At 35.3% G+C, this 200,070-nt stretch carries 195 protein-coding genes, 1 other RNA gene and 1 riboswitch (1 of these 197 running past the window's edge); of the genes, 22 read left to right on the top strand and 174 right to left on the bottom strand.

Going from position 1 to position 200,070, the window contains the following annotated elements; genetic code table 11:
• A partial coding sequence (locus tag PGC35_RS09100) for a hypothetical protein (protein ID WP_375218920.1) occupies nucleotides 1-327 on the bottom strand: 327 nt, incomplete at its 3' end.
• A gap of 278 nt (nucleotides 328-605) precedes the next feature.
• Here PGC35_RS09100 and PGC35_RS09095 point away from each other — a divergent pair.
• The 4 genes from PGC35_RS09095 (at nucleotide 606) to PGC35_RS09080 (ending at nucleotide 3,536) form a co-directional block, all read left to right on the top strand.
• Entirely contained in the window at nucleotides 606-1,058 is a 453-nt protein-coding gene (locus PGC35_RS09095) for a chemotaxis protein CheX (RefSeq protein ID WP_053589744.1), read from the top strand.
• A 189-nt stretch (nucleotides 1,059-1,247) separates the two neighbouring features.
• Nucleotides 1,248-1,370 carry a cytochrome c oxidase subunit 2A gene (locus PGC35_RS09090; RefSeq protein ID WP_375218919.1) on the top strand — a complete coding sequence of 41 codons (123 nt, stop codon included), beginning with the start codon at nucleotides 1,248-1,250 and terminating at the stop codon, nucleotides 1,368-1,370.
• 20 nt (nucleotides 1,371-1,390) lie between these two features.
• A complete protein-coding gene (locus PGC35_RS09085; protein ID WP_375218918.1) occupies nucleotides 1,391-1,867 on the top strand; it encodes a cupredoxin domain-containing protein in 477 nt (158 codons plus the stop codon).
• A gap of 1 nt (nucleotide 1,868) precedes the next feature.
• Nucleotides 1,869-3,536 (top strand): b(o/a)3-type cytochrome-c oxidase subunit 1, encoded by a 1,668-nt coding sequence (locus PGC35_RS09080; protein WP_375218917.1) that lies wholly within the window; start codon nucleotides 1,869-1,871, stop codon nucleotides 3,534-3,536.
• A 128-nt stretch (nucleotides 3,537-3,664) separates the two neighbouring features.
• Here the strand turns inward: PGC35_RS09080 and PGC35_RS09075 are convergent, their stop codons facing one another.
• The 19 genes from PGC35_RS09075 to PGC35_RS08985 form a co-directional block, all read right to left on the bottom strand.
• Entirely contained in the window at nucleotides 3,665-4,480 is an 816-nt protein-coding gene (locus PGC35_RS09075) for an enoyl-CoA hydratase-related protein (protein ID WP_375218916.1), read from the bottom strand.
• A gap of 59 nt (nucleotides 4,481-4,539) precedes the next feature.
• Nucleotides 4,540-5,700, bottom strand: coding sequence for a CaiB/BaiF CoA transferase family protein (locus PGC35_RS09070; RefSeq protein ID WP_375218915.1), 1,161 nt, complete (start codon nucleotides 5,698-5,700; stop codon nucleotides 4,540-4,542).
• A gap of 36 nt (nucleotides 5,701-5,736) precedes the next feature.
• Nucleotides 5,737-6,201, bottom strand: coding sequence for a MaoC family dehydratase (locus PGC35_RS09065; protein WP_056829551.1), 465 nt, complete (start codon nucleotides 6,199-6,201; stop codon nucleotides 5,737-5,739).
• A gap of 12 nt (nucleotides 6,202-6,213) precedes the next feature.
• Nucleotides 6,214-7,095 (bottom strand): HpcH/HpaI aldolase/citrate lyase family protein, encoded by an 882-nt coding sequence (locus tag PGC35_RS09060; RefSeq protein WP_375218914.1) that lies wholly within the window; start codon nucleotides 7,093-7,095, stop codon nucleotides 6,214-6,216.
• Between the two features lie 12 nt (nucleotides 7,096-7,107).
• Nucleotides 7,108-7,854, bottom strand: coding sequence for an IclR family transcriptional regulator (locus PGC35_RS09055; RefSeq protein ID WP_375218913.1), 747 nt, complete (start codon nucleotides 7,852-7,854; stop codon nucleotides 7,108-7,110).
• A gap of 24 nt (nucleotides 7,855-7,878) precedes the next feature.
• Nucleotides 7,879-9,171 (bottom strand): TRAP transporter large permease, encoded by a 1,293-nt coding sequence (locus PGC35_RS09050; RefSeq protein WP_375218912.1) that lies wholly within the window; start codon nucleotides 9,169-9,171, stop codon nucleotides 7,879-7,881.
• A complete protein-coding gene (locus PGC35_RS09045) occupies nucleotides 9,168-9,698 on the bottom strand; it encodes a TRAP transporter small permease (RefSeq protein ID WP_375218911.1) in 531 nt (176 codons plus the stop codon). Before PGC35_RS09045 ends, PGC35_RS09050 begins: the two co-directional genes overlap by 4 nt.
• 45 nt (nucleotides 9,699-9,743) lie before the next feature.
• A complete protein-coding gene (locus PGC35_RS09040; protein WP_375218910.1) occupies nucleotides 9,744-10,781 on the bottom strand; it encodes a TRAP transporter substrate-binding protein in 1,038 nt (345 codons plus the stop codon).
• Nucleotides 10,782-10,807: 26 nt separating this feature from the next.
• Entirely contained in the window at nucleotides 10,808-11,158 is a 351-nt protein-coding gene (locus tag PGC35_RS09035; protein ID WP_375218909.1) for a cupin domain-containing protein, read from the bottom strand.
• A gap of 356 nt (nucleotides 11,159-11,514) precedes the next feature.
• Nucleotides 11,515-13,014 (bottom strand): carboxypeptidase M32, encoded by a 1,500-nt coding sequence (locus PGC35_RS09030; RefSeq protein ID WP_375218908.1) that lies wholly within the window; start codon nucleotides 13,012-13,014, stop codon nucleotides 11,515-11,517.
• Between the two features lie 49 nt (nucleotides 13,015-13,063).
• Nucleotides 13,064-14,965, bottom strand: coding sequence for an ATP-dependent DNA helicase (locus tag PGC35_RS09025; protein ID WP_375218907.1), 1,902 nt, complete (start codon nucleotides 14,963-14,965; stop codon nucleotides 13,064-13,066).
• An 89-nt stretch (nucleotides 14,966-15,054) separates the two neighbouring features.
• Entirely contained in the window at nucleotides 15,055-16,182 is a 1,128-nt protein-coding gene (locus PGC35_RS09020) for a THUMP domain-containing class I SAM-dependent RNA methyltransferase (protein ID WP_375218906.1), read from the bottom strand.
• Nucleotides 16,182-17,909: a putative bifunctional diguanylate cyclase/phosphodiesterase gene (locus PGC35_RS09015; RefSeq protein ID WP_375218905.1), complete on the bottom strand. Its 1,728-nt coding sequence runs from the start codon at nucleotides 17,907-17,909 to the stop codon at nucleotides 16,182-16,184. Before PGC35_RS09015 ends, PGC35_RS09020 begins: the two co-directional genes overlap by 1 nt.
• A gap of 142 nt (nucleotides 17,910-18,051) precedes the next feature.
• An RNA gene (gene rnpB / locus PGC35_RS09010) (RNase P RNA component class B) lies at nucleotides 18,052-18,439 on the bottom strand.
• A 63-nt stretch (nucleotides 18,440-18,502) separates the two neighbouring features.
• Complete coding sequence (gene gpsB, locus PGC35_RS09005) at nucleotides 18,503-18,802, bottom strand: cell division regulator GpsB (protein ID WP_375218904.1); 300 nt, start codon at nucleotides 18,800-18,802, stop codon at nucleotides 18,503-18,505.
• 70 nt (nucleotides 18,803-18,872) lie between these two features.
• Nucleotides 18,873-20,168 (bottom strand): ribonuclease H-like domain-containing protein, encoded by a 1,296-nt coding sequence (locus PGC35_RS09000; RefSeq protein ID WP_375218903.1) that lies wholly within the window; start codon nucleotides 20,166-20,168, stop codon nucleotides 18,873-18,875.
• On the bottom strand, nucleotides 20,158-22,437 hold the full coding sequence (locus tag PGC35_RS08995; protein ID WP_375218902.1) for a DEAD/DEAH box helicase: 2,280 nt from the start codon (nucleotides 22,435-22,437) through the stop codon (nucleotides 20,158-20,160). Before PGC35_RS08995 ends, PGC35_RS09000 begins: the two co-directional genes overlap by 11 nt.
• Nucleotides 22,430-22,798, bottom strand: coding sequence for a YppE family protein (locus PGC35_RS08990; protein ID WP_375218901.1), 369 nt, complete (start codon nucleotides 22,796-22,798; stop codon nucleotides 22,430-22,432). Before PGC35_RS08990 ends, PGC35_RS08995 begins: the two co-directional genes overlap by 8 nt.
• A gap of 75 nt (nucleotides 22,799-22,873) precedes the next feature.
• Nucleotides 22,874-23,029, bottom strand: coding sequence for a hypothetical protein (locus PGC35_RS08985; protein WP_156350744.1), 156 nt, complete (start codon nucleotides 23,027-23,029; stop codon nucleotides 22,874-22,876).
• A gap of 194 nt (nucleotides 23,030-23,223) precedes the next feature.
• Between PGC35_RS08985 and recU the strand changes: the two genes are divergently transcribed.
• Nucleotides 23,224-23,823, top strand: coding sequence for a Holliday junction resolvase RecU (gene recU / locus PGC35_RS08980; RefSeq protein WP_375218900.1), 600 nt, complete (start codon nucleotides 23,224-23,226; stop codon nucleotides 23,821-23,823).
• Between the two features lie 21 nt (nucleotides 23,824-23,844).
• Entirely contained in the window at nucleotides 23,845-26,496 is a 2,652-nt protein-coding gene (locus PGC35_RS08975) for a PBP1A family penicillin-binding protein (protein WP_375218899.1), read from the top strand.
• A gap of 81 nt (nucleotides 26,497-26,577) precedes the next feature.
• Here PGC35_RS08975 and PGC35_RS08970 read toward each other — a convergent pair whose 3' ends face one another.
• From PGC35_RS08970 to PGC35_RS08895, 16 genes are all read right to left on the bottom strand, one after another.
• Entirely contained in the window at nucleotides 26,578-26,880 is a 303-nt protein-coding gene (locus tag PGC35_RS08970) for a YpoC family protein (RefSeq protein ID WP_375218898.1), read from the bottom strand.
• The gene (gene nth / locus PGC35_RS08965) at nucleotides 26,873-27,523 is read right to left on the bottom strand and encodes an endonuclease III (protein WP_053589765.1); all 651 of its coding nucleotides are present in this window, start codon (nucleotides 27,521-27,523) and stop codon (nucleotides 26,873-26,875) included. Before nth ends, PGC35_RS08970 begins: the two co-directional genes overlap by 8 nt.
• An 11-nt stretch (nucleotides 27,524-27,534) precedes the next feature.
• Entirely contained in the window at nucleotides 27,535-28,245 is a 711-nt protein-coding gene (locus tag PGC35_RS08960) for a DnaD domain-containing protein (RefSeq protein WP_056829517.1), read from the bottom strand.
• A gap of 76 nt (nucleotides 28,246-28,321) precedes the next feature.
• Entirely contained in the window at nucleotides 28,322-29,617 is a 1,296-nt protein-coding gene (asnS, locus tag PGC35_RS08955; RefSeq protein ID WP_275787326.1) for an asparagine--tRNA ligase, read from the bottom strand.
• Between the two features lie 28 nt (nucleotides 29,618-29,645).
• A complete protein-coding gene (locus PGC35_RS08950) occupies nucleotides 29,646-30,134 on the bottom strand; it encodes a cell wall elongation regulator TseB-like domain-containing protein (RefSeq protein WP_375218897.1) in 489 nt (162 codons plus the stop codon).
• Nucleotides 30,135-30,137: 3 nt separating this feature from the next.
• Nucleotides 30,138-30,308 (bottom strand): YpmA family protein, encoded by a 171-nt coding sequence (locus PGC35_RS08945; protein WP_082355209.1) that lies wholly within the window; start codon nucleotides 30,306-30,308, stop codon nucleotides 30,138-30,140.
• Nucleotides 30,309-30,330: 22 nt separating this feature from the next.
• The gene (gene dinG, locus PGC35_RS08940; RefSeq protein ID WP_375218896.1) at nucleotides 30,331-33,087 is read right to left on the bottom strand and encodes an ATP-dependent DNA helicase DinG; all 2,757 of its coding nucleotides are present in this window, start codon (nucleotides 33,085-33,087) and stop codon (nucleotides 30,331-30,333) included.
• A gap of 1,127 nt (nucleotides 33,088-34,214) precedes the next feature.
• Complete coding sequence (gene panD, locus PGC35_RS08935) at nucleotides 34,215-34,598, bottom strand: aspartate 1-decarboxylase (protein ID WP_375218895.1); 384 nt, start codon at nucleotides 34,596-34,598, stop codon at nucleotides 34,215-34,217.
• A 3-nt stretch (nucleotides 34,599-34,601) separates the two neighbouring features.
• Entirely contained in the window at nucleotides 34,602-35,447 is an 846-nt protein-coding gene (gene panC / locus PGC35_RS08930; RefSeq protein ID WP_375218894.1) for a pantoate--beta-alanine ligase, read from the bottom strand.
• Nucleotides 35,425-36,279, bottom strand: a complete 855-nt coding sequence (gene panB, locus PGC35_RS08925; RefSeq protein ID WP_375218893.1) for a 3-methyl-2-oxobutanoate hydroxymethyltransferase — start codon at nucleotides 36,277-36,279, stop codon at nucleotides 35,425-35,427. Before panB ends, panC begins: the two co-directional genes overlap by 23 nt.
• A 225-nt stretch (nucleotides 36,280-36,504) precedes the next feature.
• Nucleotides 36,505-37,485, bottom strand: coding sequence for a biotin--[acetyl-CoA-carboxylase] ligase (locus PGC35_RS08920; protein ID WP_375218929.1), 981 nt, complete (start codon nucleotides 37,483-37,485; stop codon nucleotides 36,505-36,507).
• Complete coding sequence (locus PGC35_RS08915; protein WP_375218892.1) at nucleotides 37,475-38,659, bottom strand: CCA tRNA nucleotidyltransferase; 1,185 nt, start codon at nucleotides 38,657-38,659, stop codon at nucleotides 37,475-37,477. Before PGC35_RS08915 ends, PGC35_RS08920 begins: the two co-directional genes overlap by 11 nt.
• Nucleotide 38,660: 1 nt before the next feature.
• On the bottom strand, nucleotides 38,661-39,791 hold the full coding sequence (gene bshA / locus PGC35_RS08910; protein ID WP_375218891.1) for an N-acetyl-alpha-D-glucosaminyl L-malate synthase BshA: 1,131 nt from the start codon (nucleotides 39,789-39,791) through the stop codon (nucleotides 38,661-38,663).
• Nucleotides 39,792-39,803: 12 nt separating this feature from the next.
• A complete protein-coding gene (gene mgsA, locus PGC35_RS08905; RefSeq protein ID WP_053589775.1) occupies nucleotides 39,804-40,211 on the bottom strand; it encodes a methylglyoxal synthase in 408 nt (135 codons plus the stop codon).
• Between the two features lie 4 nt (nucleotides 40,212-40,215).
• Nucleotides 40,216-40,998, bottom strand: a complete 783-nt coding sequence (gene dapB, locus PGC35_RS08900) for a 4-hydroxy-tetrahydrodipicolinate reductase (protein WP_275787347.1) — start codon at nucleotides 40,996-40,998, stop codon at nucleotides 40,216-40,218.
• 2 nt (nucleotides 40,999-41,000) lie between these two features.
• Nucleotides 41,001-41,333 carry a nucleotide pyrophosphohydrolase gene (locus PGC35_RS08895; protein WP_056829498.1) on the bottom strand — a complete coding sequence of 111 codons (333 nt, stop codon included), beginning with the start codon at nucleotides 41,331-41,333 and terminating at the stop codon, nucleotides 41,001-41,003.
• A 103-nt stretch (nucleotides 41,334-41,436) separates the two neighbouring features.
• On the opposite strand from PGC35_RS08895, the gene PGC35_RS08890 reads away from it, so the two are divergent.
• On the top strand, nucleotides 41,437-42,306 hold the full coding sequence (locus tag PGC35_RS08890) for a YitT family protein (RefSeq protein WP_056829496.1): 870 nt from the start codon (nucleotides 41,437-41,439) through the stop codon (nucleotides 42,304-42,306).
• A gap of 44 nt (nucleotides 42,307-42,350) precedes the next feature.
• On the opposite strand, the gene PGC35_RS08885 is transcribed toward PGC35_RS08890, so the two are convergent.
• The 27 genes from PGC35_RS08885 to der all read right to left on the bottom strand — a co-directional run bounded on the left by PGC35_RS08885 (nucleotide 42,351) and on the right by der (nucleotide 66,115).
• Nucleotides 42,351-43,034, bottom strand: coding sequence for a zinc metallopeptidase (locus tag PGC35_RS08885; RefSeq protein ID WP_056829494.1), 684 nt, complete (start codon nucleotides 43,032-43,034; stop codon nucleotides 42,351-42,353).
• A gap of 56 nt (nucleotides 43,035-43,090) precedes the next feature.
• A complete protein-coding gene (gene lhaT, locus PGC35_RS08880; protein ID WP_053589780.1) occupies nucleotides 43,091-43,687 on the bottom strand; it encodes a lipoprotein heptaprenylglyceryl N-acetyltransferase LhaT in 597 nt (198 codons plus the stop codon).
• Between the two features lie 154 nt (nucleotides 43,688-43,841).
• On the bottom strand, nucleotides 43,842-44,624 hold the full coding sequence (locus PGC35_RS08875) for a menaquinol-cytochrome c reductase cytochrome b/c subunit (protein ID WP_375218890.1): 783 nt from the start codon (nucleotides 44,622-44,624) through the stop codon (nucleotides 43,842-43,844).
• 41 nt (nucleotides 44,625-44,665) lie between these two features.
• Nucleotides 44,666-45,340 carry a menaquinol-cytochrome c reductase cytochrome b subunit gene (gene qcrB / locus PGC35_RS08870; protein WP_053589782.1) on the bottom strand — a complete coding sequence of 225 codons (675 nt, stop codon included), beginning with the start codon at nucleotides 45,338-45,340 and terminating at the stop codon, nucleotides 44,666-44,668.
• Nucleotides 45,341-45,360: 20 nt separating this feature from the next.
• Complete coding sequence (locus tag PGC35_RS08865) at nucleotides 45,361-45,864, bottom strand: QcrA and Rieske domain-containing protein (protein ID WP_375218889.1); 504 nt, start codon at nucleotides 45,862-45,864, stop codon at nucleotides 45,361-45,363.
• A gap of 158 nt (nucleotides 45,865-46,022) precedes the next feature.
• Nucleotides 46,023-46,469 carry a DUF2487 family protein gene (locus tag PGC35_RS08860; protein ID WP_053589784.1) on the bottom strand — a complete coding sequence of 149 codons (447 nt, stop codon included), beginning with the start codon at nucleotides 46,467-46,469 and terminating at the stop codon, nucleotides 46,023-46,025.
• Between the two features lie 11 nt (nucleotides 46,470-46,480).
• Nucleotides 46,481-47,032 carry a ReoY family proteolytic degradation factor gene (locus tag PGC35_RS08855; protein ID WP_053589785.1) on the bottom strand — a complete coding sequence of 184 codons (552 nt, stop codon included), beginning with the start codon at nucleotides 47,030-47,032 and terminating at the stop codon, nucleotides 46,481-46,483.
• 18 nt (nucleotides 47,033-47,050) lie between these two features.
• Nucleotides 47,051-48,286 (bottom strand): tetratricopeptide repeat protein, encoded by a 1,236-nt coding sequence (locus PGC35_RS08850; protein ID WP_375218928.1) that lies wholly within the window; start codon nucleotides 48,284-48,286, stop codon nucleotides 47,051-47,053.
• Between the two features lie 798 nt (nucleotides 48,287-49,084).
• On the bottom strand, nucleotides 49,085-50,374 hold the full coding sequence (aroA, locus tag PGC35_RS08845) for a 3-phosphoshikimate 1-carboxyvinyltransferase (protein WP_375218927.1): 1,290 nt from the start codon (nucleotides 50,372-50,374) through the stop codon (nucleotides 49,085-49,087).
• A 12-nt stretch (nucleotides 50,375-50,386) separates the two neighbouring features.
• Complete coding sequence (locus tag PGC35_RS08840) at nucleotides 50,387-51,487, bottom strand: prephenate dehydrogenase (protein ID WP_375218888.1); 1,101 nt, start codon at nucleotides 51,485-51,487, stop codon at nucleotides 50,387-50,389.
• Nucleotides 51,487-52,584: a histidinol-phosphate transaminase gene (hisC, locus tag PGC35_RS08835; RefSeq protein ID WP_375218887.1), complete on the bottom strand. Its 1,098-nt coding sequence runs from the start codon at nucleotides 52,582-52,584 to the stop codon at nucleotides 51,487-51,489. The genes PGC35_RS08840 and hisC overlap by 1 nt, the downstream gene beginning before the upstream one ends.
• Before the next feature lie 23 nt (nucleotides 52,585-52,607).
• On the bottom strand, nucleotides 52,608-52,970 hold the full coding sequence (gene aroH, locus PGC35_RS08830) for a chorismate mutase (RefSeq protein ID WP_053589790.1): 363 nt from the start codon (nucleotides 52,968-52,970) through the stop codon (nucleotides 52,608-52,610).
• Complete coding sequence (gene aroB, locus PGC35_RS08825) at nucleotides 52,971-54,059, bottom strand: 3-dehydroquinate synthase (protein ID WP_375218886.1); 1,089 nt, start codon at nucleotides 54,057-54,059, stop codon at nucleotides 52,971-52,973. It lies immediately after the preceding gene.
• A gap of 3 nt (nucleotides 54,060-54,062) precedes the next feature.
• A complete protein-coding gene (aroC, locus tag PGC35_RS08820) occupies nucleotides 54,063-55,244 on the bottom strand; it encodes a chorismate synthase (protein ID WP_053589792.1) in 1,182 nt (393 codons plus the stop codon).
• Between the two features lie 116 nt (nucleotides 55,245-55,360).
• Nucleotides 55,361-56,131 (bottom strand): CheR family methyltransferase, encoded by a 771-nt coding sequence (locus PGC35_RS08815; protein WP_053589793.1) that lies wholly within the window; start codon nucleotides 56,129-56,131, stop codon nucleotides 55,361-55,363.
• A 433-nt stretch (nucleotides 56,132-56,564) separates the two neighbouring features.
• The gene (gene ndk / locus PGC35_RS08810; RefSeq protein ID WP_053589794.1) at nucleotides 56,565-57,011 is read right to left on the bottom strand and encodes a nucleoside-diphosphate kinase; all 447 of its coding nucleotides are present in this window, start codon (nucleotides 57,009-57,011) and stop codon (nucleotides 56,565-56,567) included.
• A gap of 164 nt (nucleotides 57,012-57,175) precedes the next feature.
• The gene (gene hepT / locus PGC35_RS08805) at nucleotides 57,176-58,150 is read right to left on the bottom strand and encodes a heptaprenyl diphosphate synthase component II (RefSeq protein ID WP_082355211.1); all 975 of its coding nucleotides are present in this window, start codon (nucleotides 58,148-58,150) and stop codon (nucleotides 57,176-57,178) included.
• Nucleotides 58,151-58,170: 20 nt separating this feature from the next.
• Nucleotides 58,171-58,875 (bottom strand): demethylmenaquinone methyltransferase, encoded by a 705-nt coding sequence (locus tag PGC35_RS08800; protein WP_056829476.1) that lies wholly within the window; start codon nucleotides 58,873-58,875, stop codon nucleotides 58,171-58,173.
• Nucleotides 58,876-58,878: 3 nt separating this feature from the next.
• Nucleotides 58,879-59,640, bottom strand: coding sequence for a heptaprenyl diphosphate synthase component 1 (locus PGC35_RS08795; protein ID WP_375218885.1), 762 nt, complete (start codon nucleotides 59,638-59,640; stop codon nucleotides 58,879-58,881).
• Nucleotides 59,641-59,685: 45 nt separating this feature from the next.
• Nucleotides 59,686-59,910 carry a trp RNA-binding attenuation protein MtrB gene (gene mtrB / locus PGC35_RS08790; RefSeq protein WP_053589797.1) on the bottom strand — a complete coding sequence of 75 codons (225 nt, stop codon included), beginning with the start codon at nucleotides 59,908-59,910 and terminating at the stop codon, nucleotides 59,686-59,688.
• A 67-nt stretch (nucleotides 59,911-59,977) separates the two neighbouring features.
• Nucleotides 59,978-60,547, bottom strand: coding sequence for a GTP cyclohydrolase I FolE (gene folE, locus PGC35_RS08785; RefSeq protein ID WP_053589798.1), 570 nt, complete (start codon nucleotides 60,545-60,547; stop codon nucleotides 59,978-59,980).
• A 196-nt stretch (nucleotides 60,548-60,743) separates the two neighbouring features.
• The gene (locus tag PGC35_RS08780; RefSeq protein ID WP_053589799.1) at nucleotides 60,744-61,016 is read right to left on the bottom strand and encodes an HU family DNA-binding protein; all 273 of its coding nucleotides are present in this window, start codon (nucleotides 61,014-61,016) and stop codon (nucleotides 60,744-60,746) included.
• A 172-nt stretch (nucleotides 61,017-61,188) separates the two neighbouring features.
• The gene (gene spoIVA / locus PGC35_RS08775; RefSeq protein ID WP_053589800.1) at nucleotides 61,189-62,667 is read right to left on the bottom strand and encodes a stage IV sporulation protein A; all 1,479 of its coding nucleotides are present in this window, start codon (nucleotides 62,665-62,667) and stop codon (nucleotides 61,189-61,191) included.
• A 78-nt stretch (nucleotides 62,668-62,745) separates the two neighbouring features.
• Nucleotides 62,746-63,456: a hypothetical protein gene (locus tag PGC35_RS08770; protein ID WP_375218884.1), complete on the bottom strand. Its 711-nt coding sequence runs from the start codon at nucleotides 63,454-63,456 to the stop codon at nucleotides 62,746-62,748.
• Between the two features lie 13 nt (nucleotides 63,457-63,469).
• Complete coding sequence (locus tag PGC35_RS08765) at nucleotides 63,470-63,676, bottom strand: DUF2768 domain-containing protein (RefSeq protein WP_231687546.1); 207 nt, start codon at nucleotides 63,674-63,676, stop codon at nucleotides 63,470-63,472.
• Between the two features lie 80 nt (nucleotides 63,677-63,756).
• Nucleotides 63,757-64,776, bottom strand: coding sequence for an NAD(P)H-dependent glycerol-3-phosphate dehydrogenase (locus PGC35_RS08760; RefSeq protein WP_375218883.1), 1,020 nt, complete (start codon nucleotides 64,774-64,776; stop codon nucleotides 63,757-63,759).
• Nucleotides 64,777-64,804: 28 nt separating this feature from the next.
• Complete coding sequence (gene der, locus PGC35_RS08755) at nucleotides 64,805-66,115, bottom strand: ribosome biogenesis GTPase Der (protein WP_053589803.1); 1,311 nt, start codon at nucleotides 66,113-66,115, stop codon at nucleotides 64,805-64,807.
• A 506-nt stretch (nucleotides 66,116-66,621) separates the two neighbouring features.
• Here der and PGC35_RS08750 point away from each other — a divergent pair.
• Nucleotides 66,622-66,819: a hypothetical protein gene (locus PGC35_RS08750; RefSeq protein ID WP_375218882.1), complete on the top strand. Its 198-nt coding sequence runs from the start codon at nucleotides 66,622-66,624 to the stop codon at nucleotides 66,817-66,819.
• A 183-nt stretch (nucleotides 66,820-67,002) separates the two neighbouring features.
• Here PGC35_RS08750 and PGC35_RS08745 read toward each other — a convergent pair whose 3' ends face one another.
• A complete protein-coding gene (locus PGC35_RS08745) occupies nucleotides 67,003-67,188 on the bottom strand; it encodes a hypothetical protein (RefSeq protein WP_053589805.1) in 186 nt (61 codons plus the stop codon).
• Nucleotides 67,189-68,118: 930 nt separating this feature from the next.
• Between PGC35_RS08745 and PGC35_RS08740 the strand changes: the two genes are divergently transcribed.
• Nucleotides 68,119-68,298, top strand: a complete 180-nt coding sequence (locus PGC35_RS08740; protein ID WP_056829461.1) for a hypothetical protein — start codon at nucleotides 68,119-68,121, stop codon at nucleotides 68,296-68,298.
• Nucleotides 68,299-68,705: 407 nt separating this feature from the next.
• Here the strand turns inward: PGC35_RS08740 and rpsA are convergent, their stop codons facing one another.
• The 7 genes from rpsA to prsW all read right to left on the bottom strand — a co-directional run bounded on the left by rpsA (nucleotide 68,706) and on the right by prsW (nucleotide 74,859).
• Nucleotides 68,706-69,854 carry a 30S ribosomal protein S1 gene (rpsA, locus tag PGC35_RS08735; protein ID WP_275790114.1) on the bottom strand — a complete coding sequence of 383 codons (1,149 nt, stop codon included), beginning with the start codon at nucleotides 69,852-69,854 and terminating at the stop codon, nucleotides 68,706-68,708.
• Between the two features lie 96 nt (nucleotides 69,855-69,950).
• Nucleotides 69,951-70,541: a lysophospholipid acyltransferase family protein gene (locus tag PGC35_RS08730; RefSeq protein ID WP_053589809.1), complete on the bottom strand. Its 591-nt coding sequence runs from the start codon at nucleotides 70,539-70,541 to the stop codon at nucleotides 69,951-69,953.
• A gap of 1 nt (nucleotide 70,542) precedes the next feature.
• Nucleotides 70,543-71,217: a (d)CMP kinase gene (gene cmk, locus PGC35_RS08725; RefSeq protein WP_053589810.1), complete on the bottom strand. Its 675-nt coding sequence runs from the start codon at nucleotides 71,215-71,217 to the stop codon at nucleotides 70,543-70,545.
• 79 nt (nucleotides 71,218-71,296) lie between these two features.
• Nucleotides 71,297-71,944: a flagellar brake protein gene (locus PGC35_RS08720; RefSeq protein ID WP_056829455.1), complete on the bottom strand. Its 648-nt coding sequence runs from the start codon at nucleotides 71,942-71,944 to the stop codon at nucleotides 71,297-71,299.
• 74 nt (nucleotides 71,945-72,018) lie between these two features.
• Nucleotides 72,019-73,299: a PepSY1/2 domain-containing protein gene (locus PGC35_RS08715; protein WP_056829454.1), complete on the bottom strand. Its 1,281-nt coding sequence runs from the start codon at nucleotides 73,297-73,299 to the stop codon at nucleotides 72,019-72,021.
• 9 nt (nucleotides 73,300-73,308) lie between these two features.
• Complete coding sequence (gene sleB / locus PGC35_RS08710; RefSeq protein ID WP_375218926.1) at nucleotides 73,309-74,073, bottom strand: spore cortex-lytic enzyme; 765 nt, start codon at nucleotides 74,071-74,073, stop codon at nucleotides 73,309-73,311.
• An 84-nt stretch (nucleotides 74,074-74,157) separates the two neighbouring features.
• Nucleotides 74,158-74,859: a glutamic-type intramembrane protease PrsW gene (gene prsW, locus PGC35_RS08705; RefSeq protein ID WP_375218881.1), complete on the bottom strand. Its 702-nt coding sequence runs from the start codon at nucleotides 74,857-74,859 to the stop codon at nucleotides 74,158-74,160.
• 78 nt (nucleotides 74,860-74,937) lie between these two features.
• On the opposite strand from prsW, the gene PGC35_RS08700 reads away from it, so the two are divergent.
• Nucleotides 74,938-75,909 carry an asparaginase gene (locus tag PGC35_RS08700; protein ID WP_375218880.1) on the top strand — a complete coding sequence of 324 codons (972 nt, stop codon included), beginning with the start codon at nucleotides 74,938-74,940 and terminating at the stop codon, nucleotides 75,907-75,909.
• 491 nt (nucleotides 75,910-76,400) lie between these two features.
• Here PGC35_RS08700 and PGC35_RS08695 read toward each other — a convergent pair whose 3' ends face one another.
• From PGC35_RS08695 to PGC35_RS08670, 6 genes are all read right to left on the bottom strand, one after another.
• Complete coding sequence (locus PGC35_RS08695; RefSeq protein WP_375218879.1) at nucleotides 76,401-77,375, bottom strand: YpdA family putative bacillithiol disulfide reductase; 975 nt, start codon at nucleotides 77,373-77,375, stop codon at nucleotides 76,401-76,403.
• A gap of 38 nt (nucleotides 77,376-77,413) precedes the next feature.
• Nucleotides 77,414-78,178 (bottom strand): metallophosphoesterase, encoded by a 765-nt coding sequence (locus tag PGC35_RS08690; protein ID WP_375218878.1) that lies wholly within the window; start codon nucleotides 78,176-78,178, stop codon nucleotides 77,414-77,416.
• Nucleotides 78,179-78,257: 79 nt separating this feature from the next.
• Nucleotides 78,258-78,887: a CBS domain-containing protein gene (locus tag PGC35_RS08685; protein WP_275785159.1), complete on the bottom strand. Its 630-nt coding sequence runs from the start codon at nucleotides 78,885-78,887 to the stop codon at nucleotides 78,258-78,260.
• Nucleotides 78,888-78,965: 78 nt separating this feature from the next.
• Nucleotides 78,966-79,616: a LysM peptidoglycan-binding domain-containing protein gene (locus PGC35_RS08680; protein ID WP_375218877.1), complete on the bottom strand. Its 651-nt coding sequence runs from the start codon at nucleotides 79,614-79,616 to the stop codon at nucleotides 78,966-78,968.
• A gap of 79 nt (nucleotides 79,617-79,695) precedes the next feature.
• On the bottom strand, nucleotides 79,696-81,111 hold the full coding sequence (locus PGC35_RS08675) for a RecQ family ATP-dependent DNA helicase (RefSeq protein ID WP_375218876.1): 1,416 nt from the start codon (nucleotides 81,109-81,111) through the stop codon (nucleotides 79,696-79,698).
• A complete protein-coding gene (locus PGC35_RS08670; RefSeq protein WP_375218875.1) occupies nucleotides 81,104-82,138 on the bottom strand; it encodes a YpbB family protein in 1,035 nt (344 codons plus the stop codon). Before PGC35_RS08670 ends, PGC35_RS08675 begins: the two co-directional genes overlap by 8 nt.
• A 112-nt stretch (nucleotides 82,139-82,250) precedes the next feature.
• Between PGC35_RS08670 and PGC35_RS08665 the strand changes: the two genes are divergently transcribed.
• Entirely contained in the window at nucleotides 82,251-82,499 is a 249-nt protein-coding gene (locus tag PGC35_RS08665) for a ferredoxin (protein WP_053589821.1), read from the top strand.
• Nucleotides 82,500-82,803: 304 nt separating this feature from the next.
• Here the strand turns inward: PGC35_RS08665 and PGC35_RS08660 are convergent, their stop codons facing one another.
• The 13 genes from PGC35_RS08660 to PGC35_RS08600 form a co-directional block, all read right to left on the bottom strand.
• Nucleotides 82,804-83,091, bottom strand: coding sequence for a hypothetical protein (locus PGC35_RS08660; protein ID WP_375218874.1), 288 nt, complete (start codon nucleotides 83,089-83,091; stop codon nucleotides 82,804-82,806).
• Between the two features lie 339 nt (nucleotides 83,092-83,430).
• A complete protein-coding gene (locus tag PGC35_RS08655; protein WP_056829435.1) occupies nucleotides 83,431-84,024 on the bottom strand; it encodes an ECF transporter S component in 594 nt (197 codons plus the stop codon).
• A gap of 157 nt (nucleotides 84,025-84,181) precedes the next feature.
• A riboswitch (FMN riboswitch) is annotated at nucleotides 84,182-84,316 on the bottom strand.
• Between the two features lie 147 nt (nucleotides 84,317-84,463).
• Nucleotides 84,464-85,729 (bottom strand): hypothetical protein, encoded by a 1,266-nt coding sequence (locus tag PGC35_RS08650; RefSeq protein WP_375218873.1) that lies wholly within the window; start codon nucleotides 85,727-85,729, stop codon nucleotides 84,464-84,466.
• The gene (gene sigX / locus PGC35_RS08645; protein ID WP_275785144.1) at nucleotides 85,722-86,258 is read right to left on the bottom strand and encodes an RNA polymerase sigma factor SigX; all 537 of its coding nucleotides are present in this window, start codon (nucleotides 86,256-86,258) and stop codon (nucleotides 85,722-85,724) included. The genes PGC35_RS08650 and sigX overlap by 8 nt, the downstream gene beginning before the upstream one ends.
• A gap of 47 nt (nucleotides 86,259-86,305) precedes the next feature.
• Nucleotides 86,306-88,081 (bottom strand): ATP-binding protein, encoded by a 1,776-nt coding sequence (locus PGC35_RS08640; protein ID WP_375218872.1) that lies wholly within the window; start codon nucleotides 88,079-88,081, stop codon nucleotides 86,306-86,308.
• On the bottom strand, nucleotides 88,074-88,790 hold the full coding sequence (locus tag PGC35_RS08635) for a response regulator transcription factor (protein ID WP_053589826.1): 717 nt from the start codon (nucleotides 88,788-88,790) through the stop codon (nucleotides 88,074-88,076). Before PGC35_RS08635 ends, PGC35_RS08640 begins: the two co-directional genes overlap by 8 nt.
• Before the next feature lie 189 nt (nucleotides 88,791-88,979).
• A complete protein-coding gene (gene ccsB, locus PGC35_RS08630) occupies nucleotides 88,980-90,170 on the bottom strand; it encodes a c-type cytochrome biogenesis protein CcsB (RefSeq protein ID WP_375218871.1) in 1,191 nt (396 codons plus the stop codon).
• Between the two features lie 4 nt (nucleotides 90,171-90,174).
• A complete protein-coding gene (gene resB, locus PGC35_RS08625) occupies nucleotides 90,175-91,824 on the bottom strand; it encodes a cytochrome c biogenesis protein ResB (protein WP_375218870.1) in 1,650 nt (549 codons plus the stop codon).
• A 14-nt stretch (nucleotides 91,825-91,838) separates the two neighbouring features.
• Complete coding sequence (gene resA, locus PGC35_RS08620; protein ID WP_156316776.1) at nucleotides 91,839-92,375, bottom strand: thiol-disulfide oxidoreductase ResA; 537 nt, start codon at nucleotides 92,373-92,375, stop codon at nucleotides 91,839-91,841.
• Nucleotides 92,376-92,474: 99 nt separating this feature from the next.
• A complete protein-coding gene (locus tag PGC35_RS08615; protein ID WP_053589829.1) occupies nucleotides 92,475-93,209 on the bottom strand; it encodes a pseudouridine synthase in 735 nt (244 codons plus the stop codon).
• 107 nt (nucleotides 93,210-93,316) lie between these two features.
• Nucleotides 93,317-94,273 (bottom strand): D-alanyl-D-alanine carboxypeptidase family protein, encoded by a 957-nt coding sequence (locus tag PGC35_RS08610; RefSeq protein ID WP_056829428.1) that lies wholly within the window; start codon nucleotides 94,271-94,273, stop codon nucleotides 93,317-93,319.
• A 47-nt stretch (nucleotides 94,274-94,320) separates the two neighbouring features.
• Nucleotides 94,321-94,893, bottom strand: a complete 573-nt coding sequence (gene scpB, locus PGC35_RS08605) for an SMC-Scp complex subunit ScpB (RefSeq protein ID WP_375218925.1) — start codon at nucleotides 94,891-94,893, stop codon at nucleotides 94,321-94,323.
• Nucleotides 94,886-95,665, bottom strand: coding sequence for a segregation/condensation protein A (locus tag PGC35_RS08600; protein WP_375218869.1), 780 nt, complete (start codon nucleotides 95,663-95,665; stop codon nucleotides 94,886-94,888). Before PGC35_RS08600 ends, scpB begins: the two co-directional genes overlap by 8 nt.
• Nucleotides 95,666-95,710: 45 nt before the next feature.
• On the opposite strand from PGC35_RS08600, the gene PGC35_RS08595 reads away from it, so the two are divergent.
• Nucleotides 95,711-96,226, top strand: a complete 516-nt coding sequence (locus PGC35_RS08595) for a DUF309 domain-containing protein (RefSeq protein ID WP_375218868.1) — start codon at nucleotides 95,711-95,713, stop codon at nucleotides 96,224-96,226.
• 48 nt (nucleotides 96,227-96,274) lie between these two features.
• On the opposite strand, the gene PGC35_RS08590 is transcribed toward PGC35_RS08595, so the two are convergent.
• From PGC35_RS08590 to PGC35_RS08540, 11 genes are all read right to left on the bottom strand, one after another.
• Nucleotides 96,275-96,634, bottom strand: a complete 360-nt coding sequence (locus tag PGC35_RS08590; RefSeq protein WP_056829424.1) for a GNAT family N-acetyltransferase — start codon at nucleotides 96,632-96,634, stop codon at nucleotides 96,275-96,277.
• A gap of 166 nt (nucleotides 96,635-96,800) precedes the next feature.
• Complete coding sequence (gene lysA, locus PGC35_RS08585) at nucleotides 96,801-98,117, bottom strand: diaminopimelate decarboxylase (RefSeq protein ID WP_375218867.1); 1,317 nt, start codon at nucleotides 98,115-98,117, stop codon at nucleotides 96,801-96,803.
• A gap of 69 nt (nucleotides 98,118-98,186) precedes the next feature.
• The gene (locus PGC35_RS08580; protein WP_375218924.1) at nucleotides 98,187-99,605 is read right to left on the bottom strand and encodes a spore germination protein; all 1,419 of its coding nucleotides are present in this window, start codon (nucleotides 99,603-99,605) and stop codon (nucleotides 98,187-98,189) included.
• A gap of 26 nt (nucleotides 99,606-99,631) precedes the next feature.
• Nucleotides 99,632-100,420: a SigF/SigG family RNA polymerase sporulation sigma factor gene (locus PGC35_RS08575; protein WP_053589837.1), complete on the bottom strand. Its 789-nt coding sequence runs from the start codon at nucleotides 100,418-100,420 to the stop codon at nucleotides 99,632-99,634.
• A complete protein-coding gene (gene spoIIAB / locus PGC35_RS08570; RefSeq protein WP_053589838.1) occupies nucleotides 100,420-100,866 on the bottom strand; it encodes an anti-sigma F factor in 447 nt (148 codons plus the stop codon). Before spoIIAB ends, PGC35_RS08575 begins: the two co-directional genes overlap by 1 nt.
• The gene (locus tag PGC35_RS08565; RefSeq protein WP_053589839.1) at nucleotides 100,856-101,212 is read right to left on the bottom strand and encodes an STAS domain-containing protein; all 357 of its coding nucleotides are present in this window, start codon (nucleotides 101,210-101,212) and stop codon (nucleotides 100,856-100,858) included. The genes spoIIAB and PGC35_RS08565 overlap by 11 nt, the downstream gene beginning before the upstream one ends.
• 209 nt (nucleotides 101,213-101,421) lie before the next feature.
• On the bottom strand, nucleotides 101,422-102,726 hold the full coding sequence (locus PGC35_RS08560; protein ID WP_375218866.1) for a pyrimidine-nucleoside phosphorylase: 1,305 nt from the start codon (nucleotides 102,724-102,726) through the stop codon (nucleotides 101,422-101,424).
• 16 nt (nucleotides 102,727-102,742) lie between these two features.
• The gene (gene deoB, locus PGC35_RS08555; RefSeq protein ID WP_375218865.1) at nucleotides 102,743-103,921 is read right to left on the bottom strand and encodes a phosphopentomutase; all 1,179 of its coding nucleotides are present in this window, start codon (nucleotides 103,919-103,921) and stop codon (nucleotides 102,743-102,745) included.
• Between the two features lie 80 nt (nucleotides 103,922-104,001).
• Nucleotides 104,002-104,904 (bottom strand): site-specific tyrosine recombinase XerD, encoded by a 903-nt coding sequence (xerD, locus tag PGC35_RS08550; RefSeq protein ID WP_375218864.1) that lies wholly within the window; start codon nucleotides 104,902-104,904, stop codon nucleotides 104,002-104,004.
• A 72-nt stretch (nucleotides 104,905-104,976) separates the two neighbouring features.
• On the bottom strand, nucleotides 104,977-105,417 hold the full coding sequence (gene fur / locus PGC35_RS08545; protein ID WP_053589843.1) for a ferric iron uptake transcriptional regulator: 441 nt from the start codon (nucleotides 105,415-105,417) through the stop codon (nucleotides 104,977-104,979).
• 658 nt (nucleotides 105,418-106,075) lie between these two features.
• Nucleotides 106,076-106,624, bottom strand: coding sequence for an NUDIX hydrolase (locus PGC35_RS08540; RefSeq protein ID WP_056829419.1), 549 nt, complete (start codon nucleotides 106,622-106,624; stop codon nucleotides 106,076-106,078).
• Nucleotides 106,625-106,693: 69 nt separating this feature from the next.
• On the opposite strand from PGC35_RS08540, the gene PGC35_RS08535 reads away from it, so the two are divergent.
• Nucleotides 106,694-107,596, top strand: coding sequence for an aldo/keto reductase (locus PGC35_RS08535; protein WP_375218863.1), 903 nt, complete (start codon nucleotides 106,694-106,696; stop codon nucleotides 107,594-107,596).
• A 285-nt stretch (nucleotides 107,597-107,881) separates the two neighbouring features.
• Here PGC35_RS08535 and PGC35_RS08530 read toward each other — a convergent pair whose 3' ends face one another.
• The 14 genes from PGC35_RS08530 to PGC35_RS08465 form a co-directional block, all read right to left on the bottom strand.
• On the bottom strand, nucleotides 107,882-109,501 hold the full coding sequence (locus PGC35_RS08530) for an extracellular solute-binding protein (RefSeq protein ID WP_053589848.1): 1,620 nt from the start codon (nucleotides 109,499-109,501) through the stop codon (nucleotides 107,882-107,884).
• 70 nt (nucleotides 109,502-109,571) lie between these two features.
• Nucleotides 109,572-110,417 carry a carbohydrate ABC transporter permease gene (locus PGC35_RS08525; protein ID WP_156350756.1) on the bottom strand — a complete coding sequence of 282 codons (846 nt, stop codon included), beginning with the start codon at nucleotides 110,415-110,417 and terminating at the stop codon, nucleotides 109,572-109,574.
• Nucleotides 110,418-110,493: 76 nt separating this feature from the next.
• On the bottom strand, nucleotides 110,494-111,423 hold the full coding sequence (locus PGC35_RS08520) for an ABC transporter permease (RefSeq protein WP_375218923.1): 930 nt from the start codon (nucleotides 111,421-111,423) through the stop codon (nucleotides 110,494-110,496).
• 185 nt (nucleotides 111,424-111,608) lie between these two features.
• Nucleotides 111,609-112,238, bottom strand: a complete 630-nt coding sequence (locus PGC35_RS08515; RefSeq protein ID WP_275785110.1) for a YesL family protein — start codon at nucleotides 112,236-112,238, stop codon at nucleotides 111,609-111,611.
• A 78-nt stretch (nucleotides 112,239-112,316) separates the two neighbouring features.
• The gene (locus tag PGC35_RS08510) at nucleotides 112,317-114,587 is read right to left on the bottom strand and encodes a heparinase II/III domain-containing protein (protein WP_375218862.1); all 2,271 of its coding nucleotides are present in this window, start codon (nucleotides 114,585-114,587) and stop codon (nucleotides 112,317-112,319) included.
• 60 nt (nucleotides 114,588-114,647) lie between these two features.
• Nucleotides 114,648-116,078, bottom strand: coding sequence for an extracellular solute-binding protein (locus PGC35_RS08505; protein ID WP_275785106.1), 1,431 nt, complete (start codon nucleotides 116,076-116,078; stop codon nucleotides 114,648-114,650).
• A 73-nt stretch (nucleotides 116,079-116,151) separates the two neighbouring features.
• Nucleotides 116,152-117,219 carry a dienelactone hydrolase family protein gene (locus tag PGC35_RS08500; RefSeq protein ID WP_056829402.1) on the bottom strand — a complete coding sequence of 356 codons (1,068 nt, stop codon included), beginning with the start codon at nucleotides 117,217-117,219 and terminating at the stop codon, nucleotides 116,152-116,154.
• 27 nt (nucleotides 117,220-117,246) lie between these two features.
• Nucleotides 117,247-119,085, bottom strand: a complete 1,839-nt coding sequence (locus PGC35_RS08495) for a ligand-binding sensor domain-containing protein (RefSeq protein ID WP_375218861.1) — start codon at nucleotides 119,083-119,085, stop codon at nucleotides 117,247-117,249.
• Nucleotides 119,086-119,129: 44 nt separating this feature from the next.
• Complete coding sequence (locus PGC35_RS08490) at nucleotides 119,130-120,365, bottom strand: DegT/DnrJ/EryC1/StrS family aminotransferase (protein ID WP_375218860.1); 1,236 nt, start codon at nucleotides 120,363-120,365, stop codon at nucleotides 119,130-119,132.
• 15 nt (nucleotides 120,366-120,380) lie between these two features.
• Nucleotides 120,381-122,081: a polysaccharide deacetylase family protein gene (locus PGC35_RS08485; protein ID WP_375218859.1), complete on the bottom strand. Its 1,701-nt coding sequence runs from the start codon at nucleotides 122,079-122,081 to the stop codon at nucleotides 120,381-120,383.
• A gap of 580 nt (nucleotides 122,082-122,661) precedes the next feature.
• Nucleotides 122,662-123,345: an HAD family hydrolase gene (locus PGC35_RS08480; RefSeq protein ID WP_275785187.1), complete on the bottom strand. Its 684-nt coding sequence runs from the start codon at nucleotides 123,343-123,345 to the stop codon at nucleotides 122,662-122,664.
• A 38-nt stretch (nucleotides 123,346-123,383) separates the two neighbouring features.
• Nucleotides 123,384-123,506: a hypothetical protein gene (locus PGC35_RS08475; protein WP_375218858.1), complete on the bottom strand. Its 123-nt coding sequence runs from the start codon at nucleotides 123,504-123,506 to the stop codon at nucleotides 123,384-123,386.
• 212 nt (nucleotides 123,507-123,718) lie between these two features.
• Entirely contained in the window at nucleotides 123,719-123,970 is a 252-nt protein-coding gene (locus PGC35_RS08470) for a YqkE family protein (protein WP_053589860.1), read from the bottom strand.
• 18 nt (nucleotides 123,971-123,988) lie between these two features.
• Nucleotides 123,989-125,170, bottom strand: a complete 1,182-nt coding sequence (locus tag PGC35_RS08465; protein WP_375218857.1) for an acetyl-CoA C-acetyltransferase — start codon at nucleotides 125,168-125,170, stop codon at nucleotides 123,989-123,991.
• An 84-nt stretch (nucleotides 125,171-125,254) separates the two neighbouring features.
• Between PGC35_RS08465 and PGC35_RS08460 the strand changes: the two genes are divergently transcribed.
• Together PGC35_RS08460 and PGC35_RS08455 are read left to right on the top strand one after the other, a co-directional pair.
• Nucleotides 125,255-126,151: a hydroxymethylglutaryl-CoA lyase gene (locus PGC35_RS08460; protein ID WP_056829394.1), complete on the top strand. Its 897-nt coding sequence runs from the start codon at nucleotides 125,255-125,257 to the stop codon at nucleotides 126,149-126,151.
• An 11-nt stretch (nucleotides 126,152-126,162) separates the two neighbouring features.
• Nucleotides 126,163-127,092, top strand: a complete 930-nt coding sequence (locus tag PGC35_RS08455) for an alpha/beta hydrolase (protein ID WP_375218856.1) — start codon at nucleotides 126,163-126,165, stop codon at nucleotides 127,090-127,092.
• Between the two features lie 21 nt (nucleotides 127,093-127,113).
• On the opposite strand, the gene PGC35_RS08450 is transcribed toward PGC35_RS08455, so the two are convergent.
• The 5 genes from PGC35_RS08450 to yneA form a co-directional block, all read right to left on the bottom strand.
• Nucleotides 127,114-127,335 carry a YneF family protein gene (locus PGC35_RS08450; protein WP_053589864.1) on the bottom strand — a complete coding sequence of 74 codons (222 nt, stop codon included), beginning with the start codon at nucleotides 127,333-127,335 and terminating at the stop codon, nucleotides 127,114-127,116.
• Between the two features lie 219 nt (nucleotides 127,336-127,554).
• Entirely contained in the window at nucleotides 127,555-129,555 is a 2,001-nt protein-coding gene (tkt, locus tag PGC35_RS08445) for a transketolase (RefSeq protein WP_375218855.1), read from the bottom strand.
• A gap of 85 nt (nucleotides 129,556-129,640) precedes the next feature.
• Nucleotides 129,641-129,874: a DUF896 domain-containing protein gene (locus tag PGC35_RS08440; protein WP_053589866.1), complete on the bottom strand. Its 234-nt coding sequence runs from the start codon at nucleotides 129,872-129,874 to the stop codon at nucleotides 129,641-129,643.
• A 65-nt stretch (nucleotides 129,875-129,939) separates the two neighbouring features.
• A complete protein-coding gene (locus PGC35_RS08435; RefSeq protein WP_375218854.1) occupies nucleotides 129,940-130,587 on the bottom strand; it encodes a YneB family resolvase-like protein in 648 nt (215 codons plus the stop codon).
• Nucleotides 130,584-130,901 (bottom strand): cell division suppressor protein YneA, encoded by a 318-nt coding sequence (gene yneA / locus PGC35_RS08430; RefSeq protein WP_053589868.1) that lies wholly within the window; start codon nucleotides 130,899-130,901, stop codon nucleotides 130,584-130,586. Before yneA ends, PGC35_RS08435 begins: the two co-directional genes overlap by 4 nt.
• A gap of 167 nt (nucleotides 130,902-131,068) precedes the next feature.
• Here yneA and lexA point away from each other — a divergent pair, with 167 nt between their 5' ends.
• From lexA to PGC35_RS08415, 3 genes are all read left to right on the top strand, one after another.
• On the top strand, nucleotides 131,069-131,689 hold the full coding sequence (gene lexA / locus PGC35_RS08425) for a transcriptional repressor LexA (protein WP_053589869.1): 621 nt from the start codon (nucleotides 131,069-131,071) through the stop codon (nucleotides 131,687-131,689).
• Between the two features lie 901 nt (nucleotides 131,690-132,590).
• On the top strand, nucleotides 132,591-132,782 hold the full coding sequence (locus tag PGC35_RS08420; RefSeq protein ID WP_056829388.1) for a hypothetical protein: 192 nt from the start codon (nucleotides 132,591-132,593) through the stop codon (nucleotides 132,780-132,782).
• 112 nt (nucleotides 132,783-132,894) lie between these two features.
• Nucleotides 132,895-133,050: a hypothetical protein gene (locus tag PGC35_RS08415; protein WP_375218853.1), complete on the top strand. Its 156-nt coding sequence runs from the start codon at nucleotides 132,895-132,897 to the stop codon at nucleotides 133,048-133,050.
• Between the two features lie 273 nt (nucleotides 133,051-133,323).
• Here the strand turns inward: PGC35_RS08415 and PGC35_RS08410 are convergent, their stop codons facing one another.
• From PGC35_RS08410 to PGC35_RS08400, 3 genes are all read right to left on the bottom strand, one after another.
• Nucleotides 133,324-134,154 carry an STAS domain-containing protein gene (locus PGC35_RS08410; RefSeq protein ID WP_053589871.1) on the bottom strand — a complete coding sequence of 277 codons (831 nt, stop codon included), beginning with the start codon at nucleotides 134,152-134,154 and terminating at the stop codon, nucleotides 133,324-133,326.
• Between the two features lie 358 nt (nucleotides 134,155-134,512).
• Complete coding sequence (locus PGC35_RS08405; protein ID WP_375218852.1) at nucleotides 134,513-135,169, bottom strand: alpha/beta hydrolase; 657 nt, start codon at nucleotides 135,167-135,169, stop codon at nucleotides 134,513-134,515.
• Nucleotides 135,170-135,268: 99 nt separating this feature from the next.
• Nucleotides 135,269-135,658: a VOC family protein gene (locus PGC35_RS08400; protein WP_375218851.1), complete on the bottom strand. Its 390-nt coding sequence runs from the start codon at nucleotides 135,656-135,658 to the stop codon at nucleotides 135,269-135,271.
• Nucleotides 135,659-135,873: 215 nt separating this feature from the next.
• On the opposite strand from PGC35_RS08400, the gene PGC35_RS08395 reads away from it, so the two are divergent.
• A complete protein-coding gene (locus PGC35_RS08395) occupies nucleotides 135,874-136,521 on the top strand; it encodes a cupin domain-containing protein (protein ID WP_375218850.1) in 648 nt (215 codons plus the stop codon).
• A 351-nt stretch (nucleotides 136,522-136,872) separates the two neighbouring features.
• Nucleotides 136,873-137,034 carry a YjcZ family sporulation protein gene (locus PGC35_RS08390; protein ID WP_082355217.1) on the top strand — a complete coding sequence of 54 codons (162 nt, stop codon included), beginning with the start codon at nucleotides 136,873-136,875 and terminating at the stop codon, nucleotides 137,032-137,034.
• 587 nt (nucleotides 137,035-137,621) lie between these two features.
• Here PGC35_RS08390 and glnA read toward each other — a convergent pair.
• The 12 genes from glnA to cotE all read right to left on the bottom strand — a co-directional run bounded on the left by glnA (nucleotide 137,622) and on the right by cotE (nucleotide 151,586).
• Nucleotides 137,622-138,956, bottom strand: coding sequence for a type I glutamate--ammonia ligase (gene glnA / locus PGC35_RS08385; protein WP_053589886.1), 1,335 nt, complete (start codon nucleotides 138,954-138,956; stop codon nucleotides 137,622-137,624).
• Between the two features lie 41 nt (nucleotides 138,957-138,997).
• Nucleotides 138,998-139,381: a MerR family transcriptional regulator gene (locus PGC35_RS08380; RefSeq protein ID WP_056829377.1), complete on the bottom strand. Its 384-nt coding sequence runs from the start codon at nucleotides 139,379-139,381 to the stop codon at nucleotides 138,998-139,000.
• Between the two features lie 125 nt (nucleotides 139,382-139,506).
• Nucleotides 139,507-140,757: a methionine gamma-lyase family protein gene (locus tag PGC35_RS08375; protein WP_375218849.1), complete on the bottom strand. Its 1,251-nt coding sequence runs from the start codon at nucleotides 140,755-140,757 to the stop codon at nucleotides 139,507-139,509.
• Nucleotides 140,758-140,833: 76 nt separating this feature from the next.
• Nucleotides 140,834-141,133: a rhodanese-like domain-containing protein gene (locus PGC35_RS08370; RefSeq protein WP_375218848.1), complete on the bottom strand. Its 300-nt coding sequence runs from the start codon at nucleotides 141,131-141,133 to the stop codon at nucleotides 140,834-140,836.
• 66 nt (nucleotides 141,134-141,199) lie between these two features.
• Nucleotides 141,200-141,427, bottom strand: a complete 228-nt coding sequence (gene hfq / locus PGC35_RS08365; protein ID WP_053589890.1) for an RNA chaperone Hfq — start codon at nucleotides 141,425-141,427, stop codon at nucleotides 141,200-141,202.
• A 66-nt stretch (nucleotides 141,428-141,493) separates the two neighbouring features.
• Nucleotides 141,494-142,414, bottom strand: a complete 921-nt coding sequence (gene miaA / locus PGC35_RS08360; protein ID WP_375218847.1) for a tRNA (adenosine(37)-N6)-dimethylallyltransferase MiaA — start codon at nucleotides 142,412-142,414, stop codon at nucleotides 141,494-141,496.
• A complete protein-coding gene (locus PGC35_RS08355; protein WP_375218846.1) occupies nucleotides 142,407-143,327 on the bottom strand; it encodes an alpha/beta hydrolase in 921 nt (306 codons plus the stop codon). Before PGC35_RS08355 ends, miaA begins: the two co-directional genes overlap by 8 nt.
• Entirely contained in the window at nucleotides 143,327-144,979 is a 1,653-nt protein-coding gene (locus PGC35_RS08350) for a glycerol-3-phosphate dehydrogenase/oxidase (RefSeq protein ID WP_056829371.1), read from the bottom strand. The genes PGC35_RS08355 and PGC35_RS08350 overlap by 1 nt, the downstream gene beginning before the upstream one ends.
• Nucleotides 144,980-144,981: 2 nt before the next feature.
• Nucleotides 144,982-146,487: a glycerol kinase GlpK gene (gene glpK, locus PGC35_RS08345; protein WP_375218845.1), complete on the bottom strand. Its 1,506-nt coding sequence runs from the start codon at nucleotides 146,485-146,487 to the stop codon at nucleotides 144,982-144,984.
• A gap of 11 nt (nucleotides 146,488-146,498) precedes the next feature.
• The gene (mutL, locus tag PGC35_RS08340; RefSeq protein ID WP_375218844.1) at nucleotides 146,499-148,283 is read right to left on the bottom strand and encodes a DNA mismatch repair endonuclease MutL; all 1,785 of its coding nucleotides are present in this window, start codon (nucleotides 148,281-148,283) and stop codon (nucleotides 146,499-146,501) included.
• Nucleotides 148,284-148,324: 41 nt separating this feature from the next.
• The gene (gene mutS / locus PGC35_RS08335) at nucleotides 148,325-150,886 is read right to left on the bottom strand and encodes a DNA mismatch repair protein MutS (RefSeq protein WP_375218843.1); all 2,562 of its coding nucleotides are present in this window, start codon (nucleotides 150,884-150,886) and stop codon (nucleotides 148,325-148,327) included.
• A gap of 136 nt (nucleotides 150,887-151,022) precedes the next feature.
• A complete protein-coding gene (gene cotE / locus PGC35_RS08330) occupies nucleotides 151,023-151,586 on the bottom strand; it encodes an outer spore coat protein CotE (RefSeq protein ID WP_053589896.1) in 564 nt (187 codons plus the stop codon).
• A gap of 136 nt (nucleotides 151,587-151,722) precedes the next feature.
• Between cotE and PGC35_RS08325 the strand changes: the two genes are divergently transcribed.
• Nucleotides 151,723-152,424, top strand: coding sequence for a glucosamine-6-phosphate deaminase (locus PGC35_RS08325; protein WP_375218842.1), 702 nt, complete (start codon nucleotides 151,723-151,725; stop codon nucleotides 152,422-152,424).
• Between the two features lie 180 nt (nucleotides 152,425-152,604).
• Here the strand turns inward: PGC35_RS08325 and PGC35_RS08320 are convergent, their stop codons facing one another.
• Genes PGC35_RS08320 through PGC35_RS08310 form a run of 3 tightly spaced genes read right to left on the bottom strand, consistent with a single transcriptional unit; the run spans nucleotide 152,605 to nucleotide 155,594 of the window.
• The gene (locus tag PGC35_RS08320) at nucleotides 152,605-153,171 is read right to left on the bottom strand and encodes a nucleotidyltransferase family protein (RefSeq protein WP_056829363.1); all 567 of its coding nucleotides are present in this window, start codon (nucleotides 153,169-153,171) and stop codon (nucleotides 152,605-152,607) included.
• Between the two features lie 4 nt (nucleotides 153,172-153,175).
• Entirely contained in the window at nucleotides 153,176-154,807 is a 1,632-nt protein-coding gene (locus PGC35_RS08315) for a hypothetical protein (protein WP_375218841.1), read from the bottom strand.
• On the bottom strand, nucleotides 154,800-155,594 hold the full coding sequence (locus tag PGC35_RS08310; RefSeq protein WP_375218840.1) for an ABC transporter ATP-binding protein: 795 nt from the start codon (nucleotides 155,592-155,594) through the stop codon (nucleotides 154,800-154,802). Before PGC35_RS08310 ends, PGC35_RS08315 begins: the two co-directional genes overlap by 8 nt.
• A gap of 190 nt (nucleotides 155,595-155,784) precedes the next feature.
• On the opposite strand from PGC35_RS08310, the gene PGC35_RS08305 reads away from it, so the two are divergent.
• Nucleotides 155,785-156,984 (top strand): CynX/NimT family MFS transporter, encoded by a 1,200-nt coding sequence (locus PGC35_RS08305; RefSeq protein ID WP_375218839.1) that lies wholly within the window; start codon nucleotides 155,785-155,787, stop codon nucleotides 156,982-156,984.
• A 214-nt stretch (nucleotides 156,985-157,198) separates the two neighbouring features.
• Here PGC35_RS08305 and PGC35_RS08300 read toward each other — a convergent pair whose 3' ends face one another.
• From PGC35_RS08300 to pnp, 36 genes are all read right to left on the bottom strand, one after another.
• The gene (locus PGC35_RS08300; RefSeq protein ID WP_375218838.1) at nucleotides 157,199-158,263 is read right to left on the bottom strand and encodes a nitric oxide synthase oxygenase; all 1,065 of its coding nucleotides are present in this window, start codon (nucleotides 158,261-158,263) and stop codon (nucleotides 157,199-157,201) included.
• Between the two features lie 570 nt (nucleotides 158,264-158,833).
• Entirely contained in the window at nucleotides 158,834-159,541 is a 708-nt protein-coding gene (locus PGC35_RS08295; protein WP_375218837.1) for an ABC transporter permease, read from the bottom strand.
• Complete coding sequence (locus PGC35_RS08290) at nucleotides 159,538-160,386, bottom strand: ABC transporter ATP-binding protein (protein ID WP_375218836.1); 849 nt, start codon at nucleotides 160,384-160,386, stop codon at nucleotides 159,538-159,540. Before PGC35_RS08290 ends, PGC35_RS08295 begins: the two co-directional genes overlap by 4 nt.
• Nucleotides 160,387-160,504: 118 nt before the next feature.
• Entirely contained in the window at nucleotides 160,505-161,515 is a 1,011-nt protein-coding gene (locus PGC35_RS08285) for a LytTR family transcriptional regulator DNA-binding domain-containing protein (RefSeq protein ID WP_375218835.1), read from the bottom strand.
• Nucleotides 161,516-161,617: 102 nt separating this feature from the next.
• Nucleotides 161,618-163,633 carry a TRAP transporter permease gene (locus tag PGC35_RS08280; RefSeq protein ID WP_375218834.1) on the bottom strand — a complete coding sequence of 672 codons (2,016 nt, stop codon included), beginning with the start codon at nucleotides 163,631-163,633 and terminating at the stop codon, nucleotides 161,618-161,620.
• Nucleotides 163,623-164,135, bottom strand: coding sequence for a DUF1850 domain-containing protein (locus PGC35_RS08275; RefSeq protein WP_375218833.1), 513 nt, complete (start codon nucleotides 164,133-164,135; stop codon nucleotides 163,623-163,625). Before PGC35_RS08275 ends, PGC35_RS08280 begins: the two co-directional genes overlap by 11 nt.
• A gap of 69 nt (nucleotides 164,136-164,204) precedes the next feature.
• Nucleotides 164,205-165,197 (bottom strand): TAXI family TRAP transporter solute-binding subunit, encoded by a 993-nt coding sequence (locus PGC35_RS08270; RefSeq protein ID WP_056829351.1) that lies wholly within the window; start codon nucleotides 165,195-165,197, stop codon nucleotides 164,205-164,207.
• A 266-nt stretch (nucleotides 165,198-165,463) separates the two neighbouring features.
• Nucleotides 165,464-165,898 (bottom strand): YlbF/YmcA family competence regulator, encoded by a 435-nt coding sequence (locus tag PGC35_RS08265; protein WP_053589909.1) that lies wholly within the window; start codon nucleotides 165,896-165,898, stop codon nucleotides 165,464-165,466.
• A complete protein-coding gene (gene miaB, locus PGC35_RS08260) occupies nucleotides 165,899-167,446 on the bottom strand; it encodes a tRNA (N6-isopentenyl adenosine(37)-C2)-methylthiotransferase MiaB (protein ID WP_053589910.1) in 1,548 nt (515 codons plus the stop codon). It lies immediately after the preceding gene.
• 232 nt (nucleotides 167,447-167,678) lie between these two features.
• Nucleotides 167,679-168,545, bottom strand: a complete 867-nt coding sequence (locus PGC35_RS08255) for a 2-oxoacid:ferredoxin oxidoreductase subunit beta (protein ID WP_053589911.1) — start codon at nucleotides 168,543-168,545, stop codon at nucleotides 167,679-167,681.
• Nucleotides 168,545-170,287, bottom strand: a complete 1,743-nt coding sequence (locus tag PGC35_RS08250; protein WP_053589912.1) for a 2-oxoacid:acceptor oxidoreductase subunit alpha — start codon at nucleotides 170,285-170,287, stop codon at nucleotides 168,545-168,547. The genes PGC35_RS08255 and PGC35_RS08250 overlap by 1 nt, the downstream gene beginning before the upstream one ends.
• A 283-nt stretch (nucleotides 170,288-170,570) precedes the next feature.
• The gene (locus PGC35_RS08245) at nucleotides 170,571-170,837 is read right to left on the bottom strand and encodes a stage V sporulation protein S (RefSeq protein ID WP_053589913.1); all 267 of its coding nucleotides are present in this window, start codon (nucleotides 170,835-170,837) and stop codon (nucleotides 170,571-170,573) included.
• An 84-nt stretch (nucleotides 170,838-170,921) separates the two neighbouring features.
• A complete protein-coding gene (locus PGC35_RS08240) occupies nucleotides 170,922-171,719 on the bottom strand; it encodes a TIGR00282 family metallophosphoesterase (protein WP_375218832.1) in 798 nt (265 codons plus the stop codon).
• 111 nt (nucleotides 171,720-171,830) lie between these two features.
• Complete coding sequence (gene rny, locus PGC35_RS08235; protein ID WP_375218831.1) at nucleotides 171,831-173,393, bottom strand: ribonuclease Y; 1,563 nt, start codon at nucleotides 173,391-173,393, stop codon at nucleotides 171,831-171,833.
• Between the two features lie 470 nt (nucleotides 173,394-173,863).
• Nucleotides 173,864-174,928, bottom strand: coding sequence for a recombinase RecA (gene recA / locus PGC35_RS08230; protein ID WP_256363917.1), 1,065 nt, complete (start codon nucleotides 174,926-174,928; stop codon nucleotides 173,864-173,866).
• 179 nt (nucleotides 174,929-175,107) lie between these two features.
• Nucleotides 175,108-176,364 carry a competence/damage-inducible protein A gene (locus PGC35_RS08225; protein ID WP_375218830.1) on the bottom strand — a complete coding sequence of 419 codons (1,257 nt, stop codon included), beginning with the start codon at nucleotides 176,362-176,364 and terminating at the stop codon, nucleotides 175,108-175,110.
• Between the two features lie 20 nt (nucleotides 176,365-176,384).
• Nucleotides 176,385-176,963, bottom strand: coding sequence for a CDP-diacylglycerol--glycerol-3-phosphate 3-phosphatidyltransferase (gene pgsA, locus PGC35_RS08220; RefSeq protein WP_056830273.1), 579 nt, complete (start codon nucleotides 176,961-176,963; stop codon nucleotides 176,385-176,387).
• 56 nt (nucleotides 176,964-177,019) lie between these two features.
• Nucleotides 177,020-177,880 carry a helix-turn-helix domain-containing protein gene (locus PGC35_RS08215; RefSeq protein WP_375218829.1) on the bottom strand — a complete coding sequence of 287 codons (861 nt, stop codon included), beginning with the start codon at nucleotides 177,878-177,880 and terminating at the stop codon, nucleotides 177,020-177,022.
• Nucleotides 177,881-177,897: 17 nt separating this feature from the next.
• Nucleotides 177,898-178,704, bottom strand: coding sequence for a YmfK family protein (locus tag PGC35_RS08210; protein WP_056829344.1), 807 nt, complete (start codon nucleotides 178,702-178,704; stop codon nucleotides 177,898-177,900).
• A gap of 124 nt (nucleotides 178,705-178,828) precedes the next feature.
• A complete protein-coding gene (gene ymfI, locus PGC35_RS08205; RefSeq protein ID WP_275785028.1) occupies nucleotides 178,829-179,560 on the bottom strand; it encodes an elongation factor P 5-aminopentanone reductase in 732 nt (243 codons plus the stop codon).
• Nucleotides 179,553-180,857 (bottom strand): EF-P 5-aminopentanol modification-associated protein YfmH, encoded by a 1,305-nt coding sequence (gene yfmH / locus PGC35_RS08200; RefSeq protein WP_375218828.1) that lies wholly within the window; start codon nucleotides 180,855-180,857, stop codon nucleotides 179,553-179,555. Before yfmH ends, ymfI begins: the two co-directional genes overlap by 8 nt.
• On the bottom strand, nucleotides 180,850-182,127 hold the full coding sequence (gene yfmF, locus PGC35_RS08195; protein WP_375218827.1) for an EF-P 5-aminopentanol modification-associated protein YfmF: 1,278 nt from the start codon (nucleotides 182,125-182,127) through the stop codon (nucleotides 180,850-180,852). Before yfmF ends, yfmH begins: the two co-directional genes overlap by 8 nt.
• Before the next feature lie 169 nt (nucleotides 182,128-182,296).
• The gene (locus tag PGC35_RS08190; RefSeq protein WP_056829337.1) at nucleotides 182,297-183,256 is read right to left on the bottom strand and encodes an ABC transporter permease; all 960 of its coding nucleotides are present in this window, start codon (nucleotides 183,254-183,256) and stop codon (nucleotides 182,297-182,299) included.
• Nucleotide 183,257: 1 nt separating this feature from the next.
• On the bottom strand, nucleotides 183,258-184,304 hold the full coding sequence (locus PGC35_RS08185) for an ABC transporter permease (protein WP_056829335.1): 1,047 nt from the start codon (nucleotides 184,302-184,304) through the stop codon (nucleotides 183,258-183,260).
• On the bottom strand, nucleotides 184,294-185,847 hold the full coding sequence (locus tag PGC35_RS08180; protein ID WP_375218826.1) for an ABC transporter ATP-binding protein: 1,554 nt from the start codon (nucleotides 185,845-185,847) through the stop codon (nucleotides 184,294-184,296). The genes PGC35_RS08185 and PGC35_RS08180 overlap by 11 nt, the downstream gene beginning before the upstream one ends.
• Nucleotides 185,848-186,081: 234 nt before the next feature.
• Nucleotides 186,082-187,164 carry a BMP family lipoprotein gene (locus PGC35_RS08175; RefSeq protein ID WP_375218825.1) on the bottom strand — a complete coding sequence of 361 codons (1,083 nt, stop codon included), beginning with the start codon at nucleotides 187,162-187,164 and terminating at the stop codon, nucleotides 186,082-186,084.
• Nucleotides 187,165-187,210: 46 nt separating this feature from the next.
• Entirely contained in the window at nucleotides 187,211-187,939 is a 729-nt protein-coding gene (locus PGC35_RS08170; RefSeq protein ID WP_053589925.1) for a GntR family transcriptional regulator, read from the bottom strand.
• Between the two features lie 211 nt (nucleotides 187,940-188,150).
• Nucleotides 188,151-190,424 carry an FtsK/SpoIIIE family DNA translocase gene (locus PGC35_RS08165; protein WP_375218824.1) on the bottom strand — a complete coding sequence of 758 codons (2,274 nt, stop codon included), beginning with the start codon at nucleotides 190,422-190,424 and terminating at the stop codon, nucleotides 188,151-188,153.
• 80 nt (nucleotides 190,425-190,504) lie between these two features.
• A complete protein-coding gene (locus PGC35_RS08160; RefSeq protein ID WP_053589927.1) occupies nucleotides 190,505-192,172 on the bottom strand; it encodes a ribonuclease J in 1,668 nt (555 codons plus the stop codon).
• A 921-nt stretch (nucleotides 192,173-193,093) separates the two neighbouring features.
• Nucleotides 193,094-193,975, bottom strand: coding sequence for a 4-hydroxy-tetrahydrodipicolinate synthase (gene dapA, locus PGC35_RS08155; protein WP_375218823.1), 882 nt, complete (start codon nucleotides 193,973-193,975; stop codon nucleotides 193,094-193,096).
• A 5-nt stretch (nucleotides 193,976-193,980) separates the two neighbouring features.
• Nucleotides 193,981-195,027 carry an aspartate-semialdehyde dehydrogenase gene (gene asd / locus PGC35_RS08150; RefSeq protein ID WP_375218822.1) on the bottom strand — a complete coding sequence of 349 codons (1,047 nt, stop codon included), beginning with the start codon at nucleotides 195,025-195,027 and terminating at the stop codon, nucleotides 193,981-193,983.
• Nucleotides 195,028-195,115: 88 nt separating this feature from the next.
• On the bottom strand, nucleotides 195,116-195,703 hold the full coding sequence (locus PGC35_RS08145) for a dipicolinate synthase subunit B (RefSeq protein WP_375218821.1): 588 nt from the start codon (nucleotides 195,701-195,703) through the stop codon (nucleotides 195,116-195,118).
• Nucleotides 195,697-196,521, bottom strand: coding sequence for an NAD(P)-dependent oxidoreductase (locus PGC35_RS08140; protein ID WP_375218820.1), 825 nt, complete (start codon nucleotides 196,519-196,521; stop codon nucleotides 195,697-195,699). Before PGC35_RS08140 ends, PGC35_RS08145 begins: the two co-directional genes overlap by 7 nt.
• Nucleotides 196,493-196,771 carry a YlmC/YmxH family sporulation protein gene (locus PGC35_RS08135; RefSeq protein WP_053589932.1) on the bottom strand — a complete coding sequence of 93 codons (279 nt, stop codon included), beginning with the start codon at nucleotides 196,769-196,771 and terminating at the stop codon, nucleotides 196,493-196,495. Before PGC35_RS08135 ends, PGC35_RS08140 begins: the two co-directional genes overlap by 29 nt.
• A gap of 111 nt (nucleotides 196,772-196,882) precedes the next feature.
• The gene (locus PGC35_RS08130) at nucleotides 196,883-198,109 is read right to left on the bottom strand and encodes a M16 family metallopeptidase (protein ID WP_375218819.1); all 1,227 of its coding nucleotides are present in this window, start codon (nucleotides 198,107-198,109) and stop codon (nucleotides 196,883-196,885) included.
• 226 nt (nucleotides 198,110-198,335) lie between these two features.
• Nucleotides 198,336-200,070 carry the 3' portion of a polyribonucleotide nucleotidyltransferase gene (gene pnp / locus PGC35_RS08125; protein WP_375218818.1) on the bottom strand. 383 nt of this gene lie beyond the right edge of the window, so 1,735 of the gene's 2,118 nt are visible here — the last part of the coding sequence; the start codon falls outside the window, past its right edge — the gene reads right to left on this strand; its stop codon occupies nucleotides 198,336-198,338.

Genomic DNA, 200,070 nt, shown 5'->3' with positions numbered 1-200,070 from the left:
AGGAGCAAAAGATCTTGATTTTCTGCGACGAGCTTGCGCAGGAGCAAAAGATCTTGATTTTCTGCGACGAGCTTGCGCAGGAGCAAAAGATCTTGATTTTCTGCGACGAGCTCCGCGCAGGAGCAAAATCTTTTGAAGTTCTGCGACGAGCTCCGCGCAGGAGCAAAATCTTTTGAAGTTCTGCGACGAGCTCCGCGCAGGAGCAAAATCTTTTGAAGTTCTGCGACGAGCTCCGCGCAGGAGCAAAATCTCTTGTATTTCTGCGACGAGCTTGCGCAGGAGTACGTTTTTTATTTCCGCTTCATAAGTAAAAAAAGCTGGCTTCATCTGTTCCACTTCTATTGAACAAATCAAGCCAACTTCAGAAAGTAATTTTATTTAACTTGGGGGGAAGTTGCACGTAACACATAAGCTGTGACCCCACTATAAAGTAAAATAGTTGATCCAATTAATAACGCTAACATACATATCGTCCTCTCAAGTGAATTTGAAATTCATTCTCATTTAAATAATAGCACAATGTTTCGACATTTTCTACATATAGTATTCTTTTTGTAATGCTTTTATGCTAAAATTAAGCCATCTTTACTATTCGGAGGGATAAAATGAGTGCGTCTAAACACATACAAACTATACTAAATGGCACGATTCAATCGTTAAAGTCCGTTATCCCTCTTCCTATGGATATTAAATCACCATCTTTGATGGTTCAACCATATGATCAAAAAGAGATGGGTGTACTAATTGGGATTATAGGAGATATAAAAGGTCGTATAATTATAGATTCGACATCTAATTGTTTTTCATCGATTGGTGCAACTATGTTTGGTATGGCTTTAGAAGGAGAAATGCTTGAATCATTTACAGGTGAATTAGGAAATATGATAGCAGGTAATTTATGTACTACTGTTGCAGGTAACAACTTAGAAATAGACATTACGCCACCTACTGTCATTGTTGGTACGACCAAATTATTTGGATTTCAGCATGCTTTTAGACTACCAGTCGTAATTAATGACATTGGTAATTTAACGATTATACTTACGATCGATGAATAATGAGACCTAAGAGAACTTTCAACTTATGAAAGTTCTTTTTTTATTCCTCCAACTACCCCTATCTCATTTATTCTTCACATTAATTTCACATTATCCCCTTTCTTGTGTGACTTTTCTCACATCATTGCACTTCAATACTATTTATTATTAAAACTATACAAGAACTACTATTGTAGGAGGTGTAGACAAATGTCGAAAAAACGTGAAAAAGAACTAGATTTGAAAGGAACATTATATTCGGTTGGATTTCTTGGGGTATTCATATTAATTACATGGTTTATGGCATTTTACTTGTTTATTGATAGATTTTAATAATTTGGAGGTTTAAAGCGATGCATATTCATAAGTACGAAAAATGGTGGATAACATTTGGAGTTAGCTCATTGGTCTTATTTTTAGTCATTGTTGGTATTAGTGCATTCCACTTTGGATCACATCCACCAAGCTCAAAAATTTATATTGATCCGGAACGTGTGGAAGAGATAGCACCATTTAATAACCCAGGAGTGCATAAAGTGGAAGGAAAAGATTGGGACTATGAAGTTGTATTTGTAGCTTCTGCATTTTTTTATAATCCACCTGAGATTGAAGTTCCCCTAGGGTCTAAAGTGAAATTTATAGCAACAACCAAGGATGTAGTTCATGGGTTCCAAGTAGCTGGCACAAACATTAATATGATGCTTGAACCAGGATATGTTTCTGAATATGTAACTACCGTTGATAAAGCAGGAGAGTATCTAATCTTATGTAATGAATATTGTGGTGTTGGACATTCGTCCATGACATCCATGCTAAAGGTGGTTGAGTAATATGACAACTATTACAGAAAAAGCGAAAGACTTAGTAAAAGTAGATAAAAGAGACGGAAAACTAGCACTCGCCCATATATATGTTGCTTTCATCGCATTAGCGATTGGTGGGCTTTGTGGTCTTTTACAAACATTAGTACGCTCTGGTACATTTACACTCCCTTGGGGAATCGGCTATTATCAAATTTTAACGGTTCATGGTGTTTTACTAGGACTAATTTTAACAACCTATTTTATTTTTGGTTTTCAAATTGCTGCCGTTAGCCGTACTGCTGGTACATTAACTAATATACAAAGATTGTTTGGATGGATCGGTTTTTGGACAATGACAATCGGTACAACTGCTGCTTCCGTTATGGTTTTGTTAAATGAAGCATCTGTACTGTATACTTTCTATGCTCCACTACAAGCTCACTGGATTTTCTACGTAGGAATGGCTTTAGTAGTTGTGGGATCATGGATTGGTGGAGCAGGCCAGATAATGAAATACATCGAATGGAGAAAGGCTAATCCTGGTCAGCCTAGTCCATTATTAACTTTTATGGTTGTAGTGAATTTGGCAATGTGGATTATTTGTTCACTTGGTGTAGCAGTGGAAGTTGTTTTCCAACTGATCCCATGGTCATTGGGTTGGGTAGATGAAGTGGATGTTCTGCTTTCCCGTACATTATTCTGGTATTTCGGTCACCCATTAGTATATTTCTGGTTATTGCCAGCATATATGGTTTGGTATGTTATTATCCCAAAAATTATTGGAGGAAAAATTTTCTCTGATGCACTCGCTAGATTGTCATTTATGTTATTTTTACTTTTCTCTATTCCAGTAGGATTCCACCATCAGTTAACTGAGCCAGGAATCAGTTCTTTCTGGAAGTTCCTGCAAGTTGTATTAACATTAATGGTTGTTATCCCTTCTCTATTAACTGCATTTTCTATGTTTGCAACTTTTGAGTTACGTGGGCGTGCATTAGGTGGAAAAGGTATATTTGGATGGTTAAAAAAATTACCATGGGGAGATGCTCGTTTCTTAGTTCCTTTTATCGGAATGGCTGCATTTATCCCTGCTGGTGCTGGTGGAATAATTAATGCCTCTCACCAGATGAACCAAGTAGTTCATAATACTATCTGGGTAACTGGCCACTTCCATTTGACAGTAGCTACAACTGTTGTGTTAACTTTCTTCGGTGCAGCATACTGGCTCCTCCCACATCTAACAGGGAGAGTATTAACAAAGCAAATGAACAGACTTGCTATTATTCAAGGTATTGTTTGGGCATTTGGAATGAGTATCATGTCAGGTGCAATGCATATTGTCGGTTTATTTGGAGCCCCTCGTCGTTCGGACTTCTCTACTTATGGAGGTTCTGAACAAGCGGCAGAATGGATTCCCTATCAAATTGCACAAGCAGTTGGTGGCACCATTCTATTCATAGGGATCATATTAGTCCTTTATATTGTTATAAACTTAATATGGTTTGCTCCAAAAGGAGAAACTGAATTCCCTATCAGTGAAGTTTCTGAACATGCTGAGAAAACACCTATGGTACTGGAGAATTGGAAAATTTGGTTAACCATTTGTATTGCTTTAATTTTATTTGCTTATACAGTTCCCCTAATCGATATGATTCAAAATGCACCACCTGGATCAAAAGGATATAAATTCTGGTAATCGGTATCGTGAATAAAGTAATTTACAAAATTTACAGAGAATTGAGCGAGGAGGAAGTGAATAACACACTTCCCTCCTCGCCTATTTTTGTAAATGGCCCATTCTAGATTTATTAGTAATTGCATAATCTATTTTTCTTTCATAAATTTATTTCTAAGTTCAATTAGGGCATCTTTATGACCCTGATGAAACACACTAATGGCCATCTGGGATGAAACATAATCCAATGATTGCTTCAGAGACATTGTCTGAGATTCTTTCACAATTCGTTTTGTCATTTGGATTACTTCTTGAGGTTTCTTCAATATCCCTTCACAATAGTTTTGAATAAATCCATACAATTCATCATAAGGGACAACTTGACTCAACATTTTTAACTTTAGTCCTTCTTCGGCACTTAACACTTTGCCTGTCCAAAGCATTTCTAATGCCATGTCCATTCCGATAATTCTTGGCAAATAATATCCTCCGCCATCACCAGGGACGATTCCGGCGTTTATATAGGTTTCACCTAATTTTGCCTGGTCAGAGGCGATTCTTATATCGCACATCAAAGCCATGTCAAGCCCAGCCCCCATTGCATGACCATTGATTGCCGCAATCATCGGTTTATCTATCTCTTCCATTAGAAGTGGAATTCGTTGGATGTTCTTCCAAAGGCTATTTTTCACATGCAATGGTGTACTTCTAAAATCAGTCTCATCTAATTCTTTCTTGGCTAAGAATCCTTTCTGATTAATCATTGACTTCACATCACCACCTGCACAGAAGGCACGTCCATTACCAGTAACTACTCCGATATGAATTTCTGGATTATCCCTTATCTCCTCCAACGCCTTAATCCATAAATCAATCATTTCTTTGCTAAAGGCATTCATTTGGAGCGGTCGATTCAATGTAATCGTAGCGATATGATTTTTCACAAGAAATAGTAAATCAGCCATAAATTACTCCCCCATATGTAAGAGAGTCGGCACTAATGATGATAGCCGACTCTTCTTATTTATTTCCCGTCTTTTTCCCGCAACTGAAGTCCCTTTAATAACTCTTCATTATGTTCTCCCAAGTTCGGTGCATAGCGGTTTAATTCGACAGGAGTTTCCGAGAATGTTACTGGGAACTTCATATCTCTTATTTCTCCTTCCGTCGGATGATTGACAGTTCTAAAGAAATTAATGTCATTCAAATGAGGATCCTTAAATAGGTCATCTGGTGTATTGATATTTGTGCAAGGAATATCAGCATTCACTAATAAGGAGAGCCATGTTTCAGTCGTTTTCTCAGCTATTATTTCCTCAATCATACTGTAAACAAAATCTATATTTTGTGTCCTAACCTCCATATCAACAAATCTTTCATCTGCTGCCAACTCTTGGTGACCCGACACTTCAAAGAAAGATTTCCATTGTTTATCATTGTAGATCATGACACCTATGTAACCATCCTTCGTCTTATATGGCTTTCGGTAAGGAGAAGTAACACGTGAATAATAGGTTGAGCCTTTTGCTGGAATAAATGTCTCCCCATACATATGCTCAATCATATTGTATGAAACCATCGTCTCAAACATTGGCACTTCAATTTCCTGACCGCCCCCTTTTTGCTGGCGATAGAGCAATGCAGCCAAAATCGAACTGAGACCGACAAGCCCGGCAGTCTTGTCAGCCAAAACAGTTGCCAAGTATTGGGGAGATCCTGAAACCTTCCCTTGGGCTGACACAATTCCTGATGCAGCCTGAATAATGTCATCGTAAGCAGGCTTGTCACCATACGGCCCTTCTTTACTAAACCCATACATCCCACAGTAAATTAGTTGACTATTTACTTTCCTGAGATGTTCATAGGAAAGGCCGAGTCTTTCCATCGTTTTAGGTCTCATCGTATGAACGAGAACATCTGCATCTTTTACAAGGGCAATCATCGTTTCCAACCCATCTTTACTCTTTAGATCAAGAGCAACGCTCCGCTTATTGCGGTTTAAATGGAGAAAGAGACTTCCCATTCCACGGTTTTTCGATGGTCCGAGATACCGTGTCGTATCCCCTGATGGGCTTTCAATTTTAATGACATCAGCCCCCATATCTGCTAACATGAGTGTGCAATATGGACCCATTACAACTGAAGTAAGATCAAGTACACGAATACCTTCCAACGGTCCACTCATCTGTTCTCCTCCTAAACTTTTAAATAAAATGATTAATTATTTACTCGTACTTGGTTTTTTTAACATAAGACCCGCTCGCTTTGTCTTTACCACCAACTCCCCATGCTGGTTATAGCCTCTTTGTTCAAACCAGACGATTCCAGTGCCAGCACGTGATTTTGACTCACGTTTACCAACAATCTCCGTCTCAGCGCGGAGTGTATCCCCGATTCGAACAGGTGCAGGAAACGTAGTCTCTTCAAAACCTAAATTACCTAGCGTAGTCCCTTCTGTTAATTCTGCAACTCCTACTCCTACGACAAAAGATAAGGTGAAAAGGCTATTAACGATTCGTCCTCCATGAATTGTCCCTTTTGAATACTCCTCATCTAAATGTAGTGATTGCGTATTATGGGTCAAAGTTGTAAACAACAAGTTATCCGTTTCTGTAACTGTACGTCCAGGCAGGTGTTTATAGACATCACCAATCATTAATTCCTCATAATATTTTCCGCCTGACATGGTTTCTCCCCCTTACTTGCTTGTCTGATGTAGTTGTTGATAGATATCCAATATTTCCCTTGCTGTTTTCACATGGGCATAATCAATATGCTCGCCCTGGTACATGATGGCCGTTTCGCCATTGCTTTCTGCTAACTCAAATGCATCCACCAAACCACGATAGTAGATGATTTCATCCTCTGAAGGAGAGTAAATTTCATTTACAATCGAGACATTAGAAGGATGTAGAATCAGCTCGCCAGCAAACCCCAATTGTCGATTGAACGCTGCACTTCTCTTTAACCCATCTAGATTATGAACATCTTGCCAAAGACCACCAATTGGTAGGATTCCTGCAGCACGTGCAGCCATCACAACTTTAGAACGCATATACAAAGTCTCCAAGCCTTCATTCGTCCATTTATATCCGAGTGCACGAGCAACATCCCCATTTTTGGCACTTAAACCCGCTATTCCTATAACGCGTTCACAAATAGCAATTTCATACGCCATCTGCATCGATTTTGCTGTTTCAAGGATAGGTAGAAGTTTTACCGTCCCTCTAGGGATTCCTTGATCGTGCTCCAAATTTTCCAGAACTTTCGAAATCGATTCAATGTCATCAGGACCATACAATTTTGGCAAAACAAGACCTTTAATACCCTTCACTACGACAGCCCTTAAATCCTCCAAATCGAATTCTTCCTCTTTATTGATTCGGACAAATACATTTATACCTTTAGAGCATAGATGAGGAATCTCTTCAGCTACATAGCCCCGTGCCTCACCTTTCAAATGCAATGGAACACTATCTTCCAAATCGAGAATGACACCATCCGCTCCAAAGGTAGGAATTTTATCAAACCACTTTTTCTTAATCCCTGGTACAAAAAGAAACGTTCGATAGTTATTCAATAGAATCCTCCTTTACACTTTCCGATAACCTAATTTATAGGAAATATTAAGAGCAGCCTCTTTTATTTTTTCTATATACGAACCTTCGAGCTCTTTTTGATAATCACCTATAGGGATTACACAAATTATGCTGCCTATTACCTTACTACCAGCATCAAAAATTGGTGCTCCAATACTGAGAGCTCCTTCTTTCCGCTCATTAGCTGTAATTGCATACCCTTGGCTTTTAATTTTTTTAAGTTCCTCTTTAATTTCATTTCTTTTATCTTGTGATTCTCCTTCTTTATCAAATACATCTTCAATTTCAGAATCTGAAAGATATGCGAGTATCGTTTTACCACTGGCTGCAATGTGGACCGGCTGTAAAACACCGATTTCTAAGACATACTGGAGTGCAAATGAACTTTTAACACTATCAACAAACGAAAGCTTTGTATGTTGCGGATAATAAAGTCCAAAATATACGGAGTGCCGTAATTCTGATGCCAGACTTTCCAGTTGTGGACGAGCTACTCGTTTCACATCTACATTAGTAGAAACGATTGATGCCATTCTGATGAAGTCAGATCCGACTCTATATTTATTAGTTAACTCCGAATACTCCAAAATATGCTCGTCCTTTAACATGGAAATCATTCGATGGGTACTACTTACAGGCATCTTAAGATATCTGGAGAGTTCATTCACTCCCCACTCGTTTTGTATATCAGTAAATGCTCTAAGTATAGAAAAAGTTTTAGAGATGACATTTGAATTCATATTAATTTCCTTCCTAATTTTGCTTTATTTAATCATTAATTCAGGAAGCCATAATGTAATGAATGGCATTAAAATTAATAATACTAGTATAAACAGATCCATGATGACAAACCAAGTTACCCCTTTAAATCCTTCCGCAGTCTTAACTCCTGCAGCTCCTGTTGCGACAAAGACGTTCATACCGACTGGAGGTGTTACCAATCCTATTTCTACAGTTTTCGTCACAATAATTCCAAACCATACTGGATCGAAACCAAGCGATGTGATGATTGGGAATGTTAATGGAAGTGTCAAAATAAGAATTGCTATTTGGTCCATAAAGAATCCTAAAATTAGATAGATGATGATAATAATTGCCAATATCCAATATTTAGATGTATCCAACCTTTCAACTATTCCAACAATTCGCTGGGTAGACTGAGTCAATGTTAAGAAGTAACTGAAAATATGTGCCCCAATGATAATCGTCATTATCATCGTAGTAGATTTGATAGTATCAGTAAGTGCTTCTCCAAATTTGTTAAGATTCATTCTTCCCATGATAAATACAACGACTAATGTAATAAAAGCACCCATCGCTCCTGCTTCCGTAGCTGTTACTAGTCCGCTATAAATTCCTCCAATAACAGCAAGGATAATGATAAGCATCGGCCATATATTCTTTAGAGCAACAAACTTCTCTTTTATGGTAGGATTGATTTCAATTTTTGGTGCAATTTCGGGCTTAAATTTTACCCAAAGGAAAATGACAATAATATAACCTAGAGCTGTAAGAACCCCAGGTATAATTCCAGCAATGAGTAGGGACCCAACACCTGTTTCAGTTAAAATTCCATAAAGGATTAAGATAATGCTTGGTGGAATCATGACTGCCAAGGTTCCGGCCATACTAACAACGCCCATAGTAAAAGCTGTATCGTAGTTGTATTTTTTCATTTCTGGTGCAGCTGCTTTCGACATGGCTGCGGCAGAAGCCTGACTCGAACCTGAAACTGATGCCATCATCGCCCCTGCAAATACAGTCGCAATTCCAAGTCCTCCTGGCAATTTTCCAAGCCATTTGTATGCAGCCTGAAAGAGATCCTTCATAATTCCACTAACTGTCATTAATGAAGCCATGAGAATGAACATTGGAATCGAGGTCATTATAAAACTTTTAACACTGTCATAAGGTGCTGTCTGCATAATTCCTAAAAATGAATCCCATCCGCTGTTCATAAGTAATCCAATAGATCCTGCAATTCCTAAAGCAAAAGCAATAGGCATTCCGAAGGCTAAGAATAGTAAAAGTAAAATAAGCGGTATTGCAACACTCATAGCATTTCACTCCCATCAGAAGGATCTGTTTCACTGTATTTACCTTTTCCTATAGCGAGAAGTAAAGCCAGTAATATCAACCTAATAACCAATAAGAATGAACCAATCGGAATCCATATATAAGATAGCCATAAAGGTAGATTGATAAGGCCAGCCGCAACATAATTAAATTGCAATGCTTCTAGTGTCATATTGGACCCTTTCAAACCGATGAAAAAAAACATCACTGCCGCGAACACGTAATAGATGATATTCAGAACATCCTGCACTCGTTTCGGAAATCGATCGAATAGAATGTCAAGGCGGATATGTCCGTCTATTTTCTGTACAAAGCTCATGCTTAAAAACACAAGTGCCACCATCAAATACAATTCAATCGTTTCATAAGCTCCTATAATAGATTGCTTTAAAAGATAACGACTTATTGCATCTGCGGTCGTTAATAACATCATGATCACAACAGCTACTTGTGAAAGCCTCAATGAAAGAAATTCTAACTTATCAAACCATTTTTCAATGAAGTCCATACTTCCACCTCCTTAGGGACAGCGCTCTCGTTACAAGAACGCCTTTTATTTATTTAAACTAGCTTGTATTTCACGATACTTTTTGATTGTTTCTTTAGCATTGAAACCACGGCTTTCCAAATCTTGTGCCCAACGGTCCCATGAAGGTTCAAGAGCCTTATCCCACTGGGCGGATTCTGCTTCACTTAACTCGTATACTTCCATTTCTTCGGCATATTGTTCTGCCAATTCCTCGTTTTTCTCATCCAGGAATTTCGATAAGTGTGCGACAGTTTCGTCCCCCGCTTGGGATATCGCTTCCTTCACTCCTTGAGGTAAAGATTGATAGACTTCATCATTAATGGAATAAACTACAGCAAAACTACCTAGATTGGCACCTTTAGTTGTGTACTTAGCAATTGCCTCAATTTGATAGGCGGCAAAACTTGTGAATGGAAATGTGACCCCATCGACCGTACCTCGCTCCATTGCTGTATAAGCTTCCGTAGCTGGCATGAAAATCGGTGAAGCACCAAGTTCGTCAAAACCGAACTCCATTGTCCCTGTAACACGTGCCTTTGTACCTTTGATATCTTCAATACTTTTAATCGGTTTTTCTGCTGTAACGTATTGATATTGAGGTAAAGCAACTGCAAAGATTGGACGTACATCATGTTTCAAATACTCTTCTTCCGTTAAATAGTCTTTCATTAGCTTCCAAAAGATTTCGGAACCCTCTTGGGACGAACTATAAGCACCTGGCAGAGTTGCAACTTCTGTCAAGGGTAGACGCTCAGTAGAATAGGATGTATATCCGATGTCCACTGTTTTAGACAATGTCAAATCAAGATAACTGCTCGCTTTTCCAATCTGTTCGGCAGGATAATGTTCGAATTCTACTTTACCGTCTGTTAATTCCTCTACACGATTCATGAAGAACAAAGTACCTTCTGACGAAAGATAATTTGTAGTAGGAAGTGAATCCGCTATCTTCAGCTTAATAACCCCGTCTCTTTCATTGCCCTGAACTGTATTTCCACATCCTGAGACGAGTATTAAAATAGAAAGACTTAGCAAAGCTACTACTTTTTTCATTTCTTTCATTGCACCCATTCCCTTCAGTTATTATTTCATCCCTTCACTTTTTGAGGGGAATACATGAGGACAAAACGCAAAAGACTTTCTCCTATATTTTTCACTTCATGCATCGCCATTTTAGGAATCCAAATTACATCTCCTTTAGACAGGACTGCCTCCTTTTCATTGATGACAATATGCATCTTACCTTCCAATATGTACATAATTTGCTCCATATCCTTATGGAAATGTGGATCTGCTAACCCGCCTGGTTCCATCTCGCCAATAATGACCTCCAAATTCTCAATACCCTCAGCCGGTCCTACTAGACGACGGTTGAATGTTCCTTCATGTCCAGGTGGTGAATAAATCTCAACATCCCTCTCCTTCTTCCAATAAACCATTACCATTACCCCTTTCAAATTCTCTTCTGAATACGCTTACATTAAATTCAAAAAATAAACACCATTCCATTATTCGGAATACCGTTCCATTTACAAAATTAGTTTAACATAAGGAATTTTATAAAACAATATGTTTTCTGAAAATTCCTTCTAATGAAAAAGAATGATTTTTGTAACATGACTATTTACTTAAGTTGCTTTTATCATGACTGCACAACAATAAAAAAGGTATCCAAAACTGTCAGAGTGACAATTGGATACCTAGAAAGTTAAATGTATTTTATTGAAGCGGATGAAAAAACTATAGACAACTCGTTCTTAAGTTTGTCTACAATCTTGTAAAAAGTAGCAGTTTTTTATAATTGATAAATTTTAGTATATTTCTCTTCTAAGTAATCTGCCAAGTAATTACCATTAAGCCCTTCACCTGTTGCATCTTTTAGTATTTCCAATGGTTTTTTTAGTGCACCGTACTGATGGACATTTTGGGTGAGCCAAGATTTGATAGGAGATAAATCCCCTTGTTCAAATAGTTCGTCAAAATTCGGGATATCCTTTAACATAGCCGCCTTAAACTGTGAAGCATACATATAACCTAAAGCATAGGAAGGGAAATATCCGAAGCTTGCTCCCGCCCAATGAACGTCTTGCAGTATTCCTTCTGCATTAGTAGAAGGTCGTACTCCTAAATATTCCTCATATTTCGCGTTCCAGATTTTAGGCAGTTCTTCAACCTTTAAATCTCCATTAAATAGACCTTTCTCGATTTCGTAACGAATCATTATATGAAGTGCATACGTTAGTTCATCTGCTTCAATACGAATAAGGGAGGGCTTGACTTCATTTATTGCACGCAAAAATTCCTCCATCGATACATTTCCGAATTGCTCTGGAGAATAGCTTTGTAACTTTTCATAGTTTTGTTCCCAAAACTTCGGGTTTCTGCCAACAAAGTTTTCATAAAATAGAGACTGTGATTCATGAATTCCCATGGATGCACCACCTGCTAGAGGTGTCCCCGTTAATTCTTCCCCAACATTTTGCTCATAAATGGCATGACCACACTCATGAATAGTACCAAATACAGCAGAACGGAAATCTGATTCATCGTATTTCGTTGTAATTCGGACATCTCCACGATTTAATCCGGTTGCAAATGGATGAACTGTTTCATCTAGTCTCCCCGCTTCAAAATCATAACCAAGTTGTTTTAACACATCTAAACTAAATGACTCCTGCTGCTTTTTATCGAAATGCATATATAAGAAATCTGTTTTCGGTTGATTTGGAGATTCTGAAATTTTCTTTAATAAAGGCACAATACGATTTCTTAAATCTCCAAATACTTTATCTAGTATTTCCGTAGTCATTCCAGGCTCGTATTGATCCAACAATACATTATATGGATTATTGTCTTTTACTCCCCAATAAGTCACAAATCTCTTTAAAGTGTCCACCATTTCTGTCAAATATGGCATGAACATCGCCCAATCGTTTTTGGACTTTGCTTCTTCCCAAACAGATTCGGATTTAGATTGAAGAATAACAAATTTTTTATATTCATCTGCAGGTATTTTTTTACTCAAATCATATTCTTTTTTCACTTCTTCAAACACACGCTTCGTTACAATATTTGCTGAAGAAATTGTAGGTTCTAGTTCATCTAATAATTTCTTCAACTCGTCTGATGTGGAAAGATTAAATACATCTGTTGCAAGTACACCTACAACTTCAGAACGCTGGTCTATTCCTTTTTTCGGTGCCCCTGTGCGCATGTCCCAATATAATACACCTAATGCTTCATTGTACGCACCAATCTTTTTTACATAGTCTAAAAATTGTTGTTCTAACGTCAAAATAAATTCCCCCTTTTTTCCAACTCCACATTATCGTACCATATGACTATTATTGATGAATAGATGTTGGCAAGATTTTAACAAATCGACTTTGTAAATTTGCTTCTTCTGGGTTAAGTAGAATATGAATTTCTCCGTAATCGTTAGATGTTCTAATAAGTCTTCCGATGCCTTGTTGCAATCTTAGTAGCATAAATGGTAAATCAACTTCTTCAAATGGTTCGTTTGAAAAATTACGTTTTGCGTCAAACAAAGGATCTGCTGGTGGGAACGGCAAATCTACAATAATAACTCTTGTTAACGCTTTTTCAGGTAAATCAAGACCTTCCCATAAGTGGTAAGAGCATAATGTTGAGAAGTTACCTTCTTGAAACTCCTTCACTATTGTGGAAAGCTCTCTCTCCCCTTCAAAAACAATATCTTTAGTTAAAGGGATAGAATTTCGAAATTGGTCCATTGCTGCTTTTGATTTAAATAAAATTAATGTTTGTTGCTTATCTTCCAATAATTTAGCCACATGTTTAGCTTTGTCTTCTTGTTGTAGTTTTGTTACATTGATTTTCATCACTTCATCATAGTCAAATGGGGAAGCTACTGAGAACGATTGGTATTTTTCAACACCTAGTGAATCCGCTATATACGTAAAATCTTTTTCAATAGAAAGTGTGGCGGAAGAAAATACGATTGGCATTTTAGAAGTAAACAGTTTTTCATTTAAAATATCTGTTACTAAACGCGGCATAATAATCAACGTTTCATGGCCATCAATAATTTCAAGCCACTCTACTCCATCCCCTTTTTCCGTGAACAAACGTAAAGAATAAACATACTGCTCTAAAAATTCTTCCACCATACGCAGCTCGTATTCAGGGATTGTAAATAACTCTGACTCAAAGACGAATTCTTCGAGTAGATCTTCCGTTAAACTAATAGCTTTCTTGCATGTTTGAATAAGTAAATCTGATTTATTGATCGTCATTCGGTCTGAATCTCTGGCGATGCTATTTTTTCGAATTAAACCAAAAATCTCATCATGAGTTTCTTGTAGTTGCTCCATTAAATATAATGTTTTCTCTCTAATTCCATCTACCATGATTCTTTCTAATAAACGAACTAATGTCTCACTCTGTATTTCATACGTAAGCGCTTTTTGTGCAGCAAATTCTAATAGATGTCCCTCATCCAATACAATCATTGATACTTCTGGCAATAAAGGAAGCTGTCCCTCACGAACTCTCGATTCTTTTGTCCAAATATGTTCCATTAAAAATTCATGAGAACATATAAGCAAATCTGCCGATTCTCTATAATTTTGACGATGAATAGTTTGGCCACAACGATTACGCAAATCACAAACCATACACTGCTGAGTCGGATGAAAATTTACTTTTTGCCAATCTTCATCACTTACCCCAGAAAATTGGCTTCTTTCTCCATAGGGAAATATTTTCTGAAGAGAGGAATGACCATAAACAAAATCCGGAATTAGATCCTCTATTTCCTCTATGAAATAATCATTATCTAAATCTTTTTGAGCATCCTCTAATCGTTTTAAACAAAGATATTGATTTCTTGATTTTGCTAGACGTACATCAATCTTAATATCTAAATAATTTTGCAGTTTAAAAATATCGCCTGCTTCTTTAACTAATTGTTCAATTAACGTTTCATCTGCACATGCGATTAAAGCAGGTTTTCCCGTATATCTTGCATAAGAAATTGCAGGTAACAAATAAGCAATAGTCTTCCCTGTACCTACTCCCGCCTCGGCAAATAGCACATTTTTTTCTTTTAGAGCTTTTTCAATTTGATAAGCCATAAATATTTGTTCATCACGGCACTCAAAACCCTTTTCTGGTAATTCATCGTATAATACATCTCCCATCCAATCACCTAATGATTCGAAGAAAGAGCGGTCCTTGGATAATTGAAATGGTAAAGCTTTTTTCATATATGAACTCCTCCAAAATAAAATAAGAACGGAAAGGAGTTCCTCCCTTCCGTCAAACTAATTTTTAATCTACACAAATAATCCTCTACTTAAGAACGTTTACCCCAAAATTGGTAATAATCTGTTCGAATAAATCCGTTAAATAATTTACGTTTTTTTGTTGCACGTTTACCATACAATTGTTCAAAGTTTTCCATGGATGAAAGCATATAGACAGACCAGGTAGGATACTTTTCCATTAAATATCCTAAATCGCTAATTACTTTCTCAATTACTTCAACTTCTCCAATTCTCTCCCCGTACGGAGGGTTACCAATCATAACACCGTCTGTAACCGTAGTGGAAAAGTCACTAGCTTGCATTTGTTTAAATGTTATAATGTCTCCAAAACCAGACTCAAAAGAATTCTGTTCCGCTACTTGAATCATTTTATGATCGATATCAGAACCTATAATTTGAAGCTCTTGATCATATCTCGCAAGATCTTCCGCTTCATTTCGTACATCATCCCATATAGTTTTAGACATCCATGACCACGATTCACTATGGAAATCACGATTAAAGCCTGGAGCTATATTTTGTCCAATCATAGCAGCTTCAATCGGAATTGTTCCAGAACCACAAAACGGATCAACAAATGGGCGATCTGGATTCCATTTAGAAATTTTCACTAGTGCAGCTGCAAGAGTTTCTTTTAATGGAGCTTCTCCTTGTTCTTGACGATAACCGCGTTTATGCAGACCAACACCACTAGTATCAATTGTGATCGTTGCTATATCTTTTAAAATACTTATTTCAATTTTATATGTTGCTCCTGATTCATCTAGAAATCCTATGCGCTTATACGCTAGCTTAAGACGCTCTACAATTGCTTTTTTTACAATAGCTTGACAGTCCGGAACACTAAAGAGAGTAGACTTAACTGATTTTCCTTGTACAGGAAATGCAGCATCTACTGTTAGAAACTTTTCCCATTGAATTGCTTTTGTTTTTTCAAAAAGCTCGTCAAATGTTTTAGCTGGAAATTGTGCAACTACAATTTTTACACGATCAGCAACACGCAACCAAATATTTGCTTTGGCAATTGCTCTTTCATCACCTTCGAAATAAATTTTTCCATTTTCAGTAGTTGTTTCATAACCTAGCGCCTTTACTTCATCTGCTACAATCGATTCTAACCCCATTGCGGATGTTGCTACTAATTTAAATTTTGTCATTATACATTCCTTTCTTGCTTATGAATTTCCCATAATTCGATGAAATCCAAAAGCTCTGAGCTTGGAATTGGCCTGCTATAATAATATCCTTGGATGATATCACAATCCATTTCCTTTAAAAGCTTAACTTGCTCTTTCGTTTCTACACCTTCAGCTACTACTTTTATATGTAAACGGTGGGCCATCATTATAATACAATCTACGATGGCTTGTTTATCTTTTAAAGAGGTAATTTGTTGAACAAAACTACTGTCTATCTTCAAATAATTTAGTGGAAAACGATTTAGATAACTTAAAGAAGAATAACCTGTTCCAAAGTCATCTATAGAAATTTTGAAGCCCATATTTTTTAGTTTAATTAACTTGTTGACTATACCCTTCGCGTCTTTCATAACCGTCCGTTCTGTCAACTCTAATTCTAATTGGCTTGGACTACAATTATATTGCATAAGAATTGCATTTATTCTTTCCATAAAGTCATCTTGTTGGAAATGTAATGACGCAATATTAATTGAAATAGGTAAGTGGAGTATCCCTTTACTTCTCCAATCTATTATATCTAGGCATACTTTTTCCAGTATCAATTCACTTAATGGAATAATTAAACCAGTATCCTCTGCGTAAGGAATAAATTCTCCTGGTGAAACGTTGCCTAACTTATCATTTTCCCATCTAACAAGTGCTTCAACACCTATAATTTCTTGGTTACCAACTGATATTTTAGGTTGATAATAAATATGGAATTCTTTTGTTTGAATGGCTTTTCTAAGTTCTGCTTCTAAAAGAAGTAACCGTTTAGAATCTTTTTTTAACTCCTCGAAATAAAAAGCATATTGATTTCGTCCATTCTGTTTAGCAAAATACATTGCTTTATCCGCTTTATGAATAAGTTTTTCTGCATCTATACCATCTTGCGGAAAAATACTAATTCCTATACTTGAAGTGATATATATTTCGTTTCCATCGATAAAAAAGGGTTTGTTTAAAGATTTAATAATTTCTTTAGCTTGACGAGCTGCATCTTTTTGATGGTGAATATCATTTAAAGTCAGTAAAAACTCATCTCCACCATATCGAGCAAATATATTTTTCTCTTTTACGATTAATTTAATACGATTGGCAACTTCTGTTAATATTAAATCTCCAACATCATTTCCTACTGTCTCATTGATATGTTTAAAACGATCTAAATCAATAAAAAGTAATGCATGTTTATGATTAAGTGATTGAGGAAAACTAATTAATTCATTTAATGATTCTTTAAACGTCGATCTATTAGCTAAATTCGTTAATTGATCCGTAAGGGTCAACTCTTCTAACTCTCTTTCTATTACTTTTTTACGAGATATATCTGAAAAAACTCCAAAATAATTGGTAACCTCTCCAGCGCTATTCACTATACTTGCAATTGATAATTGTTCTGGATAAATTTCACCACTTTTTCTTTTATTCCAGATTTCCCCCCGCCAAACACCTTTCGTATTAAGTTCATTCCACATATTTTTATAGAACGAAGCATCTTGCATACCAGATTGTAAAATACGAGGATTTTTACCTCGAACATCATCCATCGAATACCCTGTAACCAATTCAAAAGCAGCATTTACAAGAGAAATGTGCATTTGTCCATCGGTAATCATTATACCTTCAGTTGTAGAATGAAATACTTCCTCTACTAATTTATTTGGGTATAAATAAAATTGTTCAGGTTGTTGTTTTTTCTTCACAATCAAATACCTGCCTTTGTTTACGCTACAAAGTAATAATCAAAATTTTTACTCTATAATTTTATGAAAAAGGTTATGTAAGATAAGAAAAGCTCTCCTCGAATGGAGAGCTTGTTTATATTATTATTTAGCCACTCATACACTCAATAAGCCATGTTTTGTCTCTACGGTACTCAAACGGTGCTTTACCTCGTACTGTGTAGATGGCAATCATCTATCTACAGAATAACTTCTGTTCTTCTATCCGTTCATTTCCTTCAAGAAGATGCCCCTACCATAATTTGGGTTTCTCACTCGTGGGGTTTACCTCGTTCCACCTGTATAGTTTCCTATACAGCTACGTCACTGTGGCACTTTCAGAGATTGTCAGCCATATCCTAAAAAGGACTTAGGCCTTCATCCCGCCGTCAGCTAAAAATAGCTGCCTTAGTTTATTTTTTCACTAAGCACGAACACTACATTCATCTCAGAATTGTGTGAGCATGGACTTTCCTCTACAATGTCTAGCATTGCAGCGATTGCCCGAATATATAAGTGGTATTCATAGTATACACGAAACTTGTCGACATTTCAACGCATTGAAATTAATATAATTATTCGTATAATTTACTTCCAAATACATGTTTCTCTAAATGTGAAAGTCGTTTCAAAATATCAAAATTCGTTGCACCAGTAGGTGGTGGTGGTGCTTGCTGAGTTCTTTTCGGAGCCTCTGCCAATTCTTCTCTTAATTGCTTATTTTCTAATTGAAGTTGGGAAATTTTCTTTTCAAAAGCCTCGTAATCTTGAATAATATCATCTAAGAATACGTCAACTTCCTCTTGGTTGTACCCTCTTAAGCCTGTTTTAAATTCTTTTTCTAATATATCTGATGGTTTAAACTTCAATTCCATAGTACATCTTCCTTCCATCTACATTTCGCTAAACGTATTATAGCATAATGATGTCGAATAATGGAGTAATTTAAGGCATTTGTACGCGCTTTTTGTTATGTTGTGCGCTTGCCCGGGAAATAATTATTTTCCGGCTTATTCTTTCTCTTCTTTTAATTAGTTCTTTTTCGATGCGTAACTTTGTTTGTGTGGAAATACTATCGCTTAAAGAATCCATATATGCCGCGCTTTTTAAGGTCATTTTTAGCGCTGACTCAAAATCTCTTTGTTGATGCTCATACAATTTAGCTAATTCTATATAAACTTTTAAACGATATTTCCCGCTTATTTCCTTTAAAGATTCCTCAAAAGCTTGGATGCTCTCGATAAAAAGCTTTTTGCGTTTCAAATGTAAGCCTAAGAACATATAGGCAACGCAAGCTTCCTCTTTTGGGAAATGATTCACGACAAATTTAAACCAGTCAAAGCTAACTTCGGTTGTTTTCAAATCCTGAAACCATTTTCCGATATTTGTATACGTCACAGAAGATTCAGCTACCTCATCTTTTTTGGTCATTAAATCCACTGTAATTATATATAGCGTTACCAAAGATAAAATATCCCATTCATTATGTTTTAAAACTTTCATCAAATTAACTGGACTACCTGTCTTCACTGCGTCAAAATAAATAATGGGAGCAAGATGACCTGGTATATCTCCATTTCTTTTAAAACCTAACTTTTGTTCTTCGATTTGCTTTAGTTTAAATCTTTCTAAATCACCTTTCCATATTCGTTTGGAAGTATGCATCAAGTCAATATGATCATGCTGTTTTAATGTTGGAAGAAAATTTCGATTCATTGTCCATCTTGTAATTAGTTGTGGCAAATCAAAGCTTTTTCCGTTATAAGTAATAATTGTTTGTGTGTCTTTCCAGAAATCCGAAGCATATAAAAATGCGGTTTCTTGACTTGGATCTGCAAGTACAAATTGTTTCAATAAAAAACCATCATTCGTTTTCGTTAATATTCCATTAAGAAAAATAAGTACTCCTGTCCCCTTCAAACCAGTTGTTTCTGTATCATAAAAGGAAAAGCTATTATTTGAAGAAACTGTTAATGGATGTTCTGGATAGTTATTCTGCATAAATTTGATCGCTTGATTTAATTTACTCAATGCAATGTTTCCATGTATATGCTCATTTGAGTAGAAAGATTCTTTTACAAATAAAAAACCATGTTCGTTCTGAATTAGTTTAAGTCCGTGCTGAATCCATTTCTCTGTATAAAAAGGAAGCTGATAAGTAGAAACTTCCTTTTTAATCTGTTCGCTCGAATTCTTTTTTACGAGCCCTTTCATTTGTAATAACTTTTTTTCATAGGACATTTTCTTTTACCTGCAAAAAATGGAATAGTCTTAATACTTCTTTTTTCAAATTCAATTCAGCATCTTGAGCTCCGATACAAGCAGGACAACCATTACTACAAGAACAGCTTGCTACTTGCTCTGTTACTTTAGGAACTAATTCATTCCATAAATCAAACATTCTTTCTGATAATCCAATACCACCTGGATAACTATCATAAATATAAAAAGTTGGTTTTTCCATATTAGTTGATTTCACTTGTGGTACGACATGAATATCTTTAGAATCACAATGAATGAATAATGGAATAAATGCATGAAGCGCATAAGCTGCTCCAGTCATTGCATCTGATAGTAGAGTATCCGTCCAATCATCTGGTTTTTCAAAGCTAAACCATGTAGAGGAAGTATGCAATTCTATTGGAGGTAAGTGAATCTTACCGGATCCAATGTTGTCATGAGTATCAAACTTAATTTTTTTAAAGATAGTTGGTTGCGCTAATACAATAATGTCACCAAATAACAGTTTTCCAACATTGGCTTCTTTTTCCTTATCCTCACTCAATACTTTTAACTCTACCGCAATGTTAGCATCTGTGAAATAATCCACGTCTACCTCTCTGACAAATGCTTTTTTCTCTTCCCAGTCCAGTATTTCTACTTGAAATTGAGTTCCTTGATGTAAATATATCGCTTCCTCATGCAGTAAAGTCATCGCACTATATTGATCCATTTCACCAATCACTCTCGTTTTTGTTGGTATAGATTGGTCAATAATAATAACATTTTCTTGAGAAGCAGAACGTAAACTTACATTGCTCGCTGGAAAACTTTCAGACATCCAATGCCATTTCTCAGCTGTTTTTAATAAAACGCCTTCCTCCTCCAAAAATTCAAGTAACTCTTGAATTGAAAATTCGCCGTATGAATCCATCGTTGAAAATGGTAACTCAAATGCTGCACATTTCAAATGATCCATTAAAATTATCATGTTATCAGGATGAATACGTACTTCTTCTGGAGATTGACCTAAAAAGTAAGAAGGATGGTTCACCACGTATTGATCAAGTGCAGTGGATTGAGCAACGTATATAATTAGAGCCTCATCCTGCCTTCTTCCTGCTCTACCTGCCTGTTGCCATGCACTTGCGATATTGCCAGGGTATCCTGTCATTATACATGCTTGTAATTGACCAATATCTACCCCTAACTCTAATGCATTAGTGCTTACTACAGTTCTAATTAATCCGTCTCTTAAACCTTTTTCAATTGTTCTTCTTTCAGAAGGTAAATAACCTCCTCTATAACCGCGAATTGTTTGGTCATTTATTTTTTTGCTAACTAGCCCTTGTAAATAAGTTACGAGCATTTCGACTCGAACTCTACTTTTTGCAAAAACAATTGTTTGAATCCCATTCACATATAATTCCTTTGCTAAATCTCTAACTTCTAATATTGCACTTCTTCTCACATTAAATACTGGATGAATAATTGGTGGATTGTAAAACACAAAATGTTTCTTACCTGCAGGGGCACCATTTTCATCGATTAATGTATGCGAAGCATTTGTTAAAGATTCCGCAAGCTCTTTTGGATTTTTAATCGTAGCAGATGTACAAATAAACTGCGGATGACTTCCATAAAACGCACAAATTCTCTTTAACCTTCGTATAACATGTGCAACATGACTACCGAAAACACCCTTATATGTATGGATTTCATCTATAACTATAAATTTTAAGTTCTCGAAAAGAGATACCCATTTAGTGTGATGTGGGAGAATTCCAGAATGAAGCATATCAGGATTTGTTAATACTATATGACCTGACTTTCTAATTTTCTGTCTTATACCAGGTTCTGTGTCTCCATCATATGTATAACTTAAAATTTCCTCTTCACTCTCTTGAATTAGTGCGTTTAAATCGCTTTTTTGGTCCTGGGCTAATGCTTTTGTCGGAAACAAGTAAATGGCTCGCGAGGTTGGATCGTCTAATATCGACTGAAGAACTGGTAGGTGATAGCAAAGTGATTTTCCTGAGGCAGTAGGAGTGATTGTAGTATATGACTTACCAGACATCGCAGTATCAAAAGCTTGTCTTTGATGAATATACAATTGATTTACTCCACGACTGACTAATGCTTTTTGTAAAGAAGGATGCATTTGATCGGGAAATGGTGCATATTTTGCTTGTTTCTCTTCAGTTGTATGAACATGCACTATGCGTGAATTTCTATTTCCATCTAACTTCCAATCATCTAGTAATTGTTGAACGCTCTTTCGTTTATGCATGTTCATCCCCCACTTCCTTGATAGCTTGAATAATTGTTTCCAATGTATATTTTGATGAATGAATTGACTTTAGAAACCTTTTTTTACTCGTACCTTTATAGTACGATTGCACAATAAATTGCTTCATGGACTCAAGTAAAGAGTCAACCTGACTAGGATGGACATACTTAGGTCTCTTTTCTTGAATCCATTTTCGGACTAGTTGTTCCCATTCTTGCAAAAGCTCATCTATTTGATATGCATGTGGTTTTACATCTTGAAAAAAATCAGGATCTTTATCTTCTTTACGATAAGTTTCAAAACGGACGATACAATCATCACATTCTTTCAATAAATGTTTACTAATATTTAATAGTGACAAAGTTATCCCTCACATTCTAGTAATAGTTTATCAAATAACAAAACTTTTTACTAGTTCTAGGCGAACGTATATTCTTTATAATTTTTTTTCCATTTTTTCAATTTTAGCTAGCAAATGAAAAGAGGACTGACTAAAGTTTTCCTCGAATTTATCTTGTTCATCGTGTAGTCGACTTTCGAGTAAATACTCAAGTAACTCAAGTTGGTCAATTAATCGTTCAATTTTATTCATAATAATTCCTCCTTTTTAGAGTATGTTCCTTGTTTTTCTATAAATACCTTCCCTCTCGACAAACGTTCTTTACAACAGACAAAACTAGTGTGCACTCGACAAAGTAAACTCGCTGTAACAGAAATGAAACTAAATATGAATAGTATTCGTCTAAGTAACTTGTGATAAACTAATAGCATAAAGAGGTGATCTGCTTGGCTATTCATTATCCAAATGGTAGAGTGTATACTCCCAAAAAAGAACCGTTAAAAATTAAGAAAAAGGATTATTCTTTTAGTAATAGGGGTAAGACGTTAGAGGATGAGTTAAATGATGCAAACGAATACTACCTTTTAAGTGGTCTAGCTGTCATATATAAAAAACCAATCCCTATTCAGGTCGTTAAAGTAGAATATCCTAGTCGAAGTAGTGCAGTGATTAGAGAAGCGTATTATCGAACACCTTCTACTACAGACTTTAACGGTGTGTACCAAGGTAAATATATTGACTTTGAAGCAAAAGAAACGGAAAATAGAACAGCGTTTCCCTTGAAAAATGTACACGAACATCAAGTAAATCATATGAGAAAAGTAACTAAACAAAATGGCGTTTGTTTTTTACTAGTACGTTTCTCGGCATTTGATCGGTATTTTTATTTGCCTTTTGAACAATTAGAGCTTTTTTGGGAAAGAATGCAAACAGGTGGAAGAAAATCTATTGCTTTTAATGAATTTGAAGAGCATGCAATAGAGATTATTCCCAAATATGCACCAAGGATTGATTATTTAAAAATAGTTGATAACTTGAACGTATAAAGTGAAAGTGAGGAGACGTTTATGAGTGAGCAAAAAAGAACTCGTGAACAAAGAAGAAAAGAATTACAACAAAAAAAACAACCGAAGAAACCTATAAAACTATGGATAAAACGTATTTTTGTTACTGTACTAGCTTTAGGTATTGTAGGACTTATAGCAGGAGGATCCCTATTCGCTTATTATGCAAGCACTGCTCCAGAATTAGACGAAAAATCTTTAAAGGATCCTATTAGTCCAAAACTTTTGGATGCAAACGGAGAAGTATTTGCTACAGTTGGTTCGGAAAGTAGAGAACATGTTCCCTACGATCAAATACCCCAACAAATGGAAGATGCTATTTTAGCGACGGAAGATGTTCGGTTTTATGATCATATGGGAGTCGATTTCCTACGTTTAGGGAAAGCAGTATTAGCAAACTTCACAAGCGGTTTTGGTTCTCAAGGTGCCAGTACTTTAACACAACAAGTGATTAAAAACTCGTTTTTAACAAATGAAAAAACATTAAAACGAAAAGCACAAGAGGCCTATCTTGCTATTCAACTAGAACGCAAGTATGAAAAAGAAGAAATATTTGAAATGTACTTTAATAAAATCTTAATGTCTGGAAGAATATATGGATTTGGAACAGCATCCCAATATTTCTATGGTAAGGAATTAAAGGACTTAACTTTAGATCAATACGCAGTACTTGCAGGAATGCCACAAAGTCCGAATAATTATAATCCATTCAAAAATCCTGAGCTTGCTGAAAAAAGACGAAACATTGTACTTCATTTAATGAATTTACATGGCAAAATTACAGAAGAAGAAATGAAAACAGCACAAGCAGTACCTATAGAGGAAGGTTTATTACCTGAAGAGCAACGTGTAGCACGACAAGATTCTAAATATGATGCGTTTATTGATATTGTATTGGATGAATTAGAAAAAAATGGTGATGGGGATGCAATCTCCGAAGGTATTACTATTCATACAACTTTACAACCTGCAGCACAACAGACTGTAGAATCTACGCTTAACTCTGATATGTTCCCTTCAGAAAAAATCCAATCAGCTATTGCAGTTATTGATACAAAGACAGGTGCAATCGCTGCAGTTGGTGGTGGTAGAAATTATGGAGCAGAACGAGGATTTAACTTTGCACAAGATATGAATGTTCGCTCTCCCGGTTCTACTATCAAACCTTTAATCGACTATGGTCCAGCAGTAGAGTATTTAAATTGGTCAACTGGTCAGACAATCGTTGATGAAAAAATCAAATACACTGGTACGGATCAAGTTGTTCGAAACTTTGATGGGAAATATAAAGGTGAAATGACAATGCGCGAAGCACTTTATAATTCTCGAAATGTACCTGCTGTTAAAACACTACAAGAGGTTGGCACAAAAAATGCGAAAGAATTTATTAATCGTTTCGGAATAGATTTAGGAGACGTAACCGAAAGTAGTGCGATTGGTGGTACATCTAAAGCCATGTCCCCTATTCAAATGGCTGGAGCATACGCAGCATTTGGAAATAGCGGTATGCATACTGAACCATATGCGATAACTAAAATTGTTTACCGAGATGGTAAAACAGAAAAAAATTATCGTCCTGAATCTAAACCTGTCATGAAGGATTCTACAGCTTATATAGTGACAGATGTCCTAAGAGATGTGATGACGATAGGTACTGGTAAACGTGCAGCAGTGAGTGGATTAGATATCGCTGGAAAATCTGGTACATCCAACTATGACGCAAATCAAATGAAGGAATGGAATTTACCGGATAGCGCATTTCCTGATGTGTGGTTTGCTGGATACACTACAAATTACTCTATTGCTGTTTGGTCTGGTTATCCTGAATTAAAAACTCCAATGACTACAAACGAGGAGCGTTATTTGCCACAGCATATTTTTAAAGAAGTAATGGCTAATATTTCAGATGGAACAAATACAGAGCGCTTCAAAAAACCAAGTTCAGTAGTAGAAGCGACAATTGAGGTAGGAACTGATCCGTTACAATTAGCAAGCGATTATACACCTGACAATTTAAAATCCACCGAACTGTTTGTTAAAGGAACTGAACCTACTACTGTATCGGAAGAATATAAGCAACTTGAGTTAGATACTCCTTCTAATTTATCCGTGGATTATGATGAGATAACTTCAACTGCAACATTATCATGGGATTTCAAAAAACCAGAAGAAATGGAAACAGATGTACAATTTGAAGTTTCCGTTGCTATCGATAATGGACCAAGTGAAGTTCTACAAACAACAAATCAACAGGGATTAATCGTTCAAAGTTTGATACCTGGTAGTACTTATGTATTTTCGGTTATAGCAGTTTCAGATGAAATTCGAAGTGAACCAGCTACTATCTCTCTGACACTCGATGCCGTAGAAGAAGTAAATCCAGAAGATAACCCTTCAGACGATATTGATGAAAATGAAGGTAATGAGAATGGTAACGGCAATGGTAACAATAATGGAAATGGTAATGGCCAGGGTAATGGTAATGGCCAGGGTAATGGCCAGGGCAACGGCACTGGCACTGGCGATGGAAATTCTAATGGTGAGGATGGAACTAATACTGGGGAGGACGGTACAGATACAACACCTGATGATGGTCAGGAAGAAACGAATCCTGATGGTACCACATCTGGAGAGGATTCCAGTACAACTCCATAAAACAAAAAAACGAGTTATCCTAGATGGATAACTCGTTTTTTATTTGTAAATATTAAAAACTTCCCATTATGTCATCTTCTACTATTTATCATTCATGATTCTTTTCACTGCAATTTTCTTTTTCGCTTCTTTAAACAACTCATCAAGTTGACGATACGCAGTATAATTTGAACTATTCTTTTGAATAAATTCAAAGCGTTCGGTAAAATTGATTAAATTTACTCCATCAGCAACCTTAATAATATCTTTCAATAGCTGTATCCCATGCTCCATGATGATTTTTCTTGAATCATCATTTTCTTTAAAAAGCTGGACCAAACTATCTTTTAACAGGTCCCATTCTTTAAATTTACTCCGAAAATCGAAAGAATTATCTTTAGACAATTTTACTCATCCTCTTTTTCCCTTCTCGACAAACTGCCAATAAGGGGCATTCTGGGCAATTTGGATTTTGTGCTTTACAATGATAGCGCCCAAAGAATATTAGTTGATGATGTGCTTTTGACCATAGCTCCATCGGAGTTTTCTTCATTAATGTCTCTTCTACTTGCAAGACTGTATCTTTCCATCTACATAAACCTAAGCGTTTTGTTACACGTTCTACATGTGTATCCACCGCAATTGCTGGAATGTCAAAGGCTACTGAAACAACAACATTTGCGGTTTTGCGGCCTACACCCGGAAAAGTAGTCAATAGGTCTCTATTAGCAGGGACTTCGCCACCGTATAATTCTATCAATTGTTTACTTAATGCTTGTATATTTTTCGCCTTATTACGATATAGACCAATTGATCGAATATCTGATTGAAGCTCTTCAATAGAAACCATTAAATAATCTTCAGGCTTTTTATATTTTTGAAATAAAGTTTTTGTCACTTTATTTACTAAAACATCCGTACATTGTGCAGACAATAATGTAGCAACAAGGAGTTCAAATGGATTTTCATGAACGAGCTCACAATGAGCATCAGGGAACATTCGCTCCATCTCGTCTAGGCAATAATGCCATTGTGCTTTCGTAAGCAATTTTCCCCCTCCTACTCTCTTTCTTCTAACCAATTATAAAAAGATACTTTTGTAGAACTAGAAATTTGTTCAACTTGTTTTGGAACAGGTATTTGTTGTCTGAAATTAGACGACTCTTTTTCTGCAGCTTCTACTGTCTTAATATTTTTCTTTTTCCATTCAAATAAAATACGATCTATATAGCGTAAGCTAAGCTTTTGGGCAAGTACTGCCTCTTTAAGTGCTAACCGAATAAGTGAAGGAGAATGTTGATCCTGGTCAAACCACATGCCTATTGTTTCATATTCCATGGGTGATAACAGTCTACCAAATTCTTGCTCGAATAACTTATAAATATTGCCTTCCTCCACTTTCACTTGTTGATCTTCTTCCTTGTTCTGTTCGTGCTCTGCATAATCCAAAAGTAAGTTCCAGAGACACTGAAAATCATAATATTCATTACGAACACCTTGTTCATCAATTTGCTGTTCAATTTGAACAAACCCTTTTTGCAAAAGTCGTTGTAAAATACTTACTACTTTATTTTCATCAAAATACGTCTTGTCCACTAGATTTTGGGGAGTTGGAAAATGGTTTCCAGCCTCACCATAAGCAATTAAATGAAGAAGAATGATAGCTTCTTCATCTTTCACATCAATCATCTTGTAGTAGCTAAAAAAAAGCTGGGAAATGGTTACATTTCCCTGCTCTGTCCAAATACGGAGTCGATCTCGCTTTTGCATACTCGTCTCCCTTTCTTTTTGATCCAACCGTGATGCCTTGTCCCTTTAAGTAAGAAAATATAGCGGTTGTTTTATCTTATGGATATAATCTGTTTAATAAACGTGGGAATGGAATAGACTCACGTACATGTTCTGCTCCACTTAACCATGCAACTGTTCTTTCTAGTCCAAGTCCAAAACCTGAATGTGGCACGGAACCTTGTTTACGAAGCTCTAAATACCATGCATATGCTGCTTCATCTAAACCATGCTCTTCTAATCGTTGTTTTAAAAGATCATAGTCGTGAATACGCTCAGATCCACCAATAATTTCTCCATAACCTTCAGGAGCAATTAAGTCTGCACATAATACAACATCATCTCTATCTGGATGCGGTTGCATATAGAAAGGTTTGATCCCTACTGGATAATGTGTGATGAAAACAGGTTTGTCGTAGCTTTCTGCAATGGCTGTTTCATGAGGAGAACCAAAATCATCCCCCCATTGGATATCATCAAATCCTTTTTCATGTAAAAATTTAATAGCATCATCATAAGAAATACGTGGAAACGGTGCTTTAATATTTTCAAGTTTAGATATATCACGACCTAAACGCTCTAATTCTAATGTACAATTTTTTAATACTGCTTGTGCTATATATTCAACATATTGTTCTTGCACTTCTAAGTTTTCGTCGAATTCTACAAAAGCCATCTCAGGCTCAATCATCCAAAATTCAATTAAATGACGTCGTGTTTTAGATTTTTCTGCACGAAATGTAGGTCCAAAAGAAAATACTTTACCAAGTGCCATTGCAGCAGCTTCCATATACAATTGACCAGATTGAGATAAATAAGCATCCTCATCAAAATATTTTGTATGGAATAATTCGGACGTCCCTTCTGGAGCTGATCCAGTTAAAATAGGTGGGTCCATTTTTACAAATCCATTATTATTAAAAAACTCATATGTAGCACGAATAATTTCATTACGAATTTTCATAATAGCATGTTGTTTTCTAGAACGTAACCATAAATGACGATTGTCCATTAAAAATTCCGTACCATGTTCCTTAGGTGTAATTGGGAAATCCACAGCAGCATGAATCACATCAATTTGTTTTACCTGTAATTCATAACCAAAAGAAGAACGATCGTCTTTAGTTACTTCACCTATTACATACATAGAAGTTTCTTGTGTTAATCCTTTAGCAACTTGAAAAATTTCTTCTCCAACTTCCTCTTTCACTACAACTCCTTGAACAAAACCAGAACCATCACGTAGTTGTAAAAAAGCAATTTTACCACTTGACCGTTTATTTGAAAGCCATGCACCTAATTTTATTGTTTCGCCGACATGGTTCTCCATATCTTTAATCATAATTTTTTTCATGTTACCCTCCAAAAATTCAAAAGTTAAATTATAAGTTTGAAATACGTTTCCACCAATCTCCGTCATTAAATAACAAATACACATAACCAAGGTTATTGTCGTTATCTACAAACGTGATTTCCCAAACTGGACCTACTTCTTCTACTCCAAGTTTAGCATGTAATATTTTACTGTCCTTTTCCTCTTTCATAGCTAGTTCAATCGCTTGTTCTTTCGTTATTCCATCCTTTAAATTAACTTCCATTATAGCTTCATCTATCTTTTTTTCAGGAATGAAAAACGCTTTTTCTTCCCCGTTATCAGTTGTACCTATAACTGTATGGAATGAATCAGAACTATTATATACATAAGAATCATTAATATCTGATAACAACTCATGTTTCATTACATAAGATTCAGCATCTTCGCTAGCAGTTTTGAAAGGATTTTTTGCTTGAAAGTAAATTAGTAAGCTTAGAACAACCGTTAGACTGATTAAAAAAATAACAATAAACAGGATCCATCTTTTTAATGCCATTAGTTAAGTCCTGTAAATTGTAAATACTGCTTTTTCTTGATCTTGCTTATCAAGTGCCAATCCAAACATTAAATCCTGTTCTTTTAATGTACGATTTAAAGCATCAACCACTTTATATAAGTCACCCTGATAATTTACCGTAACGGTTGATAGCACTTCAATTTTTTTTTCCATATTTCTACCCGCTTTCTAAAACTCATACTCCCTTAGTATACCAATTTTCCAGCTCTAAGACCATATTTTCTAGCGATACTTTCTTTACTGGAATATTAGGGATTGCTTGAATAAAATCGATTCCATAGGACTTTGTTTCAATTCTTCTATCTAACACGATAAAAACACCCTTATCGGATGATGAACGGATTAATCGACCAAAACCTTGTCTAAAGCGAAGAACTGCTTCTGGTAAAGAATAAGCAGTAAATGGGTTCTGACCGTTAATTGTTAATAATTCTGCTCTCTTTTTAAATAAAGGGTCTTCTGGAGAGGAAAAAGGAAGTCTCACCATAATTATTACAGATAATGCGTCTCCCGGAACGTCTACACCTTCCCAAAAACTATTTGTGCCAAATAATACAGATTTAGAAAAACGCTGAAATGATTTTAATAAGCGCATTCTACTTCCAGATGACATACCTTGTGCAAACAACATATAATCATCTAACAATTCTGTGTCTTGTATTAAGTCAACTGTTTTTCGAAGCATATCTTGAGAAGTGAACAAGACAAAGCATCTGCCTTCGGTCACCAGCACTGTTTGAACAATTGCTTCTGCGATAGATTCAATATAGTCACTTTGAGATACTTGCTGGATATCTGGCATATCGTCAACAATTAATAATTCTGCTCCTTTATAATAGTCAGCAGAAGCTTTAAATGTAGAAATGCTAATATTATTATCTAATCCTAACTGAGAAGTGATAAAGTGGCGATTGGTAGGAACCGAAAGTGTTCCCGAAGTCCATACAACCGCCCCTTCCTCTCTTAGCGGATCGAGGGCACTTTTAATATCTTGCTGATAGTTTAATGGTCTTTTAATAATAGTCAAGCTACCCGGTATGCTTCTTGTATCCATTTCCAACCACTTTGCTTCAAGTGTGGCATCCTGTAAAAATATTTCATCCCATTCGCTTACTTTTATTTCAAGCTCTCGAATCCAATATTCCCATTCGTTCAATATGATAGATGAATATAATTCTAACTGGTCCGAATATGAATGGATAATCGAGTTTGCAGAAAAAATAAAAGTTTGAATGGAGTTTGCTACTCTTCTCAAACTGGATTCATCTATGTTGAATTCTCCAAGAAGAATAGATTTTTTTGTATTTTTATATCGAGTTTTTGTTTGGCTTGCAGAATGGACGATAGCAGAAATAGTATCATCAAAAGTATTTACTACTTCAACAAATTGTTTTTCCAAACGTACACGTAAAGCTAATGGAATATGCAAATCGGACAATTTATAAAGTAAATGTTCCGTATCCAATGTTCCAAATTGACCAAGCACATACTTCCAATTTGTATAAGAAAAAACACGTTCTTTTCTAGACATACTTGCATGTATAAATTGATGTGCCTCATCAATAATAGTTGCACATCCATTTGCCAATAACCTATTTTCTCTTTCCTGATCTGCTAATATCATGGCATGATTGGTAACTAAAATATCACATTTTTCACTTTTTCGAATAGCTTTCTGATAAAAGTCTACCTCTTTCAACTCTTCCATATTAAAACGATCAGTTCTTCTTATTTTATCAATAAAAAGTTGACCACCACCTGAAACATTTAACTCGGTCAAATCCCCTTCTTCTGTTAGTGTTAACCAAACTAATATTTGCATAATAGTAAAAGTTTCATCATAAGATTCGTCTTCTAATTGAAGATGCTGCCAAAATCGATATAAATCGATATAATGATGCATCCCTTTCAATTTTCCTACTTGGATTTGAACACCCAAGAGCTCATTTAATTTAGGTATTTCTTCCAAAATTAACTGATCAATTAAATGAGTTGTATACGTACTAACGATTACTGGTTTCCGTTGCTCCATTGCATAAATGGTAGCAGGAAGTAAGTAACCCAAGGTTTTACCAATCCCAGTCTCCGCCTCACAAACAATTTCTTTTTTATCCTTTAGTGCAGCGTGAATCTTATCCATTAATTCAAATTGACCTGGACGCTCTTCAAATCGTTCCATACTTTCATGGAACAATCTCAATTTAGAAGATCTCTCTAAAGGATAACATTGCTGAATAGGCTGAAAATCAATCTCATTCTCTACATATTTTAAAGGTATAGAATGATAAGTTGGGTAATCTTTTGAGTCCAACTCTTTTCTTTTAGAAGTTAATACCTCAAAGAAAATTAAGGATAAGTTAGATTTCAAATGAAAAGATCTTTTATGTAATAATTCTATTGTTCGTAGTGGTAATTGAGAAAGTTGCTCTATGCACTTTAATAGCAAATGTGCAGTAGCCAACGCATCATCGTCTGCACGATGCGCTGAATGCAACTCAATATGTAATTCAGAGGAAATATCCTGTAGCTTATAACTATACAAGTTGGGAAACATTAGTTTTGTAAATTCAACTGTATCCATATTTTTGCAAATTAACTTCGGAAGCCCAACTCTTTTAAGTTCACTTTGTAAAAATGGAAGATCAAAATGAACATTATGTGCTACAAATATATGGTCTTGAAGCATATCTAAAATTTGTGAACCAACTTCTTCAAAAAGAGGAGCATTCACTACATCTTCATCTTTAATTTTCGTTAAATCTTGAATAAAGAAAGGAATTTGTTTTTCCGGATTAATAAATGTTGTATACGTATTTGTGATTTTATAGTCATTTATAAAGACAATTGCTATCTGAATTATGCGGTCACCATTAGAAGATGAATGGCCTGTTGTTTCAATATCTACAACTGCATATTTATGATTTTCCACCATTCCTCAACTCACAATTCTAATTTTTAAAAGTAAGAACATTAAAGACTTTCTCTAAAAAATTGTAACACATTCACTAATAAGAAACGAAAATTTTGATGTAAACAATTGAAAATAAATCTTCATTAAATGTTTCAAAACCATAGAAAATAGAAATACGGATGTGCGCTTGCCGCACGCTTCGCATGAGCCTCCGCAGGATGAGTCGCTCCTTCGTCGCTCCCACATCCTTTACGGGGTCTCATTCTTCGCACTTTTGCGGCGGGTAAGGTGCACATCCTGGATACTCCCCTTTAAGTAATGAAATTTTATTGAAAGAAGTAAATGTGGGGTCTTAAAATATTTAGAAATGATTTATCAGTATAAAACCGCATTTAACATGTAAGTGCGCTTACGGCTAGTAATGCGCACATCTTAGTCACCACTGTTGATGAAAAATCAGCCAATATTTTGGAGTCCCAATACTATGTAGCTCATTTTAATAGAAAACCTTTTATTTGTAATGGCTGACACCTGCATTCGCGCATTCCCAGCCGCATGACGTGCCGTATGAGACAGATGGATGCGCCTAGCGCATACAGCGGCTCATGCGGACGTGCGGCCTGCGCGAATGCATATAGATAAGTAGTATTCCATGTAACCTAAAACCTAATTAATTTGCTCTTTTAGGACTCGGGTGTGCGCTTGCCGCACGCTATGTATGAGCCTCCGTAGGATGAGTTGCTCCTTCGTCGTTTGCACATCCTATTTTTGATGAAAAATCATTAATAACAAGTAAAGTATTTAGGTCTTACACTACTATGTAGCTCATTTTAATTGAAAACCTTTTTTTGAAATTGATGATACCTCCAGTCGCGCCTTCCCAGCCGCATGACGTGCCGTATGAGATAGATGTATGAGCCTTAGCGCATACAGGGGCTCATGCGGACGTGCGACCAGCGCGAATGCATATAGATAAGGTACCCCTTTATCACACCATTTAAAGAATTTCTGTTTTCAAACTATTACTTTGTGCTTTGAACAACTTTTTTTACATCATTACTACAAAAAGATGCGAGGGACGTGATAAAGTCACGTCCCTCGCATTCAAGAATTTTAGAAAACTAATAAGTCTTTGGCCAGATAGTAAATTACATCACTGTAGCTTCAGGTTCGTAATGTATTATCTGTTTAATCGTATTATTATCATTCATAATGGCTACTGTAGGTTGATGTGTTTTGGCTTCCTCATTCATCACGTAGGCATAGGAAAGGATAATAACAATATCTCCTCGTTGCACGAGGCGAGCAGCTGCTCCATTTACACAAATAACACCGCTTCCTCTTTCACCAGAGATAATATACGTTTCAAAACGTGCTCCATTGTTATTATTTACAATATGCACTTTCTCGTTTGGCAGCATCCCTACTGCATCCAAAATATCTTGATCGATTGTGATACTACCTACATAATTTAAATCTGCTTGAGTCACAACTGCGCGGTGTATCTTACTATTTAACATCATTCGTAACATCAATCACACTTCCTTTACTTCAACTATTATATTATCGATCAAACGGGCATTTTCAAAAAATACAGCTGTTGCAAACAATACTTGTTCCACATTATTCAGATCCGTTCCTAAATTTGGATAAGATAATGCTTGAAAATAATCAATTCGACCTGATGTATTTTGTTCAATATGAGCCTTACCTTTTGCAAGAGCATCCTGGATATTCTTTGTTTCCATCCATGTATCGGTCGCAATAGATAATGCTTTATATAAATGAATGGCTTCTACTCTTTCTTTTTCGCTTAAAAAGACATTTCGTGAACTTTTTGCAAGTCCATCAGCTTCTCGAATAGTTGGCACTCGAACAATTTGAACAGGAAAATTATAAGCTTGAACAAATGTATCAATAATGGCAAGTTGTTGCGCATCCTTTTGGCCAAAATAAGCATTTGTCGGTTCTACTAAATGAAATAACTTAGTAATAACCTTTAATACACCATCAAAATGTCCTGGTCTACTTTCTCCACAAAGTTTAGTGGAAAGCTCCCCTGCATGAATAGAAATACCGCTTTCAAAAGGGTACATTTCTAAAACAGACGGAACAAAAAGAGCATCTACCCCCGCTCCTATTGCAAGCTCTGTATCATGCTCAATATCTCTTGGATACCGATCTAAATCTTCGTTTGGACCAAACTGAGCAGGATTGACAAAAATACTCGAAACGACAATATCATTTTCCTGTCTTGCTTTGTTTAGTAGAGCGAGATGTCCTTCATGCAAGTATCCCATCGTAGGAACTAATCCAATTGTTTTTCCTTTATTACTATTTAGAAATTCTTGTAATTCATTAATTGTTTGTACTGTTTTCATGTTTTCCTCCATACAATTGTTGAAGTTGATCTTCTTTCATAGTAAATTGATGTTGCTCTGCTGGGAAAGATTTATGTTTAACCTCTTTCACATACTGTGTTATACCATCTGCAATTGGTCCACCAATATTTGCAAATTCCTTTACAAATTTCGGTATATGATGTGTTCCATATTTAACCATATCATGGAAAACCAACACTTGACCATCCGCAGTAACACCAGCTCCAATTCCTATTGTAGGAATTGTTAAAGCAGTAGAAATGTTTTCAGTTAGCTGATGAGGGATACACTCTAAAACTACTGCACAAGCACCTGCTTGCTCACATTTTATTGCATCCTCTATTAATTTTTCTGCAGCTGCTGCAGTTTTACCTTGCACTTTATATCCACCGAGAACTCCAGCTGACTGTGGAAGTAAACCTAGATGGGCAACAACTGGAATACCTGCAGAAGTTAATCTTTGAATAACAGGAATTACTTCATCTGCACCTTCCACTTTTACTGCTTGTGCACTCGTTTGCTGCATAATTTTTACTGCATTCGAAAGAGTTTGGTCTAATGAACCATGATAAGTTGCAAAAGGCATATCTACTACTAAAAAAGTATTAGGTGCACCTCTTCTAGCAGCTTTTCCATGATGTATCATGTCATCTAGCGTCACAAGAACAGTTGAATCATAGCCAAGCACTACCATACCTAAGGAGTCTCCTACTAGAATCATATCCATTCCTGCATTTTCTGCAAACTTAGCAGTAGGATAATCGTATGCAGTAATCATTGCAATTTTTTCATTGTTTTTTTTCATCTCTACAAAACTACTTGTTGTTTTCATTGTGTATCACTCCTCTTTTTATTGAGAAGAAAACCGATAAAAAGCCCTTCAATCCCAGAAATGGGCAGAAGGGCAGAAAAAGTTAATTGAGGTTTTCTCCGTCCCTGTCGTTACATGATCAAGGCAGACTATTTAATTACAGTAAAATAATAAGCAGGTGCAGTTCAATAAAGATACTACCCTTCGCATACAGAATAACAGAATACTACAAAATAGTCCAAATTATTATTTGTCAATCAAGTTAATATCTGCAGAATAAATTCCTCTAATTTCCCCACTATCTAAACGAAGCTCTAGTACACCATCAGCAGTTATTCCAATAGCTACCCCTTCGAGTGTTTCTCTTAAGAGGCTGGCTCTAATTCTTTTTCCAATTGTACAGCTATAGCTTTCCCATAAAAGTTTTATAGGTTCAAATCCATTTTCTACATAAATGGACGAGTATTTTTCTAAATAAAATAAGATTTTAGCAACTAACTCAGCTCGATCAATCTCTAATCCTGTTTCCATTTTTAATGAAGTAGCAATGGATTGAATGGACTCATTAAAAGATTCCGTATCTTGGTTTACATTTACCCCAATTCCAATAATGATAGATTGAACACGATCCATATCTGCTTGTAGCTCTGTTAATATTCCAGTTACTTTTTTTCCATTTAACAATAAATCATTCGGCCACTTGATCTCAGGTGCATAACCTGTTAATGATTCTATTGCCTTTGTTATAGCGACAGCAGACACAAGTGTAAATTGCGGTGCTTGATGTGGACTGATCTCTGGTCGAATAATGACACTCATCCATATTCCTTTATTCGCAGTGGAATCCCAAGCTCGTTCTAACCTACCTCTACCAGATGTTTGCTCTTCCGTAATTACTACCGTTCCATGAGAGACACCCTCTCTGGCAGACTCAGCTGCAATGTTTTGGGTGGAATCGCAAACAGGGAAATATAGGATATTATGACCTAATTGCTTTGTTTCTAATAGTGGAGTTATTCTCTCTTTCGATACAATATCCGGGATTGTTTGAAGAATATATCCTTTTTTCTTAACAGCCTCCACGACATACCCCTCTTCTTCTAGCGCTTTCAAGTGCTTCCAAATCATTGTTCGTGAGATAGATAATTCATCTGCAAGCTTTTGGCCTGATATCGGGTTTCCTTTTGCAGCAATCAATTGGGCTAGTATTTTTTCTTTATTCGTCATATTCACGAAAAAACCATTCCTTTATACTTTTTCGATTATTCGCTACTCGTCCATTAACAATAGCTTCCGTCATTTTATCAATAACGTCTTTTAACCAAGGTCCCCTTTTTTGTTGTTTCCATTCCATAATGTCATTTCCGTTTACTACAATTTCTTTCGAAGAAGAGATCGGAATAGCTTTTTTTAATTGTTGAATTGACTCATTTGTATAGGAAACTGAAATTCCAAATAAGAGCGCACCATAGTTAGCTGCCGCTATTAGAACATCTTCTTTAAATTGAAAAATTTCATAGGTAGTCCAATGTCCTTTTTTCAATAATTCTACTGCATCTGATACTTGTTTCACATAGGATTTTTCAGCATTGGAGCACTTATAAAAATTTATTAAAGCATTTATATCATCACTTTTTTGCATAATTGAAAAAAATGCCCAACCATTTGCGGCATTACCAAAGTAATTAAAGCTATTCCATTTTTCCAAATAAGTATCCCAGTCACCTGGAAAATTTATTGCAAGTTTACTTGATACAAATAATTGCATTCCTCTTCCGACATAAGTACTTGTCCAAATCTTTTCGAGTTCAACCTTTACTCTTTCCATAGATACATGCTCAATCAAAGCATGCAACGAATTAATTGCATCCAATGTACATTCTTGTAAGGAAAAGTTCAGCTGAGCAGAGAAACGAACTGCTCTTAGCATTCGAAGTGCATCCTCTGAAAAACGCTTTTTCGGGTCTCCAACTGCACGTATTAATCTATTTTCAATATCCTTTTGACCACCAAAGTAATCTATTAACTCATCTGATTTTGTTAAAGCCATTGCATTCATTGTAAAATCTCTTCTTTTTAGATCTTCTTGAAGCGATCGAACAAATTCAACGTGATCTGGCCTTCTAAAATCGGAATAGGTTGCATCTGAACGAAAAGTAGTCACTTCGATTGTTTCATCTAATACAACTAGTACTGTTCCATGTTCAATCCCTACATCAATTGTGTGTTTAAATAATTGTTTGACTTCAATCGGTGTCGCGTTAGTAGTTATATCTACATCATTTGCATCGACTTCTCTTATGAAATCGCGGACTGCTCCTCCTACTACATATGCTTCAAATCCAGCTTGCTCTAGCTGTTCAATTACTTGATATGCAATCGGCCACCGATTCTTCATCATGTTATTTTCTCGCCACTCTTTCATATAACGATTCATACTGTTCAACAATACTAGCAGAACTAAAACGTTCTTTTACAATTTTTAGAGATGTTTCACTTAGTTCTTTATGTAATAATGGGTCTTGTAATATATTCAATCCATATTCAGCGACCTTATTTATATCTCCTAGTTCAACAAGATATCCATTTTCACCATGTGAGATGACTTCTGGTATACCACCAATTTTTGTACCAATACAAGGGACTTGACATGCCATTGCTTCCAATAATACTAATCCAAAAGATTCTTTTTGAGATAGCAGTAGCATTAAATCTGATATTGAATATAACTCAGATAAATTATCTTGCTTCCCTAAAAATAATATATCATTTTCGATAGATTTCCCTTTAACATATTCCATAATAGGGTGTTTTTCAGGTCCATCTCCAACTAATAATAATTTTGTGGGAATCTCATTTCGAATTAACTCAAAACTTTTGACTACATCTTGCACACGTTTTACTTTCCTAAAGTTAGAAACATGGATAATTACTTTTTCATCTTCTCTAATTCCTAATAATTCCTTTAAATTTCTATCTTCTTTTTTTGTATATTCATTTTCATCGACAAAATTATAAACAGTTTCTATTTCTTTTTTCGGAGAAATTAACTCCAATGTTTGGCTAACTAAGGAATCCGAAACCGCAGTGACAACATCTGATTTCTCAATACCATAACGAATGGCACCTGATAAGGAAGAATCCTCACCAAGCACAGTTATATCGGTACCATGTAATGTTGTAACAATGCCAATGTCTGAATCCGCCATATCGCGGGCTAAAATAGCACAAACTGCATGAGGAATCGCATAATGTACATGCAAAACATCTAGACCTTCATCTTCAATTACTTCAGCCATTTTGTTCGCTAATGCAATATCATATGGGGCATATTGAAATACAGAATAGCTATTAACGTCTACTTGATGAAACGTTATATTTGGATACATTCTGTTTAAACGGAAAGGCATACTGGAAGTGATAAAGTGAATGTCATGACCTTTTTCAGCAAGCAATTTCCCTAATTCAGTAGCAATAACACCTGATCCGCCAACTGTCGGATAACAGGTTATTCCAATTTTCAATTTGCGCATAAAATCACTTCCTTAACGTGTACGTCTCTCTTCAAGCAACCGCCAATCCAAAAATCCTTCTTCAATTCCCTTTAGTAATATCTCTGCGGTACCCATGTTTGTCGCTAAAGGTATTTGATACACATCACATAATCGGATTAAAGCAGATACATCTGGTTCATGAGGTTGCGCAGTAAGGGGATCTCTGAAAAAAATTACCATATCCATTACATTGTTTGCTATCGCTGAACCAATTTGTTGATCCCCTCCTAGGGGACCTGACTTGTATCTGAATACTGACAGACCTACTTCGTCAATTATTCGTGTACCTGTCGTTCCTGTTGCAAATAATTCATGTTCCTCAAAAATAGTTTTATATGCAGTAACAAATTGAATTAAATCATCCTTTTTTTTGTCATGTGCCACTAATGCTATTCTCATCATGTCACTCCTCTAAAATAATATCTTCTAAGCCGTAAATTAGTGTATTTTGTTTCATTATCTCAGTGATGGATAACACAATCCCAGACATAAAAGAAGTCCGGTCAAACGAATCATGTCGAATAGTCAATAACTGACCTTCTCCACTTAAAAGAACTTGTTGATGTGCAAGTAGACCTGGCATTCGTACGCTATGTATATGCATTCCGGAAAAGTTTGCCCCTCTTGCCCCTTCCATAATTTCTTTTTCATCTGGATGACCTTGCTTAAATGTAGTTCTCGTTTCATTAATCATCTGTGCTGTTTTTGTTGCTGTACCTGAAGGAGCATCCACCTTCTTATCATGATGCATTTCAATTATTTCTACATTCGGTAAGTATTTAGCAGCCATTTGGGAGAATTTCATCATTAGGACGGCTCCAATTGAAAAGTTTGGAGCGATAATGCATCCTATTTCCTTCTCCTCTACTTTGTTCCGAATCTCATCTAATTGTAAATCAGTAAAGCCTGTAGTACCAATCACAGGTCTTACTCCACTATCCAAAGCAATCATTGCATGTTCAAAAACAGAGCTTGGTACTGTTAAATCTACAAGTACATCAGGTTCGGTTTGATATATTAACTCTTTTAAAGAAGTGAATATCGGAATATTATCTCCTAAAAAGTCTTCATTTTTTTTATTGTCTAAAACACTAACTAATAAAAAGTCTGTATTTTTAACTATTGTATCTACTGCTTCTTTTCCCATTCTTCCTCTTGGCCCTGCTACTGCTACTTTTATAACCATAACTAGTCCTCCTTTTTAGTCCAACGATCCTTATCCCTTGTATTGTATTTATTTAATACCTTTTGCAAGGATTCTTGTAAGTCAATTCCTTCTGCATTTGCTAAACAAATTAACACAAAAAAGAAATCTCCCATTTCTTCTGCAAGTTCTTTATCAACTTCCGTACTCTTTTTCTTCTTCGTACCATATTTATGTTGTATCTCTCTGGAAAGCTCCCCTAACTCTTCTGTCAGTCTAGCTAACATTTCCATTGGTGGAAAATAACCTTCTTTAAATTGATTTATGTATATATCTACATCTTTTTGTAAGTCAACTAACGTTTTATTTTCAGACATATTTTCACACTCCCTTACTCATCCTAATAAAAATATACACTGGTTGTCAAAAGCAAACAAATGAATGATAATAATAAGTATACTATTATAGTGAGGTGGATTCATGGGGATTGGTTTAAAACTTAAAAATATTATAGCTATAATAATTGGATCCGCTATTTATAGTTTTGGTTTTGTACATTTTAATATGCAAAACGAACTTGGAGAAGGTGGATTTTCTGGTATTACTTTAGTTTTATATTTCGTATTTAACTGGGATCCAGCATTGATGAACCTACTACTAAATATTCCAATGTTTATCATTGGTTGGAAATTGCTCGGCAGAAAAATGTTTGCTTATACTGTAATAGGAACATTCTCTGTTTCAGTTTTCTTAAAGATATTTCATGTATACGAATTCCAATTAGGATTAGAGGATGATTTGTTTCTTGTTTCCCTGTTTGCCGGAGTTTTCGTTGGAATTGGTTTAGGTATTATTTTTAGATTCGGTGGAACAACGGGCGGAGTAGACATAATTGCTCGTCTAGTCTATAAATACAAAGGCTGGAGCATGGGAAAAACAATGTTTTTATTTGATGCTTTTGTTATATTACTTTCCTGGTTAACTTTTTTAGACGAAAGATCGATGATGTATACCTTAGTCGCTGTTTTTGTTGGGGCTAGAGTTATTGATTTCGTACAAGAAGGTGCTTATTCTGCAAGAGGTGCTTTTATCATTTCTGATCAGCAAAATGAAATAGCTGATCGCATTTCAGAAATAATGGACCGTGGAGTAACTATTTTTCGCGGACATGGTCATTTTACTAAGAATGAGCGGGAAATTCTCTACTGTGTGGTCGCTAAAAATGAAATTACTGCATTAAAGTCTATAATCACTTCCGTTGACCCACATGCTTTTGTATCTCTTATGGATGTGCATGACGTTATGGGTGAAGGCTTCACCCTCGATGACGAGAAAAAACCAATTGAATAAGAAAGGATTGTCCCATAACGACGAGGGACAATCCTTTTTAAATTCTATTCGTCTCTGTTTGCCATACCTGTGTATATTAAGATTAAACGTACTAACTCAAGAACTGCTACTGCTGCAGCAGCTACATATGTTAATGCAGCGGCGTTAAGTACCTTTTTCGCGTGAGGTTCTTCTTCATTGCGAATAATTCCTAACGATACCATTTGGTTCATCGCACGATTGGAAGCGTTAAACTCCACTGGGAGGGTTACTATTTGGAATACTACGCCTACTGCAAGCAATACAATACCAAGTAACATTAAACTAGGGAAAGTTGCAAGCATACCTATCATGATGAAAATCCAAGAAGCATTTGAAGAAATGTTAGCGATTGGAACTAGTTTATGTCTAATAGTTAGAAAAGAATATGCTTCTTTATGTTGAATAGCATGTCCAACCTCATGGGCTGCAACTGCTGAACCAGCAACCGAAGACTCATGATAATTTTGCGAAGACAATGCAACAATTTTAGTCATCGGATTGTAATGGTCAGTTAAAAACCCACTACTTTCTACTACTTTAACATCTTGTAATCCATTTGCATCTAAAATTGTTCTAGCTACTTGGGCACCGCTCATTCCAGATGTCGAACGTACTTTTGAATATTTTTTAAACGTACTTTTTACTTTCATTTGTGCATAAATTGGCAATAACAAAATTATTGCAAAATATACAATGTAAGAAACCAACTAATTTTTCCCCCTCTCAATCTATACTACTATTTTAAATGGAATGCTCTCTTCAATCAACTAATTCGCTTTGACCTTTTTTGATAATTTACAATTGCAATTGTAATGCATGCAATTGATAACCAAAATGTAAAATATCCAATTTGATTGGAATAGCTACTTATACTTCTATATATAGGCATTTGGTCAAACACATAATCAATAACGTCATTATGGAGCGTCCATATAGAAGCAATTAAAATATGTACCCATCTAAACTTATAGAATGGCATATATAAGATTGCTTGAAGTGCCATTGCAAAGTGTGAGGCTACTAGCATCCAACCCATCCATCCGATTGATCCTGTTTCTACATAAGTCCAAAGATTCATTACAACTGCCCAAAGTCCGTATTTTACTAAAGTGATTAAGGCAAGAACCTCGATTAACTTCCAATTTTTCTTTAGTAACCAACCTAATAATGCTATCGTGAAAAATAAACTTGCTGTCGGGCTATCTGGGACAAATAAATAAAATTTTGGTTCCGTAATAGAAAGCTGAGATTCATACCAGTAGTAACCGTAAATTGTACCTAATAAGTTTACAAGGAATAATAACCACATAAATGATTTATTGTAGAGTATTACTTTCAAAACCGTCACTTGATCTTTCATGTAAACGCTCCTCTTATATGTAGGTAAAAAAAAGAGCCAGTTTCCTGACTCTTTAAGACTGTTGACAAACGCTCGCAATCTTCGTTGTTTGCACTTCGTGCGTCACGCTCGATTGACAAACGTTTTCATGACAGTCCTATAATAATTTAAAATATTATTCTGCTGGTTGAAGAGTTGTAATAAACTCTGCAAGTTTTTGAAGTTCTTCTTCAGAACCTTGGAAGGTACCACCTGGCATTCCGCCTTGACCTTCATGAGCAATTTGAACAATTTCTTCAGCAGTATATTCTAAACCGATTAACGGTTTTCCTAAACCACCTTCGAAGGCGTTACCATGACATCCAATACAGGACGAACCTTGGTAAATTTGATAACCTTCAGAAGTTTCATCAAATTCCACTGCAGCAACCTCTTCTTTAATTTCCCCTTGAGCTTTAGCAGCTTCCCAATCGTGGTTTGCAACTGATTCCCAAGTTAAGAAAATGATTGAAGCAATAGCAAGAAGCATAAATCCAGTTGGAAGTGGTCGTTTCCAAGGACTTCTTTCTTTACTTGTATCTAAGAATGGTACTAATAATAGCGCACCGAAAGCTAGTCCTGGCATAACGATTGATCCAATAACATTAAATGGACCAGAAGCGAACTCATATTTTAATAATTGATATAAAAACAAGAAATACCAGTCTGGTAATGGAATATACGCTGTATCTGTTGGATCCGCTTGACGCTCAAGTGGTGATGGATGCGCAACGGTTAAAACTAAATAACCAACTAAGAAAACTGCACCGACTAACCATTCCTTTAATAAAAAGTCTGGCCAGAAAGCTTCTGTTTTACCAGGATACTCAGAATAATCTTTCGGAGTTTTCTTTGGTCGGCTTGCGGGATCTGTTATTCGAGAGTCACCGACAAATTTCATACCTTTTCCGCGATGCATAATGTCCCCTCCTTTTAAGAATTATCTACTCCACTTACCCATTATAGTGGACCAGAAATACCTTGACGACGAATCATGATAAAGTGAGCTGCAAGTAATGCAAATAATGCAGCTGGTAAGAAGAACACATGAATCGCAAAGAATCTTGTTAAAGTTTGTGCACCGATGATATGTTCATCACCAGCTAATAATGTTTTTATTGCTCCACCAATAAATGGAACAGATGCTGCAATTTCAATACCTACTTTTGTTGCGAACAATGCTTTCATGTCCCAAGGTAGTAGGTAACCCGTAAATCCTAAACCTAACATAACAGCGAAGATTAATACTCCGACCATCCAGTTTAGTTCACGAGGTTTTTTATAAGAACCAGTAAAGAATACACGTAACGTATGTAAGAACATCATAACAATTACTAGTGATGCTCCCCAATGGTGCATCCCACGCACGATTTCACCGAATGCTACTTCATTTTGAAGATAGTAAACAGATTCCCATGCATTTTCAATATCTGGTACATAATACATAGTTAAAAACATACCTGATAATATTTGAATTACCGTAATAAAGAATGTCAATCCTCCAAAACAATATACAAATGCTGAGAAATGGTGTGCAGGGTTTACGTGTTCTGGTACTTCGTGGTCTGCAATATCACGCCATATAGGTGTAATATCTAGACGTTCATCCACCCAATCATAGATTTTGTTCAGCACTGATGTCGTACCCCCTTACTTTAAACTAATGTGTTAGGCATAGCTTTTCCAATTTCTAAGAAACCGTCATTTTCACGTACTTCATATTGATCCAACGGACCTAGAGGTGGTGTTTTTGGAACATTCTTCCCGTTTTTCTCATAGCGACCTGCGTGACATGGACAGAAGAATTGATTTTTGTGATCTGGGTCACCTTCCCAGTTCACTGTACAACCTAGATGTTTACATACCGGTGAAAGAGCAATGATTTGATCTCCTTCTTTATAAACCCATGCAGTATTTGTTACATCAGACTTGTACCATGCATCGACTTGTTCAAATGTGAAGTCAACGCGTTCAGGAACTTCCGTAATATCAGCAACTTTTTTCTCCGTAAGTACAAAATCTCCGCCTTCTGTTTTTTGCAATACAGGATCAACTGCAAAACGTACCATAGGCATTAGCATACCTGCAGCCATGAATCCGCCAACACCTGTTAATGTATAACTTAGAAATTGACGTCTTGATACTTTATTGTTACTCATCCTTTTCCCCCCTCTAACTTAAAGGTCAGTCCAATGGACATACTTGCTTGAATTAATAATACTAGGACATATCAATGATATATCAATAAAAAAGGAAGGTCAATATTCCTTTGAAACGAATTATATACTTTGTGAACAATTAATGAAAGATATTGTCACTAATTCGCCCATTTTTTTGCGAATGTCGGAATAAGTTGACGAAGCTGATCTTCCAACACGGAATTTCTCAATTTTTGATCCATAGAATCGAGAGGTACAGAAGGTGTCCAAAAAATATTTTTCTCTTCTCCCAGTGAACTCCATTCTTTATCAGAAGTAATGAAAAATACATGTTTGAACTCGGCTTTATTCAACTCTTCTTTCCACTGATTATATAATGTGAGCTTGTCCTGATTTTTTGTGTAAGAGAAGGAAGGAAATAAAACAATCCTTCCTTTGAATTGATTTTCGATTATATTTGCTAAGGATAATGTAAAATCGGCAGCTGATGCTGCAAATTGGAATCCTTGCTCAGAGCCATCAATTAATGTTAATGGGACTACTGCTGTATCTATATATTCTTTTTGTGCTTGAAATACTGCGCTATCTTTACCGTTCCAATGCATCTCTATCTCTCCTAAATATCTTTATCTACTAGTGCTTTCCACATTGCTGATAGTTCTAAAAATTTAGCTTTGTTATTTTGGTCGATTGCTTCATCGATTTGTTTTTGTAAATGTTCTACTTGAAAGGAATACAAACTCTCAGATAAGATATCTTCTACAATTAGTTTATCCTTTTCGCTAATATGCAAATACTTCGGCATATAAGGATTTTCTTCTAGTACCGCTAAGTATTCAGGACTTGGTGGAACCGTTTGAAAATTTAACTGGATATACATTTCTTCTTCTGGGTGAAGCCTCAAATCATGAAATGATTTTTCTGCATCAGCTGTCATAACGCTTCCCTTATAAAATCGGAATGGTATTCCTGATGATGTCGTGACAGACATCACCATTGCTCTTGGGCAATAATGCGCTTCTTCTACAAAATGCACATTATTCAAAAGTGTCTCATGACTGATTAAGTAGTTCAAGATCCAGACGCATTCTCTTCTTTTCATCTGATATTTTTTCAAAAACCAACGGACAAATTCTTTCTTTTCGCCAACTGAAACAGAAGCAGTCACGTAACCTCTCCTTCCTTTTTATTCAACCATTTCAAACCAAGTACTATTTTCAGGTTCTAATTTCTGTAGTAAAGCCACTACTTCTAGTGCTTCTTCTCTTTTTCCGTCTTCCAAAAGGAAGTATACGTATTTCTCTAAAAATTGTGCATCGTCCTTATGGTCAGTATATGCTAACTTATAAAATTCGTATGCTTTTTCGTAAATTTCTAATCGGTCGAATGCTGAAGCTAAAAATGGATACATGGAAGACCATTCAAAGTTCTCTTTTTTAAGATCCTCATATAAACCAACTAATTCCTCGTCACGTTCTTCTGTTGCAAACAGTGAGGTAAGCGTAAATATTGCATCCATATATTCTGGATCAAGTGCAATGGCTTCACGTAAAAATGACTCTGCTTCTTTCACTTTACCCAATTTAAGAGAAATTTTACCGGCAAATAAATAATATTCTTTTTCAAATTCATCTCTAGCAATGCCCTCAGTAATTACTTTTAACGCTTCTTCATTCTTTTCCAGCATGGCATTCGATTCTGCCAGTAACATATAACCAGAAAAATAATCAGGATCTATTTCAAGTAAATTTTCTAAATACTTAATCGCCGTTTCATAATGTCGTACTTGAAAGGAAGCATATGCTGCATGAAATAAAACGTCTGGAGCAACCTCAGCTTTTAAGGCGTCTGCGTAATAAGGAATTGCCTCTTCATATGCGGCTCCTGCACTATATATTTCCGCAAGCTTCAAAGGCAAGTCGACTCCTTGCAATGTACTCTTCTGTGGTAATAATTCTTCCATTATCCTAGCTGCTTCTAAATATCTTCCAGTTTCAAATAATAGTTCACCTTTAGCGTAGAGCAATAATGGTTCATTTGGTATTAATCCAATTGCCTCATTTATTTTTTGTTCTGCAACTTCATATAATCCTATCATTTGATAGTAGTCGGCTAAAGTAAGCAATGCTTGAGGATATGCTTCACTTGATTTATCAATACTTGTTAACAAGTTTAATGCTTCATCTTCTCGATCCATCTCTAAACATAGCTGTGCCTGGTCTATTTTTAATTGGGTTTCCTCTGGAAATAAATATTGAAGATGCTCTAAAATTTTTATTGCTTCTTCTGTGTAACCATATTGGGATAGTAAATCAGCAAGTTCGTAGTGTTCATCTGGATTTCCTTCGATTAAAAAACGATCCACTATTTTTCCTAGCTTCTCCGTATCCCCTTCCTCCATCGCTTGGATAAAAGGCATCATTTTCTCCATATTATCACCATACTTTCTTTATAACTTTATCGTACAAGAACATTTGCATATGAACAAGAAAAAAACTCTCCATAAATCGGAGAGTTCAAGAAAGTAGACAAAATTCTAATAAACGAGTTATTTAATGTCTTTTTAGGAAAAATAGTTTTGGACCCGTTAATTTCCGTTCCAGGCGGACGCGTTCCGCCGGCATGGCTTCAGCCGCTTCCCTTGCTCCTGCGCAAAGCTCGTCGCAAAAAAAAACGATGCTCCTGAGCAAGCTCGTCGCAAAAATTAATTTCGCTACGCTCAGTCCAGGGTCTTCAGCTCATGCACCTGACGCTTCGCTTTCGGTGCAGAAAACATTTGCTATTCCGGCTGGAGTCGCCGCCTTCCACTCCAACTATTATCCGCTTTACAATTAGAAAACCATCATGTCTTAATAGAGCAAGTTTTTATCACTTACATTTTTTCAATTAGTATTTAAAGAAAATCGTTGAAAAAGGCGACACTCCTGCGGGAATAGCGTTAGCCGAAGACCCCGCAGTCGAGGGGAAGGCAATCTAAGTTCGCCGCATCCTGCGGCAACGATTGCATGACCAACATCGTGTTGGCCTAGGAGGCTAAGGCAACGCCCGCGGAAAGGGAGCCGTTTCAACGATTTTCTTATTTATCGGACGACATTATTTAGTAAAGTAGAATTCTATATACTTTTTCATTGCCCTCGCTTGAGCGCTTTTTAAAAAAGCGAAATATAATACTAAGCCAACTAGGCTAAAAATAAATAGGGATAAAGAACAACGCTATACTTTATCTAATTACACTATTCAATTGCTCAAAAAAGTTAGGATAGCTTACAGAAATACATTCAGCATTATCAATTGTCACTGGGCCAGAAGTAATGAGAGAAGCAATTGCAGCCATCATTCCGATACGATGATCTCCATAAGTTCTTAAGTTTGCTCCATAAAGAGGGGTTGGTCCTTCAATTATCATTCCATCATCTGTAGCAGAAATATTGGCTCCCAATTTTTTTAGTTCATCGACGACAGCATCAATTCGATTCGTTTCCTTCACTTTTAACTCTTCTGCATCCTTAATAATTGTTTTTCCATGTGCTTGGGTTGCGAGAAGAGCAATAATTGGGATTTCATCAATTAGTTTAGGAATAATATCTCCACCAATTTCCGTACTTTTTAGAGCAGATGACTCTACTACCAATGTTCCCATCTCTTCATGACTTTTAAAAGAGTTCATCTCCGTCTTAATATTAGCACCCATTTTTTCAAGTACCTCAATAATCCCAATTCGAGTAGGGTTTAATCCAACGTTAAGTAGCGTTAACTCACTATTTGGCACAATCGCTCCAGCAACTAAGAAAAATGCAGCAGAGGAGATGTCCCCTGGCACAACAACGTGTGTGCCAGTAAGATCCTGTCCACCAGTTAGACGAATTGTTTTATCTTCTACTGTAATGTCCGCGCCAAAATGCTGAAGCATTTTTTCTGTATGATCGCGTGAGGTTTCTATTTCTGTTACTACGGTTTCTCCTTCTGCTTGAAGTGCTGCCAATAAGATAGCAGACTTTACTTGTGCGCTAGCTACTGGTATTTTGTATTGAAATGAGTGAAGTTTTGTTCCTTCAACGGCAATAGGTGTATACTGAGCATTTTCTCGTCCAATAAATTTAGCACCCATTTGTTTTAAAGGCTCTGTTACCCGCTTCATTGGGCGCTTTTGAATCGAATCATCACCAATTAGTACAGAAGAGACATTGGAACCAGCTAAAATACCTAGCATTAGTCGTGTCGTTGTTCCAGAGTTTCCTGTATATAAAATTTCTTTTGGCTCTTTCCAAGCGTTAATGCCTTCACTTAATATCTTGACGTTTTCACCTTCGATTGATATATCTACGCCTAGTTTAGAAAAACAATCGATTGTTGCTAAACAATCATCACTTTGTAAGAAACCTTCAACAGTTGTTGTTCCTTTCGCTATTGCTCCAAACATAATAGAACGATGGGAAACAGATTTGTCACCGGGTATCCGTAGAGTGCCTTTCAAGGAAGGCTGTCCATAATTTAAAACTTTACTCAAAATCATTTTCCTCCCTTACGCAATATATGTCTCAAATGTTGTATTTTTTGCAATACATTCTACTGCTTTGGCACGGTCTTCCATTGTTTGAAAACTAATAACAAGTATTCCAAAAATATCTTCTCTAGTCTCAACAATACGTAAGTTAGTAATACTAATACTGTCTTTAGCTAGATAGCCAGTGATTTCTGAGATCACCCCTGGATAATCTGGAACATCCACATATAAATCAAATACAGTAAACATGGCACCTTGTGTAGTAATAGGTAAATTGTCGCGGACTTCTTTAGCTCTGGAGAAATAAGCTTCTATTTCATCGGGTTCTGCGTGCAATAATAAATTTTGAAGTCTAATCATTTCTTCCGTCCAGCTTTGTAGTTGGTTGCATAGTTCTTGACGATTTTGGACAGTAATATCTCTCCACATAATAGGATTCGAAGAAGCGATTCTTGTCAAATCACGAAATCCACCAGCAGCTAGTTGTTTTGTAAAAGGAAAGGCTTCGTTTTCACCTGCTAGCTGATGTACAAGCGATGCTGCTACTAAGTGAGGAAAGTGACTTACAACCGCAGTCATATGATCATGCTCTTCTGCATCCACTTGTACAATTTTTGCTTTCGTCACTTGTAAGAGATTCAAAAGTGTTTGAATTTGTTCTTCTTTTGTATCTTGAAATGGAGTTAGCATATAATAGGCATTTTCAAAAAGATGCGCTCTAGCGGCTTCTACACCACTTTTATGAGAGCCAGCCATTGGATGGCCACCAATAAACGTAATACCTGCTTCTTTTAATTCTAAAGCAGCTTTCATAATTACTTTTTTAGTACTTCCAGTGTCTGAAACAATCACATTCTTTTTTAATTGCCAGTTATGCATCTCTTGCATCAAGCGAATAGTTTCATTGACAGGAGTTGCAAAAATAATAACATCCGCTAGCTCTGATGCATCTTTCATATGAACTGCCATTTCATCGATAATACCGATTCTCTTTGCCGTGCGAAGCGTGTGACTATCCGCATCATAACCGATGATAAAAGTTTCAGGATTTCTCTTTAAACCAAGTGCTAGAGAACCTCCAATTAGTCCTAGTCCTATGATGAAAACAGTTTGTTTCATTAAATAACGCCTTCCTCACGTAATACCTCATCAAGTTTTTGTAGGAGCTCTGTATTTTCTTCCTCTGTACCTATCGTTATTCTTAGATATCCAGGCACTCCTAAAGCATTCCCACTTCTGACGATAAATCCTCGTTGCATTAGTCCTTGGAACACTAAATCACTATCCGCTTTTACTTCCATTAAGATAAAGTTTGTATGAGATGGATAAAAATCTAAATTACGAACTTTACAATATTCTTCAAATTGCTTTTTCCCAGCATTATTTTTCATTTTGCATTCTTGAATAAATGACTGATCTTCTAGTCCAATTATTGCTACCTCTTGGCTTAAAACGGTATTGTTAAATGGCTCGCGAGTTGGTTCTAGTTGACTAATAACTTCCTCTGAACCAATGGCATATCCAACTCGGAAGCTTGCTAAACCGTATGCTTTCGAGAATGTACGCATAATTAGCACATTTGGATGCTTGTCTATAAGACCAATAGAGTCTACATACGTTTCATCCGTAATATATTCGGTGTAAGCTTCATCTAATACTATTAATACATCGCTTGGAACTTTTTCAACAAATTCTTTAATTTTTTGGCTTGGTGTTAATGTTCCAGTAGGATTATTGGGATTACAAATCCAAACGATTGCTGTGTTGTCATCAATAGCTTCATACATTTTGTCTAAATCATGTTCACCATTTTTAAGAGGCACTTCTCTTACCTCAGCACCTTCTACAATTGCATTATGCTTGTATTGTCCGAAAGTGATGTTCGCCATAACCGTATTTAACCCTTGTCTCAAAATTGCTCTCGAAACTATTAAAATATTTTCATCTGAACCATTACCAAATAATAATTGGTTTTCTGAGACATTTAAATGTTTAGATACTGCAGATCGAAGTTTTGTTGCATATCCATCGGGATAAATTGCAAAATTTACTTTTGCGTTATCCAAAAAAGCTTTCACTCTAGGAGATGCTCCGTATGGATTTTCATTCGATGCAAGTTTTACAACTTTATCTAAATTATATATTCTTTTTACTTCATCTGTTGTCTTTCCAGGTTGGTATGCTTGTAATCCTTTAATTTGTTTTTTAAATTTCATTTAAAGCTCCTCGATTCTTTTATTTACTTGACTAAGTCTGGTCTTAATCGGACTGCTTCATTTAAATAAATATGTTGGATTTCTTTTTGAGTTTTGTCAGTATTAATATGCATCAATAAACGAATACATTTCTCTAATGCACCTGGAACATTCATCTCATGAGTGCACATTACTGGTACATATGTCCATCCTTCAATACTTCTCACAGCTCTTGCAGGAAAAGCAGAGGAGATGTCCGTAGTAGTAGAGATGATTACAGATGCAATTGTTTCAGGGTCAATATTATTAGCTCTTGCCATTTCTGTCGCAAGACGAGCTGTTTCCTGAAGTACTTCTTCATTAGAGTCTTCTGTTACTGTGATTGCACCTCTAACTCCTCTTATCAATTAAATCTCCTCCTTTATCCATTTTCGTAATAGATCATCACATTTTTTTACTTCATCCATAGTAACAATTTGGATAAAAGGATCCCCAATATGGTTAAGTAAAGCAAAATGTAGTTCACCATTTGTCGTTTTTTTATCTTTCAACATAAATGTAGCCAACTGATCAAAGGGACTGTTTAATACATGTTGAAAATTATATTCAAGCTTTTTAGCAAGTTTATATACATCACGAGCATAACCCGCTTTAACTTCCCCGTATATTTCACTTAACATAAGTGCAGGAATCATACCAATCATAACTGCTTCGCCATGAGTTATTTTTCCATAACCAATTGTTGCTTCAATTGCATGTCCATATGTATGACCAAAGTTTAAATATTTTCGATATGATTTCTCTTTTTCATCTAACTCCACTATACGTGCTTTTACGCGTATTCCTTTTTCCAACCAAACGAGGAGCTCTTCTTTTTGAATTGCATCGATGCTTTCTAATTTCAAAAAGTCATTGGACCATGTTATATCACTAATTAGTGCATGTTTAATCACTTCTGCTAACCCTGAACGAACTTCTGATTTTGGGAGAGTATTTAAAAAATGAAAATCATATAAAACTTCTTTTGGCTGATAAAAAGCACCAATCATATTCTTTCCATTGGGATGGTTAATAGCAGTTTTTCCTCCAACTGCACTATCATGGGCAAGTATCGTTGTTGGGATTTGAATAAAAGGAATTCCACGCATAAAAGTTGATGCTACAAATCCAGTTAAATCTCCTACAGCCCCTCCCCCAAGGGCTAACAAAATACTATTTCTTGAACAATTTTCTTGTAGTAGGAATGTTTGTACATTGAAATAAGAGTCAAATGTTTTACAAGCTTCTCCGTTTGGTACAAGATGTACCTGATAGTTAAAGGAGAAGTTATCGTCAAAGTAATCTCGATGTAATCCCCAAACATTTTCATCGGTAATCACAACTATTTTATCTGCTTTTTCAAAACCCTCTGTATTTCTATCACAGAACGCTTTTAATATATTTTCGCCTAAATAAACTTCATAGGTGGAATCTTTCGTTCTTACCGGGATAATCATTCATTAAAACCCCTTTGTGTATGCACGGTGTCTTTCAATATCGGCCTTTAAAATGTCTATTTGATCACTATTAAAAGTATCTAGAACAGCAGTTGCTATTTCCCATGCAATTACTGCCTCTGCTACTACAGATGCTGCAGGGACAGCACAACTATCAGATCGTTCGATACTTGCTTTAAACGGTTCTTTCGTATCAATATCTACACTTTGAAGCGGTTTGTATAAAGTAGGAATAGGTTTCATAACCCCTCTTACAACGATTGGCATTCCAGTAGACATTCCACCTTCTAAACCACCTAAACGATTTGTATCACGAGTATAACCAACTTCTTCACTCCAAGATATTTGATCATGGACTTGGCTTCCAAATAAATTTGCCATTTCAAATCCGAGACCAACCTCTACCCCTTTAAAAGCATTAATACTCATCATAGCCATTGCCAGTTTGCCATCTAGTTTTCGATCATAGTGCACATAACTGCCAACCCCAGCTGGCATACCATCCACAATCACTTCTACTACACCACCAATGGTATCACCAGCTTTTTTGGCTTGATCAATTGCCTCTACCATTTTTGCTGAGGCTACCGGATCCAGACAGTAAACAGGGTCAGATTCTACAACTTCACGAATTTCCTCAATCGTTTTTCCAGTAGCTAGAGTTAGGTCTGCTTCAATACCACCAATCTTTGTAACATGAGCAACTATTGAAATCCCTAATTGTTTTAGCAATTGCTTCGCAACAGCCCCTACTGCAACTCGAACTGTAGTTTCTCTTGCAGAAGATCTTTCTAAAACATTACGTAAATCTCGGTGACCATATTTCATGCCACCAACTAGATCTGCGTGCCCAGGACGTGGTCTAGTAATTTGTCTTTTAATATCTTCTGGATCAATTTCTTCACCAAGTGGTTCAATTCCCATTATATTCGTCCAATGCTTCCAGTCATCATTATTTACAACTAGACAAACAGGAGAACCTAATGACTTTCCGTGGCGTACACCAGAAGTAATAGCTACTGTATCTTTTTCAATTTGCATTCTTCTTCCACGACCATGACCACCTTGACGTCGCTTGAGTTCCTTATTAATATGTTCACTCGTAATTTCTAATTGGGCTGGTAACCCTTCAATGATTGCCGTTAGTTGTGGTCCATGTGACTCACCTGCTGTTAAATAACGCACAACACTTTCCCCCTTCAACTCGCTAAAGTATTTGTTTTCAACTATATCATAATTTTAGTTTCAAAGTATAGAAGAAAACTGCCCGATTTGGTATTTTTCTTCGGACAGTTTACTATTTATTTTTTCCGGTAAAAGAATGTGTCTTCTGTTTCAAATCCGTATTTACCTGGATTGAAAATTTGTTCTGTACTACCAACAAAGAGTATACCCCCTGATCGTAGAGAATTACTAAAGTTTTGATAGATTTGGTCTTTAGCTTCTTCCGTAAAATAAATCATCACATTTCGGCAAATAATTAAGTCATAATTTTTTTCGTATGTATCTTTTAATAAATTATGTTTTTTAAAGGTAACTGTTCTTTTTATCGCATCTTCAACTTTATAAAACTGCCCTTGCTTTTCAAAATATTTCATTATCATATCGCTTGGAACTTCTGCAAGTGATCGTTCAGGATATATACCGACTTTTGCACGTTGTATTGCATTTTCATCTAAATCAGTCGCCTGAATTGAAATCTGTGATAAAGGTAGATAATTTGATAGCACCATTGCAGTTGTATAAGGTTCTTCTCCGGTAGAGCATGCAGCACTCCAAACCTTCAAACGCTTATTAACTGCTAATAATTTTGGAAATATTTTATTTTGCAAAACTTCCCAACGCTTCCCATTACGGTAAAACTCGGATACATTAATTGTCATTCTATCTAAAAACTCATTCATTAAATCCCTGTCTTTATCTAGAGCATTAAAAAAATCGACAAAATTTTTATATCCTTTTTTTTCATATAACGAAGTAAGTCGTCGTTTCATCTGCGCTTCTTTATAGGCTGCAAGATCGATTCCTGTTTTTCGTTTGATAGAATCCACAAATTTAACGTAGTCTGACAAAGTACATCGTTCCTTTCAAAAGGCCTATATCTAGTATATCGTATTCTAAAGATTATGGACATAATAAAAAGACAGTCAATTTAAGTTTAATTTGACTGTCTTTCATGTTATTTTATAAGATTACTTATCGAGTTTAATGTGGAACTTCTTCGTTCCACAAGTTAACTTACGAGATTCCGCATTTCATTGTCCAGCTACTTCGCCTTGCCCCTCGAGGTCAAATGAGTAATTACTGCGGTGGCTGAAAAACTGCCTCCTCGTAATTTCTCATTTGCTTGTCGGGGCAGAAACAGGCGATTTTGCATTTCGTGTCCAGCTACTTCGCCTTGCCCCTCGAGATCAAATGAGTAATTACTGCGGTGGCTGAAGAACTGCCTCCTCGTAATTTCTCATTTGCTTGTCGTGGCAGAAATAGGCGATTTCGCATTTCGTATTAGTTAATCCAGTTGTTAGCGTCTTTTGAGTAAGCAACTAATTCTTCTTGTTTGAAGAATAAGCCAATTTCACGCTCAGCGCTTTCAGGTGAGTCAGAACCATGAATAATATTTTTTCCAACAGTTACTGCGAAGTCACCACGGATTGTTCCTGGAGCTGATTCTTTTGGATTAGTTGCACCCATCATAAGACGAGCTGTTGAAATAACGTTTTCACCTTCCCAAACCATTGCAAAAACTGGTCCAGAAGTGATGAAATCTACTAACTCACCAAAGAATGGGCGTTCTTTATGTTCGCCATAGTGTTGTTCTGCTAACTCAGTAGGAATCTGCATTAATTTTGCTCCAACTAATTGGTATCCTTTTTTCTCAAAACGACTTACGATTTCACCGATTAAGTTACGTTGTACGCCATCAGGTTTTACCATTAAAAATGTTTTTTCCATGTTTAACACTCCTTCAAATATGAAATGGGATATTATCTCCACCGTTACAAATAATATCATTATGATGTATTATTTTCAAATTAATTTCGTTCAAGATGCATTTTAGTTAGCGTTATCAATAAATCTTAATAGGTATCCTTAATCAAATCTATGTATTATACCAATCAAAACTTTCGTTTACTCATAAACAATGCGATGTTTTGTAAGGATTTTTTTGCCTGGATGGGAGGTAACTGTTTTACTTCGTTCAAAGCTTTTTGCAAGTACATATTACTTATTTGCTTCGCTTTATTAATAGCATCTGAGTTTCTTACTTCAGTTAATAGTCTTTGTTTATTTTCTTCTGAAATATTTCCATCTAATAATTCTTTTAATAATGGAGCGATTACAGGATCATTTTTAGCATAAAGTATAGGCAAAGTAATATTCCCCTGCAACAGATCACTTCCAGCTGGTTTTCCGAGTTGTTCATCTGTTGAGGTAATGTCTAATATATCATCTATAATCTGAAACGACATTCCGACATAATAACCAAATTGTTTAAGATTTCTTGTCGTCTTACTATCTGCACCAGAAGCAATTGCCCCTAATTCACAACTCGCAGATATTAAGATTGCCGTTTTCCGCTTTATTCTTCTTAGATAGTCTCGAACTGTTTGATCTAAAAAATGTTTATCCTCTATTTGAATAATCTCCCCAATACAAAGTTCTACCATTGTATGAGATAACACTTCATGTGCATATGTATTTTCTAGTACTGTTATGTATTCAATTGCCCTTGCAAAGAGAAAATCACCTGTATACATGGCAACTCTGTTATTCCACTGAGCCTTTACCGTTTCTCTTCCTCTACGTGTTTCAGCATCGTCTATTACGTCATCATGAACAAGTGAAGCCATATGGATTAACTCAATTGAAACTGCTACGTTTTTTATAGTGTCAATTGAATAATTGCCAAACTTAGCTGACAGTAAGGCAAAAACTGGTCGTATTCTTTTACCTCCAGCAAGTAGTAAATGAAGAGAAGCTTCATTCAATAAGTGAGATGAAGAATTCACCGCTGTTGCTAGTTCTTTTTCGATGACATCTAAATCCGATTTTAAATCGGAATAAAGTAATTTCAACTTCATCTTATCCACAAATAAAAACCTTCTCCCACTTAAATATCTTTTTTGAAACCAATATGTCTTGCTGCAGCACCACCACTATATGGCTTACTCGTAACATTCTTCATACCAACTTCTTCAAATAGTTTTGTTAAAGCTGCTCGATTTGGAAAGTCTTTTGCAGATTCCTGGAGCCAAGAATATTCTTTGTAACTTTTTGCAAATAGTTTACCAAACAGTGGCATGATATATCGGAAATAAAATCTAAAACCAGTGTTAAATAACTTAGAATCTGGTTGTGAAGTCTCTAAACAAACAATCATTCCACCAGGCTTTGCAACACGTTTCATTTCTTTTAATACTTGCTCATAGTCAGGAACATTTCTTAATCCAAAACCTATCGTTACATAATCAAAAGAATTATCTTCAAACGGTAATTCCATTGCATTACCTTGAACTAACTGTATTTGAGAAATATCTTTCACTTTCTCTTTCCCAACATTCAGCATGTTTTGACTAAAGTCTAACCCAATCACTTCTCCAGTAGGACCTATTGCATCAGCTAATGCAATAGTCCAATCTGCTGTACCACAGCAAACGTCTAGAGCTTTACTTCCTTTTTTAACTTGCATTTCTTTCATCGTATCCGTACGCCATTTAATATGTTGCTTAAAACTAATTACTGAATTCATAGAATCATAATTATCTGATATCTTTTCAAAAACTTCATGTACATATTGTTCTTTTGATTTACCCATTCTTTAACCTTCTCTCAACTGCTGTTCAAGCGAATGCTCACAAACCCGCTCTAAAATGGCATGTTTTAAGGACTCGTTTAATAATTCTGAGGAACGGACGTCAAGTACTAGTGCATGTTCTATTTTATCTATCTCTCGACGTAGTGCGTCCAAATTTCTTTGAAATAATTTCGATTTACTTATATAAAAAGTTTTTTCACTTTTTTCGTAAGCAACTAACTCTTTTTTTAATGTTGCTAGCAATAAAGCTTCTTTCATGATAAACACATATTCATGATAGGAGTAATATTCAAAGAATTGTTCAATTGGTTTGCTTTCTACTAGTTGAATGGATTGAATTAATTCTTCAAATGAGTAATCCTCTAAATCGTAAAATCTAGTTTTGTGCTCTGTTATTTTAGCAACACTATCAGATAGCTGTTGAATTAAAACAATCAGATTCTCTTTTGCTAATAACTGATAATAGCGGCCACTATAATAATCTCCGGCAAGCACCTGCAATTGTTGAGACTTAGCGGTAGCATTATCTTCTTTAACTAAATCATGCGCAGCAAGTGCAGCAAATATAAGAGAAACAGAAATAGCAGATATCTTAACCGATTGATCCCAGTTTTCTCCATTTAGTAGCGGTAAAAGTGTAAAAAATAAACGTTTATCATCTACATCAGGTATACCTGTGTATTTTTGCAAAGTGTTTTGTTGAATTTGCATGAGAATATTCTTTTTATAAGTTTCGACATATTGTGTCAACAATGCCTCGTTCATACACTTTACTCCATTTCTCAATCGCAATTGATCTTTTAAAGTTTCTTACATTTTTTTCGTATCACTTTGAACAATACCATTCGCAGTGTGAATAGATGCTTTACCACGGATTTTCATAGCAGATGTGTGTTCAGTAAATTGAGCAATCATTACTTCCCCATCATCCAGTTTCTCTGAATGGTGGAATTTTGTATCAGTACCTCTTGTCAATCCAATCACATGTACGCCATCTTCTTCTGCTTTTATAACAATAAAATCTGAACTAGACATTTTAAAGTCTCCTTTGTTCACAGTCTTTTTCCATCATAACATATTCTTATCCATTCATCCAAAGCTGTTACTTCATCTGTATAAAAGACAATATTTCCGATCTTTTCACTTCATCTTTTTCTAAGATACCTTTTGCTACTGCAGTAATTGTTTTAGCACCAGGTTTCTTTATACCTCGCATTGTCATACACATATGTTCAGCTTCGATTACAACATAAACACCGTGGGGATTTAGCATATCCATTATGCTTTCCGCTATAGTGGATGTAATCCTTTCTTGAAGCTGCGGGCGTCTTGCAGTAGTTTCTACTGCCCTAGCTAATTTACTTAGTCCTGTTACTACTCCATCTCTAGGAATATACGCAACATGTGCTTTCCCATAAAAAGGAACTAAATGGTGTTCACACATTGAATAGAACGGTATGTCTTTGACTAATACTAGTTCTTCATGGTCCTCGTTAAAAACAGTTTTAAAATATTCTTTTGGATCTTGATGTAATCCTTCGAACATTTCAGCGTACATTTTTGAAACTCTTTTTGGTGTGTCTAGTAACCCTTCCCTCGAAGGATCCTCGCCAACAGCTTCTAAAATCATTGTAACTGCTTTTTCTATTTTTTTCAGATCGACATTTGTCATCTGTTAACCCCCTAGAAACAATTCATCTAAAAAACGCATTGATATATACCATTAGCATCTTAGCATACGAATCGAATATAATAAATAACTTTCCCAATGGATAATTATGTTTTCTTCAAGATATGTTTATTTAAAGAAAAGAACGGCTACCCAGAAGCTAGCTTCAAGGCAACCGTTCTATGTACTACAACATCGATTATTTTACTGCGTCTTTAAGCGCTTTACCTGGTTTAAAAGCAGGCACCTTGCTTGCTGCGATGTCGATTTCTTTACCTGTTTGTGGGTTACGTCCTTTACGTGCAGCACGTTCACGAACTTCAAAGTTACCAAAACCGATTAATTGAACTTTTTCACCACTTGCAAGTGCAGTTTGAATTGATTCAAATACAGCTTCAACTGCTTTAGATGCGTCTTTTTTAGAAAGATCCGCAGCTTCAGCAACAGAGTTCACTAATTCTGTTTTATTCATACCATTCACCTCCTCTCAAAGGAAGATAGCTTCAACCTGTAAAAAGAGTATCACAACCAAAAAGGCTTAGCAACACTATTTGCACCTCTTTTGGGAACTTTAAGCAAAAATAATGGAATTTAATGAAATAACGGGACTTTTCGCATAGTCGCGAAAAGCCCCGTTATAAATTTTATAAAATAAATGTTACTAAACCTCTATCTCCTTCATTTACCATTCTTTCAATTGTTTCACGCATTCTCTTCTTTGCAATTTCCGAAACATTCTCTGTTTTATATCGCAAACTTTCTTTCATAACTTCTACAAGTGAAGTACCAAAGACTTGTGTTTGCCATAATGCATCTCGATCATGTAAATAGCCATGCTTTAAATCTTTTAACAGTTGTTGGCTATGGAATTCTGATCCAATCAGCGGCGCAAATTCAGCCTCCATGTCAACACGGATTATATGAAGCGAAGCTGCCTTAGCCTTTAAGCTAACACCGTAGAAATTATTTTGCTTTATAATTTCAGGTGCAGACGGTTGGAAGTCTTGGATAGTTGGTAGTGAAACACCGTAACCATGTGTTTTGGCAGCCTCTAAAGCCTCTGAAAATTTGTTATATGCCTTTCTAGCTGTTGAAGCTTCTTTCACAAACAGGAGCCAGTCTTTTTTAGTTTGAATAGGTTCTTCTAACCATTCGTCACACACTTCTTGAAATACCTCAGGTTTTAAGCCAATTTGGATACATGCTGATCCACGTCCAGGATTAGCTTCCACAACATCTGCAGATTGAATGAAAGGAACTTGTTTAAATCGTGAAGCCAGCTCTTTCACATCTCTCATTTTAGATACAATTTGAAGCCATTCCTGCAAGGAGGATGTAATTGCATTATTCACGAAATGATCTGGTTCTAATACATCAGTCCAATCAGGTTTCACTAGTTCAATATCCGTAATCGGAAATTCATAAAGTGCTTGTTGGAGTATGTATTGAATTTCCTCCGCAGTCATTCGATCGACAGCAACCGCAATAACCGGCACTTCATGCTCTTTCTGTAAGTCTTCACATAATTGAATAGTATCAACATGACCAGGCAATTTACTATTTAATACAATAACAAAAGGTTTACCGATTTCTTTCAGTTGAGCAATGATTTCTCTTTCCGCACTTTCAGCAGCTTTTCTTGGAATATTATTAACCGAGCCATCTGTTGTTACTACTATACCGATTGTTGAATGATCTCGAATTACTTTATCTGTTCCAATTCTTGCAGCCTCTTCAAATGGGATGGCTTCACTATGCCAAGGTGTATGCACTAATTTTTGACCATCTTCGCCTGAATGCGTTTTTATTCCATCAATCATATAACCTACACAATCTACTAATCTAATTTGTAATCGTAACTGCTCTTCGCCCAGATAGATATTCGTTCCATGTGCAGGAACAAATTTGGGCTCTGCTGTCATAATTACATTACCTGGAGAACTTTGTGGAAGTTCATCCTGTGCACGTATTCTTTCCGATTCCTCTTTTATATTTGGAATAACTACAAGCTCCATTACACGCTTTACAAATGTAGATTTTCCAACACGAACTGGTCCTACAACACCAATATACACATCTCCATTAGTACGCTCAGCTATTTGTTCATAAAGTTTATTTGTCATGGATATTCTCCTTTCTTCGCAGTTTAATATATGCACAAAAAAAACGTTTCATGCATAATGCACGAAACGTTGGAGAGCTTATTTTGATAACATAAAAACTGGTTCATTATTCTCATTTACGGTATACGGTAAAGAGTAGGCAGGAACAATTGCAAAATTATCTGTTAATAGATGACGAATGTCCTCGCCTGGTTGAACTTTAGTTTCATTCTCTTGAAGTAAACGATTCAATTCAATTGAGTAATCCACGTATACTTTGCCATCGCCAGTTGCCACTAAAGGTAATTGAGTGTCTGAATAAGGGCTCTGTACGGATAATTCACTTTTATATCCCATCTTCTTGTAATCTAATTTGTAGACACCTTCCGTAATGATTTCAGCAACGGGTCCGTATCCATTAATACCTTTTCGATAGTTTATATCTCGTATAGTATCTGCAATTCGTAAATCTACTAATTTTACAGTCGGATCATCTTCTACATCCATTAACACGTATTGATAAATACCACCAACTTCATAAGAATTGGCTGGCGCCTTCCCTAAGTATGAAGGTACAATTTTTTTAAAGTCAATCGGATACTTAATATACAAGTCCGTTTCCATATCACGGGTTTTAATCGGTAATAATCCAGCCGAATCTTCTTTAAAGCTATCAACGGCTTTTTGGACAGCTTCTAACTGATCTTCATACGGCAATAGATTTTCAGCTTCTTGTCCGTTTTTAAAGCCACATCCAGCCAATACAAGAATAGCTATCATGAGCATACCAAGTAGTTTAATATTTCTCATCCTAATCTCCTTACTAAGCTTTTGTTGGATTAAAGATAATATATACCATTGTGATAAATCCAATAAATAATAATATGTATGCAATCAAACCAAATATAGCTTTTAGAAATTTGTTTTGTAGTTTCGTCTTAACAAAGAACATAAACAACATAGCTAAAAACATACTGCCCATTGAACCAAATGAAATCCACATCTTATCCATAGATGATATCAATAACATGTGCTTACCCACCTTTCTACAACTAAAAAGTATATCACATCAAAAAAGAGTTGTAATTTGTACAACTCTTTTTGTATAAATTAGAAAGTTTTATAATCCTCTAACTCATGTTTCTTCGTTCTATGCATTAGTATATCTACTGCCTCTTTAGGACTTATATTTTCAAATAAAACAGAATAAAGCGCTTCAGTAATAGGCATATCCACCTGTTGTTTTTGAGCTAGTTGATAAGCAGCTTTCGTAGTTCGAACGCCCTCTACTACCATACCTATCTCATTTAATACTTTTTCAAGCGATGCACCCTTGCCAAGCATATTTCCAGCTCTCCAGTTTCTAGAATGGACGCTTGTACACGTGGCAATCAAGTCTCCCATCCCAGTTAAACCTGAAAATGTATAAGGTTGTGCGCCTAAACTAATACCTAACCTCGTAATTTCTGCTAGGCCTCTTGTTATAAGAGCAGCCTTTGCATTATCACCATAGCCTAATCCATCAACAATACCTGCAGCTAAAGCAATTACATTTTTAAGGGCAGCCCCTATTTCTACACCAATCACGTCATCATTCGTATATACTCGAAAAGAATTGTTCATAAATAAGTCTTGAACCTGTTTAGCAGCTTCCATATTCTCACTCGCAGCAGTAATAGTAGTAGGGTGGTTTAAGACAACTTCTTCTGCATGGCTCGGACCAGATAATACAACAATTGCTTCCACATTGATTGTAGGTATTTCATCTACAATCATTTCAGAAATACGTTTGAATGAATCAGGTTCTATCCCCTTCGAAACATGCACAAACAGTTTTTTACTATTTAAATGCTCTTTCATATCACTACAAACATCTCGAATCGCCTTCGTAGGAACCGCAATTACAATGGTATTTGCATGTTTGATAGCTGTTTCAAAGCTACTAGTTGCTTTTAGGTTACTCGGTAAAACGGTTTCTGGTAGATACTTTTTATTTGTATGTTCAGTATTTATTTCAGCTGCTTGGTTTTCTCTATGTGACCAAAGGAGACAATCATGATTGTTATTAGCTAGTACCATTGCTAGAGCTGTACCCCAGCTACCAGCTCCTAATACAGTTATCTTCTCCATTACTATACGCCCCTTTAAAACAATTTAATCAAGTTCTTGCACGAGTAATGATTCGGATAGGAGTTCCCTCAAAATCAAATGATTCTCTAATACGATTTTCTAAAAATCGCTCGTATGAGAAGTGCATTAACTCAGGTTCATTTACAAACACAACAAATGTCGGTGGCTTAATAGCCACTTGCGTTGCATAGTAAATACGCAATCTTTTGCCTTTATCAGTAGGGGCAGGATTACGAGCTACAGAATCCTCAATCACTTCATTCAATACAGAAGATTGTACACGAAGTGAATGATTTTCACTTACTTTATTAATAATAGGTAAAATTGCATGCACACGTTGTTTTGTTTTTGCTGATACAAATACTATTGGTGCATAGTCTAAGAATTGAAAATGTTCACGAATAGATTTTGTCATTTCATTCATCGTTTTATCATTTTTCTCAATTGCATCCCATTTATTGACTACGATAATAACCGCTTTTCCGCCCTCATGTGCATATCCAGCAATTTTTTTATCCTGCTCCTGAATACCTTCTTCTGCATTTATAACAACTAAAACAACATCTGAGCGTTCTATCGCTTTTAGAGCACGCAACACACTGTATTTCTCCGTTGTTTCGTAAACTTTACCTTTTTTTCTCATTCCTGCTGTATCGATCATGACATAATCTTGTCCATCAAAGGAGTACTCAGTGTCTATAGCATCTCTCGTAGTACCAGCTATATCACTTACGATTACACGTTCATGTCCTAAAAATGCATTGATTAATGATGACTTCCCTACATTAGGTCTTCCGATTAATGAGAATTTAATAACATCCTCACCGTACTCTTGGTCCTCCAAATCAGGGAAATTTTTCGCAACTTCATCTAATAAATCCCCAAGTCCGAGTCCATGTGATCCAGAGATTGGATATGGTTCGCCCATACCTAATGCATAAAAGTCATAGATCATTTCACGCATATCAGGATTGTCGATTTTATTCACCGCTAAAACTACAGGCTTTTTCGTTTTGTATAAAATTTTTGCAACATATTCGTCAGCTGAAGTTACACCTTCTCGCCCATTTGTTAAGAAAACAATTACGTCAGCTTCGTCCATTGCAATTTCTGCTTGTTGTTTAATCTGCTCTAAGAATGGTTCATCACTAAGCTCAATACCACCTGTGTCAATAATGTTAAACTCATGTGTTAACCAATCTGCCGAGCTATATATACGATCACGTGTAACACCTGGTATATCTTCCACAATAGATACACGCTCTCCTACAATTCGATTAAATATAGTTGATTTGCCGACATTTGGCCTACCAACGATTGCTACTACTGGTTTTGTCATTGCTAATTCATCCTTCCAACTTCATCTATTCTGTATTATACAACATAGTGACACACAAATGCACATTCCCTATATATTAAACGAAATCCTAGACGTATCAAGTGTTTAGAAATTGTTAAATAAACTTACACAAATTAATTGCATACCATGCATTGTCTTGGGGCTAGAACATAAAAGTCATAGGCGGCATTATGTATAAGTTAAGAAAGCTAACTAACGGATATTACAAGCATTACTAATAAACAGACAACAAATTATTGTTATCTTTATCTTTATTTGTATAACTATTCAGCTACACCCTCGGTGGGAATCGATTTGAGCACTCAATACCACCTTTGGTAGAAATAGATAATACATTAACACGTGCAAACATAGATGCATTATTTTCAATAGATCCTCGCGAAACGTAATATGAAAATGGTCAACTGGAATTTAAACAAGGTGAAATTGTAGAAGTTGATTATATTTCTTATTTAGGAACAGATGGAATTGATTATGTAAGTGCTATGTTTTTTGAAGATGAATTAGTAAATATTCAATTAGATACTACATTTTCAGATGAAGAATTAGAAAAACGGTTAGGCATAGATATTAATGAAGACTTAATGATTGAAGACATGCGAGAAAGAGGAGTTTACGAAATCACTTTTAATGATAAATTCAATGAAAGTGAAATAGCAAGATACCTTTTTGAAATGGATTAAATAACAAAAGCCCTTTCACTTTTTTGTGGTTGGGCTTTTATTTATAGTTTAGAACGCAGTGCCTTCATCAACTAAAGCACTCGTTAGTTGAATAAATCATAAATCACTCGTTGGATTCAATTATTTTAACGTAACGTCTGCCGCTTCTAACTTGGCGGCTAACTAAATTAAAAATAGTGTAGATCATTCGTTATCCATATTTGGATTTTGTTGACGAAGCATCCAGTAATATTGAACAAGCTGATTCTCATACTTAAAGTGCAATTCGTAAAAATACATATGCCATTTTGGATCTATATGTTCATAGTATTTCGCTAAAGTACCGTATAAACTTGTCTTCTGAAGAAGCTCTGCTAAACGAGGATCCATTTATTCTCTCCTTTTTCTTTTCAACTATAATCAATGTATTCACCAATCATGATTCCTTATTAGGCAAATAAAAAAAGCCCCACCCACAATTAAGTGAGGAGGAATGGAATTATTTTTGTCAGTCATTATAACTCAAATTCTTGGTTATTCTTATATTTAACGAGAAATATTGTATTCTATACTTATTAAAATTATAACTATAATCATTACAATCATTACTATAATTCTATTTCTATTTCTATTTCTTATATTTTTATTAGCTTTCATTATTCCAATATCCCAGAATTATCTGCTACTACTCTTTTCATAGATTTCTCCTTTTTCCTTAGAAACTTTTAAATTTTTTTGAAATAGTTCAAACCATGTCACCTATATTTTCGTTTCTTTTATTACTTTTATTTCATATCCTCTATCCATTTTGTTAATTTCAACTAGATAGACCACATCCAAAAAACATCTATCATTTTTTTGGGAATTATTATACACTTCGAATCATCTATTAATTGTGAAAATAATCCAAAAAATCATCTCTTTGTCTCAAAACATAATACCTCTTCATAACCGTTCGCATCTTCTTTCCTAGAAATAATATTCTTGCTAAGATTTTTAAAAATATCCGGTATTTAAGTAATTCATATTACCTACCCTACAAGGAATATTATACTAAAAAAATAATTTTGTCTATCCTTTTTGAATATTCAATTTTTACGATAATGTGAACGAACAAAAAAGCGACCTTCACAATTATTATCTGCACCACTTATAAAGTCACTCTTCAGTCCTCCTTTTCTTTATGCTCAAAAAATTCTATTTACAAAGTCGCTTGCCTTACTGGTCTGTGTATAAAAATCGGATTTGAGATGAATAATAAGCGTAATCAACTCTCCTTTCGTAGGATATTTAGAAATTTATTTAGGAGGTTCTACACAAATGACAAATAAAAACGTGAATACGAATGCAAGTACTAGTAAGAAAAAGAAAGTTCAAACTACTGATACAGCGTATGGAGATCCTGTAAAAGCCTCTTCACCTACTATAAATAATGATTATAAGCAAGCTACTTCCACAATTGCTGAAAGTACACAGAATGGTAATAGTCGAAAAGATTAAAAAAGGAATAGAAAAAGATCTAGGTCACATCAACACTAATTGGTTATATTATTTTGTAATTATTGGACATATTATTAAAAGCAAATAAGACGCGTCACTTTCCTTCCTAACTCCCAGTTTAATATCCAGTTTTTAAAGACCTTCATGCAAAAGGTCTATTTTGTTTTAGGATACATTTTTCGAAGTGTTCACTTTTTATTGATTTTTCACTATTGAAGCTTCCCACCTTCAATGGGATATGCAGAGGCGAAGCATTTGTTCTTCTGTGGAAACGGGACTCCCTTTAGTAAAATTGCATGGGATTAGGACACACAAAAGCAGGCGACTTTATAAAATCGCCTGCTCAATTAAATCATATTATGAATAATACCTTCGACTCCCTAAAAACTTTTTGGGAACAGTCTAATCTAGTTTTTATTCGTAAAATCCTTTAGTTTATCGCCTAATACATCACTTATAGAAAATCCTTTTGACTCTTCTGGTAATTGATAGTCGTCTAAGTTGTAGTCGTTCTCATTTTCAATAAGATCCTTAATGCTTAAAGATAGACGTTTGTCCTTACTATTAACATCAAGTACTTTCACTTCCACTTCTTCGCCCTCTTTTAGCACTTCATGAGGAGAAGTAACATGCTTATGCGCAATTTGAGAAATATGAACTAGACCCTCGACACCAGGGAATACTTCTACAAACGCACCATATGAAACGATGCGTCTCACCGTACCCGTTAATACAGAACCTTTAGATGCTTTATCTTCAATTTCTGTCCAAGGTCCTGGTAAAGTATCTTTAATAGATAAAGAAATTCTTTCTGAATCTCGATCTACTGATAATACTTTTACTTTTACTTCTTGTCCTTCTTTTAATACATCCGCAACATTATCTAAATGATCATGAGATATTTGAGAAATATGAACAAGACCATCCACACCGCCAATATCAACAAAAGCACCAAAAGATGCAATTCGCTGAACAGTTCCCAAAATTATATCTCCGCTATGAATATTTTCAAGCGTTTTCTGTTTACTTACAGCTTTTTCATCTTCAACAACTGCTTTATGAGAAAGAATAAGCCTATTTTTTTCCTTCTCTAATTCCACAATTTTAAAGGTTAACACTTTACCTTTATAATCCTCAAATGACTCTACAAAATGATCCTCGATTAAAGATGCCGGGATAAACCCTCTCACACCTAAATCAACGACTAAACCACCTTTTACTACTTCTTTTACTTCTGTTTCAATCACTTCACCTGATTGAAATTGTTTTTCAAGCTGATCCCAAGCTTTTTCTGCATCTACTTTGCGCTTGGAAAGGACAAAATTTGCTTCTTCTACTTTTGTAATCATTAGCTCTAATTCTTCACCGATGGAAACGGCGTCGGATGCTTTTTCAATATGCAAGCTCGATAGTTCACTGATTGGAACTATTCCATCAAAAGGTGCACCTTCGATTGTTACGATTGCTGACTTCTCGTCTACTTGCGCAATCGTCGCTTTTACTAGATCTCCCTCTTTAAACTCATGTGAGTCAACTAAGTTCATTTCTTCTGACATATGATTATCCTCCTTCACAACGTCTCTTCTCTATTTTATGCGAACAAGCACAGAAATACAAAAGGAAGCCCTTCTCAAATTGAAAAAAGATTTGATTTATTTCGTTTTTTTATGTTGCTCTAGTAGTACCCCAATACTCTCCATTATAACTTCAGTCACTTCATCAGCAGAAGCTTTCCGTTCTCTATAAGGTTGAATATCTATCATATCTCCAAATACAATTTTCAACTTTCTAAATGGTTTATAGGGACCGATAATCGCACAAGGAACTACATTTGCATCTCCTCTAAGCGCAAAAAAACCTGCCCCACTAAAACCTTTTCCTAGCTTTCCATCTTTACTTCTTGTCCCTTCTGGAAACAGACCTACTACTTCTCCATTCTTTAAGAGTTTAATAGCCATACGCAAGGCATCTCTATCACTCATCCCTCTTTTTACTGGAAAAGCATTTACTCCAGGAAGAATATTTTTCAAGATTGGAATATTAAATAATTCTTCCTTCGCCATAAAGTTTACTGGTCTTGGTGCATTAATACCCACTACTGGTGGATCTAAAGCATCAATATGATTCGCACATAATAGAATTCCTCCCTCTTTTGGGAACTTTTCTATTCCGATTACTTCAAATCGGTATATAGGTTTTAAAGCAGCATAAACAACTGTCTTCGCAAAGGAATATAGATTCATATTATGCCATCCTTTCTTTCGCAAGTTTCATAATTTTCTCAGATACTTCTTCAATTGTAAGTGAGGTAGTGTCTATAAAAATTGCATCCTCTGCTTGTACTAAAGGTGAAGCTTCTCGCTCACTATCCAGCTTGTCTCGAAGTTCTATATCATTCATAAGTTCTTCTAGACTGGACTCAATACCTCTTTTATTATTCTCACTAAACCTTCTTTTTGCACGTTCTTCTACACTTGCAGACATGAAAATTTTTAACTCAGCATCAGTTAATACGGATGTACCTATATCTCTACCATCCATTACCACACTTCCGTTTTTCCCCATCTCTACCTGTCTACGCACCATTTCTTTACGTAATTCGGCATGTGCTGCAACTACAGAAACGGATGCTGTTACTTCTTTTGAGCGAATCTCCTCTGTTACTTCTTGATTATCTAGAAATACTTGCTGTCCTTTAGGAGAAGGCTTTAACTCAATCGATGTTTGTTTAAGTAAACTAGTTAATTTATCTTCATCTTGCAAATCTATGTTTGATTGAATGGCTTTATACGTTATTGCACGATACATTGCTCCTGTATCTACATATGTATATCCAAGTAATTCTGCAGTCTTTTTAGCAATAGTACTTTTCCCTGCCGCTGCAGGACCATCTATTGCTATTTGTATTTGTTTTGTCATATTGTAGCCTCCACTCTATTCAAGTATATTTTAGCATAAATTCGTACGTAAAAAAAAAGCCTGTATAAACAGACTTTTTTCAGCTCATTTCTCTTTTTCTTAATGATAATTGGCGCTCAAAACAAAAGCGAACTATTTGCTGTTTATCTAAGTCATCTGTATCAGTAAATTGAAGAGAGGCTATATGTTGTTGCCCTCTTTCCCATATTCGAACAACTGCTGCAGTTGTAGTAACATATTTAATGTCACCATTATTAAAAGCAAGAGGAATAAGTAAAGAAATTTCGTCCCCTTCTTTAAACCTAACTTCCCGATTCAGTATAACAGCTGTTCCTCCTGCACTAAGATCATCCGTAACAAATTGGTATTTTTCATCTTCAAATTGTATGGAGATATCTAAAGCAGTAGTAACTCGAACAAAATCTCTTCTTTGAATTTTTATTATTTCCGAGTCACCTGGATAAAGAAGCTTTATCATCGGTATTTGCCCATTTCTCTTACCCAATACTTCTGTTTGAAAAGCAAACGCGGATTTAGATTCCTCTACATAAGAAGCACGAAGTTGAGCACCATCAATGAAAAAAGCGGTTCTATTCGTATTTGTATCTATCGGATAGTCAACATAAATAAACTGTTCATCTAAGTCAACCACTTTACATCGATATTTCTCTGCTTTTTCTGTAAACGTAGGCTCTAGTATTAAATTAGTCCCAAGTTTAATTTTCATACTTTTATCCCTCTTTAAGTGTCATAATAATTCTATTATGACACTTAAAAGTACATTTTTCTATAAAAAAATGTTTAAGGGAGTTTTTCTGCATGCAATATCTCATGATTTTCTGTATCGATATAAATTCTATATGTGCCAATAGAATCATTTTTTGTTAAAACTTCAAAAGCTAGTCTTTGTTGTAATTCTTTATTTTCAACATAAGCTAAACGTTCCTCTTCCACTGAAAAATCACTTGAGAACATCTCTTTATAGTTCAGTGGCTTCACTTCTTGAGGAGCAATTTTTTCTTTTTGAATATATTCCATTGCGTTTAACCCAAGTAATTCGCCATTATCTTTTGCAACCTTTAGTTGAATTCCATCTGCATAAATTAATGCGTCATTCTCCGAATCCTTTCTAGCAAATGATAAATGCCAAGCTATATTGTTCTCACGGTACTCCACCATTTCGGTATCCGCATAGTCAAAAGCTTTCATATAGGTTGAAGCTTTTTCTTTTAATTGTTCAACGGATATTGCTGTTTGATCAAATGGTCTCTCCATTAAGTAAGATAATAAATGACCACCCTTTTTAGTGAAGTCAGCATATCCAATACGAATTCCCTTATGGAACTGAATATGGTAAAAAGGATATGGTGCATCTTTGGAACTCTCCGTAATATGAATTGTAGCATCTTTAAATTCTGGGAATAACTTAATAAATTTTTGTTTCATTTGTTCAGCAGTAACTTCTGAATCCTCTATATGTTTAAGATCCTTCTTTTTCTGTTGATCCGTCTCACTAGCCGTCATTGGAAAATCACTTTCCGTGTAGGTTTTCACTGAATTTCCAAGTGACTTCCAATTCTTTTCACTACTTTTATTTACTTTATTATTCACAAACGAATTGACTATATAATCTTTCGATCCGTCCTCTCTGTTTGTAAAAGCCCATTGTTCAGAAAGCGAACGTAAATTATCACGTGCATTTGACATATTTTTTTGCCAATCTTCAATTGGTACTTTTCCCTCTTTTACGAGTGAAGCACCATTTCCGATACGATTTAAATAATTCATCCATGCAGTAGAAGTCTCACTATCGATTGGTAATGCTGAAATTGATGCACGAACATCAGAGGATAGCCTCCATACATCGTCCAATGGTTGTTCTAGTGCTTCTTTATCTTGAAATAATAGAGTTTGATCAATTGAGTCACTTAGTTTTACTAATTTTTCTGAAGCAGATGTTAATTGATTGGAATACTGAATAGCCAGCGCATTTTCTAACCGGTTATTCTTTGCTTGAACTGAAAAATGATAGACAAGGAATATGACAGCGACAGATGCAATTATCCATATATACTTTTTCATTTTATCTCCTTATGAACAAAAAATATGCTGTCCGATTTTTTTAATTTGAGGTCTTGACCAAATCCACTCACTTGTAGCTGTATCAGGGTTAAAGTAATAAATAGCATTTTCAGTAGGATCCCAACCATTTAATGCGTCTAAAACTGCTTCTTTTGCTCGTTCGTTTGGCTCTAGCCAAATTTGACCATCAGCAACAGCAGTAAAGGCTAGTGGCTGAAAAATTACTTCTGATACTGTATTTGGAAAATCCGGATGCTCCACTCGGTTTAATATAACTGCTGCAACCGCAACTTGCCCTTCGTATGGCTCTCCTCTTGCTTCTCCATAAACGGCATTCGCAATCAACTTTAACTCTTTTTCAGAGTATTTTGGGGGAAGCTGCATATTCGTGCTTTCTGCTTTTTTGTTTTTTACCTGCTTATCTAGGTCCGTTCCACCATAATAGGTAAAACTGTTGCCTTTATTAAGTTGACCATGCACATATTGTTTATCGTACTTAGATGCATTTACTAGTTTCTTTTTAGTGCCTTCCCCTAGAATCCCATCAATAGGAAGTCCATATTTCTCTTGAAAATTTCTTAATGCCCAATATGTGCTATAGCCAAATTTACCGTCTATTTGACTTGTATAAAATCCAATGTATTGAAGTCTTGCTTGTAATTCAATTACATCGTCACCAAAAGCACCCCGTTCTAACACCTGGGTGGAAAATGCCTGAGTTGATTGTTCCCGTCCTATAAATGCATAGCTTCCAGAAATAAAGACCAAGCTAATTAGGATGTATTTTATCTGTTTCAAATGACATCTCTCCTTTATAACTAGCTTGGGTAAGAAATCGATAAATATACAAAAAAAAATCTAGCTACGGCTAGATTCTTCTTTCAAAAAATATTCATGATGTTCAAACCTTTTATGACGTGAAAGTATATGTGCTTTTTTTACTTTGGATAAACCGAATACCCATAAAAACAACATAAATGGAACCATTAATAGCAAATTTACATCCTTGATGATTAAAATACTATTATAAGTAGCATGTAAAAAGAAGGTTGCTAAAAGAGCATAAGCAATTTCATATTTCACTTTTTTCGTTACTGTGAATTTTGCTCTTCCTATGTAATATCCCATCACTACGCCAAATAATGCATGACTTGAAACCGGTAGTAAGGCACGTAAAAATGCTTGATTCATCCCAAAATTCAATAAAAACAGTATGTTTTCAACTGTAGCGAATCCAAGAGAAACACTTGCCCCATACAAAATACCGTCATAAGGATCATCAAACTCAACATGTTTATAAATAGCAATTATAAGAATCAACCATTTAAAAAATTCTTCTAGTGCACTTGTTACTAATACTTGGTGGATAAATATAGATGAAAACACATCTTCTTGTTGAATTACATGTTGTATGAATAAAATAGGAAAAGTTAATATAGCACCGTAAATAAATGTATGTAACAATAACTTAGAAGGTTCTTTTGCAATTTCCTTACGTAGGTAAAAATAACTTAAAAGTGCAAGAGCCGGAGCTATTGCAACGGAAAGCAGTATAAACATATCCTTACTCCTTCCATATAACTATATCTATTATACATTATAATTTTGCTAATTTGTAAAAATAACGGAGGTGTTTCTATGAAAAATATATTATTAATCCATACAGGCGGTACTATTTCTATGCAAATTCAGGCAGAAACAGGAGCTGTCATCCCTATAGAAAATAATCCTATTTCGATGGAAGGAGAAAAATTAAAAGAATATGCAAATATTAAAGAAATTGAAGCTTTTAATTTGCCATCTCCACATATTACTCCAAAAGAAATGCTTTTGTTAAAACAAATGATAGACGAGTCTATTCAAAAGGACCATATAGAAGGAGTAGTTATAACTCACGGAACGGACACTTTAGAGGAAACAGCTTATTTTTTGGACTTAACCGTGGATACTACTATTCCAATTGTACTAACTGGTGCGATGCGTTCTTCCAATGAAGTAGGATCAGATGGATTATATAATCTATTATCTGCTGTAAAAGTTGCAAGTTCTGATGATGCAAAAGACAAAGGGGTGTTAGTTGTATTAAATGATGAAATACACACAGCCGAAAATGTTACAAAAACTCATGCCAGTAATGTAAGTACTTTTCAAAGTCCTCAGTATGGACCGATAGGTTTTATATCTAAGTCTATAGTGCATTTTCACCACTCACCAAATCATCGAGCAGTGTTTCCTATTCATAGTATCGCGAAAAGAGTCGCTCTCTTCAAAGTGTATGCGGGAATGGAGCCAGATCTGTTAGCTTCATGTGTTGAATTAGGTTATGACGGAATTGTATTAGAAGGATTAGGTCAGGGAAATGTACCCCCAAGTCTTCTACCAATTATCGAGGAAAGTATTAAAAAGGATATTCAGATTGTTCTCGTTTCTAGATGTTTTAATGGTATTGCGCAAGATGTGTACGGATATGATGGTGGAGGAAAAAGCTTAAAAAATGCTGGTGTTATATTTGCTCCAGGATTAAATGGGCAAAAAGCAAGGCTAGCACTTCTAATAGCACTAAACCATCCAAATAAAACAAAAGCTATGGAGAATATTTTCTCTATATAAATTAAGAATAAGCGAACAGTGTTAGACTGTTGGCAAACGCAAAGAGTTTGCCTACGGTCTTTTACTTTAACAATAAATGCGGATGAATTATATTGATGATTTCCACTTCGCTTGCCATTAATAGAGCAGGTTTTAGTCACTAAAATTTTTTCAATTAGTATAGAAAATCGTTGAAAAAGGCGACACTCCTGCGGGAATAGCGTTAGCCGAAGACCCCGCAGCTGAGGGGAAGGCAATCTAAGTTCGCCGCATCCTGCTCCTGCGCAAAGCTCGTCGCAAAAGAACTTTTGCGGCAACGATTTCATGACCAACATCGTGTTGGCCTAGGAGGCTAAGGCAACCGCCCGCGGAAAGGGAGCCGTTTCAATGATTTTCTTATTTATCGGACTACATTATTAATAAAATTAAATTCTATGGACTTTTTCAGTGCCCTCAGAAAAGTTAAATGCTTAGGATTGATCGAACATTATCTATCATGAAACGATTATCCATTAATTACCTATTCTTTTTCGTTCTATTTCCTTTGCAATCAGATTACCATGAAAACGTCCGTTTTCAATAAATATTTCATTTGCATTATTTCCTGCAGCAATCACCCCTGCAATAAAAATGCCTTCAATATTCGTTTCCATTGTATACACATTAAATGTAGGTCTACCCGACTCCTGATCAATAATAACTCCCATTTTAGTTAAAAAATTATGATCTGGATGATAACCTGTCATCGCAAATACAAAGTCGTTCTCAACTTTGAAATCACCATCTGGTCCATTTAAATACACAAACTGTTCGTCAACTTCTAACACTGAGGTATCAAAATGCATAATTATTTCTTTATTGCGGACAAGTCCCTCAAATTCAGGTAAAATCCAAGGTTTAATGCTTGGAGAATAATTACTACCGCGATACACAACTGTTACATTTGCACCTGCTTTATTTAACTCTAAAGCAGCATCAATTGCGGAGTTTTTGCCTCCTATTACTAAAACATTTTGGGCAAAATAAGGATGACCTTCTTTAAAATAATGTAGAACCTTGGGTAATTCTTCTCCAGGTATCCCCATATAGTTAGGTTGGTCGTAATAACCTGTTGCAATGATTACATTCGAAGTATGATAAATTGCTTTTGAAGTTGTCACTAGAAAATGTTTATCTTTTTTTTCTACACTTTGTACAAACTCGTACTTTTTAACTTGTATGTTTTTTAACTTAACTACTTCTCTATAATAAACTAACGCTTGATTTCTCTTTGGCTTTCTTTCTTCTACAATGAATGGTATATCGCCTATCGATAGTTTCTCACTTGTACTAAAAAAAGTTTGGTGAGTAGGATAATTATATATTGCTTCCACGATATTTCCTTTTTCTATAACTACGCAATTTAAACCAATTTCCTGAGCAGCGATTGCTGCTGCAAGTCCGCATGGTCCTCCACCAACAATGAGTACGTCTATGTTTTTATCCACACTTATAACTTCCTTCCTTAATTCTTCAAGTTATTTCCTTATTGCTTTCCAAATAATGTGATGAGATGGCACTCTGATTTAGCCCCTAACCTTAGATGAATCCCTGTAGTACCAAAGCCATTACTTACAAGTTCCGCACTATTCTCTTTCACCCGAAACGTTCCTTTTTCATAAATTCCAATAGGGCCCAAACGAATTTGCCCGCCATGAAGATGTCCGGCCATTAACAAATGTGGTTTAGCCACTTTTTTGGCATTGTTGAAAAATGCTGGTGCATGGCATACAAATACAACTACTTCATTTTCTGATACTTCTTGAAAAGCATCATATATTCTAACCCTTCCACTAAAACCATCATTTATTCCAACTAAACGAATGACAGAATGGTTATTATGTATTGCCAGAGATGTATTATTTAAAATCACTACATCATTTTTTTCTAATATAGAGTTCAGATGCTCCTCACCTATTTCACGATCGTTGTTTCCATAAACGTAATAAACAGGTCCAAGTTTACTTAAATCAACTATATTATTTTCAGTTCTCTCCTGGGGTACACCTTTTTCAGTTAAATCCCCCCCAATCACTACTATATCTACCTCTCCTACTAGAGAATGAATCAGTTTTTCGGGTATTTGTCTACGATGAATATCGGAGATGAAAAATATATTAAATTGCTCCCCATCTTTCATTTCCTCGATTTGTAATGAATGTTTTATAACATTTGTCTGAAACGCCAAAAATCTCATATAAAACATCAACGTAGCACTAAAAATGATGAAAAGTATAATGATATAAGTCAATTATATCCCCCTATCTAAACATAGAAAAGGACAGGGAATTCCCCTGTCCAGCGCCGTACAAATATTGTAGAGATTATTATCAATCTTTATCGATGTGTAATACTCGAAATCCTGACTTTTCAAGGTCTGCAATAATTCGATCTACTTTTTGATCGTTATCAATTTTAAGTACGATTCTACGGGCTAGTTTATCCGTTTCATCAAAAGTAACTAATGAAATTACAGGTGTATGATATTTGTGTAGAATATCCGAAACCTTAAGTATCCGACCTTCGGATTCAACTGAGGCAAAAGTAATTCTAGTGCCTTTTCTATTCATACCAAAAGCGCTTTGGAACTGGTTAATTGTATCATATCGTGTCACAATTCCTAGAAACTTTCCTTCATCTAATACCGCGATAATTGGAAAGTCGTACAGTTTTACAAAAGTACTTTCAAATACATCTTCTAATTCTACGAATGTATCTTCTCTTGTAACAACGTCCATAACAGTCGTCTTCTTTAAAAATGTTTCTCGATCCAAGTCACTATAGTAAAAGGCCTTATATAAAAGATATTTATTAAACATACCTCTATATATACCATTATCGAGTATAGGAAGTGCATCAATTTCTTTTTCATCAAGCTGCTGCAAAGCTTCTAGCAGTGAAGTATTTGGTTGAACAGTCAAACATTTTTCTTTAGGGATCATCACACTTTTTACAAACATTTAAAGTACACCTCTTCCAAACGGGATATTCTTTATATATTCTTCAAAAGTAGAAAATATCCTTCTTTACAAGTTATTCTAAGGCAATATCAGTTTCTGTCCAGCTGAAATACTATTAGATGTTAATCCATTTGCAGCTTTTATTTTTTCAACTGCATTTGGATCCTTATAATAGTTTACTGCTATTCGATACAGTGTTTCATCTGCTTTTACAATATGCGTTCTTTGTTCGGTTTCAACTTTTTGTTCTTCTTCTTTTGGTTCTTCTTCTTTTGGTTCTTCTTCTTTTGGTTCTTCTTCTTTTGGTTCTGTTTTCACTTCTGGTTTAACTTCTGGTTTCGCTTCAGGAGTCGCTTGTTCAGTTGTCTCCTCTTTTGGGGTTGAAGGTTCATTCTCATCTTCTGCTTCTTGCGAATTTTCTTCCACACTTTCTTCTTTCTCTTCCTGCTCCGTGCCATTTGATATTGGTTTTGTTTCCACTTGAATGACACCTTGACTAGAAGCCTCTTCCACTTCTGGAGTGTAGAAAAAATGTACATATAGGAAAATGCACACAGGTATTAAGATAAAGATAAAAAACAAAGAAGGTAACAGAAGGTTTTTAGATTTTTTTTTAGGCTTTTTAGTATAGCTAGATCTTCTCGTTCTTCTTGATTCCGTTATATTATCTTCTAGGCCAATAGATTGTCTATGCTCATCAATCTTTTTTTGATAATCGTCTTGATTCATATTGTTCAAACTCCATTCATTCCTTCTTTACTAACTCTATTATGACGAATTTTGTTGAAAAAGTAAACTTCACAATGTTTTAAGGACGGAGCAACTCATTAATTCTATTGAACCAGTTTAGTTCTATTTCTTCTCCATTTTGCTTTTCACGTTTTGTAAGAAATAGCTGGAGATCAAGTGAACAATTTGAACAACAGTTCATTGGCCTAGTAACCAGTTGTTCATCAAAAGAATATAAAATCTGTTCCCTTATACACCGTTCACTTTGGAATAAATTAAATAACTTTTGAATTTCTAGCCATTTTCTCTGTTTTATGTCATAAAATAAAGCAATAGTCTCTTGTTCAGATAAGATTTCCTTCCAATAATTCAATATACGCAACGTAGTCTCCGAAAGACTAATCTGATTGTCTTCAGATTGAAAAGCAGCATGAATATCCGTTTCATCCGGAAAATCTTTCATTGCAACATAAAAAGACTGTTCTACATCCGAATTAGTGTAAATAAGTGAAGCGATCGACTGATTTCCGTCTCTTGCTGCTCTTCCCACTTCTTGCATATAACTAGCAATAGAAGTTGGGATATGGTCATGTATAATTTGTCGAATATTGTTTTTATGAATACCCATACCAAATGCATTTGTTGCACAAATCCAATCTAAATCCCCATGCTGAAATTGTTGTTGGACTAATACACGATCATCTTGTTCCATTTTAGCATGATAAAATGCCACTTTTACTCCTCTTTCCTCTAATTCACTAGCATAAAATTCTGCTTTTTTACGAGATTGAGTATATAAAATTCCTGGACCATTAGTAGAGGTTATACGACCTACAATCCAAGCTTCTTTCTCCTTATGATCATCTACTTTTTGTACTTCATAAGCAATTGTAGGTCGATCTAATGAATGAATATACTCAAATGGATCTTTCATATGTAAGGTCCCTTTTATATCTTTAACTACTTTTTTGGTGGCAGTTGCTGTTAAAGCAAGTACATTCGCTTTTGGAAATGCATCTAACCATTTCGAGATTCTCAAATAATCAGGACGAAAATCATACCCCCACTGTGAAATACAATGTGCTTCATCTGCTACTATATATGCTATGGAAATAGCGGATAAGGCATTATTAAAACGTTTATTTTGAAGCATTTCTGGTGAAGTAAAGATAAACTTATAGGAAGCCAAATTTCTCATAACCATTTCTTTTTGTTCGTAAGTTAGAAAAGAGTTTATTGCAACTACTCTTTTTTCACCGATTATCTTTAATTGTTCTACTTGATCTTGCATTAACGATACTAATGGAGAAACAATTAAAACAGTACCCTTTATAAAATAAGCGGGCAATTGATATAATAATGATTTTCCCATACCAGTTGGCAGTATTGCGACTACATCTTTTCCTTCGATGACCTGTTCAATTATTTCTTTTTGTCCTTCTCGAAAAGAAATATATCCAAATTTCTGATGAAGAATTTCTGTCAGCTTATCCATTAGCCCCTTCTCCTTTTGCAAGTGCAATTCTAATTTGAAAAAAGCTTAAATGAGGAACATGCTCGCGAATAGCTTTTAACTTTTTAGTTTGTAAACTATTAGAAATCTTCAACACTTTATCAACTTGTTCATTGGATATATAAGAGTAAATAGGAAAGTTTCGTATAGCTGATACGATTTCAATAATATGATCTTCAATCGTATTAAATTTTAAAAAGCGTATTGCAGCTATATCTTCCAGGGTATGGCCTTTTTGAATTAATTGATACGTCTTCATTGCAGATTCAGTCAAAGGAGTTTGAACCTCTACATTTTTTGTGAGAGGTAATAAGTCTGGAAACTTTTCATTATGGATAATCGATAGTGCAATATGTAAACTCTCAATGAATAACAGTTTTATATCCAAAAGTGGTCGATTGTAATACCGAGCTAATTGCTCCCATGTCAACCCACTCCTTCCATAACCACTTAGACGATAGACAAATATTTCTCTATGAATATTCTCAAATTTTGTGTTCTCAAGTAGCTGCAGCAATTGTTGCCTAAAGTTTGTATAAAATTCTGCACTTTTATAATCCCTGCTAAATAGATATCCTTTAACAAAACGATGTATATCTGGATTCTTTTGATTTGGAACATAACGGTGCACATTGGCTTCAAAATGAGATAAAGTTTGAATAACCAAAGCAATTCTGCTCCAAAACATATGCTCATTTCCTCTATATAACCATCCATTAAATTGAGGGTCTCTCATTGAATTGATGTGCATTGTGCCTTTTTCTGTAAGATTAATAATCGACTTGTCTTCTTCAATATACCCCTCTTTTAAAAGTGTCAAAATTTCGCCATTATATTCATCTAGTGATAATTTAGGATACAGTGAAAAAAAAGGATGAAGTTTAAAATAAGTAACATCCTGTATCGTCTGGCCAGATTTTTTACCTTTTAATAAGTAAAATGGAGCTGTAGAAGACCGTTCTCCGTGAAACTTATGTATGATTAATAATAATAATTGATGAAAGTACACTGTAAATACCTCACGTTTTTTAATGTATTTTTGTTGAAATGTCACGTAAACAGCTTTAGAATGAATAGGATAGCTATTCCGTGTAAGCAGATATAAAGGAGAGAATATATTTATGGCTAAATATACAATTGTAGATAAAGATACATGTATCGCTTGTGGCGCATGTGGCGCAGCAGCACCTGATATATACGATTACGATGATGAAGGCATTGCATACGTTATTCTAGATGATAACATGGGGACAGTAGAAGTTCCAGACGAACTACTAGAAGATATGGAAGATGCTTTTGAAGGATGCCCTACAGATTCAATTAAAGTGGCAGATGAGTCATTTGAAGGCGATGCTTTGAAATTTGAATAGATGAACAATACAAACTGCCTAGATTTTTCAGGCAGTTTTTTTATAAGAAAAACATTTTAAAAGGCTTATCTAAAAGAAGCATTTTCTAAATAATAGAGGAATGTCCTTTCAGACTGGTAGACAAACTCGAATTTATTTCCTTACATTTGACGAGGCGCACTTAGCCTTCCTTACGCAGAGGGCACTGAAAAAGTCTATAGAATTTGACTTTACTAAATAATGTCGTCCGATAAATAAAAAAATCGTTGAAACGGCTCCCTTTCCGCGGGCGTTGCCTTAGCCTCCTAGGCCAACACGATGTTGGTCATGCAATCGTCGCCGCATGATGCGGCGAACTTAGATTGCCTTCCCCCTCAACTGCGGGGTCTTCGGCTAACGCTTTTCCCGCAGGAGTGTCGCCTTTTTCAACGATTTTCTTTATATACTGATTGAAAAAATTTAAGTGATTAATACTTGCTCTATTAATGGCATGATGGATTTCTAATTGGAACGCGGATAATAGTTGATTGAAGTGAAAGGCGGCGACTCTAGCCGGAAAAGCATGAGGTGAAGACCCTGGACTGAGCGGAGCGAGGGAAGCGGCTGAAGCCATGCCGGCGGAACGCGTCCGCCCGGAACGGAAATTAATGTGGCCAACATAAAAATCGAGTATGTGAACAACTTGTCGTTCACATACTTCAGTGAGGACTTTCTCAGTGCCCTTGCTCGACTCCTGTAGTGTCGCCTTTCTCGCTTTCCCGAAGGATTCGAGCGGACTCTTCCCAAACCTACAAAAAAAATACTTTATTATTTTTTATATACTCAGGAAGAATAATCCTGAGTTAATAGAAAAGCCTGACAAAAAATCAAAATAATGAACGAGACCAATTAGCAAAATTCCTTTTGTAAAACGAGAAAGGACGTTTCTCTAAGATAGAGAAACGACCTTTAATTAATTTGTATCCGGAACTCGAAACGAATTTGTTACTCGGTCGAGCATTGGTTTCATTCGCTTAAATAAAACAATCATAACGATTGTAACTAATAGTCCTTTTATCAAATTGAACGGTAGGATACCGAAAATAATAGAATTGAACAAAGCTGTACCAGTCTCCATAGGGAAGTTTAAGAAGTACGTATACATTGGTAAAAATACAAAGTAATTTAAAACACTCATGCCTATTGCCATGGAAATCGTTCCAGAAGCTAAACCGTACATGATCCCTTTAGATGATGATGCTTTGCGATAAATTAAATAAACAGGTGCTATAAATAGAATACTAGTTACAAAATTCGCCATATGTCCTACTGGTACACCAGTTGGACTTCCAGCAAACAACCAATCTAATACGTTTTTCAAAAACGCTACGACAATACCTGCAATTGGCCCCATCGTAATAGCCGCAATTAGTGCTGGAATATCACTAAAATCCACTTTTAAATAAGCTGGTAGTACCGGTAACGGAAATGCAAGTAGCATCAATACAAAGGAAATACTACTCAACATTGCGATAGCAATAAGCTTTCGCGTCTTACTTTTTGTCATTATTCCTCTCTCCTTTTGCGATTCACTCCACAAGAAGAAAGGTTCAGTACGAAATTGTAACTCAAAAATCCCTTAAGCTATTAAAGAGCTCAAGGGAGAAACAAGGCACACTTAAAAAAAGCGTATCCGCATTAGAGTATACGAAAAACGACTGTACCTTCACCTTCTCCCATCCAGACTATACTGTCGGCTTTGGAATCTAACCAAATCCTGCCAATTACGGCTCGCGGGCTCAAGAAATAAATCTTCTAATACCGCCGATCGGGAATTTCACCCTGCCCCGAAGATGAATCAATATTTTATTATACTTCAAGAATAATATCTTGAATTAATAATATATTAACAAAAACACAACCTTTATGCAATATAATTGCTTCAAAATTTTATGATACAAAAAATGCCAGGCTTTGATAAAATCAAAGCTTGGCATTCCAAATTCTTATTGGACGCTCATTATAAAACCATTTGGTCCAAGTGGAGTAGGAAGGGTATTTTCGAAATTAAATATTTCCCACTGCTCCTGTACTACATTTTCTAATTTCACTTCAGTTCCAAAGCTTGCTGCGGTCAATGCGAATGCTTCAATTAATCTTGTAGCCTCATTTGGCTCCATTGATTCTAAATCCAATGGTTCGTTAAATTTGATAACAGCTATTCCTTCTCGATCTTCATATGAGTAAGTAATATTCGATGGGATTACAGAAGTGTATATGTCGTTATCTACGTTTTTCATTTCACTAAATGCTTCAGCAATCGTTTCATAAGAAGCTGAAAAGTTAGGAGTTAAATATATATTTCCATTTTGGGCACGGTAATTATAGTAATTATGTTGACCTTTCGACCCTTCTAATTTACTCGGCTCAGCTAATATGCCTACTTGATCCCATTCAAGTGGAGAGCCGTCCTCATTTAAAAGAGCGATTGAATCAAAATCCGTAAAAATTTCATTTAGAGAGCTCCAATACGGTACCGATGTTCCAGACGCTGTGTCATAACCATGTTCATTAGGGAGATAATGCTTTAATAATTGATTATCCGCAACAAAATACCCTTTATAAGGATGATACTCTGTAAATCCGAGCGACTCTTCATTAATCAAACTTGCATAACGTTCATACAACTGTAAACTATTTGGTTTCATATCTGGAAAATCGGCTTCCACTTGCTCTTTTGGAATAATAATTGTGACAGGTACAGTTAATGCATTTTCATTGAATGAAAAATGAAACACAGTACCTCCATTTAAATCACCTTCATAGACAGCATATCTTTTATCTATTGGTTTTAATTCTATATACGATTCCATTATACTTGTCATTTTTGACATATCGTCCGATGATTCAGTTTTACTTTCTTCACTTGTTATGGCAGCATTCTCTGTAACATCCATTGACTGCATACTTTCTTCTTCACTGCTCTTCTGTTCCATTTTTTCGCTAGTGCTATACTGCTTCATTGAATTATTATTATTCAAATAGGAAGAAACTAAAAAAGTGAGAAGAAATACGGAAGCAATAGAAATAACTAAAGGTAACCATTTGGATTGAATCCTACGTGAAGAATATATAGTTGATTCTTTTTCGTGACCTAATACCTCTTGTTTTACCCGATTATACACATCTTCTTTGGAACGATGATCTGTAAACTTGGGCATTTGGTTCAGTAATTCATCTAGTGCTTCATCATCTTTTTTCCAATTACTCATGATGAACCTTACCCTCCTTCTTTGTTTCAGATAATCGTTCACGCAATGACTTTATAGCTCGGTGTTGTGTTGTTTTCACTTTTCCTTCTGACCAATTTAGTATTTGTGCTGTTTCAGCAATAGATAGCTGCTGAAAATATCGCATTATGATAACCATTTTTTGATCGCCAGTGCAATCATCTAGAGCAGTTAATAGAGATTTCATTTCGTCATTCAATTGAACTAAATCCTCTGGAAGCATATCTGACGATGCAAGCTGCATCGTTTCCCAATTAAAGGATTCGAACAACCTTTTTTTTCTCACTGATTGCTTTCTAAAATGGTCGATTGCTACATTTTTAGCAATAGAAAATAGCCATGTCTTCTCAGAACTTTTCCCCTCGAATCGGCTATAAGCCCTTAAAACGCGAACATACACTTCTTGGACCAAGTCTTCCGCAGTCTGTCTATTTTTAACCAAATAGATCAGAAACTGAAAAACGTCTTGATGATAATTATCATACAAGCGGTGGAAAACGGAGTCATTCATAAGCTCCCCCCGTTCTTACAATTAGTCGTTCATGAACTGTTTTTGTTTCAATTAGTTAGAGGTAATCGGATAATGAATTTAGTACCAACACCTAGTTCACTTTCCACAGATAAATTACCATCATGACGTTCTATTATATTTTTAGCAATTGCTAAACCAAGACCTGTTCCACTCTTTCCTCTCGTTCTTGCTTTATCCCCTTTATAAAAACGTTCGAAAACATAAGGAAGGTCTTCACTCGGTATGCCATAACCTGTGTCTTCCACTTCCATCACAAATTGATGGTCGATTTTCGAAATTCTAACTGTGACAGATCCTTTTTCCGTATGACGCAGAGCATTGTCAATTAAATTTGTCAGCACTTGTTCCATACGATCTTCATCGATTTCTAGCGTCATAGGCTCAAGTAAGTTTTGTTCAAAATTTAAACGAAGATTTTTTTCTTTCGCTATTTGATCAAACTTTTGAGTAATTCGTTCAATTGTAGGTATTACCAATACTTCCTCTTTAAAAATACTTAAGTAGCCTGATTCTAAACGTGCTAAATCTAATAATTCTGTTACAAGTCTTCCCATTCGTTTAGATTCATCATAAATGATTCGAATCATCTCTTTACGGTCTTCCTCCGTCGTCACAACATCATCAATGATCGCTTCACTATATCCTTGTAGCATCGAAATTGGTGTTCTGAGTTCGTGTGAGACATTGGCAATAAAGTCAGAACGCATTTTATCCAACTGGTGTTGTTCTGTCATATCTCTCAGAACTACAACTGCTCCCCTAACCATATCTTTACTGTAAAGAAGACTTATAGAAACGGAGAAATAGGAACCTTTAATTTCTAATTCTTCATCTATCTCCTCTTCATTATGGAAAACATGATCCAGTAAATGGTATAGTTCTGCAGGCAAATGAGAATTATCAGCTACTTCATTATTCATATGCCATTTTTGCATTAAAAGCTCCGCTTGTGGATTACTTACTTGCACGTTGAAATCTTTATTAAAGGTAATCACTGCATCTGTCATGGAAGTTAATATGTTTGATAGCTGTTCTTTTTCTTGATTAATTACTTCCACATGATGTTTTAATTGACTTCCCATTCGATTGAATGCGGTTGCCAGTCCTCCTATTTCATCCTTTTGATGATAGGAAACTTTTGCTTCAAAATTCCCTTTTGCTAGTTCTGAAGCTGCTTCTCGCATAGAGCGGAGAGGAGATGTGATTCTAGAAGTTAAGAAAAACGAAAACATGGTAGTTAACAATAACGCAATAAATCCTGATAAAAAGACAATGTTCGTTGTCTGGTTGGACGTTTTGTTTACCACGTCTAAACTTTGATATATAAATACACCGCCATGTATTTCATTATTTGACTCCAAAGGAGATGCTAATATAATATATGATTCCATCTTATTCTCTTCTGTCATGGACGGCATTAACATTTTTTTAATAATTGTATCGTTAGATGTATAAACTTTTGTAAGTTCTTTATCTTTAAGTATTTTATCTCTAATAACATCTTTCTTTAAACCATCGTGAACAGACAAAGAAACGGAATTCGAATCTCTAACAATTAAGGCACTTGTTTCTGTACCAAGTATATCTTCAATAATTTGAAAGGAATCTTCCACCTGGTTGTACTCTTCCACTATTTTCCCTATAGTTGCTGCCTCTTGTCTTAAAGATTCTTCCGCTTGCTCTGTATGGAAATCTGTTAAGAATTCTAGCATTAAAACGGTGACAATAAACAACACAAATAAGACGAGAAGCAATATGGTTCCCCATAGCTTCCCGACAACACTATTCCAAATTCTATTCATTGACAACCTCAAATTTGTAACCTACACCCCAAACAGTTACGATCATTTTAGCTGCCTTTTCAGATACTCTATTTAACTTCTCACGTAACCGTTTTACATGGGTATCGACTGTTCTCAAATCTCCAAAGAAATCATAATGCCAAACTTCTTTTAACAACTGTTCTCGATCAAACACTTTGTCTGGTGCTTTTGCTAAAAAGTAAAGTAACTCATATTCCTTTGGAGTTAAGCTTACTTCAACACCATCTGCAGTAACACGATGTGCATCATGATCAATAGTTAAATGAGGAAATACTACAATATCTTTTGAAGCAGAAGCTCCTTGAATAGGTGACAATACAGCAGAGCGTTTTAAAATAGCTTTAATGCGCAAGACTACTTCCCTTGGACTAAATGGTTTTACTATGTAGTCATCAGCACCAAGTTCAAATCCCTCGACTCTGTTTGCTTCTTCGCCTTTAGCAGTTAACAATATGACCGGTGTTTCCTTATGTCCTCTTAATTCAGTAATTACTTCAATACCGTCTTTCTCAGGCATCATAATATCTAATAATATACAATTATAATCATTCTCTAAGGCAAGTTGTAATGCAATTTCTCCATTTTCTGCTTCTTCAACTTCGTAACCTTCACGTTCTAAATACATTTTTAACAATCGACGGATACGTTCTTCATCGTCTACTACTAAAAGCTTAATCATTTCAGACATAATATCATACCCTTCTATCAACTTCTAATATATATTGTACAATTAGTCGTACTAAATTGAAAGAAAAGCTCCTATCTCTTTAAGAGACAAGAGCTTTTTCGTTTATTTATAGAATAGAATATCTATCGCTACTTGTACAGACTTCATACACTATTCACCGAGAGTTATATAAGCACATAAGCGATTCTATTAAGCGTAAGAGTGTAAGCCAGCAATAATTAAGTTTACTGCTATTAAATTGAACATAATAATTATAAAACCAATTAAAGCTAGCCAAGCAGATTTTTCACCATGCCAACCTTTAGTTAGACGTAAGTGAAGGAACACTGCGTAGAACAACCAAGTAATAAGCGCCCAAACCTCTTTTGGATCCCATCCCCAGAATCTAGACCATGCCTCATGTGCCCAAATCATTGCAAAAATTAGTGCTCCTAAAGTGAACACAGGGAAACCGATAAGAACTGAACGATACCCAATTTCATCCATATATTGAGAGTTAGCTTTTTTAGCAAATGGTTGCAGCACAGCTGCTATAGGTTTGCGTAAAATTAAACGCAGTATTACATATAATATTGTTCCAAAAATAACAGACCATGTAACAATCGTAAGTTTTTTAGCATTTACTAATGGCGGCATTTCCACCAGTGGTTCCATCGCATTTTCTGTGATGGCTTCAGATTTATTCATCCCAAAAATAGCTGGCATGTTATATTCCATTTCAGCTGCATTACCTTCTTTATTTACATAACTATATTCAGCCTTATAGTCTGCAATTGTAAATGAAGTCGTAGAAATGACAAAACCAAGAACTAAAACAACCAAATACATAACTGCCTCTATCCAAAAGCTCTGTTTTGATTTTTTTGTCAAATCAATATTTTTTAGAAGCCAAATTAATCCTGCAACGGCACTAATGGCTAAAATGGATTCACCAAGTGCCGCAGTAATTACATGGACAGTCAACCAGTAACTTTTAAGAGCCGGGATTAACGGGGTAATATCTCTTGGGAACATACTTGCATATGCAATGATTAATACGGCAATTGGTAATGCAAAAAGCCCAAGAGAAGGTACTCTATAAATAAAGTAAATTAAAATAAATGCCCCTACAACCATCATCCCAAACGCAGTTGTAAACTCAAATAAATTACTAACCGGAGCATGTCCAGCTGCAATCCATCTTGTAAAAAAGTAACCAAGATTGGATATAAAACCAATAATAGTAACTGTAATTGCTAATTTTCCCCAGCGATCAAATGATTTTGAAGTAGTATTCTCCGAGCTAGAACCTTTTACTGCTCCCCCGAATAAAAAAGTTGCAACTAAATAAGCAATAAATGCTATTAATAATAAGGTACTACTAAGTGATACCAAATCCATAAAACTAGACTCCTTTCTCTTTTTCCGCTTTAGCGTCTAAATCTTGTTGGTCTTCATAAGGTGGAAGAATCGCAACTTTTGAAACTGCATCTAAGTCTTTTTGAATACTTAACCAGTTTTTGTTTGTATGTGCTGCAATTACAACTTGCCCATCTTCTAATTGCTGCAACCATATACGACGATGATTCCAGTATGAACCTTGGGCTACCCCAATCATGAAGATCAGTCCGCCAAGTCCGAGTAAAGGAAGCGTTAAATCTTTGCGAATAGTTAAACCAGAAACATCTCTTGTCTCAACGCTTTGGAATGCAATCTTATGCTGATTTTCGCCAAGTGGCTCTAATGTTTCTTTGATCATTACAAAGCTTGTTTCTCCTTTTGGAAATTCCGGACTATACATTTTCACCAAAAATGCAGGATTATTAGGAAGCGGCGATTGTGATTGTGGAACTCCATCTTCAAAACCAGTGAAATCCGCGTAATAATCCATAATTTCCACTTTGTAGCCATCTTTTAACTGATATTCTGTTTGGGGATTAGCCAAATCAATTGTAAATTCCCCGAAAGACTCCTTAGAAGCTTTGTCTTGTAATTGGAATGTCATAGATTTTAATTCATCTAAACGGAAATCCATTTGGAAGACAGAGAAGTTATCAAATTTAAGCGGTTGATTCACTTGAATTGATTCTTCTTTAATAGGTTTTAAATCATCAGGTTTTCCTGCAATTGCATCATCTGCACCTTTATATAACACAACATCTGATTGATAATTTTTAGCAATTGTTCCAACTCGGTCAATTGCTTCACCAAACACTTCTTCCGACTCTTCCTTTGAATACGTTTCATAAATAAAATCTTTGCTTTCCAAGAAGTATCCATTTGTCTTTGGTATGTAAAGTGTTTCTCCTTCTCTTAACCACATTGTTTCATCCACATAAAATCCCGGTATAGCTCTCAACATAACTCCAAATAAGAAGATAATTAGACCAAGATGATTCACATATGGGCCCCAACGAGAAAAACGACCTTTTTCTGCTAAGATTGCATTTCCTTCTCGTTTTACTTTATAGCGCATTGTATTCAGTTTTTCTTCTGCTTTATTTAAAGAATCTAATGGCTCTTCCACATTGCCAATTCCATAAATACGCTGACGACTCAAAAAACTGATATGTCTTTTCGTTTTTTGTTTCTTAAGAGATTTATAAAGTGGAATTACACGGTCTAAACTTGCAATAACTAATGAAATCCCTAACATACCAACTAATGTTTGGAACCACCATGAGCTATATAAGTCTGATAATCCCAATTCATAATAAACTTTCCCGAAAGTACCATATACTCTCTCATAATACGCGGCAATATCTGCTTCCGATACCGCAGGTACATAGAACACTTGTGGTAATATTGTCCCTATCGCAGCCGCCACTAAAATAGCAACAATTATCCACATACCGACTTTCACACTAGAAAAGAAATTCCAAATCTTATCAATAATTGTTTTGTTATATGTTTGAGACCTTCTAGCAGATCCTTCATAACGCATGTCTACTAGTTTTTTTTCTTTTATTTCTTGTGATAAAGGACGACCACAGCTTTCACATAACTCTGTACCAGCTGGGTTTACGTTACCGCATGTACAAACTATTTTGTCCATTTATACGAACTCCTTTAGGAAGGTTTAACCTGTTCCATAAAATTAGCAATGTCTTGCTCTGTCATTTCACCTTTTATAATTTTCTCAATACGACCTTCTGGATTAATTAAAAAAGTGGTTGGCAGTGGGTCGATATTATATAGTTCCATTACACTTTTATTCCGATCAATTGCAATAGGAAAAGTTAAACCATATCGATTAACAAAGCTATTTACTTTTAAATCAGATTCCCCAATATTAATTGCCAGTGTTTGAACACCCTGATCCTTATACTCATTATACTGGTTGTCCATAGCCGGCATCTCTGTTGCGCAAGGTTTACACCACGTACCCCAAAAATTTAAGAAAATACCTTCACCTTGATAATCAGAAAGTTTATGCTCGTTACCATTCATATCTACTAGCATAAAATCTGGTGCTTTATCACCTACTTGAAGGACGGCGTTTTTTTCTTTGTTTAAGTTGGAGTAAACAGTAAACACAATAGCAAATGTAAGCACTACCAAAATAACAGTTCTTATATAAAAACGCTGTTTTTTAGTTTGAGCCATTTCATTTTCCTCCATTTCCAAACATAACCGACACTATTATACCAAAATAAATACACACAAAAATTAAGACTTATGACTGCTTTGTGAACAAAAAACCCTTTATTTCCCTACCTTACCTGTTTCAGCTAGAACTCTTAATTGTTTGACCTCATGAGTAGTAAGCTCTCTCCATTCTCCCGCATTTAAACCATGCAGTGTTAAAAAACCAAACTGCTCACGCTTTAATTTTTGCACAGGGAAACCGATTGCATCAAACATACGACGAACTTGTCTATTCTTACCTTCATGAATTGTAATTTCTACAATAGCTTTATTTGTCTTTCTTTCAGAAGACAATAGTTTTACCCGAGCAGGAGCAGTTTTTCCATCCTCTAAAACAATTCCACGTTCTAGGGGACGTAATTGTTCTTTTAATGGAATACCTTTTACCCGCGCTACATACGTTTTATCTACTTTGAATTTAGGATGTGTTAAAGCATAAGAAAAGTCTCCGTCATTTGTAAGTAATAATAAACCTGAAGTTTCGTAGTCTAATCTTCCTACAGGATATAGACGCTCCGTAACATGAGGTAAAAGATCGGTCACAGTTTTTCTACCCTTATCATCCGATACAGCTGATATAACCCCTCTAGGCTTATAGAGTAAATAGTAAACTTTTTGCTCTTTTTCTAATTTAACTCCTTCTACTTCCACTGTATCCGAATCCGATACTTTTATTCCGAGTTCCGTGACTACTTTACCGTTTACTTTAACTTTTCCTTGTAGGATCAGTTCTTCTGATTTTCTTCTTGATGCTACCCCTGCATGAGCAAGTACTTTTTGTAATCTTTCCAATTAATTCACCTCGTCCATTCTTTCCACTAACATGAGTGAATTATGTCATACTTTCAGCCAAATTAAAAGAAGACAGTCTTTTTAGAAAAACTGTCTCCTCCGATTGTTTATTTTATTTTATCTACTTTAAATCGTAAAGCAAGTTCATTATTAATGTAGACATTCCACATATATGGATTGGAATCTTTTTTCCTTGGTATATGTAAAACATTTTGGAGTTGCTCTTTTTCATCTTTGTTTAATAGTAATATATAGTCTTTTTTAACCTTGATTACTTCTTTATTAAAAATTTTATATTTACCTTTTTCCACTACTTTAACGTTTTCATAATTTGCGAAAATATTATCAGCTAATGCAGTATGTGTCTTCCAATCATTTGAGTTATTCAATGTCACAACGATTATTTCTTTCGAACCATCTTTAAAATAAGTAACAAGCGTTCTGCCTGCTCTTTTTGTAAAACCAGTTTTACCAGCAATAGCTTGATCTGAATAATGGAGAAGTTTATGTTTGTTTTTCCAAATCACATTTCTCTCTTTTGGTCGAAACGTTTTGGCGGAAGCTATTTTCTCAAAATCTTCATCTTTAAGGGCAAGTCGAAGCATATTAGCCATATCTATTGCAGAAGAATAATGATCATCATGATGAAGTCCTGACGGATTAGTAAAATGTGAATTTTCTAGTCCTGCAAGTTGCATTTTCTCATTCATCATTTTGACAAATCCTTCAACCGACCCCCCTGCATGTTCAGCAAGTGCATATGCAGCATCGTTACCCGATTGTAAAAGAAGACCATAAAGAAGAGATTCTACAGTCCATACTTCACCAGCTTGTAAATATAAAGAAGATCCTTCTTGCGAGGCTGCTTGTGTTGAAATCGTAATTTCTTCATCTAAATCAGAAGCATCAAGAACTGTTAAAGCTGTCCAAACTTTTGTTAGACTAGCAATCGGTAGCTCTGCATGAGCATTGCTTCCCTCTAGTAATCTACCAGAGTTAACATCAATGGCTACGTAAGAGGAAGAAGCCTCTACACCAGTTGTTTGCCAAAATAGCAAGAACATCAAGATAAGCAGTGTTTTTTTGAAAATATTATTTACTCCTCTTTAATTTATTCCTGATTTACAAATGCTTCCTGGAACTTCGTCATAAACAAGTCAGTGTCTTCCATATCATCCACTGCAATTTCATCCGGAAGTGGTGGAAGTGCTGAAATATTCTTTAATCCAAAATATTGAAGGAATTCGTTTGTAGTACCATATAAAATGGCTCTACCAGTGCCTTCTGCTCGACCAACTTCTTGAATAAGACCTTTAGCAGATAAAGTATAAATTGGTCGTTCAGATTTCACTCCACGAATGTCCTCTATCTCAACCCTCGTGATTGGTTGCTTATACGCAATAATAGCTAGTACTTCTAAGGATGCTTGAGAAAGAGACTGAGTAGTAGGATTCTCAACCAATTTTTGTATGCTTTGTACATTTTCAAGCTTAGTTACTAATTGATATGTACCTGCTAACTGTTTAATGATGATACCTCTTTCTTCCTTATTCTCGTAATCTACTATCATTTTTTCTATAGTTTCTGTAATCTGTTGTTCTGTCGTTTCAGTTAAAAATGCTAGTTGTTTTATTGTTAAACCATCATCTCCACTTACAAACAACAAGCTTTCAATTTTACTCATCAATTTCATCGTCGAATTCACTTTCAAAATCTTCCTTTCGCAATAGAACAAATAATTCCTCAAAATTGCTTTTTTGTTCTATTTGAACAATCTGCCGCTTCATTAACTCTAGTAAGGATAAAAAAGTGGTTACAATTGTCGTTTTATCCCTAGTAGGAAAAAGATTATAAAATGATATTTTTCCCCCACTTTTCTTTAAAGTGGATATAACATTTTTCATCTGATCTTTTATCGAAATTTCTTGTTTACTTATTCGAGTATGAAGTGGAGCATTCAATTGTTTCCTTCTAAGCATTTTTTGGAAGGCACCCAACATATCATACACATTTACATCAAGTTCAAATAATGCTAACTGCTTACTATCCTGAAAACCACTTAAATCAGCAGGAGGTCTTGTATAAAAGAGACTAGAAGATTCCTCCATCTCTTGTAGATTACTTGCCGCTTCTTTGTATTTCTTATATTCTATTAACTTTAAAACTAATTCATCCCTTGGGTCATCTAACGAAAGATCAAAATCATCATCCATTTCGTCATCTTGATGTATAGGGAGTAACATTTTACTTTTAATGGATAATAAAGTAGCTGCCATCACTAAATACTCGCTAGCTTCATTTAACTCGAGCACCCGCATAGCATGTATATGCTCCATATATTGTGATGTGATCTCCGCCATTTTAATATCATATATATCTATTTCCAAACGATTTATTAAATGTAATAATAAATCCAGAGGCCCTTCAAACGCCTCCGTTTTAACTTCATAAGACATAAAACTCCACCTATTATCGGTTTTTAACATCATTATAGAGGAAAGGTGATACTATTGCATCCTACATTCCATCCTAATTTCGTACAATTTATAAAAGAATTTAATGTGACACACGATTATTTTGAATGTCACGAGGTATTAGAAGATTATTGGAAAGAGGTTGCCCCAAAACAAAAAAGTCATCCTTTAACCGCGTTAATATTAATGTCTACAAGTATGTATCATTGGCGTAGGGGAAATAATCCAGGAGCTCTAAAAACCATGAAAACGAGTATAAAACGGTTAATAGAAACTAGTGGCTCACCTTTTTATGAAACCATTGATTATAGTAGTCTAATACAGGACACTGCAAGTTCATTAATACATATGCAAGAAAACGAACCATTTCAGCCTTTTCTTGTTTCTATTAAAGATCCGCATTTAAACTCATTAGTAGAAAATTACAATATCAAAACTAGTTTTGATAAAAATTTTCTTATTCATAAGCATATGCTAAGAGATCGTTCAGAAATACTTGCAGAGAGAGAAAAAAGCAAAAAAAGAAGAAATGACATTTTATAATGTCATTCTTCTTTCTTAACAGAACTTTAATCGGAATACATTAAGAATCTAAACCTCTTCATCTTCTGTCTTACATTTTTCGTAGAAAGCTTTAATATCCTCTGATGGTTGAATAGATGTTGTATGTAAAATAGATGGCAAATTCTGTATCATATCTTTTCCTATACCTTCTCCTCGATGAGAAGGATTGACTGAAATATGTTGAATGATTCCATCTGTACCATTCATTCTAACACCGATTAGCCCTACTAGATCTTCATCCTTTTTCCAAAGAAACAAATGCCAATCGGGATCGGTTTCATATAGATGAATTGTTTCCAATAGTTTTTTCACGTCTTTCTCGTGAGGCATAAAGGAAAGTAGTCCCATTGATATTTTTTCAAATGTTTTTTTATAACGTAGCAACATAGTTAAGACCCTCTTTTAATTTCTTTAAAAGAATATTTTTACGTGACAATTTTTTCAATTACAAATTACTATTAGGAGCTATAAAGAACCAGTATATTAAACCCCAAATAATTCCAGCTAAAAGTAAAATAAGAAACAGAATAATGTTTTGTTTTTTCATCTTGTTTCACTCCTTTTCTAATGATAAAGGAAGGTCAAGATGGACAATATCTTCCAGCGTTTCTCTTCTTACCGCTAATTGATGTTTGCCATTTTCCACAAAAACGACTGCAGGTCTTACTAAACGATTGTAATTGCTAGCCATCGAATAGCCATATGCTCCTGTGCAAAACATTGCTAAAATATCCCCTGGCTCCGCTTTAGGTAATGAAATTTGTTCAATTAATTTATCACCTGATTCACAACATTTACCAGCGATTGTATAGTTTTCAACATTTTTTTCACCCATTTTATTTGCAATAACTGCATCATAAAGTGCTCCATACAATGCTGGTCGAATATTATCGGACATACCACCATCAACTGCTAAATACTTCCGTACATCTGGTACTTCTTTTTCAGAACCTATTGTATACAGAGAACTACCTGCATCTCCAACTAGTGATCTGCCTGGTTCAATCCAAATTTCTGGCATTGCCAAGTTAACTTCTTCCACTAAATCTTTAACAACCTTTATCATTTCTCTCACATAAACAGACGGCTCAAGAGGAGAGTCTTCTTCCGTATATTTAATACCGAAGCCCCCACCTAAGTTTAATACAGTACACAGGAATCCATAACTATTATACCATTCAATCATTTTTTTGATTAATTTTTCGGCTGCAACTTTAAATCCGATTGTTTCGAAAATTTGAGATCCAATATGGCAATGCAATCCAAGTAATTGAATATAATCATGTTGATAAACTTCTTGGAACGCTTTGTCAGCTTGTCCATTTAACAAATCGAATCCGAACTTGGAATCTTGTTGCCCTGTTGTAATATAGTCATGTGTATGTGCTTCTACGCCAGGAGTAACACGCAATAGAATATTTACTTTTTGATTGTGTTCTTTAGTTAACGTATCCAATAATTCTAATTCATAGAAATTATCTACCACGATACAACCTATTTTATGCTCAAGCGCCAACAATAATTCTTCTTTGCTTTTATTGTTCCCATGAAAGTGTATACGTTCAACAGGAAATCCAGCTTTTAAAGCGGTGAATAACTCTCCTGCCGAAACGACATCAAGAGATAAATTTTCTTGCTTCATTACTTGATACATTGCGACACTTGAAAATGCTTTACTTGCATAGGCAACTTGGGCTTGTACATTTTGTTCTTTAAACGTGTTATTAAATCCACGTGCACGCTCTCTAATTAGCGACAAGTCATATACAAATAGTGGTGTCCCATAAGTTTTAGCTAATTCTGTACTGTCGATTCCACCAATTAATAAGTGTCCTTTTTCATTTACAGCATGCTTTGATACCATCACCATGTCTCCCGCCTCTTTTCCTCTATTTCTATATGAACTTTACCACAGAAAATGAGGCAAATGCAATGTTATTCATGACCTTTTGCGAACAGGCGCTCGTGTAATAAAAGGTCTTTTTGCATCTGCAGGCATAGGAAATCTTATAAAAATACGTAAAAAAGCCTTAGGAAAGAAAGGAACAACTGGCCATAAATAGGGAACATTCAAAGGTTTCACCGAGCACACATACCAAAACAAAATTACGAGAGCAATGAAAAACCCGTTTACGCCAAATGCTGCTGTACTCAACAAAATAAACAATCTGAAAATTTTTGTCGTTATACTTAACTCATAAGATGGAATAGCAAATGTAAAAATTGCAGTGATAGCTGTATACAAAATTACTTCTGGAATAAACAAACCTACATCAACAGCCATTTGTCCAATTACCAATGCTGCAATAATTCCCATTGCTGTAGACAATGGGGTAGGTGTATGAATAGCTGCTAATCGCAGAAATTCTATACCAACATCTGCTAATAGAATCTGTAATAAAAGCGGTATTTCACTTAACTTCTTCGGCCCTAAGAACTCTAATGCTTTAGGGAGAAATTCAGGATGCTTCGCTAATAAATACCACAAAGGTAAAAGAAATAAACTTAGTAGCACTCCTAAGTACCGCAACTGTCGTGCAACTGTACCAATTATAGGAGCCTGCCTATATTCTTCGGCATGCTGAAGATGGTGAAAAAGTGTTGTCGGAACAATAATGACAGACGGCGAAGTATCGACAACGATCACAATATGTCCTTCAAGTAAATGAGCTGCTGCAATGTCAGGTCTTTCGGTGAATCTTACAAAAGGCAATGGATGAAAGCCTTGTTTAAATAACCATTCCTCCAAGGCTTTATCCGTCATCGTGAACCCGTCATGATTAATTTGTTTTAGCCTATCACGAATCTGAACCAAATTATCTTCATTGGCTATGCCCTTAATAAAAGTAATTGCTATGTCTGTTTGACCTAAATTAGAAACTTGATGTAATTCAAACCGCAAATCGGTGTCACGGATTCTTCTTCTGATTAATGCCGTATTTTGTACGATATTTTCTGTAAAGCCATCACGAGAACCCCTTACTACTTTTTCATTATCTGGCTCTTCTGGCTGTCTACCTGGATATGATCTTACATCTATCGTATATACAGAGCCATTTTTTAATATAAATGTAACTTGTCCACTAAGAAGTGCTGCAAGCCATTTTTCCTTCGAATCATATTCTGTAATGGCGTGATAAGGAAAGTAATGCTCCATTACTCTATTCTCATCTAAATCTGTATGCCAATTATTATCTTGGACATTTGTTAACAATTCAGTAAGCACTAGCCCATCTACTAGACCATTTATATAGACAAGCAGTACTGGAAATTCGTATAAATGGGTATGCAATATTCCCACATCATACGATTCATTGACGCCAAACTTTTCTTTTAAGTACTCTTCTGCTTCTGACATATTAGAAAATAGCGGTTTCGTTTTAATCACCCATCTTTTGCTTTTGGATTATGCGCAAAACCAGCAGGTACCAACCAAGTTTTAAGCTGAGTTAAGATTTTCTTCTCTAATCTTGAGACTTGTACTTGAGATATACCTAATCGTTCTGCAATATCGCTTTGAGTACAGTCTAGGTAATATCGCAAATAAATAATCATCTGTTCTCTTTTTTCTAACTTTTCTACTAGTTCTCTAAGCGGTATATGATCAAATGACTTTTCAGAGCGCTCATCTTTCATTTGATCCATCAAAGTCAAAGCATCTCCACTTTCATTTTCATATAGTTGTTCTTGTAACGAAGCTGGATCTCTTAATGCATCTGTTGCCATGACTATTTCTTCTCTTGAAACTTCTAAAATACTTGCTAGTTCAAGTATAGTCGGTTGTCGTTCATGCTTTTTCATGAAGTCATCTGTTGCGTGACGGATTTTAAAATTCAGCTCTCGAATGGAACGACTAATTTTAACCATCCCATCATCTCTTAAGAATCTTTGAATTTCTCCAATAATCATCGGAACTGCATACGTGGAAAACTTAACTTCATAACTAAGGTCAAACTTATCGACGGACTTCATTAAACCAATACAACCAATTTGAAACAAATCTTCTAAGTCGGCCCCTCTTGATGCAAACCGTTGCACAATAGACCAAACAAGCCTCGTATTACCCTCAATCATCTGCTGTCTCGCTAATTTATCACCCGATTGCGATAAAGCAATTAACTCCCTCATTTTTTCTTGTGTAAGTAAAGTAGTCGGCTTATTATTCATCATCATTAGACAATCCTACATGACTCTTGAATTGGTACAAATTTCTTCGTAATGGTTACCGTTGTCCCCCTATCAGGAATAGAGTAAATGTCCACGTCATCACTAAAGCTTTCCATAATGGTAAACCCCATTCCAGAACGTTCTTCCTCCGGTTTCGTTGTAAAAAGAGGCTCACGTGCTTGATTGATATCTCGAATTCCTCTGCCAGAGTCAACAATAGAAACAACTATTTCTCTACCTATTCTTTGCGCATGAATTTCTATTTTCCCAACACCATCTTCGTCGTATCCATGAACAATTGCATTTGTTACTGCTTCTGAAATAACTGTTTTAAATTCCGATAATTCCTCAATGGTTGGATCAATTTCAGCAATAAAGCTAGACATTACCATTCTAGCTAACGCTTCATTCTCACTTTTGGCAATAAAAGATAATGTGATCTCATTGTCCATAAACGATTCCCCCTAAATTTGACATAATTTCAATTTCTGATTCGTTATAAATATATGGGCTTAAACCTGCAAACTCGAAAATTTTCTTCATCGTAGGGGATGGATTTACAATAATTGTTTGTCCATCTACTGGTGCAAGTTCGCGCATTCTACCAAGAATTAGACCGATTCCAGAGCTGTCCATAAAATGTAAATCTTTTAAATTCCAAACTATTACTTTAATAGAACCATTTTTGATCATCGGTACTATCTCATTGCGTATATCATGAGTTCCATGATGATCTAATTCACCTTTTAATCGAATAATAATTATTTCGTCTCCGACTTTTTCTACTTCGTGATACATAAAATCGCCTCCTCTGATAGCGCTATTCAACATCCACAAATGAAAATCCTTGCGCTTGACAAAAGTAGAAAAAATCATTGTTTTTTAGTTCATTTTCGACAAAGAATTATTCATTCCTAGTATAGGAATATTATTCTATTTCTAAACAAAAAATAGGCATCTCGCAAAAGTTTTTTTAAACTTTCGCAAGATGCCTACTTGTAATAAATTTAAGCTGTTATAATTTCATAAATAAGTGGTGGGGCTTCTTTTTGTGTATCTTCAATTTCAATGTTAGCAGTTAATTTGTCTAATACTTCTTGTACATTTTCTGTATTAGCATATAGGGTTGCAAGTGATTCGCCCTTCTTAACATAATCACCAACTTTTTTCTGTAATACAATACCTACTGCAAGGTCGATCTCTGACTCTTTCGTAGCTCGCCCTGCTCCTAATAGCATTGCTGCAGTACCTATTTCATCTGCTTCCATGAACGTAATAAAACCATCCTGTTTAGCTGGAACATTAATGGTGTATTTTGCTTGAGGTAACAATGAAATATCATCAATAATGGCATCGTTTCCACCTTGACTCTTAATAAACCTTTTAAAAATATCTAAAGCAGAACCGTCTTCTATAACTTTTAGGAGCATCTCTCTTGCTTCCTCTAACGAATCGGCTTTTTCTCCTACCACAACCATTTGGCTTCCTAAAGTCAAACAAAGTTCCGTTAAATCTTTTGGTCCTTTTCCTTTAAGCGTTTCAATTGCTTCAATGACCTCTAGTGCATTTCCAATCGCATACCCCAAAGGCTGACTCATGTCTGAAATGATAGCCATTGTCTTTCTTCCGACATTATTACCGATGCGTACCATTGCTTTTGCAAGCTCTCTAGCATCTTCTGTCGTTTTCATGAATGCTCCCTCGCCAGTTTTTACGTCTAAAACGATTGCTCCTGCTCCAGCTGCAATCTTTTTGCTCATAATGGAACTTGCGATAAGCGGTATACTATTTACGGTCCCAGTTACATCACGAAGTGCATATAACTTCTTATCCGCAGGAGTTAAATTACCACTTTGACCAATCACAGCTAGTTTAAGTTCGTTGACTTGTTTCTCAAACTGTTCTGGAGAAAGCTCAACATGAAACCCTTCAATTGCTTCTAGTTTATCGATAGTACCGCCAGTATGACCTAGACCCCGTCCACTCATTTTAGCAACAGGAACGCCACACGCAGCAACTAACGGACCTAGTACAAGTGTAGTTGTATCGCCAACTCCCCCGGTTGAGTGTTTATCTACTTTTATCCCTTCAATAGCAGACAAATCTATCTGCTCCCCTGAGTTTACCATTGCAAGCGTTAGATTCGCTCTCTCTTCATCATTCATATCTTGAAAGAAAATAGCCATTAGGAACGCACTGACTTGATAGTCTGGAATGGTATTATTCGTATATCCTTGGATAAAGAAGTCTATTTCAGCTTTCGTTAAAGAATTTCCGTCTCTTTTTTTTTCAATAATATCAATCATTCTCATTGTTTTGACCCGCCCTTTACTTAAGTAAGGATAAAAAGCTTTCTCCAAAATTCGTTTTTGATACTCCAAAGTTTTCAGCAATAGTTGCCCCGATATCAGCAAATGTGCTACGTAAAGGAAGTTCTTTCATCTCTTTCAACAGTGGAGAATATACTGTTAAAGGAACATATTCACGTGTATGGTCCGTTCCCGGCATTGTAGGATCATTCCCATGATCTGCAGTAATAATCAATAAATCGTCTTCTGTTAACTTTGGTAAGACTTCTGTTAAGCGTGCGTCAAACTCTTCTAAAGCTTTCCCATATCCAAGTGGATCACGGCGATGCCCAAATGATGCATCAAAATCTACTAAGTTTAAAAAGCTTATGCCAGTAAAGTCTTTATCTAATGTCGTGATTAACTTATCCATTCCATCCATATTATCTTTCGTGCGTTCGGTAGAAGTTATTCCTTCCCCATTAAATATGTCGTTTATTTTGCCTAATGCTATCACATCTAAACCAGCATCTTGTAATTCATTCATAACTGTTCTTCCAAAGGGCTTTAAAGCATAATCATGTCTATTGGATGTTCGTATGAAGTTTCCAGGTTCTCCGATAAATGGACGTGCAATAATTCTTCCAACTAAATATTCAGGTGAGAGAGTTAGTTCTCTTGCAATTTCACAAATACGATATAGTTCTTCGAGTGGAACTATTTCTTCATGTGCAGCTATTTGGAGTACTGGATCAGCAGAAGTATACACAATAATTGCTCCAGTTTTCATATGTTCTTCACCAAGTTCGTCTAGTATCGCAGTACCACTTGCAGGTTTATTACCAATTACCTTACGTCCAGTTTTTTCTTCTAATGCTGAGATTAATTCTTCTGTAAATCCATTAGGATATACTTTGAAAGGTTTATCGATGTTTAAACCCATGATTTCCCAATGACCCGTCATAGTATCCTTTCCTACAGAAGCTTCTTGCATTTTTCCATAATACGCTGAAGGTTGTTGGACAGGTGAAATGCCTTTTATCGTTTCAATATTTCCTAACCCTAGTTTTTGCATCTCTGGCATGTTCAAGCCGTTCATTTTTTCAGCTATATGTCCTAAGGTATGTGATCCTGTATCCCCAAATGCTTCCGCATCTGGTGCCTCACCTATTCCAACTGAGTCCATGACGATGACATGGATACGTTTAAATTTTCTCATCTTTTTCCCTCCCACTGTTTACTTCTAGTTTACCAAAATTTTTAATAAAGTACAGGTCAGACCTCTGACAAATTTTAAAGTTATGCTCTTGGATGAAATTGTTTATATACTTCTTTTAAACGAGTTTTACTTACATGTGTATATATTTGTGTCGTTGAAATATCTGCATGACCAAGCATCTCTTGAACCGCTCGTAAATCGGCTCCATTTTCAATCAAATGAGTAGCAAAAGTGTGCCGAAGTACGTGTGGAGTGATTTCTTTTGTTATTCCTGCATTCATAGCATGCATTTTTAATAACTTCCATATCCCTTGTCTAGTTAATCTTTTTCCTCTTTGATTAATAAATATGGCATCAGTCTTCTCAGTAGCTTTTAATAATTTTGGACGTGCCTCTTCAATATAATTTTGGCACGCTTTTATTGCTGCTCCACCTAATGGAATAATACGCTCTTTCCCACCTTTTCCAAAGCAACGAACAAATCCCATAGTTAAATGTAAGTCTTCCAAATTCAAATTTAGACACTCACTAATACGCATACCACTTGCATACATTAATTCAAACATTGCTAAATCTCGTTTACCTTGAGGCTTTGAAACATCGATACTACTTAATAAATTGTTTAATTCTTCTACGGAAAGGAAATTTGGTAATTTTTGATCCATCTGTGGAATTTCCAAATGGATGGTGGGATCATGGTTTGTTACTTTATCTCTCAACAAAAATTGATGAAACGAACGAATCGAAGAAATATGTCTTGCAATGGATCTTGGACTTTTCCCTTCTGACTTTAACTTTCGTAAGTGAATAAGTATATTCTGGCGCTCTACTTCATCTAAACTATGTAATTTTTGCTCATTAAAAATATGATTTATATAATCCATTAAATCTTTTTTATAGGATATTAGTGTGTTATCTGCCAATTGACGTTCAATCCGCAAAAAATGCAAATAATCTTCTAATTGAAGCATTCCTTTTTTCATTGTTTACCTCCTTATAAAAAAAAGGATAGCAATTTGCTATCCTCAGATTATTGATAAATGCTTCCTTTAAATCTATTTATCTTGGCAACGGTGGCATATTCCGTGAAAAGTTAATCGATGGTCCTTTATTATAAAATTCCATTTTTTTTCAACGATCGCTTCCACGTCTTCTAATAAATCTTCTTGAATTTCATCTACCGCTCCACATTCAATACAAACAAGATGGTGATGAAAATGAGCAGCTCCTTCTTGTCTTAAATCATAACGCGATACTCCATCTCCAAATTGAATCTTATCGACAACATTCAATTCATTTAATAATTCTAATGTACGATAAACTGTAGCAAGCCCTATGTCAGGAGATTTCTCTCTAACTAGTAAAAATACATCCTCAGCACTTAAATGATCTTCTTCATTTTCAAGCAATACTCGGACTGTCGCTTCGCGCTGTGGCGTCAGTTTATAGCTCGCACCAGATAATTGTTTTTTTATACGATCAATACGGCTTTCCATATGACGCCTCCTTAAACTTCTTACATTATACCAAATAGTGAATTCTAATGACAAGAGATTCACACGATAATAATTATTAACAAGAACTAATTATTAAATAATACAAATGGTATAACAAAGAACTCTATAATTATAATAATTATATAGAAGGACAACGTAAACAAATTAATCCGATTTGCTAGAGCTAGAAGAAGGATGCAATATACTAATTGAAACGGAAACCACCAAAACACGTATGGATAAGTGGATTCTTGGGTTTGTAATAGATAACTAGAACAAAAACCATAAAAAGTAATCTTAAATGCACAAATAACTAATATTAGTTTTCGTAAATATCGGTGTTGATAAAATAAAAAAAATACAACTGCTATCATCAAGTGCGGAAAAATAGTTTCTAGAAAAGTAGGTTGTTCTGCCAAGAGAACACGAGCGTCCAAGAGATTAATAATCCATTGCTGTTGTTCTGTAGTACTTTTTTCGAATAGTATTAAACCACCAATAAAACTAAATACGAGCACGCATAATGAAATGAAAATAGTATAAGTCTGGTTCGATTTGAACACCTCCCTATCTATTTCCATCATATGCTTGTACAAAGATTAAATATGCCAACAAAAACTCAAACAAAACTATTAAAATTTAATAATTATCTTTAAAATTAATTTTCTTGTAAATAGTTTTTTAACCAAAGAAAAGCAAACGCTGTTTTAGCATCATAAACTTGCTTATTTTTTATAAGAGATTCCATTTCATCCATTGATACATACATTAATTCTACAAACTCATCTTCATCAAGATTTGCTTTTACTGTCATTTTTTCTATATTTTCTGCAAAATAAAGATGGATAATTTCATCCGCAAAACCAGGAGATGTAGCAAATGATTGAATATAGATTAGTTTACTTGTCGTGTAACCTGTTTCTTCTTCTAATTCTCTTAATGCTGTTACTTCTGGTGGCTCCCCAGGTTCGATTTTTCCAGCTGGAATCTCAATAATTGAACGTTCTAGAGCTTTTCTATATTGTTCCACCAATACAATCTTTTTATCTTCTGTTAGAGCTATTATAGCTACAGCCCCTGGATGTTTAACTATTTCCCTATTGCTCTTTTCCCCGTTTGGTAATAATACCTCATCCACTTGTAACGTAATAATTCTACCTTTATATTTAAGGTCAGTTTGAATTGTTTTTTCCTCAAATTTTTTCATCACTCTACTTCCTTTCATTTGAAACTGTATAATTCTCATTGTACCATGTAGTAAAGGATGTGATAAATCTTGGAAAAAAGACAGCTTGGTAAAAGTGATTTATATCTTTCGGAGATTGGTCTAGGCTGTATGTCACTACCAACAGATCAACTAATGGCTAATAAAATTATTCAACTCGCTCTTGATAATGGCATTAACTATTTTGACACGGCAGATTTATACAACAAAGGAGAAAATGAAAAAATTGTCGGAAATGCATTGAAGAATAATCGTAAAGATATAATTCTTGGAACAAAAGTCGGCAATCGTACTAATGAAACAGGAGAAGGCTGGACATGGGATGCATCAAAAAAGTGGATAACTACAGCAGTTCACGAATCACTTAAGCGACTGCAAACGGATTATATAGACGTTTATCAATTGCATGGTGGCACTATGGAGGATGACGTTGATGAAGTAATTGACACGATGGAATCACTGAAAAAGGATGGACTTATTCGTGAATACGGAATTTCTTCTATTCGACCAAATGTAATCGATCGCTTTTTATCGAAAAGCAATGCAGTATCTGTAATGATGCAATATAGTTTATTAGATCGAAGACCTGAAGAATGGTTTTCCTTACTGGAAAAAAATGAAGTTTCTCTTCTAACACGCGGAACTTTAGCAAAAGGCTTATTAACTCCAGAAGGGATAAGCCGAGCAAACAAAACAGACGAATATTTGTCCTATTCAAAAGGTGAATTAATCGAGACGATTGAAAATCTTCAATCATTAGATAAGCCCCTTAACTCCATAGCACTTCAATATGTATTACAAAGTAAAGTTACAGGATCGATGATTATTGGTGCTAGTAGTTCTCAGCAGTTATTAGAGACAATTCATGCTTACAAACAGCAAGTTTCTGTAGGCATACTTGATAAAGTAAGTGAATTTACCAAACAAGATGTTTATAAGGAGCATAGAGTATAATCTATCATTAGAATAGCTAAAAATAAGTAGACTACGTATCTCAAAATGGTTCTCGGAGCCCTGTGAACAGACTTTGGCCAACATATAAGAGAGGAGGGCAGTGACTACCGTCACTGCCCTCCTCTCTTTTGTTGGTAGTCCTATTACTGAAAGTAGCCAACTTGTAACTTTAGATTACTTTGCCTTATTCATCTATTATTATGTGAGTGCTAACTATTTTACTTAAATTCCACATATAACAATACATCAACACGCTTGATATGCCTATTAAAGGTCAACTATTTATTATTTCCATTCTCTATCAGTATACCCTTTAGCCTTAATTCCTTCATTTACTTCCTTAATTATCGCTTCTCCGCCTTTTTTCAAGTACTCATCAACAAGATTATCCCAATCAGATATTGGTCTTTGACCAGCAATCATTTTAGATTGTTCATTAATCAAAAATTGCATTAAATCAGTACCCTTTTCTTGATTTGTTGGTGACAAGACTCCGTATGAAGGATCAACATATAGTTGATTTGACTCGAACATCTCCTGTAATGACGCTGTCATTTCCTTCAACTCCGGCAACTTGTAATCGTCGGCATAATTAATCTTTGCATCCGTTGGAACTTGCTCTCTGTTATCTAAGAAGTAAGTCGAAGGTGCTAGCCCGTCAGATGAGAATGTTGGAACTTGGACAGGAGCTCCATTTTCCATGTTATAACCAATTCCTTCTTTTCCTAAAAAGAAATCATAATCCTCATTTTGAGGATTCTTTTCATCTCTTGGATAGTATTTCTTTCCAAAGTCTATCATTTCTAAAGCTCGATAGATTTTCCCCTCATCTTCTGCAAGTTTTGCATTTAAAGCAAGAATTCCCGAATAACCCGATCCCATTGTAAAACCTTTCGATTTATCAGGTGCCTCAAATGGAGGTATTGCTACAAGTTTAGCATCTGGATTAGCTGCTAATAACCCTTCGAAATACGCTTCAGACATACCAGAGACTCCACCAACAAATATCCCAGCTTTGCCTGAATAAAATTCCGTGTTGGTACTTGCCCAGTCAAGTACTGCAAAATCTTTTGTCATTGCGCCTTCTTTATAAATGTTAGCAAAAAATTGAATTAATTCTTTTCTTCCCTCAGAAATCACACCAGGAATATAATCCCCGTTATCATTTTGGTGATACCATGCGTTAAAGTCCCAATAAGTTCCCATATTGAAGTTTGGATTTATATTTTCGCCAATTGCAACACCATAAGTGTCCGCTTTACCATTTCCATCTGGGTCGTCTTTTGTAAAAGCGATCGCAACTTCCTCCAGTTCCTTGTAATTCGTTGGAACTTCAAGACCTAATTTATCTAACCAATCCTTACGTATAACAGGGGTAACAGGATACGGCTGAGAATATCGTGGAATTCCGTAAATTTTACCATCCACTTTAAATGAATTGTAAATATAATCTGGGATATTACCCAGAGTTTCATAATGTGCTAAATAATCATCTAAAGGTAAAAATGCACCATCTTCAGCCCATTGATAAAATCGTGTATCTGTTCCAGGAAATCCAACTAAATCTGGCATAGAACCTGATGCTACAATAGCTGAAGATTTTTCAATATAATCTCCTTGCGGAATAATTTCTGGTTTGTAATCAACGTTAAATCGCTCATTTATCATGTCTAGCCCAGGGCTTGTTACAGGGGGAGGGTCACCAAAGCGAAATGTCATCCCTGTAATAGTATACTTTTCAGTATGATCGAACGGGTCAATTTCAATGTTTTTTTCTGTTTCAGTTGCAGTTTCTTTCTCTTTTTCTGTTTCCTTCCCATCCTCTGTCGTCTCATCTGAACAAGCTACCAATATAAAACTTAGGAAAAGAATTAGAAAACTAATAATCAAATGCTTTTTTCTCAAGTAAACCCCTCCATCATTTTTTTAAGTAAAAATATTATTTAAGTTCACTCAATACAGAAAAACTTTACTATTATCCTTTTACCGATCCAAGCATCACTCCTTTAGCAAAATGTTTTTGTAAGAAAGGATATACAATCAGTATTGGTAAGGTAGCTATTAAAATAGCAGCCATTTGAACTGTTTCCGGAGGAGGTAATGCTTCTAACATTGCTGCATGACCACCAAGAGCAGCATTTGGCTCATTCACAATTACAATTTGCCTTAAAATGACTTGTATTGGCCATTTCGCAGGATCGTTTAAATATAGTACTCCTGTAAAATAACTGTTCCAATGACCAACCGCATAAAACAGACCAAAGGCTGCTAAAGCTGGCTTCGATAAAGGTAAAATAATTTTAGAAAAAATTTGAATGTCATTGGCGCCATCAATAACCGCTGCCTCTGTTAGTTCTTCAGGTATACCTTTAAAAAATTGTGTCATGATGATTAGATTAAAAGGACTTATTGCAACCGGAATTATTAAAGCCCATAACGAATTTAATAAACCAGTTTCTTTCACAATAATGTAAGTAGGAATCATTCCCGCAGAAAATAATATCGTGAACAATACAAGGAACATGATCGTACGCTGACCAATAATATTTCTTGTTAATGTATAAGCCATTGTGGAGGTGAACACGAGATTCACAAATGTTCCTACCACTGTAATATAAATCGTTACAAAGAGGGACCGAATAAACTGGTCAGAACCCAAAATATAGGTATAAGCATCTGTCACCCATTCCTTTGGCCATAATAGGAATTCACTATTAAGTACATCACTTACACTCGAAAACGAAACTGAAAAAATGTAAAAGAAAGGAAAGAGCATTGTTAAAGCAATCAATAACAATAGAATGTTATTTATAACTTCCATAACCCTTTCACGACCTGTAGATTTAAACACAACCTAACCCCCTCACTTAAACAAAGATAAAGAAAATATTAACATATTAATATAAACCTTCTTCGCCAAACCTTTTAGCGAGCCTATTTGCTAGTACAACCAGCACTAAACCAATAATTCCTTTAAACAAGCCTACAGCTGTAGCAAAGCTAAAATTCGCCTGCTGTATTCCTTTGAAGTAGACATATGTGTCAAGAACATTCCCAGACTCCATATTAAAAGGATTTAGCATTAAAAATATTTGTTCAAAACCACTGTCCATTACATTTCCTAGACGAAGAATTAACAAGATGACAATTGTGCTTTTTAATGCTGGCAATGTAATATGCCACATTTGTCTTAATCGACTAGCTCCATCCATTACAGCAGCCTCATATAAGTGAGGACTGATACCGGACAACGCTGCTAAGAAAAGAATTGTTCCCCACCCGGATTCTTTCCAGATTACTTGAAAAATGACAATCGGCTTGAACATTGCTGGATCAGTCAAAAAAGGGATTGGGTTTATGTCCAAAAAATTTACTAGAAAACTATTTACCAATCCTTCACTTCTAAGAAAAATAACTGTTATTCCTACTACAACCACCCATGATAAAAAGTGCGGTAAATAAACGACAGACTGAAGAAACTTTTTATAAAGCTGATTCCTTATTTCATTTAACATTAAGGCAAGTATGATAGAAATTGGAAAAGCAAAAAATATTTGTAACAAAGAGATTTGTAAGGTGTTCCATATGACTTGAATGACTTCTGCATCCTCAAAGATCAATTTAAAATATTTTAACCCTACCCAGGGGCTATCAAAAAAACCACGAAATGGACTATAATCCTTAAATGCTAAAAGAATTCCAGCCATTGGAATGTAACGGTAAATGAGAAAATACAAAATACCAGGTAAAATTAGAAGTAATAGATAGCGATCAAGCCATAATTTCTTTTTTATAGAATTCTTTCTTTTCTGTTTCGGGATTTTGATTGATACATCTAAAGTCGAATCAAGTGTATCAATATTCTTTTTTTTAGTTCCAATAACTAATTACCCCTTTCTCTTAAACTAGAAAGCTACTATAGATTACATGTATATTACATGTATTTATATAATAATAATTTAAATTTTAGAATTATTCAATATTTTTCAGGGATATTTTTTCTATTTTTTTCTTAATTTGTTCTTTTATTTCCTTCAAAAAGGATAAACACTTTGCTTGAAATAGTCATTAATATAAAACAAATCAGACTACCACCAAAAAAAGGAAGCAATCCCGGAATTTTAATCATAAAATAATACGGAAAGTAAAAACCTAGCACCATCATCACTGAGTAGAGAGGGTTGGAAAGGACAATAAGTAAACAGTTTTTAAAATATTGCTTAAAATTAAGTTTATAATGGACATAAATCGGAAGAGCATAAAGTAAAGCTACAATATAAATGCAACCAAGAATAAAAAAGAAAAAGGAAATTAACAGTCCCCATAGTGTTGAAATACCTCGAAAAAACAGTAAATCTACATATATGACTAGCCCTAAAATAGTCCATGCATACCCATATAAGTTTGCGTTAATAAATTCCTTGCGGTACTCGTCTTTAAAATGCGAAAACATGTTAATTTCGATGTCATCACCATGCATCCACTTTTTTAGGACCGAAAACATTGCTACACTAGAAGGAAAGAAGCCAGCAACCCCTGCCCCAATCACAATTCCCACACCCCACAGAATATTAAGATATGCAAGTTTCATAGCTAAGTCCAAGTAACGAAATATAGTGCCCCTCCATCCAGTAAGTTCCATATATTCACCCCTCTTTAGAACGAAATTAATTATCGAAAATTCAGTCTTTATTTCACAGATTTTATTCATTTTTGAAAATCAAAAGAATAAATCGACGTTATACGTTCCATTCTTCAAATTAAATTCTAGCAAGCCTTGTTTTGTATTATAGAAAACATCGTATTTACCCTTTTCCTCCTCACCATTAATACATATCTTTGTAGGAGGAGCAGTTTTTATAAAAATTTGAGTAACTTTATGAAGTTCAATTTGCAGCATTGCCTCTGTTTCCTCAAAATAGCCGGAGATATTCATCTTCTCTGTCGATTTAATAAAAGTGTCATCCTTCACCTTCAGAAAGCTACCATTCATTAGTGAAAATTTACTTGGAGAGTTATCGGTGAGATGAAATGAAACCCATCCCTGTTCTCCATGAAGACAAATCACGCCATTATCCGTAATTTGTAAGGCACTTTTTCTATCTTCATTTATAAGGATATAATCAGTAATGCCCTCACTTATACGGCTAACTTGCATTTGAAAAAATGGTCTATTACTATTCATTGAATAAGAGATATCACTTTTTGAAACTTTGGGAACAAGCATAGTGATTAGGTATTGCATCTTTTCCTTCTCACTAGGTACCACTGAAAGATATGATCCGTACTCCTCTGCTCCTTCATATTGCTCAATACTCTTAATTGTTTGGTGGGGATAGCAAATGTACAGAGATACTGAAGCTATTTCACCTCTAAAATCTATCCTGTTTTCTTCTGTTTTTTCTCCCGCCATTAATATCTTTTCATTTGCGAATATGGGAGAAGTTGTATGATATAGAAAGCTAGGAATGCTATCTGCTTTTTCCTTCACTAACTTATCAACCAGAATAAAATAGCTTTTGTCTACGTGTAAAATTTTTCTTTCCCATTTTGAGACACTTGCATCATAAGCGTGCGTTGCATCACCAATAACGTAGGAAAAGTTTGCGGAAGTATACCAATCTACAAACTTACTGCTCCCCATTTGTGTTTGTCCTACACCATTCATAAGCATGCTATTATGTCCAACAGTTCCAATAGTAAAATCTCTTCTAGAACCTTCTACATAATCCTGATATCCAGGATTCGTTATTAACCATTCGCCTGCAACATGTAATATAAAATTATTTTGATCATAATGGTTATGGTCTTTAGCTGATTGACTTGAATTAAAAGCCAAGAGGTGATCTTCCTCTTTCCAACCACTTCGAAGAGCAGCCCAGCCAATCCTAGAAAATATATTAGCATATTTATTCTTATAATAAATTTCTGGTTCTATTGGGTCAGGAATGCCATTTGTATGGATCAATGTTTCCAATTTACTATTTGAGAATTTATTTATGTACCAGCTAGCAATACGATTTTGATTTTTGGATGCTAATATTGCCATTGTGAAGGAAATATCCAAGCTGTAAAAAGAATCCGAAAAGTTAACAAAGCTCGTTTTTCCTCCTGTTCCAAGCATGTAAATAAAAACATCTGGCAGAAAATTAAAATACGAATGCTTCAGCAACGCATCATCTCCGGTAGAACGATAAAAAATATCTGCAGCCATTAAAATATGCCGTGCGGCCACATTCAAATACAACAAACCTTCAACATCAGAATCCTTCATCCTATTATCTAAATAATCTCTTAGATAACTATAGGCGTTTAACAAAAATGGCTTGAGTTCATCCTTATTATCGCTATCATATATGGCAAGTGAACCAATAAACATTGCAACTTTTTTTGAAGCAATTATATTATGACTGTCATGATTGTTAAAATCCTTTTTAAATGGCTGTAAACCTTTTGTAAATATAGCATCCCTAATTTTTCTTCTTTCGTTCATAGATAACGTGCTATAAATTGCATCATACCCGATTGCTGCTCCTATTGTGAAATGAGCATTACTTAAATTCCCCTCTGAACCCCTATGCGGAAATTCAAACCATCTAGTAAAAGAAGATAATTCAATAAGGTACGCCTTCACCTTATTAGCAAACCTTATTTCCTTAGTCATTCCATAGGCAAATGCTAAAACATTGATTCTTTCCTCAATTGCGCGAGAAAACATGGTCCAAAAAGGGTAATCAGTATATCCAGGGGGGTCGCCAATAGGCTCTAATTGCTTCAGAGGTAAAGTGATATCCAACGTTACAGAACAGCTTGGATAGGACAAAGTAAAACCTTGTTCTACAATATATGACTCCGCCAATTTTATAGTATTTTTCCAAATGTCACTAAATTCGTTTTTCTCCACTCGAGCTTTAATTTCTCTTATTTCCATTTCATTCATTAGAATCCTAGGATTTGGCTTTATTGACTTTAGAGACTGGGATAATACCATAACAACTATTACACCCCTTATTTATTCTGATTATCCAAGTTTAATAAAGTATATCTACATTTACTTCTTAACAGTAGCTTGTTTTTGATTTATTAAGTCCTCAATTCTTTTACACGTTTCGTCAGCTTTTTCCATATTAGCCCAAAAGAATTGCATTTCCCGTTCAACTAACTCAAACTCATCGATCGTCAAATTAAGATCTCTAATTGTATACACACTCTTCATTACATTTTTAAAAGCATTATAGTTTTCTGGATGTATTCCAGGTTGTAGTAAATTATTATCTTCCGCAACAAAGCGAAGCATTGGAATTGTACAGCCGTTTTGCTTTATTAGAGTTTGTGCTTCCGTACTGACCATAAAACTTACAAAAGCCTGTGCAGCTTCTTTTATATTGCTACTTGCACTAATTCCTAGAGCACCACCTAGGAGAAGACTTGCCGGCACCTTTTTTTTAGGTGGTGGAAGAACATCCCATTTAATCTTGTGATCTCTAAATTCATTCATAAAGTAATAGGTGGTTAAGATCATTGCAGCACCTTCACGCATAAAAAGATTTTCAGCTAACTCATTACTGCCATGAGAGAATATTGGAGAGACTTGATGCTTATACATTAAATCACCACAGAAATTTAGAGCTTCACTATTTTCTTTACTATTCATGATCGAATTGGACAGATCATCTTCCATAAATTTCCCATCATTTTGCAAGAGAAATACTGGCCAACGATTAGTGGAAGACGAAAAGCAAAAGCCATATTCATTTATTAAACTGTTATTATTTAAACCTCTCGTTGTCCGGCGTGCCAGTTCAAGTAAGTCATTCCAATTTTCCATCTTGAAATCCTTTGAAATACCAGCTTCCTCAAACATTCGTCGGTTGTAGCAGATCATAACTGGTGAAAACACAAATGGCGTTACAGGAATTTCCTGATCAACTGAAAACATTTCAAATACTTTTTGATAGCTATCCTTCTCTGGATCAATGTGTTCAGGCAAATAAGGCTCCAGAATATCCAAACGATTCGTTTCCATCAGCTCACGGAAATGATAATCAGAAACAATAAATACATCCGGTCCATTTTCATGTTCAAGGGATTGTGTCAGATTGTATACGTATTGACTATTTGGTAATATTCGAAGATTTACTTTAGTAAAAGGATTAAGTTGTTCAAAACGTCTAATAATCTGTCTAATAATTTCAATTTCATAGGAATTCGAAAACCAGCCGAGAGTAATCGTCTGTTTTTGTGTTTCATTAGGAATAGTAACTCTATTGCCTTTTCCAGGTATTTTTTCAATAAGACCTTCATCGACTAGCTCGGCCAAGGCCTTCCTTATGGATACTCTACTTAATTCATACACCTTACTTAATGTATTTTCAGGAAGAATAAATTCCCCAGGTTTAATTTTCCCTGCTATTATTTCGTCTTTTAGAGCATGGATAAACTTATTGTAGCGGTTTTCAAATTCACTTTTACGTTTTAGCAATAAATACAACTCCCCTACAGATTGATTGCCCTATTTTAAATGAGAATGGAATGTTTTGCAAAGATGTTTTAAATCATTTTTTACACAACCAATAATCAAGAAATGAATAGGCAATTTGACGGATCTCAAACGGAAAATCATGTCCAGAGTTTCCTATAAGATATTTTATTTTTTCACCTTCCCCCAACCAATCATATAAAGAATTTAGTTCAACTAAACCTACTGCTGCTGGCTTCCAATGTGGAAATATTTTATCGTTTTGACCCATCCATAAAAAAAATGGGGTTGGGGCAACAAGGGCAGCAATTTCATGAAACTCAAATGGTACATTTCCATCATCTAGATAATCACTCACTTTAGGTAAATGGGTGAACCATTCTCTTCTACCCCAACGATGTATCTCAGGGTCTTGTTCAAATAGCGAGAATCCACAACTGCAAATGACAGCTTTTATTCTTTTATCAACAGTAGCTAAAAAGTAGCTATTATAGCCCCCAAGAGAATGACCTATTGCACCAATCTTTGAATGTTCTACTATAGTTAGCTCTTCCAACAAGCTTATTCCTTGTTGATGGTCTACAATCATTTTGGCTACCGCGGACCATTCTGGATGACTTTTATAAAAAGAAGCAGTTTGAAATGGCTTTTCGTTTTGGTGGACTCTTTCTCCTGCAGTAATAGTGTCAGGGGCTAAAACAATATAGCCTCTTTTAACAAGCTCTAGAGCATATTTTCTGTTTTCTCTTCCGCTTGAGGAGCTTATATCTTCCTTTCCGTTATCACTCGTTGGGTGCAAAGCAATAACTGCAGGGAACTTATTTTTGTTATTAGCATGTAATAAGTTTATAACATCGCTCTCTTTTCTTAACTCGCCTTGTTCAATGGATTTTGGTATTAACAGGTTTGCGGGTACCCAATCATTATAGACAGAGGCATACCTAATCCTGATTAAGTAATAGTCAGCGTAAACCTCCCAAGAGATAATCTTTTTGTTGGTTTTTACTAAAGGGGGAATACCACCTATACACTTCAGCCAATCATTTAATATGGTGGTTCTTTTGTTCATCCAATCATTCGAGTCATTTACGTTTCTTAGTAAAGGTGGTGCACCCTCTTTTTCCAACGTTCTTAATGTATACATGGTTTGTGTCCACTCCAAATCAACTATTTATTTCTCTGTCTGAATACTGAATAAATGACTTCCACTACCGTAAAAAATTTGTTTATTAAAAAAGACGATCCCACTACTGGCTTCCCGTACCAATCTTTGGACTACTTTCGGTTCATAAACCTTCTCTTTACTAATCTCAATTTTAAGCAATGTTTTACTTAAGAGACAAAAGAGTGTTTTAGAAGTTATATCATATACAAATCCTTCTCTAATTACATTCCCCCAGCTAGATAAGTCTTGTTGATAAAGTATTTCTTGTTGATAGGGATTACACACAAAATAAACACTCTGATCTGTTAGACAATGAGCACGGTCGAATGAATCCACATAAATCAAGGAAATTTCTCTTGCACCTTTTATAGGAGTAAATTTATGTTTCACTACTTTAGACTTCCAATCTAAAACATATAAGCAACCTTCCTTTTCTCTTAACTGAGCTCCACCTGGTGTCTCAATACTTGTTCCCCCAAGGATTTCTCCTGAGCTTAATTCAGCAAGGCTGACAGTACTTTGGTTGACCACAACATTTTCATGCGTAATCAATTGGTTTTTTTCTGTTTCTATATGATAGATGCCCAACGCACCCCCAACCATTCCATATCCAGGGAATCCTCCCCAAATGATATGTTGCCTATCACTTAGTGCAATTGCACAACGTGGTCGATGAATTTTCTCTTCCTGTAACACTAACTTAGGGTTATCTTTATATATGAATGCCTTTGAAGTATCAAACACATATAGCTTACCTCCTGCATAGGCAACCCCAATAAGCAAACTTCCATTGGAAGCATATGCACAAATATTCCCTCCTCCGCCTTTCTCGATTATTTGACCACCAAAATTGGTAGTCTTACCTGTTGAGATATCAAATCGAAAAAATTGCAACGGATGCATAGAGGTGCCATAAATATGTCCATCTGGACCAAAACATAAAGTAGATAAAATTGCTCCATCCGAAAAATATGTGAATGTTATTGTTTTTGATTCTCCAGTTTCTTTATGAATCATACGAATGATACGTTCCGACAGACTGTATAAAATGACTTGATAATTTGTTTCAAGATTACGGTGAATTTTTTGAAAGCCTGTTCCAGAGAAGGAGGATGGAGATAATTCGTTACTGTCTATATATTGGAATTCTCCATCAGAAAATTTCATCCAACGTAAGGAATAATTCACATCCTTTAAGTCAGAAGCGTCCGTATGTCCATAAACTTTTCCGTCTTCTCCCAAGTAGACATAACCTGCTCCCTTTTGCCTCTGTAAATCCAGGATTAGATTTTTCTTATAGCCTTTCTCAAGATGAAAGGCAACGATATTTTTATTTTCTGTTCCAATCCCTATATACGCCCAGCCCATTTGATCAATCGCTAAACTACCTGGATATTTTTCTGATGAATCCATAGAGCCAAAATCAACAATTTCTTTTGTTTTAGGATGATAACAGAGTAAATGACAGTGCGGATATGAAGTGAAGTAAATATTCCCAACCTTATCCTCTCCAAAGCTAAAACCTAGAATTTCTTCTCCATTTTTTATGACTCTATAATATACAAAGCGCTCTAGAAAAGGATCCAATACCATGAACATTGTTCCAGCGCCTGTATAAAATAACCCATTACTGCTAAACGATGAGAAAGGATACTCTAGGTTGTTATCAGGAAAAAATACTTGTTTTGAATAACCGTTTTCAGGATTAATTATTAGGACAAATCCTTTTGCAGCAATAACAAATCTAATTTCTCTATCTACATTAATGCACATCGCAGCAGTTCTTTCTTCTTCTGCAGAAACAGGGATTCCATAGTCAGTAAAATGTGAATTAGCTTTATGCACTTTGGCTCTCCTTTCGCAAACTACTCTTTCCTTCTAGTTTCATTTTACAAAACATAATAGGAAGCAACTTTATTTACAGCTGCAATCATATCTTCAATATCTTGATTGGTATAAAATTCACTAATATTTAATCGAATTGCTGTCTCAAGTATACGCTCGGCGTTTGGACAGCTACCAATAGAGTAGTCATACGTAGCAGTTTCAAACGGAAAGTGGCTATTTAGATATGCTTGTTTTTTTTGAAATAATGGTTGTGCATATAAGACTTTAGGAATATATCCCGGCTGATTAGGGATTCCTTCAGCAGATAGAGCTTCTGAAAATTCTTCTCTCGAGCAGGATAAATGTTCCGTGTTTAAGGTCAACATATAAAACCAATAGCTACACCAACCCCCATTAGTAATTCTCATCGGGTTAATTCCATTTATAGCACTTAGACCGTGATTTAACTTTTCCCCTAACTCATTTCGTCTTGTACAGATCCAGTTAAGCTTTCTTAACTGTGCAATACCTACGGCACCTTGTAACTCTGTCATACGGTAGTTCGGCGCTAAGTACTCTAACTCCTTTAAGACGGACGTTTCTTGTCTGTGATAATTTTTATCAGCAAATGCATGAGTAGTGAAATAATCCGACTCTGAGCCTGAGTTAACAGTCACAATTCCTCCGTCTCCAGTAGAAATGTGCTTAAAATCATTTGTACTAAAGCACCCATAGTCACCAATTGTGCCAGTTAAACGCCCTTTATATGTCGTAAGATAACTTTGTGCACAATCTTCAATGACTTTGAGATTATACCTTTTCGCAAGTTCCATGATGGGGTCCATATCGCATGGGTTGCCAGCCAAATGAACTACAATGATTGCCTTTGTTCTCGGAGTTATTTTTTCTTCAATTGTTTCAGCGGTCATTGTATAGCTATAGGGATTCAAATCAGCAAACACAGGTATTGCATTTTGGTAAAGAACTCCGATTACCGTCCCTTGATCTGTAATTGGACTTGTTATAACCTCATCCCCAACTGAAACTCCAGCAGCACCAAGGGCTACATGAAGCGCTGCAGTACCAGAGGATGTAGCGACACTATATTCAACTCCGTATAAATCATTAAAATCATTCAGAAATTGTTTAACCTTATTTCCAAAATGATAAAATAATGTATTTTGCTCAAGAGCTTCCAACAACTCACTTGCCTCATCAAGTCCAAAACGTTGGCCAGTACCAAAAGGAGTTGTTTTCACCTTTGATCCACCTTTTAAAGCCAGAATATTTTCCCCCATAATAAGTCCCCCAAATTAGGCTTCTTTCAGAATCTCAGCTGTTTTTGAGACCTGTTTACAATTAAACCCAAATCTTTGTACTATCTCCAAATTATTTGTATCTAAGTTTTGATTTTTGGATAATGGAACTAGGATTACAAAGTCATTTCTATCCATTGATCCAGTTAATTCAATTTCTCCTGATTCACTTATGCCTGTTATAGATAATTTTCGACGTTCCCTTTCCCAATCATTGATTTGCCGGCTGGTCCAAAACGTAAAATCCTGATCTTTGGCAGTAGTTATTAATTCTAGAATTGCTTCACGTACTTTCGGCTGGTTGTAAATATGAAACTGATGGAAAAGAAAATGAGCCACTCCGTTTACCCTTTTTACACCATCTAAGAATGGCTGAATTACACTAACGTCTGAAAGCGTATTATGATTTAAATCTTGCGTTAAAAAACCAATTTCCAAAACGTCATAGAAACGATTCTTTTCATCCGACCATGATATTGGAAAATAAGGATGGCAGGTTCCGAACAAAAAGCCAATATTCCCTTTTTTGCTAGGGCCTCTTGATTGATCTACTTGTATCCCATTTTTTTCACACCACGCAAATAAATCTCCCCAGCCTTCGTAACGCGTATAATGATTTTTATTTGAAATAATGTCTTGAGTATCTGCTGCTTTTTTTATCCACTTTAATTGTGATGTAAAGGCATCCTCTGACCAAACTCCATCTTCCTGTTCTAGTGCATTATAATGTAAAGCAATTTCATGTCCATCTCTTTTAATCTGTTCATAGATCAAAGAGCTATATCCTGGCGCTATCATACACCAAGTTGATTGGACATTTTCAGATTTTAGGGTATCTAATGTTATTTCAGCTGATTCATCGACATTTAAATCACTGTCATGGGATATCATAGCCACATATTTCACATCAGAAGGCCACAGATCTAAAAATGGAAGTGTCAATCCTTTTTCCATAACACATTTTAATAGATGCTCAACAATAACTTCTTTCCACAAGTCAGCATAAGGGTGTGGGAAATAAAGCATCCCTGTTTCTGAATAAGTTCTGTCTAAAACCCAGTCTAATTCAAAACCGTCTTCCGCCTTTAAAATATTTTCGTCTAGGTTTGCCGAACCATCAGGAGCTGGTATTCCATCTTCAATCACATGTTGAGTACCTTGTTGCAACCCAACTATTGTACTTGGAATGGAAACTGCCCAACGCTCTATTATCCCTTCACCATATTTAATCCGTTGTAATGCAGTTGCTTCTTGCCCATTCTTTGTCTCATTGATCAAACCCATTTCAATTACTTTCAAACGGTTATGTTCATTCTTCCAAGGATCCGCATGAAGAAAACGCAATGGAACACTTTGATTTAGAAAGCTAGACAAATGAGCATATCCTTTAATAGGCTCTAAATTCTTAGAAAAACCTAATAATTCTCTAGCACTTTCCAATCCACCATATGAAATCACTGTTCCTCCAGCATTAACATATTCTAATATTTTTGAAGTAGTATTTATGCTTACTTGACACTGAGCTATCATCAAAACATCAAATGTTTCATATTCTCCCAAAATATCAATTTTTTCATATGGTAGTCTGAAATGATCAAGAATTTCAAATAAATATTTCTCAAAAATATTCTGTCCTTTTGACCATCGTAACTCCGCTTCTTCTTCATCAAAAACGATTCCCAGTTTAGCCATTTTCATATTAACATCACCTCTCAGAACATATAATACATGTATACGACATGTATTTATAACCTTTTATTAAATAGTAGTATAAATACAATTATTAATCAATTAATTTTTCGAAAATTTTATAAATTCTATTTTAATGGTTTTATACATACAAAGGACATCAAACTGTAGACAAACTCAAAGAAATTTGAAATTGTCTATAGTCTTTTTTATTTACAATACATAGTAAGAAATCGTCGATTTCCGTTTCATTCGCTACGCTTTCCACGGGCACGGCCTCAGCCTTCTCCCTTGCTCCTGCGCAAGCTCGTCGAGAAATTAATTTCGCTACACTTAGTCCCGGTGCTTCGGCTCGTGGTCTTCGCGCCTTCCACTCCAATCGACTAGTGTTGGCTAATTTAAAAAGTGAGGAAAAGCTTCAAGAAGAGCTGAATCTAGATCGTGAAGAAAACGGAAAAAAGCTGTTTCACCCGGAGAATTACGTGATGAAATGAAGGAAATCAAGGTGAGAGACGAACTCTCGGGGTACTTTTTCTACAGCTGGACATGTATTCATTCTTAAAACGAATTGAATAATTTGCAAATGATATTATTTTCCTTTACATAGATTTGTTCTTACCTCTTCAATAATAGAAGGAAGTTCAGCTAAATCATTTACATATAGTTCTGTTACAAATGTATCCCATTGATAGTCTTTCTTCCAAATGCTAATCATACCAGCGTTTCTAGATGCTATGACATCATTTTCCGGATGGTCACCAACAAATATACTTTCGTTCGGATTTACTTGGAGTTTTTTTAATGCTCTTTCAAATATCTCTGGATCTGGTTTTTTAATTCCTTCCCATTCAGACACGAGGATAGCCTTGAAATACTTTTCTATGCCCAATGCCTTCAAATTATTCATCTGAAAGTCCCCAAATCCATTCGTAATCATTCCTAAAACTAAATTATTTTTTTTGAGTTTTTCCAGCATGCTTAATACATTAGGAAATGGAACACAATGATTCGGAAATTGAGAAATATAATCTTGTAATAAGTACTGCCAGTCAATTCCCTCTATCTCTAGCTCTCTCACTAATTGTTGATAGACCTTATCTTTCCATACATAACCCCTGCAATCTAACTCAATAAATCTTTTCGTATATGTATCTTTTGGAATATTGCCTACCCATTTTTTAAACCGCTCGTATTGATCGTCAATAAAATTCTTTACCGATTCATCACGGTTTAACAACGTTCCATCAAGATCAAAAATGATTGCTTTAATCATTTGTACTTCCCCTTTCTTTTCTTTTTCTATCCTCATATTTAAGGAGTTCCACCTCTACCTCTAAATCGTTGAATCTTTTCTCTAAGTTTTTTTTTTGAAATTGTGGCTTCAAATATTGCTCCAGCTGCAACTGCAAAAACTATCCATACGATAAAAGTCATATAGTTCCCCTTTACTAATGATAGAATATAATATTTTTAGTTAATTTAATTTATATTACCACTATAGAGGAACTATTGGTTAAAAGAGGGTATAAAAGATAAGCATCGTTTCCTCCACCTTACATTCTACCTTTTATGCACTTGTCAATTCACAGGACCACAATCATAAAAATAAATAAAAGACCTATCCGCCGAAGCGAATAGGTCTTCTATTAAAACTTTGAACCGCTGTCCCCATACTCATCTAGTAATTCTGCAAATGATTTGTTCTTCTCTCTTTGCTTTTTTTCAAATGCAAGCATTGCTTGTCTTTCTTCCTCTTTTTCTTGCTCTTCTGCTACTAATTGTTTCTTTGTTTCTTTTAGTTTAGCAAGCACATCAGAGGAAAGTTGATCAAACAAACCATTTCCTTCTTCTTTTTGAACAGCTGGCTTAACAGGCTGTCTTTGTTTTTTCTTTGCCAAATGTTTCACCTTCTTTTATTAACGCTTAATAATTGTAGCTACCCCTTGTCCTCCACCGATACAAAGTGTCGCTAATCCAGTTTTTGCATCCTTTTTCTCCATTTCATGAAGTAAAGAAACAAAAATTCTTGCTCCACTTGCTCCGATTGGATGGCCTAAAGCTATAGCACCACCATTAACGTTTAGTTTATCATGATCAAATGAAAGCTCTCTATCTACAGCAATCGACTGCGCAGCAAAGGCTTCATTTGCTTCAATTAAATCGATATCCGCTAGTGAAAGGTTTGATTTTTTTAGAACCTTTTTCACTGCTTCCACTGGACCAATACCCATAACACTTGGATCTACCCCAGCAGATGCATTTGCAACAATCGTAGCTAATGGTTTTATGCCCAATTCGTCTGCTTTTGCTTTAGACATAACAACTACCGCTGCTGCACCATCATTTATTCCGGAAGCATTTCCTGCCGTTACAGAACCATCCTTTTTAAAAGCTGGGCGTAAAGTACTTAATTTTTCTTGAGTGGACCTTTTTTTCGGATATTCATCGGTATCAAATATGATTGAATCTCCTTTTCGTTGAGGAATTTCTACTGGAACAATCTCATCCACAAATTTTCCTTCTTCAATTGCTTTTGCTGCACGAGCTTGGGAACGTGCAGAAAATGAATCTTGCTCTTCTCTTGTAATATTGAATTGGTCACAAAGATTTTCAGCTGTTATTCCCATATGATAATCGTTAAATGCACACCACAAACCATCAGAAATCATACTGTCTACAACTTTTTGATCTCCCATTCGGAAACCGTCTCTAGCATTTTTTAATAGATAAGGAGCTTGGCTCATATTTTCCATTCCACCTGCTACTATTATATCTGCATCTCCTGCGATAATAGCTTGAGATGCTAGATGGATTGCTTTAAGACCTGAACCACATACTTTGTTTATTGTTAATGCTGAAACAGCAACTGGTAATCCTGCTTGAATCGAAGCTTGTCTTGCTGGATTTTGTCCTAAGCCCGCTTGCAGGACATTTCCCATGATAACTTCATCTACAGAATCCTTAGCGATCCCTGCTTTTTCTAACGCTTTTTCAATAACAATAGCACCTAATTTTGTTGCAGGTATATCTTTCAATGCCCCTTGGAAAGATCCGATTGCTGTCCTAACAGCACTTACAATAACTACTTCGTTTGTCACAGTTAAACTCCTCCTCTTAAACCCCTATAATAAAATTTGCTTGTTTAACCATCCATTCCTTACAATATAGATGGAGGGATGATTATGTTCAGTTTACCAAAAAAAGTGACAATTATCGAGGTCGGTCCGAGAGATGGATTACAGAACGAAAAAAATGAAGTACCAACTGAAGTTAAATTAGAGTTTATCGAGAAACTTCAAAAAGCTGGTGTAAAGGAAATGGAGCTCACATCATTTGTATCACCAAAATGGGTTCCACAAATGAAGGATGCAAAAGAAATAGTAGGTAATACTACTAAATTTGGAAGGCAATTTGTTTTAACACCTAATGAAAAAGGAATTGAACTCGCAAAACAAGCGGGGGCAAATAATTTTGCGGTATTTGTAGGGGTATCAAATACATTTAATAAAAAAAATATCAATAAAACGACCGAAGAGAGTATGATCGGACTCAAACCGCTTGTGGAAGTTCTAGTAAATGAGGGTCATTTTGTACGTGCTTGCATTTCCACTGCTTTTTATTGTCCATATGAAGGATTAATTGACCCCAATAAAACTATCGAGTTATGTAGAGAATTTGTTTCTTGGGGAGTAAATGAATTAAGTGTTGCAGACACAATAGGTATGGCTAATCCAAAAGAAAGTTATATACTGTTTGAACGACTGAAGAGAGAATTTCCTGAAACACTTATCACTGCTCATTTCCATGATACACGAAAAATGGGTATAGCTAATATATTTGCTGCACTCCAAGCAGGGGTTGATCGTTTTGATAGTTCAGCTGGTGGTTTAGGCGGATGTCCATTTGCGCCGGGTGCTACGGGAAATGTAGCAACTGAGGATGTCGTGAATATGCTACATCAAATGGATATTGAAACGGATATTAACCTTGATTTATTAATTGAAGCTGTTGATTCAGTTGCTCCTTTTGTGTCTAGACCAATTGAGACCGGTATGTATAAACTAGTTAAAAGCAAATAGGGGTTGATGCAATGAAAAAACGTGTAATCATATGGACGAGTTTGTTAACTAGTATTTTAACAGCTACTGCCACTGTTTTTGGTTATTTTGTCACTAATAAACTAATGTATATGAAGAAAAAAGAAGATGACTTTATACTCAATAGGGAGATAACATCAAAACGATTAGACGAAGCTTGGTTTCGTGCTGTGAATAAAACAGAGAAGTGGATTGAATCGATAAATGGATATTCGCTTAAAGCTATTTTTGTAGAACCGCTTCAAACAAATAATTACGTAATTATATGTCATGGAGTAACAGAAAATAAAATTAATTCTCTTCGTTTTGTTCGCATGTTCGAACGATTAGGATTTAACAGTGTCGTTTATGATCATCGTAGGCATGGAGATTCTGGTGGAAAAACAACAAGTTTTGGATTTTATGAAAAAATTGATTTGCAATCTATTGTAGAAGCAGTAAGAGAACGTGCTGGAGAAAATGCAATCATAGGGATACACGGAGAATCAATGGGTGCTGCGACTATGATACTATATGCAGGCTCCATAATAGATGATGCTGATTTCTATATTTCCGATTGTTCTTTTTCAAATTTTGAAGAACAAGTTCTTCATATTATGCGACAAACAACCCCTCTTCGATCCAGCTTAGCTATTCGCTTCGCTAACTTATTTTTAAAAATGCGAGATGGTTATACATTAAATCTTGTATCTCCGATTGATGTGGTGGATCAAATAGAGAAACCGGTGTTGTTTATTCATAGTTTAGAGGATGATTTTATTCTTCCGGTAATGACAGAAGAATTGTACGAAAAGAAAAAAGGTCCTAAGTCATTAAAGTTTTTTGATATTGGGGCACATGCAAAATCTTTCAATGAAAATAGCGAGGAATACGAACAAGTTGTTGCGGACTTTTTACAACAAAATAATTTATTAAACAAATAAAAAGCACTCCATTGAGTGCTTTTATTTGTTTTGCATTTTATTCATTTGATTCATCATTTGTTTTACTTGTTTCTCAGAAGGCTTGCGACCCATTTGTGCCATCATCATACGAAGCATTTGTTCATTAATAGGTGGATTTTCTTTTAAATATTTCATCATATATTGACGTGCAGCATAAAAGCCTATTGCAGCTCCAGCAATTAATGCAACGATTACAATAACAATCCAAATCCAAGTTTGCATACTTTCTCCTCCTTTACGTTCTTGTCTACGTGTACAAGACACCACTGAAAATTATACTATAGATTCTTTATCCAGACTATATAAATTCAAAAAAAGTAATTTAGACTAAATATAACTTCTTCCAGTGAGATTAACTTTCTAGAATTGTTTGTCCTACAAAGATAAAAAGCAATTCGAATACTTTACGATGTAAGTATTCGAATTGCTTTAAAGTATCTATTACTTTTCAAGCAAGTTTTTCATTTTGGAAACGACATTCTCAACCGAGAAACCATATTCTTTCATAACGATTTCGCCCGGAGCACTTGCGCCAAATTTATCAATCGCTATGACATCTCCCTCAAATCCAACATATCGATGCCAACCAAGAGATGCTCCCATTTCAATAGCGAGGCGTTTAGTTAAATGTGAAGGTAATACAGATTTTTTATATTCACTGTCCTGTTGCTCAAATAAGTCCCATGAAGGCATAGACACAACCGAAACTTGTATTCCATCCTTCGCAAGAACCTCTTGCGCTTCAATCGCAAGGCTAACTTCTGATCCAGTAGCAAGTAAGATAGCTTCCGCTTGTTCATTAGGAGAAATTACATAGGCACCTCTTGAAACACCCTCACTCGCTTTCTCCACAGAACCCTTAAGTGTTGGTAGATTCTGTCTTGAAAGAACAAGAATTGTTGGCTTGTTTTTAGAAGATACTGCAAGCTTCCATGCTTCTTTCGTTTCATTTGCATCAGCTGGACGAATGACAGATAATCCTGGCATTGCTCGTAAAGAAGCTAAATGTTCAACTGGCTCATGTGTCGGACCATCTTCCCCAACAGCGATACTGTCATGTGTGAACACATATGTTACAGGAAGTCCCATAAGAGCAGATAATCGAATTGCAGGTCTTACATAATCACTGAACACAAAGAAAGTACCACCAAATACATGGAGTCCACCATGTAATGCCATTCCATTTAGAGCAGCACCCATTGCAAATTCACGAACACCAAACCAAATGTTCTTACCTTCGTAATTTAGTGGAGAAAAATCTCCAGCATTTTTAATTGTCGTTTTATTGGAGCCAGCTAAGTCCGCGCTTCCTCCAAAGAAGGAAGGTAAATTTTGAGCTATTGCATTAATTGCATCACCAGATGCTGAACGAGTTGCATGAGATGAGCCTTCCTCATATACTTTCATAGCTTCATCAAAGTTCTCAGGTAATTCCCCATTTATCGCACGTTTTAATGTATCTGCAAGTTCAGGAAATTCATTAGAGTAAGCATGGAACTTTTCATTCCAAGCACTTTCTTGTTCAACACCTAAACGTTTTGAAGCTTCTTTAAACGTTTCGTATACTTCATCTGGTACATGGAAGTCCGCCTCAAACGACCATTTATAAGATGCTTTCGCTAATAATGTTTCGTCTTTACCTAATGGCATACCATGAGCATCTGATTTACCCGCTCTATTTGGTGAACCAAACCCTATTACTGTTTTAACTTCAATAAGTGTTGGTTTATCATTTTGCGCTTTAGCTTTTTCAATTGCTGCAGATATCTCTTCTAAATCATTACCATCTTTTACAAAAATATAATTCCATCCGTAAGATTCAAAACGTTTCTCTACTTTTTCTGAGAAAGATTTATTCAAATCTCCATCTAAAGAAATATCATTACTATCATAAAGAACAATTAATTTACTTAATTGCAAATGTCCAGCAAGTGAAATCGCTTCTGCTGCTACACCTTCCATTAAATCTCCATCTCCGCAAAGAGTATACGTGTAATGATCAACCACTTCATAATTTGGTTTATTATAAGAAGCTGCTAAATGAGCCTCTGCCATTGCCATTCCAACAGCCATTCCGATACCTTGTCCAAGAGGTCCTGTTGTTGCTTCTACCCCTGCCGTGTGACCAAACTCTGGATGTCCTGGAGTTTTAGAATTCCACTGTCTAAAGTTTTTAATCTCTTCCATAGGAAGATCATATCCACCAAGGTGTAATAGACTATACAGAAGCATAGAACCATGACCCGCCGATAAAACAAATCGATCACGATTGAACCAATTAGGATTATTTGGGTTATGTCGTAAATGCTTTGTCCAAAGCGTGTAAGCCATTGGAGCTGCTCCCATTGGTAAACCTGGATGACCAGAATTCGCTTTATCTATAGCATCAATTGATAAAGTACGAATGGTATTAATTGCAAGTAAATCTGATTGAAGTGACATATTTGACATCCTCTCAAGCTAATTTTTTCTATATCTATAGTTTAGACAACAATCTTTGCATTATCAATGGTTTCTTAATGATTGATTAATTCAGAAATTTTCCTTTTTTAGCTTGTTGCACCTTAAGTGGTGTCACATCATTACCTGCGGGATCCACAATTTTCACACTTTCAATTGTATCTCTCATTGTTGCACGAAATGTCTCTAAATATTCTTTTCTTAATGAACTTTGTTCTTTTGCTTCCTCAACAGATAATCCAGAAGACTTTGATTTTCTAGATAGTTCACCAATTCTTGCTAGTTTTTCCTTACTAAGCATAACAATCACCCTTTATATTTTATTCTTATATAAAGGTAAGGAAAAAACACACAGAGTGCAAGCCTTTACCCTCCGTGTGTTTCAATAAATTCAATATATCGTCTATGTACTGTTGCTTTACTTATTTCAAAACCTAAACCTTTTAATGTGGAAGCAATTTCTTCAAACGTCAATCCAGCATTACGCAATCTTACGATTTCATCAACTGGGACTTCAATTCGTTCTCTACCTTCTTGATTTCCTCGCATCTTTAAATTCTTTTCAGGACGGAACCCTTGCGATACTGCACGTTTCATTCCACGCTTAATTTTAGCATTATGCAATTTCCGTTGATATTCTTCAACTAGAGCCAAAATTTCTAAAAGCATAGAGTCCATTTCATTTAAATTTAATACTCCTTTATCTTGAAGTGTAAAGACAGAAGTATTTGTTTTCTGAAGTAAATGTAAAACCGCCATCCTTCCATTGCCACGACCTATTCGAGTCTCATCTTGAACAAATACAGCTTTTATTTCTTCTTCTTTAATAAAGGACAATAAATCAAGTAACCCTTCTCTTTCCATATCGTAACCACTATGCTGATCTGTAAATATTCTTGCTATCTCATACCCTTGAGCAAGTGCAAAGCCGGTTAGCTCTTCCTCTTGTCTTACTAGAGACGATTCCTGTGTCTCTTTTTCAGTACTAACTCGACAATATATTACCGCTTTCATTCACTATCCCCTGCTAACTCTGTGGAATTATCCAAATGAAAATGTTCCGTTTCATTCGGAATTATTAATACATCTCCTGCTTTTATATGTGCGGAATGTAAATTATTTAAATTCATTACTTCATTGATCCATGCATCTCTTGATTTTTCGGATTGAAACTTATCAGCAAGCGCCCACAATGAATCACCTGGTTCTACTTTTATTTTATATTCTTCTTCAGCAACTTGAGAGTTTATAATAACAATTGATAAGATGAAAGTTACGCTTAATCCTAAAAATAAAGTAAGAAAATAATTTTTTGCTAACAATTTCATTTAAATTACCCCTTTTATAGAATGTTTGTTCGGTATGTATGTTCTTATATTAAAACGAACACATGTTTTTGTCAACAACTTTTAGAACCTATGTTTGCATTTCATTATATAGGCTGATATACTATAAATAAGAAAAAACAGTTCTATAATAAAAAGAGGTGAAGGTATTGAAGAAAGCATCTAAACGACAAGAAGATATATTAGCATTCATAAAAGAAGAAGTGCGAAAAAAAGGATATCCACCTTCCGTACGTGAAATAGGTGAAGCGGTTGGACTCGCTTCTAGCTCTACAGTACACGGTCATTTAGCAAGATTAGAAAGCAAAGGATTGATAAGAAGAGATCCTACAAAACCTCGTGCCATCGAAATTCTTGATGGTACAAGCGCTACTATAGAAAGACAAGGTGTTGTTCATGTACCGTTAGTTGGTAAAGTAACAGCGGGACTTCCAATAACAGCAATTGAAAATGTTGAAGAATTCTTCCCTCTTCCTGAAACGTTTGGTACATCTGACGATCATTTGTTTATGCTTGAAATTATGGGTGACAGTATGATTGAAGCAGGCATATTAAATGGAGATTATGTTGTAGTAAAACAACAACAATCTGCTAATAATGGTGAAATTGTAGTTGCAATGACAGAGGACGATGAAGCAACTGTAAAACGTTTTTTCAAAGAAAAATCTTTTTTCAGGTTACAACCTGAAAACTCCTCAATGGATCCAATTATCGTCAACTCAGTAACAATACTAGGAAAAGTTGTAGGTGTTTATCGTCACATTCAATAGATTCATGGTTGACTTGACAGATAGAGTTATAATCCGTATGATTACGTAGAGCCGATATCATATCTAAACAAAAAGTGGACATTTTTGTTTAGATCATCGAAAAAACTCCTTGACCTCATGGTCGAGGGGTTTTTGTCATTTTAAAAATAATATAATCTCGGATACATAATTCTATTAATATGTGTTTGTCTATAGTTTTATTCTAGTAAGTACTATTATTTCATTTGTAAAGACTTCATCTAAAGGAGTAGTTTCCGGAATAATGTATATAAACACCTTGTTAGTTACACTTTCAATAATAAATTTAACACTCAGAAAATCTCTCTGAGCGTTATTATATTCAAAATAAATAAATGTATATTTTAAATTTAATAATCATTAATATAACAATAACTAGCAAAGCCAAAGTCTCAAGCGATTTATCGGTTTATAAGTACAGCTTCAGTAAACCACAGATCTTGTAAAACTTTAACCGACTGATACTTACTAATGGACTTCTATCGTTACCAAAGTCTATTCCTTTGTTTGATTCAACAGTGATTGAATGCATAAGAGAAGGACTAATGTAAGTCTATTAAGTTAATATATTTTTCTTTTTTCATTTTTTCTAACAATAATTAGACATAAAAAAATAGTCTCACTCTATTATGAGTGAGACCATATCTGACAATCTTTTAAGTCAAATATATATGAGAAAAATGAAGGGAGATCACATTTGTTTCTCTATATTTATATACCCCAATTTAAAAAGATAAAACTAGATTTTTTCTAAATGAAATTTTCAAAAAATAAAAGGTGTAATATTAGGAAAGTAGGGTACATTTAAGTTAGTTCATATTTCACTTAATACCTAACTCTAAGATTTCTTTACAGAAAAGAGAGCTTGGTGGGAGGTGATTAATTGAAAAAAGTCTATGGTATTAAAAGCTTAGTAGAGTATCTTGATTCAGTAAATTTTCCAATGTCTGAATCAAAAATTAATGATTTAATATTAAAAAAAGAGATACCTCATCAAAAACCTCTTTCCACTATGCTTGTTTTTAATCTAGAACATATTGATTGGTGGATTGAAGAACAGCGATTAAAGCCATAGTACTACGCCCTACATTATGTAGGGCACATAACTTTAATATTTACTATTTCTTTTTCCCTAGAAATAGTTCATAATGAGGGTGTAAAAGAAGCTTTAAAAGGAGAAATGTCTTATGATTTTCATCAAGAATGAGCTAAATTATTTGTTAGAGGATTATAGAAATTGTGAAAATTCTTCTATTAAAGAACTAATACTACAAGATATTAATCTTTTAAAAGAAGCTTTGGCTATTTTACAACATGAACAAGATTCCTATCCTATAAATTAATACTAACTTATTAAAAACAATAAAACCTTAGCATCTTTGATTAAATAATGCTCCATATCTTTCCTCACAAATAACTCAGAGTTTTTTTTATAGATAATTTTAATCCTCTAATATACAACTTCGCAGCATATACATTTATGCAGTAAATAACATACATCTCTTTTCGATTTAAAGTGTTAGGTGAAAAAATTTTCTACATAATTGTTATAAAGAACTGTTACTTAACATTTTATTTAAAACAAAAAAGAGCCCTCCAATAGAGCTCTGTTATATTTATTTATGTTTTCTCATAGCTTGTTCTATCGTAGAATGTGTATCTATATTGGAAAAGTCTATCCCGAGTTGTACAGTTGTTTGAGCAATACTTGGTCGTAACCCAGATAGGCTTGATGTAACTCCAATCAACTTTAATGCATCAATCATATGAAATAGTTGCTGTGCAACCATTGTATCCACTACTGGAACACCAGATAAATCAATATACAAATGGCGGATGTGAGAATCAGCACATTGCTTTAACACCTGCTCTAGCATCACCTTTGCCCTGTTCGTATCAATCTCTCCTACTAACGGCAATACTGCTGTCTTATTAACCAATTCGATAATTGGTGCACTTAGTTCCATTATCATTTCTTGATGAGCAATTAAACGACTTTCTGTTTGTCTTATAAATTCATTACTAAATTTTAGTATGACTCCATTAATCGTTTCAATAATTGCACTATGACATGTAAAAATTTGTTTAATTGTAAGTTCTTCTGGATACTGTTCAACAAATTCTTCTATTAATTCTAAATATAAGTATTGCTGACGAAAGAATTCCCCGATTATCTCAGTTAAAGGAGTCTTCTGGTGCCCTTCATCTTCTACGACAGTTTCCACAAAATCATCAAAGATTTCTAAGAATTCTTCACTTGGCTCATTAAATAAATAAACAAACTTTTCTTGAAATCTATGATTCTGTTTTTTAAGCTTATCTATTTCTTCTGGATTTAAGGTACCGTATATTCCTTTTTGATCTTTATTAAGTGTTGCATACCAACGCTCTGTTATTAACCATGTTCTTTCACGAAGAAAGTCATATAATAATTTATTGCGAATCATTCCGTTCCTCCTACTTTATTATTGCTATATACTCAAGTATAGCAAATGCATAAGAGTTTGTAATAATTTAATAATCTAAAAAATAAGAGTTTCATCTTTCCAAAAGAACCTCCCTCCTATGAATGTGTACTATTAAATTTTGTGCTGTTCTAGTTAATAAGTTACTAGTTACCTTACCTTCTCCACCCGCTTCAGTGGAAGCTTATCTTCTATGCTGTATCGATTAGAATTCCAGTAAATAGCTAGTTTTTATCCAAAGGCAATAATATGGAATAGTTTAATAAAATTAATAAACTTTAAAAGCAGTGCAAGCAATAATTGTTTGCACCGCTTTTCTGTAATGCAGAATAAAAAGTACTTAAAAGTCTTCAGATAAAAATTTATCTATGTCTATAATTATATTTTTTAGAACATCTATCGAGTTAATAATATCATCGTTATAGTCTAGGCTATGATTAACACCAGAAATTAATTGTGACGTTAAATTTTTGTTTTGTATCAATCTATCATATAACTCTTCCTTATAAACTTGATCTTTATCCCCAATTATACAAAACCCTTTGTTTCCAATATTAACTATAGTTTCTAAGACTTCGTCTAAATTTAATAACGGGGTTAACCAAATTGCTTTTGCTTCCTTAAACTTTTCTCTTCGTAATTCTGAGCTCATAGCTATTGTACCTAAGGATTTCCCAATAAAATAAAAATTTGTGTATGAGTTAGTTTCTAAAACAGTATCTATAACTAACCTTGAATCCATTTTTACTGCTTTAATTATCTCTTCTTTGTTAAAGTCACTATAAAAATCTGTGTTATAAGAATAATTGACTTCTAAAATATCTTTATTGTTATTAAAAATAATTCCACTTATATAATGAAAAACTGGACTATTTACCGTGTATCCTGAACCTGGTAGTAAGATGTATAAGTCCTGAGAGTCTTCTTTTTTACCGTATAATTTATACGGAATTTTAAACCCTTTATACCCCTCTATACTCTCTTTTATAATTTTCATCTTATAAACCTCCTCCTTCATGCCCCCCTGCAAACATTGTTCTCTTTATCAAATACACTTATTTTATTTTTTTAATAATTGAAATGTCGTAATAATTTTTTATTCTCTTACAAAACCATGTACTCTAATTAAATTATTCTCTAAATCACTTAAATAAAATTCATAGTAGTTAAAAATAGGGTTTTGAATCTCTTCTACCCGCACTCCTTTTTCCTTAAAAATCCGATAGGTCTCAAATATATCATCGCTTTGTAAGTCCATTGCAGCGCTTTTGGGCAACTTATTCTTCTCACTTGCTTTAAAACGATTACTGATTGCAAGTTTAGTGTGTTCATTTAGAGAAAAGAAGTAAGCGACATCAATATTGCTAGTTGGTTTAGTCCCTAAAAGGTCTGAATACCATTCAACCGCACTAAGTAAATCCTCTACAAAATGCCATATAACTACATTTCCATTTATACCATTACTTTGAATAGATGTTTTTGTCATACATTCCTATCCCCCATTAAAATATTCATTTTATAAAATATTCTCTATGACATTATGAAATACCTTTCATAGATAGTCAAAAGAATCTTATATTGAAAGACTAAAAATCCAAACACAAATAACTTAAACCCAAAATAAGAACAGACATATACTAAAAAAATGCGCTTAAAGCACTGATAAACCTATTTAGAAAGGATGTAAGTATTAGTTCGAAAATGGATTACACTTCATCAAATAAACAGTTCACTTTTGATGTAAATAAAAGTACACTTATCAAGAAAGATAATAGAAATTTTATTAATGTACTTGGTATTAAGCAATTAAATACATTACAAAATGTGTCTTTACTTGATATTTTTCTTAGCAAGAGTAATGTAGTCGAGCCCCATTACCATCAAAATGCTGCAGAACTTGTCTATTGTATTTCTGGAGCAGCTATTATTTCTTTGCTAAACCCTGATACAAAGAAAATACAAAATTATCAAATTACACCTGGTCAGGTAGCAAACGTTCCTCAAGGTTGGTGGCATTACGAAATCGCTACTGTCGATAACACTCATTTATTAGCTATTTTTGATGCTCCAACTCCTGAGGTAATTTTAGGTTCTGATATCTTAAAATTTACACCATCTAACATAATGGCACATACCTATTGTATGGATGAAAATCAATGGAAAGAGGCAATTGCCTCTGTACAGCCATCCACCTATATTGGACCTCCTAAAGATTGTAATAGAGAAAAAGAGAAATCTTCTAAACAGCACTCTCAACATAAGAATAATTACGCGTATCATTATTATCCTTACACTACTCCGTATCCTTTTCACTATAATTATCCTTGCGGCCCAACTCCTTATTCTTAGAAAATATATATATTCCTTTAATAAGACCTTCATGCGGAAGGTCTTTTTTGAACTTGGACAAATAAAAAGAACGACTATGTGGACGTTCTTTAAAAAAGTTTATAATCACAAGAGTTACTCTTAATTATCTTTCATAGCAAATTTTTAGATTTTTATATTCAACCAATTCTAAGATCTTTTTTAAGATATCCATTTTAATTTGGGCACAATCTTGTGCCATCTCGAAGGAAGCCCCTCCAGTCACCCTCCAGTTAGTTCAGAAAAATTAGTTCTTCTAACTAAGCAAAAGAACCAGTCGGTGAAAAATGAATTACATAGGATGAACTATCTAACAAACGGGAGGTGTTTGAAATGGGTTATGATTGTTATCCATGTTACGGGTACGGGTATGGACCTGAGTATAATAGACCTTATGGTTCAGGATTCGCTTTAATTGTTGTTTTATTTATTCTATTGATTATCATTGGCGCAAGTTTCGTAAACCATGGTAGATATGGTGGCGACGATTGCTAACAACATCCTTATAAAAATCATTCATTAGAGACAGGTTTCTTTTACCTGTCTTTTCATTATTTATTCCACCCCACCTTCACTACACCTACAGGATTCTCTGAAAGGTATTTACGAACCGTCAACGTTTTAAGGTATGAATTTTTTTGGGATATTTTTCAAACCATTAATTGAAAGACGTATTAGTAAAGGTGAAGATGCTTCTTAAAAATGGACAGACTTTGTCCAAAAGATAGTCAACCATGCCAAAGACTTTTCAGTTTAAGTCCTACTAACGAATTTTAGAAGAGCAGACATAAAACCTTTACCAACCCACTCATTACGACATACGTTTGTAGTTTTACTAATGGAAGCCGAAGCCGGATATTAAGTATATTCAAAAACAACTGGGACATGTTAGATTTCTAATAACCGTTGATGTATACGCTCATATTTCTAATAAAACAAAAAAGAAAAACACCGAACGAGTCGACTCACGACTGAACGATGTTTTCAAATAATATTTTTATAGCTTTTTATTGGGGTGAAATTGGGGTGTTCCTTTTTAAAACACCCCATAAATCAAGTCCATAAACCCCGCTAAATCAATCTTAATACATTTTTAAATATTGCTCACGTTCCCATGGGTGAACAGTTGTACGGAACATATCCCACTCGATTTCTTTTGCTTCTACGAAGTTAGCGTAAATATGTTCGCCAAGTGCTCCGCGGATTATTTCGTTTTTACCAAGCTCTTGAATAGCAGCGTGAAGAGTAGGTGGTAAGTTGTGAATACCATTTTCTATGCGTTCTTCTTCTGTCATAACATAAATATTACGATCTACTGCAGGTGGTGGTGTCATTTTGTTTTTGATACCATCTAAACCAGCTTGAAGAATAACTGCCATTGCTAAATATGGATTTGCTGCAGGATCTACTGAACGAACTTCGATACGAGTGCTCAATCCTCTAGATGATGGAATTCGAATCAAAGGGCTACGATTTTGACCAGACCACGCTACGTAACATGGTGCTTCGTATCCAGGTACTAGACGTTTATATGAGTTTACAGTAGGATTCGTAATAGCAGTAAAGCTTTGAACATGTTTTAATACGCCTGCCATAAATTGCATGGACGTTTCACTCATTTTCAATTCTGCTGAATCATCGAAGAATGCATTTTCTTTTCCTTTAAATAAAGAAACGTTAAAGTGCATTCCTGAACCATTAACACCAAAAAGTGGTTTTGGCATGAATGTCGCATGCAAACCATGTTTACGAGCAATCGTTTTAACTACTAATTTAAATGTTTGAATATTGTCGCAAGCTGTAACTGCATCAGCATATTTAAAATCGATTTCATGTTGCCCTGGAGCTACTTCATGGTGAGATGCTTCGATTTCAAAGCCCATTTCTTCCAGTTCTAGCACGATATCACGACGGCAGTTTTCTCCAAGATCAACTGGTGCTAAGTCAAAATAACCACCATGGTCATTAAGTTCAAGAGTTGGCTCCCCTTGAGCGTCAAGTTTAAATAAGAAGAATTCTGGCTCAGGTCCTAAGTTGAAGCTTGTAAATCCTAATTCTTCCATTTCTTTCAATACTCGTTTCAAATTACTACGTGGATCGCCGGCAAATGGTGTACCATCCGCTTTATTAACATCACAGATTAGACGAGCAACTTTCCCTTTCCCAGTAATCCAAGGGAATACTACCCATGTATCTAAATCTGGAACTAAATACATATCAGATTCTTCAATTCGAACAAATCCTTCAATAGAAGATCCGTCAAACATCATTTTATTATCGAGAGCTTTATCGAGCTGACTCACTGGAATTTCAACATTTTTAATCGTACCTAGTATGTCTGTAAACTGAAGACGAATAAAATTCACCTCGTGTTCTTGAACGAACTTTTTAATATCCTCTTTTGTATACTTGCCCATTTTTTCACTCTCCTAAAAAGTTAATATATATGAACCTCGTTCTATCGAAAGAAACGAGATAGGTCCCCTTGTCTTAAAGATGCACGTTGTTGCCTTTGAGCAAGCTGCATCTCTTCTTTAACAATTGCACGTAATTCTTTGTCCGAAATTACTTGTCGTACTTCTTTCGAAGCAGCTGGATTCTTTTTCATTTCAAAAATTTGCTTAATGCCAGCAATATTCACTCCTGTTTTGAGCAAATCTTTAATTTCTAATAATACATCAATGTCATCTAACGAAAACATTCGCTGCTTACCTTCTGTACGTGCAGGGTGAACAAGTTCCTGCTCTTCATAATATCTAATTTGTCTTGCTGTTAATCCTGTTAACTGCATGACTATATTCATGGATAGCAGTGGCATAGAACGTCTCCATTCCTTTTCCATCGCTGCACCTCCTAGTAGGTTATAAAAATAGTATATGTGATGTTAGCTTACATGTCAACATCATGTCAGAAAAACTTACATTTATTTTTATCTTAATGAATATCACTTTCTGTTTTGCTTACTGCCTATTTTTTTAATGTTTGTAAGGCTCCTAATATTGCATATTTCACATGCTCATACGTTAAACCACCTTGTATAAACGCAGTAAAAGGAGGACGGATTGGTCCGTCAGCTGTTAACTCCATACTTGATCCTTGAATAAATGTTCCAGCGGCCATGATAACATCATCTTCATAACCAGGCATATAAGCAGGCTCAGGTGCAAACTGAGCATTTACAGGGGAATGTAATTGAATTGCTTTGCAAAATTGAATCATTTGCTCTGCTGTTTGGAATGAAACAGATTGAATAAGATCCGTTCTCTTTTCAGAAAAGTGCGGTTCAGTTGTCATGCCAGCATCTTCTAAAACTGCAGAAGTAAAAATAGCCCCTTTTACAGCTTGTGAGACAATATGAGGAGCAAGGAAAAACCCTTGATACATATCTAATAACGTATTTAGAGAAGCACCTGCTTCCGCTCCTATTCCAGGTGACGTCATTCGATAAGCACATTTTTTTACTAAGTCACTTTTACCAGCAATATATCCACCCGTTTTAGCTATACCCCCGCCAGGATTTTTTATGAGTGAACCTGCCATTAAATCTACACCGATGTTAGTTGGCTCTAATTTTTCCACAAATTCTCCGTAACAATTATCAACAAAAATAATACTGTCTTTTTTAATTGATCTTATTTTTTGAACCATTTCTTCGATTTCACTAATAGTAAAAGAAGGACGTACTGCATATCCCTTTGAACGTTGGATTGCGATCACTTTCGTATTTTCTGTGACTTTATTTTCAACGCTTTTCCAATCCACTTTTCCTGTCTCTAAGAGATCCACATGTTGATAAGAGATTCCAAAGTCAACAAGTGAACCAGTATCCTCTCCTTGACCGCTAACAATAGATTGGAGCGTATCATATGGTTTACCTGTTATGTATAGAAGTTCGTCTCCTGGACGTAATACACCAAACAAACTTATCGATATAGCATGTGTACCTGAAATAATTTGTGGACGAACGAGTGCCGCCTCTGCCCCAAATGTTGTCGCATATACCTTTTCTAGTGTATCACGACCTTCGTCATCGTACCCATAACCAGTTGATGGATGGAAATGATGGTCACTTACATGATGGGACTTAAAAGCACTAATCACTTTTTGTTGGTTAAAAAATGCTATTTTTTCTACCTCCTTATGAAAGGATGTAATTTTTTCTTCAGCTTTATCCGCTATAGCTAATATTTCGTCTGACAATGTTGTATGAAAGTTCATGTTATTCTCTCCTAATTTTTCTTGAAAAACACCATGAGAAAAGACTAATCTCATAAAATGAAATTAGTCCTCACCATTAGAACTGTAATTCGCCTTCCCATTCTTGCATGCCACCAACAATATTTGTTACTGTATATCCATTCTCTTCTAGAATTTCACACGCCATTGCACTGCGTCCACCAGCTTTACAAACAATATATTGAGGAACTGTTTGATCGATTTGATCAAAACTAGTTTCAATTTGTCCTAAAGGAATATGCTTGGCACCGGGAATAATTCCGTTTGCAACTTCTTCCTTTTCACGGACATCTATTATGCTAAATTGTTCTCCAGCATCTATTTTTTGTAGAAGCTCTTGTGCTGTTATAAAGTTCATTTTACTCGCCACTTTCTGTATAGATTCCTACAAATAATAATAGGAGTATTTCTAAAAGTCAATTTATCAAACTTCTTCAGTGTTGATATCTACAGATTTGGATGGTGAGAAAGTAGAAATTGCATGCTTATAGATTAATTGCTGTTTACCCTCGGATTCAAGTAAAACAGTAAAATTATCATAAGATTTAATAACACCTTTCAATTGAAAACCATTTAACAAAAATACGGTGACATAAATATTGTTTTTTCTTAATTGATTTAAATAATTGTCCTGAATATTCATAGGTTTCATTCCAATACCCCCAAAGTATGCATTTTACATCAAATAGACTCTTCCACTCATTACTATTCGCTTTAATTACTCATTTTCCTGCAAAATAGCTTGAATTTCTTTTATTATTCTTTCTGATTCAGTGAATGGATCATACCAGTGTATTTCCATTTTGTTTCGAAAGTAAGTTAGTTGGCGTTTTGCATATCTACGTGAATTTTGCTTTAAGTTATCAATAGCTTCTTCTAAAGAAATTTTCCCATCCAAATATTCGTAGATTTCTTTATAACCAATTGCTTGAATTGATTGGACATCTCGAATACCTTTTCCGTGAAGGCCTTTTACTTCATCCAGTAATCCTTTATCCATCATAATATCCACTCTCTTATTGATTCTTTCATAGAGAAGTGCTCGGTCGATGGTAAGTCCGATAATATAATGTGGGTATATTCTTTCATTCCCTTGATTTTGTTCAATTTCATTTTTTCTTTTACCGCTTAATTCCACTCGTTCAATAGCTCTCATAATTCGTTGAACATTATTCGGGTGGATTTCGTTAGCAGCGATTGGATCAAGTTCAATTAATCGGGTATATAAATCGTCTGAAGATAACTGCTCTAATTCTTTCATCAAGTTACTATCCGTTTTATGCTCTTCCGTAAAACGAAAATCATATAATACAGATTGAATGTATAGCCCTGTTCCTCCCACTATTATAGGAACACGACCACGTAGCGCAATCTCTTCTATTTTTTCACGGACTATTCGTTGATATTCAGCAACAGAAAAAGTGTCAGTAGGTTCTTTGATATCCAATAAATGATGTGGAACCCCTTCCATTTCTTCTATAGTGATTTTAGCAGTTCCAATAGTTAATCCACGATATACTTGCATAGAATCGCCGTTAATGATTTCTCCATTGCATGCTTTTGCAAGCTCTATACTGAGTGCAGTCTTACCGACAGCTGTAGGACCTACAATTGCCACTACAAAAGGTTTTTCAGTCATTATTCATCATCCATTTTTCAATAACATTGAAAGTATCTAATTTATTTTTTTCTAATAATATTTCGTGCCTTGCATTTTCCACTAAATGTACGGTTATATTTTTCATCCCTGCATTTGACAAACCTTTCGCAACTTTAAAAATGTCTTTCCCATCTTTCCCTACCGGATCCACAGCTCCACTAATCAAGAGAACTGGTAGATCCTGGCGTATGTGGACAACCTCTTTGTTTTTATGAATCGTCTTTAGACCATCAAACAAATCGATAAAAAACTGGTTTGTAGGAATAAATCCACACATCGGGTCATCTACATATTTTTTCACTTCTTCTTTATCAGTACTTAACCAATCGAAAGGAGTTTGAGCTTCCTTTATTTTATTATTAAATCCACCAAAGGATAAATTGTTAAGGATCTTACTTTCGGTTTTTGGTGATTTAAATTTAGAAGCCATTTTACCAATGATTAAACCAACGTCTCCCATTACTCCTGGATTAAAGGTAGTTCCGCAAAGAATTACTTTTGATAAAGAGTCACTATACTTCTGTATATATCTACGTGCAACAAAGGAGCCCATGCTATGTCCAAATAATATTAGCGGTATTTCTACCAAGTCTTCTCGAACCTTCAGCAACACTTCGCGAACGTCCTCTGTAACAAGTTCAAATCCATTAGCCTCAGCAAAATATCCCTGTTGTCCATTTTTAGCAACTGTTCTACCGTGTCCTCTATGATCATGACCACTAACTATATATCCTTTGTTTACGAAAAAATTGGCGAATTCCTCATAACGACCAATATGCTCAGCCATTCCATGTAGTATATGGACATGACCAATAGGATTTTGCTCTGGAAAATATTTAACAACATGGATCAAATGCCCGTCAGACATTTGAGCTTCAATAATGGATTTCATTACGCTTCCCTACTTCCCCCTAAAGTCGCTTGCATCAGAAGTTTGTCTAGTTGTTTTTGGAAATTATCTGTTTCTTTTTCTGTGTAGTTTAATAATTGTTTCATCACTTGTAATATTTCATTTTTATAAGCTTTGTACTGATTTACCTGAAAATATAGCATGCCTGTTCTACGGACTAAAAAGTCAGTAGGAGAGTAAGCCATCTCTTCATGTATCGCATAATAAACTTGTGCTAAAACACTTAATGGTAATTTTGAGTTATTGGATGCTTTCAATAAATGCGCATACTGAAAAAGTTTATCTACATTCGAGCCATAAAATTTAGCGAGTTGTCTTCCTTCTTCTATAGTAAGTCCATATGATTGCGCAAGTCTTTCTTTCGAAGCAATAAATGCCCTAAAGTTTTCTGAGCCACCTACGTCTCCTCCAGAGAGAACTAGATGTTTTGTTACACATGGGCCATAATTATAATCTCCCAGTTGTTTTGAAATAGTATCTACAATGGACTCAGCCATTTTCCGATATCCCGTCAGTTTTCCACCTGCAATCGTGAATAAGCCTGAATCGGATTGCCAAACCTCATCTTTTCGGGAAATCTCGGAAGGATTTTTTCCATCTTCATAAATGAGTGGACGGACCCCGGCCCAGGTAGACTCAACACTTTCTTCCGAAATTCGAACATCTGGGAACATATACTGAATTGCTTTTAAAAGATATTGTACATCCTCTTTTGTCGCTACAGGATTTAGTATATCTCCTTCAAAAAAAGTATCTGTTGTTCCTACATATGTTTTACCTTCCCGTGGGATAGCAAAAATCATTCGCTTATCGGGTGTATCAAAATAGATTGGTTGTCTGAGTGGAAAGTATGCTTGATCGATAACAACATGAACGCCTTTAGTGAGTCTCAATTTTTTATTATTATCCATAGAATCTAGAGCTCGGACAGTATCCACCCAAGGACCAGTTGCATTAATAATTTTTTTTGCATGAATTGTGATCTTCTTATTATTCACTTGGTCTATTACTTCTGCACCGATAGCCTTATATTGGTCGTTATAGACAAATGATTTTACTTTTGCATAGTTTAGACAAACTGCTCCTTTTTCAATCGCTTTTTTAATTACTTCGATTGTCAACCTTGCATCATCCGTCCGGTACTCTACGTAGTATCCGCCTCCTCGAAGACCGTTACTTTTTAATAATGGTTCTTTTTGAAGGGTTTCTTCTGCTGAAAGCATATGTCTCTTTTCTTCCTTTTTTACTCCAGCTAAAAAGTCATATACCTTCAAGCCAAGGGAAGTTGTTTTCGGACCAAACGTTCCTTTTTTGTGGAATGGAAGTAGCATCCATTCTGGCTCCGTCACGTGAACAGCGTTTTCATATACAATTTCCCTTTCTTTTCCAACATCTGCTACCATCTTGACTTCAAATTGTTTTAAATAACGTAATCCACCGTGCACTAATTTGGTGGATCTGCTAGAAGTACCTGCTGAAAAGTCTTGCATTTCTACAAGTGCCACGGACATTCCTCTTGTAACAGCATCTAAAGCGATACCTGCTCCGGTAATTCCACCACCAATAACTAATACATCAAATTCATAAAAATTTAATGTATTTAATATTTGTTCACGTTCGACAGAAGATTTCATCCTTACACCTCATCATCCAGTTTAAATATTCTTGTTGCCTCAACTGCTTTTTTCCAACCTTTATAAAGTTGACTTCGTTTAGTTTCATCCATTTTTGGTTCATATAATCTTTGGCTTTCCCGCATTGCTGAAAGCTCTTGCTCATTTTTCCAAAATCCTGTAGAAAGTCCAGCTAAAAATGCCGCACCTAATGCTGTTGTTTCATTCAACTTAGCCAGTTCCACCGGCACATTTAACAAATCACTCTGGAATTGCATAAGAAATTCATTACTCACAGCCCCACCGTCTACACGTAGTACTTCTACGTCAACCATTGAATCGTTTTCCATCGTATCTAATACATCTTTTGTTTGATAAGCAAGGGATTCAAGTGTCGCACGTATAAAATGCTCTTTTGTAGTTCCACGGGATAATCCAAAAATAGACCCTCTTGCATCTGAATCCCAATAAGGAGTGCCCAGACCAACAAAAGCAGGAACCACATAAACACCTTCTGTTGACTCTACTCTATTAGCGTAACTTTCTGATTCCGCAGCATTTTTAAACATGCGCAAACCATCTCGCAACCATTGAATCGCAGAACCAGCAACAAAAACACTACCTTCTAAAGCATAAGTTACTTTTCCATTTAACCCCCATGCAATTGTTGTCAGTAATCCAGATGACGAGGAAATTGCTTCTTCTCCCGTATTAAGTAGCATGAAGCAGCCAGTTCCATACGTATTTTTAGCCATACCTTTATCAAAACAACATTGACCAAATAGAGCTGCTTGTTGATCCCCCGCTACTCCAGCAATATCAATTTGCTTGCCAAAAAAAACGGAGGGGTCTGTTTGGGCATACACTTCAGAGGAGGAAGCAACATCTGGCAATATCTCCATTGGTATATTTAGTTTTTCACATATTTCTTTGTCCCAGCACTGTTCAAATATATTATAAAGCATCGTCCTAGAGGCATTAGAATAGTCCGTTACATGTTTCTTCCCATTGGATAACTTCCAAATTAGCCATGTATCTATTGTGCCGAAAAGAAGTTCTCCGTTTTTAGCTTGCTCCCTTGCTCCATCCACATGGTCGAGTATCCATTTTACTTTTGTCGCAGAGAAATATGGATCAAGCATTAGACCTGTTTTTTCCTTAAAAAAGCTATCCAACTTCTCCCTTTTCAATTCATCAATGATTGATTGCGTTTGTCTAGACTGCCATACAATTGCATGATAGACAGGCTTTCCAGTATTTTTATTCCAAACAACCGTCGTTTCACGTTGATTTGTAATTCCTATTGCATGTACGTCTTCTGGTTGATTGCCACTTTCTGTTAAAACGGACGCAATTACAGACAAGACAGAACCCCAAATTTCCTGGGCGTCGTGCTCTACCCATCCGGATTTAGGAAAAAATTGAGTGAATTCTTTCTGCGAAGAATGTACTATATTACCTTTCTTATCAAATAATATAGCTCTAGAGCTGGTGGTCCCTTGATCAATTGATAAAATGTATTTACCCACAAATTCCCCTCCTACATTACTCGTTTGAACATCTTTTCCACTTCATATGTTGAAAAATGAATGATTACTGGTCTCCCATGTGGGCATGTCAACGGATGCTTGGCATTCTTCAAACTTTCAAGCAGCTGTTCCATATCTTTTATCGTTAAATAATGATTCGCCTTTATGGAGAGTTTACAGCTCATCATAATTGCAGCTTCTTCTCTCAATTTTTTAATATCTGTTCTTCGGTTTGTTAAAACCTGTTCAATTAATCCTTCAATAATTTTTGTTTCATGACCCTTTGGAAACCAAGCAGGGTGCTCTCTTACAACAAAACTTGATGAACCAAACTCTTCTAAAAATATGCCAACAGTATTTAGTTCATCAATAGATTCTTTAATACGATATGCTTCATCTAAAGTGTAGTGAAAAGTAAGGGGCAACAGTAACGCTTGACGTTCACTTGCATTTACTTCCCCTACTTTCTCTTTATAAAACTCATATTTGATACGCTCCTGAGCAGCATGCTGATCTATTAAATAAAAACCATCTTCACTTTGCGCCACTATATATGTCCCGTGAATTTGGCCAACAACATGTAGGTCTGGAAATGCCTCTTTTACTTCGATTGGATCATCTACTAGGATTTCTTCCTGTAATGGTTCAATTTCCTCGTAAACAATAGAAGCTTGTTCTTTTTCATTTTGGTTTTGGATAGGGGTTTGTTGAAATTGCTGTTCCGGTTCTTTATATGTTTGTTTAAAGAAATCAAATTGTACACTTGGCTGTTTTTTTACTTCAGGCTTTTCTATAATTTTAGGCGGTTGTTGAACACGGTGTATAATAGAACGAATGGATTGTCTAACTAGCTCCATTAGTTCTTTCTCCTTGCTTAAACGTATTTGATGCTTAGCTGGGTGTACATTCACATCAGTAAGCATAGGGTCAGTTTCAATATTTAATACTACAATTGGGAATCTTCCAATTGGCAATAATGTGTGGTATGCATCAACAATTGCATTATTTAAACCGTAATGCTTCACCCATCTGCCGTTAACAAGTATTGTAATATAGTTTTTAGATGCTCTTGTTATCTCTGGTAGTGATGCATAACCTGAAATACGAAAATCCGAAGATTCTCCAGAAAAACTGACCATTTTCTTCACATTTGAAACTCCGTATATAGAGGCAAGTACCTGCCTTAAATCTCCTCTTCCACTCGTTTGAACAATTGTTTGATTGTTATGCGCGAGTCTAAAAGCTATTGATGGAAAACTAAGGGCTAAACGGTTAATTAAATCAATTGAATGGCCAAGTTCCGTTTGAATCGTTTTTAAATACTTCAATCTTGCAGGAGTATTAAAAAATAATTGTTTTACTACGATATCCGTTCCTCTTCGTATCGGGGCAGGTTTACATGAAAGAACACGGCCCCCTTCTAAATCTACTTTAGTTCCAACATTTTCACCGTCAGAAGTCCATAAATTTATCTTTGAAACGGAAGCTATACTTGCAAGTGCTTCTCCACGAAATCCTAATGATCGAATTCTAAATAGATCATGCTCAGTCGTAATTTTCGACGTAGCATGTCTGGAGAAGGATTGGACAGCATCATCTTCGTCCATCCCTCTTCCATTATCGGTTACTTGTATTTTTGCTAACCCTGCTTCCTCTAACATTATTTCAATTGAACTACTACCAGCATCTATAGCATTTTCCACTAATTCTTTCACAACTGAGGCGGGACGTTCAACCACTTCTCCCGCTGCTATTTTATTGGAAAGTAGCTCTTCCATGACAATGATTTGTCCCATTTTTTCACCATCTTTTATAAGAATAATAGAGAGTTATTTTATCACTTTTCTATTTCGTTTTGTAATTCATACAACAACTGTAATGCTTCTAATGGTGTTGTTCCTGAAATATTGATTTTTTTTAGTTTTTTCATTATTTTTTCTGCCGTTGTATTATCGGTAGTTTTTACATCTACCTGTTTTGGTTGTTCATCAAAAAATGATAACTGCATTTCTTGAATAGCAGTTGCTTTTTCTTTTTTCTCTGTTTGTTCAAAAGTAGCTAAAATATCTCTTGCTCTTAATATAATTTCTGGAGGAAGTTGAGCAAGTTCTGCTACATGTATTCCATAGCTCTTATCAGCTGGACCTTCTTTTAATTTATGAAGAAATACTACTTTTCCATCCTTTTCTGTAGCAGATACATGAGCATTGCGCAGTTTAGGCAAAGTCTGTTCCAAATCTGTCAGCTCATGATAATGGGTTGAAAATAGCGTATTCGCCCCAATATGTTCGTGTATATATTCCATCATTGCTTGTGCTAAACTCATTCCATCATAAGTAGATGTTCCTCGTCCTATCTCATCAAATAGAAGTAAGCTTTGACTTGTTGCATTCACAATTGCATGCTGGGACTCAATCATTTCAATCATAAAAGTACTTTGCCCACCTGCTAAATCATCTGCAGCACCAATGCGCGTGAATATCTTATCGACTATAGGTAGCTTTGCAGACTCAGCAGGCACATAACAACCAATTTGAGCCATGATTACTGTTATCGCAACTTGTCGCATAAATGTACTTTTCCCGGACATATTTGGCCCTGTTATGAGGAGCATATTTTCTTCTTCTGTCAATATGCAGTCGTTTGGAACATACAATTGATTGTTCATCATTTTTTCGACTACTGGATGTCTACCTTCCAAAATTTCCATTGCATTAGATGCATGAAAAACAGGTTTTGTTAAACGATGCTTTTCAGATACTTGTGCAAATGAAATATACACATCTAGCTCACTTATTTGCTTGGCTAATTTTTGGACTTTAGGTATGTATCCTTTTATTTGATCTCTAACCTTTGTAAATAATTCATATTCTAATACTAAGCTCTCATCTTCTGCTGAAAGTATTAGGGATTCTTTTTCTTTCAATTCATCTGTAATGTATCGCTCTGCATTCGCGAGTGTCTGTTTACGAACATATCTAGTTTCGTCAGCAAAGTGAATATTTGATTTGGTTAACTCAATAAAATAGCCGAACACTCGGTTATACCCTATTTTTAAATTTTTTGCCCCAGTCAGCTCTCGTTCTTTTTGTTCTAACTCAGCTATCCACTTTTTCCCGTTTACAGATGCATCACGGAGCTGATCTAAACGTTCATTGAAACCATCCTTTATGACCCCACCATCTTTAACTGATATAGGAGGGTTTTCGCTGATCGCTTCATCTAGCTTACTCCAAATATCTTGGCAATCCTCCAAAGCTTGTCCTAAAGTAACTAATGTCGGGCTATTAGAATCAACTAATAGCTGCTTAATAATAGGAATTTTTGAAAGGGATTGTCTAAGTTGCGCAAGGTCTCTACCTCCAGCACTGCCAAATCCAATTCTTCCAACCAATCTTTCTAAATCATATACCTCTTTAAACGCTTCTTTTATTTCTTCTCTAAGCATAAAATCTTCTAAAAAGCTTGTAACAATTTCGAGACGAGATTCAATCGCTTTTTTTTCAGCTAGAGGCTGATGGATCCATTGTTTAAGCTTTCGACCGCCCATTGCAGTTACCGTATCATCCAGTAGCCATAATAGTGTCCCTTTTTGCTCTCCATTTCGTATAGAAGAAATAAGCTCTAGATTTCTCTTCGAATGATAGTCCATCGCTAGAAATGCTTCTCTTTTTTGAAATGTGAAGGGCTGAATATGTAATAAGGAACGCTTCTGTGTTTTTTCAATATATTTCAATAAACGCTTTACTGTTCGGTGAGTTACGACCGGATGATTAGTAACATATTTTTCTGCACTATCGTTACTTAACTCATCTTGTTCAATAGATAAAGTAAAGTTATGTATCGAAGATAGATCATTTATCAATACATACAGTTGTTCACTAACAATCAATTCTTTCGCCTGTAAAGATAATAGTTCCTGTACAATCTCTTTCTCATCGCCTGTCATAATAGTAGTAAAACCGTCTCCAGTAGATACGTCTAAATAAGCAAATGCCACTTCATTGTTTGAAAGTAAGTCAGCAGATGCAATAAAAAAATTAGATTTAGTTTGCATCGCCTTACCTTCTATAATTGTTCCAGGTGTAATTAAACGAAGCACTTCCCTTTTTACAACACCTTTTGCTTCTTTAGGATTTTCAACTTGCTCGCAAATTGCTACTTTATGTCCTTTGCTAACAAGCGTTTCAATATAGTTCTGCGCTGCATGATGAGGTACACCACACATTGGGACATTATCTTTTCTACTTGTTAATGTTATTTCTAATATTGCTGACGCTTTTATTGCATCCTCATAAAATAGTTCATAAAAATCGCCTAAGCGAAAAAATAAAAAAGCATCTATGTAGTCTTCTTTAATAGTTAAATATTGTTGCATCATTGGAGTAAGTGTTGTCATCATTAGTCATTCCCTTTTCTATACTTCTCTATAATTATTATAGCAAAAGATACGAAGAAAAGCGCATGCCCCTATCATTAATAGAAGGAAAGGTACTTGTTGTAAATAAAAAAAAGCCGGAATAACTGACCGGCTTTTAAAGTGATGAAGATTGGTCGTGGCCATGATTTTGAGAACTAGAAGAACTAGATGAACTAGATGAATTAGACGAACTTGAGGAGCTTTCTTCATTAAATGCCCACTCTTCTTCAAAATCTTGTTCATGTACTTGGATGCAAACTTTTGTTTCTCCTACCACTTCAGCAAGAAGTTCGCGTTCCACCATTACTTGAAATTTAGTGCCATTCTCAATAATTATTGCCTCTGTACAATTAGGCTGTTGGATTACACGTACGTGTACTTCTTCACCAGTTGAATCACTATCTCTGTAATGTAATCGAATACGATCTTTGTAGTTTATTGTTTCTGTGAATACGGATGTTTTCGAATGGTCATGGTGTGCGTACCAGACGTTGATATCAAATTTACCAACAACTTCTACATATTTTCCATGTTTTTTTGACTGAAAAGAATGATTGATAACCCAGCATCCTAAAATACTAGACGGTGTATTTGGCGGGCAAAGTACTTCACATGACTCCGTTCTTTTCTTTCCTTTAGCTATCACAGCTTTCGTCACGATTTGTCGCAAGTGTTTCATTTTTTTCCTCCTTGTATTCAAGTCATAACATCATATGCGCAATATGCCCAATCGGTTCTTCTGTTTTTTTATTCCATTGACCAGCTAAACGATTCTATATACAATGATTACATATATAGGATAGAGAGGTAATTGAATGCCATTTTTTAATATTATATATGTTGAAAATGTCGAAAAAGCTACTAGCCTTGTTGTTGATAACCTAGAAGAAGAATTAAAATCAGGAAATTTAAATTCTTTAGGTTTGGCAACTGGAAGTACGATGATTCCATTTTATACAAGTATTGTTGAAACAAATTTAGATTTTTCTCAAGTTATCGCCTTTAACTTAGATGAATACGTAGGACTGGATTCCTCACATAAAAACAGTTTCGCTTTTTTTATGCATGAACACTTATTTTCCAAAAAGCATTTTAAAGAAACAAATATTCCAAACGGACTTTCGTTAGATAAAAAGCTTGAATGTGCAAGATATGAAAAAAAGTTAGACGAGCATCCAATAGATATTCAACTTTTAGGGGTAGGAGAAAATGGGCATATTGCATTTAATGAACCTGGCACTCCATTTGATGCTTTAACGCATGTTGCAGAATTGTCCGATTCCACTGTTCATGTAAATAGTCAATATTTTGAAGCCAACGAGAATATGCCTACTCAAGCTTTTACAATGGGTATTGCTTCTATTTTGAAGGCAAAGAAAATAATTTTATTGGCTTTCGGTGAAAAAAAACGAGCTGCCATTGATGCATTACTTGGAGATATCATAACAGAACAATGGCCAATCACTGTTTTGAAAAAACATCCCCATGTTACCCTCATAACAAATATTAAACGATAAAAAAGTTGTTTTCTAAAATATAGAAGACAACTTTTTTTATCATATTGGATGAATCTTACTTCTAGAACATACAACACTTCATAATCCTTCATTTCAAATACATTGTTTTCAATATTATTATAAAAAATCTGCTGAAAATGAGCTCTTTCTTTTTTCTCATCCTAATTAGACTCTAGTTTTCTAATAATAAGTTTCAAGCAACGGCCAAGTTGATGGCCAATTCTTTTTGTAAATTCTCTCTCTATAAATTTCCAGTAAATCAGGAGATTCCAAAAAACGAGGAGTCGGTTTTATTTTTAAATGAATTAAATCTTTAATTCCATGAGGAGCAGTTAAGATAACGTTATCTTCCTCATCTAGCTTCACACCTAAAGCTGTAACTGTTTCTGGAAAATTTGCTATCCCTTCAACTGCTGATGAATACGGGGATAAATTATTTATCACATGCATCCTAGACTGATTTTTAACAGACCATGGTACATTAGGCAAGATTCTTTTAAGAGTTGCTTCGAATGTCTTTTCCGTTTCTTCGTTTGTATTGGAACTATCAAAATAAATGACATCAATATCTGTCAAAGGTGTTCTATCCTTAAAATTATGAATCGTATCCCATATTTTAGAGCGAACAAAACCTGCACAGATCCACCAATCTGGAAGGTTAAGTGTTTTGGCAGCTTGTAACACTTCCATCATCCATTCATCTTCAGCTATAAGATTAGTAATATCATTTTCATATGTTATTTTCATATCTCTACCTCTTTTTTGTGTGCTTTGAAAAAGTTACAGACCATCCAAATATAATTCCAACGATTAAAACAACCATGTAGCCAAACAAGCCGTATGGTATTTTAGAAACAATTACATGCGCTAAAACAAATAATCCGATAAATATTAAACTAATAAACACTTTTAATGTCCCTGCATCTTGTGCATGCTCATGTAATTTTGAAAAAGGAAATACTTCCCCATTTAGCATACGATAGGAGATAAGAGTCATCGCTATCCCAACAAGTAAAACAACAAACAAGTCAGGTACAATTCTAACAGTAAACAGGACTATAAAAAGAGCACTTAAAGATACAAAAATTGGAAGAAAGTAATTAACTATACATGCTTTTAACGTACCGCTATAGATAGATAATTCGTTTTGCAATGGCGCTGCTCTGTAAATCCAATGACCTTTTGCATTGCTTGAAAATTGGAGCATATGAACGATAGTTGGTATTATCATCACACTAAAGTAAATGACCAAAAAAATATTTCCTTCCATTGTTTCTTCAATGGATTTCATCGAGATATCATTAGCTAAAAAGATTAAAGGAAAAATGAAACCAAAGCCTAATTGAGGATAGATTTTTAGTTTTAGTTCTCTTTCTTGTTTCATCATTAAGGAAGAAAATCGGTAAAAAGTACGTTCTTCCTCGGTTCTACAAACAATCTTTGCCCATATTCTATCAAATTTAAAAGCTTTTCTCTTTCTAGTAGAATCACTTAGTAGTTTCCCTAAGTTTCTTTCAAAAGCAGGCATTAGACGAACGTAAAGCCAAACTGAGAAAATAGGAGTGAACAATGCAAATAAAGTCATCAGAATAATGTGAAATGAGAAGTCCTTATTTAAAAACAATTCAAATGGAGCCCCGTACCAAATCGGGAATAATAAAATATGCCACCATTCAAACGTATACGAAATTTTCATATTAATAATTTCAAAAGACCTTGCAACTAGTTGATAGCTAATCGTTAAGGCAATTGTTAGAATGATTTGCACATAGTTGATAATATCTTTTAGCTTTTCACCACTAAAAAAACGTAAAATAATTAAATAAACAAAAGCGGTTAAAACAACCACGAAGCAGCTAATTAGAATAATTTCAGTTAAAAATATCAGTCCAAACCAGATTCCATGTTTAAAAATGCTTACTAAAAATGGTAATCCTACAAAAGAGCCCGTAAGCAAAAACATATAAATCATAATATGAACTATTTTTGCAGCATTTAGTGTTTTCAAGCCAATCGGTTTTGTATGAAGAATATTCTTATCTCGGATATCGAGTAATACACCCGAAAAATCAGATATCATGGATGTCATTAATATAAACATTACTAAACTAAACATAATACTCATTAAAAAAATATATTGGCTGCCTAAAAATAAAAATGGTGTCAATAAAAAAAGACCAATTAATGCATAAAACCATAAAGACTTCAGGAACTGATTTCCCTCTTTTATTACTTTAGATCCACTAAAGACCGTTGGCATTCGTCTGCTATCCATCGTTAATTTCAGCTGTAAAATCGTTCGCATCACTTCATAATCTATGTCGAATTTTTGAAATAATCTTTTAAAGTTATCAAGCACATGAAGAATTTTAAAATCATTCATGTATACTACCCTCTCTTACTATGCCAACAAACTTCTCAGCAATTTCCTCATGTTCTGTAAAACCAGTTAATTGATTAAAAATTTCTTCTAATGTTCCCTCTTTGTTTTGAGCCTTTAATTCTTCAAACGAACCATCAGCAATTACTTGACCATTCACTAGTAATACAATTCGGTTACTGATTTTTTCAACAACATCCATAATATGAGACGAATAAAATATAGTTTTTCCTTCTGCTGCTAGCTTTGCTAGTATTTCTTTTATAATCATTACACTATTCGCATCTAGCCCACTTAATGGTTCATCTAAGAACAATAAATCAGGATCATGTAGCAAACTAGAGATAATTAATACTTTTTGCTTCATTCCTTTAGAAAAGGATGAAAGACGTTGATGAAATGCTGCTTCTAAATCGAATTGCTTCATTAACTCGAATGCTTTCTTCTCGGCAGTGTCCCTATTTAAACTATAAAGCTCTCCACAAAAAGTTAAATATTCACATGCACTTAAATTTTCATATAAATCTGCGGTTTCAGGTACATACCCAATCCTCTTTTTATACGTGACATCCCCCAAAGAAATATCATTACCGAAAATCTCTACTTTACCACTGTATCCTTCTATTAAACCGAGCATCAATTTAACAGTAGTACTTTTACCTGCGCCATTCGGACCGATATAACCTATTATTTGCCCCTTATATACTTCTAAGTTAACTTCATTCAATACTTTTTTATTACCAAAGGATTTAGATACTTTTATCAATGATAATACCTTATCACTATTCATTTGATATCCCCCTATTCTTATATTAAGGATAATCCTTCTATACTTGTAAAACAATACAAATAATGTTATAGTCTGTTGCAATCTGACTAATAAAATTGTTATTGCTTTTTTCTATTGAAGTTCTCTATTAAAAAGTGTTAGTCTTTCATAGTAATCAATCTATTACTCACAACGTAAGGAGAGAATTCTTTTGTCAACGAAACAAGCATCACATACCGGGAGTATTACGTTCCTCATACTCGGTATCATTTTTATATCAGCAACACTAAGATCTCCCCTAACATCGGTAGGGCCGATTATTTCATACATTCGAGATGGACTAGCTATATCGAATGTTTTAGCAGGTTTTATAACGACTATCCCTCTTCTAGCATTTGCAATTGTTTCACCGTTTGCACCCAAAATCGCTCGTAAATTTGGAATGGAAATGGCTCTGTTTCTCTCTGTCTTATTGTTAGCTATTGGAATTATTTCACGTTCTATTGGATCCACTACTTTTTTACTTATTGGTACGGCACTTATAGGGATTGCTATTTCTTTTGGTAATGTATTGATGCCAAGCCTGATTAAACTTAAATTTCCTTTACAAGTTGGGTTATTGACAGCAATTTTTACAGTATCAATGAATATATCTGCCGGCATTGGGGCTGGAATAAGCTATCCAATAGCAGCTAGTACTTCATTCGGTTGGCAAGGTGCACTTGGTTGCTGGGCAATTTTAACCATTATAGCTGCGATTATTTGGATTCCTCAAATTAGGAAGAAAGAGAGTTTGGAGACAAAAAATGTATCCACAAGCAACAATGAAAAATCTTTATTGCAATCCCCTCTCACTTGGACTATTACATTATGTATGGGACTACAATCGCTAATATTTTATACAACTGCTGCATGGATTCCAGAAATACTACAATCTCAAGGGATGGAAGCAGACCAATCGGGATGGATGCTATCCATCATGCAATTTGCGCAACTGCCAATGACCTTTCTAATTCCGATTTTAGCTGGAAGACTAAAAGACCAGAGAATACTTGTATTAGTATATACGATTCTGTATTTAATTGGTTTCGTTGGGTTATTAATGGGAATTAAAACACTTGCTATTGTTTGGATGATTTTCATCGGTTTAGCTGGAGGGGCTTCGTTTGGACTAGTAATGATGTTTTTCTCACTTCGAACTCGAACACCTATGGAAGCAGCAAATCTTTCTGGAACTGCTCAATCAATTGGATATTTGTTGGCAGCTGTAGGTCCTGTATTCTTCGGTTATATTCATGATGTTACCTTGAGTTGGAATACTCCTATCATTCTGTTTATCGTAACGGCAATATTATTATTCATCTCTGGCATGCATGCCGGAAGAGATCGTTATGTATTTCCGGAAAAATAAAAAAAGGAATCAGCGGATTTCATATGCTGATTCCTTTTTTAGTTGGCTTGAGTATTTATAATGATGGAATTTTGAAAAGCTTTATAGTAAATGTTTCAGATACTTATGAGTAGGTTTACGAATGTGCACTTGACACACGCTACGCATCAGCCTCCGCAGGATGATTCGCATTGCATTATAATATGCAAAGAATAATTTTAACCATACGTTTAATTTAGTAAGGAGGGCTTTGATAAAAATAATTAGGGGTCTTTTTATCATTAGAAAAGGTTTTATGAAAAATATGTGTTGTTGCTGGTGAAACAGGAGGAATTAACCAAGTCCAGTTCCCCGTTACATCACGACCTGCATCCATTTCATTTGACTCGAAGCGCTTGAATTGCTGTGCTGCTGTATGGTGATCTACTATACTGATCCCATCCTCTTTATAGGAATATAATACAGCTGCATTCAATTCAACTAATGCACGATCCTTCCAAAGGGAAGCATTAGATTTAGTGTTTAATCCCATCCGTTCAGCAATGGCCGGAAGCATATTATAGCGATAATCATCTGCTAAATTTCGTGCCCCAATCTCAGTACCCATATACCATCCATTAAAAGGAGCTGCAGCATAGGTAATTCCCCCGACTTCCAACTTCATACTAGAGATTATAGGGACTGCATACCACTTCAATCGAAGCTCTTCAAACCATTTATATTCAGGATGACGAATGGAAACCTCTAAGATGTATTCTTTAGGAATCTCAAATAACTTTGGTTGATTATTTTTTATTTGAATGACTATAGGTAACACATCAAAATGACTGTAATCACCTTTCCAACCTAGGTTTTCACATACCTTTGTAAATGGAATTGAATCGGGATCACCAACAACTCCATCCGAGATCTCATAACCAGCATATCGAATTAACTGATGGTTCCAAATACGAACATCTACAGAAGAAAAAACTGAAATGGTAGGTCTTATTCTTCCCTCATTTGATGCAAACTGAATATGCTCTAATAATGCTTGGAAAATTTCTTCTTCTGTTAGTAAATCTCTCTTATCCTTTACATTCAAGCTTTGCCAAAATAGACGCCCTATACATTTATTGCTATTACGCCATGCCATTTTAGCACCATATGTAATCTCATCTAATGTCTGTTCATAGCAGCCTTTTTTCAATATTTCTTTCTCTATTTCTCTTAAACGGGCTTGTTTTTTTTCATTAGATTGTCCTATTTCATCGTAATACGTATTAATAAAATCTTTCGCTTCTTTTAACACGTCATTCATCCCTTCCACTGTTCCTTACCATCATAAAAGAAACTGTTGAGTACAAACAAGTCCTTAGGTTTATAAAGTTGTGAGGGAATTATGACAGAAAAATAATATAAAAGTAATTTATTTATTTTGGGCTTGTTGATTTCCGTTCAAGGCGGACGCGTTTCGCCGGTAGTTTTTATCACTTACATTATTTATTATTTTTGAAAATCGTTGAAAAAGGCGACACTCCTGCGGGAATAGCGTTAGCCGAAGACCCCACAGTTGAGGGGAAGGCAATATAAGTTCGCCGCATCCTGCTCCTGCGCAATGCTCGTCGCAAAAGAACTTTTGCGGCAACGATTGCATGACCAACATCGTGTTGGGCTAGGAGGCTAAGGCAACGCCCGCGGAAAGGGAGCCGTTTCAACGATTTTCTTATTCGCAACGATTGCATGACCAAAATCTTATTTGCCCAAGCGGTTCGGCGCACGCGATCGGTAAGCTTCGGAAAACCTAATCTATCCTATATAGAAATAATTTCCGGTTTATCTACAGTCTGAATATAAAAGTAATTTATATATAACTTCCTTCTATATTTCTTTAATCTACCATTCTTTTTCTATACACAATTACTGTTAACACTATAAATAGTACTGCCCATACGCTAATAATTCCTAAATTAGAAAGTACGTCAGAAAATTTTGCTCCTTCTTCTACCAATGTAGCTAGCTCAATAAGTTGAACGCTTGGCATGTATTCTGCAAGCTTTAATATTGGATATTTTTCAGCCCATACCGTAACAAAGGACCCCAAACTAAAAATACCAATGACAGGAAGTACTAAAACAGAAGATTCCATAACTGATTTTGCAATAAGTCCTAAAAGTGTGCCAACCGCAATATAAAATACAGCAGATATAATAATAGCTAATGCAACAAGGGTAATATTTGTCGGATTATATTCGGATAAAAAGGCACTAAAGAAAATAATAACGATCGTTAAAACAAAAGATAATAAACTTTTACCACCAAGAATTTCTAATGTGCTAGCAGGAGATAGCATTAAACCGCGTAGCGTATTTTTTTCTTTCTCTTCTGCTATTAAACAACATTGCACATATGTTCCAACCATTGCAAATGTCATGTTAATACTCAAAAAGTGTGCTTGAATTGTGTCTAATCCCATACGGCCGTAAATAGCAGCCATGAATAGTGGTAAGAAAATAATAATTGATACTGCCAAATTTCTTGAAAAATCTTTAAAATCCTTTTGAAAAATAGCATTTATACGTTTCCATGAAAATGTCATACCAATTCTCCCCCTGTCACATTTACAAATATATCTCCTAAAGTAAGTTCATTAGAATGAACCGTCACCACTCTATTTTCTTTCATTAAATGATACATTTCTTCCGCACCTGCTGCATTTTTTGGAAGAACTAGTTTCTCATCATTCGTCAATTCCAATGTTAATGTATCATCTGCAAATTGTTTTTTTAACTTGCTTGGTTGATCCATTAGCTGGATTTGTCCCTTATTTAGAAAAGCAACACGATCACACAATGTGTCTGCTTCTTGCATATCATGTGTTGTTAAAAATATAGTTGTCCCTCTTTTATTTAACTCCCTTAATCCATTGTAAATATGGAGAGTGTTCACTGGGTCTAAAGCAGACGTCGGCTCGTCTAAAAATAATAACTCTGGTTCATGAAGGATGGCTCTTGCTAAAATAACACGTTGTGCCATACCTTTGGATAAGGAAGATACTTTCTTTTTACGTTCCTCTTTTAGATTTACAAAGGCAAGCGCCTCATCAACTTTGCTGGTTGGAAGATCGTAAAGTTGGCAATATAATTTTAAATTCTCATATATAGTTAGTCGACCATACAACCCACTATTATCCGTTAGAACCCCAAAACGCTTCCGAGCAGTCGGAGTATTTAGAGTAGATACATTCTCCCCAAAAACAAGTGCTTTTCCTTCGGTTGGCTCTAACTGACAAGTTAAAATTTTTATCGTCGTCGTTTTCCCTGATCCACTTGGTCCAAGAAAGCCAAAAATTTCTCCTTTTTCCACATAAAAATTGACATCTTCAAGTGCTTTAAAATTAGAAAATATTTTTGCTAATCCTTTTACTTCAATTGCATTTTCCATAATCATCCTCCTAATTGTTTGGCTGAACATTTCGTATGTACACCCTTAGATTAAGAGATTTACTGTATGAAAACATCTTATTTATGGTGAAAGGAGTCATTTTAGGGTTGAATGGAGCTTATTTTAAGCCCAACATTCCTTTTAAATCCGCCATTTTCGATTTTGATAATGGGACAGACGATTTATTCTGATCTTCTAGTACAAGGCTATAACTATTTCTTGTCCATGTGATGACTTCGCGAACTTTTTGTAGATTTACTATATAGGAACGATGACATCTAAAAAAACCAAAAGGAAGTAGTCGATCTTCTAATTCATTTAATGTAAAACTACAAGGAAAATTTTCTCCTTTTATATGTAAAAATGTTTGCCCTTCTGTACTTTCAATATAATCAATTTCAGGAGGATCAAATAATACAATTTTTTCATTTACTTTCGTCGGGATTTTTTCAAACCGAATAGGTTGGGCAATTTTATCTTCTACATTATCATTAACCTCCGAAAAATCTTCATCTGGATTTTCTTCTTCGGTTTGTAATAGATGGATTCCTTTATCATCTAATCGAAAAATTTTATCGGCAAATGTAACGGCGCTTTCAATTTGACCAGTCAAAATTAATATAGTTTTTTGAGCTGTTCTTAGTTGTTTTAGAACTTTAGTAAATATACGCTTAGATTCCACATCTAAATTTTGATCGAGTTCTTCCATTATGTAAATTTCAGGATTCTGAATAAGTAGGTTTGCTAACTGCACACGTTTTTTTTCAGAGTATGTAAGTTGTTTTAATTTTTTATTTATCTTCGAATCAAGTTGAACTAAACGAACTATATCTTCTATAATCACTTCTGATTTATATAACTGTCTGAAAAATTTTAATGACTCTTTAACAGTTAGACGTTCGTATACTCCATCAATAAGAAAGAAAAATCCTAATGCTTCATCTGGATTATGTTGAATTTCTCCATTAGATAACAATGTCTTTCTTAATAGAATATCAATAAGCTGTTCACGAACGTTCACACTCGTACATATTGCAACAACCTCACCTGGAACTGTCGTTAAATCAAATGCAGGAAAGAGAACAGAATCATTTATCTGTTTCTCGGCTTGTAAAAAGTTATGGGACATTGTAAAACCTCTATTCTATGAATCTTTTTCTTATTATACCAGTAAAAGTATTTTATAATATTTAAAAATAAAACACGAACCTGAGAGGTTCGTGTTTTATATTTATAATGCAATTGCTTGTTTATCCTTATTTTTCTCACGCGTAACTAATTGAATTGCTAGTAAAATCCCAAATACAACTAATCCTACGATATCAGAAATACTTTCTGGATATATTAACAATAAACCTGCGCCTACTGCAAATATTCTCTCAATCCAAGTCACTTTTCGATACCAATAACCAATCATCCCTGCTCCAATTGCAATCATTCCAATTATTGCGGTAAAGAATACCCAAATTATTTCCCAAAATGTTGTATCAATCATTAATAAGGTTGGTGAAAATACAATCATATACGGAATAATAAAAGCAGCTATAGCAAGTTTTGAGGCCTGCACACCCGTTTTAATAGGATCTCCACCCGAAATACCTGAGGCAGCAAAGGCGGCAAGCGCTACTGGAGGGGTTATATCCGCGATAATTCCGAAATAGAAAACGAAGAAATGTGCTGATAATAAGACAACAATTGGTACTGCACTTTGTGGTACGTCTGGTGCTAATAATGCGATTATTGCTGGTGCAGCAATAGTTGATGTAATGACATAGTTTGCCGTTGTAGGAGCACCCATTCCCAGAATAAGGGAAGCGATCATTACAAAGAACAAAGTTAACATAATACTTCCGCCTGCAAGTTTAACTAGGCTCGTTGCTAAGCTTAAACCTAAACCAGTCTTCACTACAACTCCGACTATAATTCCTGCACATGCAGTTGCAGCAACTACACCTAGAGCAGTTCGTGCTCCATCTACTAAAGCATCCAAGATTTCAAGCGGTCCAAGACGAGTATCCTTGTTGATTATACCAACTATGATGCAGGCCAAAATTCCATATAAAGCAGAGTGGATAACTGGAACCCCTACCATCATAAGTATAATGATTAGGAAAATCGGTGAAATTAAATAGATCTTTTTTAATATCTCTTTCCGATCCGGCATTTGTTCATCTGTTAAACCTTTAAGACCTAATCTTTTTGCTTCAAAATGTGTCATTATCCAAATTCCAGTAAAATACAGTATTGCAGGAATAGCAGCAGCTTTTGCAATATCCCAATATGTTATACCACGTCCGATAAATTCAACCATCAAGAACGCGGCAGCACCCATAATTGGAGGCATTAGCTGTCCACCAGTTGAAGAGGATGCTTCTACTGCCCCTGCAAAATCTTTTTTATACCCGAGCGATTTCATCATTGGAATTGTATAAGCACCTGAAGTAACTACGTTTGCTACAGAGCTACCAGATATCATTCCTTGCAAAGCAGAAGAGAAAATTGCTACTTTTGCTGGACCACCGATTAACTTTCCGGCTACAGCAACGGATAAATCATTAAAGTATTGTCCTACTCCAGTTTTCACTAAAAACGCACCAAATAATAAGAATGCGAAAATATAGGTAGAAGAAACTGCTAGTGGCGTACCTAATATCCCATCCGTCGTAAAGAACATTAAATTTACAATGTTCTCAATACTTTGCCCACGATGTGCCATAAATGCAGGGAAATAAGGACCTAAATATGCATACACTAGAAACAATCCTGCGATAATTGTGATAGGTAAACCTACTGCACGTCTAGCTGCTTCTAATACTAGGACTATTGCAAGAAGTCCAACGTAAAAGTCAATCCCTTCAAATTGTCCCAAACTCTGAACGAGACGGTTATAATGAATCGTCCAGTAACTTCCTACTAAAATAGCACCTGCTCCAAGTATAAAATCGTAAAATGGAATTTTAGTTTTCGATAATTTACGACGTGCAGGAAACAGTAAGAATACAAATAATAAACCAAATCCTAAATGGACTGTTCGTTGAATTTGTGCTGGGAACTGACCGAAAATAGCCGTGTATAGCTGAAATAAAGAAAATGCCATTAAACCAAAATAAATGACATATTTTAATATTCCACTTAAAGTACGGGTATTAGATTCTAAATCGTATTTTTCTAGAATGGCCTGCTGATCTTCGACAGACAACTCTTCAAACTGGTTGTTTGGAGATTTTGGGTTCTTCTTATCGTCCATTCAGTCTGACTCCTTTCATTTTTTCAACTAATGATATTTTTTTCACTTCAAATAAATATGACTTTCCTCTAACGAGATTCTTTTTTAAATCAAACATCTTATTTTTATATTTAAAACTTAATGGGTAGTCAACATCCCCTATATATAAGGTGAAGTTTTGTAAGACTGCATCATCATATTGAAGCGTATAAATCCCATCCTGATAGTTTAACTTTTGACCTTCCTCTGGATAACTAGGCATACCAATCGCAACGTCACTATATTTCATTGACATTAAACGAATTTTTTTTGTATCTTCTACTCTATAACTCTCAATAACATCAGTCAGATGAATAGAATGAGTAAAAATAATTTGAAAGTCTTCTTTCTCTTCACTTATTGGTATGTAATGGAGAACAGGGTTCTCGTTTCTTGTTTCCGTAAAGACAAACACGGTCCACATTGGAATAAATAATAAACTTATAAGCATTATGATTAAACAAGTTGCTATTATTTTTTTCATGAAGCGAACCCCATTTAATGAGTAAAGAGGCACGAAGCTATTCGCAACAGAGCCTCTTTCTCCTGATTATTACTTGTTTACTTCATCAAAATATTTTTGTGCGCCTGGGTGAATTTCAATACCAATACCATCTAGGCCAGTTTCAGCTTTAATAAATTCCCCTTTTGCATGACTTATTTTTTCTGTGTTATCGTAAATTGCTTTTGTAATTTCATATACTAAATCTTCTGGAAGTTCTTTTTTAACAGCTAGCATCGCAAGTACAGAAACCGCTGGAACTTCTGCTTCTAATCCATAAGTTCCCGCTGGAATCTTATCTTTTGCATAATATGGATATTTCTTGATCAATGCATCTGCCTTTTCTTCACTTACTGGAATGATTGTTACTTTATTTGTTGCGTTTAATGCTTCAACAGCACCAGTTGGATAACCTGCTGTAATAAATGCAGCGTCAATTTGTCCAGATTGAATACCATCTGTTGACTCACCGAAATCTAAGTTTTGTGCTTCGATGTCATCCATTGTTAAACCATGAATTTCTAACAATTGTTCTGCGTTTGCATAAGTACCAGAACCTGGAGCACCAACAGAAACTTTTTTGCCTTTTAAGTCATCGTATGAAGTAATACCTGAATCAGCTAAAGTTACTAGTTGAATTGTTTCAGGGTAAAGTGCACCTAGTGCAGAAACACTATCTGTTTTTTTACCTTCAAACATTAATGTACCTTCGGTTCCGTAGAATGCAATGTCCGTTTGAACAAAAGCAATATCACCTTCACCATTTTGTAACGCTGTCATGTTTGCAGCGGATGCTTGAGAAACTTCTGCCGTTGTTTTAATATCTGTTTCTGTAGAAATTAACTCAGCAAATGTACCACCAAGAGGATAATACGTCCCTTGTGTTCCGCCAGTTAATAGACTCAAAAATTTAACATCTTCTTTTGTTTTACCAGATTCTTCTCCAGACCCGCTTTCAGAACCATTCTCAGTTGAGCCACAAGCTGATAATATAAATAATGCTATAATACTTAAGATTGCTACCCATTTGAATTGCTTTTTCATCAATTCAATTCCTCCCTTTTCTATATATTATTCCCCAAGTACATTATAATTTTACCATAATTATTCGAATTGCCAACCTATTATATTTATTCACTATTATCACCCTAATATAAATACTAAGTTATGTTAAATTCTATAAAAAATAATAGATTTTTTTGTTTTTTTATAGAAATTCAAGCCAAATATATTAATATATATTCATTTTTCCACAAAAAAAACATACATAAATCTTATAAAGATTCATGTATGTCCTTTTATAGTATATTTTATGAGCAGCTACCTGGTGTTGAGTTTCTTACTTGAGATCCTGTTTCCCCTCTTAGTAAGTCGCCTTCGGTTGCTTCAATAATTTGATTTGTAACATTGTTAGAGATTGAGTTAGCTACTAACTGAAGAAGACTGTTAACATCTCCTTGTGATTGCTTAAACTCTTGAACAATAGGAATTTCATCAATTTCAGCTTCAATTGCTTCAATTTTTCCTTCAATCATTTTTAGAGCCTTTTCTTTTCCTAAATGTTGAAAGTTTACTGCTTGTTTTTGTAAACTTTTAAGACTGGCAATTTTTTCACGAACTTGCTGGTTTTCATTGATTTGTGCTTCCGCTCTTTTAAAGAAATCTACTTCTTCTGTGTTGGCAATCATGTTAGCTATTTCTTTTGCTTTTTCAATGATTTCGTCTCTTGAATACTTTGTAGTCAATTAAATTCCCACCTTTAGTTCATTTGGTACTTCTACTAATTCTCCAGTAAGTGACCATGTTTTTGCTTCCGTAATTTTAACTTGTACTAACTGACCAATAATTTCTTTTGGTCCTTTAAAGTTAACGAGCTTACTTTTTCTTGTATAACCTGCTAGTACATCTGGATTGTTTTTACTTTCTCCTTCTACTAACACTTCCACAATTTGTCCTTCATGCTTTTTCATAGCTTCCGCAGACATGTCATTTACTAGTTTATTTAAACGCTGTAGTCGTTCTTTTTTCACTTCCATCGGTACATTATCAACCATTTTTGCAGCTGGAGTTCCTTCTCGAGGAGAATAGATATACGTGTAAGCAATTTCAAATCCTACTTCTTTATATAAAGACATGGTCTCTTCAAATTGCTCATCTGTCTCATTCGGGAACCCTACAATAATATCTGTTGATAAAGATGCATTTGGAATCGCAGCTTTAATTTTTTGAACAAGTTCTAAATAATGCTCTCTTGAATATTTACGAGCCATAATTTTTAATATATCAGAAGAACCAGATTGAACTGGTAAATGAATATGTTCTACTAAGTTTCCGCCTTTAGCAAGTACTTCTATTAGATGGTCATCAAAATCTCTTGGATGGCTCGTCATGAAACGAATACGCGCTACATCGATTTTACGCAGATCATCCATTAAATCACCAAAACGGTAATCTAAATCTTCAAAGTCCTTTCCATAGGCATTTACGTTTTGACCTAATAATGTTACTTCTTTATATCCTTGTGCAGCAAGGTGTCTAATTTCTTGAATAATATCTTCTGGACGTCGACTACGCTCTTTTCCTCGTGTATAAGGCACGATACAATATGTACAGAATTTATCACAGCCATACATAATATTTACCCACGCTTTAATAGAACCTTTTCTTACTCTTGGCAGGTTTTCAATTACATCGCCTTCTTTTGACCAAACTTCTACTACCATTTCCTTTGATAGATAAGCCTCGTTTAAAATGTTAGGTAAACGATGAATATTATGTGTACCGAAAATCATATCTACTTGATGGTAGGTTTTCAATATTTTGTTGACTACTGATTCTTCTTGAGACATACATCCACAGACACCGATCAATACATCAGGATTGTTCTGCTTCAAATGTTTTAAGTGACCTAGTTCACCAAATACTTTATTTTCTGCATTTTCACGAATCGCACATGTATTAAGTAAGATTACATTTGCATCGTCCACAGAATCAGTTGGTTCATAGCCTAATTGCAGGAATATACCAGCCATTACTTCAGTATCATGTTCGTTCATTTGACAACCATAAGTGCGAATATAAAATTTGCGATTTTGACCCATCCCTCTAAATTCTTCAGCTATGGCAAAATCGTTATGGTAAGCAACTTCTTCCTTACCTCTTTTTTTTGCTTCTTTTAAGGAAGGTGGTGTATATACAGTTTGAAAATATTTACTATAATCCTTCTCGGATTTTTTGTCCGGAGAATTAGGTTCTTTGACTTGACTACTTAGTAATCGTGATTCTTCGTTCATGAGAACGCTCCTTTCTTTCATTCGTAAATAGCACGAATATCCATCCTATTATTATACTTAATAGCACTCCATTGCTACAAGGTATAAAGCTTAAAAGTTGTAAATTAGACACACCAATAGCACATACGCCTTAGTTATACTTGACCGGTATCGGTTTGGTTTGAACGAAATCCAGTGTAATCCGATGTAAACAGATAAAAAGACTACCGATTTATATCGGCAGTCTTCCATATCACATAAAATCTTGTAACAATGCGTTAAATTCTTGTTCACTCATTTTCAAGTTTTGATCAACAAGTGGAGTTTGTGCGTATCCAGGTGCTTGCTCTTGATAAGATGGAGCATTCTCATTTTGATAAATGATTCCTGTGACTAGTCCTTCCGTTTCCATTACGACTTTTAGTGCATCTTCTCTACTCGTATGATCATAACCTTCCACGTTAGAAAGCTTTGTTAAATGTTCTTTGAACCAATCATACGTATTTACTTTATTGTATGTTACACAAGGGCTAAATACGTTAATAAAAGAGAAACCTTTATGGTTAATACCAGCCTCAATGATTGCAGTTAACTCTTTAATATCTGACGAAAAACCTTGAGCAACAAATGTAGCCCCAGAAGTTAAAGCTAATTCAAGCGGTTTTAGTGAAGGTTCAATTGCTCCACCAGGTGTTGACTTAGTTTTAAATCCTTCCGCAGAACGTGGAGAAGTTTGCCCTTTTGTGAGACCGTAAATTTGGTTATCCATTACTACATATGTTAAATCAATATTACGTCGAATCGAGTGAATAGTATGGCCGATTCCGATAGCAAAACCATCACCGTCTCCACCAGAAGCAATGACGTGAAGATCCTTGTTCGCCATTTTTAAACCTTGAGCAATAGGAAGTGCTCTCCCATGAATACCATGAAAACCATATGAGTGTATATATCCTGAAATTCGTCCAGAACAGCCAATACCTGATATTACGGCTAAATCATGGGGTTGAATGCCTACATTTGCTGCTGCACGTTGAATAGCTGCTTGAACAGAAAAGTCACCACATCCTGGGCACCAGTTTGGTTTTACATTATTACGAAAATCTTTAAATGTCACCATCAGTTAAGCAACTCCTTTACTTGTTTTTCAAGCTGTAGTGGTAAGAAAGGTGTTCCATCATACTTCGTTACAGGGATGACTTTATCATGCCCGCCAACATTCATTTTTAAGATGTTTGCTAATTGGCCGGTAGCATTATTTTCAACTACAATTACTTTCTTTGCATTCGCAACAAGCGGCTGTACTTCATCAACTGGGAACGGGTGAATTAACCGAATATGGGCATGATTCACTTTTAATCCCTGAGCAATAAATGTTTGCTGTAATTCTTCTAGCACACCTCTTGTTGAGTTAAATCCAACAAATAAAATATCTGCCTCTTCATAAGGAGCACTTACATAGACAGGTTCATTAAAGTTAATATTTTTTAACTTTCCAAGACGTTTGTCCATTTGTGCTTTACGATTTGTAGCAGCTTCGGAAGGTTTTCCTGTTTCATCATGCTCTACGCCTGTTACATGGTGAATAGCATGTTCTGTACCCGGAAGAACTCGTGGTGAAATACCATCCTCTGTAACTTCAAAACGTTTGAAATAAGCTTTATCCTCCGCAACAGGAATTTCTTCATTTTGAACTAATTTACCACGACGGATCTCAATTTTAGAATAATCAAATGGCTCAACAGTTTGTTTACCAAGTGAAAGTTGTAAATCGGATAAGATTATAACAGGGCATTGAAGTTCTTCTGCAATATTAAATGCTTGAATTGTATCAAAAAATGCTTCTTCCCCTGTACTTGGTGCTATAACCACTTTTGGTATTTCCCCATGTGTACCATAAATCATTTGCATTAAGTCAGACTGTTCTTGTTTTGTTGGAAGTCCTGTAGAAGGTCCTCCACGCTGAGTATCTACAATAACAAGTGGTTGCTCTGTCATACCAGATAGCCCTATTGCCTCCATCATTAAAGATAGCCCTGGTCCTGCTGATGCGGTAAATGCACGTACACCACCATAGTTAGAACCTATAGCCATTGTTGCTGCGGCAATTTCGTCTTCTGTTTGAATAACTGCTCCACCAAATAGTGGTAGCTTTTTAATCATATATTCCATAATTTCAGAAGCTGGTGTAATTGGATAAGCCGCCATGAAGCGTACTCCTGCTGCTAATGCTCCAAGTGCAATAGCATCATTTCCAATCATAAACATACGATGTTTCCCATCAGCTGCAACTAGTTCCCATTCCCCTAATCGGTCCCCTAATTGCTCTGCCATTATATCAAAGCCTTGTTGAATAGCTTGCATATTTTTTTCTACTACTTCTGTTCCTTTTTTACCGAAAATCTCATCTACTACCCCTTGGAACACTGCTTTATCTAAATTTAATAGAGCGGATGTTGCCCCAATTGCCACCATGTTTTTCATCAGGGAAGTACCAAGTTCAGCTGCAATCTCTGTAAATGGAACTATATACATAGGTGCCAAACAATCTTCAGGAGATACTGGAGAAAACTTAGAATCTGCTAAAATAATACTTTTTTCTGTAAGTTCTTTGTAATTAACATCAATTGTTTCTTGATCGAATGCTACTAGTATATCTAAATCATCTGGTATTGTACGAACTTGCGTAGGTCGTACACAGATTTTATTATTCGTATGTCCACCTTTAATACGAGAAGAGAAATGACGATATCCGTAAAGGTAATATCCAAGGCGATTCATCGCCATTGAGAAAATTTCACCAGTACTTTCAATACCCTCTCCTTGCTGCCCGCCTACTTTCCAAGAAAGTTGTTGCAACATATAAACATCTCCTTACTATCTGGTTGAATGTTTTTTTCCTTCATTAGTTTATCATGAAGTAGTCATATTCACTATGTATTCAGTGTATTTTTAGTGAAATTCAGACCTTTGACGGAATTTCACCGTCACAATTTATTCAGAAAATCACTTATGTATAACATTTGCTCATAAGTAAAGCCGCTACAAATTATGTAGCGACTTTGTGGTAATTGACAATATCTATATTCAAAGAAAGCACCTCAAGCAAATTATGAATGCTTATCAGTTAATCAACACTTTGAATTTATTTTGTCTTTTTTTCTACCAATAACTTCAAAGCAGTTCGATCTTCACCTGAAATAATAATATCCGTGAAAGCAGGTGAACAAGTTAAATCAGTACCACTCGGTGCGACAAATCCTCTTGCTATGGCAATAGCTTTAATTGCCTGATTTAATGCACCAGCTCCTACTGCTTGCATTTCTGCATACCCTTGTTCTCTTATTACTGCTACTAAAGCACCTGCAACGGAATTTGGGTTTGAACGAGAAGATACTTTTAAAGAATCCACTATCATTTCTCCTTTTATCGCTAGATTATGAACTTGCTTTCGTCCATAATCTAACGTATGCTTCGGAGTATTTTTTTAGACGCTTTAGCCTTTAAACGGATAGTCATCGTTTATATATACACGCTCTTGATGAATTGCTTTCCCTGTAGCACTATCTACCTCTACAAAAAAGCCACTTAATACAGAACGCCCACTTTTTGGAACTTCAAAACGAGTTGGCATATTCGTTTGAAATCGATACAATACATCTTCTTTTTTCATACCTAGTACTTCATCGTAGGGTCCAGTCATACCTACATCTGTAATATAAGCAGTACCTCCAGGCAGAATACGCGAATCAGCGGTTTGCACATGTGTATGTGTGCCTACGACAACTGATGCTTTTCCATCTAAATGCCAACCAAATGCAATTTTTTCACTAGTTGCCTCCGCGTGGAAATCCACGAAGATAATCGGCGATAATTTTTTTGCTTCTTCTATTAACTCCGTCGCTTTTTTAAATGGATCATCATGAGGAGGTAAGAAAGTTCTACCATGTATATTTATAACTGAAATGGTTTGCCCGTTTTTAGTGATAGATGTCATTCCTTTACCTGGTGCTTCCTCTGAAAAGTTTGCAGGTCGAATTAAATAGTCAGTATCATCGATAAAGTCCATGATTTCTTTCTGATCCCATGTATGATTACCCATTGTTACGACATCTACACCCATGTGCAATAAGCCTTGGAATATATTTCTTGTGATCCCTCGACCCGCTGCAGCATTTTCACCGTTTGCAATTACTACGTCTGGATTATATTTTCTTTTAAGTCTTGGTAAATAACTTTCTAATGTATCTCTTCCTATAGATCCAACAATGTCACCAATAAATAATATTTTCAACTTCTACTTCCATCCTCTCTCACGAAAAAAAGGCTTCTTTTAGAAGCCTTTTTGTATTCGTAGTAAAACTCTATTATCAAACTGAATGAGAGCGTTTGTCAACAATTTGTACTATTTTGCGTATTCTACTGCTCTAGTTTCTCTGATGACAGTTACTTTAATATGTCCAGGGTAATCTAGTTCTTCTTCGATTCGTTTACGGATATCTCTTGCCAAACGATGAGCAGAAATGTCATCTATTTGATCTGGACGAACGATAATACGAATCTCTCTTCCAGCTTGAATAGCAAATGATTTTTCAACGCCATCGTAAGACTCTGAAATTTCTTCTAGTTTTTCTAAACGACGAATATAGTTTTCTAATGTCTCGCTTCTTGCACCAGGTCGTGCTGCGGATAATGCATCTGCAGCTGCAACCAATACCGCTATAACAGATGTTGCCTCCGTATCTCCATGATGAGAAGCAATACTATTAATAACTACTGGATGCTCTTTATATTTCGTTGCAAGTTCGACACCGATTTCAACATGACTTCCTTCAACTTCATGGTCAATTGCTTTTCCGATGTCATGAAGTAAGCCTGCTCGTCTCGCTAGAGTTACATCTTCACCAAGCTCTGCTGCCAGTAAACCAGCTAAAAATGCTACTTCGGTTGAATGCTTTAATACGTTTTGCCCATAACTTGTACGATAGCGAAGTCGACCTAAAATTTTCATTAAATCTGGATGTAAATTATGAACACCTACATCAAATGTAGTCTGCTCACCAATTTCACGGATTTGTTCATCCACTTCTCTTCTTGATTTTTCTACCATTTCCTCAATACGTGCCGGATGAATACGACCATCTTGTACTAATTTTTCAAGTGCCAAGCGGGCAGTTTCTCTACGTATTGGATCAAATCCTGATAGAATAACAGCTTCTGGCGTATCATCAATAATCAAATCAATACCAGTTAAAGTTTCGAGCGTACGAATGTTTCTACCTTCACGACCAATGATACGACCTTTCATTTCATCGTTTGGTAAATTAACTACAGAAACGGTTGTTTCTGCAACATGATCGGCTGCAAAACGTTGTAATGCTAAAGAAAGAATTTCACGAGATTTTTTATCTGCTTCTTCTTTCGCTCGTGTTTCAGATTCCTTCGTCATTACAGCAATATCCGTAGCAAGCTCATTTTCTACTTCTTGAAGAATTATCGCTTTCGCTTCTTCACGTGTTAAAGTAGAGATTCTTTCGAGTTCGCTTTGTTGCTTATTCACTAGCTCGTCCACTTTACTTTCTTTCTGTTCGATATGCTGTTGTCTTTCGGTTAGAGCATCTTCTTTACGCTCAAGACCTACTTCTCTCTTGTTTAGAGCATCATCCTTACGATCAAGATTCTCTTCTCTTTGTAATAACCGATTTTCCTGTTTTTGCAGTTCCATTCGGCGTTCACGGATGTCAGATTCTGCTTCAATTCGTAATTGGTGAGTTTCATCTTTGGCTTCTAATAGTGCTTCTTTTTTTAATGCTTCCGCTTCTCGCTTTGCTTCATCTAAGATGAGTGCAGAAGATTGTTTTGCACCAGTCACTTTTGAATCGTTCACTTTTTTCAGATAAATATAACCAACAACGGCACCGACGAACAGACCAAGCAAAGCGGAGATGATAATTTCCAATAATGGCATTCGAACACCCCCTATTTGCTATTCTTTTTAAGTTTCAGTCGGCACAAATATGCAAATGCATATTGCCTATTTCATCATAGTATTAGTAAAGAAATTATACAATTTTAATTGTATAGATGTAGAAATACTCTGTCAAGGAATCGGAAGGATAATTTATGAAAGAAAAGCGCTAATCTCGTCCAGTAGAAGGAATATCTGTTATTAATCGTTATCGTAATTCTTTGGATATAATGGTTGCTTTATCATTCGGTAGATTATTAGGAGGGGGGTACCTCACTATCCCCCTCTTTTTTTTTCAGTAATTTTGTAAATATAGTCTCTAATCATTAACTTTAGTAAATTGGATACTAGAGAAGTGGAATCATTATGTTCGATTCATAAGTTTTCTACGTTGAAGTTATTCTATGTCTCTTGTTTGTTGATTAATTGAAAAAAGAAAAAAGTCTCCCATAAAATGAGAGACTTCTTTTTTATTCTTCATCTAATAATAATTCAAATTCTTCCTCTTCTTCTTCTGGCTCATGTCCTGCAATAGTATATGAAGCTGCAGTCATTCCAAGAGATTCGCGGATTTTTTGTGAAATTTCATTTTTAATAGCAGGATTTTCTTTAAGGAATTGTTTTGCGTTTTCTCTACCCTGTCCTATACGTTCTTCATTGTAAGCATACCAAGAACCGCTTTTTTGAATAATGTCCATTTCGGAACCAAGGTCCACAATTTCTCCTTCTTGAGAAATTCCTTCCCCATACATAATATCCACTTCTGCTGTTCTGAATGGTGGAGCTACTTTGTTTTTTACAACTTTAATCTTCGTTTTGTTACCTACAATATCTGTACCTTGTTTTATCGCTTCTGCACGTCTAACTTCCAAACGTACGGAGCTATAAAATTTAAGTGCACGTCCACCTGGTGTAACTTCTGGATTTCCAAACATCACGCCTACTTTTTCACGAACTTGGTTGATGAAGATTGCAATAGTATTTGATTTATTAATAGCTCCAGAAAGCTTACGTAATGCTTGTGACATTAAACGAGCTTGAAGACCAATATGAGAATCTCCCATTTCACCCTCAATTTCAGCTTTAGGAACTAGAGCAGCAACAGAGTCAATAACTAAAATTTCAACTGCTCCACTACGTACTAATGCCTCAGCTATTTCTAGTGCTTGTTCTCCCGTATCCGGTTGAGATAAAAGGAGTTCATCGATATTTACACCTAGTTTTTGAGCATAGACAGGATCTAGCGCATGCTCTGCGTCAATAAAAGCCGCTTGGCCTCCAGTTTTTTGAACTTCAGCAATTGCATGAAGTGCAACTGTAGTTTTACCAGAACTTTCTGGACCGTATGTCTCAATTATACGACCTCTTGGGTATCCACCTATTCCTAAAGCTGCATCAAGTGCTAAAGAGCCACTAGAGGATGTTGAAATTTCTCTATCTGTTTTTTCACCAAGTTTCATAATTGAACCTTTACCAAATTGTTTCTCTATTTGTTTTAAAGCCATTTCTAAAGCTGCTTTACGATCATTAGCCAATTGTTTTCCTCCTCAAAAGAAAGTCTGTTTTTATTTCTATCTCTACTATACTAGGTGTTTGAGAAATATTCAAGAAAAAAGCGAACGTTTATTCGTTTATTTTTAACGACAATTTAATTTTTGGACTTAAAAACGACTCAAAATTGAATTTTGGGTCGTTTTTCATAATGAAAATAAAATTAAATTGTTTTAAAACCTTGTTCGCGAAGTAATCGAATTAAGTAATGAATAGTAAATTTCACAGCTCTCAGTCTATTAGTGTTTCTCATACCCGAAAGACTTAACTTATACGACACTGGTGCCATATCATTTAAAGCAATACCTATCCAGACAGTGCCAGCCGGCTGGCCACCATGAGCATCTGGTCCAGCTGCCCCTGTTATGCCAACACCAATATTTGTATTAAATTTTTCTTTAATACAATTAGCCATAGCCTCAGCACATTCTCTAGATACTACCCCAAATGAGTCTATTATTTGCTGATCTACGCCAAGTTGATCGACTTTGATAGACTCGGTATATGTAATCATACCTCCAACTAATACTGCACCCATTCCTTTAACTGCAGCAATTTCGGATTGAAATAATCCTGCAGTCATGCTTTCTGCGGCAGAAATAGTTAATTGATTTTCAACTAGTATCTCTTGAAGCTTAGAGGCTAAAGAGTCGTCATTGTACCCATATACATATTCACCTACACGGTCAAAAATCTCTTTTTGAAGAACCTCAATCTTTTCCCATGCTGCAGCTTCTGAATCACTTTTAGCTGTCAAGCGTAACGTAACTTCCCCATCTGAAGCGAGTGGAGCCAATGTAGGGTTTGTTTGGTTATCTAATAAGTCCTGTACCCGCGTTTCCAGTTCTGCTTCACCAATACCATAAAAACGCATTACATGAGACAAAATAACCGTTTCTTCATTGAGTAATTTTAGCAGTAATGGTTTTGCTTCAAATTGGAACATAGGCTCCATTTCTTTTGGTGGTCCAGGTAAAAGGATATACGAGTGATTCTCTGATGTAAGTAGCATCCCGGGAGCCATCCCATTCTTATTCGGCAATACTGTACAGCCTTCAAGTACTAATGCTTGTTTTTTATTATTTTCGGTCATTTCACGGTTCATTCTTTTGAAAAAGTCTTCGATATAAAGTAACGCTTGTTGATCAAGTACCAATTTTTTGTTTAAATGAGCGGAAATAGTTTCTTTTGTTAGGTCGTCTTTTGTAGGTCCTAAACCACCTGTGAAAATAATTAAATCTGCACGTTCTTCTGCGATTTTAATCGAATCGAGTAAACGTTTCGGATTATCTCCCACTACTGTATGAAAATAAACATCGATTCCTAATTCAGCAAGTTGGGAAGAAATAAATCGGGCATTCGTATTTGAAATCTGCCCTAACAATAACTCTGAGCCTACAGCAATTATCTCTGCTTTCATCTAACAATACTTCCTTCCTATCACTTAGAATCAAGTAACACTCTACGATTTAAATAGAAGTAATCAAACCCAGACCATAAGGTGAAAATGAGACATACATACAACATAATCATATCAAATGGGATAGAGAACATTTCAAAAAAGACATTCCCTAATAACAATGAAGATATTGCAATGATTTGTGTCCACATTTTAATTTTACCTAACTGGTTCGCAGCAACTACTTCTCCTTCGTTTGCAAGTATTAAACGTAGTCCTGTTACTGCAAATTCACGACTAATAATTAATATTACTACCCAAGCAGGAGCCATTCCAAACTGAACTAATATAATAAGAGCTGCAGAAACTAATAATTTATCTGCTAATGGATCTAAAAATTTCCCCATATTAGTTACGAGATTATATTTTCTCGCGTAATAACCATCAATAAAATCCGTAATGGATGCAATGATAAAAATAATCGCTCCAATTAAATGACCTAAAGGAATTGTAGCTCCGAGGAAGCTAACATCCCCCCAGTTAAAATCTACAAGCATAAAAAACATAAATACTGGAATTAAAAAAATGCGAAACATGGAAATTTGATTTGGAATATTCATTTTCATTTACGACAAACTCCTTTCTTATAAGACCAAAAAGCCATCTAAATAGATGGCTATTTGTTGAACTGTATCACTAAATTTTGAGTAGTACTATCTGATTTAAATTCAACTGCTTGATCGTTTATAGATACTGTATTTCCAGGTGTATGGCCTAAACGGATTCGCACTCTTGTTAACGCACTTGCATCATACTCGAATGTTTCACCTGCATTAACTGCTTGATCAACTAAAATTTTGTTGTCCTGGTCTCTAATATTCAGCCAGGTTTTATTTGTTGCAACAATTTTAACTAAATAAGATTCTGCACCAGTTAAATCATATGTTGTTGTTTCACCTTGCGTTTCTACAAATGTTAACTGTTGTTCCGGCTTAGTTTCTTCAACAACTTCTTCTTGTACTTCTTCGTCTGGTTTTTCTTCCTCAGTTGGTGTAACTGGATTCTTTTCCTCTGTAGGTGGTTTTGTTTCCAGAGTTAAAGCGTTATCAGTTTCAGCTGGATCCGTTTCATCATTCTTCGGTGAATTTTGAAATAAAAACCATAAAATCACTATAATAGCGATAGCAAAAAGTGCAACTACTAGCATCGGAAATACTTCCATAAACTTGCCCGTTGAACGACCGCCTAATGATCTTCGAGAAGGCGTTGCAGTTATATTCTTTGATACTTCTTCATTCATCGGTGTTGGAATCTCCGATTTATAAGTATCTAATAGTTCATCCCCGTTTAAACCAACGGCTTCTGCATATTGCTTAATAAAAGCACGAACATAGAATGAACCAGGCATAGTCGCATAATTTCCTTCTTCTATTCCAGCCAAATATCTCTTTTGTATTTTTGTGATTTCTTGTAAATCATCAATACTAAATCCTTTTGCAATTCTCGCCTCTTTTAAGCGAGCACCTAGTTCTGTCACTTAAAACACCTGCCCGTTTAAAAATTAAATCCACCAAATCCGCCAAACCCACTCATCCCTTTGTCGGACATTCCGTGGTTTTTCTCCATCATTTCGTACGTAATTTCCTCGTCTGGGTTATGACGAAGTTCAATAATATAGTCGAAATCATCAATAGAGTACTCCGAATGTTGGATAAACATGTCCGGGTGTTCTACTACTTTAATAGTAGGCATCCGCATCATTTCTCTTACTAACATTTGATGTTTCTCATCATTTGACTTTCTTGTTACTATACCATCTAAAATAAAAATGTTACGATCACTAAACTCGTCCCCTGCAAGCTGACTTCTGATTGTTTGCTTAATCATTGTAGAGGATAGAAAAATCCACTTTTTGTTAGCACAGACACTAGCAGCAACAACTGATTCCGTTTTACCGACACGTGGCATACCTCTAATACCAATTAGTTTGTGGCCTTCCTGCTTAAATATTTCTGCCATGAAATCAACTAGCAAACCTAGCTCATCTCTTACAAATCGAAAGGTCTTTTTATCATCTGCATCACGTTGTATATACCTTCCATGTCTAACAGCTAAACGGTCTCTCAACTTAGGTTCCCTAAATTTGGTTAATTGAATCATTTCCATCGTAGAAGCAATATGCTCAAAGCGTTCAATATTCTCTTTTTTTTCGGCTTTAATCAACATTCCTCGACGGCCTTCGTCAACACCATTAATTGTGACGATATTAACTCGTAGCATACCAAGTAAAGAAGCGATATCTCCCAAAAGTCCAGGACGATTTATTTGAATGTCATATTCAAAAAACCATTCACTTGCCATAGTTATCTGTCCCCTCTATTTAGATGACGTTTCATTTCATTATAAGTTCTATCATATATGATTTTTGAGATGAATAAAAGAAAAAAAGAAAAGAGCTACAGGATCCCTCTCTTTTCTTTTTACATCAAATATACCATCCACCATTTACTCGGATAATTTGACCAGTTATATAATTTGCTTTCTCACTTACTAAAAATTCGACAGCATTTGCCACATCATCCGTAGTACCAAATACACCAGCAGGTATTTCTTCTAATAACAGATCTCGTGCTTCCATATCTAAATGATGATTCATTTTAGTATCAATAAATCCTGGTGCAACAGCATTGACTGTAATTTTCTGCAAAGCCACTTCTTTTGCATATGCTTTCACAAACGCATGCTGAGCACCTTTTGCAGCGGAATATGCTACCTCATAAGAAGCCCCGGTGTCTCCCCATATAGAACCTACAAAAACAATGGAGGCATTCACATTTTTTCGAAGTTTGGGTGTAAGTTTTCCAGCTAAGTAAATTGGATGTTCAACATGCACTTGAAAAAGATCTCGTATTTCAACTAATGTCGTCTCTTCTAACCCTTTATACAAACTATGCCCTTGAGCAAATATAATGGTCTGAAGCGAAAATATCGAGGATACTAAAGATTCTACAGACTCAGAACTCCTCATATCCGCTTGAACGAGCAAAAAATCTTGTTCTGGATAAGAAGACTCTAGTTTTGCTAACAAGCTTTTTACAAGTTCTTCATTACTAGCAAAATGTAAGTACAATGACCAACCAGCTTCAGCAAGTTTATAACTGATTGCATGACCAATCTCACCTGATGCACCTACAACTAGAGCAAATTTGTTAGTCATTTTGCTTTTTCTCGTTTGGAAGAACGGTAAATACTGTATGCATTTCACTGTTAGTTAATGATTCAAACGCATGTTTTACTTGTTCCATCGTTAAGTTTTCCAAAGCAGGGACTACATCAAATAAATTCATCTTGTTAAACGAATATCGAGTAAATTGATTCGCGATATATTCAATAGAATTCAAAGCACGTAAGAAAAAGCCAATCTTTTTACGTGTAACACGCTTTAAGTCTTCTTCCGTGTATTTCCATTCATCCTGAGTATCTGCGATTGTTTGTTTAATGGAAGCAACAAGTGCTTCGGGATTAGTGGAATCTGAACCAATCATAGTAAATCCATAGCCATGTTCCATTGAAAAATCCGCAGAGTATGATTCATCAATATATCCTTTTTCGTATACATCTTGATAAAAGACTGAAGTTCTACCAAAAATTAATTCGACTGCCACCTGCATGGAAAGTTCATAATTCAACATTTCATTTCCAAAAATATTTGTATTATTTGATTTTATTCCGAACATTACTTTAGGTTTTTGTACATCCATTTGGAGAGTACGTTCTTGAATATCAACAGATAATTGCTCATTTGGGAAAAATCTTTTTATTTCCTGCGGTTTTTCAAATGATTTTGACGCTTGATCCTCTTTTATAAAATTCATCATTATCTCTGGATCCACTGCACCGACCACAAATACCATCATGTTAGATGGATGGTAAAAAGTGTTGTAACATTCATATAAATGATCTGCAGTTATTTTATTGATAGATTCAATTGTTCCTGCAATATCAATTTTCACAGGATGTTCTTTATACATATTTTCAATCGTACCAAAATACAATCGCCAATCTGGTTGGTCGTCATACATGGTAATTTCCTGGGCAATAATACCTTTTTCTTTTTCTACTGTTTGTTCTGTAAAGTAAGGTTGTTGAACAAAATCAAGCAAAGTTTTTGTATTATCTAACACATGATCTGTGGACGAAAATAAATAAGAAGTTCTCGTAAACGAGGTAAAAGCATTAGCCGAAGCACCTTTTTCACTAAACTGTTGAAAAACATCGCCTTCTTCTTTTTCGAACATTTTATGCTCTAAAAAATGAGCAATCCCTTCTGGAACGATAACCGGTTCCTCTTTGCCAAGAGGGATAAACTCACGATCAATTGAGCCATAATTAGTTGTAAATGTTACATAGGTTTTGGAAAAACCCTTTTTCGGTAAAATATATACATTTAAACCATTCGGTAGTTGTTCATTGTATAAAGTCTCATCTAATTGTTGAAAATAAGTTTTATTCATTCTCCGCACCATCCTTACCAGATAGGAAATAGACGAATTCCTTCTCTATCTTAGAAGCCATTTGTTGAATTTGGTCTTTTGTCACATTAGACCATTTTTCAAACCAATCTTCTACTGTAAATTCTTCATTCAATTCTTTATATTGATCATAAATTTCAATTTGTGCACGAGCAGAATCTAACGCTTCCTTTAGCTGGTTCTTTAACATCGATCTCGTTTGATTTATTTCTAAATCAGAAATCTCACCAGCTTGCATTACCTTCAGTTGTTCATCAATTAGCTGTACTGCTTTTTCTTGTAAGTTCGAATCTATTCCAGCTAACACGAATATTAAACCATACATCGATGAATAACTACTAGATGCGTAATAAGCCATACTTTCTTTTTCCCGAACATTCATAAATATTTTTGAATGAGCAAATCCACCAAAAATCCCGTTTGTCATCTGCATAATTGGAAATTCTTCAGAGAAGAAAGTAATTGGTGTGTGATAGGCAATATGTAATTTACCTTGTTTCATCTCTTGTATTTCATGTAAAAATTCGTTTTTATGACCTACTTTTTGTGTATCGTGTTTGGATGATACTTTATCTTTGCGAGCTGTAAATGGGAAGTGACTTTCTATTTTCCCTTTGATGTCATTAACATCTACGTCACCAACTATGTAAATAGATAATTCATCATCGTTTATTATTTTTCTGTGCATTTCAACTAATTGTTCATTTGTTACTGCTTGAACTGCAGGTACCGTTCCATTTGAAGATATGGAGGCAGGGTGATCTGGACGAATGTTTTCGAGCAAACGTTGTTGAGCATATCTAGTTTTATCATCATACATGGATTGAATTCGTTCGATAACTTGTTCCTTCTCACGTTTTACGATGGAATCAACAAATTTACCATTTACTAAAAGGGGTTTATAAATTACTGTAGAAAGCAAGGAAATTACTTCGTCTACTACCTTTTCATTAGACAAATAAGCATCATTTACAGTTTCAGCATTCAACGAAAAGATATGATTATTACCTTTTTTTATCGTATCGAAATATATAACTGCCCCATATAGTTCATCTACACGTTTACGAAATTCGGAGTTCGTAGGATATATTTCATTACTATATTGAAGTATATTGGCAAGTACTGCACGAATTGAGGCATCTTGAACAGTAATTGGCTGTTTCCATTTAAATGAAATATTAATTGTTTTAAATTGTTCTGTCGGTCTAACATAAAGCTTAACACCATGTGCAAGTTCATACTTCTGAAACATGTTGTTATCCCCCTTTTTCTATATAGTTTACTCTATCTTCTATTCACTATACATCTTCCTTTTAAACTATGCCAAATAAAAGGGACCAAATAAATTTGGTCCCTACAGATTTAACAATAGTATACATCTAACGTGTCTCTTAAGACGATCAAAATAAACGTTTAAAAACTTATCGTTTACCTTTTATATATGGAATTCCACTTGCTTTCGGTGCATATGCTTTACCTATAAATCCAGCAACCGCCAAGATCGTCAAGACATAAGGTAGTACATGTAAGAAATAACTTGGTATTTGGTCAATGTAAGGAATTTGCCCTCCCACAATACTTAGCGCTTGAGCAAAACCAAAGAATAAAGCCGCTCCTAGAGCACCAAGTGGATGCCATTTACCAAAAATCATTGCTGCAAGTGCCATAAATCCTTGTCCATTTATAGTAGTATGGCTAAACTCTCCTGAGATAGATTGCGAATAAACCGCTCCCCCTATACCAGCTAGAGCTCCAGATAATACAACCGCTATATAGCGCATTTTTGTAACATTTACACCCATCGTGTCTGCTGCCATCGGATGCTCACCAACAGCACGTAATCTCAATCCAAATGGAGTTTTATAAATAACAAACCAAGCTAGAATCGCTATTGCTACAGCTAAAATCGACGTTGAATAAACATCCTTAAAGAACATTGGTCCTATCACCGGTATATCACTTAAAAATGGTATGTCAAATCGTATAAAACGTTCTTGAATATAATCTGTTTGACCTTTACCATAAATCATTTTCACTGAGAATAATGCAATTGCGACACCAAGCATATTGATCGCAACCCCAGAAATGGTCTGGTCAGCACGGAAAGATATTGCTGCAACTGCATGCATTAAGGAAAAAATTGCTGAGACAACCATAGCTGCAAGTAATGAAACCCAAGGAGTAAAGGCTCCAAAAGTATCTACGAACATTAAGTTAAATAATATACCAATAAATGCTCCCATTACCATCAAACCTTCAAGTCCAATATTAATAACACCTGAACGTTCAGAAAACACCCCACCAATGGCAGTAAAGATTAATGGAGCAGCATAGAAAATAGCCGATGGAATAATGAAATATAGAACATCTAAAAAGCTCATATTATTTCGCCTCCTTTTTCTTGTTCATTTTTTCAAGGAAATAGCGAATAACGTAACCACAAGCTACAAAGAAAATAATGATTGCAATAACAATCGATACAATTTCAACAGGTATTCCTGCTGCGTTCGGCATATTTAAAGCCCCATATTTTAAAGCCCCAAATAAAGTTGCTCCGAAAACCACTCCAAGTGGAGTATTCGCACCTAAAAGGGCTACGGCGATACCGTCAAAACCTATTCCAGTAAATCCACCTTTTACATTCGCGTATTGGAATGTACCAAGTGCCTCCATAGCTCCAGCTAGACCAGCAAAAGCCCCAGAAATAACCATAGATAAAATAATATTTTTATTTACATTCATACCAGCATATTGAGAAGCATTTTTGTTAAAACCAACTGCTTTTAGCTCGTAACCAGTCGTAGTTTTTTCTAAGATAAACCACATTAATAAAACCATCGCAAGAGCAATGAAAATACCATAATGTAAGCGTGAAAAGTCAGTCATACTTTCAAAAAATGCCGATTTTAAAGACGCGGTCTCTTTAATAGTACCTGTGTTATCTCCTCCATCCGAAATAATTCGAATAAGGGCATTTGTTGTATGAAGTGCAATATAGTTCATCATAATCGTTACAATTACTTCATGAACTTGCAACTTCGCTTTTAATAACCCAGGAATAAATGCCCATATAGCACCTGCTAATGCAGCTGCAATAATAGCAAATGGAAGATGTATATACATTGGTAAATCGAAAGCTACACCAACATATGCAGCTGCGAACCAGCCAACTAAAAGTTGTCCTTCTACCCCAATATTAAACAATCCTGTTCGGAACGCAAAAGCCACTGCTAGACCAGATAAAAGGTATGGTGTTATTTGACGGATTGTCTCTCCGATTGCATATGAATCTCCAAAAATACCATTCCATAATGCAATATAACCTTGTACTGGATCATATCCACTAACAAGCATGACGATAGCTCCGACAAGCAACCCTAAAATAACCGATATAACAGGGACAAGAATATTTACTACTCTATTCGACATGCTGTTTATCCCCCTGGTTCACTTCAATTTCTTCTCTTATGCTTTGACCTGCCATTAACAAGCCAAGCTCTTGCTCAGTTGTATCTTTCGGATATACAGTATCAACAATTTGGCCATCATGAATAACCGCGATACGATCTGAAACATTCATTACTTCATCTAATTCAAATGAAAGAAGTAGAACTGCTTTTCCATTATCACGTTGTTCGATTAAGCGTTGATGAATAAATTCGATAGCACCAACATCAAGACCTCTCGTTGGTAGTGCAGCAATTAAAAGTTCAGGATTACGAATAATCTCACGACCAATAATTGCTTTTTGTTGATTTCCTCCTGATAAGGAACGCGCAAGTGAATCTTCGCCTTGAGTACGAACATCAAAGTCACTAATTACTTTTTTTGCCAGCTCCGATACTTTCCCATAATCCATAATTCCTTTATTCGAAATCGGTGACAAATAGTATGTTTGTAACGCAATATTATGCCCTATTGAAAAGTCTAATACTAAACCATGTTTATGACGATCTTGTGGGATATGCCCAACTCCTGCTTCTGTCACTTGACGAGGCTTTTTGTTCGTAACATCTTGTCCATTGATAGAAATAGTACCTTTCTTAACTTTACGAAGGCCAGTAATAGCTTCTATTAATTCGGATTGTCCATTCCCATCAATACCAGCTATCCCTAGTATTTCTCCTTTACGAACTGTTAAATTTAATCCCTTAACTTTTTCAATTCCTCTGTAATCCGTAACAGTTAAATCTTTGATAATAAGCGATTCATCTGTAGGATGAGCCTCTTCCTTAATTGTTTTAAAGTCGACTTGTCTTCCTACCATTAGAGAAGCAAGTTCATTTGGATTTGTTTCGGCAGTAATAACTGTTCCAATTCCTACACCTTTACGAATGACTGTAACACGATCAGAAACGTCCATTATTTCTTTTAATTTGTGCGTAATTAAAATAATTGATTTTCCTTCTTGGATAAGTCTTTTCATAATTTGAATTAGTTCATGAATTTCTTGAGGTGTTAAAGAAGCAGTAGGTTCATCAAAAATTAAAATTTCTGCTCCACGATAAAGTGTTTTCAAGATTTCAACACGTTGTTGCATACCTACAGAAATATCTTCAATTTTTGCGTTTGGATCTACATCTAAACCATACATCTCGGATAATTTCTGTATTTTTTTTGAAGCATCTTTAATATTGATAGTTCCATTTTTCGTTAACTCATTACCTAAAATAATGTTTTCAGTTACCGTAAAATTTTCTACAAGCATAAAATGCTGATGTACCATACCTATTCCAAGATCGTTGGCAACGTTTGGATCAGTAATCTTAACTGATTTTCCGTTAACTTTTATTTCACCAGCTTCTGGTTGATATAGACCAAATAAAACATTCATGAGAGTGGACTTTCCAGCACCATTCTCCCCTAGCAGAGCATGAATTTCTCCCTTCTTTAATTGAAGGGTAATGTTATCATTTGCAACAAACGATCCAAACTCTTTACGAATGCCAAGCATCTCTATTACATAATCCAATGAATTCACTCCCTACTATACTAGTACAAAATTAATACAAGAAAGACTTTAAATTTTCATCTTATAGATTATTGGAAATAGTTTCATAATCCATAACCCTTATAACCTGAAATGTCTATCTATTAAATTAGACTCAAAAATCTAATGAAGACTTTAAATATTTAAAATCTTTCATCTACTAATTAAAGAATCATAAAGACCGATAACTCGGCCTTTATGATGTGCGTTACAAAATTATTCTACTGTTTCAGGTACTACGATTTCACCTGAAGCAATTTTATCAGAGAACTCTTTAACTTTTGCTAGAACATCTTCTGGAATAGCTCCACGAGAATCAGCAAGGCCAACTCCTTCTTCCGCTAAACCATAAGTTACTGTTTTTCCACCTGGGAAGTTTCCAGCCATTGTTTCTTTTGCAATGTTTTGAACAGCTACGTCAACACGTTTTTGCATAGATGTAAGAGTTACGTTAGTATCACCAACTGCACCCTCTTCGTATTGGTCAGAGTCAACTCCGATTACCCATACGTTAGCATTTGCATCTTTTGTTTTACGTTCTTTTGCTTCAGCGAATACACCATTACCAGTACCACCAGCTGCGTGGAAAATAATATCTACTCCTGAAGAGTACATACGGTTTGCAGTAGTTTTACCAAGTGCTGCATCATCAAATTTCCCTGTATATTGAACATCTACTTTAATGCTTGGATCTACAGCTTTAACGCCTTCTAAGAAACCAGCTTCAAAACGTTCGATAACTGGAATTTCCATTCCACCAACGAATCCGATTTGTTTAGATTCAGACATTAGAGCAGCAGCTACACCTGCTAAGAATGAACCTTCTTGCTCTTTAAACATTACAGAAGCAACGTTTGGTGCATCAACAACAGCATCAATGATAGCAAGTTGAGCATCTTTTTGTTGCTCAGCAATAGTTGCAATTGGTTTTTCCATTAGGAAACCAATACCATAAACTACGTCAAAGTCACGACGTACTAAGTTATTTAAGTTTGTATTGTAATCAGCGTCTGATGCAGATTGAAGGTAATCATATCCACCGTCACCTTTTTCAAGACCGTTTTCTTTCCCAAATGCTTCAATACCTTCCCAAGCTAATTGGTTAAATGATTTGTCATCTACTCCACCAACGTCAGTTACCATTGCTAAAGAAAAGTCTTTTGCTTCACTTGCAGTTGAACCTGAACCTTCATTACCTTTTGAAGGAGTAGCCTCATCTTCTTTTGCACCACATGCTCCAAGAATTGTTCCAGCAGCAAGTACAAGTGACAGTCCTAATCCAAATTTACGTTTTGTCAAATTGAAAACCCCCATTTTTTTCTTATTAGCAGGAATTTAAATCTTTTTACACCCTTTTCCGAACAACATGAAAGCTAAATTTATCAGCTCGAAAATAGTTTTTCGAGTACAAAACTACACGATCATTTTCATCGTAGTGAAGTTGTTTTAATACAAGCAATGAAGTTTCTGGTTCACAGTTTAACGTCGGTGAAGCAATTTCATGATATCCCACTGGATCAATAAATGTTACCGCGTGCGAAACTCTAATTTCTCCCGATTCCTCTAATGCATTAAATATCGAACCTTCTTCTCTAACAAGAAAATCATTTGGCAAGTAATTTTCTGGAACTTTATCTATACAATATACAACTGGCTCACCATTTGCAGTACGGACTCGTTCCATCGATATTATTGATTGTTCTTCACTACACTGAAAGCGTTTTATATCATCTTCAGAAGCAAGTGATTGCATAGAACTAAGATAAATTGTTCCCGGTTCCATTCCTGCACTTCGAATCATGGATGAAACACTAGATAATTGTTCAATTCCTGAAGTAAAAACAGGCTTTGAATTAACAAATGTGCCGACACCATGTCTTCTAATAATGACATTTTCTTCTTCCAATAAGCGAAGTGCTTCTCTTAAAGTTGCACGACTTACTCCAAGCGTTTTAGCTAATTCAAATTCTGACGGAAGCTTTTCCTTTTCTTTGAATATGCCATTGTCAATGTCTTGTTTAAGACGATCAATTACTTGAAGATACAGATGACGATGGTCTATTTTAATTGTCAACGAAAACACCACCATTTTGAAGAGATCAGACCTCCGATGTAAAAGATTCCTACTAATCAGTCATACTATAACATTTTTAATGATTGAAATAAATACTTTTATTAATATTAGAATAAAAGATTTAACGTAAAATTTAACTAAATGTAATGTTTTTGTCATATTATATCTTCAAAGTGTGATACTAATTACCAAAAAATAATTATATATGTCCTCATATTTCTTCATCTAACGCTTGTTTAGATATAAGCACTTGCCGTGGCTTACTTCCTTCATATGGACCAACAACTCCACCCATTTCGAGCTGATCAATAATTCGAGCAGCACGAGAGTATCCAATTCTAAAACGACGTTGTAAAAGGGAGACAGATGCAGTCTGCATGTCTGTTACTAATTGCAATGCATCTTCATATAACTCATCTCGGTCTAGTTGTTCTGAAGATTCTTCCACTTCATCAGGAATCATTTCTTCCTGATAATTTGCTTTTTGTTGTTCAATGACAAAATCTACTACTCGTTCTACCTCAGCATCTGATAAATATGCACCTTGAACACGGACAGGCTTCGAACTTCCAGCAGGTAGGAAAAGCATATCTCCACGCCCTAAAAGTTTTTCTGCTCCTCCCATATCTAATATAGTTCGTGAATCAATAGCAGAAGATACTGCAAATGCTATTCTCGAAGGAATATTTGCTTTAATAATACCCGTAATAACATCCACACTTGGTCGTTGTGTAGCAATTATTAAATGAATACCAGCTGCCCGTGCCATTTGTGCAAGTCTCGTAATAGAATCCTCCACATCACTTGAAGCTACCATCATTAAATCTGCTAGCTCATCAACTATTACGACTATATATGGAAGTTTTGGATGTTTCTCTTCATTTTCTTCATTCCATTTATCAATGTGTTCGTTATATCCACCTATATTTCGTGTTCCTGTGTGAGAAAATAAATCATATCTTCTTTCCATTTCCGATACAATTTTTTTCAAGGCTTGTGAAGCTTTTCTTGGATCTGTCACAACTGGAGCTAACAGATGGGGAATGCCATTATACACATTCAACTCTACCATCTTAGGGTCAATCATCATCATTTTCACTTCATGAGGTTTAGCTCGCATCATAATACTTATTATTATTCCATTAATGCAAACACTCTTCCCACTACCGGTAGAACCTGCAACGAGTAAATGAGGCATCTTGTTTAGTTCCGCTAATACAGCTTGTCCCGTCACATCTCTACCAAAACCAATTAGAAGCTTTAGATTAGGCTTGTTATTTTCTTTGGATTCTAGCACTTCACTCAGGCTAACAATTGCAACTTCCTTATTCGGAACCTCTATACCGACTGCAGATTTCCCTGGAATTGGAGCTTCAATTCGAATATCTCTCGCTGCAAGTGCTAAAGCTAAATCGTCATGTAGGCTTACAATACGGCTTACTTTTACTCCTACATCAGGAAGCACTTCATATTTTGTAACTGCTGGCCCTAAATGAACCTGAGTAACTTTTGCTTTTACTCCAAAACTTAAAAAAGTTTGTTCTAGCTTTTTTGCATTCGCCTGAATTGCATTTAATTCTCCACTTTGATCACTGTGAGTAGATGAATCTAAAAGTGACATCGATGGGAGTTGATAATCTTCATTTTCAATAACTTCTGATTCCATATTAATTTCTAATGGTTCGGGAGCTTCTGTTGACTCTTCTCTTTTAGAAATTCGTTCCGTAAATGCAGAAATGATAGGAGCCGAATCTTGAATTATTTCTTCTTCTAATGGAAGAGTTTTTTCCTCGTGTATAGTAACTGCTTCTTCTTGGACCATTTCTTTTTTTGTTCTTCTTGCTTTTCTCTCCGATACTACTGGTTTTGATTTTTTCTTACGTCTTTTAAACAACTCTTTAAATTTAGGAGATACCTCAACTAAATAAGGAACTAGTGCTTTACCTGTTATTAATACTATACCTATAAATAGCAATAGCCATCCAGCTACTTTTGCTCCAGCAGCATCAAACAACACATGAAAAGAGGCAAACAGGATAGCACCAATCATTCCACCACCAAGTGAACTGCTTCTATCTGTAATTCCTCCACTTTCTACTAATACTCTATAACTTTCTCTTAGTACAGAATTTGTTACTAATGCATTTCCACTAAAGAGCTGCTCAAAGAGAGATAAATGACTAAATAACAAAAGACTACTTAATACAAAGGCAAAACCTAATAAAAGTCGATGATTCCAAGAAGGAAATGTTTGTTTAATCATAATAATTAGTGCAAAAACAATTAATAGAAAGGGTACAGCAATATGCCAATTACCGAATAGAAAATAACCTACATACGCTAAACTTTTTCCGACAAGGCCGTATTCATAAAACGAGATAATTGCAATTCCAATAACGATTAATCCAATAATTTCATACATTAATGGATGTAACGTTTTTTTGGCTGCTGCTTTTTTGACTGGTTTTTTCCTTTTTTGTGCCATCTAAGTCACCTGCTTTCCTCAAAATGATAAAAAGGATTTCCTTCCGCAATAATCGGAAAGGAAATCCTTATATACTCACATTAATATTCCATAATAATCGGGATGATCATTGGACGTCGTTTTGTTTGTTGGAATAAATATGAATTTAGCGTATCGCGGATTTCTTGTTTTATGTTTGTCCATTCAAACGTTTCTTTATTCACATATTTTTCAACAACTGTTTTTACTAGTTTAGCAGACTCATCCATTAACTCTTCGGACTCTCTTACATATACGAATCCTCTTGAAAGTATTTCTGGTCCAGAAGCAATTTTCTTTTGAGCACGGTTTAATGTTACAACAACTATAAATATACCGTCCTGCGATAAAAGCTTACGATCACGTAGAACAATATTACCTACATCCCCTACACCAATACCATCAATTAATACGTTACCAGCTTGAACTCTTCCGCTCATTCTCATTTTTCCATTTTTATATTCGACAATATCTCCCTTATCTGCAATAAAAATTTCTGATTTAGACATACCAATATCTTGAGCTAATTTAGAGTGAGCCATTAACATACGGTATTCCCCTTGAATTGGAATAAAATAAGTCGGCTTTGTTAAGTTAAGCATCATTTTTAAATCTTCTTGACTTCCGTGTCCAGAAACATGGACATTTTTTTCTGAAGTCAATACTTTTGCACCCGCTTTAGCAATTTGGTTCATCGTTGAATACATCCCAACCTCCATACCAGGAGAAGGGGTAAACGTGATTAATACTGTATCTGTGTCTTTAATTTTTATATCTTTGTGATGTTTACGAACCATTTTTTCTAATGCTTCTAGGGGTTCCCCTTGATTGCCTGATACAATTACAACTATATCATTATCGTTATACTTCGATATCTCTTTTATTGGAATAATTGTGTCTTCTTCCACTGTAAAATAGCCTAAATCTAACCCAATTTCAAATATATTTTCTAGGCTTTTTCCTGCTATCGCAACTTTTTTATGAGTTTCTGCAGCTTTATCTAATACTTGTTGAATACGTATAAAATTTGAAGCATATAAAGATACAAGGATACGTCCTTGAGAAGCGTGGAATGTTTCTGATAATTGGTTTTCTATAACTGCTTCTGAAGTTGTATATCCTGGTCTTTCTGCTTCCGTTGAATCAGATAATAAAATAAATACGCCTTCTTCACCTAATCCGGCAATTTTTGCGATATCAGGGCGATATTTTCCTTTAGCTGATTGGTCGAATTTAAATTCTCCTGTATGCACAATTGCGCCCTCTGAAGTATGAAAAACAATACCGAGTGAATCTGGTATACTATGTGTCGTATGGAAAAAAGTCACATACGTATTTTGGAAATTCATACGGCTCTTATTCGTTACTTCAAAGTATTTAACCTGTTGCTTTGTAGGCAAAGCTTTCATATGAGTTTTAGCTAAAGCAATTGTTAACTTAGATCCATACACTGGTGCTTGTACTTTTTGCAGTAAATACGCAATTGAGCCGATAGCATCCTCGTGTCCATGAGTTAAAAATATACCTTTTACACGACTCTTATTTTCTTCTAAATACGTGATATCTGGTATTACAATATCAATACCTAGCATTTCATTTTCTGGGAACATAAGTCCACTGTCTACTACGAATATTTCTTCGTCAATTTCTACCACATACATTGCTTTTCCGATTTCTCCCACTCCACCAAGCGGTATAATTCGAATAAGTTCATTTTTTACTTTAACCAATTGTTTTCCTCCTAAAATTAACCCGACCAACATCCACTAGTTTTCATTATATCGAACGTCAACGATTCGCACAATAATAAAAGCATAACGCATTTGTTAGAAACTAATAGTAACTACGAAAAATACTTATTGTCTCTATAAGTTCAAAGCTTAGCGCTCGCTTTCCACGGTCGATTGTTGAGCCGCTTGGGCCAACACGATGTTGGATCATGCAATAATTGCCGCAGGACGCGGCGAACTTAGATTGCCTTCCATTTGACGGAGCGTACTTAGCCTACCTTCCTCTCCTACGTTGAGGGCACTGAAAGTCTATAGAATTTGCATTACTAAATAATGTCGTCCAATAAATAAGAAAATCGTTGAAAGACTCCCTTTCCGCGGGCGTTGTCTTTTTCAACGATTTTCTATAAATACTAATTGAAAAAATGTAAGTAATAAAAACTTGCTCTATTAAGGGCATGATGATTTCCTAATTGAAAAGGGGATTATAGTTAATTGAAGTAGAAGGCGGCGACTCCAGCCGGAATAGCAAATGTTTTCTGCACCGAAAGCGAAGCGGCAGGTGCATGAACTGAAGACCCTAGACTGAGCGTAGCGAAATTAATTTTTGCGACGAGCTTGCGCAGGAGCAAGGGAAGCGGCTGAAGTCATGCCGGCGGAAAGCGTCCGCCTGGAACGGAAATTAACGGATCCAAATAATAATCGAATATGTGAACAACTTGTCGTCCACATACTGTTATGAAATCTCATTGAAGACTTTTTCAGTGCCCTCGATCGTAGCGAAGGAGGAGGCTCGGCGCTCGCCCGCGGAAAGCGTCCGCCTGGAACGGAAAAATACTGCACTTTTTAAAATAGATGCTATGAAGAAAGAGGCTGACCTAAAAAGTCATTTTATATGACTTTCAGGACAGCCTCTTATTATTATTTGCTCTCTAAATAACTTTCCCAAATTCGATCGAATGCTGTTTTTTCTTCTGGAGTCATTTCCACTAAAGGTAAACGTAAGGAACCTACTTCTAACCCTATTTTTGAAAGGGCGTATTTAACAACAACTGGATTTGGATGTTCAAATAAAGCTTTCATCACTGGTAAAATTCGTTGATGGATACTTGATGCTTTTTTATGCTCACCTGCATGAAATAATTGAATCATCTCTTGCATTTCGGTTCCGATAACATGAGAAGCAACCGAGATTATTCCTGATCCACCAATTGCAATCAGTGGTAACGTTAAAGAGTCATCCCCACTATAAACTAGAAAATCCTCTTCCGTGTTTGCTAATATTTTTGTCATTTGATCCAAACTTCCACTTGCTTCTTTTACAATTTGAATCGACGGAATTTCACTTAATTCGACAATCGATTCCGGTTCCAAATTAACAACCGAACGACCGGGGATATTATACACAACTATTGGTAATGTAGTCGCATTTGCAATTGCTTTGAAGTGCGCAATCATACCTCTTTGATTTGGTTTATTATAGTAAGGAGTCACTATCATAAGAGCGTCTACTCCAAGTGCCTCTGCTTTTAAAGATAAATCAATGGAAGCAGCTGTATTATTGCTTCCTGTTCCTGCTATCACGGGAACTCTTTTGTTCACTTTTTCTACAACAAATTGTATTAATGATAATTTTTCATCTGTTGATAATGTTGGAGATTCTCCAGTTGTTCCGCATACAACTAGAGAGTCAGTTCCATTAGTGAGTAAGTGTTCAATTAGTTTCTCTGTTGCTATATAGTCGATTAATCCATCTTTTTGAAATGGAGTAACCATTGCTGTAGAAACTTGACCTATATTCATTTTTCTTACACCTCTTTTAGTATGCCCTCTTCAATTAAAGCTTCAGCAATTTGTATGGAGTTAAGTGCTGCCCCTTTTAACAAATTGTCGGAAACGATCCACATATGGAAGCCTTTCTTGTTTGAAGGATCTTTTCTAATACGGCCAACAAAAACATCGTCTTCATCTTCTGCAAAATATGGCATTGGATAAAGTTGTTGCTCCGGTTTATCTTGTACAGTGATACCTTTCGCAGTTGAAAGCACTTCTCTGATATCATTTACTGTTACATTTTCATTATCTACTTCGATATAGACAGATTCCGAATGTCCTGTAACTACTGGAACACGTACACAAGTTGCAGCAATAGAAAGTTCAGACATAGACATTATCTTTTTTGTCTCGTTCATCATTTTATGTTCTTCAAATGTAAAACCATCTGTTTCGAACACATCAATTTGAGGAATAACGTTTCCTGCAATCGGATAATGCTTTTCGGCACTTTTCACTGGCAAGATTTGTGGTTGTGGATTTTTCACTTGAATTGCTTCACTTTGAACAGTTAGCTCTTCAATTGCTGCAGCCCCTGCTCCAGAAACAGCTTGATAAGTAGAAACGATTACTTTATTTAAACCAAATTGTTGACGGATAGGTTCTAAAGCACAAACCATCTGAATAGTAGAACAATTCGGATTAGCAATAATCCCTGTTTGCTCATGTAATGCTTGTTTATTTACTTCAGGAACAACAAGAGGAGTATCCTTATCCATACGGAATGCACTTGTGTTATCAATAACAATAGCACCTCTATTGCTTGCTTCTTTTGCCAAAGCTTTTGATATAGCGCCACCTGCAGAGAAAAAAGCAACGTCTACTCCTTCAAAAGAATCAGGTGTTGCTTCTTCAATTGTATAGGATGAACCATTTACTTCTACTTGTTTACCTGCTGATTTTTTAGAAGCTAATAGCTTTAAAGTCGAATAGGGAAAGCTTCTCTCTACTAATTTTTCAATAATTTTTTGACCAACTGCACCAGTCGCTCCGACTACTGCTACTGTATAACCTTGTGACATAAAAGCTCTCCTCCTAAAATCAAAACATTTTTGCGATATTGTTTCATATTATACATGAAAATACATGAAAATACACTACCTATTATATTTAGAATGAATGAGTTATAAGTAAAGGCTGTAATTGCTTTGATTGAATAGCATGTTCAACGGTTGGTATGATTTGAGTAAAGTCGGCAATTAATGAGTTTGGTTTTTTATGAGGATTGTCTTGACCAAAGGGGATAAAGTAAATATTTTTGGTAGAAAGCAGTTTCATTATATTCATACCATTTAATCCAAGTGCATCATTCGTTGAAATACCTAATACAACTGGCTTACCGTTTCGTAAAGTAGCTTTAGCAGCCATCAAAACAGGTGAATCAGTTTGGGCATTGGAAAGCTTACTAATTGAATTACCAGTCATCGGCGCAATAACCATGCAGTCTAATGGATTTGTCGGTCCAAAAGGCTCTGCTTCCACAATTTTAGAAACTACTTTACTTCCACTTGCTTTTTCTATTTTTTCAATCCATTCTTCACCTGTTCCAAAACGAGTAGCTGCTGTTAAAACAGAATACGTAATAATAGGAACAACAGTTGCACCTTTATCTGTAAATTGATTAATCATTGGAATGACTTCCTCATAAGTACAATGAGAAGCGGTTATTCCAAGACCTATTCTAAGACCATTTAACACAAATTATCCCCCTCTAGTAAAGCCAATTGAGTTCGAACAGACCTAGCTAATAAATTTCCTGCATCTTGAGGAAAATACATCCCTGGCAGACTTGTTGGGTTTGCATAATTTTCTGGAATATTTTCACTTGAATCTAATAAGCATCCTGGCTTTGATGCAAGATCAATAATTTTATTAAAAAATATTGTATCTTCATTACTTAACCATTTGGAAGGTATTGTATTAACTAAATAAACTGTAGGATCTTTTAATTTTTCAATTACATAATCTAATGCTTCAATTTCATATCCATAACTTTTTGCTTCAAACAATTGATTCTCGGAGCGTACAGATATGATTACTTTTGCTCCTAAATGATGTAGTGCATATGCTAGCCTTTTTCCGACCCTTCCATAACCAGTTATGATAAATCTTTTGTTGTACACAGACTGCTTCTCATTTAAATAAAAATAATTAATAAACCCTTCAGCGGTAAGATTTGCATTATCCCAAATCCACGGTTCGTCTTCTAAATAGTAAAATACTTTTCTATTATTCTCGTCACATGCACCCTCTATTTCTTCGTATTTCTTACCAACAAAAAGTAATTCACATGTACTTGGTAAAGCGAAAGGATGCTCCATCTTCATAGCTTGGATGGGCATGAATACAATATTCGGTTGGAAATCGTGTATAGCGTTCTCAACCTCATCATTCCAAACCATCGTTGAAAATAATTTAACTTCTAAATTCTCGGATAATTCATCTTTGAGGTACTGTAACCGATCATCGGTACCTATGATTGCTAACTTATTGTTCATAATAACCACTTGAATCATTTAAAGAATCTGCTTCATTAAACAAAATACGGTCTTTCCCTATTAGAATAATTTCTTCCCACGAAATAAATTCTTTTTTCTTATTTGCTTTATTTCCTTGAAAAAAAGAAGCTGACTTTTGATATACCTCAAATCCTTGAATCTTCCCCGTAGTTGGATCAAAAAGTAACTCGGTATTCGCAAGTCTTCCATATCTTGCACCGTCTTTTACTTGGATAAGCTCTTTTTCAGCAAGTTCCGAAAGTAACAACCTTTTCCCTCCCCCTTATACTTCTACTTATGTATATGCCTTTTCCTTAAACAAAGTGAATAGAAAAAAGGACCTGATTGGATGAAATAAAGCAAGAAAAAAAGCCGATATCTAATCGACTTTTTTAGGCATTATTATAGAAATAGCCGGCTCATGGGCAAATATTTCTTTTGCAAGCTCTTGGACCGAATCCAGTGTTACTTCATCAATTGTTTCACTCACTTCATCTAAGGAACGATGTTTTCCAAAAAGGAGCTCATTTTTTCCATTCCTACTCATTCGTGAATTTGTACTTTCTAAACCAAGTAGTAAGTTTCCTTTTAATTGCTCTTTTGAATTTGTAACCTCAGTCTCCGTCATTCCATTCTTTACAATTGTTTGAATTGTATCGAAAATACAATTCTTTAATTCCGTTAATTGATTACTAGAGGTTCCACCATATATTGCAAGAACTCCAGTATCTTCGTATGCAGAATGGTAAGAGTAGATTGAATAAGCAAGCCCTTTATCCTCACGGATATCCTGGAAAAGTCTAGAGGACATACTTCCTCCCAAAATATTATTCAATACAACGAGACTATAAATATTGTCCGCTTTTACACTTAAAGCAGGATAAGCTAAACAAATATGTGCTTGCTCCGTTTCTTTGGAATTTTCTGTATAAGTAGCTTTGAGCTTTGGTATTTCTAGCGTTGCAACTTGTGAGTTTACACCCATAAAATGTCCAAATAGCGATTCAATATATCCTAATAATCCCTCTTGTATGTCACCTGCTACGGAAACGACAATATTTTCAGGTATATAATGTTTTTTCATATAGGATAAAATAGATTCTTTTGTAAAGCTGTTTAAAGTCTCTTCTGTCCCTAATATTGGTGAACCTAAAGGATTGTCTTCGTACATAGCTCTCCATAAATATTCATGAACAATATCATCAGGTGTATCTTCCACCATATTTATTTCTTCCAGAACTACCTGTCTTTCTTTATCGATTTCATTTGAGTCAAAAGTAGAATTAAAAAACATATCGGCAAGTATTTCTACTGCATGCGTCGCATGGTGATTCAATACCTTTGCATAGTAGCAAGTATTTTCTTTAGATGTAAATGCATTTATGTTACCGCCGATTCGATCAAATTCTTCTGCAATTTGTTTTGCAGATCTTGAAGATGTACCTTTAAATAGCATATGTTCAATAAAGTGAGTTAGCCCGTTTTCTTCTGGCAGTTCATTTCTCGAACCTGCCTGTACCCATATCCCAACAGCAACAGAGCGTACATGTGGAATATGTTCAGAAACAATACGAAGTCCATTTTCACAAGTAATTTTATTAATCAAATTAACAACACCCCTATTTATATTATTCAAACATTCAAAAAGGTTGCCGTAGAAACTTAACTACGGTCAACCTTTTGTGTTGGAACGTTTTATACTCTTCTACTTATTATCTGTCAAGCCTCCAACTCTGCTCGAGATCTAATGGAATTTCCACAGTGACGGAAGAACTGCCTCCTGTGGATAACCATTTACTTACTGCTGATTATTGGAAACCTTTCTTACTTCATTACTGTTCTTTTTGTTCTGCACGTTCTTTTTCTTCTTTTATTACTACTTTTCTAGAGAGATTTACACGGCCTTGGTTGTCGATTTCTATAACTTTTACTAAAAGCTCATCGCCAATTTTTAAGACATCTTCCACATTCTTCGTACGTTCTTCTTGAATTTCCGAAATATGAAGTAATCCATCTTTTCCGCTGAATATTTCTAGGAAAGCACCGAATTTTTCAATACGTTTCACTTTACCTAAATAGTATTCACCAACTTGTGCAACTCGAACAATATTCTCTATAATTTCTCTTGCACGAGCAATCATATCTTCGTCTGCTGAAGCAATATAAATTGTACCATCTTGCTCTGTATCAATTTTTACCCCAGTTTCATCAATGATTTTATTAATTTGTTTACCACCTGGTCCAATTACATCACGGATTTTATCAGGGTTAATTTTAATAACAGAAATTTTAGGTGCATATTTAGAAAGCTTTTCACGAGGTTCACTAATAGTAGAAAGCATGCTTTCTAAAATCTGCATACGTCCAATTTTAGCTTGTTCAAGAGCTTCTTCTAAAATGGTTCTTGATAGACCCTCAATTTTGATATCCATTTGAAGCGCAGTAATACCTTTAGATGTTCCTGCTACTTTAAAGTCCATATCTCCAAGATGATCTTCCATACCTTGAATATCCGTTAAAATTGTATAGTTCTCGCCTTTTTTGACAAGACCCATCGCAATACCTGCAACTGGTGCTTTAAGAGGTACCCCAGCATCCATCATTGCAAGTGTAGAAGCACAAATACTTGCTTGAGATGTAGAACCATTTGATTCTAATACTTCTGCAACTAATCGAAGTGTATATGGGAAATCATTTTCATCTGGAATCACTGCTTCTAGAGCTCGTTCGCCTAAAGCGCCATGTCCAATTTCACGACGACCTGGAGCACGAATCGGTCCAGTTTCACCAACACTAAATTGCGGGAAATTATAATGATGCATGAAACGTTTTGATTCCTCTAAACCAAGTCCATCGATAATTTGTACATCGCCAAGCGGTCCTAAAGTACAAATACTCAAAGCTTGTGTTTGTCCACGAGTGAACAATCCTGAACCATGTGTTCTAGGTAAAATTCCTACTTCAGAAGATAGAGGACGAATTTCAGCTACTCCACGACCATCTGGACGAATTTTATCTTCTGTTATTAAACGGCGAACTTCTTCTTTAACCATCGCATCTAAAATTTCGCGAACTTGTTTTAAAGTTTCTTCCGATGCTTCTTTTGCTGTATATTGATCTAATACTTCATTTTTTACTTCTGTAATAGCATCTTCACGAGCGTGTTTTTCTTGCACTTGTATTGCTTGTACAAGTTTTGCTTCACAAATTTCTTTTACTTCTACAAAAAGTTCTTTATCCAATTCAAAAAGAGGAATTTCTTTTTTCTCTTTACCTATCTCTGCAACAACTTTTTCTTGGAATTCGATTAGTTTTATAATTTCACTGTGACCAAACATAATTGCTTCTAACACAACTTCTTCAGAAACTTCTTTCGCTCCTGCTTCTACCATGTTTATCGCATCTTTTGTTCCTGCGACAGTTAAATCTAATATACTTTTTTCCATTTGTTCAACAGTTGGATTAATGAAAAATTCATCACCAATTAAACCTACTTGAACTCCAGCTATTGGTCCATCGAATGGAATATCCGATACGCTAAGTGCTAAAGAGGAACCGAGCATTGCC

This window comes from Psychrobacillus sp. PGGUH221 (genome assembly GCF_042055255.1).
Lineage (GTDB): Bacteria > Bacillota > Bacilli > Bacillales_A > Planococcaceae > Psychrobacillus.
The sequence above is the reverse complement of the archived record's forward strand: the minus strand, read 5'-3'. Positions and strand labels throughout refer to the sequence as shown.

Coding starts and splice junctions, on each gene's coding strand:
- asd (WP_375218822.1), bottom strand. CDS start 195,027: ATGTCACAAGGTTATACAGTAGCAGTAGTCGGAGCGACTGGTGCAGTT.
- PGC35_RS08590 (WP_056829424.1), bottom strand. CDS start 96,634: ATGTTGCTACGTTATAAAAAAACATTTGAAAAAATATCAATGGGACTA.
- asnS (WP_275787326.1), bottom strand. CDS start 29,617: ATGAAAAAAATTATGATTAAAGATATGGAGAACCATGTCGGCGAAACA.
- PGC35_RS08995 (WP_375218902.1), bottom strand. CDS start 22,437: ATGCATAAACGAAAGAGCGTTCAACAATTACTAGATGATTGGAAGTTA.
- PGC35_RS08415 (WP_375218853.1), top strand. CDS start 132,895: ATGATTTTCATCAAGAATGAGCTAAATTATTTGTTAGAGGATTATAGA.
- PGC35_RS08480 (WP_275785187.1), bottom strand. CDS start 123,345: ATGATTAAAGCAATCATTTTTGATCTTGATGGAACGTTGTTAAACCGT.
- PGC35_RS08370 (WP_375218848.1), bottom strand. CDS start 141,133: ATGAACTTTATAACAGCACAAGAGCTTCTACAAAAAATAGATGCTGGA.
- ndk (WP_053589794.1), bottom strand. CDS start 57,011: ATGGAAAAAACATTTTTAATGGTAAAACCTGATGGCGTACAACGTAAC.
- cotE (WP_053589896.1), bottom strand. CDS start 151,586: ATGAAACACTTGCGACAAATCGTGACGAAAGCTGTGATAGCTAAAGGA.
- PGC35_RS08865 (WP_375218889.1), bottom strand. CDS start 45,864: ATGAGTAACAATAAAGTATCAAGACGTCAATTTCTAAGTTATACATTA.
- PGC35_RS08275 (WP_375218833.1), bottom strand. CDS start 164,135: ATGAAAAAAATAATAGCAACTTGTTTAATCATAATGCTTATAAGTTTA.
- PGC35_RS09080 (WP_375218917.1), top strand. CDS start 1,869: ATGACAACTATTACAGAAAAAGCGAAAGACTTAGTAAAAGTAGATAAA.
- cmk (WP_053589810.1), bottom strand. CDS start 71,217: ATGACAAAACAAATACAAATAGCAATAGATGGTCCTGCAGCGGCAGGG.
- yfmF (WP_375218827.1), bottom strand. CDS start 182,127: ATGTTTCAGAAGTATGAACTTGCACATGGTGTTAAGCTTTATGTTAGA.
- PGC35_RS09035 (WP_375218909.1), bottom strand. CDS start 11,158: ATGGTTTATTGGAAGAAGGAGAGGGATGTTGAGATTTATTCACCACCT.
- scpB (WP_375218925.1), bottom strand. CDS start 94,893: ATGAGTAAAATTGAAAGCTTGTTGTTTGTAAGTGGAGATGATGGTTTA.
- PGC35_RS08685 (WP_275785159.1), bottom strand. CDS start 78,887: ATGTTTGTAAAAAGTGTGATGATCCCTAAAGAAAAATGTTTGACTGTT.
- dapA (WP_375218823.1), bottom strand. CDS start 193,975: ATGAATATAGGTCAAGTTTCTACAGCAATGGTTACTCCATTTCAAAAA.
- dinG (WP_375218896.1), bottom strand. CDS start 33,087: ATGGTGGAAAATCATAAATATGCAGTTGTAGATATTGAAACAACAGGC.
- xerD (WP_375218864.1), bottom strand. CDS start 104,904: ATGAAAAAAGGAATGCTTCAATTAGAAGATTATTTGCATTTTTTGCGG.
- PGC35_RS08460 (WP_056829394.1), top strand. CDS start 125,255: ATGTTCAGTTTACCAAAAAAAGTGACAATTATCGAGGTCGGTCCGAGA.
- spoIVA (WP_053589800.1), bottom strand. CDS start 62,667: ATGACAAATAAACTTTATGAACAAATAGCTGAGCGTACTAATGGAGAT.
- PGC35_RS08680 (WP_375218877.1), bottom strand. CDS start 79,616: ATGAATCAAGACGATTATCAAAAAAAGATTGATGAGCATAGACAATCT.
- PGC35_RS08660 (WP_375218874.1), bottom strand. CDS start 83,091: ATGGCTTCAGCCGCTTCCCTCGCTCCGCTCAGTCCAGGGTCTTCACCT.
- PGC35_RS08945 (WP_082355209.1), bottom strand. CDS start 30,308: ATGGAAAAAAAAATTGAAGTGCTATCAACCGTTACGGTAAATTATCAG.
- PGC35_RS08410 (WP_053589871.1), bottom strand. CDS start 134,154: ATGATTCGCAATAAATTATTATATGACTTTCTTCGTGAAAGAACATGG.
- PGC35_RS08745 (WP_053589805.1), bottom strand. CDS start 67,188: ATGGATCCTCGTTTAGCAGAGCTTCTTCAGAAGACAAGTTTATACGGT.
- glnA (WP_053589886.1), bottom strand. CDS start 138,956: ATGGGCAAGTATACAAAAGAGGATATTAAAAAGTTCGTTCAAGAACAC.
- PGC35_RS08190 (WP_056829337.1), bottom strand. CDS start 183,256: ATGAGCTTTTTAGATGTTCTATATTTCATTATTCCATCGGCTATTTTC.
- PGC35_RS08490 (WP_375218860.1), bottom strand. CDS start 120,365: ATGGGGGAAAATATTCTGGCTTTAAAAGGTGGATCAAAGGTGAAAACA.
- spoIIAB (WP_053589838.1), bottom strand. CDS start 100,866: ATGGACAATGAGATCACATTATCTTTTATTGCCAAAAGTGAGAATGAA.
- PGC35_RS08665 (WP_053589821.1), top strand. CDS start 82,251: ATGGCTAAATATACAATTGTAGATAAAGATACATGTATCGCTTGTGGC.
- mutL (WP_375218844.1), bottom strand. CDS start 148,283: ATGGGACAAATCATTGTCATGGAAGAGCTACTTTCCAATAAAATAGCA.
- aroB (WP_375218886.1), bottom strand. CDS start 54,059: ATGATTATCCCGGTAAGAACGAAAGATTCCACCTATGAAGTTTATTTA.
- PGC35_RS08580 (WP_375218924.1), bottom strand. CDS start 99,605: ATGTCAGAAGCAGAAGAGTACTTAAAAGAAAAGTTTGGCGTCAATGAA.
- fur (WP_053589843.1), bottom strand. CDS start 105,417: ATGGAAAGCCGTATTGATCGTATAAAAAAACAATTATCTGGTGCGAGC.
- PGC35_RS08770 (WP_375218884.1), bottom strand. CDS start 63,456: ATGAGAAATATTAAACTACTTGGTATGCTCATGATAGCTATTCTTGTA.
- PGC35_RS08375 (WP_375218849.1), bottom strand. CDS start 140,757: ATGAACTTTCATACAACATTGTCAGACGAAATATTAGCTATAGCGGAT.
- PGC35_RS08390 (WP_082355217.1), top strand. CDS start 136,873: ATGGGTTATGATTGTTATCCATGTTACGGGTACGGGTATGGACCTGAG.
- tkt (WP_375218855.1), bottom strand. CDS start 129,555: ATGTCACTTCAATCAGATTTACTTGCAATTAATACCATTCGTACTTTA.
- PGC35_RS08720 (WP_056829455.1), bottom strand. CDS start 71,944: ATGAAAATTAAACTTGGGACTAATTTAATACTAGAGCCTACGTTTACA.
- yfmH (WP_375218828.1), bottom strand. CDS start 180,857: ATGAATAAAACTTATTTTCAACAATTAGATGAGACTTTATACAATGAA.
- panC (WP_375218894.1), bottom strand. CDS start 35,447: ATGAAAACAGTACAAACAATTAATGAATTACAAGAATTTCTAAATAGT.
- PGC35_RS09075 (WP_375218916.1), bottom strand. CDS start 4,480: ATGGCTGATTTACTATTTCTTGTGAAAAATCATATCGCTACGATTACA.
- PGC35_RS08875 (WP_375218890.1), bottom strand. CDS start 44,624: ATGCATCGCGGAAAAGGTATGAAATTTGTCGGTGACTCTCGAATAACA.
- PGC35_RS08920 (WP_375218929.1), bottom strand. CDS start 37,485: ATGACGAATAAAGAAAAAATACTAGCCCAATTGATTGCTGCAAAAGGA.
- PGC35_RS09050 (WP_375218912.1), bottom strand. CDS start 9,171: ATGAGTGTTGCAATACCGCTTATTTTACTTTTACTATTCTTAGCCTTC.
- prsW (WP_375218881.1), bottom strand. CDS start 74,859: ATGTTTATACTGCTTTCCGTTGCAATAGCTCCGGCTCTTGCACTTTTA.
- hisC (WP_375218887.1), bottom strand. CDS start 52,584: ATGAAATTTAAAAAACAAATTAAAGGATTACAAGCATACCAACCTGGA.
- PGC35_RS08740 (WP_056829461.1), top strand. CDS start 68,119: ATGACAAATAAAAACGTGAATACGAATGCAAGTACTAGTAAGAAAAAG.
- PGC35_RS09090 (WP_375218919.1), top strand. CDS start 1,248: ATGTCGAAAAAACGTGAAAAAGAACTAGATTTGAAAGGAACATTATAT.
- deoB (WP_375218865.1), bottom strand. CDS start 103,921: ATGAGAAAATTTAAACGTATCCATGTCATCGTCATGGACTCAGTTGGA.
- PGC35_RS08485 (WP_375218859.1), bottom strand. CDS start 122,081: ATGAAAATGGCTAAACTGGGAATCGTTTTTGATGAAGAAGAAGCGGAG.
- mtrB (WP_053589797.1), bottom strand. CDS start 59,910: ATGTCTAGTTCAGATTTTATTGTTATAAAAGCAGAAGAAGATGGCGTA.
- PGC35_RS09045 (WP_375218911.1), bottom strand. CDS start 9,698: ATGGACTTCATTGAAAAATGGTTTGATAAGTTAGAATTTCTTTCATTG.
- PGC35_RS08400 (WP_375218851.1), bottom strand. CDS start 135,658: ATGACAAAAACATCTATTCAAAGTAATGGTATAAATGGAAATGTAGTT.
- PGC35_RS08255 (WP_053589911.1), bottom strand. CDS start 168,545: ATGGTGACATTTAAAGATTTTCGTAATAATGTAAAACCAAACTGGTGC.
- PGC35_RS08225 (WP_375218830.1), bottom strand. CDS start 176,364: ATGAAAGCAGAGATAATTGCTGTAGGCTCAGAGTTATTGTTAGGGCAG.
- PGC35_RS08270 (WP_056829351.1), bottom strand. CDS start 165,197: ATGAAAAAGCAATTCAAATGGGTAGCAATCTTAAGTATTATAGCATTA.
- PGC35_RS08610 (WP_056829428.1), bottom strand. CDS start 94,273: ATGTTCTTGCTATTTTGGCAAACAACTGGTGTAGAGGCTTCTTCCTCT.
- PGC35_RS08435 (WP_375218854.1), bottom strand. CDS start 130,587: ATGAAAGCGGTAATATATTGTCGAGTTAGTACTGAAAAAGAGACACAG.
- PGC35_RS08300 (WP_375218838.1), bottom strand. CDS start 158,263: ATGAATGACGTGTTAAAAGAAGCGAAAGATTTTATTAATACGTATTAC.
- rny (WP_375218831.1), bottom strand. CDS start 173,393: ATGCCATTATTGGAAATTATCATCTCCGCTTTGCTTGGTCTGTTCGTC.
- PGC35_RS09020 (WP_375218906.1), bottom strand. CDS start 16,182: ATGACAAAATTTAAATTAGTAGCAACATCCGCAATGGGGTTAGAATCG.
- PGC35_RS08985 (WP_156350744.1), bottom strand. CDS start 23,029: ATGAATAAAATTGAACGATTAATTGACCAACTTGAGTTACTTGAGTAT.
- hfq (WP_053589890.1), bottom strand. CDS start 141,427: ATGAAACCTATGAATATTCAGGACAATTATTTAAATCAATTAAGAAAA.
- PGC35_RS08800 (WP_056829476.1), bottom strand. CDS start 58,875: ATGGGTAAATCAAAAGAACAATATGTACATGAAGTTTTTGAAAAGATA.
- der (WP_053589803.1), bottom strand. CDS start 66,115: ATGACAAAACCAGTAGTAGCAATCGTTGGTAGGCCAAATGTCGGCAAA.
- PGC35_RS08730 (WP_053589809.1), bottom strand. CDS start 70,541: ATGAATCTATATTCCTTTGCGAAGACAGTTGTTTATGCTGCTTTAAAA.
- PGC35_RS08475 (WP_375218858.1), bottom strand. CDS start 123,506: ATGACTTTTATCGTATGGATAGTTTTTGCAGTTGCAGCTGGAGCAATA.
- PGC35_RS08355 (WP_375218846.1), bottom strand. CDS start 143,327: ATGAAATCCATTATTGAAGCTCAAATGTCTGACGGGCATTTGATCCAT.
- PGC35_RS08655 (WP_056829435.1), bottom strand. CDS start 84,024: ATGACAAAAAGTAAGACGCGAAAGCTTATTGCTATCGCAATGTTGAGT.
- yneA (WP_053589868.1), bottom strand. CDS start 130,901: ATGAAATTGTTAGCAAAAAATTATTTTCTTACTTTATTTTTAGGATTA.
- PGC35_RS09095 (WP_053589744.1), top strand. CDS start 606: ATGAGTGCGTCTAAACACATACAAACTATACTAAATGGCACGATTCAA.
- PGC35_RS09055 (WP_375218913.1), bottom strand. CDS start 7,854: ATGAATTCAAATGTCATCTCTAAAACTTTTTCTATACTTAGAGCATTT.
- PGC35_RS08250 (WP_053589912.1), bottom strand. CDS start 170,287: ATGTTGCAACAACTTTCTTGGAAAGTAGGCGGGCAGCAAGGAGAGGGT.
- PGC35_RS09000 (WP_375218903.1), bottom strand. CDS start 20,168: ATGTCCTATGAAAAAAAGTTATTACAAATGAAAGGGCTCGTAAAAAAG.
- PGC35_RS08500 (WP_056829402.1), bottom strand. CDS start 117,219: ATGTATACATTAAGAACGTTGGAAAAAGAGGGTGCACCACCTTTACTA.
- mgsA (WP_053589775.1), bottom strand. CDS start 40,211: ATGAGAATAGCATTAGTGGCACATGACAAAAAAAAGGATGATTTAATT.
- PGC35_RS08640 (WP_375218872.1), bottom strand. CDS start 88,081: ATGAATAGAATTTGGAATAGTGTTGTCGGGAAGCTATGGGGAACCATA.
- PGC35_RS08405 (WP_375218852.1), bottom strand. CDS start 135,169: ATGAAAATTATAAAAGAGAGTATAGAGGGGTATAAAGGGTTTAAAATT.
- PGC35_RS09040 (WP_375218910.1), bottom strand. CDS start 10,781: ATGAAAGAAATGAAAAAAGTAGTAGCTTTGCTAAGTCTTTCTATTTTA.
- PGC35_RS08950 (WP_375218897.1), bottom strand. CDS start 30,134: ATGGCATTAAAAAGATGGATCCTGTTTATTGTTATTTTTTTAATCAGT.
- PGC35_RS08315 (WP_375218841.1), bottom strand. CDS start 154,807: ATGAATGATTTTAAAATTCTTCATGTGCTTGATAACTTTAAAAGATTA.
- PGC35_RS08760 (WP_375218883.1), bottom strand. CDS start 64,776: ATGGAGAAGATAACTGTATTAGGAGCTGGTAGCTGGGGTACAGCTCTA.
- ymfI (WP_275785028.1), bottom strand. CDS start 179,560: ATGACTAACAAATTTGCTCTAGTTGTAGGTGCATCAGGTGAGATTGGT.
- PGC35_RS09065 (WP_056829551.1), bottom strand. CDS start 6,201: ATGTCAGGCGGAAAATATTATGAGGAATTAATGATTGGTGATGTCTAT.
- PGC35_RS08565 (WP_053589839.1), bottom strand. CDS start 101,212: ATGTATCACGAAGTAGAAAAAGTCGGAGACGAAATAATTATTATTCGA.
- PGC35_RS08450 (WP_053589864.1), bottom strand. CDS start 127,335: ATGCAAACTTGGATTTGGATTGTTATTGTAATCGTTGCATTAATTGCT.
- PGC35_RS09070 (WP_375218915.1), bottom strand. CDS start 5,700: ATGAGTGGACCGTTGGAAGGTATTCGTGTACTTGATCTTACTTCAGTT.
- miaA (WP_375218847.1), bottom strand. CDS start 142,414: ATGACTGAAAAACCTTTTGTAGTGGCAATTGTAGGTCCTACAGCTGTC.
- PGC35_RS08600 (WP_375218869.1), bottom strand. CDS start 95,665: ATGTCTTATGAAGTTAAAACGGAGGCGTTTGAAGGGCCTCTGGATTTA.
- PGC35_RS08310 (WP_375218840.1), bottom strand. CDS start 155,594: ATGAATAGTGATAAGGTATTATCATTGATAAAAGTATCTAAATCCTTT.
- bshA (WP_375218891.1), bottom strand. CDS start 39,791: ATGCGCAAATTGAAAATTGGAATAACCTGTTATCCGACAGTTGGCGGA.
- PGC35_RS08185 (WP_056829335.1), bottom strand. CDS start 184,304: ATGTCGAATAGAGTAGTAAATATTCTTGTCCCTGTTATATCGGTTATT.
- PGC35_RS08860 (WP_053589784.1), bottom strand. CDS start 46,469: ATGCATTGGAACGGTAAAGATAGCGCAGTATTTCAAGCACAAAAAGAA.
- PGC35_RS08280 (WP_375218834.1), bottom strand. CDS start 163,633: ATGGACGATAAGAAGAACCCAAAATCTCCAAACAACCAGTTTGAAGAG.
- PGC35_RS08575 (WP_053589837.1), bottom strand. CDS start 100,420: ATGATGATGAATAATAAGCCGACTACTTTACTTACACAAGAAAAAATG.
- sigX (WP_275785144.1), bottom strand. CDS start 86,258: ATGAATGACTCCGTTTTCCACCGCTTGTATGATAATTATCATCAAGAC.
- mutS (WP_375218843.1), bottom strand. CDS start 150,886: ATGACAACACTTACTCCAATGATGCAACAATATTTAACTATTAAAGAA.
- PGC35_RS08350 (WP_056829371.1), bottom strand. CDS start 144,979: ATGAAATCTTCTGTCGAACGTGAACAAATATTAAATACATTAAATTTT.
- PGC35_RS08285 (WP_375218835.1), bottom strand. CDS start 161,515: ATGTCCCATAACTTTTTACAAGCCGAGAAACAGATAAATGATTCTGTT.
- folE (WP_053589798.1), bottom strand. CDS start 60,547: ATGACAAATGTCGATCTGAAAAAAATAGAAAAAGCAGTTACAATGATT.
- PGC35_RS08700 (WP_375218880.1), top strand. CDS start 74,938: ATGAAAAATATATTATTAATCCATACAGGCGGTACTATTTCTATGCAA.
- PGC35_RS08395 (WP_375218850.1), top strand. CDS start 135,874: ATGGATTACACTTCATCAAATAAACAGTTCACTTTTGATGTAAATAAA.
- PGC35_RS08750 (WP_375218882.1), top strand. CDS start 66,622: ATGTTTTTTGAAGATGAATTAGTAAATATTCAATTAGATACTACATTT.
- panB (WP_375218893.1), bottom strand. CDS start 36,279: ATGAAAACAACAAGTAGTTTTGTAGAGATGAAAAAAAACAATGAAAAA.
- PGC35_RS08290 (WP_375218836.1), bottom strand. CDS start 160,386: ATGGAAAATGCAATTGAAGTAAAAGGATTAGCAAAAATATTTTCTAAT.
- PGC35_RS08325 (WP_375218842.1), top strand. CDS start 151,723: ATGCCATTTTTTAATATTATATATGTTGAAAATGTCGAAAAAGCTACT.
- resB (WP_375218870.1), bottom strand. CDS start 91,824: ATGGACAAAATAGTTTGTACATGCGGTAACGTAAACCCAGCTGGTACA.
- PGC35_RS08455 (WP_375218856.1), top strand. CDS start 126,163: ATGAAAAAACGTGTAATCATATGGACGAGTTTGTTAACTAGTATTTTA.
- PGC35_RS08515 (WP_275785110.1), bottom strand. CDS start 112,238: ATGGAACTTACTGGATGGAGGGGCACTATATTTCGTTACTTGGACTTA.
- PGC35_RS08895 (WP_056829498.1), bottom strand. CDS start 41,333: ATGTCTGAAAATAAAACGTTAGTTGACTTACAAAAAGATGTAGATATA.
- miaB (WP_053589910.1), bottom strand. CDS start 167,446: ATGAACGAAGAATCACGATTACTAAGTAGTCAAGTCAAAGAACCTAAT.
- PGC35_RS08295 (WP_375218837.1), bottom strand. CDS start 159,541: ATGACATTTTCATGGAAACGTATAAATGCTATTTTTCAAAAGGATTTT.
- lhaT (WP_053589780.1), bottom strand. CDS start 43,687: ATGAAAGATCAAGTGACGGTTTTGAAAGTAATACTCTACAATAAATCA.
- PGC35_RS08795 (WP_375218885.1), bottom strand. CDS start 59,640: ATGAACGAGGCATTGTTGACACAATATGTCGAAACTTATAAAAAGAAT.
- PGC35_RS08890 (WP_056829496.1), top strand. CDS start 41,437: ATGGGGATTGGTTTAAAACTTAAAAATATTATAGCTATAATAATTGGA.
- panD (WP_375218895.1), bottom strand. CDS start 34,598: ATGTTACGAATGATGTTAAATAGTAAGATACACCGCGCAGTTGTGACT.
- PGC35_RS08210 (WP_056829344.1), bottom strand. CDS start 178,704: ATGGCAAGTGAATGGTTTTTTGAATATGACATTCAAATAAATCGTCCT.
- PGC35_RS09025 (WP_375218907.1), bottom strand. CDS start 14,965: ATGAAAAAAGCTTTACCATTTCAATTATCCAAGGACCGCTCTTTCTTC.
- resA (WP_156316776.1), bottom strand. CDS start 92,375: ATGGCTCAAACTAAAAAACAGCGTTTTTATATAAGAACTGTTATTTTG.
- PGC35_RS09085 (WP_375218918.1), top strand. CDS start 1,391: ATGCATATTCATAAGTACGAAAAATGGTGGATAACATTTGGAGTTAGC.
- PGC35_RS08780 (WP_053589799.1), bottom strand. CDS start 61,016: ATGAATAAAACAGAATTAGTGAACTCTGTTGCTGAAGCTGCGGATCTT.
- dapB (WP_275787347.1), bottom strand. CDS start 40,998: ATGGTTATAAAAGTAGCAGTAGCAGGGCCAAGAGGAAGAATGGGAAAA.
- PGC35_RS08650 (WP_375218873.1), bottom strand. CDS start 85,729: ATGAGTAATTGGAAAAAAGATGATGAAGCACTAGATGAATTACTGAAC.
- PGC35_RS08560 (WP_375218866.1), bottom strand. CDS start 102,726: ATGAGAATGATTGATATTATTGAAAAAAAAAGAGACGGAAATTCTTTA.
- PGC35_RS08525 (WP_156350756.1), bottom strand. CDS start 110,417: ATGGAAGTTATAAATAACATTCTATTGTTATTGATTGCTTTAACAATG.
- PGC35_RS08380 (WP_056829377.1), bottom strand. CDS start 139,381: ATGGAAAAGGAATGGAGACGTTCTATGCCACTGCTATCCATGAATATA.
- PGC35_RS08440 (WP_053589866.1), bottom strand. CDS start 129,874: ATGCTTAGTAAGGAAAAACTAGCAAGAATTGGTGAACTATCTAGAAAA.
- PGC35_RS08765 (WP_231687546.1), bottom strand. CDS start 63,676: ATGTTATTGATATCATCTATGGATAAGATGTGGATTTCATTTGGTTCA.
- PGC35_RS08320 (WP_056829363.1), bottom strand. CDS start 153,171: ATGAAAATAACATATGAAAATGATATTACTAATCTTATAGCTGAAGAT.
- PGC35_RS08165 (WP_375218824.1), bottom strand. CDS start 190,424: ATGGCACAAAAAAGGAAAAAACCAGTCAAAAAAGCAGCAGCCAAAAAA.
- PGC35_RS08715 (WP_056829454.1), bottom strand. CDS start 73,299: ATGAAAAAGTATATATGGATAATTGCATCTGTCGCTGTCATATTCCTT.
- PGC35_RS08540 (WP_056829419.1), bottom strand. CDS start 106,624: ATGAAAAAATTTGAGGAAAAAACAATTCAAACTGACCTTAAATATAAA.
- PGC35_RS08675 (WP_375218876.1), bottom strand. CDS start 81,111: ATGGATAAGCTGACAGAAATTCTTCATCAGAAATTTGGATATATTTCT.
- PGC35_RS08975 (WP_375218899.1), top strand. CDS start 23,845: ATGAGTGAGCAAAAAAGAACTCGTGAACAAAGAAGAAAAGAATTACAA.
- PGC35_RS08510 (WP_375218862.1), bottom strand. CDS start 114,587: ATGGTATTATCCCAGTCTCTAAAGTCAATAAAGCCAAATCCTAGGATT.
- gpsB (WP_375218904.1), bottom strand. CDS start 18,802: ATGGAATTGAAGTTTAAACCATCAGATATATTAGAAAAAGAATTTAAA.
- lysA (WP_375218867.1), bottom strand. CDS start 98,117: ATGGTGATGGTATCAAAGCATGCTGTAAATGAAAAAGGACACTTATTA.
- pgsA (WP_056830273.1), bottom strand. CDS start 176,963: ATGAATATTCCAAATCAAATTTCCATGTTTCGCATTTTTTTAATTCCA.
- PGC35_RS08850 (WP_375218928.1), bottom strand. CDS start 48,286: ATGATGCCTTTTATCCAAGCGATGGAGGAAGGGGATACGGAGAAGCTA.
- ccsB (WP_375218871.1), bottom strand. CDS start 90,170: ATGGATTTGGTATCACTTAGTAGTACCTTATTATTAATAGCATTTATT.
- PGC35_RS08140 (WP_375218820.1), bottom strand. CDS start 196,521: ATGATTCAAGTGGTTATTATGAACAATAAGTTAGCAATCATAGGTACC.
- PGC35_RS08960 (WP_056829517.1), bottom strand. CDS start 28,245: ATGCAAAAGCGAGATCGACTCCGTATTTGGACAGAGCAGGGAAATGTA.
- PGC35_RS08635 (WP_053589826.1), bottom strand. CDS start 88,790: ATGTCTGAAATGATTAAGCTTTTAGTAGTAGACGATGAAGAACGTATC.
- PGC35_RS08840 (WP_375218888.1), bottom strand. CDS start 51,487: ATGAAACAAACTGTTTTCATCATAGGACTAGGACTAATTGGAGGTTCT.
- PGC35_RS08915 (WP_375218892.1), bottom strand. CDS start 38,659: ATGATGAAGAATCGGTGGCCGATTGCATATCAAGTAATTGAACAGCTA.
- rpsA (WP_275790114.1), bottom strand. CDS start 69,854: ATGTCAGAAGAAATGAACTTAGTTGACTCACATGAGTTTAAAGAGGGA.